Raw genomic sequence first — 201556 nt, forward strand, 5'->3', positions numbered from 1 at the left:
CTGAAAGGACTGCTAATTGTATTAAAACCATAAAAAACTTAGGGCCAACCAATATATAAGAACGCTTGTACGCAGATGTAAATAAAGGTAAAATATAACTACAATTGAATCTTGGGTGGTCATGGTTTCCCTTCGAAAGGAGGTGAAGCCATGGAGGTGAAAGATGCACTAACGATTATGTTCCTATTTGGATCATTCATTCTTGCACTTTTAACTTACATTAATAATAACAACAAGAGAAAGTAAAAACCCACCCCAAGGTTGACCGCCGAAGGTGGGTTTTCGATCGTAAATGACTAAGAAGGGATTACCCGTCCAAGCCAATTGTATGGACCAAGTGTTAGCGCACTTGGTCTTTATTAAATATATATTACCATAATTGAAAAGATGTATCAAAGAACTAATTGTAGAAAGGACATAATAGTACATTATGAGAGTATTTCGAAGAGGGCATCCCCATCAGATAACATAGTATTCACGCTGCGTCGCCTACGGCTCCTTGGTCTGCAAGAGGCGGTTCGAGGAAGTAGTTCAGCAGACAATCCTGCTAGGCTAAGTCTCCGACCCAGTCGCTAAAGCTCCTTTAAGCCTCTCGGACTCGTGAATACAAGAACGTTATATGAAATCCCCGAAATATAAAACATAGGAGGTCATTCGAATGGCGGAAATTGGACAGGAAATAGTAAAAAGATATCTTGAAGAACTAGGGTTTGAAGTTAGAAAAATACCTGAGTCGGATGTCAAAACTCCAGACTATGAAGTCTTTTTAAATGAACAACTTGTTTTCTATTGTGAAGAAAAGACTCTTGAATATGATGACTTTGAGGGCGTCAAGGATGATCCGACTTACAACTCAATTTCCGCCCATGTACATAAAGCAACAAAACAATTTAACAGCATTAACCCTAATAGGGAATACCCCAATGTACTAGCGTTTGTAAATTTTGACACTTTGAAGAACGTACATGATTTATTTACTACATTGACTGGACATATTCTATTAGAATCTGGAGAATATATGAAAATTCATAGGGTTGGAAGAATAACAAGTGATCTGGATCAAATTGATCTTTACCTTTGGTTTGATAAGGAGAAATTTATAAACAAAATTTGGGGTGAAGTACATTCAATTCATGATGAAAATTTGAAAAAGATTATACCAAATAAAGATAAGGCTTCAGAGTAATTCGATGAGGTCGGGGACATCATCTAACACAGTATTCACGCGGCGGGTCGGCTGAAGCCGCCCCTTGGTCCGCCAGGGGTATTTTCAGGGAGTAGATTCAGGCGGACAACCCTGCGAACCTAACCGCGTCGCGGCCGCCCCGTTGGGGCTTAAGGTTCTCGGGTTCGTGAATGCAAGAACGTTAGGCGAAATTCATTGAAAGGCGGTAAATAAAATGCCTATCGATTTTCATGATAGAAGTAATCAATCGACTTATGCTTCACGAGCGGCAGAAGTAAGATGGATAAAAACTATTGAAAAATATGTTTCAGTACAAGGGAAGCATATTCTTGATCTGGGGTGTGGAGGGGGTATCTACTCTAAAGTATTCTCCCAAGCTGGAGCATCGCATGTTACTGCTATGGATTACTCTTCAGAAATGTTAAAAGGAGCAATTGAGAATTGTAAAGACTTGAATAATATTACTTTTATACAAGGAAGTGCTTTAGAGACAAAGCTCGAAAAAAATCTATTCGATGTTTTATTAGAACGTGCATTGATTCACCATATCGAGAATCTCAGGTTATGCTTCCAAGAAGCACAAAGAATATTAAAACCGAATGGAAGATTTATTATTCAAGACCGGACAGCGGAAGATTGTTCTCTTCCGGGAAGTAATACACATATTAGAGGATACTTCTTTGAGAAGTATCCTCAATTGCTAGAAACGGAAACTAGCAGGCGTTATACGAGCGATGAAGTATTAACTGCATTAAAACAAACAGGTTTCAATTTGATAATTGAAATGGAATACTGGGAAACACGAAAGATTTATAGTGATTTTGAAGAACTAAAGAATGATTTATTGAATAGAACGGGTCGATCGATATTGCACGAATTAAGTGATGAGGAACTGGTAGATCTGACAAGATATATCCAAACGAAAATTGAAAATAATGAACAAATAATAGAAGAAGATAGATGGACTGTGTGGATCGCAGAGAAGTAATGAACTTCGCCTAACAATGTGTTCACGCATTGGGGGACAAGCCCCCTCGGTCCGCTGGAAGCGAAGCATATTCGGATCCGGAGTAACTCAGGGAAGGGAAGAGGAATCAGCGGACACATCCATTCACCCAACCGCATCGCGGCCGGCCGAGTTCGTGCTAGTCGCACAAATCGAGCAACTTAGGGTGAATGGACGTCGTGAACACGGAAACGTTATCTGAAAGGGCTGAAAAGGATGGAAGAAAATAATACATTCTCAAAATCATCATTATTAAAATTCAAAATCTCAAGATCCATTCTAATCATACTAGAATATATAATAATATTAGGATGCTTTAATTTTGGTGGTGTACGTCTAAATATACTTATCTATATTGCCGCGGCTTTTTTCGGGTTTGTTATAGGTATGTTTAGAAAACCAATTAGGAGAACCTTAGAGCTATTCTTCACAATACCCGCCAGTATATATTTTGGTACGAACATTTTTATGAGTAGTAAAGAAGATATAAGTATAAAAACTATCTCTTTGATACTAATAGTATTAACCATTATTGTATCTGAGATCATCGAAAATAAGTTACTAGATAAATTACGGAAAGATCATATAAATTAGAATGTAAATCGAAGAAGTCAGCCCCATCATCTAACACCGTATTCACGCATCGGGGCTATCGCCCCTCGGTTGTCCAGATGTATAATCATGGAAGAAGCTCAGACAACAAACGACCCAGCCTAAGATAAGAGCTATCTAAGGCTAGGGCGTTTCGGTGAATACAAGAACGTTATGAAATTCCGGCAAAACATATCCAAACATAAAACGCGAACAAACATTCTATTGATGAGTTGTTCTATGTGGTAGAATAAGGAAGTGCAATTGAATCTTGGGTGGGCATGGTTTCCCTTCGAAAGGAGGTGAAGCCATGGAGGTTAAAGATGCATTGACAATAATGTTCCTATTCGGAACGTGTATCCTTGCCCTCTTAACATACATTAATTCCAACAACAAGAGAAAGTAAAAACCCACCCAAAGGTTAGCGCCAGAGGTGGGTTTTTATTGCTCTAGACTCGGAAGGGAATTAACCATCCAAGCCAATTGTATAGCCGAGTGTTCACAGCGCTCGGTTTTCTTATATAAATGATACCATATCAAAAAGACAATGAAAACTCTGTTTGCAAAGACCTGAATAAAAACCTGAAAAAAAACCAACCAACCGATCGCTACGCTGAATTGGTCTGCAGCTTAAGCCAGTGAGAGTTCGTGAATGCCTGAACGTTAGGTGAAATTAATACAACATATGAAAACCCAATAACTCATGATTGGAGATTATTTATGATCATTCGAACTGAGACAAATAGTGATTACGATGAAGTATTCAAGTTGAATTACCTAGCCTTCGGTAATAGGGAAGATGAATCAAAATTAATTGAAAGAATTAGATTATCAAATGAATTTATACCTGAATTGTCCTTAGTTGCAGAGATTAATAAAGAAATCGTTGGTCATATTTTACTGAGTAAGGCAACAGTAGAAGGTCAAGGAAAAAAATCAATTGTAATTGTGCTGGCTCCAATAGCAGTAAAACCGAATTTTCAAAAGCAAGGAATTGGAAGTTCGTTGATCGAAGAAGGAATAAGACGATGTAAAGCCTTAGGATATGGGATCCTATTGTTAATAGGACACCCTAGTTATTATCCAAGACTGGGTTTTAAACCAGCTAGAAAGTATGGACTAGAATTAAAACAGTTCGAAGTACCTGATGAAGTATTTATGGTATATGAAGTAGAAAACGGAAAACTTCAGGAAATAAATGGGGAACTGAAATATCCAAAAGCATTCTTTAGCTGAATCGAGGAAGGTTTTAACATCACTAACACCAGATTCTTACCGGGCCTGCAACAACGTTAGGTGAAATTGAAGCAAAGTAAATAGTAATTACTAGGGAGATGTCCAAGATGTCAGGTGAGACCATAAAAAACATAGATGATCTTTTAGTCATGATGGATTCGTTAATGAGAGAACCCGCTCCTTTTTGGAACAAGTTTTATAGCGATCGAACGAAGAAAGTCCCTTTTTTTGTGAACTATCCAGATGAGAATCTCGTATCCTATTTTGAATCGGGGATCTTACATGCGGGTAAAATGCTTGAATTGGGATGTGGGCCAGGAAGAAACGCAATATATGCCTCACTTAAAGGATACGAGGTGGATGCAGTTGACATATCGAAAGAAGCTATTGATTGGGCGAAGGAACGTGCCAGAGAAAAGAATATTTCAGTAAATTTTGAATGCAAGTCCGTATTTGATCTTAATATAAAGGACCAACAATATGATTTGGTATATGATTCCGGTTGTTTACATCATCTATGGCCACATAGACGGATTGGGTACATTCAAATGATTCATAATGCACTAAAAACTGGAGGATATTTTAAGATTAACATGCTTTGCTCCAGGGTTTACTGAAATTGGAGGAGCCTTAGAAATAAGTGATTGGGAAGTATATCGTAAGAAAAGCATGAAAGGCGGACTAGCTTACAGCAAAGAGAAGTTACACGTGTTATTAGAAGAGTATTTTGAAATAGTAGAATTCAGAAGCATGACAACATGTAATGAGAGTGATGAGAAATTTGGGGTGCCATTTTTGTGGGCAAGTCTTTGGAGGAAGAAGTAAATGATTGGTAGTTGGCAGACACCCCTGCATCACCTAACCGCATCGCGCCCGGACCCAAAGGTCCTTAAGTCGGTGAGGCGTCGTGAACACGGAAACGTTATAAGAAAACGGGGAGAGTTAGTATTAAGTGGGGGGATTTCGATGGAGCTTGAAAAAGAAATTAAAGAAAGGCTTCATAATATTGAGAGGAGATTAGAACAAATGCAATTTGAACCGGTTAATTCTCGTCCCGGTTGGTTAAACTTTTTACTTGCATTTGTAACTGTCTTTATATTAATTGTGATATCAGTGGGTGTAGTAAGCTTCCTACAAGGATCCTAGAATCGTAGCTTACTTTCATTAAAGAAATCATTAAGTTGTGAACAAATAAGTAATAGTAAAAACAGACTAGTGTGAGTAATTCTTCGAAGCCCCCTCGGTCCCGGAAGATTAGTCGAGGTAGCAGTTGCCGGGACACATCCGCACCACCTAACCGCAACGCGGCCATTCCCTTCGGTCACTTAAGGTGGTGGACGTCGTGAACACGGAAACGTTAGGTGAAATTGGCGAAGCAAAACAAATGAAATACCTAACACTTAAAGGAAGAGGTGCGTAATGCCAAGACAAGTAACATTAGCTGACGGTAGGACAGTAGAGGTAGAGTGTCTTAGCTGTGCTCTAACTAGTGGGCTTATTGAACCTACTGGAGGAGTTATATATGAATCAAGACATTTTCATGTACATCAAGATGTCGCCTATCCTATTAGAGGCTTGGTCATTATTGCCTCCAAAAGACATTTTTACTGTTTGGATGATTTAAATTCAGAGGAACAACTAGATTTCATATCAATTATTCATAAGGTAAGAAGTGAGCAGCGGAATAGCCTTGGGATTGATAAGGTGTACTATTTCTATAATGAGGATACAACACATCATTTTCATCTTTGGATGGTTCCTAGATATGAATGGATGTATAGTTTCGGAAACTCAGTAGAATCATTACGACCGGTTCTAGTACATGCAAGAAATAATATGAACACAGAATCCAATATGTTAGAGGTTCTGAATGGGATAAACACTCTGAGACTTGGATTAGAGGGTTTTGTAAGTAATCCAGGGTAACTTCACCTAACACCGTATTCACGCATCGGTCTCTCCGAGACCCTCGGTTGCCAGGGGAATTGCAGAGAAGAGGATCAGGCGAGAACCTTGCACTTCCTAACCGTATCGTGGCCGCCCTTCGGGCTTAAGGTGGTGGGACGTTTTGAATACAACAACGTTAACTGAAATAATTACAACAAAGACAGAATAAGCCAAGAAAGATAAAACACGATGGAGTGATGGATCATGGCGTTTGATGCTTTTACTAGGAGAAGACTTGAGAAGATACTAGATAATTACATAGAGAAGAAGATTCCAGAAGACCTTAAGGCAGAATATAAAATTATTTATAAGTTTCGAGGAGAGACAATTACTCTTTCGCAAGATCAACCTTCATATAGACCTGGTCAACGAGTTGTATTGCCCATTGCACAGTTCAGATATATAGACGGAAAATGGAACGTGTATTGGAAAGACAGTAAAGATAAGTGGAATTTTGTAGAAGATATTAAACCGATAGAAGACCTTGAAAAACAATTAAAAACTATTGATAAGAATGAATACGGATATATGTGGATGTAACTCGAAGAGGGCAATGACATCAGTTAACACCACATTCACGCTGCGGGCCGTTATCGCGTCCCTTGGTCCGCCGGAGGAATTCCGAGGAAGATGGATCCGGCGAATAACCCTGCACCACCTTAAGGTGGTGGGACGTCGTGAATACGGGAACGTTATAAGAAATCAGGGAAAAGACACGTATGTGAGGGTTAAAGCAGGAAGTTGTATTTTCGTTTTCCGTGAAGGATTCTCCGGATCTCGACAGTATCTTTTAAAACCACATAAAAGACAAGATAGGATTCAACAACTAACATTCTATAATTCAGTATTTGAAGCCGAATATCGTTCGGAATCGTACCGCTATTCGGAAATAACTCCAGAATAGATATAGATTGATCAAGTTTATCCGCCATTGATAAAGCCGCATCAGGATTATCTAACATGATATAATGGATGATATTGGATAAATCCTCTTCAGCGATGGGCAAGTACTCGATTTTATATTTCTTGTCCACGGATTTGACTCCTTAGATTTTTCATCACCTCAGAGTGACTCTTCTTCTGGACACCTTCGCTACTTTGTTTTTCAGCTACAGCGAGTTTTTGGTACAGTTCAATTAAAGCTTGTTGTTTTTCATATGAAGCATGGCTCATCACGACAAGATCACTCTGACCATTCTTGGTAATAAAAACGGGTTCACCGTCATGATGAGCAATTTCGGAGATAAGATTAAAATTGTTTCTTAAGTCAGAGATAGGACGAATCGTAGGCATGGTCATCACCTCAAGAATATTGTTACGATTAATTTTATCATAATTATGATAAATAATACATGGAGTAAAGAATATTATTGTTGGGTATTTCAAGGAAGCCCCTGACATCTTATAACAATGTGTTCACGCTTCGGCGGACAAGCCGCCTCGGTCCCGGGAGATAAGTCGAGGAAGCGATTGCCGGGACACATCCGCACCACCTAACCGCATCGCGGCCGTTCCCTTCGGTCACTTAAGGTGGTGGGACGTCGCGAACACGGAAACGTTATAGGAAACCGCCCTAATGCTTTTAAAGGAGAGATGATTCTCAATGAAGATTAGATTAGCCTCTCTCAATGACATTGAAGGAATTGCTAAAGTGCATTTAGAAAGCTGGAAGACTACATATAAGAATATTATTTCTGATTCATATTTATCCAATATAACTTTAGAAGGACGAATTAGAAATTGGACTTGGGTTTTTAACAATTCCAATAATGGCGAAGTCATATACGTAATAGAAGATGAAAACAATCAAATCGTTGGATTTTTAAGTGGGGGGAAGAGCCGAGAATCTAATTTAGAATATGAAGCCGAACTATATGCGATTTATCTTTTGAAAGATGCCCAATGTAAAGGATATGGTAGATTGCTTTTTAATAGGTTTATTGAAGAATTAAAGTTAACGAAATATGAATCTATAATGCTTTGGGTACTAAAGGAAAACCCTGCAATTAATTTCTATAAAAAACTTGGTGGAGAATATATTACTGAGAAAGAAATTCAAATTGGTGAAGATCGGTTAATTGAAATAGCTCTTGGTTGGAAAGATATATAAAGCATTTACTAGATAATTCGATGAAGAGGGCGGCATCATATAACACCGTATTATACGAACCTTTTTTTGCCCCTTCAGAAATGCCCGAATCCCTTTCCCCGCAAGGCGTTCTCCACTTTTCCCACTTCGCTTTTGTCGCTTTGACTTCGCATAACTTGAATTTTCTCAGCTAAGATATACGAACCAGGCGCTGAAAAGATAAGCGAAAAACGAGATATACGCACCTGTTTTTTTCGAGATATACGAAGCTGATAATTACAATATATCTTGTATCAATGAGTCTTTCAAAGGTGTGGAATTGAAGCGGTATATTAATGTCATATGAAAATAAAGCTATAAACTGAGGGTGATGAGATTGAAAATCGTTAGTCTTCAAATTGTAAGTTTGAGACTGGAAAAATCAAACAGCGGTAGACCAAGACTTGAAAAATAAAATCTTAGACTGCCGCTGTTGTTATTGAACTAACGTTACTCGTTAGCGGAACGTTAGTTCAATAAATTTCAAATTCAAAGTATTTTTGTGCCCGCGAGTATACCTGATAACGTTGTATCTTCACGAATCCGAAAGACTGAGACAATTTAATTGCCTGATGGCTTCGCCATCTTGCCCTGCAAGATTTTCTGCCCGACTCTACTACTTCGAAAAACTTAGTTTAGTTCTTTCAAAGCAATTTTTGAAATGTATATAACATAAGATAAAATCCTATCAATAAAGTACCTTGATTCATCCAGTGTAATAGAACTTATATCGAAATCACCATGTCTAATATCTGTGTAGTCTTCATGAAATAACTTCCATAGCTTATGACCTTCTGTCACTATCACTTTGGGTCCCCATACTTCACGGTTGTTTACCATATGATTATTGGCTCCACTTACATCTTTTGTATCTGTTATCCGCTTCATAAGTGCTTCCATTGCTGATAAACAGTCTCTAATAGCATCTTTTCTTGCCCTTGGATTTTCAGATCTTTTTAATTGTTCTTTTGCTTGTTCTATATGATCAGCTGTTTGCTTACACAGCTTTCTTGTTAATTCTGCTACACTTTCAATTTCAATAGTTTTTGTAGTATTGTGATTGATACATATCCAAGGTTCTTCCAAATTGTCACTTAATCTATATCCGAAATTAACAAATTCGAATATCTCGTTAAGATCATCAACTATAAAGGCTTCAAGAAAATTAAACGTGATATCACTAACTGCATCCATAAATCTTGCAAATGGTACTTCTCCGAGCGAATCAATATTTCTCTCAAGATCGCGTATTAGATAATCCCAGCCCCAGTTTTTTGTTCTTTCAACGTAAGAATATTCTGCAATTTTATTCACTATTACTTCCATTACTGAATCATTAACAAGTCTTCCCGGTCCTGAGTAAGAGTCAATTTTCAAACGAGCTCCCTTTATCAAGATACTGGGCATGCTTGTTAACAGCTTATTAGGTACTTCATTCATTATGTATGTCTCGTTATCATACGACATATGGTCTGGGTAAGATTCTTTGAATTTTTTCATATTTACCTCGCTATCTTCATATTTCAAATACGCTTTAGTTAAGTACTTCACAAAATTCCATATCCGAAGTATTCGCGAAATCATAGTAAGACACCTGCCGCAGGTAGGAGAAATGGTATAAATTGAGCATAAGGAGGTAGCAGATCAGGTTTGGTTCTGCGCCTCCTTTTTGTTTGATATTTCCAATTGTGATTCGCCGTGTTAAAATTTATGGAATGGTGTATTTAGGTTACTTCTCTACTGAAATAAAAAAGTTATTAAAGCAAGAGCAGATGAAGTTTTTGATCCCGACTTCCCTTATGATGAAAAGTTTCCAGAGATTAAATTTCAATGAAGTCCAAAATAAAGAAATAATGTGCAAGAGAAAAGAAAATGTTTGGAGGTGAGCGATGTAATGAAAAAATCCATATCCCCATATGAGCTTTTAAAAGCTAAAAGACCTGAAAAATACTCCGACTCTACAATTATCCGTAAAGCAAATTTAAATAGAGAAATATTTGACTTTTATCTTGATAGCTTAACAAGCAGAGGACAAGAAAAGAATTTTGAGGTATTCTGCAGACGCATGGCAGAACATGAAATATGTCCAAACCTTCTACCTCAGACTGGACCAACCGGAGGAGGAGATAGTAAGGTGGATTCGGAAACATATCCGGTATCCGATGATTTATCTTTATCATGGTTTAGTGGTATAGGAAGAGAAGCATCTTCCGAAAGATGGGCTTTTGCGATAAGTGCAAAAAGGGACTGGAGATCCAAAATCAAATCAGATGTTAAGAATATCGTTTCCACATCCAGAGAATACAAAAAAATCTTTTTTATAAGCAATCAATATATTCCTGATAAGAAACGAGCAGCTATAGAAGACGAATTATCCAATCAATATAATATTGAAACTAGAGTGCTTGATAGATCATGGATATTGGATAAACTGTTTTCAAACCATCGTGAACAAATAGCGGTTGAGTCTTTTGGGCTTTCAGATTCATTTGCTGATGAACGGAAAGTAGGCCCATTAGATTATAAACGTCAGTCAGAGTTGGAGAAAATAGAAAAAGAGATAAGTCAATACATCGTTGAAGGAATAAACAGTATTGCTCTTGTAGAGAATGCAACACAAGCAGCAATATTAAGTAGGGAACTAGAACTGTCGTTTGATATTACAAAGGGACGTTTTGAGAGAGCTATTGCGCTTTCAGATAAATACGGAACGATCATTCAGCAAAAAGAATGTGCTTATCAATGGGCATGGACTTTGTATTGGTGGTATGAAAAGTTCGATCTGTTCTATGAAAAGTATTGTATATATGAAACTATTATTCTTGATGGTAATAATTTCTTTGACCTTGAACGATTAACAAATCTATGGATGAATCTATATACTATAACTGGAGGCAAGTTTGAAGTAAGCAAGTTTGAAGTACACACTAAAACGTTGATAGAAGAATACAGAAGATTTATTGACAATAAGACACGCCCTAATGCTGCTTTGGAAGCTAGGGCTAACTTTGTCTTTGTAAAATTAATGCTTGGGGATAATGTCGATGAGTTAGTTGATGAACTAACGCAGATCATTAATGATTGTGATGGGGTTCTTGATTTTAGCCTTGATACACTTTCTGAATTGATTATGAATGTTAGCCCAAATTTAAAGGATAGTCCCCAATATGATTCCTTATTTGATACAATAATTTCAGCTTCAAGCAGCAGAAAACAAGAATTAGTTTCTGCAAAATTACTCTTAAAACGAGGAGAGCAACTAATTGAATCAAAACCATATAGCGCTATACGTTATATTGGTCGTGCCCTCCAAAAATTATATAAAGATGAGAGTAAAAATGAGTACTTGTTGGCAATGACTTTAATGGCTCACGCTTGTGAAAAAGCTGGCTTATTGTGGGCGGGACGTGGTTATTACCTTAATGCTTTCTTTATCGCCTTTATTGATTACATGAAGTTTGGAAATGTCAGTCCCTTATTAGTTGGTTGTTCTACCGAACTAAAGATGATTGAACTTCGGCATGGGAGAATTCCTCATTCGCTAGAATGGTATAAGTTAGATCGACTGGTAAAAGGTCTCCTAATATCAAGTGGTTACGATGCAACGAGACTAAACGAAATCGATGATATCAACTTATACGATGCAATATTGGGAATGCTTCTTTTAAGAACATCTTTTGAGGATCTCCACTCACTTGCATCATTACCAGATGTATTAGATCATGAAGGTCTTCATATGGCTGCCATTGGATTGAAATATGCACTAGGCTATATAGATGAAGAGATTCAGAAATCTTACAACGATGATAAAAAGTCTATAGAAGAATTTATGCAGCAATGGTATAACCAACCAGCAAAAGAGCAAATACCGGATATACCGATATTTGTTATCGATGGCACCCAGTATTTTTCTTCAAAAATAATGGGATGTCTGATTAATATTGAATCAGATGCCAAATTTCCATGCATCGAATTAGCCGAAAGTATATTAGCTGCAATCGAAAGCTTCCTTGCAACGGCTATTTTAGATGGATTGGTAGGGATGATTCCCCGAGCAACGATTAAAGTTAAATATGTTGAGTCGGTAAAATACCATCTTGACTTCAAAAATGAACCCAGTGATATTGAACCTATATTCACTATTACTTGCTCTGATTTTGGTGAGGAAGAATTTTTTGAAGCGCAGCAACAAACTAAACAGTTTATTCTTAATTTCTTTGCGGCATTTATTGCTCAAATAATAATGTTTAGAAATACAGAGCAGCTTGAAAAACTGATAATTGAGGATCAAGCTTTCGAAAGATCATTGAATTTTACAAGCAGTATTTTTATCATTGCTGATTTATTCGGTAAGAATATGCTCTCTTTAAATAAATGGCTAAATCCTGAGGGGAATAATTATCCGTTAATACGAGATAGCACAATTAGATTTCAGTTAGATAAGTTGGATGTAGGCCAGACAGATAAGAAAAAAATAAACCGTGGAAAGTCGGATAATAAGGAGAAGTTTGATACTGAATCAGTAAGTCAAAAAGACATTGAAATTACAAAAATAATAAATATACCATTATGGAACAGGGCACAGTGGAAAGGAATTTTCTTTGGTTGGACTAATGATAATGGGCCTCCTTTATTAGCTTTAGCATTTAATAATAAAGAAGCAGCTATTTCGATTTTCAAACAATGGCATACCTTAGTGGGTAAGGCTGATGAAAATGATAAAATACGAGTTGGAATAATAAAAGGAATTGATAATAAAAATCCCTTCTTTTATAAGGCGATATTAACCGCAAATCTTGAGAACTCATTAGATTCGCAAAAAGCTGGATTGATTACTGTTCTTTCAAGGTTTCATACAATGGATGTTGACAATGATTTTAATCTTAGAAATTTCGAAAGTGCCCTAAAAAAGGTAGAGTCAACATGGAAATACATTATACTTCCTGCTTATATAAATCCCAAGAACCAGAGGCCAGAATTGTTATTTGACTATCATATCCTGAAAAAACATATTAAAATAAAAAATGCATGGGAATTAGAAGAAGATGACTGGCTTACTTACGCTATTACTCCTGATGATAAGCCGATTATTCCGCCATTCGTTAAACATGCTCGGATTATGGATTATATTGAAAATTTAAAGCGAACCCATTAAGTCATATGAGTTGTTATATGAAAGGCCACCTTTGATAGGTGGTCTTTCACTTTCTTGGCTATGATCATCAATCACTTGCAATGGCAAGTGAACCCTCATTAACCCTTAGCTAAAGCTGCTGAAAATGTAGACTTAACCTAAATTTAGTTCTAACCTCAATTCAATTAAATTGCCCATTAATAAATTGTCGCAGCACCAAGCTCTATTTCGAGTTTGGTGCTGTTTTTTTTTATTTTCGATTTTTTTTTGAAAGAAGGGTCCGGTTTGACCTCAAAAATGAAAAGGATGGTAGAGGGACACGTCCTCGACCGTTCTTTGACAATAACATAACTTCTCATCCGGTACGTTCCCCGCATGCCTGAAAGGGAAAGCCATTTTGCAGGTACGCCACGACCATCCTTATTTATAGGGTGCTAGCGATCATTACCTAAGCAAAAATAAATGGTGGTATCATTTAGGCGATAATCCGTGCGGAGGGGATAATGATACATCCGTCTAGCCACAGTTATCGCAATGGGGGCGGCTTGCAGTGATCCTGGGAGAGGCGACAGCCTATGAGGACGGCTAACCACTGTCCGCCGGACGAGATTATTTTTGTTATGCAAACCCCTGTTTAAAAACATTGGCATTGTGACCATTGAAAAGTGATGAGAAGCAGATTTGGATTTCAACACTTTACGACGGTTTAAGACCTCCGCGAAACGACGACAAATTAAAATAGGAATATCCAAGAGAACGATTTTTTTGGCGTTCTCTTTTTACATAGATATTCTTTATAAGCCGGTTGCCCTGAATGCCAGAGCAACCGGCTTTATGCGTGAAAGGAGATTCTAACATGTCCAAAGTAATCGCCCTCGCCAATCAGAAGGGCGGCGTGGGCAAGACGACAACTGCAGTTAATTTGGGAATCGGGCTGGCTGCCGAGGGCAACAAGGTTCTGCTGTTGGATGCGGATGCGCAGGGCAACCTGACGGATTCGTTAGGCTTCCATGAACCGGATAGTCTGTCCATTTCACTCGCCACAATGCTAGTGAAAAGCATGACGGAGGAGCCGTATGAACCGAAGGAAGGCATTCTGCATCATCATGAAGGTATTGACCTGATGCCGGGAAACATCGAATTATCGGCAGTCGAAGTGGCACTCGTCAATACGATGAGCAGGGAAACGATTATGCGTTCGTACATTGATTCCGTAAAAGCAGATTACGATTTTATCCTGATCGACTGTATGCCGAGCTTGGGCATGATGACGATCAACGCATTGGCAGCGGCGGATAGCGTCATCATCCCGGTACAGGCACACTATCTGCCCGCCAAAGGCATGACGCAGCTTTTGCAGACGGTTGCCCGCGTTCGGCGTCAAATTAATCCGAAGCTGGCTGTGGACGGTGTGCTGCTCACGATGGTAGACAGCCGAACCAATTTCGCCAAAGACATTTCTTTAGTTTTGCGCCGAGATTATGGGGATAAGCTGCGTGTATTCAATACAGAAATCCCCCTGTCCATCAGAGCGGCGGAAACAAGTGCCAAAGGCAAAAGCATTTATGCCCACGATCCGAACGGACAGGTTGCTAAAGCCTACGCTGCACTTACGAAGGAGGTGCAGGATATTGGCAGCGAAAGAAGATCGGCTCGCCAGCATAAAACTGACCAAAGTCGATGATTTATTCTCGACAGAGGAAAGCCGCAACGATTCGCAACGGGAAAAGGTGATGGATATTCCATTGGCTGAAATTAGTGAATTTCCCGGTCATCCCTTTAAGGTAAGGGCGGATGAAGCGATGTTAGAAATGGCGGATAGTGTCAAGCAGTATGGTGTCCTTGTTCCCGGCTTAGTTCGGCCAAAGGTAGGCGGTGGATACGAGATGGTATCCGGACATCGTCGAAAGAAGGCAAGTGAATTGGCTGGTATGGAGACAATTCCATGTCTCGTTCGCGAGTTGGATGACGATCAGGCGACTATCATCATGGTGGATAGCAACCTGCAACGGGAGTATATTTCTCCGAGTGAAAAAGCTTTTGCCTACAAAATGAAATTGGAAGCTATGAACAGACAAGGACAACGAACAGATTTAACTCGTTCCCAAGTTGGGAACAAGTCTGCTGCAAAGAAATCAAGCGAGATATTAGCAGAACAGATGGGTGAAAGCAAAAACCAAATATTTAGATACGTTCGCCTAACCGAACTCACTCCTCACATTCTCGAAATGGTAGACGACAAACGGATTGCCTTTAATCCTGCCGTTGAGTTATCTTACTTGGCCGAGAAAGAACAGCAAGCCCTATTCGAGACCATGCAGGCCGAGGACTGCACGCCTTCACTTGCTCAGGCTCAGCGTATGAAAAAGATGAGTCAAGAAGGGAGGCTGAATACAGATGTCATTTACACCATACTGACGGAGGAAAAGCCGAATCAGAAAGAAAAAATGAGTATTCAGCGAGAACGAATCGACCGCTTTTTCCCACGAGATTTCTCGGAAAAACAAAAGGAAGACCTAATCGTGCAACTGCTGGAAAGCTGGTACAAAAGGCGGCAGAGGGAGCACGAACGGTAATTCCCCCGTTGCCGTCCTGTTCATGCGCCCTCTCCCCTGACGGAGAGCTTTTTTTATGCCCATTTTCGGGGAGGAGATCATCAATGGACTTTACGAAAGGAAAACGGCGTCAGTATGAACGTCTGATGAAAGAAAAGCCGGGTTTTGCGCGTAGTAGGCCATCCGAGGAGGAAGAAGCACAACTGCGCAAGCAGGCTCAGGAAGCCGAAGGCTGGCACAAGAAACGTGACCACAAAAAGAACCGGGAGGGCTGACGATGGAGCAAGAGAAACGAATGGCCGGTGACTACGAAGTCTATCAAGCGCTACCCATTGGCAGGGTGGAGGTTGTTTTAGGCATCGACATCACGAATACCGAAAAGCCCTATTTGGTTTGCTACTGCTCGCAGAATAATTTGTTTGGCATCGATCAGTATTACGGTGCAGAAGGATATGCGGATTACCTGGTCGCAATGCAGGAATTTACTAAGCTATTGCAATGGGAAATCGAGAAACTCCAGACCGAGCGCGCTACGATCACGGAGCCGATGCCTCCCATTCAACCCGACCAATGCCTGCCCATCAAAAGTGACGATGATCTCGGCGGCAGAATTGTTGTGACCCGTTTGGATTGGTTGCGACCGGAATTTCGCACGGCAGACCATCAGTTGATTTGGGTAACGGGAGGCTTCGGTGCCTCCGGGAACTCACGTGGGCGGGCGGTCTATGCGGAAACCCTCTATTCCGGCGATGAATACCGCTATAACCGGGAAGACCTGATGGGGTTCCTGAAGCCGGAGCATACGCCCACATGGGCGGCCGAGAAGCTGGCACAACGACAAGCGGATCAAGTCCCATCAAAGCCGCGTCCGCGAGGCGAAGCGCGTTAAGAGAAGCGCTAGGTATCTTCTATATAAATGAAAGGAGATCGTGAACGATGTCATGGACGTATCGACACCGCAAGACGCTCATCATGGGAGCCATCGCGATCAGCGTGGCGCTTCTGGTAGCAGCGGCCTTGTATATGCTGATGCAGCACACCGATCAGCAGCAAAAGCAGCAACAGATGAAAGAGGAGTATGAGCGGCAGATTCAGCAATTGAAAAAGGAGGAGCAGCAAAACAGCCGAAATGTCTGGACGACTGCAAAAACAATACCGGCAGGCGTCTCGCTCAAAGCGGATGACCTCAAGGCTGTTCCGATGCCCGTCAGTTTGGTTCCGCCGGGCGTCATCACCGACCGGGAAAGCATCATCGGCAAAAACGCCAAGATCGAGCTTGCATCAGGAACGCCGCTACTTTCCTCTTTATTGTACGAAGGGCAGCCCATTCCGAAGGATTTGCGCATACAGGAGTTTCAGGTCATTCAGCTTCCCTCTAATCTCAAACCTAACCAATATATAGACGTTCGAATCGGCTTTCCAACCGGCGAGGACTTTGTTCTCTTATCTAAAAAGAAGGTACAGGAGCTGTCCGGTACGGTTGTGTGGCTGGAACTGAATGAGATGGACATCCTCCAAACGTCCAGCGCAATTATTGATGCGTACTTGCAGGGAGCGCGGTTGTATGCCCTCCCGTACATCGAGCCGGGCTTACAGGAAGCGGCTGTGGTCAACTATCCGGCCAATCAGAAGGTATTGAACCTGATGGCGTTCGATCCCAATCTGCTCGAAACTGCAAAAATCGAACTTGCCCGCGCGCTGCGTCAAACGCTGGATGGCAATTTGAAGGCGGTCAGCGACTCGGACAAACTTCGCGTCACCAGCGGTAGTGTAACCGTGCAGCAGCAGTTGCAAAACGAACGGATGACGACGCGGCAGGGCAATGCCATGAGCGGAACACAGCCAGTAGGCACACCGCAGTCTGGAGAATCAGCAGTTTCGACGAATGGTCCCCAGCCTAGCGTGAGTGATGCTGCTGGTGCAGCAGCTACGCAATCTCCGAAAAATCAACAGACGCCCCCTCCTGCCGTTTCGCCGTCGCTGCCATCGAGTATGCCTCCTGCAACCGAAGCGCCTCCGGCAAGCGAAGATAAGTGGGAAAACATCTTCAATCAATGAGGAGTGCGGATATGAAAAAAATTGTTTTTATCGGCGTAGCGGACAAGACGCATGCTTTGTTGGTGCTTGGTCGCTTGTTTGTGGCATTGGGGAATAAAGTGCTGTTGGTGGATTCCACCGTCACGCAGTCGATTCGGGGTTATCTGCCGCACGCCTATGCCAATAGCGCCGTTCAGGATTATGAAGGTATGGATGTGGCCTACGGCTATCTCACTCCCGAACAGCTTGAACGAGGCTTGGCACAGGCAGGGACGACACCGGCATACGACATCATGCTGGTGGACACTGACCATACGGAATTTGTTTTCCACCACAACCTGTCCCAGTTTGATAAGCGGGTGTGGTGCTGGGATGGAAGGCGGTTATCGCTGGAGAAAAACGAGGAACTGATGCTTCGTCTCGGCTTACAGAACACGGAAGAGCCTATCTCTTTTTTCGAGTTGCTCTCCCCTGACATACCGGGAAAGTTGGCAGCGTGGCGAGCCGAAAAGCGGTTGCGGCATATCCAGTTGGAGGATACGGTGTTTCGCTTCCCTTTGGACGAACGCGATGCAGCCGTCGATTTGAACAATCAACACCACGGCCGCATCGACCTTCGCGGGCTGACCGGGGCGTTTCGCGAGATGCTGCTGACGATGCTGGAGCAGCTTGGCGATTGCGACCGCAAGACAGCGCGACGAGCCTGGGCAACCGCCCGTAAACGGGTGCGGGTGTGGTAGAAAGGAGAACGTTTATGGGAGCTACCGTTGTATTTTGGAGTCCTGTATCCGGTCAGGCCGGGACAACGACTAATCTGCTCGCCGCGGCGACGTGCATGGGTTTGGAATATTCGGCGCGATTGCTGTTGCTTGGGCATTTGCTAAGCAGCTACGCCGCTGTCGAACGAGCCTATTTTCGACCTGCCGGAAGAGAGGACATGCAAAACCCGGACACGGGAATTGATGCGCTCTTGCGTCTGCTGAAAAACCGCAAGCTGGAGCCTGTCATGCTGCGTGACTATGCCCATCCGTTACTGCGGGATCGCCTGGATATTTTGCCCGGCTCCATCAAGCAAGAGGATATTTTTATTGAAACGGCAAAGGAATGGCTCACACCGCTGCTTGCGGTTGCCCGCCGCGCTTACGATGTAGTGCTGTTGGATGGGGGGAGCGGCAGCGGGTCGGCTTGGGACGAAATGCTGCGGCAGCAGGCCGACGTATGGGTCGTCTGCCTGCCGCAAAACCGTCTCCTTCTAGAGCGATTTTTTCAATCGGCAGAAGCAGCGATGCTGCAAGGCCGAAGAACGCTGCTCGTGTTCGGACAGTACGACCCTTATTCGACGCTTACTTCTAAAAATCTCATGCGTCAATTCCGTATAGGACCGACCGTGTACCCTGTTGCACATAATACAGGCTGGATGGATGCGGCACAGCATGGCGAAGCGAATCCTTTCTGGTTTCGCAACAGGAAGATAGCAAGCGGTCATGAGAACCACCTGTTCGTGCAGCAGGTGCGACGATTGGCGCAGGCTGTGATCGAAAGCGCAGGCGCAAGGCAGCATCTTTTCGGAGGGAAGGAGGGCGACACGCCATGACGGCTATGCTCAATGCCTTCATCCTGATCGCGCTCTTGTTGCTTTCAATCTTCTTTCTTTATTTGCGCCTGAGCCGACGATTGCCGGAACGGACGGACGACACATCGGTATATACGCTGGAAGCGATGACCACTTTCGTAAAAGCAACGCTACACGAGTTAACCAGCAGCAACCTGGCCGACTTCGGTTTGTCGGAGGAAGAATACCGCCGCCGAAAAAGCAAACGGGCGGAGCTGAAAAAGGCGCTGCGGGGCTGCACCTCCGGTGATCTGCGGGACAAGGAATACGTCAAGGAGATCATTGCCGACCTGCTCGCGCAGCGCTATGAGTTGGACGATGCGCATTTGAACCTCCTGCTGCCTTTTCATCAGCCGGAGTCCCTCTCCGCGCAAGACCAGTTTGATATTCTGCTTTACACATATAAAAAGGAAGCCGGGCTTCATGCGCTCGACCGGCTCGTTCAAACCTATGAATGGGATCGGCAAAGACGAAACGAGGAAGGCCAGCTTGAAACGTACCGGATTACGGCGGAGGATATTCGTAGCGTCTTCGCCCGTGAAGCGCCGTGTTTGACGACGGACGATAAGCTCCAACTTGTCGTCCAGCGGATTTATCAGCATTACAAAGGATTCAGCGTCGTGGACGAGCTGCGCGACATGCGTGTGGACGGCGTATCCGGGGGTGTATCTGGTCTGCCGCCGCTCATGTGGGAGGGCGAATGGTCGCTGGAGGAGGACGCACAACTTCAGTCGCTGCCCCGTTCGCATGATAGCGTATGGCTGTTTTACAAAGGGAAGTCCATCCACCTGAGCTTCTTGTCCTTCGGCTCCGAGCAGGAACTGCGACGCGTTTGCCAGATCATCTATAAGCACAATTTTCCCGGCCAGTTGTCCGAGGCGAACGGATTTAAGGTCAATGAAATGGCAGACGGCTCCCGCGTCGTCGTGCTGCGCCCCCGATTCAGTGAATCGTGGGCTTTTTTTGTGCGCAAATTCGACGTGCAAAGCGCGACGCTAGAGCAGTTGATTCAGGACGAAGGCGCGGAATTGCCGATTGGCCTCATTCGTTACTTGGTATCGGGTGCGCGGATCACCGCGATTACCGGCGCTCAGGGCAGCGGCAAAACAACGTTGCTCATGGCGATGGTGCGTCATATTCCAGAAGTGCTGCCCATCCGGGTACAGGAAATGAGCTTCGAGCTTCAGTTGCGCAAAATTTACCCGGAACGCAACATCGTCAGCCTGCGCGAAACCGAGACGATTTCCGGTCAACAGGGGCTGGACATCCAGAAGAAGACGGACGGCTCCGTCAATATTTTGGGAGAGGTAGCGACCGATCCGGTCGCCGCTTGGATGGTTCAGATGGCACAGGTGGCATCATTATTCACCTTGTTCACGCATCACGCCAAAACCTTCCGTGACCTTGTGCTATCTCTCCGCAATTCCTTGTTGAAAACAAAGGTGTTTACGAACGAGCGTGTGGCAGAGCAGCAGGTCGTCAGCGTCGTCAACTTCGATATTCACCTTCGCCGCGACCTGGACGGACGACGGTATATCGAGCGCATTACGGAATGCGTCCCAGTGCCGCAGGAGACGGCGTACCCGGAAGCCTTTCGCGGGAAAATGACAAAGGACGAACGGATGGCAGCCTTTATGGAAACGACGCTCGAATACTTCCGCCGCTCGACGGATCGCCCGCTGTACACCGCCCAAAATCTCGTCGAATACCGCGACGGTCGTTACGTTGCCGTTCATCCCCTGTCCAAGCAAAGTCGCTGCGAGATTGCGGAATACCTGAGCGGCCCCGATCAGGCCGTCTTTGATGCGTTTCTAGCATCCCATTGGGGGGATGAGACATGATTCGGGAATGGCTCTCCCCTCTGCTTGGCATCGCAACCGTGCTCTTTTTTGCCGCTGTCGCGGCCTTCCTGTGGCTGTCCCGGCGTGATTCGGAGGTGGCGGCAGTCCGGCGCTACGAAGCGCTGCGTAAGCCGGGGCAAGCGCCTCGCAAGCAGGCGGTTTACAGTTTCATGCAGCGGCTATACAGCGTTTGCGAGCAGATGCCGGTTCTAAGGATGTACTTGCAGCACCTTCGCAGGCGATTGGTCATCCTGCGGCTCGGGGACGAATGGAAGCTGCGGCTTGAGGTGATGAAATCGGCGCTCTTGATGTGGCTTGTCCTGCTTTTGGCCGCGATTCCGCTTGTTTTGGCGGTGCGCGACCCTTACACGCTGGCGATGCTCGGCATTGGTCTTTGGGTCGGCCACGGCATCCTCTCGGATATGGGTGTTTATCGGCTCGAAATGAGGCTGCTGCGACAACTTCGTCTGTTTCTTGGGGATGTGAGACATCATTACCATCGTCACGGGATGGTGGATGAAGCCGTCTATGAATCGGCGGACAGCGCGCCGTATGAAATGGCACTGCACGGGCAAGAGCTGTACGACATGCTGACGGACAGCGACGCCGAAGATAAACTAGCGCAATATGTGGAGCATGCCCCAAATCGCTATTTGCAGGGCTTTGCGGGATTGTCGTATCTCATCAAGGAGCATGGCGATCAGCAAACGGAAAGCGGTTCGGTCTACCTCAAGGGACTGGAAAAGCTGTCCATCGAACTGAATCTGGAATTGCTGCGTCGCGAGCGTCTCAGCTTCTTATTACAGGGGCTGACCGTTATCGCGCTGCTGCCGCTGCTATTTACCCGTCCGATTGAAGCCTGGGCCAGCCACTTTTTTCCGGCAATGGACACGTTCTACGCCAGCGCTTTCGGTTGGGCCGTCAAACTCTGTCTGCTTGTCGTCGTGTGGCTATGCTACGTGCTGCTGCGCAACCTGTCGGAGCTGGGTGCGACCGCAAGGCCCACCAGCCGAAAAAGATGGGAGCAACGGGTCTATGGCTGGCCGTGGATGCGCTGGCTAGCCCACAGGCTGGGGCCGGTTCCCGGCTCGCGAGAAGCGGAACGGATAACCCAGCTGCTCAAGGATACAGCCTCTCCCTTACGTCTCGAATGGTTTTACGTGCAGCGGATCGTGGCCGGGTTCGCAGCCTTTTTGACGGTGCTGGGCTTGTTCGTGTCCTTGCATGCAGCGGAGCGGCATCAGGTGCTGTATGCACCAGTGAAGCCGGGAACACTTTTCGGGCAGTTGTCTCCGGAGGAGGAAACGAAGGCGCGGGAAGCCGCCGCTCTGGATCGCAGGATGCTCGATCAATTAAAGGAGGTGAGGCCGCGAAGCGAAAATAGCGTCATCAGTCTGCTGCGCAAGGACCCGGCTGCACAGATCAAGGAGGATCAGCTTCGAGAGGCGGCGCGGCGCATCCTGGGCAAGCTGGAGAAGCTGAATCAGCCTTTTCTGGCGTGGTGGGAAGCGTTTTTGGCGTTCGCCGCAGGATGGGGCGGGTACACGCTGCCAGTTGGTATTCGACTGTTCCAGCGGCGTATGCGGCAGATGGAGATGAAACACGAGGTGGATCAGTTGCAGGCCGTGATTGCCATGCTGGCCGGGATGGAACGGATGTCGGTTGAACAGCTTCTGCTATGGATGGAGCAGTTCGCGCAGGTCTTCAAGGAGCCACTGCAATCCTGCCTTCTTCATTTTGAACAGGGTGAGGAGCAGGCGCTTGCGCAGCTCAAAGAAGATGCACCGTTTCTGCCTTTTGTTCGGATCGTGGAAAAGCTGGAAATGGCTTCGCAGCATTTGACGATCCGGCAGGCATTCGACGATCTCGAAGCAGAGCAGGGGTTTGCGCGAGAGCAGCGCAAGCAGGAGTATGAACAGTTAATTGAACAAAAGGCAGGCTGGGGCCGCTGGATCGGGTTTGCCCCCTTGATGACGCTGATATTCGGGTATTTGGTCATTCCGCTTGTCGTCGTCAGCCTGCATCAGATGACCGTGTACTACGATCAGCTTCAACGCATCCAGTAACCCATACAGACGCTTTCCTTCATCAGCGGGAAGGCGTTTTTTTTATCCCCCCAATCAAAGGAGAGAATTGTACATGTCCAATGCGCAGAAGGCACTTGTCATGGCAGCAGGAATTTTCCTTGCCATCGCACTCATTACACTGGCTGTCGTGCTGTTTATTTCCGCCCAGGATTCGACCAAGGCGGCTCAAAGCAATTTCAGCAATATCCAGACGGAGCTTTCACAAACGGCGTTTACGGTGTATGACAATACGACGCTTTCGGGCAGTCAGGTTGTCAACGCGCTTCGCAAGTTCCGCGATCAGGACCAATTTGGCATCCAGATCGTTACCGGCAAAAACCCGACCGGTCAGTGGTACGGCAAGGTTGTCAATACCGGTGTGCCTCTGGATAGCGTCACCTACGGCGCAATCGTCGGAGCCGCACCCGGCCAGATTAGCCAGACCGTAGACGAAGCGGACATCAACTACGTTAATCCAAGCGGCAAGTTCCGCAGCACGCTGGTGCTGGACAGCAGCAATGTCATTCGCGGCATCATCTTCCGGCAGCAATAAGGTCGGATGAAGTTACGAAAGCGTCCGGCCCAGGTTGGACGCTTTCGTCATGAAGGAGGTGTAACGCATGAACTATGTGCCTAGAACGATGCTGGAGATGAGCGCAGCATTGCTCGTTTTCCTCATGGCCGCAGGAAGCGGTCTGATTTTGTTTCAGACCGGTGCCTCACTCAATTCGCTCGCCTATGTAACCGGCCAATCGCAGGATCGCAACTTGCAGCAAATCGCTGTACCGCTCTCGGGCGACGGTTCGGTATCCGGTGCGGAAGTGCTGCAAGCTATCGCTCGCCTAGATGAAGGAGATGCGGAAATGGTGGTAGACGGCATTCGATTCGCGCCGCCGCTGGAACGGGAGCAGCTTTCGTCCGCAGGCATACGTCTGAAGGGGCGATATCAGCCCGCCTATGAGCGGGACGCTTCCGGTCACTTGCAGCGCCTGACACTAAGGAGCCTGCCATGAACAGTTTGATCAAAATTTTCGCCGTATTGATCGCTATTCTGCTGCTCTACCTCTACCCGCTCTCTGCCGCCTTTGATCAGCAGGACGATATTTCGGAACTGGTTGCCTTGCGCGCGACGACAGCCTTCGTTGATGCGGTTCGGGACAAAGGCGGCATCACGCCAACGATGTATAACGAATTCATGACCGCACTTGCGGCGACCGGCAATAGCTTTGACGTTCAGATGGAGCATGACAGCAAGAAGTATGTACCGGTTTACGACGATCCGACACGGCCCGAAACCTTTAAGGGCAACTACGAGGTACAGTACGATGCGTTTTTCAATTCGCAGATCCTGCCGGTGCTGTTCCCTGACAATCGGGCAGCAAAGGATGACCCAAGCCGACGTTATCGGATGCGCGCGGGTGACAGCTTCACGGTGATTGTGCGCAATACGAACCGAACGGCAGGCACGCTGCTCTTCGATTTTCTGAATAATACCATCAGCCCAAATGAAAAAATCGTGATTCCGTATGGCGGGGTGGTGCGCAATGAAATGGATTGAATGGGCAATCGTCGGTGCGCTGTTGTTTCTCCCCCTCGCGATAGTCAACCGGAATGAGACAGATACCCTGCGACGGACGGTGCTGACAGAGATGAGATACGACGCTGCGCTGGATGCCGCGGTGGACGACGCCGCGAGGTTGCTCGTCGTTAACGCAAGCCAGCAGCAGGAAGCGCAATATGCCTCGGCCAAACATGTCGCGCTGAACAAGGAAGAAGCACTAGCGGCGTTCTACCGGACGCTGGACGCAGGCTTCGGCGCTGGGGATGATCCGGTGTCGCAAGGTGTCCTGCATCGCTACATTCCGGCTATCGTGATCATCGGGTACGACGGCTTTTACGTCTATTCCGAGCAAGAATGGACGGGGACTGACGGAAAAACCGTCATGAAACCGGCTTGGGGAACGAAGAAGCCTTATGCGTATTCCGATTCGGCGGGTAACAGCCTTTCCTTTACGCTCGACCAGCAGGTACTCGCTTACGATGCGGTCAGCCGAAGCTGGCATGAGGGCTTGCGTCAGGACATTCGGCAGCAAGCGACGATTCCGCTTTTGCAGGATGCTGCGCTCTTCGAGCAGGTACGACGAAGCACGATTGTCCGGGCGATCCAGGACGAGTTGGCCTACCGGATCAATCGATATAACGAAACGGTCTCTCGAAATGGCCTGTCCTACACGTTCACCCTGCCTCTGATCTCTGATGAGGACTGGCACAATACGGTGGATGATGTGGGCGTTTTGGCTTTTGTACAAGGTATCCCGATGGGAGCAAAGGTGTACAACAACTATGCGCTTGGCGGGAGCCGCATCGTGAAACGTCCAACGATCATCGGGGCCAGAAAAGGCAGTATGAAGGTGTACTACCGCAGTTCCTGCGGTTACACCTATCCGGCCGAAGAAACGTTTGCCAGCGGGCAAGCAGCCGCGCGCAAGGGATATATGCCCCTGCCTTGCCTCGGCTCGGCCTTCTAGCAGGAACGTAGCCTATTCGCTCATGTGAGCGATGGCAAGCGGAATAGAAGTAAAGGAGTTCATCAATCATGTGGATTCGACTGTTGCTGGCGGCAATCGTTTTTTGTATAGCCGCCGGATTTACAAACCCTATGGATGGGCAGCAACTGGTCATCAGCGGGGATTCCGACCGGATCAATCCGGAGTTGGGCGCATATGTCGAGGATATAGTACCCGGCGATAAGCGCGAGTACACGGTTCACGTCACGAATCCCACAGATGAGGAAATAACAGCGCTGCTCTATGCGGCCGATGCCATGCCCGCATTGGGCGGCGGTAAGGATTTTACTTTACCGAGCGATCCCGATACCGGTTCGGCTGCATGGTACAGGGCGCCGGATCGCAGTATAACCCTCAAGGCTGGCGAGACGCAAAGCTTTACAATGGAAATGCAGATACCTGATAGTGTGGAGCCGGGCCAGTACGTGTCCGTCATCGGCGTCTACGATCAAAGTATGAGGGAATCGGCGGCACGTAAAATCGGGTTGCGGGTCGTCCTCAACTACAAGTTGGACGAAGCGAAGCCTCCTGAGGCTGTCCCGCACGCAGCCGTATACACGCTGGAGAACGGAAAAGCGAGCTTGACGATTTTGCTGGTCAATGAAGGCGAAAGCTTGTCCGAACCGGAGATCGAGGTGCAGCTCAAACAGCAGGACGATGTCAGCGAGCTTTTGATTGAAAGGAAATCAACGGTTGATTCCATTTATGCAGGCACGGTCGCACAGTACATGGCGGAGCTAAACAGGCCGCTTTCTCCCGGTTCTTACACGGTGGAAGTGAAGACTACGCTGGGTAACCGTATAGAACAGAAGGAATTCCCTTTTGAAGTAACGGACGGTCGGACTATGCCATCAGGAACCGTGATTCAGGCTACTGGGGACGGTTCTCCGCTTCATGAAGGTTCATTTGGACTGCGCCCATCCTGCGTCTACGGGAGCTCGCTGCTGATTCTTGTCATCGTCGTTGTTGTTATAAGAAGAAGAGCTTCACGCACGGAATAACGAGCGGCTCCTGGTTCCTGCTGAGGAGAGGCTACCGGACAGTGGACAGGCAACAGAATCGGCACTATGATGTAGGCAACAGAAAGTTTTTCCAGTTTCGCACATTTTCTTTAGGGAGTGAGGCATTTGAAAAGAAGGTTAGTATCCCTCCTCATTGTGACACTTTTCGGAAGTATATTCAGTTTGACGGCAAGCGCAGCCAGTAAACCGCCAACCTTTGTCAGCGTCGTCATGGACGGCCAAAAAATCTGGTTTCCAGACGCGCAGGCGTTTATTGATGAGAACGGGCGAACGCTCGTCCCGGTACGCTTTGTCGCCGAATCGCTCGGAGCGAAAGTCGGCTGGGAATCGAAAACACAAACGGTTCCGATTACGAGTGACGATCAATCTATCGTTCTGACGATTGACCAAAATGTTGTGCAGGTAGATGGCAAAGCGGTCACTTTGGATACGAAAGCCATCCTGAGCGGCGGTCGAACGTTTGTGCCGCTCCGTTTCGTCAGCGAGGTATTGGGTGCGAAGGTGGATTGGGACAATCCGACAGACACCGTGTTTATCAAGGCCAGCGAAGATAGCACGGCGCAGACCGACCAATGGGGGCGCTTGATACGCACGACCGACTTACCGAAGAATGCGAGCGATTATCCATACATTCTTGCGGACGTTCCGAACGAAATGTACGAGATGGGCTATCCATTTTCGCATCCAACAGACAGCAAAGTTTCATCCGTCCTTTATTCGACGAAGCCGGAATTCAACAAGAAGAACGTGGATATTTGGATGGGAAGACTGAAAGCATTCGGTGTGCTTTGGCTGAATGTAAATTACAACACGATTGATGACGCGTGGGCGCAGGCGGTTTTTGCTACCAAAATGCAAAACTCTGATGCCGAACTGAAGCATATTCGCCGCTACGCAGAATGGGTCAAAGAGAACCAAATCCAGATGGAAGGCTATCTTGATCCCGAGCCATCCATGATTTATAAAGATGGGTTTGGCAACAACTTTGTGCGATCCAAGTTCAGGATTAAATTCGTCTCGTACAAGGCAAGCAATGACTTGCTTTACGATGAGTGGTTCCCGAAAAAACAAACGTTTGAGAAAGGTGTTTGGTACGAAGGCTACGCCGATATTTCTCTATCCACTAATGTAGGCGGCGATTGGGGAAATACGTTGAAGGTCGATCCGAATGCAAGTTTGTTCCGCAATCATATCATTAGAAAGGCGGACTCGAACTAGATGCGCAAACCTAAATTCATACGAATCACGTTGAGCATGCTGCTGGCATGCTCTTTTTTATTGTCGTGCTTTCCGTTTCTTACGAATGCCGCGACACCGGCTGTCCGGGTAGATGAGGGTAAGATCAAATTTGAAATCACTAGCACAGCAGCAACCTCGTCCATCCGCTACAGAACGGTAGGTTGGACGGTGCGTCGTGACCAACTCTGCACGAATACATCATCCAAACAGTGCAGTGATCCGCGTAACGGCAGTCACGCATCATTTGTCAATCAACAGGTGCGTCAAGTCGCGCAAAATCCGAACCCCCCAATTCCCGGAGAGCCGGTCACGACCTACTACGAAGTCAGTGAAGATTTAGTAACGGACGGCATGTGGCAAGCAGGCATGGGAGACATCAAGGACAACGACGACCTGTACTTGTACGCAATCATGGTTTCCGTCGATGGCAATGGAAACGTGCGCAAAGGCCCATTTTACACGTTAGAAGGAATCAAGAACGCTGAACCTTGGGCGCACCCGGATGATCTCGATGATTACTTTGGGATTCACGTCCCCTATCGCAGCGCGAATTTTCCTGTCGATGTCGTTGCGAAAACCGTGGGAGGAACGATCCTCAAGCAGCCTGAGGTCACGTTCCATAAGGGTGACTACAAAGTCGGCGAGACGATCAACCACGAGTTTCCTGCGACGATTGAGGATAACGGGAAAACGTACAGTATTGTCCGCTCCTACCTATCGCCGAAGAAGGACCTAACGCAGAAAAGCTGGTTACAGGAAAATCCGGATACAAATCCGAAGGTGCGAACGCGAAGCTTCACGGCGGCGCTTGGCGGAACGGACGCGATTGCCGAATACGCTGAAAATAACCCGGTAAAGGCGATCTATCAAAAGGAAGATGGTACGAAGCTCAAGGAAGTCGACAAAGGCGTCTACGAGACTGGAGAGGAAGTGAACTATACGTTTGATCCGCAGCTCACATCTGGCGGCCAGACCTATGAAATTGTTCGCACATATATCACAAACAACAAGAAGCCGGATGAGAAGCTATTCATACAAGAAAAAGGCGACGCGAAGCTGCTCGAACGCTCCATCTTGGTTGGCTCTGGCGGCTCCAATTTCGTCGGCATCTATAAAATTCCTTCCCCGATTACCGTGACCTCCCGTATCGACGCACCAGATAACGTCGAGGCTTCAGTTACCACGGTTGATGGGAATTTTGTATTTGAAGCGAAGTCACCCGTGCCGCTCAAAACGTATGAGATCACAAAAATAGAGAACGCAACATTCGTTACGCCTAACGATAAGTCCGGCTCACTCAGCGGGCTGACGGCAAGTAAATCGCTGCCGATCAAAATTCCATTCACATCCGGCTCCAGCATTACCGTCAAAATCACGGTCGTCGTGAAAGATGCTAATGGTAACAGCGGAGATTCCACCTCGGATCACACCGTACGCAAAGGCGACAGTGACGGCGGCGATACCTCGTTACCTGGCACGAGCCAGCAAGTCGAGGCGATGGATGCCACGGCATCGGCGATCATAAAGGCGGATTCTCGCGGCGCTGAACGATTTGACGTTTTAAAGGGAATACCGACCTCTGAAAGCCTTTATGTTAACGCGAGCGCCAAAGCGTATTTGTATCGCAACACGTTCACAGAAGTGAAAGGCTCGAAATCGTATCCGATTACAGTCAGTCGCACCTATACGCTGAGATGGACGGAATATGTTCCCGGCCCGCCGGATAGCGAAGGTCATTCGACCACGATTCCGGTATCCCGATCCGACACGCAAACGGTCACCCAAAGCTACAGTGTGGAACGAAAGTACAGCTATTGGCTGGTAGACCGTTTGGAAGTGTACGGCTTACAGAAGGCGACAGTCGCCAACTATGCCCTGCCCTCCGGTTCGGTAACGCTGCAAGCAAACGGGTATACCGCACCGTCTGTTTCCGCCACCCATGATGCAGCGGTCTCGTCCCATATTACGGACCCGGTGTATCGCAACGTTGTGCTTTCCGGTCAAACGGTTTACGGCGGCTCCAGTAGACCTTCGGTTCCAAGCGAGAACTGGAAGTCAGAGGCTGAAAATGCGGTCGGGAAAATCAAGGTCAAGAACGACACGGTCGTCTTTAATGGACAAACGATCATGGACAATCGGACGGTGGAGGAAACGGCTCCTGCTCCGGGGGCGATTCCCGCATCTCCCATGATCGGTCAGGATGTTTTATATGGTTCGGGATTTGTCATCGATGCGACTAAAACGAACAAGGGGAGCCAGCCAAGCACGGGGACGATTTATTATACGCTGGTCAAGGGCATCGGAGGCGGGTCGAACCAAAGCTTCCCGATCAACGGCATCAATCCGGTGACGGTGCATACCCCCGTCGTCAATCTGGCATCTGTAGCCGACGATCAGGCGCACAATCAGAAAACGGTGCCGACAGCCGATCGTTCGGCGCTTATTCTGGATCGCTCCTTTACCGTGACGATTCCTACCAGCGGGCCGCACCGAGACATTATCGGCTACGGCAATCGGGACTATGCCAAATATGTGCGAGACAAGCAGGTAAGGTTCCCATTCGATGTATACAAGGCTGACCACGCAACGTTGATTCCGAAGGACACCTGGACTTCGATTCCTGTCGGCCAGCTTACAACCACTTTTTACATGCCCGTTTGGGTAGATGAGGGAAATTATGATGTACTATTCCGAACGTTTGCCGAAAACAGTCCGGCTTCATTCACATCACAAAGTAATGCCAATTTGGACTTAACTAATCATGTGGCGACGCAAGTTGTGGCGGTTGAGGTTATTGGCCGTCTGTTCGACTTCCGAATTACCGATGTTGCCGACTACCAGTGGGAAAAGGTGTTCAGAACGGCGGCAGGCAGTGCGACGCCGACCGGAAATAGCTATTGGGTTGGTACAAAAGGTATCGACGGCGCGACGCGCGGCAATACGGCCCCTTACGTGCTGCCGATTCGGCCCGGCAGTCACCCGGAGAGCGGAAAGAAAAATGTTGTTGTAAAAACAGGCTATCACTTCAAATTTGAGGTCAAAACGCTCGGCAACATGTTCAGCGCGGGCGACGGGATTAAAATCACGCCTACCTTTTATTTCGTTGACAAGCAGGGCAAAAACCGACAACAGGTGGACTTGTACTATCATTCGGGAACCAAGCGGTTTATTCGGATCGGCTCCACGGAAGACACCGAGCAGCGGCTGGTGACGCTTGATACCCGTATGCGCAATGTGTCGCAGCAGGAGTTATCCAATACTGCCAGTTCACTTTGGAGGGTGAATGGTTCTTCTGGCAGTCAGACATCGTATGTACAGCAGTATTTGAAGGAAGCGGCGCAAAAGCGGATTTACGTCGGCGGCTACGACGGAATGTTACTTCCTTCGCAGCTTCGGATGTTTATCGGCAGTATGCAGGTGCCGTCCGGCATTGATACTGCACGAGCTAATGCCTCGGTGCAGCGCTGGTTTGGCGAGTATAGCCTTCCCGCTGCTCCCTATGCAGTGCCAGCAGGCATGAATCTGGCCGAGTACGGACGTACCCACCGGTTGGACGACAATGCGCCGATCTTCCTGCGTGACGGCTATTTTGTAGTCAATTTTGACATCGAAACCATTCGCAATAAGGACATTGCTCACCCGCATTTGCAGTATAAAAATGCGCCGCTGGACAACCAGTGGCAGATGGAAGGTTTTCAGCGCAGTTTTGTCGATCCTTACGGGGGGATGTTCTCTTTGCTAGACGGGGACGTTGTGTTTTATCACGCCGACTTGTCTAGCTACGACGATTTTGGTACGGGCGGCACCCATTAAAGACAGCATATCGTTTGGGAGGAAAAGAGCATGATTGAGAAGTTGAAGATTGCCACATCTGAGGATGAGGCTTATTTTTATTCCGCCTCCATCGAGAAGGATACAGAACGCGGTTGTATTGGGCATGTGCGCGGTGATTTCGGCAAAGATGGGGAGGCATTCTGGGCGACTTGGTTCGAACATATCTCTTCGTTGAAAACTCCTGATTTTCGGGAGGAGCTTGGAGCGGTCATTCAAGCGTTGACGGAACAGGGGCTGCTTCAAAACCGCAGTGGCATGCACGATTTTTGTATAAAACATCCAGAGGCCCGTCTACCAAGCGCACGGCACAGCGATGTCTATGGCTTTTGTTTACAGACGGCAAAGCATCGTTACTATCTGCGATGCTTTCCGCGTGCCGGCGACTATAACTTCTATTTATATTGCTTTGCCCGGCCGGAGCGAATGAATGAATTTTCGTCGCCCCTCCATTCCCCTTCATCGGCACCACTAAAGCAGAAGTCTGAACTGGAACGATAGGAGGATGCACTTCTATGAATGATCTTGCCCGTTACCGGTTGCTGACCGGAGCATCTATTCCCCCTGCAGCGAAGCTGCTGTACAGCTATTTGTTGGATCGTGCAGGCGGGCGAAACGGCGCGGTACTGCTTTCGTCCAGGCGACTTGCGTCAGAGGTGGGTCTTTCCACTTCTGCTGTGCGTCGCAACCTACATCGGCTTCAGCAAAATGGACTTATTCGGCTCACGCCAAGATATTCCGAGGAAGGCATTCGTCTGACGAACCAAATTACCTTCGTATAAGGAGGTGCGACCGGTGACAGCAAAGTTACAGCGAATCGCCGAGCTTGCCGCGAGTACGGCCCACGCGGTTTCAGATCATCCCGAGCGCTGGGCCGATTTTTTACGGACGGCAGCCTGGAACTACAAGTATCCGTTTCAGGATCAACTGTTGATCTACGCGCAGCGTCCAGATGCTACAGCCTGCGCGGCGATTGAAATCTGGAACAATCGGTTGAACCGGTGGGTAAAGCGCGGCGCAAAAGGCATCGCGTTGATCGAGGATCGGGGCAGTCATTTGGGGTTGCGTCATGTCTTCGATGTGTCAGATACGCAGAGCCGAAGCCGACAAACCGTCCCCCTGTGGCGCATGGAGGTGCCGGACACGGAGGCTGTCATTGAAACGCTGGAAAATGCGTTTGGCAGTGAATCGGGATCGGGGATGGAACTGGTTGACGCGCTGTTGTCCGCTGCCCGAAACGCGGTGGAGGATCATAGCGCCGATTACGTGCGGATGCTGCTCACCGAACGCGACAGCAGCCTGCTGGAAGAACTGGATGAGCCGCATGTAGAACTGCTGTTCAGGGAAGCCGCACAATACGCGGTCGCCTTTATGGCGCTGACACGCTGCGGTTTGGAACCCTCCCATTACATCAGCGTTGACGATCTGTCCGGCGTCGGCTATTTCAATACGCTCCCTGCGCTCTCTCATTTGGGCGCGGCGATCAGCGACGTAGCTGAAACCATGCTGCGTGAGATTGAATCCACCGTCCGGGCGATGCGCCGCGATGAGCAGCGAAAAAAAGAGCGTCAGGCCAGCCGTACCGTTGCAAGGCCAGAATCCTTGCCGCAAAATGAAGCTAAAGCACGCGAAAGGATGATGAAACATGGAACTGACCTACACGCCGAACGGGGATTACCTCCTGCCCGACCTGACGATGGCCGATCCGATGAGGTTCGGGAAATATGGGATGTTGCGCAAGACGTTTCTCAAGGACCAACGGAGGGGAACCTACGCCCATCTGATGCTGTCGGAGCAGTTGAATCAGCATCTGGCGGACATCGACCGGACAGCGCGGGAGCAGATCGACCTGACGATGCAGGAACTGATCCGGCAGTATCCAGCACCGGAGAAGGCGACCGACCCGATGGGCTGGATGGGTCACATGAACAGCCTGAAGCAACAGGCCGAGGAACTGATTCTCGCAGAGTTGATTTATCACTAAAATGGTACGACCGGGAAACGGAGGACAGAAGTCTTCCGTTTTTTCATGACCAGACGGTCATCAACGACATGCTCCGCGCTGCACCGCTTTCAGAGAGCAAGGCAGCTATAGAAGCATTTTACGGCATACATGAGGACAATCGGGAACGAACGCTGTATATACGCAACTTGTTCCCAGCAGGAATCACCGAGTTGACACTAGCCGACGGCACGCAAGCCGGATTTGAGCCGTACCTCAACGTGTTGCGTCTTTGGACAGGCACGGCAGAACGCAAGACGGCGCAGAGCTTTTACGATTGGTCGGTTATTGCCGGGCATATCGACAGCATGATCATCCTTAACGAGTTTGATCCTGCTCGAAAGTCGATGCCTTCTATTCAGCAACAGACCTTATGGGTGGAACAAGCGGAGAGCGATAAAGCCTCCGCTTTTTCACTTCCACAAGCTGCAATCGACACCGTTCTGCAAAACGGCAGCGGCATTGAGAACGGGAAACTTCGCGTTGCGCTCTTTTTCCAACAGTCGTTATCCGCGCAAGAAAACGCGGATTTTCTGAAACGGGAATATGGCACTGGCGGACGCCTTTCTGCCTTGATCGGCACGGATATTCATGAAAATCACGATAGTAAGGGGATTACGCTGACACGCGGTTCCATTATGAACCCGAATGTACGGGTTGTGTTGCCGTGGATCAAGGTACAGAAGCGTATCGGTGAGTTGCTGGCAGCAGGTCGCTACCTGAACCGTCAGGAAGAAGAGCGATTGCCTGCTTATGCCGAGCAACAGGAGGAGCAGCGCAGGCAACGAATATCGGAAACAACGGAACACATCCAACCGCTATCCGAATGGCAATCGAATGAATCACAGCAAATACAAACACCCAATCGGGTTCATGCGCATTATGCCTATGCCGAGGGCAGCAAAGTCTTTATCGGTGCGGATGAATTCGAAATTGCGCAACTGGAGCCGCGAAAGGTTGTGCTGCAGAACGTTCAATTTCCGTTATTCATGCAGGAAATGAACCGCCGGGATTTCGAACGCATGCTGCGCGAGAATCCACTGAACGATCATCTAATTTCCGGCCAGCAGGAATTGGATTCGGAACATGCGGAATGGGATATGGAACCGGTGGACGAACCGGAGCAAGCGACACAAGCAGACGAGGACAGGATATCTCTCGGCACTTCTTCTCCTGCCACGCCCGAGAACCAACTTGAATCGACTACAGCCAGCAACTACCGGATTACGAATAACGATTTGGGACACGGCGGAGCGAAAACCAAGTACAAATGGAACGTGGAAGCCATTCGGCTGCTCGGGCAACTGGAGAAGGATAACCGTCAGGCGACAGTGGATGAACAAACCGTGCTTGCCCGCTATGTTGGTTGGGGCGGGATTCCACAGGCATTCGATGAAGGAAATCCACAATGGGGAACGGAGTATGCGGAACTGCGAGATTTACTGGACCCGGAGGAATATGAGTCTGCCCGTGCCTCCACGTTGAATGCGCATTACACCTCTCCAATCGTCATCAAGGCGATGTACGAATGCCTGGAGAGGATGGGCTTCCGTAGCGGTAATATTTTGGAGCCGTCTTGCGGCATCGGCAATTTTTTCGGTCTATTGCCGGAGTCATTTCAGGACGCTCGGCTGTTTGGCGTGGAGTTGGACAGCATCACCGGGCGCATCGCGCGGCAGCTTTACCCACAAGTATCGATTGCTGTCAGCGGCTACGAGCAGACCAGCTTGCCGGACAGTTTTTTTGACCTCGCGGTTGGCAACGTGCCGTTCGGCAGCTACGGCGTGGCCGACAAAAAATACGATAAGCACAAGTTTCTGATTCACGACTACTTTTTTGCGAAGACGCTGGATAAGGTTCGTCCAGGCGGGATTGTCGCCTTCATTACGTCGAAAGGGACGATGGACAAACAAAACCCAACCGTCCGAAAATACATCGCGGAACGGGCCGCGCTGCTCGGCGCGGTGCGTCTGCCTAGCAATGCGTTCCTGGCGAATGCCGGAACCGAAGTGACCGCCGACATTTTGTTTTTGCAAAAACGGGACCGGATGGTGGCTGTCAGCGAGCAAACCGAGGAATGGCTTTCGCTCGGCGTTACGGCAGAGGATGTGCCGGTGAATAGCTACTTTGCAGCCCGCCCCGAAATGGTGCTTGGTACGATGGCCTACGATGACCGGATGTACGGCAATCAACAGGAAACGACCTGCCGGCCCTACCCGGACGCTCCTTTGGACGAGCTTTTGCGTGAGGCACTGACGAACATCCATGCGGAGTGGGTCGAGTTGGAACGGGAGGAACAGCCGGAGGAGGAAGAGGTCTCCCTGCTTGCCGACCCGTCCGTTCGTAATTTCAGCTTTGCGCTGGTCGAGGGACGAATCTATTTTCGGGAAAACAGCCGGATGCGGCCGGTTGAAACATCAGCAACTGCGGCGGGTCGTATCAAGGGCATGATTCAGCTTCGGGACACGGTGCGCGAACTGATCGAATACCAGACCGAGGATTACAGCGACGAAGCGATAAGGGAGCAGCAGCGCAAGCTGGATACGCAATATGAACGGTTCACAGCGCAATACGGCCTGATTAACAGTCGCGCCAATAGCCTTGCCTTTTCGGATGACAGCTCGTACTTCCTTCTCTGTTCGTTGGAAGTCATAGATGAGGAAGGACGGTTGCTACGTAAGGCGGATATGTTCACGAAGCGTACCATTCGGCAACGAGCCAACATCAAACAGGTGGATACGGCCTCGGAGGCGCTGGCGGTTTCCATCGGTACGAAAGCTCGCGTCGATCTGCCGTATATGGCAGAGTTGACCGGACTCGCGCAGGAACAGCTTGTGCAGGAGCTTCGCGGCGTGATCTTCCCGAATCCTGAGAATCTGGACGAAGAAGGACAACCGACCTACGAAACAGCGGATGCGTATTTATCGGGCAATGTGCGTGAAAAGCTGCGCGCTGCCAAACAGTTTGCGGCCTATGACACCGAGCGGTACGCTGAAAATGTTAGAGCGCTGGAAGCCGTGCAGCCGAAGGACTTGGACGCTTCCGAGATTGATGTGCGACTGGGCGCAACCTGGCTGCCGCCGGAAGTCATTCGGGCATTCATTTTCGAACTGGTGGATACGCCGTATATGTACCAAACCTCCATCAATGTGATGTATTCTGGCTACACAGCAGCCTGGAACGTCAAAGGCAAAAGCGATGATCGCAGTAACAATATTAAGGCTAATGTCACCTATGGTACGAATCGCATCAATGCGTACAAAATTCTCGAAGACACGCTGAATCTGCGGGATGTAAGAATTTTCGATACGGCCGTTGAGAACGGTGTGGAAAAGCGGGTGCTGAACAAGCAGGAAACGGCTATCGCACAGCAAAAGCAGGAAGCCATGAAGGAAGCGTTTCGAGACTGGATATGGCAAGATCCGCAGCGCCGGGAGCAGCTCACGCGACTGTACAATGATCGGTTCAATTCCATCCGTCCGCGCGAATATGATGGAAGTCATATCCGCTTCACCGGGATGAATCCGGAAATCCGGTTGCGGCAGCATCAGGTCAATGCGGTTGCCCGCACGCTCTACGGCGGCAATTCCCTGTTCGCCCATTGCGTCGGCGCGGGCAAAACCTTTGCAATGACCGCCGCGGCTATGGAAAGCAAGCATTTGGGCCTGTGCAACAAAAGCATGCTGGTTGTTCCTAATCATCTGACCGAGCAATGGGCAGCGGAATTTTTGATGCTCTATCCGTCCGCGAACGTGCTGGTCGCCACCAAGAAGGATTTTGAAACGAAGAACCGGAAGACGTTCTGCGCACGGATTGCCACCGGCGATTACGACGCGATTATTATCGGCCACTCGCAATTTGAAAAAATTCCGATCTCGGCGGAGCGCCAGCGGCAGCAGCTTTACGAGCAAATATCCGAAATCACAAGCGGCATCCGCGAGCTAAAGGAAGCCAAGGGCGAGCGGTACGCCATCAAGCAGCTTGAGCGGACAAAGAAGACGCTGCAGGTCAAGCTGGAGAAGCTGAGCGACGCGAGCCGTAAGGATGATGTGGTCACCTTCGAGGAACTCGGCATAGATCGATTGTTCGTCGACGAAGCAGACTCGTATAAAAATCTGTTCCTTTATACGAAAATGCGCAACGTCGCCGGGCTGTCGCAAACCGAAGCGCAGAAGTCGTCGGACATGTTTGCCAAGTGCCGCTATTTGGATGAATTGACCGAAGGACGGGGCATTATTTTTGCCACGGGTACGCCGATCTCCAACTCCATCACCGAGATGTACACGATGCAGCGCTACTTGCAATACGAGCGGCTACGCGGGCAAGGCTTGCAGCACTTTGATTCGTGGGCTTCGACATTTGGCGAAACAGTTACCGCCATCGAATTGGCACCAGAAGGAACGGGCTATCGCGCGAAAACGCGGTTTGCCCGTTTTTATAATTTGCCGGAGCTGATGAACGTTTTTAAGGAAGTGGCGGACATTCAGACGGCGGATATGCTCCAGCTTCCGGTTCCCAAAGCCTACTTCCACAACGTCGCTGTGCCGCCGAGCGATTTTCAGCGTGAGATGGTCGCGGATCTCGCCAGCCGCGCCGAACAGGTGAGAGCGAAGCGAGTAGAGCCGCATGAAGACAACATGCTCAAGATCACCAACGACGGACGCAAGCTGGCCCTCGATCAACGGCTGGCAAACGCCATGCTACCCGATGACGAAGGCAGTAAGGTAAGCGCTTGCGCGGATAACGTCTATCAGAAATGGGCCGATAGTCGTGAGCAGCGGCTCGCGCAACTGGTCTTTTGCGACCTTTCTATCCCTAAGCAAGACGGAACCTTTAATGTGTACGACGAGCTGCGGCGAAAACTGACGGAGAAAGGCGTTCCGGCAGAGGAGATCGCCTTTATTCACGACGCCAACACAGAAGTGAAGAAGAAAGAATTGTTTGCGAAAGTACGAACGGGGCAGGTTCGGGTGCTGCTTGGATCGACGTTTAAGATGGGCGCGGGAACGAACGTTCAAACCAAGTTGATCGCGCTTCATGACCTCGATTGTCCGTGGCGACCACGCGACCTGGAGCAGCGCAGCGGGCGGATTATTCGGCAAGGCAACCAGAACCGCGAGGTTCACATCTTCCGTTATGTTACAGAGAACACGTTCGACGCTTATCTTTATCAAACGCTGGAGAACAAGCAGCGGTTTATCTCGCAGATTATGACCAGCAAATCGCCGGTACGGTCTGCCGAGGATATTGATGAGACGGCGTTGTCCTATGCCGAGGTTAAAGCGCTGGCGACCGGTAATCCGTACATCAAGGAGAAGATGGACCTCGACATTCAAGTGTCGAAGCTCAAGCTGCTCAAGGCCAATCATTTAAGCCAGCGATATGCGCTGGAGGATCGGCTGCTCAAAATGCTGCCGCAACAAATTAAGTCAACGGAGGAACGTATTGCCGGGTATGAGCAGGACGTGGCCTTGTTCATGCGCACCCAAGTGTCGGATAAGGCTAGCAGCGACGATTCCCGTTTTCCCGGTATGACCATCAAAGATTTTACGTATACGGAACGCGCTTCGGCGGGCGCAGCGCTATTAGAAGCCTGCAAGGGCATGACCTCTCCCGATCCGCAGGAAGCAGGCAGTTACATGGGCTTTTCTTTATGGCTATCGTTTGATAGCTTTGCAAAGGAATACAAAGTGACACTGCGCGGCGCTTTGGGCCATACGATTACGTTAGGACCGGATGCAGGTGGCAATATGAGTCGAATAAACAATACCTTGTCGGATTTGCCGAATAAGCTCGCTTATTGCCGTGAGCAGCTCGCAACACTCAAGCAACAGATGGTAACGGCGAAGGAGCAGATCGAGGCACCGTTCAAGCAAGAGCAGGAACTGCAAACCAAGTCCGCGCGGCTCGCGGAGTTAAATGTGCTGCTGAACATGGACAAACGGGAAAACGAAGCCGTGGACAGCGTGTCGGATGAAGAACCGGAAGCACCCGAACGGCGGGTTGCGGATCGAGAGCGATAGCAGCAATGGAAAGGTAAAATCACATGACGAAATGGACTCCGGCTTTGGGGTCCTTTTCGCATTTCTGGAGGAACGCACATGTTGTATGCCATCCCAAGCGGCGGCGGATGCTTTTGCCCAATTCTACCGCCTATTTGTTACGGAACCGATCCGACCGAGGAGGGAGAAACCGTGCCAGCATTAGAATTGATATCCAAAGGGAAGAACGGATTTGGCGACACGTATTATTACATCCGTGATTCGAACGGGGTGACCAGTCAAGTCTATGAAAGCGAGTTAGACGCATTCATGAAACAGAAAGGCGCTACAGAGTTGAGGGAAAGAAGTGCTTATCTGTATCCCAAAAAGAAGGGTAAGGCACGATGACCAAGTGCGGCAGGATGAAAGAAAATCAGCCTTACGATTAAGAGACACGAGTAATAAAGCCGTCGTCTCTTACTTACTTTTTTAGAGAGGAACTACGGTAATGAGCTATGTAAACAAGGAACAAATCGAACGTGCCAAGCAATGGGATCTGCTCACCTATCTACAATGTTTCGAACCATACGAACTGGTTCGTTGCTCACGCAACGCCTATTCGACCCGAACCCATGACAGCCTTAAAATCTCCAACGATAAATGGTTCTGGTGGTCTAGGGGGATCGGAGGTCGTTCTGCGCTGGACTACCTCATTAAAGTAAGAGGCATGTCGTTTCCCGATGCGGTGCTGCAAATTGACGGTAATCCGCCAGTTCACATGGCTCCGGCTACTTCTGCCATCCAGCAAGATGGTTCAAATGCGCGGCTGGAGCTTCCCGAACCGTATGAGACTTCGAATCGCGTCGTCGCTTATCTCTCCAAACGTGGCATTTCTCGCGATGTAATCGATTTTTGTCTCAAAACGGGACGACTGTACGAAAGCCGAATGTACCACAATGCGATTTTTGTTGGGTTTGATTTGCAAGGCACTCCGCGCTATGCGGCAATTCGCGGGACAACCAACACTCGATATCTGGGCGAAGCGCCAGGCAGCGATAAACGGTATTCGTTCGCTATACCGGCCGATGACAACGGCACCGAGCTGCATTTGTTTGAAAGTGCAATTGATCTCTTATCCTACTGCACCCTTGAGACAATTGCAGGGAAAGACTGGCGACAATCGCATCAACTGTCGCTGGCCGGGATATACAGCGCTAAGGAAAGCATCGCACCGGCTGCACTCACTAACTATTTGCAAAGCTACCCGGAAGTGAAGCGTCTGGTGTTTCATTTGGACAACGACGAACCGGGCCGTTCTGCGGCAGCGATGATTCGGCAATTATTCAGTCAAACTTATGAGATTTCTGACGAGCCGCCCTTCGTGAAAGATGTAAACGACGACCTGATGGTCTATCGTAAACAGCGCGAAGAGCCAACTCGATAAGGTATTCTGTATTTTGCTCGGCGTCGGGTGAAATCGCTGGGAACACAAGCGGTTCTGTGTTCTATTAATCTATTTCTTTGTTTGTTATAATACGGATGTACAACTGACTTGGGTGGGAAAGTATCGCCTCCAGAGCGGAGGTGATGCTTATGCAATTTTCGCTTACAGAAGTGATTATGCTCGGCATGTTCTTGCTGGCATTGCTCACATACCTGAAAAAGCGAAAATAACCCGCCCAGGTTAGCGCCGAGGGTACGGGTTATTTTCGAATAAGTCTTCTCTGGGAGGCTTCCCACCCAAATGTTGTACAGGGGAGTCGGATGGCGTCCGACTCCTTGTTTCTATTCTTATGATAGCACGGGACAATTATACGTGCAACTGATGCAAAGCATTGCGCCAATCAGACGCCTCTTTCCACCGTCAGATTATGGAATATTGCGCCATGCAGCAAAGGATGTGTGAACAACTTTAAGTGACAGACGCTGAGCGATCAGCGTCTTTTTGTCGTTTCGATGCCCCTCCCTTTTTCCCGGCAGGTGCCTTGAAGGGCAACGCGAGACGAATGTCTCGTGTTGTAGCAAGCACTGAATTTGGTCTCCCAAATTCGCTTGTTAGGGGCAAACCCCTAATACCCCTACCTCAACAGCACGCTGTTTTGTCAAGAATATAGGTTCAACAATGATCGGTATTTTTCAGAAACAGCAGAAACCATTCAGCTATTTCATGCGGGCCATTTCCTTTGAAGAAAGAAGTGAACATGATGAGAAGACGAGCGATTCGCATTCAGGTATGGGTGAACTATGATGAAAACACTAGACTCCAAGCGAGCGCGAAAAAATCGGGACTTTCACAGGAGGGTTATATTCGATCTCTCATTAATGGCTATGTTCCGAAGGCGATGCCGCCAAAAGACTATTTCGCGATGATGCGCGAGCTCCATGCCGTCGGCAATAACCTAAATCAACTCGCAGCGAAGGCCCATGCGACAGGTCATTTGGATCGGGCAGTTTTTCAGCAGGAAGCAGATCACTTGCGCCGCGCCGTCCAGCAGATTCAACAGGCCGTGACCGCACCGGAACCGAGAATCGAGCTACAAGGAAATTCTAACGTACATCCACCGTAAAGGGGACAGCGTACATGGCAACAACCGCAATATGGGATGTTACCGACCGCCTCAAGCGTGTGCTGGATTATGCCACCAATCCTGATAAAACCGATCAAGCGCGTGCAGCGCATGATGATTTACATCAGGTGCTCGCTTATACCAGCGCGGATGCGAAAACTGAAAAACAGCTTTACGTGAGCGGGATCAATTGCGATCCGCTCACCGCTTACGAGCAAATGCTGCGAACCAAACGACAATTTCAAAAGACCGATGGCATTGTAGCTTTTCATGGGTATCAGGCGTTTGCTCCGGGCGAAACGACGCCGGAGGTGGCACATGCCATTGGCGTCAAACTGGCACAGGAATTATGGGGGGAGCGCTTTGAAGTCGTGGTATCGACCCATTTGGACAAGGAGCATCTGCACAATCACTTCGTCTTAAACTCGGTGTCGTTTCTGGATGGTAAACGCTATTACGATAACAAAGCCTCTTACGCGCTGATGCGGCAAACATCCGATCGACTTTGCCGGGAGCATACCTTATCGGTCATCGAGCAGCCGGAACCGGGTAAGACCAAGCATTACGGCGAGTGGCGAGCGGAACAGGAGAGCAAGCCGACTTGGCGCGGGTTGATTCGCGAGGACATCGACGCCGCTATCGCCGCTGCCATGACGGTGACGCAATTCTTCGCGATCCTTAGAAAGCAGGGTTATGAAATGAAGTCGAACGTCAAGCATTTGGCGGTACGTCCGCCGGGCAAAGAGCGGTTTGTTCGATTGCGTAGTCTTGGCGATGAATATACGGAGCATGCGATAAAAGAGCGTATTCTGCAAAACCAGTTACCGCAGCGTCAGCCACCCATGCCGTTGCCGCGGCGCAGGCGAGCCGTCATCGTTCGCAGCACCCTGCACATCAGACGTAGATTTAGCGGTCTGCAAGCCTTGTATCTGCGGTACTTATTCAAGATGGGGATTCTGCCCCATTCCCGCGCGTCCCTCAAACGGACGTCTTTTTTATTGCGCGAAGACTTGCGGCATCTGACGGCCATTACGGAGCAGACCAGGCTGCTGTGTCGTCACGGCATTTCCAGCAAAGCACAATTGTTGGCTTACCACGCTGAGCTGCAAACAGAATTGCGGCAAGGATACGGCTCCCGCAAAATGCTGTACAACCGGCTTCGCCGCTGCCAGCATCCTGAGCAAATCGAATCGTACAAGTCGCAAATTGCCGAACTTTCCCGTCAGCTTGCGAAGCTCCGAAAGGAGGTGAGGCTTTGTACGGGCATTCTTGCCCGATCCAACGAACTGGCAAACAAGCTGCAACGTAACGAGGAAGACCAATCGACACGAAGGGAGGCCAATGTCCATGAGCAGCGGAACCGAAGCGGCCGATCAGGTCGTCAGCATGAGTCTTCGTGGCATTGAGGTCATGGCGAAAATCTCCGGCGAAGGCGCGAAGCATCTGGCCGTTTATTTGTTCGCCGCCCTGCAAGGGCAAAAACGAACAAGAGGCCGCATTCGCCTGGAAAGCTTGCTGCGCAGCGGCAAGGAGCTGAAGGTGTTTGCAGTACGAAATGAAGACTTGCCGACTTTTTGCAAAGAAGCGAAGCGGTACGGTGTCCTCTATTGCGCGCTGCGTGACAAGAAAAATGTGGACGGGCTTTGCGATGTCATGGTGCGGGCCGAGGATGCGTCCAAGATCAACCGAATCGTTGAACGCTTCAAGCTGGCGACCGTAGATACGGCCAGCATCAAGCAGGAGATTGTGAAGTCCCGCAGCGAGAAGCAGTCGGACGAGCGTAAAGGAGCGGCGCAACCACCAGAGCAACATGCCGTAACACCCGAAGAAGGAACCAGCGAGCCTCCAGCTTCAAACGAGGGCGCGGCAGTCAGTGAGGATTTTTTGGACGATCTGTTGGGAAAGCCCGAGCCGGCGGCGGAGGTTCAGCCGGTAAACGCGCAGCAGGGAGCCAATCAACCGGCGGCCGAGGCGTGGGAGGTCGAGCGAACGGAACCGGAGCGTCCGCTTCCCCTCCCGCCGACACAGGAGGAGAGGACAACGGAACCATCCTCTCCGTCCGCGCCTACCTCCGAGCGCAGCGCGGCATACGAAAGGGTTACGATTGACCCTGAAAAGCCGAAGGAAAAAGTGTCCGTCCGCCAATTGCTGCGTGAAATCCGGGAGGAAAACCGGGCGGCAGAGAGCAGACGGCGGAAGCAGGTGCAGGAACCGTCGTTGCCTAAGCGCAGAGATCGCGGGAAGTCGGCGTCCGGCAGTAAAGCATCCGTTCCGATGGCCGGGAGTCGAAAGCGAGGGAAATCGAAATGAGCGAACTGGACGAGTTATTCCAGCCCCAAGTCACGACGGCCTCCGGTCAGCGTGAGCAGCCGTTCGACAAAGAAGCATGGGCGCAAAAAAAGCAAGAACTGCGGCAGTGGACGTATGAGACGATTGATACTGCCACAGCCGACATTGCGCAAAACGGCGAACAATTTCAGCATTATCTGGACGTACAAAGCCGTTTTGATCTCTACAGCGTCGCGAATGCGCTGCTTATTCTCGCGCAGCGCCCGGATGCCACTCGCATTGCTGATTTTGATAGCTGGAAAGAACAAGGCGTCTATATCCGTCGCAAGGAAACCGGCCTCTACATCTTGGAGCCAGGCGAGGAATACAAGCGGGAAGATGGGAGTACCGCAATCAGCTACAACCCCAAGAAGATGTTCGATGTTGCGCAAACAACCGCACCGAAAAAGGAATCGCCGATCTACCCGGATGACCGCACGCGCATCAAGGCATTGATGGACCGGTCACCTATTCCGATTACGATTGGAGATAGCTTGCCTGCGGAGGTTCATGCGCTTTATCAGCCGGATACGCGAAGCATCGTGATACGTCGCGGACTTGGGGCTGGTGACATTTTTCGGGCGCTCGCACAGGAGCTGGCGCATGCGGAGATTGATCGCGGCCATAACGACTACAGCCGTTCACATTACAATTTTCAAGCTTACTGTGCTGCGTATATGCTTTGCAAAAAGTTCGGCGTCGAGACGGCTACTTTCCGCTTCGGCCGGGTTCACGAACGGCTCAAGGAGTTGGAGCCGCAGCATATTCGCGCCGAGCTGACGGTGATGAAGGATGCGGCACACGACATATCCCGTCGAATGCACCGTATGCTGGCCCAGCAGCGACAGCAGCAACAGCAGCAACAGAATCGCAGCGATTCCACCACCCGCTAGTCGTGGCATGAATCTGCTTTTCATTTTTCCGTTGGGAGGAGTGGCGATGAAAGAGGAAGAACGCATCCTGAGAATGGATCATTACGAGCATGGCATTGTCATCAACGCCTTAAATGCGCTCCGCAACGACTTGATCGGCCAGCAGCGGCCGACCGATCCTGTTGACGATTTACTGCTCAAAGCGATTGACGCTCCCTATCAAAAAATAAAGCGCCGGAGTCATCATGCGGCGCGCTGAAACCGCAAGGAGTAATCTTTTACTCTTTGCGGTTTTTTTTATTCCGGTCGTGTGGGCGGCGCTGCTTGCCGCCCCTGCTTTGTCAAAGGGATTACCTGCACTTCTGCTGCATCTCAGCGAAGCGATTAACCATCCCTTCCAGATTCAATGGGTCGAGGATACGCCGCGAAGCTTGTTGCTGTTCACGCTGACTTATGGGATTTCGGTCGGCATCTACTTGGCGTCCCCGCGCAACTATCGGCGGCGCGAAGAGCATGGCAGCGCACGATGGGGCAAGGCCGGACGGATAAATGCCAAGTATCGCGACAAGCAACCGGAACAAAACAAGATTCTGACGCAGCAGGTACGCATCGGCTTGGATGGCCGCAAGCATCTCCGGAACCTGAATGTTCTTGTCGTCGGCGGTTCCGGGTCCGGCAAAACAAGGTTTTACGCCAAGCCGAATGTTATGCAGGCGCATACGTCCTTTGTCGTGCTTGATCCAAAGGGCGAGATTCTTCGCGATACCGGCCATTTGCTCAAGTCCAAAGACTACGACATCAAGGTGCTGGACCTCATCAATCCGCACCGTTCGCATGGCTACAATCCATTCGCCTATTTGCAAGACGACAAGGATGTTCTCAAGCTGGTTACCAATCTGATTCGCAATACGACTCCTAAGGGCAGCAATACAAACGATCCCTTTTGGGAGCGTTCCGAGACCGCTTTGCTGGAAGCGCTCGTGCTGTACCTCCTGTATGAAGCGCCGCCGGAAGAGCAGAACTTTCCGATGGTGATGGATATGATCGCTGCTGCTGAGGTGCGGGAAGAGGACGAAACGTACCAAAGTCCACTTGATGAGCTGTTCGAGCGGCTGGCCATGCGCGATCCGGAACACCTTGCCGTCAAGCAGTACAACATTTTCAAGCTGGCGGCGGGCAAGACGGCCAAGTCCATTTTGATTGGCCTCGGCGTTCGGTTGGAGAAGTTCAACTTGCATACGATTGCGGGGATGAGCATAGTCGACGAAATGGAATTGCCCGTTATGGGGGAGAAGAAGACGGCGATGTTTGCCGTCATTCCCGATAACGACAGCAGCTTCAACTTCATTGTCGGCATGCTCTACACACAGCTTTTTCAATGCTTGATGTACGAAGCGGACTATCGGCACGGCGGACGTCTCCCGGTTCATGTTCACTTTGTGATGGACGAGTTCGCCAATGTAGCGCTTCCCGACGAATTTGACAAGCTGCTCTCCACGATGCGCAGCCGGGAAATTTCCGTTTCTATCATTTTGCAAAATTTAGCGCAGCTCAAGGCGCTGTACAAGGACGCATGGGAATCGATTGTGGGCAACTGCGACGAATTTTTGTACTTGGGCGGCAACGAACAGTCTACCCACAAATACGTCTCGGAGCTGCTTGGTAAGGAAACGATTGACACCAATACCTACGGCCAGAGCAAGGGGAGAAACGGCAGCTACTCGATCAATTACCAGCAATCAGGCCGCGAATTGCTCACACCCGACGAGGTGAGGCTGCTGGATAACCGCTTTTGCCTGCTCTTTATTCGTGGCGAACATCCAGTCCAGGACGACAAATATGATTTGCTCAAGCATCCTCATGTCTCGCTAACGACGGATGGTAACGGTCTTCCCTTTCAGCATGGCGGCGCGGAACACGCTTTGGACTGGCAATCCGTGTTCCTTCATGAAGACGGGGATTATGAACTTCTTTCGGAAGAAGAAGTAGAGTCGCTATTTATACGAAGGGAATGATGAACTTGAAAATGAAAACGAAACGGCTGCTGGCCCTGTACATCGTGCTGATCTTAGCGGGAACCGTATTCACCTCTACCGCTTATGCAGAAGGCGATCCAATGACGACAATCAACAACCTATCTACTTTTATATTCGGTTTAATCCGTGCGATCGGCATGATTATTCTCGGTTTTGGCATTGTTCAAATTGGGTTGTCGCTAAAGTCCCATGACCCTTCTCAGCGCGCAAACGGATTTTTGACACTCGCCGGCGGAGTCATTATTACGTTTACGAAGGAAATCCTTGCCCTGATTGCCGGATGAGCTTGAAGCTTTAGCATAAGGGGGGGCGGACGATTCGTCTGTCCCCTGTTTACGGAAGGGGTGAGAATATGGCAAAAAACAGTTGGGTCATCGACAATCTCGAAAATGCCTTGGATACCTGGAACGATAAGATGAATGAAATCTGGAGCCTCGTTACGCAATCGCCAGCGGATTTTAAGGGTGGCGGCGTATGGCGTGTGATTATTGATATTCATGGTGCGTTGCAAGCTACGGGATTGGCACTCCTGGTCTTATTTTTTGTGATTGGCGTTGTGAAGACTACCGGCAGCTTTGCGGAAGTGAAAAGGCCGGAGATGGCCGTCAAGCTGTTTATCCGCTTTGTGCTCGCCAAGGCGGTCGTAACCTATGGGCTGGAGTTGATGATGGCTCTCTTTACTATTGTACAGGGGATCATCTCAACGATGATGGGACGCTCCGGGTTCGGAACGTCAGAGGCTATGGCCTTGCCGGATACGGTAGCGCAAGCGATTGAAGACGTTGGCTTCTGGCAAAGCATTCCACTGTGGATCGTCACCATTCTCGGCAGTTTGTTCATTACGGTACTATCCTTTGTGATGATCCTTTCGGTGTACGGGCGCTTTTTCCGTATCTATTTGTATACGGCAATAGCCCCCGTTCCGCTGTCCGCATTTGCGGGGGAGCCAAGCCAAAATATCGGCAAGTCGTTCCTGAAAGGGTACGCGGCAGCGTGTCTGGAAGGCGCGATTATTGTACTGGCTTGTATCATCTATTCCGCTTTTGCCACCGCTCCCCCAGCCGTCGATGCTAGTGCGGGCGCGGTTACGATGGTGTGGACGTATATTGGGGAACTCATTTTCAACATGCTCGTTCTTGTCGGTACGGTAAAAATGGCAGATCGCATCGTGCGCGAAATGATGGGACTGTAACCACCTTGTGAATGATGGGAGTTATCGGATTGCTGTCAGAAAAAGCTTCAATAGCGCCAAAGCATCCTTACGCTGCTTTTCTGTGCATTGATTGAGCGCAGCCATAATCAATGCTGTTTCATCGTAAGGTGTGGAGCTCTCCTCTTGACCCAGAAGCAATTCATTAGGAGAAAGCTTGAGCAAATTGCAAATGCTGAACATCGTTTCAATGGACATCCCGGCTTTACCTCGTTCAATATCGGCGCAAAATCTTGGGACCCGTCCAATTCGTTCAGCCAGCTGTTCACGAGAAATTTCCAAAGCCTCTCGTTGCTTCCGAATGCGTTGCCCCACCTTCTTTTTATCGTAACCAATCATCAAGCGTCACCTCTTTAAAGGGGATGAGTTTATAACTCCCATTATGGAGAAGCACACAATTGACATAAATGAGATTAAAACTTACCATCGAAGTAGTCTTCTAACATACACCGTATTTCATTCAAAAATGTCGGCTCTCACAATAAAAACGGGAGGATGGATAAATGAACGAATTGTTAAGAAAGCTGGAAGAGGAGCGGCGAAAGCTGAATACGCTTGGTGAACAGTTAATAAAGCAATCCATTTCTTTATCCGGCCATCAAGCATTTCAAGAGCAAAGTCAGAAGGTCGATCAGCTAGTAGCCTGCTATCATCACATGAAAGCCAAGCAGAAGCAGCAGGTAAGGTAAAAGAGTTGTGGGGGGGAAGCAGGTAATGGAAATTCCACCGTGGTTTCGAACAGCTATTCAAGGTCGATTGGACTACGTTTCTGCACGATTCGAGCATCATCCTGATCTCAAGCGTGTTCGTGCTGAAGAAAAGAAGGCTTTTCAAGTCTTGTTTGTTGGTATGGATATTGGTCGTATGCCTGAATTTGAAGCTTGGGAGGACAGACATCATTTTAAACAATCGATTATCAATGAGTGGTTATATTTGCAAGGGATGAAGGATGGCTTTCAGCTTGCTGTGGAACTATTGAGCAATCCTGTGCCATTTGATGACGACACACTGTTCAAACCTGAATGCAACGAGCCTGAGGCGTAGACTGCTCATCCGGGAGGGATAAAAGTGGAAGTGAAAATCAACCGGGAAATCCGGGATTATACGGAAAGCTTGTTCTTCGGACTGTCCTTGCGGCAGTTCTTTTTTTCTGTTCTGGCGGTCGCTGCGGCGATTGGACTGTATTTCGGGCTGCGCAGTCATTTTGGACTGGAAACGCTCAGTTGGATGTGCATATTGGGGGCAGCTCCCTGCGCCGCGCTCGGGTTTATCCGCTATCACGGTATGACGGCGGAGCAACTATTGTGGGCGTATGTGAAGTCGGAGTTTCTGATGCCAAGACGGCTTGTCTTCCGCTCGACCAACATATACTACGAAGCGCTGAAAGGAAGCCTGCACAAGCGTGAGCAAGAAAGGATGAAGCGCAATGATTAAGACGCTCAGGCGGACCATGAAGCAGGACAAGGAGCGGTCTGTCATTCCCAAAAGCGTACAACAAGCGATCCCGATCCGCGCCATCTGGCCGGACGGGATTTTTGCTGTCGGCAACAAGTTCTCGAAGTCGTTCCGTTTCGCGGACATAAATTACGCTGTCGCATCGAGAGAGGACAAGGAGACGATGTTCCTTTCCTACTCCGAATTGCTTAATTCGTTTGACAGCGGCGCAACGACGAAGATTACGATTCACAATCGGCGGCTGAATCAGGCAGATGTAGAACGTTCCATTCTTATTCCGCTCCAGCACGACGGGCTGGATGTGTATCGGCAGGAGTACAACGACATGTTGCTTGGTAAAGCGACTGATGGCAACACAAATGGGACGATTCAAGAGAAATACATCACCATCTCCGTGGTTAAAAAGAATGTGGATGAAGCTCGCCATTACTTCGCGCGGGTCGGCACGGAGTTGACGGCGCATTTCTCTCGTCTCGGCTCGAAATGTACCGAGCTTGATGCGACTGACCGCCTGCGCATTCTGCATGACTTCTTCCGGATTGGCGAGGAAGCCGATTTTCGCTTCGACATGCAGGAGATGATGCGCAAGGGTCACGATTTCAAGGATTACATTTGCCCGGACACCTTCGAGTTTGCCAAAGATCATTTTCGGATGGGCGAATACTACGGTCGGGTCATCTTTCTGCGTGATTACGCCAGCTACATCAAGGACAGCATGGTAGCTGAACTGTGCGACTTGAACCGCAACTTGCTTCTATCGCTCGATGTGATCCCGATTCCGACCGACGAAGCTGTCCGCGAAGTGGAGAATCGACTGCTCGGTGTGGAAACGAACATTACGAATTGGCAACGGCGGCAAAATCGCAACAACAACTTTTCTGCTGTCATCCCTTACGACATGGAGCAGCAGCGCAAAGAAAGCAAGGAATTTCTTAGCGACCTGACCACACGCGACCAGCGGATGATGTTCGGACTACTTACGATGGTGCATGTCGCGGACAGCAAAGAACAACTCGATAGCGATACGGAGACATTGCTCACTACGGCCCGCAAGCATTTGTGCCAGTTTTCTACGCTCTCCTATCAGCAAATGGACGGTTTGAATACGGTGCTACCGTATGGGCTGCGAAAGGTTCATGCTTTGCGGACGCTCACGACTGAAAGTACGGCTGTCTTTATCCCGTTTCGAGCGCAGGAGATCGTGCATCCGGACGGCATTTATTACGGGCAAAACATCATCAGCAAAAATATGGTCGTCGCCAATCGAAAGCAACTGCTGAATGGAAACAGCTTTATCCTTGGCGTATCCGGTTCCGGTAAAAGCTTTGCCGCAAAACGGGAAATCGTCAACCAGATATTGGCGAGCGATGACGACATTATCCTGATTGACCCGGAGCGGGAGTATTCCGCTCTGGTAAATGCGCTGGGTGGCGAGACGATTCACATTTCTGCTACTTCGTCGAACCATATCAATGCGATGGATATGAACCGGGATTATGGCGACGGAGCCAATCCGATCATTCTTAAATCGGAATTCGTCCTGTCGTTGTGCGAGCAGTTGATCGGAGGACATCAGCTTGGAGCCAAGGAGAAGTCGCTCATCGATCGCTGTACCGCCGCTGTGTACCGCAAGTATTTGCGGAGCAACTATAAGGGACAGCCGCCGACATTGCAGGATTTTCGCGCGGAGCTGCTCAAGCAAGCAGAACCGGAGGCTCAGGACATCGCGCTGGCTATTGAATTATTTACTTCCGGCAGTCTGAATACGTTCGCCCAATCGACCAACGTCAACGTCCACAATCGGCTGATTTGCTACGATATTCTCGACTTGGGCAAGCAGCTTCTTCCCATCGGCATGCTGGTCGTACTCGACAACATCTTGAATCGGATTACGCAAAATCGCGCCAGAGGCAAGAATACGTTTATCTTTATTGATGAAATCTACCTTTTGTTTCAGCACGAATACAGCGCCAACTTCCTGTTCACGCTCTGGAAGCGTGTCCGAAAGTATGGCGCTTTTTGCACAGGGATTACGCAAAATGTGGACGATCTACTGCAAAGCCATACAGCCCGCACCATGCTCGCAAACAGTGAATTCATCGTCATGCTGAATCAGGCCAGCACCGACCGGATGGAGCTTGCCGAGTTGCTCAACATTTCGGATCTGCAACTGTCTTACATTACGAATGTTGACGCCGGGAATGGACTGATGAAGGTCGGCAGTTCCCTTGTACCGTTTAACGATAAGTTCCCGCGGCACACGAAACTGTATAACTTGATGACGACGAAGCCCGGCGAGCGGTAATAATCATTATGATCGTCGCGGCGCTGCTTTCCTCACCGTTCGGCATTTTTGTGGCTGACGAAAATACAGGACCCGACACAAAAAAATGATTCAAATCTTAGAGGAAATGGACGCCCAGTTTGCCGCTCGCATAGAGTGTTTACAATGGATCAACAGAGAGAGGAGTTGCTGCAGGCTGTTTTTTGGGATATGAATCAGATCGACTCGCAGCTCGAAACACTAGAGCATACAAGAACCGTTGCCGTTGAACAGAGTGATGGAAGTGTGGAGGAACAGTCGGTAACAGAATACGAGCACGTCCTGCAACTGTCGATTTCTACCCGAACAGCAGAGCAGCAAGCGACGCTCTATGGTTTTTCCACGGAACAGGTCGATTTGACGAATGAACTTCTATCGGTTGAATTTCGTCCCATGATGATGGCCATTCTTGGGAAGAACGGTGATACCGGATTAACGTCCGAACAGTCTGCGGCGGTTATATCCGATTTGCCCGCTGGTGTGCTTGGAAGCCAGGCTGTCGAACTGGCATTGACTCGGTTGGGCGATCCATACAGCCAGCTAAAAGCAGGAAAAGATAACTATACCGATTGTAGTTATCTAGTACAGTGGGTATATCGGCAATTAGGCGTTGAGGTGCCCCGAACGGCGGCAGAACAGGCGCGCTTTATCGCGGAAAACGAACTTTCCCTTACCTCCAATGAGCTAATAGCGGGTGATTTGATTTTCTGGAGCTATGAGGCGAACGGGAGATTTATGAATATTACACATGTTGGCATTTATGCCGGCGAAGGCAAGGTTATCGATGCCTCCTCCAGCCGGTTACAAGTTGTTTATCGCAATGTATTTGACGCCGAATTTCAAGTGATGTATGGGAGACCATATTATCAATCCTAATACGGGGATCGATACAAGAAAGCCGCTGTGCGTGCTGCAAAGATGCACACGGCTTTTTTATGTACAGTAAGAGACTTCCTTGTCACAGATTCGGCAAGTGTCTATATCATGTGTTATAATTCTTAAGAGGTAAGGCTTAAAAAACTTCCTTCCACTGTAAAATATTCACGAAAGAAATTAGGCTTGAGCCAAGAAGAACAAAATCCTATAAAGAAGCACGAGACTCGCACAACACATTTCAGTATAGGAGAAATAAAGATAGGAGAATGATCTCTCATGTTAGACCCGATAGCATTTTCGATAGGCCAGTTTTCTGTTCACTGGTATGGAATCATTATTGGATTGGGTGCTTTACTTGGTTTGATACTGATTTCTCATGAGGGAAAGCGATTTGGCATAAAGTCCGACTTTTTTATGGATCTGGTCTTGTATGGTCTTCCCTCTGCATTAATCGGAGCACGAATCTACTATGTAGCCTTTGAATGGGAAAATTATAAGAACAATCCCTTGGAAATGATTAACATATGGCATGGGGGTATTGCCATATATGGAGCTTTGATCGCTGCCATTGCGGCTGCTGTCATTTACACACGTAAAAAAGGCTATAATTTCTGGCGTATCGCAGATATATGCGCCCCAGGTTTAATCGTCGGTCAAATGATTGGACGTTGGGGAAACTTCATGAATCAAGAGGCTCACGGCGGTTCAGTATCAGAAAGTTTTCTGAGAAACACACTTCATCTTCCGAACTTTATAGTCAACCAGATGTATATCAACGGTCAATATTACCATCCGACATTTTTGTATGAGTCTGTCTGGAGCTTTGCAGGGCTCTTATTCCTTCTTTGGCTGCGCAGACGGCCGTTTTTGCGAGCTGGCGAGTTGTTTATGAGTTACTTCATTTGGTATTCGCTTGGACGTTTTTACATTGAAGGGGTTCGCACGGATAGCTTGGTTTTTGCCGGACCGGAATGGCTTGCCTCATTCCTTAAGACGACTTGGTCGCCAATGAGCTCGTTTGGTTGGGGGATGATGGAAGCAGGAAAGAACATTCGCATATCTCAGCTAATAGCAGTGCTGATAATTATAGCAGCAGTTGTATTCATCATAATTCGTCGAAATTGGTTCAAAGATAAGGTTAGATATTCCGATCCCATTGTTCCACAAAAGTCCATGAAGCATGCACCATTGACGATTGAAGGGAAACCAACGCCAGAAGGTTGACGTCAAGCATATAAACAAACCGGAACCATGGCAACTTTAGTTGCAAGGTTCCGGTTTGTTTTCTTTTAATTTCCGTGAACAAGGATCTATAGACTCACCGTAGAGCTATGATTACGACCCTGTCAGAAACCGATATCCAAATTGTAGTTCTGGAATGAACTTTAACGTTTCTTTAAACTATCCTTATAAAATGAAAACCTACTCTAGGGAGGGGAACGCATGCTGGGAAAAAACATATTGATCATCGAAGATGATCCGAAAATAAGAAAGCTGCTTAAACTATATCTGGAAAGAGAAGGGTACGAAGTATTAGAGGCTGAAAATGGAGAAGAAGGAAAGGAGGCTTTTCAAAAGCATGATCCTTGTTTCGTCATTACAGACCTGATGATGCCGAAGCTAAGCGGTGAAGAATTATGCACGTGGATTCGCTGCGAACTCAAAAGTGATATTCCCATTATTATGTTGACGGCCAAAATTACGGAATCAGAGCGGATTGAAGGACTTCAAATGGGTGCTGATGATTATGTAACAAAGCCTTTCAGCCCTCAAGAAGTGGTCACACGGGTGAATACTGTACTTCGACGAACATCAAATCGATGCAGCAAAATTAGTTTTAAAGGATTGACAATAAAACCTTTGCGTGGAGAAGTCAAATATAACGGGAACATTGTCCCTCTTACTCAGCATGAGTTTAAACTGTTGTACTTTTTTATGAGACATCCCAATCAAATCTTATCGCGTGAGCAAATTTTATGCGAGCTTTATCCGAACGAAGAGAAAAATGTGATCGACCGCACGGTAGATGTTCATGTGGGAAAGCTAAGGGAAAAGATCGAGACATCGAGCGATGTCCCGTGTTTTTTTGAAACGATCCGTGGAATGGGGTATCGCTTTGTCGCAAATTAAGCAGTTTAGTACATGGAAGCAGCATATAACTTGGAAATTAATTGCGGTTAACGTTCTGGTCATGCTCATTGTCATCTGGCTAGTAGGTGTTTCAGTCAAGGATTTTGCTTGTGTTCTTGTAGAAAAGTATCGACTTGTCGGTGAAGATAAGAACATTTTCTTTAACAGAACCATGCATTTTTATCTGATTCGGGCAAGTTTGCTAGCAATCGTTGTTGCCGCGCTCATCCATTTTGTGTTTATCAAGAAAATACTTTCTCCTTTAAAACGTTTGACCCAATTGACACGGCAGCTAATGGACGGATCATACCCAGAGCCCATTAAAGTATCGTCAGTGGATGAAATTGGCCAATTGACTCAGTATTTTAACGATTTGACTCAGACTTTAAAGCAGACTGAAGAAAATCGCAAAAGGATGCTAAGCAACATATCTCACGATTTACGAACACCTCTTAGCAATCTAAACGGCTACCTGGAGGCATTAAGCAGCGGTGTGATTGTCGGGGATAAAGACTTGTATCTGTCACTGCTGGAAGAGTCTCAGCATATTACCCGGCTTGTGGAGCAGTTGCATCAGCTTTCTGTATGGGAGGATCGACAAGCTGCAAGCATGACTTACAGCAATATACAAATCGATGACCTGATTACTCGGTGCACGCAGTCTTTTCAATGGGAACTTCAAAGCAACAATATGGAGTTGGAAGTATCTGTTTCACAAGACGTTGTCATCGGTGACGAAGGCGGATTAAGACAGGTGTTAAACAATCTGATACAGAATGCGATAAGCTATAATACGGGACGGATGATTTGGGTGATCGGGGTTATCGAACCTCTTCAGTATCGAATCACCGTCAGTAATGTTGGCGAGCCAATACCTGAAGAGGTGCGCGGATTTGTATTTGAACGTTTTTTTCAAGCGGATCCATCGAGACATCGCGGAGAGAAAGCAAAAGGAAGCGGGCTTGGTTTGGCTATTGTAAAAGAAATTGTGAAGAAGCATGGAGGCAGAGTGGGACTGGAGTCGGAGAATAATAAACATTCGTTTTGGGTAACACTGCCTCGCAACTCGAAAAAAAATTTGAAATAACAAAACAGACCGGCATGGATTGCACCGGTTTGTTTTGCTATATGCAAAAAATTTTGGGTGTATCACTGATTTCAATTTTCTTGTAAGACTTAAAATACTGTGTAATCACATCGTGAGCATGGATCCCTAGCTTCTTCTTAAGTGGATCATAGTGGTATAGAATTTGTTCACCTGCGCTCACAATTCGATAGGTGGTTCCTAGCTTCAATGGTTTTCCTTGGATAAGAAAATGTTCAATTCGATGGCCAGGCGGATTATAAGGTTTGTAAGCCATTGTGATGCCGCTTGCCCGCATGACATATCCCCCTTTTTGGTGGAAAGGATCAGGGGAGAAGACCTGTTCCAGATTAGATTCAAAAGCCTCCAGAATCTGTTTGCCATCCAGTTCTACGGTGAAAAGCTCTGGATTTGTCGGAATGATTTGATATAAGTCCCGCAAGGTTACGAGACCTGGCAGAATAGGGGCTCCGTATCTCCAACCATGTGATAAAGCAATATCGGCTTCGACAGAATGGAGATAAGCATCGGTAATTAGTCGATCCATTGGCGTTTCATTGAGGAACATGCGATGCAGCGGTGTCTGTAGTTCCCCAATGATCTCACTTAAATGCGTTTCATGCCTTTCGTTAATTTCAACAATTAATTTGGAGATTTCCGGATCTTCTTCGAATTCATGTGCAAATAGCGGAATAAGACGATGTTGAACCTTCGTTATCATGCCGGATTCAAAATTCAGTTCAAACTGCCCAAGAAACGAAGAACTGGCTCCGGATTGAATAATCCATGTTCCATTTTGTCTAATGGGATGGGTAAGTCGATCATGACTGTGACCGCTTAAAATAATATCGATTCCTTCGATATTGGAAGCGGCTTTCACGTCCAGGGGCAGTCCCATATGGCTCAATACGATTACGAGATCACACTTATCTTCCACCCGTAATTTTCGTATGTTCCGGCTCATCTCAGCTAGATCAAGTGAGAAAGACAATCCCTCGGAAAAAGCAGGTGGCATCGTTTGATCTACAAATGAGTAGGTCCATCCCGTCATACCTATACGAATTCCGCCCATTTCTTTAATCCACTGCGTCTTAAGCGGGGCGGCAGCGGATGAAGATTTCATATTCATTGCCAGGGCCGGAAAAGAAACCTGATCCAAGAGAGCAAACAACTGTGATGGGCCATACGCATAATCCCAATTTCCTGGAACGAATGCGTCAAGCGGCATCATTTTCAATAATGGGATAATGGCTTCTCCTTTGGACAATACAAGAGGAGCTGTGCCATGAAACAAATCGCCTCCGTCGACAAAAAGGACATGGGGACGTCTTTTTTTTAGTTCTGTTACATATCGATGTATGCGCGAAAACCCTCCACATGTCATATACGAAGGTTGTGTATCATGCCAAAAAAATTCAGGATGGGCATCCAAACAACCATGCGTATCGTTTTGCTGAATTATGGTAAGTTCCATCTTCTCTCCTCTTCTCTGCAAGTGATTCATACCTACATAGTAGTATAGGCAAACCAATCATTGCCAAACCTAGCTTTATTAAAACTTAACACCCCTCCGATAGTATTGAAGCACGGTGCTTAGGAGGTCGTTTAAGATGAATGAAGGATATCGGACTTTGATCTGTGAAATATTGATATTGACCTATTTGGATATATCCCCCAGACCAAAGAAAGGAGGGAAGAATTTTCAAAACCGACAAGAAGCGCTTGCTTTTTTGAATACGGCTTGGTTTGAAGTGCTATGTGCAGGTATAGAACTGGAACCTGAAATCGTGAGAAGGAAGATGCTTCAAATTTCCAATTCTGATAGTTTGAAAAGGAAGGGACAATAGCATCCCTTCCTTACACATCTATTTTATAGCGCTTCCGCCAAATACAAATCGGTACTCCCAATGCTTCCCTTCAATTTGATCGATTCGAACCCCGCCCGATTTCTCGGAATACGTATGCAGAATTTTCCCATTTCCTAGATAGATTCCATTATGGGTAATTCGCTGCGAGGATTTATTGATTCCGGAGTAGTCACTACTTTTACTCCCCTCGTAGGACATAAAGAACATAATATCTCCAGGATGCAGCTCCCTCCAGTTTGTCGTAGTAGCTCCAATTTTCTTTACATAAGCAGCCTGGGTTCTTGAATTCCCTGGAAGAATAACTCCGGCTCCATCTTTAAAGGCTTGTCTGACGAAATCAGAACAATCGAACGTTTGGGTATTGGAACGGCTTGAACCGAATACATAAGGCGTTCCCAAGTACTTCATACCCGCGTCAATAATGCTCTTGGGCGTCCCAGATACCGGTTCAGCAGGCTTGTCCGTAACGGAACCATTCGTTTTTATGAACTGACTTTGAGTGGTTACGTACCCAGTTTGACCACGCAGGTCCTTGATTTTAAACCAATACTGATTTACTTGTTCCAATATATCGACATGTTCACCGGCTTTTAGATAACGAATGCGGTCACCGCTTAGGGAAGGCTTCTCACGAAAGTTAACACTTTTTTCGATGATTCCTTCTTGACCCGCGGCCGAAACCGTAGGTTGTCCCGCTATAATTGAGCCACAAATTAGAGCAGAAGCGAGTAAAGACAAGGTCATTTTTTTCTTCAGCATTGTAATACCTCCTGTAGTTTTGTAATTTACCGTAGCGAAAAGGATGCGCTAACGGTTTAAGCAAAGCCTATCACAGGAGGTTAGTTGGACTTGGAGGTAATTTCCCCCAATGGAGAGCTTTATCATTTCTTTAAAGAAGAAGATTAGGCTTTACGTGAGAAGGAGGTGAAGAGAATTGCAAAATATACAGATCGGATCTTTCGTTCTAAATGGGCAACTGATTCTTTATCTGAGTTATGGAGCGGGAGGCTGGTTGATGCTGCAGTATCGGCTTAGAGGCAGCTTGGAGCGTCGGATATACTTGTCCGATGCAGCGAATGCATTCTGGCTGTGGTTGCTCGTTTGGAAAGGAAGCTTTCTGATCTTTTATCCCATAGATGTGATCACACAACCCATGTCTTTACTTTATTTTGATGGTGGGGAACGCGGAAGATGGATAGCAAGTCTGGTTACGGCTTCCTATATCTGGTACAGAAATTCGAAACAAAATTTAAGCGTCAAAATGTGGATCGATATGGGGATTTGGTTTACTTTATCGGGCTGGTTGGTCTATCACTTGTTGTTGCTTATTACAGGCGAGGAGTCTTCCTTGTATCATACAGCAAACGCTGGAATGACTGTTCTTCTCCTGATCTCATTATTGGTTTCTCAAAAAGGATCCGATTCGGGAAGTGGATTAAACCATGCCGTTTGGTTTTCGATCGGAAATGTGTTGCTTTCGTTTCTGGTTGCCGATCGTCCGGTATGGTTGTTGTCCTTCAGTAAACAGCAGATCATTTTTCTATTGGCTGCCGCGTGTTTAACAGGATGGTCCTGGTTGGATGAAAAGCAACAGAAAGGAGGTCCTCATGGATAATCTTACAATCCTGGTAGCCTTTGCAGCGGGGATGCTTTCTTTTTTATCCCCTTGCGTATTTCCGCTTATCCCCGCTTATATTTCCCATTTAACAGGCTCTACCTTTCAAGATGGCAAACTTGTCGTGAATCGGTGGAATCTGAGCCTTCAGGCGTTTAGTTTTATCGTGGGGTTTAGTCTGATTTTTATTACGATGGGTGCGTCTGCAAGCTTCATTGGACGCTTCTTCGCGCAAGAACGCGAGCTGGTACAAAGAATAAGCGGTCTGTTGATTGTTGTGTTTGGTCTGCAAATGGCCGGATTTCTAAATTTTCGTCTGCTGATGTCCGGTAGAACGTGGCAAACCAAACCAACTGCGAGCCGCGGCATAATCCGTTCGCTTCTTACTGGTGTGGCGTTTGGAGCAGGTTGGAGTCCATGCGTTGGGTTGGCGTTATCGTCTATTTTGCTTCTGGCCGGATCTACGGAGACACTGTGGAACGGAATAGGGATGCTGGCCGTGTATTCGTTTGGGTTGGGAGTTCCTTTTCTATTGATTTCGTGGTTGTTGACGTATTCGATGAGCATGATGAAAAAAATGAATCGATGGATGCCTCTTCTGTCGAAAATTAACGGTTGGCTTCTTATTGGAATGGGACTGCTGCTATTTACCGGCCAATTGCAAAAGATCAGTGCTTGGCTTTCTCAATATACATTTTGGGACATTACATTCTAACAAGGGGGATCAATAGAGATGAAGAAAAGTGTGATTGCCATCATTGCCCTCGTTATGCTTGTTGCTTATGGGGCTTATGATTATTATGAAAAAAAATCGTCTGAAGGGACTTCTGTCAGGGAATCCGCAGGCCAGAATATTAAAGTGGGCATTCAAAAGGGACAACAGGCGCCGGATTTTACCTTGAATGATTTGCAAGGCAATCCTGTCAAGCTATCCGATTATAAAGGAAAAACAGTACTTATTAATTTCTGGGCAACCTGGTGTCCGCCTTGCAGAGTAGAGATGCCCCATATGCAGCGGTTTTATGAAGACTATAACCAACAAGACGTCGTCATTTTAGGGGCTAATTTAACACCGACGGAGGAGAAAACGGACAAAGTTATGTCATTTGTTAAAGACTATGGCTTGACATTTCCTATCTTATTAGATTCGGAAGGAACGATCATGCAGACGTATCAGGTCGTCGCGTATCCAACTACGTATCTGTTAGACTCCAGCGGAGTTATTCGCGAGAAATATCAAGGAGCTATCAATTATGACACCATGAAAGAAGCTGTTTCCAAAATCAAATAATGGAAAAGAGGTGTTCAACATGAATTTGCCCGTTAAAAAAATGATGTTGTTTACGTTGTCGGCGTGCCCATTAGGCAGATCTATGAACAATGTGCTTCGCGAAGTTCAAATATGTCAGGATGAACTTTCTTATGAAGTCGTACATGTGGATGTTCATCCCGACCTCGCGAACCATTACCGGATCAAGACAAATCCGACTACGCTTCTTGTAGACGCAAGCAACCAAGAGTTATATCGGTTCGAGGGCTTCAAAGAGACAGAGGAAACGCTCCGAATCATCGGACAAGTCAATAACAAATCGTTGCGGTCATCAGACGATCTTCCTGAGAACCAGGAAATTACAGAAACCTATGTTATTTATTTATATCAGAACGGTATGGCAGTGCCAGTCGAGACTTTCTATGTGAATAAAACGTCCATTAAGGCACCTCGAATTACAGCTATTGGGCAACTGTTAAATACTCGTATTGATAAATATGATAACCCGTTTCCGCCGTCTTCTGCTCTGGAAGGGGTGCATTTTGAACAAGGGATTGGCGAGGTGACGATTCTAGTTCATCCTTCGGAAGCAGAATTGGATCAGGAAAAGATGAAGATTGTATTGGAACATACCTTAGCGCCATATGGGATCAAGAGTGTAAATATAAAGTGGATAGTCAGCGGGGACTCACAGTCATAACCCTGAAGTTAACTATTCTCCCCTGTTGACAATGCCTTTCTTTAGGATGTAATATACCTATAGGGGTATGAGTAATTATATTATGTGAATCCGTAGGGTAAACTCGTACAGGATATGTAAGCCCCGGCAAAACACCAATATAGGAGGGTTACGATTTGACTGCACATTCAGAAATCAAAGCAGATCAGACGCTCGATTGCAAAGGTTTGGCCTGTCCCATGCCTATCGTCAAAACCAAGAAAGCGATGGATCAGTTGCATTCCGGGCAGGTCATCGAGGTTCAGGCAACCGATAAAGGTTCACTGGCGGACATTCAGGGCTGGGCCAAGAATACCGGCCATCACTATTTGGGCACGATTCAGAATGGCGATGTGCTTAAGCACTTTATCCGTAAATCGAGCGCGGATGAGATCAAGGAAGAGAAAAAATATCCTCACACCGTGACCAATGATGAGCTGGAGAAAAAGCTGGGCAGCGTAACCGTTCTCGATGTTCGCGAGCCTGCCGAATATGCGTTTAACCGGATTCCTGGCGCCGTCTCCATTCCGCTTGGGGAACTGGAAGAGCGCCTAGGCGAGCTGAATACCGAAGATGATATTCATGTTGTATGCCGTACCGGCACGCGCAGTGATCTGGCTTGCCAGTTGCTGTCCGAGAAGGGTTTCAAGAACGTAAAAAACGTGGAGCCCGGCATGTCTGGGTGGTCCGGACCGATAGAAAAGAACTTTCAAATCTAATCATGGACCAAGGAGGTCGTTTAAAATGAGCACGAAAGTAGCGATTATCGCAAGCAATGGTGGAATGTTCGATGCCTATAAGGTTTTCAACATCGCGACGGCATCTGCAGCAACCGACGCGGAGGTAGCCATCTTTTTCACCTTCGAAGGACTGAACCTGATTCACAAGCAGGTCCATCACCAGCTTCCGCTGCCGGCAGGCAAAGAATATTTTGCGGAAGGCTTCAAGAACGCCAACATTCCTTCCATCCCGGAACTGGTGAATATGGCGCAGGAAATGGGCGTGAAAATCATCGCCTGCCAAATGACGATGGACGTCATGAACTTAAAGAAAGAGGATTTCATTGAAGGAATCGAAGTCGGCGGCGCCGTCACATTCCTGGATTTCGCGAAGGACGCAAACGTGTCCTTGACGTTCTAATTCATCAAAGGGGGAATCAACATTGACTACTGCAACCGGACTCCGCCCGATGACAGCGGGAGAACTGACGAAAATCGTTCTGAACAAAAAAGAACTCTTCATTCTCGACGTGCGCAATCAAAGTGACTTCGACGATTGGAAAGTGGAAGGAGAGAGCGTCGAGATAATCAACATTCCGTATTTTGATTTGCTTGACGGCGTGGATCCAGTGCTAGACCAAATTCCAAGCGACAAACCTTTGCTTGTGGTATGCGCCAAGGAAGGTTCGTCCAAATTCGTGGCAGAACAATTGGTTGGAGCAGGAAGAACTAACGTCTCTTATCTGGAAGGCGGCATGAAATCTTGGAGCGAGCATTTGGAGCCGGTGAAAATCGGAGATTTGAAAGACGGGGGCTCCCTGTACCAGTTCGTGCGGATCGGAAAAGGCTGTCTTTCCTACATGGTCATTTCCAGCGGTGAAGCAGCTGTAATCGATACGCTCCGAATGACGGATGTATTCGAACGCTTCGCTGAGGAACAGGGAGCGGCCATTAAACATACGCTGGACACGCACTTGCACGCGGACCACATTTCCGGCGGGCGCAAATTGGCGGAGCAAACAGGTGCAACGTACTGGCTGCCGCCCAAGGACGCGACAGAAGTAACGTTCCAATATGAGAAACTGGAAGAAGGTCGTGAGATCTCGGTAGGGAATATCAAGATCAAAATTCAACCTATATACTCGCCGGGTCACACCATCGGAAGCACGTCGTTTATCGTGGATGATCAATATCTGCTTACGGGCGACATCCTGTTCATCGAATCGATCGGCCGCCCGGACTTGGCCGGCAAAGCAGAGGACTGGGTCGGCGATCTTCGCAACACCTTGTACAACCGTTACAAAGGCTTGGCTCAGGATTTGATCGTACTGCCTGCCCACTTCGGCAAAGTGACGGAGCTTGGAGATGGCGGCCGCGTCATGGCCCGATTGTCAGATCTCTACCGCGACAATCCGGGCTTGAACATTAAAGACGAGGAGACGTTCCGGCGGACGGTAACCGTGAATTTGCCGCCTCAACCGAACGCCTATCAGGAGATTCGACAAACGAATATGGGTAAGATTACACCGAACGAAGACGAGCAACGCGAGATGGAAATTGGTCCGAACCGCTGTGCGGTTCATGATAAATAAAGGAGGACATCAAAGTGAATACAGATATCACGGTAGATACGAAAGGTATGGCCTGCCCGATGCCGATCGTTAAGGCGAAGAAAGCCTTGGATAGTCTGCAACAAGGTCAAGTTATGGAGGTCCTGTCTACAGACAAAGGCTCCGTCAATGATTTTCAAGCCTGGGTTAAACAGACGAAACACGAACTCATTCAGCACGTCGAAGAAGACGGCGTTTATAAATTTTACGTTCGCAAAGTATAAAAAAAGCGGGACCCGGAAGGGCCCGGAAGGGCCCGCTTATTTCGCCTCGTCATATACGATAGTGATGCCAAGGGAACAGTAACTTTCTTCGGTATAATGGCCATGGGGGCAAGTTTTCGTGCTGCAAGCCATATCGATTTTCGCTTGCAGTCTTTGATTGCACACCGGGCATTTATCTTCGAAAAAGCTTTTTAAATGTTGAAGCAATCGGATCACCTTATTTCTGATAAGTTTACTTGGTTTTAATTATAACCTGTATTCAACTTGATGTCACGCATTAGAGAAAACTTTACGACAGGAGGGTGTCATGGATTTCTTACTGCTCATTGTCATGGTGCTCATCGGTCTGGTCGGCTCTTTCTTTTCAGGGTTGCTTGGTATTGGTGGCGCAATTATTAATTATCCCCTCCTACTGTATATTCCATCCCTTTTCGGTGCGGCACACTTTACAGCCCACGAAGTTTCCTCCATCAGCATGTTTCAGGTCTTTTTCGCTTCACTTGCTGGTGTTATCGCGTTCCGGAAAAAAAGCAAAAAGGGCGGAACGGGCGTCGTCAATAAACAGTTGGTCCTTTATATGGGGTGCAGCATCCTCGTCGGCAGCCTGGTCGGCGGCTTTGTTTCGGGTATGTTGAACGGAGATGTCATCAACCTGATTTACGGCATCCTTGCGGTACTGGCGGTCGTGCTAATGCTAATACCCAACAGGGGGACACAACAAGATACGGATGACCTCCGTTTCAACAAAATCATCGCCATTACTGCGGCATTTGTAGTAGGTATCGTTTCTGGAATCGTAGGGGCCGGCGGAGCGTTTATCTTAATTCCCATTATGCTCACCGTGCTCAAAATTCCCACGCGCACAACGATTGCATCCTCGCTCGCGATCGTTTTTATTTCGGCCGTTGGAGGCGTCATCGGAAAAATCACGGGCGGGGATATCCCTCTGTGGGCGACGGTATATACCGTCATCGGCAGTTTGATCGGAGCACCGATCGGCACGATGATCAGTTCGAAAATCAATGTAAAGGTACTTCGATATGGTTTGGTCGTCCTGATCGCACTTACGGCCATTAAAGTGTGGTCGTCCATTTTGTGAATGCATTAATCGTATCTGCAAACATTTGCCGCGGCAGAAGGGTTGCATTCTTTATTATTGTCCGTTAATATACCTATAGGGGTATGAGTAAATATTATGAGAGAGAAGGTATGTGACGTTGGAATTGGAAAAAGATAAAACGACAATCGTGCTCTTCAGCGGCGATTTGGATAAAGCAATCGCGGCGTTTATTATTGCGAATGGAGCGGCGGCTTATGATCACGAGGTGACAATCTTCTTCACGTTCTGGGGATTAAACGCGCTTCGCCGGGACGAACCGATAAAGACAAACAAAGGCCTTCTTGAAAAAGCTTTCGGATGGATGATGCCGCGCGGCGCGAAGAAGCTGGGTTTGTCAAAAATGAACTTCGGCGGCCTCGGGCCCCAGATGATCAAGCATGTGATGAAAAAGCACAAAGCATTGTCGTTGCCCGAGCTGGTTGAACTGGCTCAAGAACAAGGCGTTAAGTTAGTCGCTTGTACGATGACGATGGACTTGCTCGGTCTGAAACAGGAAGAATTGATCGATGGTCTGGAGTATGCAGGAGTAGCCGCATATCTGGGTGACGCCGCGAACGGAAAGGTAAACTTATTCATTTGAACAAGCGTATATGAACTTATAATTTTTTCCTTTATACTATACCCATACTCGTATAAGGAGTTGTTGGACATGAACTACGAATACACGGACGAAATCAAAACCCGGCTGCGCAGAATCGAAGGACAAGTCCGCGGGGTGCTGCGTTTGATGGAGGAAGGAAAGAGCTGCAAAGAAGTTGTGGCACAGTTGTCCGCCGTTCGCAACGCATCGGACAAGGCTATCGCGCAGATCGTTGCAGAAAATTTGCAGCAATGCATCATGGCGGAACATGCTGCCGGTAACGATACAGGAAAGATGGTCAAAGAAGCTGTGGAGCTTCTGGTTAAGAGCCGCTAATACAACAACTAACAATCTGAGGGAGTGAAAAACATGGCATTCAAAATTCCGAAAGCAACAACGCCGCAAGAAGTGGCCGCAAGGTTAAAGAATGGCGAGAAGCTGAACCTGCTTGATGTCCGGGAGCCCGACGAATGGGCATCCGGCCATGTCGCAGGCGCCAAGCACATTCCACTTGGACAGCTCACCGAGCGGCTAAAAGAACTTGATCCGTCGAAAGAGACGATCGTCATCTGCCGTAGCGGCAATCGCAGCGGTCTTGCGTGTGAATTGCTAAGCGAGAAGGGCTTCGACGTCGTAAATATGACCGGCGGATTGAACGCCTGGACAGAAAAGCTTGTATGAGGTTTTGCCTCTCTAATAACCATGGTCTGCGGCAGCTGTGTCATTATTCAGCTGTCGCAGTACTGTAGAAAGGACTTCATATGATAACACTCTTGTATATTCTTGCCGGAGCCGTGATCCTGTGGGTCCTGCGCGGCTTTTGGCCCGTTCCTTCTTTCCAATATGTGCCCTGTCATGAATTGGAGAAAGCACGAAATCAGTCAAGTGTGAAAATACTCGATGTCAGGGATGCATCGGACTATCTGCATGGGCATGTTCCCGGCTCGATCAATATATCGCTCGGACGTCTGCCTTATGTGTGGCATAAAGAGCTCTCTAACGACGACTCCGTCATTATTTTGTCCTCAAGTTGCTATCAGAGTAATAAAGCAGCCCGCATCCTGCATAAGCGCGGCTTCCGGCAGCTGTGTGCCGCGCAGGGGGATTTTTTTCAGCCGACAGGCAAACAAGTGAATACGAAAGGATGTGGAATCTTTGGACACAGGTACAATCATTAATATCGGAATCCTTGTGCTAGTCGTGTGGTTTGCATATTCGCGCTTTAAACCGGCCAAAGGACTCCGAAACCTTAACGCAGAGGAATTTAAGAGCCATATGGGCAAACCCGGCAAACCGCTGGTGATCGATGTCCGAGAACCGAATGAATATAAAGGCGGATATATTGCCGATGCGAAGAATATTCCTCTTTCGCAATTGTCCCGAAGGCTTTCCGAGATTCCCCAGGATCGTGACGTGCTGCTCTATTGCCGCAGCGGTATGCGTAGTAAAAGTGCGGCAAAAATATTGTTGAAGAACGGCCATAAGGAGATCGCCCATCTGCAAGGTGGCATCGGGGCTTGGAAAGGTAAACTGGCAAGCAAGTAAACGAGTGGTGAGCGTGGTTTAGGGCAAGGATAAAAACGGTTAAAGTATTTTAGTGAATGAATGGAGGACAATCCCATGCACGAGCGTCGCTTTAATCCTGAAAATATGGCTAAACTCGACAGTCCCGAACGTAAGGCTGTTCTTCCCCCGGAATCTTTGCTAGAGAAGCTGGCCCTGAATGAGAACGAGTCAGCAACTATTCTGGATCTTGGAGCTGGCACGGGGTATTTTTCCATCCCTGTTTCAGAGCGAACAAGTGGGACCATACTTGCCTTGGATATCGAGCCCATGATGCTGGAGGTTATTCGCAGCAAGACGAAACAGAAGCAGATAAAAAATATTCAGACCATCGAAGGCCGGCTTGAGCAGATTCCTCTGGAGGAAGAGTCGGTGGATCGTGTCATCGCGTCCCTGGTCCTGCATGAAGCGGAGCCGCTTCAACAGGCTTTGTCTGAGATTCACCGGGTCCTTCGCAGAGGCGGCCGGTGTGCATGCCTAGAGTGGGAAAAGCAGGAGACGGATCAAGGGCCGCCGCTGCACCATCGAATAGGCTCCGAGGAGTTGACACACTCGTTTGAGCAAGCCGGTTTTACCATACTGGAAACGGATCACCCCACCGGCGCACATTACGTTCTGGTCGTACAGAAATGATGTAAAGGGAGTTGTAAACGATGTTCCATTATACAGTTGAAACTACCAAAACACCTGAGCAGGCGGTTGAAGCACTGACGGAAAATTTGAAGGCGGAGAAGTTCGGCGTCCTATGGCAACTGGATATGAAGGCGAAGCTGAACGAGAAAGGCGTCGAATTCGACATGCCGTATCAGATTCTCGAGGTCTGCAACCCAGTGGAGGCCAGGCGGGTTTTGTCCGAAAATGCGTTGGTCGGATACTTCCTTCCCTGCAAACTGGCTGTGTATGTGGAGAATGAAAGGACCAAGATCGGCATGCCGAAGCCAACGGCTCTCATTGGACTTGTGGAGAATGAGGCCTTGATGAACATTGCTTCCGACATCGAGAAGCGTTTGACTGCTTGTGTTGATAAGAGCATCTGAGCCACATCCATACAACTGCTACTGAACGCTTGAGTTAGATGAACAGAAAAGGCTGGGACGGCGGGCCTTCGCCTTGTTGGATCGGTATACGTCTTCGAAGTGAAAGCTGCCGTTAGCCAATTACAAAGCGCTAAACGGGGTAAAGTAAGTATGAATGAACTTCAAAGCAGGAAGGCTAGTCTGGTCAATTGATTGAAAAATGAGCTTCCCCGATCGACGGAGGAAGCTCATTTTTCTCTACACACAATGGATACGGGCAGGGGGGCAGCAAGTCACTGCCTTCGAGCTCCATTGTAAACAGCTCAGGGTTGGTGGGAATGATGCAATACAAATCCTTAATTGTCAGCTTCCATGGCAGCATAGGAGTGCTGTATCCAGTACGGGCACCAGCCGATGCTCGAAGGTGATGAGTCGACCCGATTCGATCGATTCGGCCGACGAATGAAACGCTGGCCCTGATTGAATAATGAAGGCCTGTTCTTGCGAATTGGCCGCTTGATTCAGTCATGGCTGTGCGCACTGAGCAAAATATAGATGCTTGAAACCAGGGAAGCCAGCTTGATGTCTAGCGGCAGTCCCATATGACTATGGATGACAATCAAAGCGAAATTTCTTGCTTATAAAGGAGTATTTCGATGGTTACAGGGAAAACCCGGTGCTCTTGTCTTTAAGATGAGAGTGGCATCGCTGAGCGGACGTATCGCCCCATGACGTGCAGGGAACTGAGCTCTATGCACAATGCACAAAAAAAGTGCCAAACCTATATATTTGCCGGTTAAAATAAATATCGAACCGACGATAAGAAAAGCAAAAAGGCAATTCCAAAACATAACCACATGAGCCATTTGTCTTGTCGATCAAAAAGATTCATCTTATTTTCCCCTTTACATAGTCTGCATTGAATAAAAACAAGCGTAACAGCAATATCAATGCCGGTATCAACAACAGCAGCCCCGCCGTGAATGCTGCAACCAGTGCACGCCCCATCACTGGATTGGTCACGCCGCCGGTTAATGTCAAGATGGGATAGAGAAGATACGGGAGATGTGACTGTCCGTAACCGAAAAAGGCAAAGGCGAACTGGGCCATAACCAAGATAAACGCCCATCCATATCGATGCCTGCGCCAGATGAACCACACCGCAATCGCAAAACAAATAAAAGACAAGCCAAACATCCACCACACATCCAATGTGTTTAGGAAATGGTCTCGGTTATGATTTCGCAACGCCATAAACGTAAATAAGCTGGAGATGATGGTCGGAATGCCTCCCCAGAGTGCAAACCGGCGAAGCCATTCCAGCGCCTTTCGATCTTCAGCACGCGCCGCGTAATAAGTAAGGAAAGAAGAACTTATAAATAGAACGCTTGAAATGGCTAGCAGAACCACCGCCCAGGAATAGGTACTAAAAAACAACTCCTCCATCAACAAGTGGACGGAGTGGCCTTCAAAAGACAAAAAACCTCCTTCCGATATGGTGAAAACTGTTGACAGCGCAGCCGGAATCAGTAATCCCGTGGATCCGTAAGCAAGTAAGTAAAGATTGTTTTTTCTTGCCCCGTAATTCGTAAATGCGTAGAAGGATCCTCGGACCGCAAGCAAGATTAGCGCAATACTTCCGGGGATTAACAAAGCGGTACCATAGTAGTAAGCAGTGTCCGGAAAAAAACCGACAATACCTACGAAGAAAAAGACCAGAAACACATTCGTTACTTCCCAGACGGGAGACAAATATCGGGAAATCAGCGGCCCAATAACGGACTCGATTCCGATGACTCTGCCGTAATAAGCATAAAAACCAGCGCCGAAATCAATCGAAGCAACGATCAAATACCCGTACAAAAACACCCAAAGCACCGTAATTCCAAGCTGCTCCAACGACATCTCCATGCTCCTCTACAAAATAATACGCCTTTCCTCTAGTTCCATTTCCGCAGGCTTGTTTCGGAACAATCGACCAAGGACGAATAAGCAAATGACGCCGAGAAGCGCATACAGTGCGGCAAAAAGCCAAAACGTAACACCAACGTTGGGATTTGTTGTGACCGCATCTGAAACTTTCATATATCCTCTGATAATCCAGGGTTGTCTTCCCACCTCGGCATAAAACCATCCCAGTTCAATGGCAAGAAGGGATAATGGCCCTCCTGCAACAATCCCGGTCAGGAGCCATCGATTATAGGCATTCCAGCGCTTTATTTTGTTGATAGTCAGGAACAGAACAGGAATAGCAAGTAAATAAAAGCCGATGCCGACCATCGAATCGAACAAATAATGGACATATAGCGGCGGCCATTCCGATCTTGGAAAATCGTTCAACCCCACTACGGTTCCATTCGGATCGCCTGTGGCGAGAAAGCTGAGCCCCCATGGGATTTCAATTGCACCGGTTACTTCCAACGTGTCCGGGTTCAAATGACCTCCTACAATCAAAGAAACCCGATTTCCGGTTTCGAAATGCCATTCAGCGGCAGCCAACTTTTCGGGCTGTACCTTAGCCAGAAATTTGGCGGACCCATCTCCGATCCAAATGGTCGCGACAGCCAGAATGAGACCTGAATGCCGGGTATTCAAGTAGTTCATCCTCAACCATTTTGACATTTTCAATTACAGCCCGGTCAATTATGTCTTTTTCGGATATGCCAGCGGATATCGCCTTTTCAGCAGCCGGTTCAATCTTATTAACAATGGATTGTAAATAAGCTGGATGCCTCCTTCTTTGTAATGCCTCAATAACCGCGCCGCAGTTCTCATGCCCTAAAACTAACACAATCGGAACGTGTAAATGATCCACTGCATATTGGACACTTCCTATGACATCATCATTCACGATATTTCCAGCAACGCGAATCACAAAGAGATCCCCCAGTGATTGATCGAACACAATTTCCGGTGCTACTCGTGAATCGGAGCAGCTTATGATGACAGCGACCGGTTTTTGTTCGGAGATAAGCTGCCTCCGATTTCGAATGACATGTTTTTCTGCTAAATGCCCCGTAACAAATCGTTGATTTCCTTCTTCCAACAGACGAATCGCTTGCACAGGATTCATTTCCTGCTTTATCTTTTCGCTGAAAGCAGGCTGGTTCAATGAACGACATCCTGTGCTGGACAGCAAACACATCCATACAACCAAACAGAGCAGGCTGCGGGACTTCTTTAATGACACAACAAGGGCCTCCAATAAATATTTGAATTTTTGAATATTTAACTTATCTGTTCCCTCCCTTCGCAAGATTTATTCCCACTAAAACAAAGAGGCACCTTCATAAGGTGCCACCGCTACATATAATCGTTATTTATAATGGAAGAGGTTCGTTAACGACAGGATCAAGCTGTAACCTTACGAGGACGCCCGCATGCACGAGCCCAGCCCCAAACCCATACAGTAAGGCTTTATCTCCCGCACGGATTTTCCCACTCCGAATCCCTAAATCGAGTGAAAGGGGGATCGTTGAAGACGATGTATTACCGAAGTGAGTTAGACTATGCAACGTACGTTCTATAGGGAACTCCAGTTTCTCACAAAGCGGCTCAATCAGTCGCAAATTCGCGCTATGGGGAATAAACCAGTCCACATCGTTTATTGTCTGACTGCTTTTGTTCATCAATTGATGAATCGAATTGGGTATTGTTCGCATCACCCAACGGAATACTTCCCTTCCGTTTTGGACAATGCAATTGTTGTCGCACAACTTTTGCTCGCCGAGTCTATTGGCAAGCCCTGTCCGATAAATATGGACCCCACCTGTGCCATCGGAGCCAACATGATGACTGACGAATCCCTCAAACTGGTCATCTCTTTCCACGAGAACGGCACCGGCGGCATCGCCAAACAAGACGCAGGTTGTACGATCCGAATAATCTGTAATTTTGGACAGCGTTTCACCGGCAATGACCAGAACCTTCCTATGCAATCCAGAAGCAATCAAGCCATGAGCCATGATAAGTCCATAAGTAAATCCAGCACAAGCGGCACTAATATCAATCGCACCAGCGTTTTGAATTTGAAAATGGGCTTCAATTAAGCAGGATACTGTAGGAAAAGGAAAATCTGGTGTAGTGGTGCAAACAATAATAAAATCCACATCCTCGATTGTCTTGTTATACCGAGAGACGAGATTCCTGACTGCACTTATACAGAGATCGCTGGTAAATTCGTCTCGCTCAGCAATACGTCGTTCATGAATGCCTGTCCGCTGTACGATCCATTCATGACTGGTATCCACCATCTTTTCCAAATCATCATTTGTCAGTTTTCGTTGGGGTACATACGTTCCAATGGCTGTAATACGCGAATGAAACACCAATATTCCCACCCTTCATCCTTATTGAAATTGCTACGAAATCGGAAATTTTTGTCGATATTCATGAAGTTCTTTTTGAAAACGGTGGAAAGAACTGGATAACATTTTTATATTCCGTTTTATTTTGGTTTTCCTTTTCCGATTATGCTGACACTCGTGGAGTTGATCAATCTGTTTATCGATTTTTTCCCGTAGGGTTAGGATAAACCCGATCGCAATGTGAGATTTAGCCAGTTCATGAAGATCAGTAGCAAGAGCCTCACTCAAATTGCGAAGATCCGGAAGGTATAACGACTTTGTCACATAAAAGACCTCTGGCGTAAAGTCCTCACGGTAATCTTGTCCCGGGACTTGCTCCCAAAAGTCATTCCATTCTCGTAGTAGACCAGTTTCATACAAAAAGAACTTTAAAAACCCGCATAACCATGCCGTACAACTTGCATTTCGTTTTTGGCATCCAATACCTTTGACAAGATGTCGACACCCTTGACAACAGGAACCTCCATTGGCGATACAAACGTTACAAATGGAATTGGACCCAATCTCATGTAACGCATGAATCCCCATTGTTATGACGGTTTGTCTGCTTACCTGCATGAAAGGTGTAGTCAATTCGTGAGAGGATGACGAATCTTGATGTGATGAGTTATTACTCGTAGAGTCCGGCATTCGTACCCACTCCTTATGTTCTTTTAATCAAATAATCAGATATTTGAATATAATGTGTATTATATAGGAGTTGCAACCAAATCACAATCCATGCTCCGGTATGCCCTTCTTTCCAGAATGTTTTTGGGTGAAGTTGTGTTATGATATTCATATATTCAAAAGTATAGTGATTAAGGAGGCGTTAGCCATGAATCAAAATATCCAACAGTTTAAAGCCGATTTTTTTAAGGCGCTGGCGCATCCCATGCGGATTCGTATCCTGGAGGTTCTGAGTGAAGGAGATAAAAACGTAAATGAGATACAGAGTATTTTAGGATCAGAAGGTTCAGCCGTTTCTCAGCAGTTGGCAGTATTGCGAAATAAAAATGTGGTGACGGGCTTAAAAGATGGTACTTCTGTCATTTATTCGTTACGTGACCCGTTGATTAAAGACCTGCTCGCAGTCACAAAGCAGATCTTCGATAATCATCTCGTTGATGCCATTTCATTACTTGAGGTCATTCGAAATGAATCTTAAACTGAAAAACAAGGGTATCCATGAGCAACATCAAGGATCACCTTGTTTTTTCGTTTTGCAGCCGGAAACATGCGAAGCGACACGAGATTATTACGATTGACATTATTCGATGACAGGAGTAACATTTCATATATATTCAAATAATCAAATATATGAAGAATAGAAGGTAGTTCAGATGAAATGGATGGGAAGATTTGAAGGATACCATGCAGCCGCATTCCGCAAGGATCTCATTTCAGGCCTCATTGTTGGCATTATCGCCATTCCATTAGGGATGGCGTTTGCTATTGCGGCTGGTGTAAAACCGGAATATGGCATTTATACCACCATCGTTGCCGGTATCTGTATTTCCTTGTTCGGAGGTTCTAAATTTCAAATTGGCGGACCGACCGGTGCATTTATTCCGATCCTTTTCGCAATTGTCATGGAATATGGATACGAAAATTTATTGCTTGCGGGATTTTTGGCGGGAATTATTCTCGTTCTCATGGGGCTATTTAAACTCGGTGCATTGATAAAATTTATTCCTCGCCCTGTAACCATCGGATTTACCGCTGGAATTGCCGTCATAATCTTCAGCGGACAAATTGCCAACTTTTTAGGTTTGAGCGGTATCGAGAAGCATGAGAATTTTCTACCAAATATGAAGGAAATTGTAATGCATCTCACAACTACAAATCTCTACAGTGTTATCACAGCGGTGGTTTGCTTGGCTGTCATCCTCCTAACGCCGAAGTTTCTACCGAAGGTCCCTGGTTCCTTGGTAGGGCTCGTCGTATCCACTATAGTGGCGACCGTATTCTTTAAAGGGGAAGTTGCAACGATTGGATCGTCATTTGGAGCTATTCCAAGCACCCTACCCCATTTTCATTTCCCTGATCTAACCTGGGATCGCATTGAAAACTTGATTCGCCCCGCCTTTATTATTGCCATGTTGGGCGGCATCGAATCTTTATTATCGGCGGTTGTTGCCGACGGCATGACCGGCAGTCGTCATAACAGCAATCGTGAGCTGATTGGGCAAGGTGTCGCCAATATGGTAACCCCTCTCTTTGGAGGCATTCCAGCGACAGGAGCCATTGCACGAACAGCAACCAATATCAAAAACGGTGCGGTCTCACCTCTGTCGGGTATTATACATGGCATTGTTGTATTGCTGGTGCTCATTTTGTTTGCACCTTATGCATCGGAGATCCCACTTGCTAGTATGGCACCGATTCTGATGCTGGTTGCTTGGAACATGAGCGAACGAAAAGAATTCGCTCACGTCTTAAAAACCAAAACGAGCGATTCCGTTGTCCTTCTCATTACCTTTTTGCTTACGGTCTTTACAAATTTAACGACTGCCGTTGAAGTCGGATTAATCTTGGCCGTAATTCTGTTTGTGAAACGAATGAGTGATGGCTTACTGGTTTCCAAGGTATTGCCTGACCCAACAGCTAAACATGAAAAAGTGAAAGCCCACATGGTAACCGAAGGCCACGATTGTCCACAAATCGGGATCTATACCATCGAAGGCCCTCTCTTTTTCGGCGCCGCGAACATGTTTGAAAAGTCCATTATGGATACGATTCATCTTAGGCCGAAAGTATTGCTGCTGCGCATGGGAAAAGTACCTTTTATGGATACGACAGGTGAATCGAATCTGTCCAGTTTGGTGAAACATTTCGAGAAGTTTGGCGGGATTATTCTTGTATCCGGAATTCAAGCTCAGCCTTTGGATGTATTGAAGAGAACAGGGTTGTATACGCTGATTGGGGCTGAACATTTTTTTGGACATACCGGTGAGGCACTTAACTTCGCGCTATTGCAACTGGATTTGAATAAATGTCTAGGTTGTAAACATTTCGCTTTCCGTGAATGCGCGGCGTTATCAAACAAGGAGTCTCAAAAAGAAGTAATCACCAGCTTGAAGCCAGATCCATCAAGGACCTAACCTATTCTCACTCGGAGTCGCCCCAAAGACGAAATGAGGTGAATGGGAATGCAACTTGCACTTCAGCAGTACAGAGTAGATGTTTTTAAGGTCATGGCTCATCCGCTGCGATTGCAGATTTTGGAGTTATTATGTGAAGGACCGAAAGGTGTCAATGAGCTTCAAACGCGTTTACAAAGTCAAGGTTCTGCGGTTTCCCAACATTTAGGTATTTTAAAAGCGAAGCATCTCGTAATAGGAATGAAGGTTGGAACTCGCGTCGTCTATTCGGTGCAAGATCCTCTTATATGTGATCTGCTCTTCATGACCAAAAACATGTTTAACAACCAATTAATGAGCGTGATTGACATACTTGATATCAGGACTCATTGAACAGCAAGGGTCAGATCGGAAGTGTATGAAATGAGTCAAATTCATATTCAGCAAAAGGGAGAGGGGTTCTCGATCATTCTTTTGAAGCAAACGACCGGCATTCGTCAAGAATTTGGATACTGTACGGGTTATTGCGAGAGCGTCGTATTTGCTTTGGAAAAGGCGAAACAACTACACATTCCAGAACAAAACATTTTATATCAGGGGAGAAAAATTGGTTTTTTTGCTTATAGAGATCCTCTTTAAGATGAAACAAGGAGCTGCTTGATATGGTTACCCGTTCGTTTCGACTACAGGAGTATATGGAAGTTTCGACCTTGCTTGAAACAACCTTTCGGCTATCTTCTTGGAAAAAACGATAACGGTTTTCGCTAAACAACTTAAGCGAGAGGAGAAGATTATGAACGATTTAAAAAATAAAGTTTTTTGTTTGACTTGTCAGAAGGTCACGTGTATCTCAAAGGCTATTCATGTTCTTTCGACAACAACGGTTTCTGGACAATATCGGAAATCAAAAGGTTGCCATGATTGTCGGGCGGATAATAGAAAAGTGTTCCAACAATCGTATCTTCTATTTAAGCAAACAAGCTTGTGATGTCTTTTTGATCTTCAACTTTATTATTACCTTTATTGCACTGGGAATTATAGTGTATTTATTTATCAAGTCGTAGTCAAACCGATGGTATTAATCTGGAGGTGTCAGTATGTTGCTTGTTTATATCGCGGTTATTGGAGTAGCCGCCTTTATTATATGGATTACCATATGGGCAACTAGTAAAGCGTATTCTAAAAAATGGGATCGACCAGATGAATAGTTAGCTATTCATGTGAAGGATGTAATGTAAGCGGTTGGGTGTGATTGCCTTGTCCAGTAGCATAAGGAGTTCGAATGACTACCCTGAGAAAAGTGGTGGGACGCTGACCTTCGAATCATTTATTCAATATAGAAAGGAGGTCGATTTTGAGCTCCAATGGATTTGGAATTTTGATGGTTAGTGTTGTTTATTTTGGTTTAATCATCTGTTCTTTTGTTATCTTGAAGACAAACAAGACTCATTCTAAGAAGCGAAAAGAAGAGGAACATTCTGATAAATGAAAGTTTTGTATCTATATTAATTATGAACTCCGATCGCGCGATTTACGAATTATGCGTATTGCGTTCACTTAAACAACAGGTAGTTGAGTTTGGTCCGGGTTCCACCGTCCGGGCAACTTTATCTCACGTAAGGAAAGCGCCGATACAATGTTGACACTTGCCCCAGTATGGCACTTATAGGCATAACCCCGTGAATATTTTCTTTAAGTTTCCGAATCTGTTTTTTGGTATTAGAACTTAGAGTTCTATTTTAATTTTACCGGTAAATAATAAGGGGAATAAGCATTAATTGAACACCATTGTTCCGGTTCTGACCATTTTAGGAACCAACGATTACGTTTTACATTAAATACATGTAAACAAAGTGGAAGCCCTTATTTAACAAGGGATTCCACTTTTGGAGTTTGGATAACTGACACTTCGCTGGTACTACCCCTAGAAATAAGAAGGGCTTATATCTTTCCTTCGGGTACAGTGTCCGCGGTACGATCTTTGATAAAAAATGTAGTAAGTAGGGCAATCATACTTCCGATCAATCCGTACAAAAATATGTGATGGATTCCGCTCATAAAATCTTCTGATCTCGTCAGAATTGCCCCCATGATCGTTACGCCTATTGCTGTTCCTATGTTACGAGCAAACATCATAAATGAAGTTGAAATTCCTTTTTCATGCGGTTCAACAAGCTGCTGGGCGCCGATAACGCCTGTTGTCGATAATAAACCGAAAGCGAAACCTTGAATCATCAAAACAAAAAATACATACCAAAATCCATTTCCATCGTGCAAAAAAGCGAGGAAGACTCCGGAAGTAGCGAGCAGAATACTTCCAATAATAAACAGACGGCGATAGCCAAATTTCAAAATCCACTTTCCCGCCGGAACAGATGCAGAAAGCCAACCAAGGGCAGTTCCTAGTAATGCGATGCCACTTTGGAAAACGGAGAGTTTGGTTATGTCCTGTAGAAACAACGGGATATAGCTTGCGGTTCCAAATAAGGCCGCCCAACCAAGGAAACCGTTAATGTTCATCCAGCGAATCGTTTTATCTTTAACAATGGAAAGGGGAACGAGTGGTGATGCTTGCTTTTTTTCAAAGAAGTAAAAGGCGATAATGAATATTGCGCCAACACTGACATAGAGGATTTGATTGCTATCTACGACAGTTGCCAGAAGCAACACACTGACTCCAATCGTAAACAAAAGTGCGCCGATATAATCGATACGTGCTTTTTTGGGAGTATACTCCTCTTTATATGGTAATAAAGTGAGCAACGCTAGAATGCAAATCGGGATATTTATAAAGAAAATCCATCTCCATGTCATATACTCCACGAAAAATGCGCCTAATAGCGGTGCGATGACTGCAGACAGTCCCCACATTGACGTCCCCAAGGCTTGAATTTTTCCGCGCTGTTGAATGGAAAATAGATCGCCTGCAATAATAGCTGGAAAAGGCATCATGAAGCCAGCACCGATACCTTGAATTCCACGGAAAATAACAAGCTGTACCATCGTTTGCGACACACCGCACAGTATAGAACCGATTAAAAATAAAATAATTCCAAAAGCAAAGACTCGTTTCCGGCCGAACAAGTCTGATAATCGGCCTGCAACTGGAGCGAGCACGGTGCTTGCGATCATATAAGAGGCAAACGGCCAAGCAAAAAATTCAAACCCGCCAAGACTCTTTGCTATGATTGGCATTGTTGTATTCATAATCGTGGTATCCATTGATGCTACGAATAGGGCGAGTACAATACTTATCAATATTGTTGTTCTGCTTTTCAATCAAACTCCCTCCCAACATCTTGGGATCAATTATTTTACAACAATAACTGGACACAGTACTCTCTTAACCACTTTATGACTTACGCTGCCCAAGACAAATTCCTGTAAGGCATTTAGCCCGCGGCTTCCAATAATGACCAAGTCCACTTTCTCATTGTTTGCATATTCCACAATAGCTGGACCAGGATCGCCAGTAATAATCTTTGTTTCATGATTGACATTTTTAGCAGAAAGTTGTTCTGCAATAGGAAGCAACTTTTGATGTCGTTTCAACTCTATTTCCTCATGATTTTGAGAATGCAAGACTTCACTTTTAATTTTGGATAAGTCCGCCACAAATAGGATTTCAACGGTGGAATCTGGAATCAAGGATGCAATTTTCGCAGCCTCCTGGGCTGCCCGAATCGAGTTTTTTGACCCATCAGCAGCGAGTAAAATACGTTGATACATATTCATCTCTCCCCTTCATTAGTGTGCTTTTAATTGAGCATTTGCATCTTGGTATACGGCTAACTTATCTATAATTTTTTTGCTAGATGCATTTAGTCCTTTAATTGTGACATGATTATTGTTTTCACGATATTTGATGACTACTTTATCTACTGCGCCTACGCCAGAGTCGTCCCAAATGTGTGCATGAGAGAAATCAATCACAATATTTATATCATCAGCGATATTAAAGTCAAAGGCTTTTATGAAGCCTTCCACAGAGGCAAAGAACAATTGACCCGTTACATCAAATATGATTTCTTTGCTGGTCTGCCGTCTTCTAACCTCTAGTTTTGAAATTTTGGCCACAAAGAAGATAGCGCTAAGAATAACACCGGCTATAACGCCTTTGGAGAGGTCATGAGTCGCCACAACGATAATGACCGTAGTCAACATTACAAGAGCATCCGTCTTTGGAGCTTTACGCAGATACGAAAATGATGTCCAATCAAATGTGCCAATCGATACCATAATCATAATCCCAACCAAAACAGGCATCGGTATTTGTACAACCAATCCGCCTAATACAAGAATCAGAAATATTAAGAACAGACCTGCAACTAACGTGGACAACCTGCCGCGGCCCCCTGATTTGACGTTGATTACAGATTGACCGATCATGGCACATCCAGCCATACCGCCAAAGAAACCTGTAATAATATTTGCGATACCCTGTCCTCTGGATTCTCTGTTCTTGTTGCTTTCTGTTCCTGTCATATCATCAACGATAGAGGATGTAAGCAACGATTCCAGTAATCCGACAATGGCTAAAGCGACAGAGTAAGGAAAGATGATTTGAAGTGTTTCAAAATTAAATGGAATGTCCGGGATAAAGAAAGAAGGCAGGGTTTGAGTGATTCTTCCTAAATCCCCAACCGTTCCTAAATCTAAATGTCCCCAGATGGCAACCGATGTAAGGATGATAATAGCGATTAATGGGGCTGGTATGGCTTTGAAAAAACGAGGCAATACATATACAATAATCAAAGTAATAGCAACAAACACATAAGTCAGAGTTGATATGCCAACAAAATGAGGGACCTGCGCCATAAATATCAGGATTGCGAGTGCGTTAACAAAACCGATCATGACGGCTCTAGGAATAAATTTCATTAGCTTTGCAATCTTGAATAATCCAAAAATAAGTTGTATGATCCCGGTGAGTATAGTGGCGGCTAATAAATATTGTAATCCGTAATCTTTAACTAGAGGTACCATCAGCAAAGCCATCGCGCCAGTAGCGGCGGAAATCATACCTGGACGACCGCCTACAAAGGCTATAATGACTGCGATACAAAAAGAGGCATATAAACCAACCATAGGATCGACACCGGCAATAATGGAAAAGGCAATCGCTTCTGGAATGAGAGCCAAAGCGACAACAATTCCAGCAAGTATGTCGCCCCTTATGTTTGAAAACCACTCTCTTTTTATTCTTTCAACCACGTTTACTTCCACTCCTTATTTATTTTTAGTGTGACTTTTAACTCTCATAAAAGTCAGGTTCCGTATTAGGCTCATTCATTTTATCACCAAAAGGACCAAAATGGAACCTTTTAGGTCCCTTTTTTGTGGTATGCTTTCAAAAGGGCTTCTGCAGTAAGGAGGGCACGTTATGTTAATTGGTTATATGAGACCCTATCAAGATGATTTAAATTGTAAAATCCAAATAGAGACTTTGAAAGAACTGAATTGTGACCAATTCTTCACTGAGGAGCATTCATCCCCTAAAAAAAGAGTAATGTTAATAAAAATGATGAATGAACTTCAACCAGGGGATACAGTTGTTGTTGCAAGGCTATTTTCATTTGCGGATTCTACCCGGCATCTAGCAGAGCTATTAAATCAATTAAATGAAAAAAGGTCATATCTCTATACTGTTGGCGAAGGGATAAATACGAATCAATCATCAGGATACTCATTTCATGACAGCGTAAATTATTTATTGAATTTTCAAAGTGATGTCATTAGTGAGAATACTAAAAAGGGATTGTATGAGGCGAAACAAAAAGGAATGAGTCCTGGCCGTCCGCGAAAGCCTGATGAGAATGTGAAACGAGCCATTCATATGTATCAGAGTCAAAAGTATAGTCTTGCACAGATAAAGGAAGAGACGGGAATTAGTAAAACTACACTATATCGCTATTTGGAGAGTTGATCTAGTCCAATATAGACTGCCTTAGGGGGAGTACCAGCGAAGCTGATACCACCCGGCCTTCTTGGAAATTTATGAGTCATATTCAACAAACTATTTTGTTCCATACTTTTGGACTTCGTGACAGTGACGCTGGTAATACCCCAATTAACCCGGCCTGGGTTCCGGACCGGGACGAAATAAAGTTGGAATAATTGGATTTAACTAACCTTCAGCAGACAGTGCAATTGCTTTTGTTTCATGAACTGTACCATATGGATGCTCAGGAGGCGCATAGATAACGTAAACTTTAAGGGGGGTATTGCCTGTGTTGGTTACATTGTGCCATTTTCCAGCAGGTATCATAATTGCATAGTCATCATAGGCCATTACTTGAAAATCCAATTTGTCCTTCCTATCACCCATTTGAACAAGTCCCTGACCTTCTTCAATACGTATGAATTGATCAGTTGTCGGATGGACTTCTAAACCGATATCATCGCCAACATTAATACTCATCAGAGTCACTTGAAAATGTTTTCCTGTCCATAAAGCGGTACGGTAAGTTTTGTTTTGCTTTGCTGCCTGGTCAATATTCACTACAAGTGGACTTTGTCCATAATCTCTTAATTTCATTTTTCCGTAGGGATTACTATCAGTATTATACCAATTGTAATAGTGAGGATTATAATCCCGATAGTTGTTATTCCAGCTGTTATGCATCGGATTATGCCATTGATAGTGATGGCATGATTTATGGAACATACTCATTCTCCTCTTATGATTCAGTGTTTACTTTTTTATCATATGCAACTGCCTATATAAAGGAGTGCAAAACCTGCAGTAATGGGCAAGAGCCTAAATAATCACAAGACAAATACAAACTATTTACAAATGGTCCTAGATGCCCAACTCCTGGAACTTGACGAACTGTCGTTCCGGTTTTTGATCTTTAGCCGACACACGGCCATATCCCAGCTTCATGTGTACTTTCTCCCCCATATTAGTTCCACCCGCAAAGTCAATGTAATAAAATATAATTGAAAGTGCTTACGTCCTTGAAGCGAAAGGCGAAGCGTATATATGGTAACGCCAACATTTCGGAAATTCTGTACGCTAAGGACTTCCCAAAAAGCGATGTAAAAAAATGTGGGTGCACAAACATTCTCGGTAATGAATTCTTTTTAATTAAAGAGGAAGAATATCTATTTGACCCTGTACTTAAGTACAGGGTTTATACTACGTGTGAGGTGAAGCAAATGCAGTTTCGTATCGGAGAACTTGCTGATAAATGTAACGTTAACAAAGAAACTATCCGGTATTATGAACGAATCGGTTTAATTGCAGAACCTTCTCGTACCGATTCAGGCTACCGAATATATCCAGAACAAACAGCCGATCGTATAACATTTATTAAACGCATGCAGGAATTGGGATTCGTATTAAATGAAATTGACAAATTGTTAGGTGTTGTTGATCGGGATGAAGTAAAGTGCCGCGATATGTATGATTTCACTGTTCAAAAGATAGAGGACATCCAGCGTAAAATTGAAGACCTCCGAAGAATTGAACGGATGTTGGTAGACCTTAAAGAAAGATGCCCCGAAAACAAAGATATTTATGAATGCCCCATTATTAAAACAGTGATGAATTAAAGACTGCACAAGGAGTGATACAAAATGCATAGCTGTTGTCAAACTTCCACTGATAATCCAACAAAATCAATTCAATGCCCTGTTTGTTACCAAAAGGGCAAAACTATTCAATTGATTACGCTCAAGGCATTGCTTCAACCAACCGCGTTAGAAACAATATACCCTGAATTAACTTACACTTTTTGCGCGAATTCATCTTGCGAAGTTGTCTATTTTAGTGATGAGCAGACATTTGGCAAAGATATGCTCAAAGTTTCGGTGTTCCAAAAAGACGCTGCATTGGAAGTACCCGTTTGTTACTGCTTCGGATGGACAAGAGAACGCTTAATACAAGCCGTTCAGGAAAATCAGAATCCAATTGATCATATAAGAGAACAAATTCAAGCTGGTCGCTGTGGGTGTGAGGTTAATAACCCACAAGGAGCCTGCTGTTTGGGCAATGTCACGTCATTCATCCGGAGCCTTGACAAGATCTAATTTCTTGTCAATCTTACGAAATCTATATCGTTTCACCCGGTGAAAATTAATCGAAAACATCGCAGTTCCTTCCCCGGCGGCTGCTTTTTTCTTTTTCAACGTTAATACTGCGATAACAATTGGCATGTAAAATCATATTTGAAATAAGCAAATAATTATATGGCTATTTACAAGGGGTAGGGGAGTGTGGGAGAATGAAACGGGATGTTACGCGGATTTATTTCCTTTGCGGGCAAAATCGGTGCCGAAGTCAGATGGCCGAAGCCTTTGCTAAGTTTTATGGCGGGGATCATGTGGTGGTGGAGAGTGCCGGATTAGAACCATCGAAAGAAGTGCATCCTTACACCGTTGAAGCTATGCGCGAGGTAGGCATCGATCTTTCCCAGCATGTTTGCAAAAAAATCGATATGAAATTTTTTCTAGCGTCGAATGCCATCGTCAAGTTGTGCGAACAAATTGTAGAACGCTGTCCTATCGTACCGTTTAAGATCATGAACGTCGAGTGGAACATCCCCGACCCGTTGGCTGTAGACGGCGGCAACCTGGAAGACGTGAAGAGAGCGCGTGACGAGATTCGGGAGAAAGTAATCGGGTTGTTAAAAGGGATGGACATTCCCGTCGCTTAAAAGGAGTGAAGCAGTTGAGCAAACTAGAAGAAGTAGCGGATGCCTTGAAGCTATTGGGGGACCGGAACAGACTCACTATCGTAGCCTTGTTGCAGGTGAAGGAACTGTGCGTGTGCGAGATCGTGGACATTTTGAAAACGAGCCAGCCCAATATCAGTCAGCATATGCGCAAGCTGCGGGACGGGGGCCTGGTCAAAGAGTCTCGCAGGGGACAGTGGGTTTATTATTCGCTCTGCCTGGAAGACAAGCCTTATATTTTGGATATTCTAAAAGAAATTCCTTCGCAAGCGGCGCTGATTGAGCCTGCCGTTTGCGAAACCAATGATTGCTGTACGTAGTTCAGGAGGAAGCATAAATGGTTTATGTGGCGATTTTCATTTTCTTGGTAACGTTGCTTTTTGTCATTTGGCAACCGAAAGGATTAAATATCGGCTGGTCGGCAAGTGCCGGAGCGATCTTTGCTTTGCTCTTTGGTGTGGTCAGCTTCGCGGACGTCGGCACCGTAACCGGTATCGTGTGGAACGCTACCTTGGCGTTTGTGGCCATTATTTTAATCTCACTGGTGCTGGATGAAATCGGATTTTTTGAGTGGGCTGCATTGCATATGGCGCGGCTGGCCCGCGGAAACGGCCTGCTCATGTTTGTATTTATCATCCTGCTGGGATCGGCGGTTGCCGCCCTGTTTGCCAATGATGGCGGGGCCTTGATTATTACCCCGATTGTACTCGCCATGGTCCGGGCACTTAAGTTTGATGAAAAGATGATCCTGCCGTTTATTATGGCCAGTGGGTTCATTGCGGATACGGCATCTTTACCGCTTGTCGTCAGCAACTTGGTTAACATCGTATCTGCGGATTATTTCAACATCGGTTTTGCGGAATACGCGAGCCGCATGATTGTTCCGAATTTCTTTTCCGTCATTGCGAGCCTCATTGTGTTGTATCTGTATTTCCGGAAGAGTATCCCGAACACTTACAATCTTAAGCAACTGAAAAAGCCGAAGGAAGCCATCAAGGATATGCGGCTGTTTAAGTTATCTTGGGTCATTTTAGCCGCGCTGCTCGTTGCGTATTTCATTAGCGAATTTTTCTCGATCCCTGTATCCATTATTGCCGGGGTTGCAGCGATTGCCTTTTTGTTCGCGGCGAGAAAAAGCCCTGCGATTCATACCTGGAAACTGGTCAAAGGCGCTCCCTGGGCTGTCGTCATCTTCTCTATCGGCATGTATGTGGTCGTTTATGGCTTGCGCAATGCCGGACTTACGGATGCACTAGGCAGCGTCATTCAAGCGGTCGCAGACCAAGGGTTATTTGTGGCTACCGTAGGTATGGGCTTTATTGCAGCCATCCTGTCGTCCATTATGAACAACATGCCCACGGTCATGATCGATGCGCTGGCCATCCAAGGTACGCAAACCGATGGGTTCATTCGTGAGGCGCTGATCTATGCGAATGTGATCGGTTCGGACTTAGGGCCGAAAATTACGCCAATCGGCTCCTTGGCCACGCTGCTTTGGCTGCATGTCCTATCCACGAAAAACGTGAAAATTAGATGGGGCTATTATTTTAAAGTCGGTATCCTGTTAACCATTCCCACGTTGTTCATTACGCTCACCGGTCTTTATGTATGGCTTTATGTTCTCCAGACGCTACAGGTGAATGTATGGTTATGTATCGCGGTGATCGTGATCGTCCTAGTGGTAGTTGCAATGATCATGAAGACTTTTATGAGAAGTAAACAAGCGAAAAGAGTTCATCAAGGCGATTAATGAATTGAAATCAAAGGAGATTGTTCACCATGGAGAAAAAACAGTTAATTTATTTTTTGTGCACCGGAAATTCTTGCAGAAGCCAAATCGCAGACGGGTTTTTAAACGCGCTAGGCAGCGATAAATATGAAGTTAAAAGTGCAGGTCTTGAAGCACACGGACTGAATCCGCGTGCGGTGCAAGTCATGCAAGAAGCTGGCGTAGATATTAGCAAAAACACCTCCGATGTGATCGATCCGGATATTTTGAATCACGCCGATTATGTTATTACCCTGTGCGGCCACGCCGACGAGCATTGCCCTGTGATCTCCAACAAGAATGTAACGAAATGGCATTGGGGTTTTGATGATCCGGCAAAAGCAACCGGAACGGAAGACGAAATTATGAACCAGTTCCGCACCGTTCGCGATTCGATTAAGAGCCGGATTGAACAATTTGTCAAAGAAGGGAAATGAGGTGGCGACGATGATCAAACGAATGCATGTTGCTTTAAACTGCACGGAGCTGAACAAGTCTCTTGAGTTCTATCGCGCTTTTTTTGGAGCCGAACCGAGTAAGGTTAAAGATAACTACGCCAAATTCGAGTTAGAAGAACCGGCGCTTCATTTTTCGCTCAATGTACGTCCCTTCGAACAAAAGGGTGTACTGAACCACTTGGGATTTCAAGTGAATAATACGGAAGAAGTGCTGGCCATGGGGGAGAGGCTTCGTCAAAGCGGACTGCTACTGATTGACGAGATGAATACCACATGCTGCTATGCGGTGCAGGATAAAGTTTGGGTATATGATCCGGACGGCAACGCTTGGGAGATTTTCTACACAAAAGAAGATTCCGAATTCGAATCCGCCGGAGAAGCCAGGGATTTGTCCCTGTGCTGCGCGCCGCCAGCGGCCCCGGTTCCGATTGAGTTTGGATCGTTTAAAAAAGGAGTATAGTCCATGGCGTCTGAAAAAACCTACCATGCTTTGATTCCTGATAAAATTTTTATGGGCGCGGCAGCCGATGTTGAATCGATGGTAAAAAATGAAGGTATCGACGTGATCGTGGATCTGCGCGGCGAAGCGACGGATTGCGCCTATCCAGCGGCGAGTGCGGAATGGATTCAAATTCCGTTAGCAGATCATGCTGCTATGCCGCAAGAAAAAGCCTTCGAGCAAGCGATCCAGGCCGTCATCGAAGCTTATCACCAAAACAAGAAAGTTGCTTTTCATTGTGGCGGTGGAAAGGGACGGACCGGTACGGTAGCCGCTGGCACCTTACTTGCCTTGGGATTAAGCGACACGCTTGACGAAGCCGAGGCCAAGGCGAAGAGCATTCGCAACATCATTGATATTAAACCCTCCCAGAGAGAATCGTTGCACAAATTATATCCCGGCAAATAAGCAATCAGGAGACCACTCAGCCGAGTGGTTTTCTATTGCGATTATTTTATTTGCAATTTGCAAATAAATATTGTATAACTAAGTCATGAGGTGAACCACAGTGGAAAATGTTCGCGAACTATTTCAGATCATGACACGCCGTTTTGGGTTTCTCAATAAAAATTGCTGCTCCGCCGGTGGATGCGATATATCTTTGGTGCAAAGCCATATTCTTTACGAGATCGATCGTCAGCATCAACCGTCCATTCAGCAGGTAGCCGAGGCGTTAGGGACCGATATTACGACCTTTAGCCGACAAGTCCAATCGTTAATTAAAATGAATTTGGTCAAAAAATCGCCCGATCCGGACGACCGCAGGGTGTATGTGCTTTCGCTCACGACAGAAGGGAAGTACGTGGCCACGACGATTGACCAGCAAATGAACGCTTATTTAGCTGAAGTTTTCTCTCACATGAACGATTTTGAAAAAGAAACGGTCATTCGCTCCATTAAGCTTTTGAATGAAGCGATGTCAAAATCCAGCCTTTGCTGTTCCACCCCCATCGGGTGATTTCTTTTCTCTAATACTTGCAAATTGCAAATAAATCGGAGGATGTTGGGTATGAATGAGGTATTGGATACGATTGTCATTGGAGGGGGGCAGGCGGGTCTGGCTTCCGGCTATCATCTTCAGAAGAAAGGACTTCGATTTCTGATTTTGGACGCGGGCGACGAGGCGGGGGGCTCGTGGCCGCGTTATTACGATAGTCTCAAACTGTTCTCTCCAGCACGTTTCTCGTCGATGCCAGGCATGAAGTTCCCCGGCGATCCGAATGGCTATCCCAAGCGTGATGAAGTCATTCGTTATTTACAGGATTATCGGGCAAAATTTCAATTGCCGGTTCGGACCAATCAGCGCGTAGCATCGGTCGAAAGGGATGGAGAAGGGTTTAGGGTCCGTACGATAGCAGGGGATACGTTTCGGGCGCGCACCATCATTAATGCGGCCGGCTCATTTCACAATCCCTATACGCCAGTTTTGCCGGGGCAGGAGGCGTTTCAAGGCCGCACACTTCATTCCTCCGAATACCGGAATCCGGAGCCATTTCGCAATCAACGCGTAGTGGTGGTCGGGCGTGGCAATTCTGCCGTACAGATCGGTGTTGAGCTGGCCGAGGTGAGCAAGACGTCTTTAGCGGTACTCCGGCCGGTCCAATTCATGAAATCGAGGCTGTTGGGTCAGGATGTGCATTTTTGGATCAAACTGATTGGATTTGACACCTTTCCATTTTGGCGGTTCGGGAAAACTGCGCCGAGTTCAAGTGCGGTGAACGATTCGGGCGGGTACAAAGAAAAAGTAGCGGCAGGAAAACCGGATCAACAACCGATGTTTACGTCCTTTTATGAGGAGGGCGTCATTTGGCCGAACGGGACAAAAGAACCGGTGGATACGGTGATCTTTGCGACAGGCTACCGGCCGCATCTTCCCTACCTTCAAGCGATTGGCGCGCTGGATGCGGAAGGGAGGCCGTTACATCAAGCAGGCATAAGCGACGTTCCGGGGCTTTATTATGTGGGGCTGGAAGGGCAGCGTTCCTTTGGTTCTGCTACCTTAAGGGGGGTGGGGCCGGACGCGCAGTTTGTTGTTAAAAAGCTTTTGCATCATCTTAAACACTGAATACTTACATTTTTTGATAAAAGGATGGGACCGACTTGAACCTCAATTGGTTTGCTGCGGAAATACTTATGAAACAACGCCAAGGGGAAATCGAACGATCTGCTAGAGAAGCGTGGAAATGGTCAGACGCTATGCCAAAGCAATCGGCCCGATTCTTTAACCGACGGCCAATCATTCGTGCAACACCAACGGCCTGCTGCGCTGCGAGCTGCTGTTGATTGTATAAAAAAACTAGGAGTGATCTTTCATGAATCAAGTGAGTAATGATCAAATTCGTCAAAACGTTCGGAATCGGTATAAAGAAATCGCCTTACAGGACGTAGGGGCAGGGTCCTGTTGTACGCCAGCGCCAGCCAATGATTGCTGTAGTTCGGCCGCGGATGTTTCCGCTAAAATGGGCTACTCGTCAGAAGAACTGACAGCCGTTCCGGATGGGGCGAACCTGGGCCTCGGCTGTGGCAATCCGCAAGCCATTGCCGCTTTGCAACCGGGAGAAGTCGTGCTGGACCTGGGCAGCGGCGGCGGGTTTGATTGCTTTCTTGCCTCCCGTCAGGTTGGTGCTTCCGGCCGCGTCATTGGTGTAGATATGACACCGGAAATGGTCAGCCGCGCCCGCGAAAATGCCAGTAAAAGCGGATTTACCAATACGGAATTTCGGCTGGGCGAGATCGAGCATCTGCCGGTTCAGGACCATTCGGTTGACGTAATTATTTCAAACTGTGTCATTAATCTGTCCCCATCGAAGCAGCAGGTTTTTGACGAGGCGTTCCGTGTGCTGCGTAACGGCGGCAGACTGGCCATATCGGATGTCGTGGCAACAGCCGATTTTCCGGATGAAATCAAGCAGGATATCGACCGTATCTATTCAGGGTGCATTTCAGGAGCTTCCTCCATCGGTGAACTGGAGGCCATGCTTGCGCAAAGCGGTTTTACCCAAATTGAGATCGAGCCTAACGACGAATCCCGGACGTTCATCAAGGATTGGATTCCTGGCGCAAATGTCGAACAATACCTGGTGTCCGCCGCGATACGTGCCGTCAAGCCTTGAGCCATGACGGGCCGAACTGTTGCAGCTCGAGTTGAGTTGAACATGTTCGGCATAATAATAAGGCGCTGCCGGTAAACTGGCAGCGCCTTCGCCTTGTACGCCCAGCATGGGCGTCATCTCTAGGGTGAAAGTCCCGAATGGGGGCTGGCAAGCGCCTACCATTAGCCAAGGGCAAGGGTGTCCGCCGCGAGGCGGAATCTGAAGGAAGCCGGAGGCAAAAGCACGGCTCGAGGTACACGAATCCAATTTGAGGCGGTTGCAGCCGGATGAGTCACCATACCATGACGAAATCCTAAGCTGCCAAAGGCTGTAGCCGTAAACTTGGGCGAGTACGGGCGGAAAGATGGCGTTCTTATCTGGGGAGGCCTGCGGGATACGCGAAGTAACTTCGTAACCGCGGCTGAAAAGCCGCGCTGAACCCGCAGGAGTCAGCAGAAGCCATAGTACGCGTGTTGTTGCAACAACACACGGAAGGGCTGAACTTAAAGGAGAGAAGAAACCGATGCGTTCGCGCGAAGAGCAACGACAGCAGAATATCCCGCAAGGGAGCTCGCGGCAAAGAGAAACGGTGAAACCGCCAGGGTATGCCGGAGCGCCGAGTTCTTCGTCGGCACAAATCGACCATACTTCTCGCGAAGGACAATACGACTTGCTGGAGCGGATGCTCGAAGAGAGCAATCTTCGAGACGCCTATAAGCGTGTGAAACAAAACGGAGGAGCGCCTGGCATAGACCAAGTGACGGTAGCAGAGCTACAAGCGCACTTGTGGGAACGCTGGGAAACCGTAAAGTGGGAACTCCAAGCGGGTACGTATAGACCGATGCCAGTCAAACGGGTGGAAATCCCCAAACCCGGAGGCGGGGTGCGGCTGTTAGGTATCCCAACCGTGATGGATCGCTTTATTCAGCAAGCCCTCATGCAAGTGATGACGCCGATCTTCGATCTGCAATTCTCGCCGAACAGTTTCGGATTCCGTCCAAGGAAACGAGCACATGACGCAGTGAAACAGGCGCGGACCTACATCCAAGAAGGATGTCGCTGGGTCGTGGACATGGACTTGGAGAAGTTCTTTGACCGCGTAAATCACGACATCCTCATGGCAAGAGTAGCTAGGAAAGTTTCGGACAAGCGAGTCCTGAAGCTTATTCGAGCTTATCTAAACGCGGGAGTCATGGTCGACGGGATGAGGCAAGAGACGCTGGAAGGAACGCCGCAAGGCGGACCGCTCAGCCCGCTCTTAGCAAACATTCTGTTAGACGATTTGGACAAAGAACTGACGGGAAGAGGACTGAAGTTTGTGCGCTATGCGGACGATTGCAACATCTTCGTCGGAAGCAAACGCGCAGGCGAGCGCGTGATGGAATCGGTTGTCCGTTTTGTGGAGGGGAAGCTTAGACTAAAAGTGAATCGGGACAAAAGCGCAGTAGACCGCCCTTGGAAGCGCAAATTCCTTGGATTCAGTTTTCTGACCAACAAAAGCGCGACAATTCGAATCGCACCGAAGAAAGTGGAACAACTGAAAGAGCGCGTAAGAGGGATAACCTCGCGAACGCGGGGTATCTCAATGGAAAGCCGGTTGAAAGAACTAAACCGCTATCTGATGGGATGGATTGGCTACTTCCGCTTGGCATCCGCGAAGATGCACTGCGAACGCCTAGACGAATGGATTCGGCGTAGGTTGCGGATGTGTCTATGGAAACAATGGAAGCTACCCAAAACCCGACTTCGAAATTTACGCGCCTTAGGTGTGCCTGAATGGGCGGCAAGGATGATGGCAAACTCCCGGCGAGGATGCTGGGAGATGTCCCGAAATATAAATAACGCCCTTAACCGTTACTATTGGAACGACCAAGGGCTGTTAAGTCTAACTTCTCGATATCTTGAAATTCGTTAACCTTTAGGAACCGCCGTATGCGGACCCGCATGTACGGTGGTGTGAGAGGTCAGGGGCTTGCCGCCCCTATCTACTCGATTGCTTAGCGTATATTTTCGTTAAAATGTTGGCAAGAAGAGGGTTGCGCTATGTTCGAACATACGTTACTAAGGTGTGACACCAAGCAAACTTTTTGGCATCTATTGAAATATGGTAAAATAAATCAATACAAATATGTCGAATAGACTAGGAAAAAAGGCAAACCTGATCGAAAGACAGGGACGCAAAGCCACGGGTCTTCTGCACTAGTGCAATGATCGCCGGGTTACCCTCTCAAACCACACCAAGATGACAAGTAGGCACGCCAGTGAGAGGGCGTGTCTTTTTGTCATTTGAAAATAAAAAGAGGTGATCGATTATGAACAAACAAACAAGCTTTTCTGTAGAGATAAAAGATATGATCCGTAGGAACAGGAGTATCAAAGTATTACTGGCGGATGGTGACCTAGCTTGGCAACAGCGACTCGCTATGTTGCTTGAATCCGAGCCAGATATTTATTTATCTAACATCGTTTCGACAAAAGAGGAAGCGATTCGAGCGAGTGTACAATTAGACGTAGACGTAATGATCTTGGAAATGATTTTGAATTCGCCCAAACGAGACGGGCTGGACGCCGCAGCCGAGATTCTCAGAAATAAAGAGTTACCGATTATTGTCCTTTCTTCGATACATGATCCGGAAGTCATGGTCGATGCGGTTGTTGCCGGAGCGGTCAATTATATTACAAAGTCCAACTATATGGACATACCGGTTGCGATCAGAGAAGCTCACCGACGTCAGTCCTCTCTCCATGCGGATGTCGCGACGATAATCCGTAATGAGATCGAGCTTATAAAGCGAAAAGAATTGCATTGCATGCTCACACCTACGGAAAAAGAAATTTTGCAGCTCATAGGCTTGGGCTATCGACAGACAATTATCAGAGAATTACTTGGCATTACTTCGAACACCCTAAAATCGCACGTTCGTCATATCACTCGTAAATTCGACACCCGATCCATTCGAGAAGCTGCTGAGAAGGCGAAACGAAGAGGTCTGTATGATCAGCACTATGCTACGTGATTTAATGGGACTGAAATTGAAACAAGCTTTGGGAAAATTCGGGGATTTTCGACAAAATCATCATGGCAGAGGGTGACAAAAAGATCACCCTCCCCATTCGAACTAATAATAGGTAAAATGAAGGGGTGATCTAAGGAAAAATAGGAATATTATCCCTTACCAAAGGAGGTGGAGAGAAAAAAGATGAATGCTGGAGATTGTTGTCGTGAATCGGAGTCTGAAGTAAATCAAAATGGGACAGGCTCTCGTAAAATGAAGAGGATGGTGCCTTTAACTTACGTAATTATGCGGCTGTCCCCAATATAACAATGAAGGGATGATCGTCATGTATCAATTAGAAACGGAGCGTGAATTATGTTTATTAACATGGATTGATTTGCACTTCATTCAGCAGTTTTGCGGAAGGAGAGTTGTAGTATTTCTTGGAATTGGGGAGGGTGTCTGATGAATCTTACTCAACAGTCCATCCCCTATGAAAAAGTGGAAGCATGGCTTATGTCCTATAGTGATTGGAAAGCAAGGTTGGAATATGCGCAGGCAGAGCTTAAGCATATTCCGGGATTAACGAGGGCTCTGCATGAATGGGTGAATCATGGCAATGGAAGAAAACAAGAACCATTGTTGCGTACGGTCATTCATCGGATAGAGATCACTGAACATGAAATCCCGTTGCTATTATCGAGAATCGGATTGATCGATTACGCTTTCTCGGCTCTCACCACAGAGGAAATTTTGTTCGTTCGTCTACGATATTTGGATAAACTGGCGCTTTCGGTCATTATAGATCGCATTGCACTTTCCCGCCGCGCGTTCTTTTATCATCGGAAGCGAATTCTGCATAAAGTATATCGAAAAATCAAAGATCGGGCGGTCCTGTTGGAACTGGATTCCTTTGGAGAAGACTGATCATATCATTACTTCAGAAGATGCACATACGCATCTTCTATTTTTATGGTTCGTGAATTGAAGAATATCCCCGTTTTCAAACAGGCTCTAGGGTCTACCCCCATTTTTAGCAGTCAGTTCAATCTCTCCGAGTACGATTAACTCCTCACCAAGAGAAGAGATGCCGTGAATCTTTCTTGCACCGAACATGCACCGAACGCTGCACTAGATTTGCTCTTATTTTGCACGAATTATGCACCCAATATGCACGATTTTCCTGATACGATGATAGTATAGCAAGCTTAAGGGCAGCCTACAAGATCATCGGCTGTCCTTTATGTTTGTGAAGCGAGGATTGACGAAACGGGCATAACTTGTTCCATGCATGGTTTCGTCATGTTCCCCATTAATTCGTACAATAATACCGATGAAAGGAGGGCGATGATGCGGTTCCTATTAATCTGTAATTTAGAAATAGGTAGACATGCCATCCTGAACTGGATACATCTGTATTCATTCTATGCGCATTACTTTGCATTCCAGCCATTGAGCGCCGCTTCATTTTTTGCTGTGATCAGCAAAAAGAAGCGAAACGCTCTTTTTTATTTTCTGATTGAAACCCAAAAGAAGGTAGCTATTACAGTGACGAGTGCTGAAGGCATGTGATACGGGACAATCAAAAAGGAGCGTTTGAACTAAAACGTAGGACAACACCATCATAAAACAGACTGGTTATTCCTCTCGCAATGGTGTTGCCATGTGAGGAGGGAAATTGATATTATGTGCCCCACGTTGCATGCAATGTCAAACCACGATCCTTTTATGTGTTTTTACTATTCGTACGGCTCATAACGCCTCAACGATGGATATTACTATCAGACTTGGCTGCAAATCAGCATTGGATTGCTGAGCGGCAAGGTCTTTTTTATTTATGTAACACAATCAACAATCGTTTTAAAGGGAGCGTTGGCTGTCGCTCTCCCCCTCCATTTTGGTTTGCTCACAAACCAAAATGGAGGGACGAATATGAAAAGGATTAATTTGCGGGATATGTATCCCTTTATCAAAACGGATGTATGGATCGACCTAGATGATGAAGTGGCACAAGAAATCCGCCGTTTCGACTTAAACGAAAGTGCATACAAATTGCGCACCTATCGTCATCGCGCTTATTACTCGCTTGATCGGAACGACGGTATAGAACAAGATATTCTTTTCCTTTCGATTTCCCCGGAGGAATATTACGAGCGTAAGCTTTCCAATGAGCAGCTTTATGCGGCTATGTGTCGATTGCCGGAAAAATCGTTCAGACGAATTTATGCTCATTTCTTCTTAGGCATGAGCAAAGTAGCGATTGCCCAAGCTGAACAAGTTGATGAACGGGCAGTACGAAAATCTATTGAACGCGGCTTAAAACAAATGGCGCAGTTTCTCAATAAAATGTGATTGCGGTAGGTCAAAGGGTCCGATTTGCTTGCCAAAATGAACAGATAGTTAGAGAGCTTTATGTAGGCGGCGGCTGGGTATTACCAGCCGCTCATTTTCCATGAGAGGGGCAGGTAACAATGAATCCGATTCGATTTCGAGATGCTGAACACGAAAGTTTCTACTATCGGATGCTGGATGAAAGGAAATGCAGCGACGGCTATCATCGGGCACTTTTCTACACATTAGGTATTTCCCGCGATACTCGGAGTCATATCCGCGATTTGTTTGATTTTTCTAATGGGGGCATTAAGCCCGGAGGTCTCGCAGCCTCGTGGCAAACCGGTAGTTCTATCCGCGTGTGTAGGCTTGCTTTTAATCTGTGGAATGGCTGGACGGAAAAAGGTGGGGAACGCTACTCTACTCCCCACGAATTATTCGATTGCAGCTACGCTCCCTATTTTTTTGAAGCGATTCAACTTCGTTATCCGGACTATTGCCGAAGCCAGGAGAAGAATTTCAAGCGGCTGAACGAACAAGTTCGCTGAATGGCAACAAGCTAGGGGAGTGGAATAGATGAAGGATATTAAAACGAGGACTGTTGTGAAAGATATTAAACGTTTGGACAGACTGCCAAACTTGATGGATCGTGTAAAACATTCGAGCGCACGCACAAAACAACACAAAGACAATGACAAGACGATTTCACAATCTCCAAATGAATATGCGCAGCACCATTCTGCATCGGCCATAGATAAAACGGTACGTTTTCAAATTGGAATGAGCGTGGTTGCTAGCAAAAGATTGATAAGGTTCATTCAAAAAAGGCGGGCAAAGTCAGAAGGGGATACAATATCGATACAGAACCCCGCTGCTATAATTACTAAGCCTTCAGGTACACGTCAATTGCGACTTGCCCGTAGGTTGCATCTCCGCAAGCCGGTAGATGGGAAATATCACTTGTCAGCTAACCATCAATCAAAAAAACAACGCTTTATACGGAGCCGGGTCAATGCCCGGCTTTTGCATCCTCTTCGCAAAAATAGCTTTACTAACCGAATTCTAAATCGGGAAGGTAGAGATCAAGAACCGGCCGGGAAAAAAGGAGCATTTGCCGCCGCGGCATCTCATTCAGCAAATGTACGCGTGAATCGTCCAAAAGCGCTAACGTCAGTAAGCATGAGGAAGCGGCATTTCAGGCCACCGTCATCCCGAATCCCCTTCGCTATATCCAAGCAAGCAAGCCATACGATCAAACGTAAAGAAAGGAAATTTAAGACATTATCGCCATTTATAAAAACGGGACAACGGCTAGGACAGGCTAAAAGCCCCTCTGATTATCAAGCGGAAGGAAAAATGAATAGTGCCAGGACAGCGCAGCGGACTGCACAGATGGCGATGACTGCCCGCCGCTCTATTCAAAGGGCACAAGCTGCGGCGCGATTAAATCTTCGGATCATTAAAATGGTAGTAAAAGCAGCCGCTTTGCTTGTCAAAGGGGTAGCCGCGCTTTTGGGGATTAGTAGCACCGTTATTGTATTGCTGTGCATTGTTATGGCTATAGCAGCTGTCATTTCCTCTCCGTTCAGCATCTTTGTTTCCGGTGAAAACACGGATGCCGATGTAAAGCCGCTTTCCCGAATCGTTCAAGAGCTGGACATTGAGTATGCCGACCGACTGGCAGAAATACAGCAGTCCGCTGGCCGTGTAGACCGGGTGGAGTTTCATTACCCCGGTAGCGCGGACAACACGCGAATAGATAATTGGATGGATATTATAACCGTTTTTGCCGTGAAGACTGTCATGGATTCAGAAAACGGAATGGATGTAGCAACACTTGATGCAACAAGGATTGGGATCATCCAATCGGTGTTTTGGGACATGAATCAACTGGAATCCCGTATCGAAACGATCGAACATACGGAAAGTGTTACGGTAGAGCATGAAGATGGGACTACCAGCGAAGAGACGACTACCAGCTATGAACACATTTTGCATATTACTGTTTCGAGCAAAACTGCGGAGCAACAGGCTGAATCTTATCACTTTACAAATGAACAGATGGACATCATGAAGGAAATGATGTCTGGAGAGTTTCGGCCACTCATGTTTGCGATGCTGGGTAAAGAAACGGATATTGGCTTGACGCCGGGGCAGCTAGCGGATATTGGGCAGCATTTGCCCGAGGGAGAAATAGGCAGTGAAGTCGTCAAATTGGCGCTAACTCGTTTAGGTGATCCGTACAGTCAACCGAAGGCCGGACAGGATGACTTTACAGATTGTAGCTATCTCGTTCAGTGGGTTTATCGACAGCTAAGCATTAACCTGCCAAGAACCGCAGCAGAACAAGCAAGATTTTGCGTAGAAAATGGCCTGACAGTAAGCGCGGCAGACCTGGTTCCTGGCGATCTAATATTTTGGAGCTACGAGCATAATGGTAGGTTTATGGATATTACCCACGTTGGAATTTATGCGGGGGATGGCAAAGTTGTAGATGCTTCCTCAAGCCGGGGACAAGTAGTGTACCGCAATCTGTTCGATTCGGACAAGCAAGTGTTGTTTGGAAGACCTGCGGTTCAAGTGTGAGGTACAGGTGAGCGTCAAATAGCCCCAACCTACCAGTCAGATGGGAGCGAGTGTATGATGGATAGAGATTACGTGAGACGGAAGGAGTCCGGTAGTGACGGCGACTACGGCATATAAGGCTCCAGTGCATGCGGGTCTTTCAGATCTGCAAGCTTCGGCAGTTGCTCGAACAGGTACATCAGGTACTTGAACGGATGCAGGCCATTTTCTTTCGCCGTCTCGATCACGCTGTAAATGGCAGCACTGGCCGTAGCTCCCAGCGGGGTATTCGCAAACAACCAATTTTTTCGCCCGATCACAAAGGGCTTGATCGAACGCTAACTGCGGTTATTGTCGATTTCAAGACGCCCGTCATTCAGAAACGCCGTCAGTTTCTCCCATTGATTCAAGCTGTAAGCTATTGCTTGGCCGACCAAGCTCTTCGGCATCGTTCGGCATTTTTGCTGGCGCAGCCATGCAAAGTAAGCATGTAGCATGGGCTGGCTTCGCTCGGCCCGTGCGAGGTGGTGATCTTCCGCTGTAGCTTCCTGCAGATCTCGTTCAATCACAAAGAGCTGGTTGCAATACGCCAATCCCTAGGCTGCGACGGTTTCCGGGTTGCCTTTGGCCTCCGGCGCCGCTTTCATTTAATGATGCCTCCAATTTTGAACTTACAGCGAAAAAAATTTTGATGCTTTATTTTCATTAGAAACAAGCAAGAGTCTTGAGCAAATAGAATCTTTCTGTGAGATAAGTATTGATACTTTATCAGGTCAAAAAAATATGAATCGTACACTAAAATAAGACTTAATAATATCAAGGATTTGTTAAAAATGATTTGAAAGACAAAGGTAAGAAAGGTGCCCGGAACATTGGAAGTCAAGGCGGGTTAGAACAGTTTGAATGGCACTTAAGTAGGATTATCCCAGTTCATGCTAACGCGTGGATAACGGACTTTCCCTTGCCTCTGATGAGCTAATGGCAGGAGATTTGATTTTCTGGAACTACGACCGAAAGGGAGGTTTATGAATATTTCGCATGTCGGCATTTATGCCGGCGAGGGCAAAGTTATCGATGCCTCCTCCAGACGGTTACAGGTTGTTTATCGAATGTATTTGACGCCGATCTTCAAGTAATGTACGGCAGGCCGTATTTTCAAAATTGAGGCATTTCGTTCATTTTTGTGAGACTTCTTGTGCAGTGACGTATATTAAGAAACACATCTCAGCCCGTAGTAGCCATTGCGACTATTGTGCTCGCCGCCGGGCTCTTCCTCCATGTAGTGTTTGATTTCTGCACGGATGGATTCCAAGTTTTCTTTCACGAACGAGGTGATAGCATTATCAAATAGATTGGCAAGCAAGTTTAGGGTATAGTAGTCCTCGAGTAGGATCCTTTCTTGGTGGCGTCGTAACCCCGAGGATATCCTACTTTTTTGTTGTCTTTTAAGTCTCCAAATCATGGTAGACAAACAATTGTACGTCATATTAGCAACTTAGAATGTATGGGAGACCACTGCAAAAACATCGCCCAATATATTCGCTATGGAGAATAGGACGGTGCGCTGCAGGAAAAATTAAAAAAAAATAAGGGGGTGGGCGCGTGGTAACCCTAACTGATGGGACAACTTTGCCCAGAATCGGTCAAGGTACGTGGTATATGGGGGATGAGCCGTCCATGAAAAATGAAGAGCTTCGCACGTTAAGACGCGGTGTGGAGCTTGGATTGAACCTGATCGATTCGGCTGAAATGTATGGTGATGGCAGATCCGAGTCCTTGGTTGGAGAAGCGATCGAAGGGATCCGAGATCAAGTGTTTCTGGTATCCAAAGTGTACCCGCACAACGCTGGTCTGAATCGCATCGTCGGCAGCTGCGAACAAAGCTTGAAGCGGTTAAAGACGGACCGTCTCGACCTTTATCTTCTTCACTGGAGAGGAAGTATTCCTCTAAGCGAAACGGTAGAAGCGATGGAGCAGTTGGTCGAAGCGGGGAAAATTTTGCGATGGGGTGTCTCTAACCTGGACACGGACGATATGAAAGAACTGTTCGACGCGGCGCGAGGGACGAATTGCATGGTCGATCAGGTACTGTATCATCTCGGTTCCCGCGGTGTAGAATACGACCTGCTTCCTTGGTTGAGAGAGCGAAAAATCCCGATAATGGCCTATAGTCCGCTTGCCCAGGCGGGCACTTTACGAAGAGGGTTGGTTGAGCATCCAGCGGTTAAGGAAATTGCCGATCGACATGGCGTGAAGCCACTTCAGATTCTCTTGGCTTGGTGCATTAGAAGCGGTGACGTAATTGCCATTCCTAAGGCGTCAACAGCAGCGCATGTCGAAGAGAATGCGGAGGCGGAACGTATTAAGCTTACCGAGGAAGACTTGGGGATGTTGGATGAGGCGTTCTTCAAACCCACTAGAAAGGTTCGGCTCGACATTATTTAAGAAAGCCTTCACATGAAAGTTTCCGCAGGTTAGACTTGTTGGATTCCCGAATTTAAAACCGCTGCTTTTCCGTCAGTTTCGACAACTGTAGCACATCTCTCCATGTTCTCTTTTACGAATTTTTCCTTCTGTTGATTGCCCCCGTGGGCAAGCTTGCCAATAGCGAATAATCCTCAAGGAACGATGCTTTCGCATGTTCGCTTACCTCAAGATCGAACAAGGTATCTCTCACACCCATCATTATGGAGCCGAATTGATTCCACCTCTGTTAGCCAGCTCCTCAGAAACAGAAAAGTCCCGACATAAGATTGAATGTTCGGGACTTTTCGTGATATTTTTCTATTTACCAACTCTAATGTCACTGGACACAGATAAACTGGGAGAAGACGCAGATGATGAAAATTACTTGGAAGTCGCCAAAGTGTTGATTCACGCAGCGGAGCTACGGGCAAGGGAGTTCGGGATCGCGGAGGTGATAGCCATGTAGACGATGACGGGAATTTTGTTGCTTCTCATCGGATGGACACCATTCCTGGCTGGCCTATGTCCGACATCACCCATAATAAGGCATGGACGGCGGTCGCGCTAAAGATGCCTGCGGCGAGCGTTGCTCTTTTGGCGGTCCTGAACGGGGAACTTTACGGGTTCATTACGACCAACCAACGGACGCGTGGTCGTGTTCGGAGGGGGATTCCGTTGTCATTCGAAGGGAAAATCGTCAGGGCGGTCGGTGCAAGAGTCGCGGATCGGGTCTCCAGGGAGCTTGCTGTAAACCTGGCGGTTTTAGGCCTATAATGAAACTTGGTCCTGCTAATATTGAAGAAGAATCGGCTAAACACATGGGGCTGTCCCTCAGGGTACAATACCCCGTGGCACAGCCTCTTTTCTCATGTCATCATTTAAGGCTTCAGTACGAATTTAATGCATTCGTCCGCATGATTGTAAAAGGTGTTATACGCGTTATGCGCCTGATCGAGCGGCACTTTATGCGTGATGATCTCCGTCGGATCGAACTCGCCTGCCATAATTTTTTGATACAGCATCGGCATGTAATGGATCACGGGCGCCTGTCCCATGGTTAGCTTCACGTTTCGTTCCCAAATGTTTCCGAACATGAACTGGTAGTATTTAGAACCGTATACTCCCGTAATCTGAATCGTGCCGAATTTCCGCACCGCATTCATCGCGATGTTGATCGGGCTAAGTGTTCCGCCAACCAGCTTGGCCTTTTGCTCTTCCTCCTCCAATGGCGTCTTCTTGCCGTCCATTCCGACGCAATCGATGACGACATCCGCGCCCCCGCCCGTTATTTCTTTTATATGCAGCCCCATGTCTTTGAAATCTTCAAAGTTGAAGGTTTCGACGTTATTCATTTTTTTGGCATGGTTCAGCCGGTACGGGAGATTGTCGATCGCGATGACCCGTTTGGCCCCTTTCATCCAAGCGAATATTTGCGCCATCAAGCCGACGGGGCCGCAGCCGAGCACCACAACCGTATCCCCCTGCTTCACGCCGCCGTTGTCCACGCTCCAATAGGCCGTCGGCAGCACGTCGGACAGGAACAGGAGCTTCTCATCCTCCAATTCGCATGACTCCGGAATAACGAAGGGCATGAAATTGCCGTATGGCACGTAAAGCAATTCGGCTTGTCCGCCCCAATAATTCCCATACCGTTCGGTAAACCCAAAGTAAGCTCCCGTATCCACTTGGGGATTGGGGTTGGAGTTGTCGCATTGGCTCTCCATTTCATGCTGGCAGTAATGACAGCTGCCGCACGAGATATTGAACGGGAGCACGACCCGGTCCCCTTTCTTGACCTTTGTCACCTCAGGGCCTACTTCTTCGACGATGCCCATCGGTTCATGGCCGATCACGTATCCGGTTTGGGCTTGAATCGCCCCCTGGTATATATGGAGATCAGAACCGCATATGGCGGTCGAGGTGATCCTGACGATAATCCCGTCTTTTTTCTGAATCGTCGGATCCGCGACCTGCGTCACTTGCATGTTCTTCATGCCATGGAATGTTACAGCCTTCATAATCGCCCTCCTGTTATGACATGCCTTGAATTTGCATGCATGCTTCTATTATGAAATTGGAGAGAGGATTATACATTCGATATACGGTAAATTCGACAGTCGCGGAGCGCCTAAGAACAAGAAAGGAGACGGAGGACGGAAAGATTCACGTGAAAGTAAATTCAACACTAAGGGTATTTGTAAGGTTATCAAAGAACAAAACCTCACTAAATAAATCCTTGTGCTCACAGTTAATAAAACTATCTAAATACCCTTTGTTAACAACTTGACCACACTACCTCTTTATTCTGGATTATCGCGCATTGCTTGTACTAAATCTAATGTCCATTCATTACTAACAGCAAGCAATGAAGAATGTGCAGGTACGGTGCACGGCCTTCCCGTCGGAACTTTGGTCCTGTAGCAAATTCACGCGCGACTATATAAAATTGTCTTCCCAAATCCTCAAAGACATTCTCGCGAACCAGATCAAAACTTACTTCGAAGCTGCACCTAGTTCTTCTATGGCTTTAACAATACTTGTAGGTTACCAACCCAAATTTCGCAGAGCGAAATTCGTCTTGAAGTCATGTCGTTGCAGGCTTCCAAGGCGATCAGATACTGGGCTTGTTAATAGAAAAACACCGCTTCGTTTGCTAAGTGAAAGTTTTGAGCAATCACTTTAACCGAAGAGGTGGTGTCTACCTAATGATATCCCATCCATCCGAATTGATTCAAATGCCTAACGAACTAAAGCCAGCGTTCCAAGAATTGAAAGTCATGCAGCATTTGCAACAAGCTGGATTCCGTAAACGTTTTGGCTTTAGCTGCGCCCGGCTGTTCCAACTCGTCTTCGTTTTGTTATTTCATCAGAAAAACTGGTTTCGCCTGCTTGAAAGCCGCAAGGACGATTCGAAGGCCGGCAAAGCTGCGGTTTATTGCTTTCTCAATCATGCCGGCTTTGCATGGCGTCGTTTTCTGACTTCGCTTAGCGTGGCCACCATGAAAAAGGTGGAAAAGGTGGATGCGCTGACTTCTGCGGATCGGGATACCGTCTTCATCGTCGACGATTTGATGTTCGAAAAGTTAACCTATGTGCTAATGTTGTCGCGAGGGATAGCACGGTAATCCCGTGCTAAAGCGCTTCATTTGTCCGAAAGCTCATTGGAAACCCTAATCAACTTGGTATCTTCGCAAAGTCAATATTCATGGACAAAGAGAATATTGCAGAAGATTGTCGAACCATGGCATAATGTGGTTGAAGATTAACAATTGAAATGGCAAACCCATTGAAAGATGGGGACGCAAAGCCATGGGCCTAATACGCATGTTCGTTATGGTTGCCAGGTTGCCGTGTGTTGCGTTTTTTTCGTTGTCTCTAGTCTGTTTGTTGGGGATTAGAGTGGCGAGAACAGCGATAGTCCCCCGTAATTCGATAAATTCATCCTCGATACCACAGGTACTTTGTCGTCTCATCAACAACACGAGTAGGGGGAGGTAACAATGGGGATTCAACAATTAGAGAAAGATTTAAGAGAAGCACTGGAACGTCAAGAGTTCCAACTGTACTATCAGCCAAAATTGGATTTGGCTTCGGGGAAAATCACAGGCGTTGAAGCATTGATCCGATGGGAGCATCCAGAACAAGGACTTCTTACTCCAACACAGTTTATTCCACTCGCAGAAGAGACTAATCTGATTTCCCCCATCGGTGAATGGGTGTTGCGAACCGCTTGTACTCAGAGCAAGGCATGGCAGGATGCAGGTGCCCCAACACTTATAATGGCAGTCAACCTCTCTGTACGTCAATTTTATCAACCTGATTTTGTGGAAAGTGTGGAAAATATTTTGCATGAGACAGGGCTTGTTCCATCGTATCTGGAGCTTGAAATTACGGAATACATGACGATGGAAATTGTCCGAATTGTTCCAATTCTAAGACAATTAAAAAATCTCGGTATAAAAATCAGTTTGGATGACTTCGGGATAGGGTATAGTTCCCTGTATAACTTCAAAGAATTGCCGATTGACATTATAAAAATTGATCAATGTTTTGTGAATAACTGCCTGGTGAACATGAAGGATGCAACGATTGTCAAGGCAATTATTGCTCTGGGGCATGAATTAAATGTGGAGGTCGTTGCTGAAGGAATCGAATCGAAAGAGCAATTGATATTTCTCCAACAAAACCTCTGCGATTTAGGGCAAGGTTATTTGTTTAGCAAACCTTTGCCGCCATCGGAATTTCTGGTGGCATTCCATCAAATAGAGAAGATTTTTAGTAGAGATGGAATACCTTCAGCATTATTCAGAGAAAAATGGTTACAAGAAGCTTTGCACAAAACAAAGCAGGAATTAGCAGTTACGTTGAGATACCAGCAAGGTATGACTTTTAAGTTGACTCGGCATGATGGAAAATTTATTCATACTTTGTGTGATGGTGAATTGTTATATCGCATGGGTCTAACACCCGAACAAGTCGTAGGAAAGGAGCCTCATGAATTCCTCCCGCTCAATGATGCTGAACGGAAGTCTCAATATTACGAAAGAGCTTGGGGTGGAGAGGAGAACGTCACTTATGAAGGTCAATACAACGGAATTTGGTATTTGGCTTCCTTACGCCCTATCCATAGAGGGAGACAAGTAGCAGAGGTAATCGGCTCGGCTGTCGATATAAGTGATCGTATCAAAAAAGAAAGGGAAGCGTCTCTTCTCACACAATACCTCGTGGAGCAAGAGTCAAAATACCGATTGATTGGGGAGAATTCACAAGACCTGATTGCCATCTTGGATACTAATGGTGTATTACAGTACGCTTCGCCATCCCACATTCGGATGTTCGGGGGGGAAGCTTCCCAATTTGAAGGAAACTACCCTTTCTCTATGGTACACCCCGATGATCTTGCACTCATCAGAGAACGTTGGGATGAAATGATATCCACCAAGACTTCGGTACGTCTTGAGTGGCGATTCGTTAAAGTGGACGAGACCTGCATTTGGCTCGAAGGCATAGGGACTCCCATTCTAACGTCCGATGGTAAGATTGATAGCATCTTAGTAACTGGTCGGGAGATTACAGAACGCAAGATACAGGAATGGAAACTCCGTGAGAGCGAACAACGGTATCGTGATATCTCTGAACGTCTCGCTGAGAGAGAAGAAAAGTATCGTTTTATTGCCGAAAATACCCAGGATTTAGTCGGTGTCGTGGATATGGAAGGTATAGTTCTATACGCCTCGCCGTCCCATGAATTGGTCTTGGGGTTTTCGTCCAGCGAATTTGAAGGAAATTCTGCTTTTTATTTCGTTCATCCTGACGATCTTGCGTATGTTAAGAAGCAATTCAATGACATGGTTACATTAAAATCAACGTTCGATTTTGAGTGGAGGTGTAAAAAAGCAGATGGCAGTTGGGTATATATCGAGACCAGGGGCACTCCTATATTTGATGAAAATCGCAAAGTAGTGCAATGCGTGTACGCGTCTCGTGATATTTCGGAACGAAAGAAGGCAGAAGAACTCCTTCTACGAACTGAAAAGCTATTGATAGTAGGTCAAATGGCTGCAGGGGTTGCACATGAGTTTAGAAATCCTCTAACCTCGATCAAGGAATTCGCCCAGCTGTTACAACAAGGTAACGAAAAACCCGAGTATATTGAATTGATTCTATCTGAGGTTGGGAGATTGGAAGCTATAGTATGGGGATTTTTAACACTTGCCAAACCCCAAGCTCCGGAAATGCAGGAAGTTGATGCGGCGGTTGTTTTACAACAGGAGGTGTTGTTATTCAGTACACACTCCATATTAAACAACATTGAAATTATTGAAGAACACGACTCGGAAGTACCACGTATTTACTGCTATGAGAATCAAATCAAGCAAGTAATTATTAACATTCTCCAGAATGCGGTTGACGCTATGCCAAACGGTGGAATCATCAAAACACAGATTCTATGCCACGATTCAGAATTTATCAAATTTCGATTTGTAGACCAAGGAAGTGGCATTTCATTGGAACGAATTAAATCCATTGGTTAACCCTTTTATAGTTCCAAAGAAAAGGGGACGGGATTAGGCCTAACGGTCAGCAACAAGATTGTCCACGTACACGGAGGGAGTATTCACATCGAAAGCACGGTCAACGAAGGAACCATTGTTGATGTGATTTTACCCATCAGATACGGACAGAGCTTGCTCCAGGAATCCCAGTTACGGTTGTATTCGTACGTCACCGATCCAAGAATGAATGGCTTGCCATTCTGATCCCTAATATTGAAGAAAAAACTCAAAATTTCACTCGAATCAGAAGCAATTTCCTCGGCCGCTTCTTGTAAAACAATCGGTGTACGCACTTTTATTGACTACAAAGTCCTGATTCTTAATGGAATTTTGTCATTCGTCGGTAACCAAAGTTGAGATGATTCATTATAGATTTCATCAATTCGATGCATGATCCTTAAAGTGGCTATTGTCTTTGCTCTACGCCAATCGGCGAGAGACTGCGTGCTCTTGCGACCCCTTTGTAGACCGAGAGGGGATTAGTAAGCATGTCGGTGACTATTGCTGAATATCACCGACATTGTCTGTCCCTAAATTTCTGTGTTGGAAGGGGTAGAGGTGCGAAAAAAGGCCGGTGTGGGTAGGGTGAGGGAATGGGGAAGATGAAGCCCGATTAGCTTGGTATAGAGCTAATCGGGCCAATTTCATGCCATTTTTTCAAGTCAAGGCTTCGGGTTACCTAAAACGATAATAACAGTGACAGTAGTGTTAGTATGACTTGGAGTCACCCACATGTGAAGAATGCAAAGAAATTAATGTTAATGTAATCGAGCATGTGAAAGGTTACATTCAAAGAAAGGTTCAAAAAAAGGGCATCCCGCAAAGGTCCGGTCGGGATGCCCTTTCTGTGTATGCCGGTGATTATTGCGGGTTGGTCGTGAGAATGCCCGCGGTTTTTAAAACGACGCGCGACGGCAGCGTGAGGGCCGCGATCGCCAGCTGCGCCACGTCCTCGGGCTGCATCATCCGCTCCTCCGGGCCGACCGGCAAGCCCGTCCTGACGGCGAGTTCCGTGTTCACGGTGCTCGGCGTCAAGGCGGCGACCCGGATGTTGGACTTGCGGACCTCATGGAAGAGGGATTCCGTCAGGCCCATCACGGCGAATTTAGACGCGCAGTAGGCTGAACCCGTCGCGAAGCCGCGTTCTCCGGCCGTGGACGCGACATTGACGATGTCGCCGGACTTGCGCTCCAGCATCGTTGGCAGCACGGCGCGTGTAACGTAGTACGTCCCCATCAGGTTGACCTGAACGATATGCTGCCACTCCTCGGGATCCATGTCCGTCACGGTACCGAACGTCGCCGTTCCCGCGTTGTTGATCAGGATGTTGACGGTGCCGAGCTCGCCGATCAAGCGGGCGACAGCCGCTTCGACCTCGCCGCGGTTGCCGACGTCGGCCATCGCGATGGCGGCGTCGACGCCGTACGTCTCCTTCAGCTCTTTCTGCGCGCGTTCCAGGTCTGGCGCGGAACGCGCCATCAGGCCCGGACGCACGCCTTCCTGCGCGAGGGCGCGGGCGACCGCGAGTCCGATCCCCTTACCCGCGCCTGTAATAATAGCCGTTTTACCTTTGAGCATGCTTGCCTTTCCCTCCTGTCCGTTATTCCAGATTCGCGTGATTGCCGTACATCTTGCCGGAGTTCTGGCGCTGCGATTCCATGATCCGAAGGATGACGGCGTCTAGTACAACCAGAAGCGTCTGCTCGAACAACGATCCCATCGGCTGCACCGTCAAATCCCTGCCGGACGCCTGGTCCTTCGGCGCTCCCGGCAGCTGGACGACGATGTCGGCCCGCGCTCCGATCGTCGACTGCGGTTGGATGGTGAGTGCGGCGACGTCCGCATCCAGCGCCTTCGCCTTTTCGGCCATGCTGATCAAGGTCTGCGTCTCGCCCGAACCGGAGCCGATCAGCAACAGGTCACCCATAGTAATACCTGGTGTTACCGTCTCGCCCACGACATGGGCTTGCAGCCCCAGATGCATCAGGCGCATCGCGAAAGCCTTCATCATGAGGCCGGAGCGTCCCGCCCCCGCCACAAATATGTGTCCGGCCCCGAGAATCGCTTCCGTCAGCCGTTCGCCGGCGTCTTCTGTGAGCAGCGATGCGGCATGCTCGAGCTCTTGCACGATATGCGCCGCATGGCGCTTGATGGACAGCGCCATCGCTTAACGCGCCGAAATCAGCCGCTTAATTTCGGCCGCCGCGGCACGCTTGTCCGCCTGGCCCGTAATGCCGCCGCCGACGATGACCAGATCCGGGGACGCCTCGATGACTTCCGGCAGCGTGGCGAGCTTGATCCCGCCTGCAATCGCCGTCTTGGCGTTCTTCACGACGTTTTTGATCACGCGAAGCTGTTCGAAGGAATTCTCGCCCTCCGCCTGTAAATCATATCCGGTATGCACGCAGATGTAATCAACGCCGAGCGCATCGACTTCGCGCGCGCGTTCCTCCAGGTTTTTCACGTTGATCATGTCGACCAGAATTTTCTTGCCGTGCTTGCGGCTTTCCTCCACCGCGCCGCGGATGGTGGAATCGTCGGTCGCGCCCAGCACCGTGATGATGTCGGCCCCGGCTTCGGAAGCCTTCATGACCTCGTAAGCGCCCGCGTCCATGATTTTTAGATCGGCCAGCACGTCCAGATTCGGGAACGCCTCCTTGATTTCCTTCACGGCGAGAAGCCCTTCGTTAATGACGACCGGAGTGCCGATCTCGACGATATCGATATATTCCTGTACTTCCTTGACGACTTCCTTGGCTTCCTGGATGTTCACCAGATCGAGTGCAAGCTGAAGTTTCATGATGAATGAGTGCCTCCTTTGAGTGTGAATATACTAAGTATGCGCTAGGCTGAACTTAATTATAAGGAGAAGGTATCAAAACTGGAAGTAGGCACAATTTTGTTATATAGTGTCTAAAAGTATACTAAGGTGTAGGAGGCGGACTGCAGCATGAGCAGAAATGAAGACAAGGTATTCAATTGCGAGAAAGAACTGACGCTCTCCATTATCGGCGGCAAGTGGAAAATGATCATCATGTGGCACCTTGGAAAAGAGGGCACCAAACGGTTCAGCGAGCTTAAATCGCTGATTCCGGACATCACGCAGCGCATGCTGACGACGCAACTGCGGGAGCTGGAAGACGACGGCATCGTGAACCGAATAGTGTATCCCGTCGTGCCGCCTAAAGTGGAATACAGTCTGACGCCCCGCGGCGAGAGCCTGATTCCCATTCTGGATCTGATGTACGAGTGGGGAAAGGACTATATCGCGGATATGGGAGAGCAGGTAACGATTCGCGGCACCGAGAGGTGAACGGCGGAAGGCGAGCTCGGTTAGTAGCAGCAATATTAGGGAGTCATTAAGAGTGGTTTTTGGGTGTTATTTTTTATCAGGCATGGAGTTAATGCTCCAAATTTTGCATACTCGGAGTGAAACACATGTCTACTGTAATTGAAAAGTTACTAAAAACTGATGAGGATATTAAAATAGATATTATTAAGGACTTTGTGTCTGATCTATGAAGGAAGTAAGTGTTCAAAAACTAGTCAATAAATACGGTAAAGATGAGTTCGTAAAAATGCAAAAAATTTAGAAATAATAACTAGGCACAACCTTCATTTAAACGAAGGTTGTGCCTTCTCTGATACTGGTTATTATCGTGGGATACGCCCGCCTTAGGCACATGTTATAGTATTTCGAGGAAGGTGGCATTTTTGGAAAGAAAGAAAAGTGCCGTTGGGTATATCCGGGTATCACGTGGTGATACGGGGAACCGTACCACAAAAGAAGTAAACTTTTTGGCATTACATGCTTGCGGGGCGAAGAAAGTCGCCCCCCGAAGAGGAACTATGCTTAACTTACATAATGGTTAATCTCGAGGAACTACATACCTAGATAATCTGATGACTTTACTAACCTCAGCTGCTTAAGATGGTCTAATCACAGCTACATCGACAAATTCCTTACACTTAAATTATTTTTGATTATCACCTCGGCATATCTAACACCAAATAAATCCACTACTCCCTTAGGCTACATATAGTATTGTTGTTTGACTCAAACCACATCTCAAAACGTTATGCGGTTTTGAAATACAAATTGCAGGTCGTATGATTTTTCGATTACAGGGCAAGATATTAACCACATGATTTTGATTACTTTAATAATGGAGAAGACTATGGTTGAAAAATACGACCCTCAAATAAAAAATCATCAAATGTCCACATGGCTTGATGAATTAAAACAGAAATTAAACCATATGGATGATGCCGAAGTCGTTGAACACAGAATGGGTACCAGTGCTTCAGTCCATCTTGTATACATAAAAACGTTAATAGATCAAGAGCGTTTAAACGAGGCGATTATTCAGCCACTTCATCGTTGTGCTGACAAGTCGCTTTCTTCATGCATAGCCAATGCTAAAGTTTCGGAAATTATATCGATCGAAGATGCTGAGCAAAAAATAATGCAAGGATTTATTCTTCTAAACGATTCAGTCAACGATCAATGGTTAGGCGTCCAACTGGAAAATCCTTTGGGTCGGGCAATTCAATCTTCCCAAACGGAAACTGTTATATATGGAGCGAAAGACAGTTTCAGCGAACAAATCGATAAAAACATTACAATGTTACGCAGGCGTTTGCCTATAACGACATTAAAAACGGAAAGCTTCACTGTCGGTTCACTGAGTAAAACGAAAGTTGTGTTACTGTACATAGACGGATTAATTAATCCGGAATTTGTTTCCCTTGCAAGAAAGAAAATTGAAAGTGTGGATTTCGATCAGTTTTTAGACTCCGCTCAGCTTGCAGCTTTTATGGAAGATCATCATCATACGGTCTTTCCACAGTTACTACAAACGGATCGGCCGGATTCCTGCGCCTACGCCTTAGGTGAGGGAAAGCTGACGCTATTGGTCTCCAATTCACCGTTTGCCTTAATTGCTCCCATTACTTTTTTTCATTTATTCCAATCGCCTGAAGACTACTTCCTTCGTTGGCCGGTAGCCAGTTTTTTACGTTTAATCCGGTACGGAAGTTTTATTGTTTCTTTGACGATGATTCCTTTTTATGTTGCATTAACGACATTTCATTACCAAATGGTTCCGCTGCCGATTCTCTTCGTATTATTGGAATCGAGAAGCAAATTGCCCTTTACTCCGTTTGCGGAAGGATTTTTCATGATCGTAACGCTGGAAATCATCAAAGAAGCAAGTTTGCGAATGCCGACCAAAACCAGTCAAACGTTAGGGGTTATCGGTGGTATCGTCATTGGACAAGCGGCTGTAGAAGCAGGCTTTGCAAGTAAAGTATTAATTGTTTTGATGGGTATATCCGCTATTGCTTTCTTTTTAGTTCCCAATTATCAAATGACAAAATCCATGGTTCTGATGCAAGTGTTTCTTCTTATCCTTGCATCGTTTCTTGGGTTGCCGGGAATCGTGATCGGGCTGATCGGGATTCTTGCACATCTCCATGGATTAACGTCATTAGGTCAACCTTATTTAGCGCCGATTGCTCCTTTTTATGGGAAGGATTGGATCGACCTCTTTATCCGCGGCCCATTAATTTGGATGAAAACGCGTCCGGGTTATCTAAAACCACTACGGAAATGGCGGCAGGAGATGAAGAAATGAAGACTTTATCCTTATACAATCGAACTTCCACCCTTGGTGGCATCTATTTCCTTTTATTGGTTAATCGCACGCAAATGCATTATTTTATTTTAATCATGCCGGTTTATTTGGTTCATTCGTATATGGTTTGGGGAATTGTCGTCATGGGGCTGCTGTCCCAACTTAATTTGATGATGCTGTCCAAATGGTTTACTTCCAGTTATGCAACGAAAGGCTATCAAGGATTTGTACAGCTTTTCGGGAAACGGATGGTTCAAATTTTCGCAATACTTGGTTTTTTGATCATATTGTTAAAAATTTCAATCATCACACTGGGATACGTTGAAATGCTCCATAGTTTTATTTATCCATCAATGAATAAAAAGTGGCTGGTCCTAATGATTCTTTTGATCAGCTTATTTGTGGCTTCACATGGAATGGAGAAAACATTGCGTTTTGTTGTCATCGCCTTTCTTTGCGGGGCTTGGATCTTAATCGTGTTTATTCCTTTTTTCTTTCCGCCGATTGCAAATTACCGCGATTTGTATCCTTTCATACCCACCGAATGGTCAGGACAATCATGGCAGGGTTTGTTGTTTATTTGGTCGGCATTTTCCGGTCCAGTATATTTGGCCTTTATGGTTCCATGGTTAAGCTCCAATAAAAAAATATCGAAATATCTTGTCATTGGAAACATGCTGACGATCATGGAATATTCATTATTGTTCATTGCTTCAGTATTGTTTTACGGTTCGAACTTCTTAAGCAAGATCAATTTTCCGGTAGTATATATGGGAAGCTACATTCAAACGAGCGGTTTAGAACGAATCGATTACATCCTTATCTCTTTTCATATGTTTAATTATGTGTTTGACATTTCAATTCTTCTGTTGTGTCTTTATGGAGCCGGAAGAGTCTTTATGAGAAAAATGAACGAACGCACGACTCGGATCGGATTATTGTCGAGTTGGTTCGTCATTTTGATAAGCATCATCATAATGGATCAATGGTTATGGGAAACGGTTCCGGGTCAAAAGATGTTACTGAACATTCAAATCTGGCTCGGCGCATTCATTTATTTACTTGTTCCTACGATCCTTTTCACTGTGGTTAAACGAAAGGAGAGTATGTAGGCATGGTACCATACAAGCACTATGGTTTATTGGCGATTGTAAGCCTTATGTGGATGGCCGGTTGTTCTTCTCCATATGTCGAGAACAATATGATCGAAGAGATCGCTCCGGTAGTTTTTTGGTCGGTTGACAAGGGGACGGAAGGAAAGTTGAAAATCAGCACTTTAGTACCACCACTCATCAAAGAAAAAAAACGTCTTCTCTCCAAGGAAGTCGATCTGTTAAAGCAGGGAGGCAAGGAGTTTAATTTAATTTATTATCGGGAATTAAAGCAGGGGCAGCTGCGAATGTTATTAATCAATGAGGAGCTGGCAAAAAAAGGAGGCATTGAAAAGCTGATCAATACGATATTGGTTGATCCCGATATTTCAATGCGTGTCTATTTATTGATTGTCAGAGGCGATTTTGATGAATACATAAAAAATCAATTGACGAAGCAAGAAAACCAAGATTATTTTCTTTACCGGATGTTAAAGCATTACGAGGAGCATAACCAAGGTGAAATGAGCATCGTCAATATTCATCAATTTATGAAGATGTTCTATTCCCCTCTTAAGGATCCGATCCTACCGGTTTTTCATTCGGATAAGAACAATTTCAATTACGTAGGGACAGCCTTCTTCCAAAAAGATAAAGAAGTAATGGTCATTCAAGACGTGGACGATGAAATTTTTCAACTTCTGGATAACGATCATTTCTTAAAAGTCTTGGCCATTCCAAAGTTATCTATCAGTTTAGGACGTATTCGATCCAATGTTCGCATGAAACTATCGAGGGACTATTCATCCTTGTCTTTACACGTGGGATTGAACGGAAGAATTGAGGAATACCAGGGAGAAAAGAAAATTCAAAGTGAGGAACAATTGGAGCATTTAATTCATGAGATTGAGGTCTACCTTGAGGAACAAACGTCAGATTTATTAAATAAAATGCAACAGTGGAAAGTGGATCCCTTAGCGGTCGGAACACATTCGCTTAAGCCGTTTTCTAAAGAAATAACGGAAGAGCAATGGTTGAAATATTGGGAAAATATAAAAATTGATGTTGACTATGACATCAAAATACATCCTTAAATTAATATTGAGCGGTTGATGTGATTCAAAACAAGCAAATCGTTCCGAGCCGCTTGAAAGGTTTTTGTTTGCATTAAAATAGATGCTTAGCCGTCATTTATGATAGATAGGGTTTTACGGCCCGGAACATTCTCTTGATCCGCTGGGCGTTTACAACAAGTGCTTCCATATCCTCAAGCTCCAACAAATTGTATATCGGTTTCCTGTATGGTCCTGTACTTTCCATAGCAGCATGAGTGCATTTTTTGGTCTTGAGCACCATGAGCAAGATCAAATCGTCGGTCATGGTGCCCAACCTACGGATTTCCTTACCTTCAGACGTAATGGTGCAGGCAACGATGTTCTTTTTATGAACGTCAAGTCCGCAAACAAGTATGTCGAAAATCTATTATAGAGTTTCGATCATAATTGTCTGTATGAGTTAACAACGGTAGAACAGGGCTGTTTCCAATCATTAGGGAAACACCTGCCAGAACGTGTAAATGAACACTTCGAATGAGTAAGACTTGACGAAGAAAAGAATCCATCCATAGATTCGGAATTTTTGCATTTGAACCCAAACGATTTGAAAGTGAGGGAACTATATGCTTTCAGTTGAACAATACATAACAAAGATGAAGAAAAAAGATAACCTTGATGAATTCAATTTTAAAAATCATGCCGAAAATATGTCCACGGTTCTGAAGTATGTCATGGATTATTTCAATCATTATCTGAATCCGGAAGAATACGATTATGAGAACATCAAGACAGAACAATCAGCATTAAAAATCACCCAAGAGATAGAAGGCTTATTTCCTGAAAGCAAGGGCTTTGTTATTGAATACTATAAAAAAACAAAGAGCCGGATAGATCGATTACTGAAGTCATGGATGTATGAACGGAAATACGTTCATCTTATTTACAGTACCGAGGAGTATGAGAATACGATTCATAAGTTCTGTAGCAGTGCAAAAATGAAAGGAACAGAAATTGATCAGTATCGGGATCAATTGATCATTCTGGCAAAAGAGATAAAAGCAAAAGAGACAGAAAAACCGTCCATTTCTGGATTCAAGTATTTGGATAACTCTTTGGTTAGCTGGGTAAAGGAGGCATTCCGCAGTTACGGTGTGAATTTATTCGAATTTGCTCAGAGCTATACAGGCACTTTTTTCAACGAGTACATAGAGCGCATTTATATTAGGGAATCGGAGCAGTTCTATTACATTAATCGTTACAACCACAGATACAACGATAATCCTTTTAACATGGATATTCTTTATAGAGAGAACGAGCATCGCCCTTTTATTAATGGACGTAAAGGCGAACTGGAAATGCTGATCATGTATGTATGGGTATTTGAAAATGCAAATGATGAGGACTACTGGCCCGAATATGTAAATCTATGTATTTCGACAGGAAGAGTGAGCTTGGTTAAACGGATTAATGTGTTAGTGCCAGTAACAACGAAAGACATGATGTACCCGGCAGATGTCAAGAGTAATATGATTTTTCTAGAAACGACAACAGGTACTTTAAAGGTTGCTCCAAATGAGGCATACATTTTGCGTCTGAGCTATGAGAAAGACAATGATTTATTGTGGAAAGACACAGCAAGGCTTGATGTTGTTATAAAAAATCTGATGGACACGTTTTCCCAGTATGGAATACCTGATACACTGGAATTATTATCCCCATTGCGGTCTCAAACCTACGGTGAAGAGGAGTTCTTCAAGCAGTTCTCAATTCTCGAAAAAAGCCTGAAAAAATATAAAACTATAAAAATTGCTTTAGTTAATGGACCGCAAAAGCAAAGTGGAAAGTTAAAGTATTTGATGCAAACAGCAGAGGATGTTGTGAATATCCATAAAATAGTAAAAGAAATGAAGTTTAAATTAAAGTTTACTATAGATATTTCAAAGCTGATCAAGCGGAAGACTTATAAGGCCGAATTCGAGGAAGACTTCAATCGACTTACTGAGATCAGAACGAGCATCATTGGAATTCATTTGTCCAAGCTTCCTAACCGAACGGGATTTTCTCATAAACATTATAAAGATGGAAATACGTATCTATATAAATATGATTATCCTGAGAACTCGGATTTCTTAGGCTCGTTTTCAGCATTTTTAAATGATAATTTGAGCCGTTATGTAGTGCCTGAGGGGATGGCTTCTGAAGTTGAGCTTGAAGAATTAGTTGACGATCTGCTAAGAGGTGGTTTCTCTTTTTTTGGTAAGGAGGGCGAATAGGTGGTGTGGCGACACGGTTTTATAGAACTAAAGGACATGAGCAATTATCCGATAAATCAGCTAAAAGAGCTTGATGCAATTGAACTGCTGATGCCGGAATCAATGACCAAGTTCAATCAATGGCGTAAGGATATTCAAACTGTGAAGCACAATAAGTACTTGCATCCGTTGATCCTAGAATATCAGGATGAGATTGCTTACCGTAATGCTCGTGATGAAGAGCATCAATTTTACAAAGAGATTGATTCGTATTCACAAAGGATTTCAAAGGTGGAAAACCGCAAGAACAAAGCTGTATTGTTCATAGACGTATCCGAAAAGCAAGCGAATCGAGCATATAGAATTATGAATCGCTTGATTGATGCAGTTAGTGAATTGGGTGGGAGTGTGAGCGTTTGTGCAGGAGAGCAGGACAATATCAGGATACGTTTACTGAACCATGAGTATTCCGTCTCATTGATTGAGATTATGGTCAAAAGACGTTCTCTTTTGTCAAAGTTACAAGCTGGAAGTATGACGGCTGGCTTATGTCCCATGTATGAAAAGATCCCCAGTGGTTTGTTCAAAATGGAGTTTACAGAGATTCTCGGATATGCATCTAGGAATAAAACGGTGCAACCCCTTTGTTTTAACGAAACTCTGGATCACTCTCTTGAAAAACAAATAGGTGAGATTCTCACGGATTTTTTGAAAGGCTCTTTTCGTAAGAATTGTTGCTGATTGAGATGACAAGAGATTAACTCTTGTCAAGACTCCGAATGAATGTAGTGACATTACCCAAACAACAGGCTCCTTGGGGGTTATTAACCTCACACCCACAACGATTAGCTTGAACTTGTTCTCTTATATGGTCAATTGGATGCTGGTTTTCCTGAACAGCTTGTATTAACCGTTCTCTCGTCCATCCAAAGCAGTAACATGCGGGTACATCCAACGCATCGTCTTTTTGGAACACCGAGACTTTGAGCATACCCTTGCCAAAGGTCTGCTCACCACTAAAATACACAACATCACAAGACGCATTAGTGCAAAAATTGTAAGTCATTTCAGGATGAATAGTTTCTAACGCTGTTGGCTTAAGCAATGCCTTGAGCGTAATCAATTGAACACTTTTGCCCTTTTGTAAACAAACAGGACATTGAGTAGGCGGTGTTGGTTTTTCGGTGGTTATTTGACAACATCTATCCATTTTTATCGCTCCTTACGCAGTTTTGAATGTGCGAACAAGTGTAAAATTAGCTTTCTTACACGCATCCAACACCATTGATTTTGTTTGTAGTTTCTTGTTAAGTTTCTTCTGCAATTCTAAAAAGCGGAACCACATGAGATAGTTATCCATGTATTTTGTAGCGACCCCATTAAATCTTTCCATCCACTTCTTTAAACGCTGATGATATGCGTTAACGTGTTGGATATGATAAACGCCTTTTTTAACATGTTCTCCTTTGTTGGAGTTGATGATTTCATGAGGTATGCCCCTCTTCTTCGCAAATGCCTTATAGTTTGTGGCAGAATCCGTGCAAAGAACAATTTCATTATCAAGGCATGTACCTAATGTCTGCTCAATTTCATCTGCTGTAATACGCCCACGTCCAGCTAATTTAGACATAATGTTGCCGTTGCGGTCATGGGCTACAACTATGCTAATTTGTTCTTTACTGATGCCACGTTTTTTAGCCTTGCCTCCTCGTTTCCGAGGCTTTCGATGCGAGATTGATTTCTTACCCTTATCACTTTCCAAGAAGTAGGTTTCGTCACTTTCAATGATTCCACGCAATGTTGAAAAGCCAAGAGAACGCAGAGCATTTAGAATCTTGTGTCGCCAATAAAATGCAGTAGAAACGTGTATATCCAATTGTTCTGCGATTTTGGGTAGGGTAACTCCTTCGACCATCAACTGAAAATACTTCAGCCATTTGTGGGGGTGATGAGTTCCAGAGAGTGGGCTTGCTGTCATGTCATTGAACGATTTGCCACAGTCCTTACATAAGTATCGCTGGCGAGAACGATATTTCCCGTTCCGTTTAATACATACACTTCCGCAATGGACACACGCCAAGCCGTTGCTGAAACGGACTTCTCGAATGTCCCCAACCATATTGGCAATATCCTCTTTCGGTTCAGGAAAAAGAGTATCTTGAATAGCTTGGAATAACCGATGCTGTTCAGCCTTTGGCAAATCGCTAAAATCTCCATAAACAGAATGCCAGTCCATTGTTTTTCATCCTCCCCAAACGAATGTTCTGGTCTAATTATATCATATGCCTTTTAAAGCAACAATCTTTTAGAAAAGAGCCTTTTGAAAAATGCAATTGGGATAAGCGTATCTAGATATATAGCTGAGTACGAATATGAAGTGAAGAAAAAAGAGCAGGAACGTGTTGAAGCCTTAGAAAAGGCCAGGAAGCGGGAGCTTCAGCAACTTGAAGAGTACAATCTTCACAAACAGAAACTAAAACAAAACATTGAGAATCAAATGAAGAACTGGTATAAAGCGAACAAGTTGCGTGATTACGCCGAGGAGCTGGAGCGATTTATTATAACATGTGAGGACGAGAAGACAAAAGAGTCATTCTCCACGTATATCCAACTGGTGCGGGAAGCTGCGGAGGATTATGATCCAGTAGTGGATATAATGTATAGGGTACAGGAGTTAGAGCATGGCAGTAAATGAATCCTCCCCACAGTGAGCTGCGGGGAGGATTCATTTACTGCTCGTTCATGTATTAAAGATACTTTTGATAGTCTACTCTTTATGCGGCCTTCATGTGTATACTTTCGTGCAGACCTGGTGGGAAGGACTAAAAATCCGAGCTTCGCCGATTAACCATAACTTAGATTCAATCAAGGCCCGGTGAAAGTGGATTGATCTGGCTGGGCGCCTCTACCCTATACGCCAAGCAGTTTATGGAAGCTATAGAAATCCAGCGCGCCAAAGGCTGGCATCGGTTCATTGTCATGCAAAATAACTATAATCTGGTTTATCGGGAGGAAGAACGGGAAATGCTGCCGCTGTGCGAGTCGGAAGGAACGGGGTCACACCCTGGTCGCCATTGGCGCGCGGACGGCTATCGCCGCCCTGGGAGGTTGAACGCAAACCGAACGTGCAAAAACGGACCGTCTGCGAGCGCAAACTCATATCCAAGCCAGATATGGATAAGACGATTGTTGACAGGCTGGCCGAGGTGGCTGGAAACCGCAGTCTTCCCATGACCCAAATTACGCTCGCCTGGCTGCTTTCGAAGCCTGTCATTGCCGCTCCGCTTGTCGACGCAACCAAGATCCAGTATATAGAGGATGCGGTCACCGCCGTATCGCTCCATTTATCGGAAGAGGAAATCAGTTTGCTGAAAGAACCTTATCTGCCACATGCGCCATTAAGCCATTACCGTTTTTTGAAAGATAGGTTTTTGTCCCCTAATCAATCCCGATCGTTAATTAAAAGCAAGCGAACCTGTCTATTGCAGATTCGCTTGCTTTTTGTGTGGCGTGAATATTAAGTGATTCTTCACTCTTACAAGATGATTAGTAAGTCAAGAGGCTTTAGATGCAGGAAAAATAAGAAAAATGTAGAAATATATCATAGTGGCTTGCATTCAATTTGGATGGAAGTATGGATATTGGAATTGGGTCGGGGAATTGTCATTCTATTTCAAGGCTAAATGTCCTGAGTCTATTTTGCTATAAACTAGAGAGCTTGGTGTTCTGTCAGTAAATAATCTGTCATTTTCTTCAGGGAATGAGCTGAGTGGTGTGAAATTATTTGATGTAATTCCCGATGGACTTTTCTTATTGTTAACGGGATCGAATAAACAGATTTATGCGGAGATTTTGTTGCTTCTTTATGAGAACGTTCAAGCTGAGCGGTTTGGCATTCGATATGAAGTGATGAGGGACCTGATTCAGGAATTGCTTGAGACTCACGAAGAATTGGGCCAATCTATCCACGAACCGGATCATGATGAAAAACCATTGCTCCAACGCGAACCTGAGCAAATTTCATTAGAGGAGGCTACACGGGCGAAAGCAAATGCTATTCTCAGACGATTGGAAACCATGCGTTGGATTAGTGTTGAAACTCGCAGTCAGTTTGACCGTTATTTGGTGTTGCCTCATTACTCCAGTAAGCTTATCGGTCTATTTAAGGAATTATGTGAAGCAAAATCGGTAGAATATCAGCGATTTGCTTTTCTTATATATCAATCGCTCACAGGTGAAGCTGCCAAGCTACAGCCTTGTTCTGCGGTACTTAGCGCTGCTGATGTCAGCGCACAGTTCCGACAAGAACTCATCGCGCTGTATAACAATATGAAAGCTCATATGGAACAGGTTGTTCGTAAAACTTCAATTCAAGATGTATTGGATCATCACTTTGAACAATATAAATCACAAATTATTGATAAGAGCTATCACCGTCTTAAAACATCGGATCATGTAGCCCGGTACCGTATGCAAATTTTAAATACTGTGCAGCAATGGCTGCTTGATTCGGCAATAATGGAAGAAGCGGCTCTTGACGGGGTGAAAAGCGGGCTATACGCCGTACTGGAGGAAGCTGAAAGGGCAGTTCGTCAAGCGTTGTTTTTCATCGAAGAAACTTTCCTTGGACTGGATGAATTATTTTATCAAATTGATGTCCGTCACAACCAGTATTTACGTTCTTCATTTGAACGAGCTCGTTATTTGAGCCAGCAGAGTGAAGGAACAGAACAGCAAATCGCTAAGCTGCTAGAATTGCTTGGCAAGGTATCGCCATCTGAGGAACAAGATCGGATATTTGCAATACGTGAGATCAGAGCGCTATCTGATCACTCATTGTTGCCGCCGCGGCGGAAAAGGGCACCCCATCAACCAGAGGCCCATATTGTTATTGATATGCCTGAGCACATAAGGCAGGAGCTGAAGGAAAAAAGCGTTGAAAAAATGCGTAAAGCTATAACTCGCAAAAAAGTCAATGATTATGTATTGCAAAAGCTGGATGGCAGGACTGAAATGGAACTAATGGAACTGGCTCCTCATAATGCTGAAGAATTTATTTTACTCGGATATGTCTACTTATACGGCAACGACGGCGGGTCTTCGTTTCGCCTTCAGCGTCGGACCGATCGGCAAGTGCTTGTAATCGGTAATTATCGGTTCGACAACCACACCATTAAACGGAGAGGGGGGCAGTCGTAATGGTGTTTCAAGAATTAGGCGATTCGGAACGTGAAAAAGTGCGGGAAGCAATAAACAGATTATTAGAAGTGAATATGCTTGTCAAGGAAAAGGAAAGGGAGATGTATGCGGTAATACGTCGGAATCGTACCAACTTAGCTTCCTATTTTCAATTTTTAGGTTGGGAATTAACTGTCGATGAACGGCATGAATGCGTTTATTTGCATATTTATGACAGCCGATTGCGAAAAAGGCTCGATCGTGATCATACGATTTGGTTGCTAATCCTCCGGATCTTGTATGAGGAAAAGAGACAGGGATTGTCTCTGGCTGATTTCCCGATGGTGACACTCTATGATATTCGAAGTAAATATGAGACTTTTCAAATGGAATGGGTTAAGCCTACCGTGTTAGACAGGCTAGTACGATTATGTGTCCAAGTTCAATTAATGGAACCGCTTGATGCGGAACAGAGATCGGATGATGCCCGTTTTAAGCTGTTCCACACATGGATGTATGTAATCCAGGCGGATGAGATGAAACAATTGACGGAGCGTCTTGAACGATATGAATCAGAAAAGAAGGGGGGAATACTGGATGAAATGGATGAAGCGGCTGCGGTTGATTAACTGGCATTACTTCACGGATGTGACCATAGAGTTTGGTAAACAGACGCTTATCACCGGCCAAAATGGAGCTGGAAAATCTACCATTATCGACGCACTTCAAGTTCTGTTCGTTGCTGATCAGCGGCTAATTCGTTTTAATGCGGCTACAGATGAAGCAAAAAGGAGCTATATCAATTACTTAAAAGGAAAAATCGGAAACGACGAACGCTCGTTTCTTCGTGATGGGGATTTTACAACCTACATCGTTTCCGAATTTCTGGACGAAAAGAAGCAGGAATCGTTTATTATTGGGATTGCCGTGGATGTTTATCGGGATCGTACGTACGATGAAGAATATTTTATACTGGCAGAAACCAGGCTGGAACAGCTTGATTTCGTAAACTCTCGTCACGAATTGTTGAATCGGGAAGAGTTTCATCGTCGTTATGGCGGCGCATCTGGAACGATTGGAAAAAGAGGAGTTCGAAACAAAGCGTTGTTTGAACGTAACAAGTCCAATTACTTAAAGGCGCTGCTTGCAAGGGCTGGAGGATTACCTGAACGTTTCTTCAAAGTATTCACTAAGGCGCTCTCGTTTAAGCCGATTTCTGACATCCGCGATTTTGTCTATGACTATATTCTTGACCGACGGGAACTTCAATTAGATTTGTTAAAGCATAATTTTGAACTTCACGAACGGTACAAACTGGAACTGGAGCGACTGCAGGAACGAAAAGTACAACTGCAGAGCATTCAGGAGAGTTATCGGATGTATGTAAGATACCGGGAGACGGCGAAGGAGCAGGACTATGTGATTCGTCGTTTGAGATTAGAGATAGAGTGTGAATACAAAGAACAAAAGGAGCGCAACCTGGCCCACTCGCAGCAACAGTTAGCCTTGAATGTGGATAATATTGCTTTAGCAGAAACCAAGCGCCAAGAAGCAAGCGAGGAAAGCAAAAAAGCGTACCAACGTTGGCAAGATAATGCGGCTGAAAAAAGAAAAAAAGAGCTTGAATTGAAAGTAAAGGAAGGTCAAGCAAAGCTTGAGGAATCCAGAAGGCTTAAACAAACGTATGAAAATCAGCTGCTACAAGAGGTTGAGCTTGTAGGACAACTTATCGGTTGGTCTGACAATGAATACTGGATATTAGAAACTCAGGAAAAAGCGGCTAATAATAAGCATCAGGAGACGTTGCAATGTCTACTGGAAATCGTCCGGTTTTCGAAATTGGAAGAGCATGAGGATGAAGAATGGCAGAAGCGATTGGAGACTATAGGAGGCGAATTGTCGAAGTGGCATCAGCGCCTTGTTGTTGGCGAGTCTCGTTTACAAGAACAGCTTAAAGCCGACGAAGAACAAATTCGGGAATTGGAGCGGGTTATTAGAGAACTGGAACAGAAACGGCGCAGTTATTCGGAACCGGTTCGCCAATTGAAAGCTTTATTAGAGGAAAGATTAAATGGCCGTTCGGAGGTATGGATTTTTTGCGAAGAGACCGAACTGATGGATGAGGAATGGCGAAACGCTATTGAAGGATACCTCAATACCCAGAGGTTTGACATATTGGTCGAGCCCAATTATGTTTCGGAAGCGTTACGCATTTATGAGCAGGAGAAGTGGAAGTACAAATTGGAAGGCGTAGGTCTGGTAGATACTGAAAAGGAAAAAAGATTTCTTGGCACTTCCGAGAAGGGGGCATTAGCCCATGAGGTGGAAGCTATCCATCCTGTCATTCAGGCTCACGTTGAGCATCTGCTTGGCAGGGTTATGAAAGCGGCAAATGAACAAGAGCTTCGACGCCATCGTACTGCGGTAACGAAGAGTTGTATGGTATACAGTAATTATGTAGCGAGACAAATGGCCAAGAAGCAGTATGAAGTTCCGTATATGGGGGCAAAGGCAATTATTCGCCAGTTGGAAATTCGACGAGCTGAATTGACAGAGCTCCAGGAAGCGCATGCCCATCGCAGGCAATTGCATAGTGTTTTCCAGACTCGAATGCGCCTAACCAAGGAAAAAGAATCCCAATATGCTCGTCTTGCAGCAAATACGGGTCTTATGCGGGAACTGGACAAGCTTGCTTTCGAGCTAGAACAAGATCGGAACAGTTTAAGAACGCTGGATTTGACAGAATCTGAGCGTTTAAAAAGTGAGTATGGGCGTTGGAGCAAGCAGGAGCAGGAGTGGCTAACCAAACTAGGAGAATATAAAGAGAGAAAAGGAAAGCTGGAGGAAGAATGCAAGCAAGGCGTTGCCAGTGTCCACATACAAGAAAACAAGATCCGAGATGCAGAGGAAAGTTGCCATCAATGGGTAAACGATTGGGGTTTAGAATGCGAGCAACGGGCAGTGCAACGATATGAAGAAGCCATGAAGCAAACAATACCCACCGCGCAAAAGCTGCAGAATTATACAAGCAGTTGGAGAGGGCAGCAGACACTTCGTGATGATCAGTTCAAAGCAGTTGTTACATTACGAACTCGTTATAATGCCAGTAGCGCCGATATTCATGATGAAGAAAATACGGTCTACGATCAGTTATTTGAAACGATTGAGCATCTGAATATTCCAGAGTATCAGTCAAAGGTGGAAGCGGCTCGAGCAGAGTCCGAGGAAGAGTTTAAATCACACTTTATTTTCAAATTGCGTGAAGCTATTGAGATGGCCCGTCGTGAGTTTGATCAGCTTAACTATGCCTTGCGTCATTTTCCTTTTTCGGATGATCGGTATCATTTCGAAGTAAGAGCCAATGAACGTTATAAAAAGTTTTATGACGCTATTATGGACCCTATGCTTATGGAAAAAGGTTCATTGTTTGAGCTTCCTGAAAGCGAGCGTACAGCCAACCTTCATGAATTGTTTGAAAAACTGGTGCGGGGTGAGGTTGGTGAACTAGATGAGTTTACAGATTATCGACAGTACCTGGATTTCGATATAGTTATTACTTCAGGCAATGGGGCGAAGTCCAGATTTTCGCAAGTGTTGAAGGAGAAATCTGGCGGGGAGACGCAAACGCCTTTCTATATTGCTATTTTAGCATCATTTCATCACTTGTATTCAAACAATAAGACATCGCGGCTGGTCGTTTTTGACGAAGCGTTCAACAAGATGGACGAGCAACGAATTCAATCAAGCCTTCGGTTAATCAAGAGATTAGGGTTGCAATTGATTGCCGCTGTTCCTGATGAGAAGATGCAGCATATGGCGCCAGAAGTGTCGACTACCTTGTTTGTCAGCAAGCACAACTATCAATGCTACGTGGATATGATTGATCGTTGGGAGGAGCTTGACGAATCAGAAACTGATAAAGCACACGATATCACTTTGGACGACGATGTCGATGAAATAAGTGGGGCTATGGACATTGCCGAGCGGCAAGAAACGTTATTTTAGACAACACCCCCCAATGTCAGAGACAGGAGAGGTAATGAGTGCAGATTGAATCGGATCGATTGGAGGAGGCCTTCAAACAACATTTTTCTCGCAAGCTCCTAAGTACGCTTCTGGAAAAATATGAACAGAGCCAGTCCTTCCAAAGCGGAGAGCCTGGCAAACAACGGCCGCAACTCGTCATGTCTAAAAGTCCGTTTAACTCGGACTATACAGATGAAATGGATTTTATGAAACGTCAATGGATGAACGAGATCCTGATTGATTTGGAGTACAAGGGAATCATCTCTTTGAGATGGGGAAAGTTCAGTAATTTTCAAGAAGTTGAGCGCATTTATCTCAACTGGGACATGCTTGTTGAAGCTTATTCTCTTTCCGGGAGAATGTCGCTTAGAAAAAAACTGAATCGCTTACGAGAGATATTTGAACCTCTTGTACAACATCCGTGGGCTTGGGTTGCAGATTGGGGAGAAAGGGTTCGGGCAGGACTACTGGAAGGAAAGACGTCATATCTCGATCTGGATAATCCATCTGGCTACGTTGATCTGGTGCGGACGTTGCTACAACTGTCGAAGCTTGACGGAAAGGTTGTTTCACTCAGATTGTTTAGCCAGCAGTTATTTCAGGATTCCAAGCATCTGGAACGGGAAGTATTAAAACGACTGCTAAATGTAGTGAAGCAAGCCTCGGGGGAACAGAGAGAAACAGATGAGGAATGGCTTGATTTCATCGGACTAACCCGTAATCCGCAGTATGTTTATCTATGCGGTCCTCTCAGGGCTCGGAGTAAAAGCGGAGGTTGGATTTCTACAGAAGAACTGATGGGTGGTGTTGGGTTATCCCGTCAGACGGTTGAACTCATTAACGATATGACTACCGATGCACGTCGAATAATTACGATTGAGAATTTGTCCAGCTACCATCAATGGGTCGAACAACGTGAATTATATGCTGCTGAAGAGTTGATCATCTACACGGGGGGATTTCCCCATCGACTTTTGCAGCACTTCCTGAAAATGTTGTCGAATGCAGTGGATAAGGGAGATAAGCCCATTCCAATCATGCATTGGGGGGATATTGATCTAGGGGGCATCCGCATTTTTGAATTTATCAAAACTCGGCTGTTTCCCTCGTTGGAGCCAATTTGGATGAATTCCGCCGTCCTCCTGAATTACGAGCGGCAGGCCGCCTCAGTATCTGATGAATATGCATCTCGAATTCAAGCGGCTCTGGATGACCCTGGATACGCAGCTTGGATTCCAGTAATGCAAACCATGCTGGAGCGGAGAATTCGGCTGGAACAAGAAAGCATTACTGAAATTGAACTGTCGTCGGAAGACTAACGATCGATGTAAGGTGATCTGGTATAGGTTGACCGATTAATAAATTTAGCCTCCTGATACTTCGCGACTGAGGTGAGTCTTGAGGTCGGCCGGATTTCGATCGCTTATAAATTTATAATAAGGCGGCAGTAGACTAAGCGGCGCAGGGATAACTCCCTATACACCGTTATTTTTCATATATGTTCTTTGATTCTCAAATGAGTTGTTCGCAAAGCGAGCCAAATCTTACTTTATGGGACAGCCCTGAAATTTTCAAAACCATTGCTCCAATAACATTTGGGATGGTTGTGGAGTTGGCTGATTCGAGTGTCGTTCTCTCCGAGTTCTCTCAAACGTCCAATTTTAGTCGCCTTTCGATGATTTCCCGCAATACCTTGTAGCACTGGGGAAAGGTGGTGTGAAACGCCGAAATCCCTTGACCTTATAGGATTTTTGAGGTTTTTTGTTCCTCTATAGGGACATGCTTTCCGCTTGCTTCCTTTTAATGTGCGTGATCGTCGAATTATCAGTGCGATCTCACAGACAAGAGGAGGAATAAAAGGATTTTGATCAGATATGTCGAATTATGAAAAATATTGCACCATGTTAAATTTTACTAAATGGGCGAGTGGGAGATATGAACGAGTGCTACGTCATTTGCAGGAGTTGTTTTGACGATCTAATCGAAGTCATTAACAGGCTAAATATAAAAGTAAGTATTAGCAGAAGACCTCGGATCATAAGAGAAACAGAAAAAACAAAGTATAATTGTTTACTGTGTAATTTAAAGCTTGAAGCTTACGTTGAGTATTATCCTGAAGAGTATTTTGAAGAGAAGATCATACCCATCTTCGTGTTAATCGGAGGCAAGCTTTCAACAAAAATTTATGGGTGTTTCAAATGTGTTGGCGCGCAGCTTGATTATGATGTTTATCGTTGGAATAAAGATGAAGAAGACCCGAGTAATTTTATTGAAAACAACGCAGGACAATCCGTTGAAAGCTTTTTGTGGGGGGAAGGAATAGACGATAAGTTCCAAAAGCTAATACTTGAACATCTACGATGTCAAACTTGCCACTATGGTGAAGAGCCAATTGATTATTCCCATAATCCGGATGGAGGTACTTTTGAATCTTATGATCAAGTATATGATGAATATGAAACAAATTCGGTATTTGGATTAGATGACTTTGACTTTATTGAGTTTTCTCAGTTTGCCCAAAAATATAATATTGATCTTAGTTGGCAGGAACTCCATGAGTTTAAACAGCATCTTTTGAAATATCCTCTTCTGGCATATAAGCATGAAACGGGGAAAAAAGTATATGATCTTCTGCAAAAACATTATGAAAAGGGAGACTATATAGCATTAAGAAGTGGGACTCAACTTTTCAGGGGAAGGGCACGAAAAAAAGATAGGAAACATGTATTTGGAGAAGATGAAATCTGGAATCCACCCGAGGGATTGCCTCAGCACGGACGTTATAATGCTGTTGGCATATCTGTTTTATATCTGAGTAATCGAATGAAAGCCATCCCGTATGAAATTCATCCGTTAAACGATGAAAATATTGACATTGCTCTTTTTAAAACGAGAAAAAAATTGAAGTTGTTTAACATCGGTTTGTTTGATCATAGTTTCCAGGGTTTTTTTAATGAGATAAACGAAGAGAGTAAGCCCTTAAAAAAGGCTTATCTACTAACCAATTATATTGGTAATTGCTGTGCTGAAATTGGATTTCATGGTGTGGCTTATCAAGGTGTAAGCGATAGAAAATATACAAACTATGCATTGTTTAATTTTGAAAAGAACAATGAAATACGAATTGTTGAGGTTGTCAGTTTTGAAGTGGAAATTATATATAACCTGAAGACAGAAGCCAAAAGTACAAAACATAAAGGGAATGAAGATACCTTTCCAGAGTTCTAACACGTATATCAAATTTCAAAGGCTTAGAAAGAGGTGGGGTAATGTACATATCTGAGCTAAAAGTGGCTGGGTATAAAAATGCGAAGGAAACCTCACGAATAAAATTTAACAAAGGACTTAATGTTTTAGTCGGTGAGAATGGATCAGGGAAAACCACTATAATAAATGCATTGAGGTTAATTCTCAAAGAAAATGAGTTTTCATATATGAATATATCGGAGGATGACTTCTTTATATCGCTCGATAAACAAGTTTCTTCTGAAAATATTAAAATTGATATCACCTTTGATTCATTAACCCCAGATGAAGAAGTAACCTTCTTATCATGGTGTGATGCTGAGTTCAAAGCACAACTCCATTTAGAAGTAAACGCCAATCCCAACCGGAAAGGCTACTATAAAAAAGAAATTTGGGGAGGACAATCAAAAGCAAGTATTTTCGAAGAAGAAACCTTCGAATGTATTGATTGCATTTATTTTCCACCATTAAGAGATGCTGAAGAGAAATTAGTGAACGGAAAAAAATCTCGTCTTGCTCAGCTTTTAAAAAAGCAATATGGTGATAATAAAGAGAAACTTGTCGATAGCGTCAAAGGTTTTAACGACATAATCACTAGTAATGCTGATGGGAACTATAATGAAATAGAAGCAGCTAAAAAGAACATAAACACAAAATTAGTGGAAACCTTGGGAAGTCATCTTGGACAAAGTGTCAATTTGCAGTTTGCAGAGACAACTTTTAATAAAGTGGTTGAGAGTATTAAAATGGTGTTTTTTCCTCTTAGCGGAGAGACGGATCCCAATAAGTTCAGAGATATTGCAACAAATAGTCTAGGTTACAACAACCTTTTATACATCGCTACAGTATTCGCCGAACTTGAGTTGCTAAAAGACAATAACTTGGTGACGGTATTACTGATTGAGGAGCCTGAAGCTCATTTACATCCTCAATTGCAAGTAAAATTTATTAAGTACCTAAAGCAGTTGACAGATATGTTGCATAATACTCAAGTGGTCATTACAACACATTCCCCTGTCTTAGCTTCATCAATAAGTATAGACAACTTAATTCATATCGTGCAAAAGGATGAGAATTTTGTTGCAACTGCTTTGAAAGATATCAATATGGGCAATAGTAAAGGTTATTTAAATCGGTGGTTAGATGTTACAAAATCAACGTTACTTTTTTCAAAAGGAATCATTTTAGTAGAAGGTATCAGTGAAGCCATGTTAATTCCTGTGTTAGCGCAAATAACGCTGGCAAAATATAATATTTCAGTAATTGAAACTTCAAAAAAACCATTGCCGAGTTCCTTGGAAGAGGCAGGGGTCTCAGTTATAAATATAAATGGCATTAATTTTAAACATTTTTTGAAGTTGTTCTCCGATTGTGATGATAGTTCGGGAGAAGAAACATTACCAATCCGTTGTTCTGGTATTACTGATAATGATCCGGGGAAAACGGAAATTTCTTTATTCGATAAAGTTGGAATGCCAATTTTGAGTGATGACGGAAGGCCCAAAAAAAAGTTAATCGAGACATACCCACTTCCCAGTAATACTTCAAAAGGAAACAATAGCGCCTTAGCATTAATTGAAGATGTTAACAAAAGCAAGTGGGCACGATTATTTCATTCGCCATTAAAAACTTTTGAATATGATCTTGCTATGGAAAAAAACACAAAATTAATGGCGCAAACGCTTAAAATTTTGTGGCCTACTGGAAATGGAAAGGTAAGTAAGGATTGTGAAAAAATTATTGAGTACGATAATAAATACGTTGATGAGAATCTTTTGAGTGAGGATGCAAAGTTTATTATTGAGCATATTGAGGATGAGAATATAGGTAAAGGAACTTTTGCTCAACAATTTGCAGAAATAATCGAAACTCAAATCAATAATGAACTGTTTAAGATTGCTTCAGAAAAATCTAATTCGACGGCAATATTGCAAAATATCAGCAAGCTGATAAATGTCCCAAAATATATTGAGGATGCAGTAATTTGGTCTTGTGGTGGTGATTTACATGACTAAAGAAGAAATGCAAGAGGTACTGTCAAAAGTTTTATGCAGGAAAGACCACCCTCTTCATTGCGACAGTTGTTCTCATAATCCAAACAAGGAATCATCGTCGCAGGAAGAGCGGTATGTTTGCCGCATTTCAGAAAAGACGGAGCAGCAGCTCCAATATATATTTTCCTCAATTAAGCAAAACATTTTTTTAGAGGCATGCGCTGGAAGTGGGAAAACCGAAGTTGTTGGGATGAAGATGTCATATGAAATAAGCAAATGGACAGATAGAAACAACGGAATAGCTGTACTAACGTTCACAAATGAAGCTACAGAAACAATAAAAAATCGCGTTGAGCAATTTTCGAAACTATCCTCATTACACCCACACTATATTGGGACACTAACAGGATTTCTTCATGGATTTATTGCTCAAAAATTCGGCTACAAATTTTTTGGTAATAATGGGAGAAATGGCGACTTTTCATATCGGTTGGTTGATAAAATGATGGATACTTTTAAAAATCATTGGCTAGAGAATTATAAGTCAAAAATTCCCTATGTCTATGGAGTTGGAAAACAAGAAAGTATTTACGCAAATCAAATATATTATGATTATCAGAAAAAAGATTACTATATACAATTCTCCGAAAATTACAAATTAACTATTACTGAATACTATAACTCAAAAAACTTTCAGAGATTTGTTCAAGATACTCGAAATAAATATAATAATAACGAGTTATATAAAATTGAATACGTTAAGAAACAACTCATAAGTGACAAAGTTAAATTTTTAAAAGATGGATTTGCAAATTTTGAAGATATGAATAACATTGCTTTTAAGGCTTTGCAAGAAAATATAAAAGTAGCTTCAATAATATCCAAGAGGTTTCCAATAATTATAATTGATGAGTGTCAGGACTTATCGTGGATCGAAATTCAAATCCTTGAGAAATTAAAAGATGCTGGAAACATACTTCATTTTATTGGTGATTTAAATCAAGCCATCTACGATTTTAAGAATGCCAACCCAACATATACAAAGGAGTTCCTGTCTAACTTTATTTGTTATAAATTAACTGATAATTTTAGAAGCTGTCAACCGATTGTTGATGTATCAAATCGTATATCTTCTATCACAACAACAATAGCAGGAAGAACCAACAATAAATTAAGTGACAATAGTGTTTGTTACTATGAATATGATGACTTACAAGTACTTCAAGAAAAATATTTGTCATTCTTAAACCTATTCAATATCCAACCTGAAAGTTCCTCTATTTTAGTTCGTCAACTTTCATTAAAATCAAATTTGCAAGTACGTTTAGATCAAAGAAGCGTTCATTTGATATTAGATGCAATTCAACTTTGGAAAGCGAAACAACAATCAACTAGAATAATGGCGTTAGAACTTGCAGGAAAGCAATTGCAAAAATGGTTAGGTGGATCGAAAAATAAAGATAATTATTTTTGTCCAATTGATATTAAATCTGCATTCAGATGGCGGATTTTTATCAAGGATTTCCTTCAAGCCTGTTGCTCAAACTCTTTTATAAATAATTTTGAAAATAAAAAATATGGTGAGTGGTATAAAACAGCAAGGGAACAACTCCCTTCTATCTTGCTGAATACATATAAAAATTTAAATGAATATGATGAAAATCCGCGTGATTTTAATAGTTTACCTATTTTACGTACACCTTCAGGTACAGCAGAAAGTGCCATCGACGCGATATCAATGCTTGAGACCTCTATGTCAATAAGAATTAATACAATCCACTCTGCTAAAGGTTGTGGTTTCGAAAGTGTAATGGTCGTTTCGAGTAAAGATCAAAAGAGTATCGGTGGGCATTGGAAACAGTGGATGGAAGAGGAAGGCGAATCAAAACGAATAGGATATGTTGCAAGCACCAGAGCTAAATATTCATTAATATGGGCTGTGCCGAAACTAAATGCAAAAGACAGGAACCAATTAGAGACTTATGGATTTAAAAGAATTGAATAGTTCTATGTACTAGGGTGTGTATTCAAACTACTAAAACCCGCAATGGTTTGGTAAATTATTCATATGAGAAGACGATACGAGACGATCAATGGGAACAACTAAAAGATCTTTTGCCGCTAGAACGAAAACTCCAAAGAGGACGCCCTGCTACGGATAACCGTAAGATGCTCAATGGCATGCTTTGGGTGATCCGTTCAGGAGTGCCGTGGCGGGACTTGCCAGAATACTATGGCTCCTGGAGCAGCGTCCACAGCCGATTCCGCCGATGGGAGAAGACGGGCATATTCGATCGCATGCTAGAGGTGCTGTCCACTGAACCTGATTCCGAAAGTGTCATGATTGATGCCTCCATCGTCCGTGCTCACCAATATGGCGCGGGAGCAAAAGGGGGCAGCAATTCAAGCGATCGGACGATCTCGAGGAGGCTTAACCTTCAAGATTCACGCGGTTGTGGATGCTCTGGGCAATTCCCTCCAAATGGAAGTGACGGCAGGCAATATCAACGATTGTGTGGCGGGTTACGAGATATTGCAGTCCCTTGATATCAAGGGCAAACACATTTTAGCTGATCGTGGGTATGACACTGATAAAAATCATCTCGTTGTTGGTGGAAAAGCAAGCGAATTCTGTGATTCCCAGTTGTAAACATCGTACCGTTCAACGATCGACCGACTGGTGGTTGTTTAAAGAGCGATACTTGGTCGAATGCCTCTTCAATAAACTGAAACATAATCGGCGACTGGCTACACGTTACGATAAATTAACGTGTACTTTTGTTGCTTTTTAAAGTTAGCTTCCTCCATGATTTTGTTGTCATGAGGTTAGAATACACAGCCTAGCAGAGCTGGCTTTCATTATATAAGATGCTGCTGGTGGGTTAAAGGCGTTATGGAGCGAAGAAGCCAAACTTTGCAGTGGAGCGATTCAATGGAAGGCGCGTTTATTGAATCGCGGCGGAAAAAATTCCAGTGTTTACGCTCACGTCATTGACGGTGAATAATGCACCGACAAAGTACGTGAACGGCGACATTCCAGCGATAAGGCTAATGCGAATCATTAGATTAAGGAACTATTAACGCTGCCTCTCGTTTTTCTCCAATAATACCATATCCCCTATTTTCTAGTCCTTCATAAAAAGATACTATTTGGCTCCCCAGGCTCGTTCAGTCATACGGAGTAAGCGAACGATGGCTACTAAGAGCCGAGAGCTGCAGCTAAGTGGTCTTAGGTTACATTGACGCACTTTTCCTTATTTGCGTTCCGATTTTTTTCAAAGACCAGGAAGTTTGAAATGATAAGCCATTCCGGAAGTGCAGACGATTAAAACAAAGAACAAGAACAAAAGGAAAGGTCAAAAGCCAGGTCAAGTACGGCATATCGGAGATATCGGAGACACCCTCTTGAGTATTCAGTATAGTTTGATAATTTTATGCAGGTGTTTAGGATATCTGATACTATTATATTATGATAACTCTAGGAGTGAGTTAGTTGGCTTATTCAGCGCAAGTTTATGAAATAGTAATTGCATCACCGGGTGATTTGAAGAAAGAGAGAGAGATAGTCAGAGATTGTGTTCTTCAATGGAACAGGGATCATTCAAAATTTTTTAATCTAATCTATATGCCCAGGATGTGGGAGACAGATACTGTTCCTGAAATAAATATACGTCCGCAAGAAAGCATAAATAAACAGATCCTCCACAATTCCGATATTATGATAGCCATGTTTTGGACAAAGCTTGGTAGTCCGACGGGTAAAGACCAATCAGGAACCGTGGAGGAAATCAATCAGTTTATATCCTCAGAAAAACCAGTAGCATTATATTTTTCAGACAAAAAATATTCGCCATCTACCATTGACCCAATGCAACTCGAAGCACTGAGAGCTTACCAAAGTTCTATTAGAGACAATTCTTACTACAATGTGTTCAAAAGTACTAGTGAAATAAAAGAGCTGGTATTAAAGTATCTCAATGTAACTGCCTCAGAAATAACTAAAAAAAAAGAAAGTAATCTGTTAATTGATATACAAGAAAATGAAAAATCGAAACCCAATTCATTAGATGACTTTCATAGCTATCTTTCGTTGGCAAGTCACGCTAACGCAGATGGATTCTGGTTGAGCATTGTAGCCGGTTACGATGATGGTTACTCTAGCTTCAATACAAATGAAAAGGAATATATATTTGACTGGGCGACCACAGTATTACAGTCCGTTTATCCAGAAAACGTGGGTTCAAAACGCTATGGCAAAGATTTTGTCTCAGTAACATGTAAAACGCAAGATACAACTGCCCCAGTGTTTCAAGTTCGATATGATAACGTTGGTGTTGCAATGATCCAATGGAGGGCGATAAACCCTTTCATTCCGCTTAACTGGTTAATAACACTTTGTTTAGTTTCAGTAGCTCAAGTCGTAAATAGTCCGATTGTTTCAGGCCAGAGATTAAGAAAGCTAGGGATTACGTTAAGTAATTCTCCAGAAGAGGGTATAAATACTGATGTTGTTTTTTCATCATCAATGTCAGATGTACATTTTAACTCCCGTAATTCGATTTGGACGTCAACTGTAGATGAAGATGTTAATATTGATAAAGTCATTAAAGAATTTGTTCGGAACACTCTTCAAGAGTGGGGATACTATGATTTTGAAGATAGCTTAGATTCCCTCATTTTGAAGAATGTTAAACAGGACTACTTACTCCTGCTAAACGATTAATTTTGCTCCGCTAAAATTTGTCGATGGTAGTGGAGCAGGGCTGATTCGAGTGTCGTTCTCTCCGAGTTCTCTCAAACGTCCAGTTTCGCTCACTTTTTGATGATTTCCCGAGACGCCTTGTGGCACTAGGAAAGGGTATGTGAAACGCCGAAATCCCTTGATCTTGTAGGCTTTCTGCAGTTTTTTGGTTCCCCTAAAGGGACATGATTTCCGCTCGGTTCCCTTTACCGTGCATGATTCAGGTTCGTGTGGGCTAACCCCCCGTGGAGGTTCGAGCACTCTCGACCGTACCATATACTCAAATCAAACTCTTCTTCGGAAGGGTTTTTATTTATGCCTAATTCCCCACTTTTACTAACTATACACACTTTATCACAGGAAATTCCTATCGTCTGTCGAAAATCATTAATAAGTTGCCTATGGATTTGAAATTTTATGTATTTGAATCCTGACGATTTGAAAGTGAGGGGACTATATGCTTACAGTTGAACAATACATAATAAAGATGAAGAAAAAAGATAACCTTGATGAATTCAATTTTAAAAATCATTCCGAAAATATGTCCGCGGTTCTGAAGTATGTCATGGATTATTTTAATCATTATCTGAATCCGGAAGAATACGATTATGAGAACATCAAAACAGAACAATCAGCATTAAAAATCTTCCAAGAGATAGAAGGCTTCTTTCCTGAAAGTAAGGACTTTGTTATTCAATACTACAAAAAAACAAAGAGCCGGATAGATCGATTACTGAAGTCATGGATGTATGAACGAAAATACGTTCATCTTATTTACAGTGCCGAGGATTATGAGGATACGATTCATAAGTTCTGTAGCAGTACAAAAATGAAAGGAACAGAAATTGAGCAGTATCGAGATCAATTGATCATTCTGGCAAAAGAGATAAAAGCAAAAGAGACAGAAAAACCATCCATTTCCGGATTTAAGTATTTGGATGACAATCTGGTTGGTTGGGTAAAAGAGACGTACCGCAGTTATGGCGTAAATTTATTCGAGTTTGCTCAAAGCTATACAGGTGCTTTTTTTGATGAGTACATTGAACGCATTTATACCAGGGAATCAGAGCATTTCTATTATATCAATCGTTACAACCATAGATACAATGATAATCCGTTTAATATGGATGTTCTTTATAGAGAGAACGAACATCGTCCTTTTATTAATGGTCATAAAGGCGAGTTGGAAATGCTGATCATGTATGTATGGGTATTTGATGATGCAAGTGATGAGGGCTACTGGCCTGAGTATGTAAATCTATGTATTTCTACAGGAAGAGTGAGCCTGGTAAAACGGATTAATGTGTTAGTGCCGGTAACGACGAAAGGCATGATGTACCCTGTAGATATCAAGAGTAATATGACCTTTCTAGAAACGACAACAGGTGCTTTAAAGGTTGCTCCAAATGAAGCGTACATTTTGCGCCTGAGCTATGAGAAAGACAATGATTTGTTATGGAAAGACGCAGCACGACTTGATGTTGTTTTAAAGAATCTGATGGATACATTCTCCAAGTATGGTATGCCTGACACACTGGAATTGTTATCCCCTCTACGCTCTCAAACCTATGGTGAAGAGGAGTTTTTCAAGCAGTACTCGATTCTCGAAAAAAGCCTAAAAAAATATAAAACCATAAAAATTGCTTTAGTTAATGGACCTCAGAAGCAAAGTGGAAAGTCAAAGTATTTGATGCAAACAGCAGAGGATGTTGTGAATATCCATAAAATAGTGAAAGAAATGAAATATAAATTAAAGTTTACTATAGATATTTCAAGGCTGATCAAGCGGAAGAATTATAAGGGGGAATTCGAGGAGGACTTCAATCGACTTACTGAGATTAGATCGGGCATTGTTGGAATTCATTTGTCAAGGCTTCCTAGCCGAACGGGATTTTCTCATAGACATTATAAAGATGGAAATAGGTATTTATATAAATATGATTATCCTGAGAACTCGGATTTCTTAGGCTCATTTTCAGCATTGCTAAATGATAACTTGAGCCGTTACTTAGTGCCTGAGGGGATGACTTCTGAAGCTGAGCTTGAAGAATTAGTTGATGATCTGCTAAGAGGCGGGTTCTCTTTTTCCGGTCAGGAGGTCGAATAGTGGTGTGGCGACATGGTTTTATAGAACTAAAGGACATGAACAATTATCCGATAAATCAGCTAAAAGAGCTTGATAAAATTGAACTGCTAATACCGGAATCAATGACCAAGTTTAATCAATGGTGCAAGGATATTCAAGCTGTGAAGCACAATAAGTACCTACATCCGTTAATCATAGAATATCAGGAAGAGATTGCTTACCGCAAGGCACGTGACGAAGAACATCAATTTTATAAAGAGATTGATCCATATTCGCTAAGGAATTCAAAGGTTGAAAACCGCAGGAACAAAGCTGTGTTGTTCATAGACGTATCTGATAAGCAAGCCAATCGGACATATGGAATTATGAATAGCTTAATTGATGCAATTAGTGAATTGGGTGGGAGGGTGGACGTATTTGCAGGAGAACAGGACAATATCCGGATACGATTACTAGACCATGAGTATTCCGCCTCATTGATCGAAATTATGGTCAAAAGACGTTCTTTTTTGTCGAATTTACAATCTGGAAGTATGACGGGTTTAAGTCCCATGTATGAAAAGATCCCCAGTGGTTTGCTCAGGATGGAGTTCACAGAGATTTTCGGTTACGCACACAGAAATAAAACGGCCCAATCCCTTTGTTTTAATGAAACCCTGGATCGACCGTTTGAAAAACAAATAGGTGAGATTCTCATAGATTGTTTGAAAAATGCCATTGGGATAAGCGTATCTAGACATATAGCTGAGCGCGAATATGAAGTAAAGAAAAAAGAGAAGGAACGTCTTGAAGCCATAGAAGAATCCAAGAAGCAGGAGCTTCAGCGACTTGAAGAGTACATTCTTCGCAAACAGAAACTAAAACAAAACATTGAGAATCAAATGAAGAATTGGGTTAAAGCGAACAAGTTGCGCGATTACGCCGAGGAGTTAGAGCGATTTGTTGTAACATGTGAGGATGAGATAACCAAGAAGTCATTCTCCACTTATATCCAATTGGTGCGAGAAGCTGCGGAGGATTGTGATCCGGGAGGGGACATATTGAATAAGGTACAGGAGTTAGAACATGGAAGCAAATGAATTCTCCCGCAGCTTGCTGTGGGAGAATTTGTTGCTTCTTATCCATGTAATAAAGGCACTTTCAATATGCTTCTCTTTAAGCGACTTTCATGTGTGTACTTTCGGACAGACCCGGCGGGAAGGGATAGCAATAAATCCGGGCCTCGCCGGTTAACCAAAACTTAGTTTTAATCGAGGCCCGGTGAAAGTGGATTGATCTGGTTGTCGCAGTAACCGCACAAGTTTATCATTGGAAAACGCTGTGATCGGATCTTTGGGAGCATTTCAATCTGACAATCTGCTTCGCCTGAGGCTATAGAACGCTGACAAATTGATTTTTAGAGGGTCCGGTTTTGTCCGGAAAATGAAACGAATAGTGAGGGGGATTTCAGAGTACATCTGTTTGGAGGGACGAGGATGAGCGGAAATGTTGTAAGCCTGTTTCGGCAAAGTCAGAGTGATAGATCGAATAAACGACGCAGAAATGATTTATACGATGTAGAATCGTTTTCCAACGCGGGTTATCGGCTAACGTGGGAAGAAGCCGTGAGATTATTTGTTCAGGCCCGCCGCGCTGAAACATCAAGCGAGGATACCGTAAAGTTTGAAATGAGCACTTTGAAATGTTATGAGCGAATTTTGCGAGAGCAAGAGATCGAAGCCGACATCTATCATGTATCGACTGACTTGCTGCGAAATAAGTTTATTATGGCTATGGTTGAGAAAAAAGGCTACAAGCTCAATACGATCAATAATCGAATTAAATCCATCAAGCGTTTCTTTTTATTTTTATACGAAGAAGGCTGGATTCCAGACAACCCGGCAGAACACTTACGAACACGCAAAGGTCATCAACCAACCATTCCATCCTTCACCGAAGAGCAAGTTGTAGCCCTGCTCAAGCAGCCGAATCAAAACACGTTTACGGGGTTTCGTGATTTTGTCATTCTATCCTTGATTTGCGACAGTGGACTGCGCGTCGGCGAAATCACAAAACTCAAAATGAATCAGGTCGATATTAAAGAGAATCAGCTTCTTGGTGTCATTGGGAAAAGCAAGAAGCCGCGGGACATCCCTTTTTGTGATGATGTGCGTAAGCTCTTAATCCGATATATCAAAGCAAGAGGGGACATCCACTCATCTCATTTTTTTGTCACACTGGATGGTCGTCCGCTCGGTGTTCGCTCTTTTCAAGGAGCTCTACATCAATACGGTAAAGATGCCGGAATCACTAACGTTCGGGTAAGTCCTCATACGTTAAGGCATACCTTCGCCAAAATGTACATTATCAATGAGGGCGATCCGTATAGCTTGCAAGATATTCTCGGCCATACTTCTCAGGATATGGTGAAGCGTTACGTTAACTTGTGGCGTCCAGAAATGAAATCGAAGCATGCGAAATCTTCCCCCGTGCGCCGACTGTATCAAAACAGGTTGATTTAAATATTTCAATCAGGTTGAAGAGCGAAGGCCATTCCGTTGTGAATGGCCTTCGCTGCTGCTTATGGCAAGGTTCAAATAATACGTTTCATGTTTTCAACCGGGCTATACTTTTTGTGCTGTTGCTTAATATCGCTGCTAAATAGCTCAACATAGTATTCGACCATTTTAAGCGTGGCGTGGCCTAATATTCGCCGGAGCGTGAACGGATCACCGCCATTTAAGATATAGAACTTGGCCATCGTATGCCGGAAGGTATGAGGGGATACCCTTACCCCATTAATGCTCGAAGCAAGACCGTAATCATGCATTTTCTCCTGTAGCGCTCGGGTGCTGATCTTTTCATTGTTCAAGTTTACGAACAGCGCTTCCGTCTCCAAGTCTCCACGTATATCCAGGTAACGGCGTATCACTTTAGCACACGTTTGTTGCATAGGCACGCGGCGGGCTTTTCCCCCTTTTCCTTTTGTAATACGAATTTCTTGTTCCTTAAAAAAGACATCGCCAATCTTCAAATTACATAATTCACTGATTCGCATTCCCGTTTCAAAAAGAACCAGCATCATGGTGTAGTCCCGAAAGCCCGAGAACGTATTTCGCACCGGTTGCTCCAACAAGGCGACGACTTGTTCTTTGGTAAAGGTTTGAATCATCAACTTTTCAGCTTTGGTGGCATGAATCTCGTTTGCAAGATTCTGAAGGAGCCAGCCTTCCTCAAATAAATATCTCAGGAATTGCTTAATGGCCTTTATGCGTCCATTTACGGTATTGTCCGATTTTCCTTGTTCGAATAGATAGGCAATAAAATGATTCTTAATATCTCGGGAAGTGACAGAGTAAATATCCAGTACAATCTCCTGGTCCCGGAAGGCAGCTTCCAATTGTTTTGCGCTATCCTGATAAAAACGAATCGTGAGTGGCGAAAGTTTTTTTGATTTGCAATCGAGAATAAAAGAGTGAAGCAGATCGCTATAGCTTAACTGTTGCTTGGCGTCGCTCGCCTTATCGACCTTTGTTAATTTGTTTTGTCTGCGTCCGATAGTCATTCCCCATGCACCTCGCTTTCGGTGAAGATAGAGGGGAATTCCTGAATGATCTGTTCCAGCGGACTAAACTTCTCATGTTGGATCTGCAAATCGCGCGAGAAAAGTTCAACATACATTTCAGTTGTTTCTATCCGTGAGTGCCCGAGAATATTTTTTAACGAGAAAATATCGCCACCGTTTAATAAATACTTTTTTGCAAAGGTATGGCGAAAAGTATGGCAGGAACATTGAACATCCTGAATGTTTGCGGTTTTGCATATCCGCGAAATCATGGTTCGAATGCCACCTTCATCGAATGGGCGATTGTCCAACGTGATCCACAGCCGATCCGTGTACAACGTTCCTCGCTCCAGCAAATAAAGATGTAACTCATGAGATACAATTCGCTGAATCGGCACCATTCTGGCCTTTCTGCCTTTCCCATGCCGAACACGTACCATTCCTTCATCTAATAGAACATCTGTGATTTGGAGTTGAGTGAGTTCGTTCAGGCGTATGCCGGTTTCAAGCAAAATCAACATCATCATGTAATTACGGAAGCCAGTAAATGTTGAACGATCGTGTTGAGTGAACAGTCGCGTCAAATGAGCATCCGTGAAAGTATGCATCAAAGAGGGTTGGACTTTAAAAGGCTTTAGTCCATCCGCAATATTGCAATCAGCTTGTTTCTCAGCCACGAGAAACGCGAAAAGTTCTTTGATAATAGCCAGGTTGCAATTGACGGTTCTCAGGGACAATGCCCCATCAAGCATACTGGGGATGATGCGATGTTTTAACAAATCGGAAGTCAAATCAAACCATTCGAGATTTTGGGTTTTTAAGTGCTGTTCGATGTTTTTCAATCCGTCCCGATAACGGCGAATAGTCGTCTTGGCCAAGTTTCTGGACTTGCAGTCCATGAGGAACAAATGAACCAGGCTTGACCAATCGATCATATTAGGTTGAGACACTTCGCATTTCCTCCCTTATTGGATATGCGAAGCAAAGCAGATATACGAAGTGAGCAGGGGGAGGTTCGTAAAACATTTGGATGTACGACTGCGTTTAACTTCCACGAAATTTCGGGTTATTTACAGCCTTTTGGAAGGGTTTTACAAACGCGAAAATCCGTTGATATATAAGGGTTTTTCGGCACTTTTAGGGGGAGTGCTCACCTCCTCCCGGTTCGTATAACACCGTATTCACGCTGCAGGGCTATCGCCCTTTGGTTTTCAGATGTATAATCATGGAAGAAGCTCAGCTCAGACAACAAACGACCCAGCCTAAGATAAGAGTTATCTAAGGCTGGGTCGTTTCTTGAATACAAACACGTTAGATGAAAGTTCTGAAAGATTAATAAAAATTCAATTCATTAAATTCTTAACTTAGAGGTGACCTATGAAATTAAAGATCGAAAAAGTTAGCGAAAACCAATTGGAACTATTCCTTTCAATATTAAAGGAGATTGCGATTTGGTTGGAGGAAATTGATAAACCAATGTGGAGTTTAGAGGGATTGGAATATGATAATTTTATTCGGAATAACGTGGATACAGATTTTTATATTTGTTTCAATAATAATGAGCCTGCGGGAGCCTTTATGTTAAAGGAAGAAAATGAGTTTTGGTGGCCTGAAGGGAATAAAATAGAAGATTTATTCCTTAAGAAACTAGGGGTGCGTAGACAATATGCAGGGATGGGAATCTCAAACTACATTATTGATTGGGTTAAGAATGAAGCTAAGAGACGAAATAAAAAATACGTAAGAATTGAGTTCTATGCAGATAGAGTTAACCTTATAAGACTATATGAAGATAACAAATTTAATCAAGTTAAGCGTATGACAATGCCTGATGGAATATGTATTGCCTTGTATGAACATGTAATAAAATACGCTTGAGTATTTCGAGGATGTCAGAACCTTCACCTAACACCGTATTCACGCAGCGGGCCTAGCGGCCCTTGGTCTGCAGAGGCATTTCAGAGAAGTGGAATCAGTAGACAACCCTGCACTGGCTAAGTCTGTCGGACCCGGTCGCATGCGCTCCCTTATGCCTCTCAGGTTCGTAGATACAAGAACGTTAGGCGAAATTTCCGCAAACAATAAGAAAGGATTAAATTATGACTATCGCTGGGATGCTAATAGCTTTATTTGTTTTATTAGTTTCATTTTACTTTCTGGGGCCATACGGTGTAGGAATTTTATTTAGTATCTTATTTGGATTAACGTTAAGTACCTATCTAAAATCTAAACAGATAAATAGAACGTTGTATGAACCTCGGGAAGGCGGAAACATCCGACTTCGTCGGACGTCGTGAATACATGCACGTTATCTGAAAGCCCCGAAGTGCGATAGAATATCTCAATTCAAGGTCGGTGAATTTCATGAAAAACATTAAATTCAGGTTCTCTTTAATCTTTATTATTTTAGGTATTTGTATTATCACAATATCTAAGATCGTAGAAGAAATAATCCCAAAGTTAGGTTTTGCAGCATACCAATCAGCAGCCGCTGGTTCGTTTTATCCCGAGAATTATCATGTAAATTTAACACTAAATTATTGGATAGGAGCATTATGTATTCTGGGTGGAATTATTTACTTGATAAAGATCTCAAATATTATAAAAAATCAACTCGAAGAAATTAAATTAAGAAATAAGCAATTTGAAGAGAAATTTAAAAATAATCAACAAGAATAAACCAATTAGTATGCCAATATTTCAAGTATCGGGGCCATCAGATAACACTGTATTCACGCGGTGGGCCTTGCGGCCCTAGGTCTGCAAGAGGCATTTTGAGGAAGTGGAATTAGCAGACAACCCTGCACTGGCTAAGTCCGTCGGACCCGGGGCTGGGGCCCCTTAAGCCAGTGAGGGTTCGTGAATACAACAGCGTTATATGAAACTGGCGAAAGCCATGAAAAACGAAAAAGAGGAGAGAAGTGAATGAGTGAATTCAGTGAGAGTTACCATCTTTTTTCTATAGATCAGAATGAAGGTATAAAGCTATTGAAGAAAGCTTGGTTGCGAGGATTTGTTTATCCCTCAAGTTACAACTGGGTAACTATTGTTCCAAGTGGTCGCAGTTTTCAGCCTAATAAGAGATTAATCAATAAAAACAAAGGAGTATTAGTGCACTTAATAAACGCAGAAGATCATGGATGGTCAATTAGTATTTATGATGGAAGGAAACGGACATTCCACTATGAGTGTAATTGGGAAGAAGAAATTGATATCAATCAAGATGAGTATAATAGAGAACGTTTTGTTGATTTGGTAAATAGCAATCCATATCAACAAAAGACAGTAACCCCATTAGATATAACAAAGGTATTCTATGTTTCCGATTTTGAAGAATTATTTGAAAGAAATCCGGTCCAGCAAGTTGCAGAGTTATTGGGATTTGAGAATTATGAGTGGATTTCCTACGAGTATAGCCTAAGAGAGGCTAAAGAAAATCCTGAAGGGTTCAAAAACAAAGGAATCAAAACAGTAAATAGTATTTTCACTTTTTAATTTGTTGATTTTAAGGAGTGAACTTATTGAGAATCTTTGATTTTGATAAAGAAACCGGTAGAGAAATAACTCAATTCAATAGTAAAAATTCTAACTTCTCAAAAATCATTCAACCTAACAATCAAATACATATCGGATGCATATATATAGGACCTGATGGAATATTAGGACCACATCCAGCGCCAATAAGCCAATTATTTATAGTACTGAATGGTCAAGGCTGGGTAATAGGTAAAGAAGGCTTAAGATATCACATTCAATCTGGAAAGGCAGTTTTTTGGGAACCAGGAGAAATACATGAATCAGGATCAGAACTTGGAATGACAGTCATCGTGATTGAAGGAGAAGATCTTAAACCGTTAATGAAAGAGATTGAATGGATCGAGAGCTGATTCGAAGGAGAAGTTTTCTGTAGCAGGGAAGAGGGATCAGCCAGATCCATCCCAATACTTAACTGGCGTCGCGGCCGCCCTTCGGCTTAAGGGAGTTGGACGGTGTGAACACAATTACGTTATGCGAAATTTAAGCAAGATTGGAGAAACGTAAATGCCATTAACCGACAATCAATTATTTGAGATATTAAGGGATCAAAATGAATTTAAGGTTCTTGATATAAGAAGGACAGAGAATATTACTCGAGATCGGGCATCGCTGAATAAAATTGATGTACACACGAGAGACAATAGGATTGTTCCTTTATTAGAGAAAAACACGATATCTACGTCTGTTCCAAATGAGAATATTATTTACAATTACTATTCCAACAAGGATGTATCCATTCCAAAGGTTTTTTACAATGAGTATGATCAAACTCAACATGAAGGTATATTGTTGATGGAAGATTTAACACCGACACATTGTAATATAGCAGATTGGGAGGTACCCATTGACCCCGATAAACTAAAAACCATTATTGATATGATCTCACAATTTCATGCGGTCTCTTGGGGAAGGGGAGAACTATCTGCTCCCCAGCATTTGCAGAGTACAGAGGAATATTTAAAGCATATTGGCTATTTGGAAAGAGATTATATTCATTTTAGGAAAACTCAAACATATAACCTTGGAGATGATCAATTCGAAGTATATGAGAAGAGTCTACAGAATTTACGCGAGAACGCTCAAAAACACATTGAACGTATAACTACTAATCAACATACTTCATTCATCCATGGTGATCTGAATGTATGCAATATGTTGTATCCGTTAATAGGTAATGCAAGGCCTTACATAATTGACCTTGAAGCAGTCAGGGTTGGGCTTTGTACAGAAGACTTGGTCATGTTATTTATTCATGATTTATATCATGGTGGGGAAATGACCTTACATATTTTTCAAATGTACTACCGTTCAATTTGCAGTAAGATCCCCTGCGAATATACTTATGATCAATTCATGGAGGATATAAGAACATCAATCATGGAAGGGATCTTTTTTCCACTTAAGCTTTTTGTTCATAATGGTGTAAAGGATGAAGAACTGATATTGAAATCATTAAATGCATATCAATCTTTAATAGGTGTTATTCGCCCCAGCCTAAGATAAGAGCGATCTAAGGCTGGGGCGTTTCGTGATACAAGAACGTTATAGGAAATACCTGCAAAGTTATAGAAAGAGAGATGATTCGATGAGGATTGCATTAGTTTTATTCAACGGAGTTACATTCCTTGATTTTGTCGGGTTCTATGACGTTATCTATCGTTTAAACCTTTTTGACAAGACTAAAGGAACGACATGGGATATTTGTGGTGTAGTCGAGGAAGTTACGGATGAACTTGGGATGAAGGTAAAGGTAAATGTCATTAAGCCGGATTTATCTGAGTATGATCTTGTTTTTATTCCAGGAGGAATGGGAACAAGAACGCTTAAAGATGATGCAGTCTTCATTGACTGGATCAAGACTGCCGAGCTGGCTATGTATAAAATATCGGTATGTACAGGTTCATTATTGTGGGGAGCTGCGGGATTTTTGAAAGATAAGAAAGCAACAACTCACCCCAATGTATATGACTTACTAGAACCTTATTGTTTAGAGGTAATGAAATCCCGGATTGTGAAGGATGGTAACATCATAACAGCTGGAGGAGTAACAACATCAATTGATTTAGGACTATTTATTATTGAATTGTTTGCTGGAGCGGAAGCGGCCAATGTTGTGAAGAAGCAGCTTGATTATCCATATACGGCAGTTGGAATTGTAGAAGTGTAGGCAATTAATAAGCTGATACACAGTTTGTATCATCGGAGGGGATGATTAATATGAGCAAACTTCAAAATATGCGAGGGATTGAGATCAAGAAGTTCCGTGCGGTTTCATCAGGCTTGAAAACATTCGATGAACTCTTTGGCAAAAACGGTTTTGCCGAATGGTTAGAGTCTCACCGCCATCTAGTACAAGAGCATATCTACGAGCCTACGGACTTTTTATGGCATGAGGGCGATAAAGAAACATGGGGGTGTGGGCAAAATGTTTTTATATCAGCCATCAAGGATGAAGTTACTCAAGCGGACGTTGACCCTTACGATATCATTGAATTTCCAGGGGGTATGTTCTTAGTTGCCACAGGGGATGAAAACAACAATGCTGACCTAAACGAAACTGTTACTTATATGATGCAATGGATAGAAGACAGCGACATTTTTGAATATGGCGACTTTCCTAAAAGTGGAATGTGCAATATGCCAAACCCCGGTGGTGCTTTTGATAAGGCGCTTGGTATTGCCCAACAGCAAATATACTTACCATTAAAAATCCGTTCAAAATAATGCCGATCTTTTTTGTACCCAGGTACTGTGCGGAATATAAATCTTAAGGATGAGTACCTGTCTTTTTATCAAGAGTGGTTAGAGTCTAATGCTTGAAGAACTCCGGAGTGAAAAATATAACTAATTCTCTGTAAGTTCAGATGTATAATCATGGAAGAAGCCCAGTCAAGGGAGACTACAATGAAGAAAATACGAAGTAAAACAGGCAGATCAACGGGATATGTCATCCTACTTATCGCAATCATTACTACTATCGTGTGTTGGGATGAACTCGGGAGTTTGGTGAGGACAGGGAACTATGACAATTCGGATCATATGGTGGAAACCATAATGGCCAAATCAGCGACTCCAGGAGTGGCTATGGTCGTATCAAAGCAGGGCAAGACCGAATTTAAGAATTTCGGATATGCAGATGTCAATCATAAGAAGAGGGTAACTGAAGAGTCATTATTTGAATTGGGATCAACGACAAAGGCATTTACGGCTTTGGCCATTATTTTATTAGAAAATGAAGGCTACCTCTCTCTCTCCGACTCTATTACAAAGTATATTCCTTGGTTTGAGCCAACCCTTAAAGGGGAGAAAGTGAATATGACGATTTCTCAGTTGTTAGCCCATACCAGTGGAATTCCGCCGTGGAGTATTCGATTAATTCCAGAAGGCACAACAGGGGATTTGCTTGAAAAGACCATACATAATATTTCAGACATCGCATTAGATACGTATCCTGGGACAGCCTATCATTATGCTACCGTGAATTATGATATTTTAGCGATGATTATTGAAAAAGTTACAGGCAAACGTTATCAGGATTACCTCACTGATAGCATACTGGTCCCTTTAGGAATGAGGGATAGTTATTTTTCAACAGGGCAGGAAAAGGAATCTGATCAACTTACCCAAGGATATCGCGTGTTTTTTGGAAGAAGCTTAGAATATGATGCTCCTAGATATTATGGGAATATCGCGGCAGGATATTTGGTCACGAATTCAAAAGATTTGGAACGCTGGATAAATGCCCAAATGGGGATCGGCGATATTCCAGATCATCTATTGAATGCGATCCAACAATCTCATCAAGTCGACATCAAAACCGCTGGATACGTAGATGAAAATCAATACTACTCATTCGGATGGAGCGTGGATACGAAAAGTAATGTTGTAAGTCATAATGGATCTAATCCGAATTATTCCTCAAAGGTTATTATTGATTTAGATAAGCGGCAGGCCATATTTGTTTTGGCCAATCTGAATTCAACGGCGCCCTCGCTTATTGCTAATAATATATATGAAAATATGAATGGAAATCCTATGAGGAAATTTAGGTATGATGACGAGTATTTATTAATTGATTTGGTATTTTCATCCTTAGCCCTAATCGCAGTCGTTGTCTTATGTCTCCAAGCCATTAAACTCTTTAGAGGAATCAAACCAAATCTTCATGATGAAAAGACAAGGATCAGAATAAAAACAAGAAGCAGTATCGCACTAATCTTAAAAATTATACTTTTGGTATTCGTCATGATCTGGCCTTATCTAATAAACCATAATTATTTCGTGATAGAGGTGTGGATGTCGCATTCCATATTGATTTGGATGGGACTTGCTGCGATCAGTTGCATTTTATCGATAATAATGAATATCAAGACCCTTCATGCTCTAAAAGCCTCGCGGTCGCGGCCGTTTGTCGCTTAAGGCAGTGAGAGTTCGGGAAGCAATACTATTTTATTCTGATAAGTGCAATAAGGCTGGGGCGTTTCGTAATACAAATGGAGGAGTCACTAAAGCACGACTATACTTGTTTTTTCCTTCACGTTGTATTGATTTGAGTTGTACCATTTAAGGGTAGGTAAAACTTACCGGGGCCTACTGCGGATCAAAGATTGCGGTATAGTCCCCAAATTTTATGGGATAGGTCGTGTTCGTATTGAACAAAATAGACAAGCATAATAGATTAGCTGAAGAAATATTTTCTTATAAAGTCACAAAGGATAATAAGGTCTTTATTTATTGGTGCGGTAAACAAGTTACCATATTAGTCGGAAAGCAACGGGATAAATTCCTAGAAAGAATTCATGGTGCGGAACCCTTAGAAGCACAACTGATTATGGCTAAAGTTACAGGCAACTTTAAACGAGGAAATGAAAGAACGGTCAACGGCAAATCAGAATATGGAAGCTAACCAAACATTCCCGAAGGCCGCACTAATCAAATATAGATTTTTAAAATCAATTTTGATCCTATTCGAATATGGAATCATCTTTGGATGTATGCATTATGGCGGAGTTCATCTGAATTTTCTTATTTATATTGCGGCTTTTTTCGGCTTAGTCATAGGGACGTTTTGAAGACCAGTAAAGAGGACGGTAGAGATGTTCGTCACAATACCTGTTACCATCTATTTTGGTGTTAATATCTTTATGATTCATAATGGAGAGTTAAGTATCAAAATTATTTTACTACTACTCATCATACTCACCATTATAGGATTCGAAATCATTAGTAATAAGTTGCTGGATAAACTACTGGGTTGTCAGATGATCATGGAAGAAGCATGAGCATTTTGAAAAAAATACGAAGAGTTAAATATGCAGTAAAGCTAAACCCAGAGGCATAGAAAGACGTCATCTAAGCCTCTGGGGTTCCTTCTATTTCTGCCTTTAATTGTTCAAACCACGCTAAGTTCACCAAGTGATGGGATCGGGAATTTTCGTTCATGCGGCGGTAGTAATCGATTTTGCCGGGAACCTCCTGCGTGTTGGACAGGTATTCATCAAGGAGAGCAATTCGGGATTTCGTCTGATCGATTTGCGATTGGATGAGTTCCAGCAACTTGCTCTTGTCATACTCATCGGCAAAAAGCAGTGCTCCATAAAATTGCAGGTTCACATACTCCGATTGGGTGCTGTATTTGACCATTAATTTTTCGAATTCAACCCTTCCGGTCTCGGTAATTTTGAAGTTTCGGGTTTCGCGTCCGCTGCTTGAAGATTCCTGTTGGATCTGTTCGATCCAACCTTTCTCTTCAAGTTGCTGCAGATTGTAATAAAACGAGCCTTTCGTGAAATTGACAATATACTTGTAATGGCGTTGTTCCATGAAAGCTAATAGTTCGTAACCGTGGGCGCCGGGGTTTTGGATCAGTAAGCCAAGAATGAGTAAGGGGATCAATTCTGCATCACCTTCGCCATCCGCGCCTCGAATTCCGCGTACGTGATTTTGCCCAAAGCCAAATCCATGCTATGGAGATAAATCTGTTCCGTTTTGGAGTAGTCGCGCTTCCCTTTCAGCGACTGATCCTCCTCCGGGAGGGGCTCCAGGACATGACACTTGTTCGAGAAAGCCTCGAAATAACGGTAGCCAAACTTGCGCTGCGAAACCGCGTCGATATGAATGCCATCCGCATTCGCGGTCAACTCTGCCGCCGTGACAAAATAACAATTCGGGTGTTCATTGGCGTAGCGCTGCAATTGCTCATTGACCTGACGATATTCTGTCGCGTGTTGTCCAAAACCGTTTTTTCCCAGGAAATCACCAAGTCCGCCAAGGATCAGCGGCACTTCATCCTTTAGATTCAATTCGTGCCTCAGGGTTTCGATGATCAAAGCGAATTTCTCGTAATACGTTTCATGCAGCGAACCGTAACTGTCGCTTTCCCCCTGATGCCATAGGATTCCACCGATTTCACTGGACCGCAGGGCGAAGCGGGCTTCGGACAAAGCATGTTGAAACAGGGTGCCTTCCGGGTGCCAGTCCTTTAAGGAGCTGCCGCCTTCCGCACAAGGAATCAACCCCATTTCCTCCTCAGGATGGGCTTTCGACCAGGCATCGGCAAAAGACGCCGCCAGGCTTACGCCTGAAACGGGACGGTCGTAATTGATCGGCTCTGTCATCATCTGCCATTGTCCGTTACGCAGCATTTTTATTTTTTCATTATAGATCGGATCGACTTCATGTAAAAATCCACGGCCCGCCATATTCGACTGACCTAACATTAGAAATGACTTCATCATCAGCTAACTCCTTCACATTACTACTATAGTCTAATTAGACTATGTATAGCTTAGTACATGCTTAGGCAATAGTCAAATGAATGTGGCTGGTATTGGCGAACAGATGTATAATCATGGAAGATGCTCAGACGACAGACGCCCTAACCTAAGATACGAGCTATCTTGGCTGGGGCCGTTTTGTGTATACATAGTCATGGAGTCCAGCAGCGATTTTGAGGATCAAGGAGGGTTAGGCTGATGCAAGAAAAAACTCCGATAACCAAATATCACGTGCTGGCTCGAGGAGTTATCATTAAGGATTTCCATCTCTTAGTTGCTCATTGTAAGGGAATGGATAATACATTTCTACCCGGAGGACATGTTGAATTTCATGAGAGCATGAAGACCACCTTGCATAGGGAAATCAATGAAGAACTTGGTTTAACCAGTGAGGTTGGCGCTTATCTTGGAGCAGTTGAAGCTAGCCACGAAGACGGAGGCGTGTATCATCAAGAAATAAATCATGTGTTTGCTACTAAACTAGCGTATTTAGATCTTGGAACGAATCCCGAATCGAAAGAGAGTCATCTAGAATTTTATTGGATCCCCGTAAATGAGCTCGACCGTCACAATTTACTTCCCGAACCCATGAGACAGCTTATTCATAACTATATTCGTGGGACTGAGGGTCCTTACTTTGAAAGTACATTTGAAGAAGGTTGAGTATGAAACTAACACTCATGAATGGGATGACAAGTGATGCAAAAGGAAATTATTGTTTACTTTTTTACAGATAAGAAAAACAATCTCAATGAATTGAACCAATTATTATCTGAGGGTGGAGAGCAGATTCTGACCAAGGATTCCTTGAAGAAGTATATTGAGATTGGGATTGGTAACACGTGGCTTATTAGAACAGAGATAGAACACGAAGATGGAACCGAAACCGAAATGAGAGGTATCGTAAAGCCATTTAAATTAAAATCAGTTTATTTAAGAGTTTGGATAAGAAGGAGAGTTTTGATTCTTGATCTCAGAGAAGGCATAAAGGTTCAGGCCAAAAGTAAAAGCAACTTCAAGATTATAATAGGATTTTACGGCGTTTGATGTCCACACTCACGGAAGAGATGTGACGGAGACCGGTTGACGGTAAACAAGAAGATGAACGATCGTATAGCTAAGGATGACATTATCATTAATGAACAGGACACCAATCATTTGCAAGTGCCTCATCGGAGATAGCCTTGATAACAGCCTGGACAGCAGTGAGTTATGAAAATGACAATTAAGAATAGAATTGAGGAGGAAAGATCATGATTCAATCCATCGTCCATATCGCACTTGTGGTTAAGGATTATGACGAGGCCATAGATTTTTATACGAAAAAGCTTCATTTCTCATTAGTAGAGGATACCTATCAGCCGGAACAAGATAAACGATGGGTAGTCGTTTCTCCGCCAGGCTCAGTGGGTACGACAATATTGCTCGCAAAGGCTTCGAAACCGGAGCAAGAGCCATTTATTGGGAATCAGGCCGGAGGTAGGGTTTTTCTGTTTCTGAACACGGATGATTTCTGGCGAGATTATCAGGATATGGTTTCAAAAGGGATTGAATTTGTTAGAGAACCCAAGGAACAAGAATATGGAATCGTGGCAGTCTTTAAGGATTTATACGGCAACCTGTGGGACTTACTGCAGCTCAAAGAAGATCATCCGATGATGAAGCGGATGAAATAAGTCGGCAGCCATACCATCACATCCTAGTTGTTATGAACGGGGAAGTTAGTCAAATCCATGACAGGGAGAGACTATGATGCTGTTCCATAATTTTCTTCCGGAGGTATGAAATGATATATATAGAAACGACTCGATTACATTTGCGGGACTGGAAAGAGGCCGACTTGGCTCCCTTTCGTCAACTCAATTCGGACGAACAGGTCATGAGATATTTTCCGAAAGCTTTATCGACTGAAGAAACAGATGGCCTATATCAATCCATCCTGTCCGGATTTCAGGAATGCGGCTTTGGGTTATATGCCGTCGAACTCAAGGAGACTCAAGAATTCATAGGGTTCATAGGATTTCGCAGGGTCCAATTTGAGGCGGATTTTACGCCATGCATCGAAATTGGCTGGCGGCTTAAACAAGAGGCTTGGGGTAAAGGGGTTGCAACGGAAGGGGCGGCAGCCTGTTTAGAGTATGGATTTAACCGTTTGGGGTTTCATGACGTTTATAGTTTCACAGCGGATATCAATACGCCTTCCCAAAACGTAATGAAAAAAATCGGGATGGACTATGTGAAAGTGTTCTATCATCCAAGAGTTGAGAAAGATAGTCCATTAAGCAAGCATGTTCTCTATCATATAAGCCGTAAAAATAACTAGGCAACCGTGTGATTGTTGTATTTAAGAGAACTGTGGTGGACTGAAAATAGTCCCGAAGGAAGGTGCCCTAAGATGGCAGAATTGCAGATTGATTTATAAGGATGAGCTGGAGGATCTTCTGAGTTTATACCAATTTCTGATACCCGGATGATCCAGAGTTAGAAAGAGGCCCTGATTTGGATGAACATAACGGAGAAATTGTGACGTCATGCGTTTTGAATATCATCAAGAATCTTAAATTGGGAAGAAACGGGGTTTGTAATGAACATGTAAACGGCATGCGTTAGGGAGAGGGAAAGGAAAAGCTCAATGAAAATAGCCTTAGCCTTTACTGCGATGGGTAGATTTGTATTTATTGCCTTTGCTGTCATAGGTGATCCATTCTCCGACAGGCTCGCCCATCTCGAAATATCCCGACCGTTTTATTGTTCCATCGGCACGAAACCATTCCCAATACCCGTCCGGCAGGTCACCAACCATTTTTCCTTTTGACCAAATGGTTTTACCGTTTGCATGATATTTGATCGTCCAACCGTCAATCACTTCCAACTTCTTCTCCTTCACCCCAGTTGGATGAATCAAATCGCAATTTTCGTAATTCATCACGTGCCTCCGATCATCGGGTTTCGTTCATAATACCATATTTCAAGGAGAAGGGTCAGGAGGATTTATTTCATGGGATACATTTCGGAGCTTCGCAAACTGGTCGGCACAAGGCCGATCATCATGGTTGGGGTGAGCGTCATCGTCAAGAATCCGGAAGGACAGGTGCTGCTTCAGAAACGGACGGATAGTCTGGATTGGGGAACGCTCGGCGGTTCCATGGAACTCGGAGAGACCTTTGAGGAAACCGCACGGCGTGAGCTTTTTGAGGAGGCAGGGCTCCAAGCGGAAGAGCTGACATTCATCACGAATTTGTCCGGTGAGGATTTCTACTACAAGTACCCCCATGGGGATGAGGTATATAACGCCATAGCCGTTTACGAGGCGGTTCGTGTCCATGGCACACCGACCATCAACGATGATGAAGGCCTTGAATTAAGATACTTCTCCCTGGATGAGCCTATCGACAACTTGAACTCCAACAGCTATATGATTTTAAAACAAGCGGGATATATCCGTAACTGGTGAGCTGGGCGCTGCAAAAACTTCTGGGAGGTTGAGGTGTTCTCTATGAAAAGAGGGTGGGTGCTCTTCTTGTTGATCCTGGTTTGCGCCGGCTGCGCTTTGGGACCACAGACGTCCAACCGCATGGAAGGGGAAGGATATATTTTGGAGGTTGCTGAGGACCGCGTTTTAGTGCTTGAAGAACCGTTCGCGAATCAAAGTTGGACGGATATCATGGGGGATTATGACGGAGAAGCGATTTGGCTAAACACCCGCATCTCCAACTTGAAACCAGGTCAAAAGATCCGTTACACAATCAAAGGCGGAATCAACGAATCTTATCCGTCCCAAGCAGATGCCAAAGTCATCCAAGTTCTTGAGGAGTAAGTATCCAATGAAGGAGGCTTCCTATGAACCAACCTTGGTCAGAGCAAATGCCGGCGGTTCAGTTCCGCGTGGCACGACCGACGCATCAAATCGATAAGATCATCGAGTTCTATATGAAAGGGCTTGGACTGGAAATCGTAGGTTCCTTCGCAAAACATGAGGGTTATGACGGGGTTATGTTTGGCTTGCCGGGAGTGGATTATCACCTGGAGTTTACGCAGCATGTGGACGCCGTTCCGGTGTTGCCTCCCTCCAAAGACAATTTGTTGGTCTTCTACATTCCGGATGGGAGCGCCAGAGACGAAATTGTCACGCGATTAAGCTCCATGGGCTACCCCGAAGTCGAACCTGAAAATCCCTATTGGAAGCAACAGGGCATCACCGTATGCGACCCGGACGGTTGGAGAATCGTCTTGCAGAACACGGCGGGAATCTAGCAGGATACTTGGAATGGAATTGCGGCTTTCCGAACTTGCTGTTATACTTTTGCCTATAAAATGGAATTGGGGGTTTTACAGATGGCAATTCGCGATTGCTCATTTGCTAGGAAGTCCTCATGCAAAGCCTGATCTAGGGCGATACTTTGCGTGGGGTGCGAGAGGATGAATTCGATCGCCCAAACTTAACTTTATCGTTTCTAATAACAGGCTTTGCACCTTATTGATTTTGAGGGTACATCACAAATAAGGGGCTGAAAGCTATGAGTACACCATTTATTAGAAACCACCAGTATAACGTGATCAAGAAACAAGCGGAATTTCTTCAGAGAACACTGCGTACCGTCGCGGATCGAAGCGTTCTGGAGACCGTAAGGTTTAGTGCCGTTAGAAATATCGTTGAGGCCTTTCCGATGCTGACGGAGGAGCAGAAGCAGATGCTGGGTCAAATCGCTTCCTTCGAGACGGCTTACGATTTCCAAAGGTATCTTGGGGCATTAGAAGCCTATCTGGAGCCTTTTCCGCCGATTACGGTGAAGCAGATTGAGAAGCTATTCCCTAAAAATAAGAAACTGAAAGTACCGGATCTCGCCTCCATCGACTTTCGTGACGTGACGTACTTGAGTTGGGTGGATATCGCGACGAACAAACTATTCATTGTCTATCCGCATGAGGGCCGGTTTATCGGCATCGAAGGCAGGTTGACGCCGACCAACAAGAAAGGGTATTGCTTGTTCTGCAATCGGCATCAGGAGCTTGCTTTTTTCTCGGTCAAAACCAAATCCGCCAATGCTTCGCCGGATAACTTCTCCATGTACGGGCATTATGTCTGTCTAGAGAACCAGGGCTGCAACCATAGCATTACGGATACGGGAGCCTTGGAGAGGTTCTTGCTGTCGGTAGGAAAATAAATAAGGGAGAAGAAGATCACCGTTATACGGTGGTCTTCTTTTTGCTTTTGCAAGGATTGTAGGTGCTCAGGCATTGGAGTAAAATGGAAGCGAAACCAAGGTGATAACGGAACAATTAAAATGACTTGAGGGAGGCACTCTCAATGAAAAAAGCACTTAAGGTTATGCTGTTGCTATCATTTATATTTGTTTGCTTGGTTCAGCCTGTGTCGGCTGCAACCAAAACGGTTAAACTCAAGGTGACCCTCGTTAGCGTTGAACTGGTTGAGAACGATCATGTCGGCAACGAGTGGTATACCGCTGCATCGGTGAATGGTAAAGAAATTGAGGAAGGATCGACCGTCAGTCTTAGCCTCAAATCAACGGAGAGTCTTAAGTTAAAAGCGTATGTGGAAGAGCAGGATAAAGTCCCGGACAGCGGTTCAGCCAACGCTTCGATTAAGGTGTCCTCTGTGACCAAGGACATTCATAAGGCATTAAAGGTTAAAGTTACAGAAAATCGGGGGAGATACTCCGGGAACACCGCGGAGTGGAAATTTACGTTTAAGATGCAAAAATAGAATTGACAAGTGACAAGGGCCCCCCGATCGTCGGGAAGGCCCTTTTTCATGCGCTCTTCTAGCTTCAAGCCCGCTCCGCCACCGGCCACCGCGCCGCACTCCGCGAATTCTTCTTGTATTCGTTGGGCGTGACCCCGACCTCCTGCTTGAACAGCTTGGAGAAATAGGAGTAATTAGCGTAACCGACCTGGTTCGCCACGGCGTACACGGACAGTTTGGACGTTTCGAGCAACTGCTTGGCGACGGAGATCCGGACCTGGATGACGTAGCTGCCGAGCGAAACGCCTGTTTCTTTTTTGAACAAGCGAGCCAGATAATCCGGGTTGAGATAGACGACCTCCGCCAGGTCGTTCCGCGTCAATTCATCGCCGTAATGGGCGTGGATGTATTGCTTGATTTCCTCGGCGACCGATTTCGGTTCCGCCGCGAAGTCCCGATAGGCCATAGCCGTATTCACCAAATAAGTCACGTATTCCTGCATGTCCTCGATCGAATGGAGGGACCCGGATAGCAGCTCCTCATTGGCCCTTGCGGCGTACAGCTTATGCGCTTCGATGCCTTTTAACTTCAGGAAGGCGTATACGAGCTGCACGATATCCAACCGGAACAAAGCGAGGCAGGAGGTGTCCAACGTCTTGCGGTCCAAGCGGTCCTTGAGGTAACGCGACGTTTCTTCCATAAACGCGGCCGGATTGTTTTGATGCAGCAGCTCCTCCAAACGCGCCAAATCCGGGGGGAGATATACCGGTTGCTTTTGCGAATCGTCGCGCTCCGCCCAATAGGTCCGGTTGCGGGTTTTGGTCAAATTTTCGTTCATCGCCAGCAGTTGGTGCAGCACCTGACCGATTCTCTCCAACCGGCCGGAGAGGCCCACGCAGCAGCAGGCGTCGCAATTCAAATACGCGTTCGCCCGGCGAATCCATTCAGCGCATAACTCCGCAAGTAACGCAGGCTCCGGCGGGTCGTTCCATTTGAGGATCGCGATCCAATGATATTCCTTGAACTCCAGAAGGGATTCGACGGAAAACCGCGGGTTTTGCAGCAGCTCGCCCAACACGTTCCCCAGGGCAAAGTCGAATAACCCCTTTTCCTCCCGACCCAGGCTGCCGTTGTAGGGAAATACGTGAATCAGCACCGGCTGGATGAGGTCGGACGGAAGGTAGGCGAGCTGTTGATCTTCCACGGCCTGAGCCACCGCCGCCGGCTTGACGGGGGCGGCCGCGCTGGCGCTGATCTGTTTCCGCCAGAAATACTCCACCAGGTTCGCCTGATTTTTCTGCCACAGCGCCCCTTCTTGAATCGCTTTCTCCCGATGTTGTTGCTCCTTGGACCGAGCGACCGCCTTACGCAGGATCAGCATCAGTTTATCGAACTCGATCGGCTTGAGGAAATATTCGAAGCTTTGCAGCTCGATCGCTTTTTGCGCATAGTTGAAGTCGGCGTAATTGGTCAGGAAGATGGCCTGAACGGCGTAGTTTTCCTCCCGGATCCAGGCCAGCAGCTCCAGCCCGCTCCCTTGGGGCATTTCGATGTCGGAGATCAGGATTTGCACCGGATGCCGCTGCAGGATATCGCGAGCCTGAGCGACATTGTTGGCCGTATACACCTTCTCGATGCCCAGCGATGTCCATTCGATTTTCTTCTCCAAAGCGGCGACGACGTAAACATCGTCATCCACGACCAAAGCGTTCATATAGCCACGCTCCTCCTGTTCGTTCCGGCGTAGGCCGGGAGAGATAAGATCACGCATGCCCCGCCGTCCTCCTGGTTAGAGAACGACGCGGCCGCTTGACCGTTGTATAGGGATTCCAAACGCTGCAGCGTGTTCATGATTCCGATATGGGTCCCCGCCGATTGATCCAGGGGGTTCCCATTTTGCAAATCCTCCAGGATTTCCGGCGGGAATCCGGGGCCGGTATCGGTGATTCGGATCGCGATGCGCTCTTCACCATCTTCATTCCTCAGCCGGACCGCCAGTTCGATTTGGACCTGCGAGACCCGGTTTACCGCGTATTTGACCGCGTTCTCCACGAAGGTCTGCAGGACGAGCGGCGGGATTTCGGCGCCTGCCAGGGGAGCTTCCTCATCGATGCGGTAGTCCAGGGCATCGGGATACCGGTGTTTCTGGATATCGAGATAAATCCGCACATGCTCGATTTCGTCCCTCAGCTTCACGAAGTCGCCGTCGTTCTGGAAGATATACCGGAAATACTTCGAGGTGGACAAGGCCATCTGCTCGATTTCCCGGTACAACTGCATTTGCGCCATGCTGTAGATATTCGTCAAGCAATTCAGGAAGAAGTGCGGTTTGATCTGCAGCTTCATGTAATCCAGCTGGATGCGCTGCTTCTCCAGCTCCCGTTCGTACAAGTCGATTTTGAATTTCCTAATCTGGCCGACCAGGTTCATGAACTGCTTGTTGGCCTTCTCCAGCTCGATGATCTTGCTGCTTTCGAACTCCAGCGGCTCGCCTTCCTCCGTCCAGAACGCCAGGTTGTAGGAGAAGCTTTTGATCGGCCGCAGCACCGTGTTCCTGAAGTAAAGCAGGATGAATCCGAGGCTGCAGGAGATGATGACGGCCAGCAGGAGGATCAGGAGCTGGGCGATCATGATTTTTTCGAAGGCCCCGAACTGGATGACCAGCTTCACGTGAAAAGAGGCGTTGGTGAACTCCCCGTTGACCGTCGTTCCGGCTCGGAACAAATCCGGTAAGGAAGACGGCCGCGGAGTCGCGTCCAGCAGCTCGCCGTTGTTGGACACCGGAGTGGTTACGGCCATGCCGCGATCGTCGATGAGGGAGACGAACCCGTCTTCGCCGAGATTCAGCGCACGCAGGGGACGGATCAAGTTGTCCGCCGACACCAGGCTGATCATGTAGCTGTCGTGATAAGGCACGATATTCGTGATGTAATACCTGCCGCCAATCTCAACCGGCGTCCACTTGGAATAAATTCTCTCGTACACGTTTCGGTCCGCTTCCACGTTGGCGATAATTTGTTCCTTCAGCTCCAGGTAGTCCGCATAAGGAATGCTGATCGGCGCGCAGTTGAGGAAGAAATCCTGCTTCTTCAAATACACGAAAAAGTTGTATTCCTGCCCGTAGTTTTTCTGCAGCTCGTTAAAACGCTTGTGCAGGTTTTCGTTCCCTTCGAAGAATTCCGCGCTGTTCATGGGACTATCGTTCATCGCCTTCAGGTTTTCGTCGTTCGCCAGCGTCCAGCCCGTATAGTGGTTGATATAGGCAAAATCGTGATTGATCCGATGGATGTACAAGTCGGCAGTGTCCTGTAAATAACGTGTGGATTGCTGCTTGACGATCGAAATCGCGGAAATGCTGATGGCGAAGTCCAGGATCAGGACAACAAAGGAAATCAGAAACATGATGTTGACGTAATGGCGGACCGGATACTGTTTGTTTTTCGTCGATTTGCCCATGGCTTGCTAGCGCCGCATCCTTTCCCGCGCGCATCCATTCGTTCAACCGATGCCATGAATGCGCTTTTACAGTGTTTATCCCTATTATAAATCCTACCTTTAAAAAAAGAAGGCGTTATCCGGCTTGCCCTGCCGGAAAGTCCGGATAACGCCAGGAAAAGTCTGCTTACCGTCAGGCAGTTGCCGAGGGGGGCGCCCATGAGGTTCCCCTGGCTTCGGAATCCGGCGGAATAGTCCGCATTCCGCGCCCAAGTGGTCCGGCAAACGGACGGGTGAACCGCTAAGCTTAAAATGATTCAGCAAAACCTTGGGGCGCAAGGCCGGGAGGGAGGATGCATATGAGCGTCACGATCAAGGAAGTCGCCCGCCGAGCCGGGGTCTCCATCTCCACCGTCTCGCGGGTGATGGCAGGGGAAGCGCGGGTTCGCCCGGAAAACCGGCGCAAGGTCGAAAGCATCGTGAAGGAGATGGACTATTCGCCCAACTCTACGGCGCAAAGCCTCGTCTCCCATGCCGCGAATGCTATCGGCCTGCTGCTGACCGAGGCGGAAGCCGAGCGGGCAAACCATCCCTTTGGCATGGAATTGATCCGCGGCGCGGTCACCCGGGCCAACCGGTCTGGCTTTGACCTGTTCATCGGCTCGGGTTCGGGCGAGAGAGCGGGCCAGCAGGTCATGTCCCGCTTGGTGCGAGGGAAACGCGTCGACGGGGCGATCGTGCTCGCGGGCCGCCACAAGGAGGCCGTCATCGATTGGATGCGCACAAACGGCGCACCGTTCGTATTGATCGGACGAAGCGAGCAGGAAGGCGTCCCCAGCGTGGACATCGACAATGAGGCGGCCGGATACGAGGCGGCGTACCACCTGATTCGGCTGGGGCATAAGCGGATCGGCTTCGTTGGCCTCGCCACGGAGCGGGATGCGGTGGAATGCCGGTTCCGCGGATACAAGCGGGCGCTGCGGGATAACGGCTTATCTTGGCGTTCCGGTTGGATTTTGGAAGAGGAGCTGCTGAGAGACGGCGGCGATCGGGCCATGGCTTACCTGACGAGCCTCCTGCAACGGCCGACGGCGTTGGTTGCGGCGGACGATATGACGGCGCTGAGCGTGATTCGCGCTCTGCACAACCTGGAGCTCCGCGTTCCCGCCGACATGGCGGTGGTCGGCTTCGACAATACGCCGTTGGCCGAGTTGTCCGTGCCGCCGCTCAGCAGCATCGACACGGGCGCCTACCACTTGGGGTATTGGGCGGCGGATCGGCTGCTCCGAATGCTGCGGCAGAAGAAAAACGGAGCGGAGGGACCGGAACGCCTCGTCGTTCCCCATAAGCTTGTCGTCCGCGAGTCGTCGATGCCGGTACGCGGACCGATTTCACCAGCATAAGAAAGGGAGTAACGCATCAATGGCAAAGGAAACGGAAGTTACGCTGCGCAGTCAAGTCGTTTATTCGGTTTACGTGCGCAATCACAGCCCGGAGGGCACGTTCCGGGGCGTGGAACGGGATCTCGGCCGGATCCGGGAGTTGGGGGTGGATATCGTCTGGCTGCTGCCGATCCATCCGATCGGCCTTGAAGCGCGCAAAGGGGAGTTGGGCAGCCCTTACGCCAACCGGGATTACCGGGAAATCAACCCGGAGTTGGGCACGCGCGAGGATTTCGAAAGCCTGGTGGAAGCGATCCATCGTCACGGAATGAAATGCATCATCGACGTGGTTTATAACCATACGTCCCCGGATTCCTGGTTGGTCCAACATCGCCCGGACTATTTCTATACGACCCCGGAAGGCAAGCGCGGAAACCGCGTCGGCGACTGGGGCGACATCGTCGACCTGGATTACGGCCAAGCCGGGCTTTGGGATTACCAGATCGATACGCTCAAAATGTGGGCCGGGATCGTCGACGGTTTCCGCTGCGACGTGGCTCCGCTGCTGCCGCTGGAATTTTGGCTGCGGGCGCGGGAAGAGGTGGCTAAGGTCAAACCGGATTGCTTGTGGCTTGCCGAGTCGATCGAGCCGGAATTTCTCCTGCATTTGCGTTCGCGGGGATTAACCGCGCTGTCGGACGCCGAAATCCTGCAGGCGTTCGACGTTTGCTACGATTACGACACCTACCCGTGGTTCGCGGGATATTTGTCCGGCGACAACGCCTTGAGCGCTTATGCGGACAAGCTGAACCAACAGGAGCACCTATATCCGGCGAATTACGTCAAGCTGCGTTTTTTGGAAAATCACGACCGGCCTCGCGCGGCCAAGCTCATTTCGGACGAAGGCAGCCTGATCAACTGGACGGCGTTCCTGTATTTCCTAAAAGGCATGCCGCTCCTCTACGGGGGACAAGAGACGCAAAGCGAGGTTTGCCCGGATTTGTTCGGCCGCCAGCCCGTCGACTGGAGCGCGGGGAAGGATTTGTCCTGGCTGCTCAAAACCTTGTATGCGATCAAGAAGAAACCGATCCTGGCCTACGGTTTGTGCCGTTGGAACGCCGATGACGCTTTGGATCTCTTGGCCGGAACGTATGCCTGGGGAGAGCGGAAGCTGGCCGGGGTGTTCAGTCTGAAAGGGAAACCGGGGGAAGCGGAGGTTGATCTCCCCGACGGCGTTTACGCCGATCTGATCGGCGGCGGCGAAATCGCGGTGATCCGGGGCAAGGTGCGGAGCGAGGGGAAACCGGTCATCCTCGAGTTTTGACGAAGCGGAAAGTCCGGATCGTGCCATATCGGGTCCGGATTCCGTTATTCACGTTCATCCACGGCGGGGATCCAGGCTGAGGGCCGCAGCAAACCTGCGGCAAAAGTCCGGTTACCGCCTGGTTCTGGTCCGGTAAACGCGCAAGGCGCGAAGTTATACTTAAGACGTTGAAGCCGCCGGACAGATGGAAGGCGCGCCTCGGAGCAGACGATAGAGAAGGAGGGGATGTCATGAAATCCGGCGCATGGGGGTTTAGGCGGACGTTCGGACGAATCAAACGAAACCAGGGATTGTATTTGCTGCTGTTGCCCGCGGTGGTGCTGTCGCTGTTGTTCGCGTACAAACCGATGTACGGCGTGCTGATCGCGTTCAAGGATTACAGCCCGGCGCTGGGCATTGACGGCAGTCCATGGGTGGGGTTCAAGCATTTCGAGAAATTTTTCCATTCGTATCAGTTTTCGACGACCATTAAGAACACCATCGTTATCAGCTTGTACAGCATCGCTACGTTTCCGATTCCGATCGTATTGGCGTTGATGGTGAATCAGATGCGGGCAAACCGGTTCCGCCGGTTTTTCCAAACGGTCTCGTACATGCCGCACTTTATCTCCACGGTCGTCATGGTCGGGTTGATGCTGATCTTGCTCTCCCCGAGCACCGGCCTGGTCGGCAATTTGTACAAACTGTTCGGCGGGGATGCGCCCGATTTGATCGGCTCGGCCGGATGGTTCAGCAGCATCTATGTCTGGTCGGACGTGTGGCAGCACGTCGGATGGGACAGCATCATTTACATCGCCGCGTTGTCCACGGTCGATCCGAGCCTGTATGAGGCGGCCACGGTCGACGGGGCCAGCCGCTGGCACAAAATCCGCTACATCGATATTCCGATGCTGATGCCGACAGCGATCACGCTGCTTATTTTGCGGGTCGGCGGCCTGCTGGGGGTCGGATTCGAGAAGGTCTACCTGATGCAAAACGACCTGAACATTACCGCGAGCGAAATTTTGTCCACGTACATTTACAAAATCGGCCTGCTGAGCAGCCAATACAGCTTCTCCTCGGCGGTCAACCTGTTCAACACCGTCATTAACTTCCTGCTGCTGATTCTGGTGAACCAGATATCGAAGAAATACAGCGAGAACAGCTTATGGTAGAGGAAAGGAGGAGATGGAGATGGACACAGCCAATCCGGTAGCTAGCGCGGCCGCGCAGCCGATCAACAACCGCTCGTCCGACAAAGTGATGGAAGTGCTGCTTTACGTTTTTGCCGCCATGTTTCTGATCGTCTTGATGTATCCGCTTTACTTTATCGTCATCGCTTCCTTCAGCGATCCGTCGGCGGTGGCGAACGGGCAGGTATGGTTCGTTCCCAAGGGGTTTACCCTGGACGGCTACAAAGAGCTGTTCAAGCACGAAAACATTTGGATCGGGTACCGAAACACGATATTGTATACGGTAGCGGGCACGGCCATCGGCCTGGTCGTCAACGTGTCGGCGGCGTACGCGCTGTCGCGGAAGGATCTCGTCGGAAGGAAGTTCCTTTCCTTGTTTTTCATCTTTACGATGTTTTTCAGCGGCGGACTCATCCCGACCTTTTTGACGATCCGGGATTTCCATCTGTACGATACGTTTCTGGTCATGGTCCTCCCATTTTCCGTGATCGTGTACGATATCATCGTCGCTCGAACGTTTTTTCAATCGAGCATTCCCGAGGACCTGTGGGAGGCGGCGCAAATCGACGGTTGCGGCAACCTCCGTTATTTCGCCCAAATCGTGCTGCCCCTGTCCAAGGCGATCATCGCGGTGCTGGGGCTTTGGATCGCCGTCGGTTACTGGAACTCTTATTTCAATGCTTTGATCTATCTGAAAAATCCGGACCTGCATCCCCTGCAGCTCGTGTTGCGCAACATCCTGATCACCAATCAGATGCAGTCGGGCATGGGGACCGGCGAAGCGGCGCAAATCGCGCTCCGGCTCGCCAATCTGATGCGGTACTCCGTCATCATTATCGCGACCGTTCCGATCATGTGCGTGTATCCCTTCCTGCAAAAATACTTCAATCAGGGGGTGATGATCGGCGCGGTCAAGAGCTAGTCCGTTACGCATAAGCAGGATAAAAACAATGAATGGGGGATCTTTCGATGAGCAAACAAGCCGGCAAATTCGCGGCGAAAAAATGGACGGCGCTGGTACTCGCTGGCGCGCTTGCCTTTGGGCTGGCGGGCTGCGGCGGGGATAATTCTTCCGCGGGTTCAGGGAACCCGGCACCAAGCGAAACGAGCAACTTCAATAAGGAAGGACTGCCGATCGTGAACGAACCGGTGACCCTCAAAGTGCTGACCATGCGCTGGGGAAACATGGGCGATACGTTTACCCAAAACCAATGGTTAAAGGATTTGGAGACGAACACGAACGTCAAAATCGAATGGCAGGTCGTGTCCTCCAACGATTGGGGCGAGCAGAAATCGATCATGCTGGCCAGCGGCACGCTGCCGGACATCATTCTGGGCGACCAGACCTTTTCCGATTCCGATATCGTTAATAACCTGAGTTACTTCCGTCCGCTCGACGATTACATCGATCCATACATGCCGAACCTCAAAGCCGCCATGGCCGAAACGCCGGATCTGAAGAAGATCAGCACGTTCCCGGACGGCAAAATCTACTCCTTGCCGACCCGGCTGCCGTCGCGACCGAAAACGAAAAACCAGCCGGTCATCAACAAAGCATGGCTCGATCAATTGGGGCTCCAAGTGCCGGACACGGTCGACGATCTTTACAACGTATTGAAAGCGTTTAAGGAGCAGGATCCGAACGGCAACGGGAAAGCGGACGAAATTCCGTATACCGAAACCGGACTGGCGCCGGATTTCCTGAATCCGTTCGGCATTACCGACATCAACGCCAATAACATGCTGGTGAAAGACGGGAAACCGGTGTACTATCCAATCAGCGAAGAGTACAAGGAAGGCTTAAAATTCGCCAACAAGCTGTATGCGGAAGGCCTGATCGACAAAGAGCTGTTCACCCAGGATGCGACGATGACATCGGCGAAACAGCAAAACGCGGATGCCCCGATCGTCGGGTTCACGAACCAATGGACGCCGGATGCGGTGTTCGGCAAATGGAGCGATCAGTATGCCGCTATTCCGCCGATCGCCGGTCCCGACGGGAAGCGCTACAATCCGGGGAATCCGAACGGCATGAGCTTTAACCGCAATGAGCTTTTGATTACGACGTCCTGCAAATATCCGGAAGTGGCCGCCCGCTGGGCCGACCAGTTCTATACCAACGAAGCGAGCATCCAGAACTTCTGGGGCGCGATCGGCACGGTCATTCAGAAGAACGACGATGGCACCTACACCTTGATGGATCCGCCGGCCGGAACCAGCGCGGACGCGTGGTACTGGGAGCAATCGCTGCGGGACTTCGGACCGAAATACGTCAGCCCTTCCTTCGAGAAAAGCATCGTGCTGAACCCGAAAGCCGGGGACGGCCTGAAGCTGGAGATCGACAAAATGGGCAGCGAATACGTGACCACGCCATTCCCGAACGTCATGTATACGGCCGAGGAGTTCCAGGAGCTCCCGACCTTGACGACGGACATCGATACCTATGTGGCGACGATGCGCGCCCAGTGGGTAACGAAAGGCGGCATTGACGAAGGCTGGGACGCTTACGTGAAGAAGCTGAACGACATGGGCCTGGAGAAGCTGATGAAAATCCGCACCGACGCCTATGACCGTTATATGAGTGTGAAATAAACCGAATTAATGCCTGCGGAAACCGCCCTGCAAATGAATATGCAGGGCGGTTTTGTTTTCCCAGCGGAATAAACGGGCCTGATGCAGGTATGGATGCCCGCGGCGGAGAATAAAGCATTAGATATGCGCTGATGCCATAAGGAGAAGGAGGAACCCCATGAACGAAGAGCGGATCAACCAATCGGGCAATCCCTTGTTTCCGGGCTGGTATGCGGACCCGGAAGCGAGGATTTTTCAGGATCGGTATTGGATTTACCCGACGTATTCAGCCCCATACGAGATGCAAACGTTTTTTGATGCGTTCTATTCTACGGATTTGACGGAGTGGACGAAGGCGGAGCGCATCCTGAAGATGGAAGACATCACTTGGGCGAGCAAAGCGTTATGGGCTCCGTCGCCGGTGGAGCGAAACGGGAAATTCTATTATTACTTTGCCGCGAACGACATCCAGAGCGACGACGAGCTTGGCGGGATCGGCGTGGCCGTTGCCGACCAGCCGGAAGGGCCGTTTCGAGACGCCATTGGCAAGCCGTTGATCGATCGGTTTCATTTTGGCGCACAGCCTATCGATCCCCATGTGTTTCTTGATGATGACGGGTGTGCCTACCTCTACTACGGGGGCTGGGGACATTGTAATGTGGCGAAATTATCCGAGGATATGGTGCATCTGGATACTTTTGCAGACGGAACTATGTTCAAGGAGATCACCCCGGAGCATTATATTGAAGGACCGTGCATGTTCAAGCGTCATGGCGTCTACTATTTCATGTGGTCCGAGGGAGGATGGACCGGGCCGGACTATTCCGTGGCCTATGCCATGTCGGATTCGCCGGTGGGACCGTTCCAGAGGGTCGGAAAGATTCTGCAGCAGGATCCGGATATCGCCACCGGTGCCGGCCACCACGGATTCCTGCAAATACCGGACAGCGACGAGTGGTACATCGTTTACCATCGCCGGCCGCTAAGCGAAACGGATGCGAATCATCGCGTGGTTTGCATGGACCGGATGTTGTTTGAAGAGGACGGGCGAATCCAGCCGGTGCAGATGACCCATGAAGGCGTCGCGGCCAGACCGCTGAGGCGCTAGCCGCAATGACGGGAAAGGAGGGAGCATGATTGATGCAGTTGGCGGAAAGAAAGCTGTGGAATGCCAATCATCAGCGGTTAACCGCTCTTATGCAGAATCCAAAAGGGCACGAGCAAGCGGTGGAGTTGTTTCTCAGCCAACATGCCTGGTTGTATGTCTCGAAGATGGCGGACGCGGGTTCGGCCAACAAGCTGAACACGCTGGAAGACGAACTGCTGGATGGGGTCAGGGAGGAGACGCTTCGCCAGTATCCCGTGAAGGCGCCTGACACGAAAAACTCGATTCTTTGGCATTTATGGCATATCGCCCGCATTGAGGACATGACGATGAACGTGCTGATTGCAGGGCGTGAGCAGATTTTTGAGGAGGGAGATTGGCTGGCCAAGTTAAGGCTCGCATGCCCCCATACGGGTAACGGCATGACGGAGGAGGAAGCGGCCGAGTTGAGTACCGGGATCGACATTGAAGCCTTGCTGGACTATCGGATCGAAGTAGGCCGGCGCACCCGGGAGATCGTCCGGAGCATGGAGCCCGCGGATATGAAGCGCAAAGTGCCGGCGGCGGGAATCGAAAAGCTTCGTGCCCAAAGGGCGGTGAAGCCGGAAGCCGAATGGCTGCTGGAGTATTGGAGTAAGAAGACGTTGGCCGGATTGATTCTGATGCCGGCGACCCGGCATAATTTCCTGCACTTGAACAAGGCGATTCGGATCAAACAAAGGCTCCAAAAGCAAGGTTAAGGGGGGATTGGATGGATAAGCAGAAGTTGGTTCGTATCTTCGACAAGCAAGCCAATCAATATGATCGCCGTACGGAAAATCCGGCCCAAAGCCGGTGGCGTCAGCAACTGTTGAGCCATGCTCGGGGGCATGTTCTGGAGTTGGCCGTTGGGGCAGGTGCGAACTTCCCCTTCTATCCTTTAGGTGTGCAGGTTACGGCGATCGATTTCAGCCCGGCCATGCTGGAGAAAGCCGAGCGTAGGGCCAAGCATTTGCATGTGAATGCGGAATTCATGTGCACAGATATGGAGAATGCGGATTTTGCCGATCAGTCGTTTGATACAGTGGTTTCCACGTTGTCGTTCTGCAGCTATGAGCGGCCGCTGGAGCTGATGGAGAAACTCCGTCGCTGGTGCAAGCCGGAGGGCGAAATCCTGCTGTTGGAGCATGGTATCAGCTCTCGCCGTCTGGTCGCAGTACTGCAGAAGTCGCTGGATCCTTTGTTATATCGGGCTTACGGCTGTCATCATACGCGGGAGATCCGGCAATTGGCCGAACAGGCTGGACTAAACGTCCTTGCAGCGGAAAGCTACTGGATGGATATGGTCCAATTGATTCGGGCGAAGCCGGGAAGTGTCTAGATAGGAGGCCAGACCATGACCATCGACTTCTTCGACCTGACTTATTTGCGTCAAGGCAATGTCCGACAGCAACAGGCTTACGAAGTGATGGAGGAGCTTCAAATCGTGGGCAAGCTGGATTCCTACCATCCGGTCTTAGCCGGAACGATTCCCTTGGATCTCGATTTGCCTGAAAGCGATTTGGATATCATCTGCGAGGTTTGTGACGCCAAGAGGTTTGAGCAGGAACTGGAGCTTCATTTTGGAGCATGCCCGAATTACATCTGCTCCAGCAAAACCGTGGGCGGTCTCCTACGTACGGTTGCGAATTTTACATATCGGGGATTGGCGTTCGAAGTTTTTGGTCAGCCGAAGCCGGTGACGGAGCAAAACGCCTACAGGCATATGGTGATCGAGCACCGGATGCTGGAGATGGGAGGGGCCGGAACCCGCGACGCCATCCGTAAGCTAAAGGCAGGGGGGCTGAAGACGGAACCGGCTTTCGGCGAGCTTTTTCGAATCGACGGTGACCCTTATGAGGCGCTGCTGGGCATGTACGATTGGGAGGATGCGCGGCTGCGCCAGTTTATTGAAGAAAGGATCGGAACGAAATGATCAGCAAACAGAACGCGGAGCATTATGTTTGGGGCGAAAATTGCGATGGCTGGCGGTTGGTGGACCGGGAGGAATGCAGCATTATTCATGAGAAAATGCCTCCGGATAGCCGGGAAGTCCGGCATTTCCACGAAAAGGCGGAGCAGTTTTTCTTCGTTTTGTCCGGCTGCCTGCATATCGAATTGGACGGGACCGAACACGAGCTTCATCTGCATGAAGGGATCGAGATCCCGCCGAATATTCCGCACCAGGCCATGAACCGTTCAGCCGGCCCGGTAGAGTTTGTTGTCATTTCCCGCCCGAATACGCGGGGGGACCGGGTGCTGGTTTGAATGGATGCACCGACTGTTTTTTTATCCAAGGAAGGGGAGAAAGGAAATGTACGCACATCATGCCGAATCGATCGAGAAACTAAAGGCCAAGCTGGCGGTCCGGGAGGACATTCTGGCCTTGCTGGTTTCCGGTTCGATTGCCCACGGATTCGCGAAACCGTCCTCGGATGTAGACGTGATGATCGTGGTGTCCGAGGAGGACTATGCCCGGCGAGTAAGCACGGGGGAGACGACGTATTGGGAAAACGAATCGACGGACTATGAATCCGGTTACGTGGACGGGAAATATATCTCTTGCGGGTTTATGAGGCAGGTGGCCGAAAAAGGGAGCGAGCCGGCGCGGTTTGCGTTCGAAGGGGCGATCCTTGTCTTTTCGAAAATCGCAGGATTGGAAGAACTGCTGGCGAATATCGTTCGGTACCCGACAGAACGAAAGCGGGAGAATATCGCCCGTTTCCTGGCCCAGCTTGAAGCGTGGAAATGGTATTCCGCCGAAGCCTTCAAGCACGACAACCTCTACCTGCTGCGGCATGCCGTCAATAACTTGGTTTTGTTCGGCGGAAGATTGATCCTGGCGCATAATGAAATGCTCTATCCTTACCACAAATGGTTTCTTAACGTCCTGGAAAAAGCGCCCGATCGGCCCGAAGGCTTCCTGCCTTTGATCGAACGAATGCTGCAAGTACCCACGGCCGAGCATATCGAAGCGTTTTACCAGTCGGTCCGCACGTTCGCCGATTGGGGCGAGGACGGACGAAGCTGGCCGTCGCGTTTCATGGAAGACAGCGAATTAAACTGGCTGAACGGCTTTACGCCGGTGGGTGATATTTAACGGTACAACGGATCGCCTATTTTCCTGCCGCGATCTCTTTCAGCCGTTCTTTGACCGGCCCGGTACATACGCCGCCATGGTAGGTAATTACCGTTTCCACATCCAGGGCGGCCAATTTTTCAACCGACTGAAGGGCCAGGGCGTAATCCGGCGTGAACTTCGCTTCGGGCGGCTGTAGCGTCCCGCCGCTCGAGACGAGCGCGTCCCCGCTGATCAACGTTTTGCTGGAAGGATGATACAAGCTGATATGGTCGGGCGTATGTCCGGGGGTGAACACCACCAGCAACCCCCCGCCAAACGGCAGCTCGTCGCCGTCGCGAAGCGCCCGATCCACCTTGACCGGTTCGGCGGTAACTCCGCTCTTGATCAGCGGGATTTCGCCGGCCAGGTAAGGAATCCCCGCTTCGTGGGCCAACACTTCCAACTTCCCCGCTTTCGCCCGGATCAGTTCCGGCATGCTCCCAATATGGTCCCTGTCCTGATGCGTGATGATCACGTGCGTCAGCTGTTCCAGGGAAAACCCCGCTTGCTCCAACGCTTCGCGGATCACGTCCAATTGACCGGGAACCCCGGTGTCGATGAGGACGAGATGACCAGTACCCCATAACAAAGCCGCATGGACCGCCATCTGACTCCCATTCGGCAAGTTCAAGTTTAGCGGCAGCGGCATCAGGCCGGATGCGTAAGTTTGTTCCATGCAATCTCCTCCTCGTTGTTCAATCTTAGCTTTATCTGCGCAAAATCGTAGCAGAGAATGGGTCGAAGGACAAGTCCTATCCCGATTTCAAGTAAGGGTCTGCGGAAGAGGTAATTGCAGAGAAAGGCGTTTTTCATCCCTTGAAAACGCTAATTCCGACGAAATTATCTCGTTTTTTAACTCAAATCTGCATGCGGGCCGGCTTTACAAAGAACTGGCGCAAGCGTAATATTCGACTCATGAAATGATTCCAATAAAACAATCTGTATCGCTTAATTTCCGAACAGGAAAACGGGGGACCCAACGACCGGTGCCGATGTGAGAGTCGGCGGAACGGTCCGGGGTGAATCCCTTGCGGCTAGTGCTTGCCGCAAGGGTAGGGCGACTCTCACCGCCCGAATCCGACAGCTAACCTCGTCAGCGTAGGGAGAGAGGATGATGGACTTGTGATGGCGAGCCGCAGGGATATCCTCTGTGGTTTTCTTATGCCTGTTCATGAAAGGAAAGAAAGTTTTACATTAACAATTTAGAAGAAAACTAACAATCCATTCGCATAACACTGAATCCTTCCGATACGAAGGAACGGGGGACCCAAACGGGCGGAAATCACGCCCACGGGGCGAATCCTGGCAGTCACTGACTTGTCCAGGTAGGGCGACTCTCGCGCCCGAGCCCGGCAGCTAACCTCGTAAGTGTGTTCGAGAGAGGTAACCTTAAAGCGCGATTCCCTAAGCATAGATTACATGCTGGAAGCCCGCGAAGATTCCCTCTTCCCAGGCTTCTTTTTTGATGCCTAATTTCTGAATCAGGAGGAACACAAGAAATGGGTACGAACGAATACGCGCTTGTGACGTTTCCGAATCCATTGGCTGTAGATTTCATCAGAACGTTGAAATACCGCGACATTCCGTTTGCGCTTATGGTCAACAATGATAGAAGCCGCCAGGAGGCGATAGACCGTGGGATAGAGCACGTCATTTTGGTAGATACTACGAAGCGCAAAAACAAGGCGGTACCTGAAATCTCCATCGGGCCGGTGTATATCTTCGAAGAATCCCTGACTCTGACTTGCCGATACCTGCAATTATGCCGCACGTGGACTTCGAAGCCCGTTTATGTCATTACGCAAAAGAGGCATCCCAGCGCGGTTTATACAAAGCTTGGAGCCAACTATGTGATTTATACGAAGGGGAAAGACGTATCATTCATTCTGCAAAAGGAGTAAAGGAGGATCCGATCGACGATGACAGATATTCTAATGATCGGCTTGATTATCGTTATGGCTTGCATGATGGCAGGTCTGGCATCTTGGGCTTCCAAAGTGATTTCGGAGGGTGGAGATCAGCGATGATGTGGGGACTAGGCATCTTAATCGTGGCCGTGTTTATTTATTTGGGTTATGCGCTGCTAAACCCGGAAAAGTTTTAACATTTGCCTTTCGGAGGGATAAGTCGTGACAATCTATAGTTGGGTCGCCATACTCGTAACTTTGGGCCTTGCGGTTCTCATCGCCAAACCGGCCGGTCTGTATTTGGCTAAGGCGTTTGATTACGAGAAAAACGGTCTGGACCGGTGGTTCGGACCCGTCGAAAGAGTGATATTCCATGCAAGCGGCATCCGTCAGGGGAACCAAACCTGGAAGATGTATGCTTTATCCGCGGTGCTGAGTAATTTGGCGATGATGTTGATCGTCTATTTGATTTTTCGGCTGCAAGGGTTCCTGCCGCTGAATCCGAGCGGGGTTTCAAACATGGAGCCGACGCTGGCCTTCAATACGGTGGTTGCCTTCATGACCAATACGGATCTGCAGCATTACAGCGGGGAAAGCGGACTGTCCTATTTTTCACAGATGATCGGGATCGTATTCATGATGTTCACCTCAACGGCGACCGGGGTCGCCGCGGCTATGGCTTTTATTCGCGGCTTGGCCGGCAAACCGATCGGCAATTTCTTCGTGGATCTGGTTCGTGCGATCACCCGGGTTTTGCTGCCGATGTCGTTCGTTTCCGCTTTAATATTCGCAGCGTTGGGGGTTCCGCAAACCCTGGCATCTTCTGCGATCGCCCACACCCTGCAGGGGACCGAGCAACAAATCGCCCGGGGGCCGATTGCCTCGTTTTTATCGATTAAGCAGTTCGGCAATAACGGCGGCGGATTTGTGGGCGTAAACTCGGCCCATCCATTTGAAAATCCGGGCGGATTCAGCAACATGCTGCAAATTTTATTGATGATGTTGATCGGGACTTCCCTTCCTTTCGCGTACGGGAAAATGGTCGGGAATGCCAAACAAGGCCGAGTATTGTTCGTATCGATGCTGATGATGTTCATCGTCATGCTTGGCGTATTGCTTTCGGCCGAAAGCGCCGGCAATCCGGCATTTCACGCCCTTGGCATCGGGCATGACCAAGTCAGCATGGAGGGCAAGGAAGTTCGTTTTGGCATGGCCCAGTCGGCCTTGTTCGCGACGGTCACGACGGCGACGGAGACGGGGGCGGTGAATACGATGCACGATACGCTGACGCCGATCGGCGGGATGGTTCCGCTGGCGAACATGATGCTGAACACGGTCTTCGGCGGAGCGGGCGTCGGTATCATGAACGTGCTGATGTATGCGATGATTGCGGTGTTCTTGTCCGGTCTGATGGTCGGGCGGACGCCGGAGTTCCTTGGCAAGAAGCTGGAAGGCAAAGAAATGAAGCTGATCGCCGTCAATTTGCTGGTTACTCCGTTCCTGATATTGGCACCAACCGCTCTGGCCTTGTTGGCTTACCCGGATACGATATCCAATCCCGGGTTCCACGGCTTAACACAAGCGATTTATGAGTTTACTTCGTCCGCGAACAATAACGGCTCGGGTTTCGAAGGGCTTGGCGACAATACGCCATTCTGGAACATCGCCACGGGCGTCGTGATGTTCTTGGGGCGCTATTTCTCGATCGTCGTCTTGCTGGCAGTGGCGGGTTCCTTGGCCGCCAAGAAACCGGTACCCGTAACAAGCGGGACGTTCCGAACGGATACGGCCCTGTTCGGCGGCGTCTTTCTCATCATTGTAATTCTCGTCGGCGCCTTGACCTACTTCCCGGCCATCGTGCTGGGACCGGTCGCCGAGCATCTCACATTACGGCCATAGGTTGAATGAAAGAAGGAGTGGAACGGGCATGCGTAACAAGAAAACGATGTTATCTCCTAAGATCGTCAAAAATGCGGTCAAAGAGTCGTTTATGAAGCTGGACCCAAGGTTGATGATCCGTAATCCGATCATGTTCGTGGTCGAAATCGGATTTCTCATCACGTTACTACTGATATTTATGCCCGATGCTTTCGGTGGTGGGGTGTCTCGCGGGTTCAATGTGACGGTATCGTTGATCCTGCTCGTGACCGTGCTGTTCGCGAATTTCGCGGAAGCCCTCGCAGAAGGCCGCGGCAAGGCACAAGCGGATTCGCTCAAGAAAACGAAGAAAGAGATTATGGCCAATAAACTCGTTGGCCAACAAGTGAAACAGGTTCCCTCGACCGAGCTGCGTAAAGGAGACCTCGTCATCGTTTCCCAGGGCGAAATGATTCCGGGGGACGGCGAAGTGGTAGAGGGACTGGCTTCCGTCGACGAGTCCGCCATCACCGGCGAATCGGCGCCCGTGATTAAGGAAGCCGGCGGAGACTTCAGTTCCGTGACCGGCGGCACGAAGGTGATCAGCGATCAAATCAAGGTGAAGATCTCCAGTGACCCCGGCGAATCCTTCCTTGACCGGATGATCTCGTTGGTCGAAGGGGCGAAACGCCAAAAGACGCCGAACGAAATCGCTCTGAATACCGTCTTGATTAGCTTGACCTTGATCTTTCTGATCGTGGTGGTCACGTTGCCGTTTTTCGGAAATTACCTGGATATCCGGATCGAAGTCCCGGTGTTAATCGCCTTGCTGGTTTGCTTGATTCCAACGACCATCGGCGGCCTGCTGTCGGCGATCGGGATTGCCGGAATGGACCGAGTAACGCAATTCAACGTCCTGGCGATGTCCGGGAAAGCCGTCGAAGCGGCCGGGGATATCAATACGATTATATTGGATAAAACCGGGACGATCACGTTTGGGAACCGGATGGCCAGCGAATTCGTGCCGGTTGGCGGTGCGGGCTTGGCGGATGTCTCCGCCTGGGCCGCGATCAGTTCCGTCAAGGATGATACGCCGGAAGGGCGCTCGGTGTTGGAATTGATGAGAAAACAAGGCTTGAGCTATGACGCTGCCCTTGCGGATGGCGGGGAGTTCATCGAATTCAAGGCGGAAACCCGGATGAGCGGCATCGACTTGCGAGACGGCCGGAAGGTCCGCAAAGGGGCGGTAGATGCCGTGAAGAAATGGGTCATCGCCCAAGGCGGGGAAATTCCCGCCGATCTGGATCCAGGCAGCGATGCGATTGCGACGGCGGGCGGTACCCCGCTGGCGGTAGCGGTCGATCATCGCGTCTTCGGGTTAATTTATTTGAAGGATACCGTGAAACCCGGGATGCGGGAGCGGTTCGAACAGATGCGGGAAATGGGAATCAAAACGATCATGTGTACGGGCGATAACCCGCTGACGGCAGCTACGATCGCGCGGGAGGCCGGGGTAGACGACTATATCGCGGAGAGCAAGCCGGAGGATAAGATCGCCGTCATCCGCAAAGAGCAAGCCGAAGGCAAACTCGTGGCCATGACGGGCGACGGAACGAACGACGCGCCGGCGTTGGCACAAGCGGATGTCGGGATCGCCATGAACAGCGGCACCGTAGCCGCGAAGGAAGCGGCCAATATGGTCGATCTGGACTCCGACCCGTCGAAGATTATCGAGGTTGTGTCGATCGGCAAACAGCTGCTGATGACCCGCGGTGCTCTAACCACGTTCAGCATCGCCAACGACGTGGCCAAGTATTTTGCGATTATCCCGGCCATGTTCATGCTGGCGATTCCGGAGATGGGAGTTCTCAACGTCATGCGGCTGGGTTCTCCCGATTCGGCGATCATTTCGGCGTTAATTTTTAACGCGATCATCATTCCGCTGCTGATACCGCTCGCTATGAAAGGGATTGCTTACAAGCCGATGAGTTCCTCCAAGCTGCTGGCGCGCAACCTGTTCATTTACGGGGTGGGCGGCGTGATAGCTCCATTCGCGGGGATTAAAATCATCGATTTGTTTGTCCACTTATGGATTTGATATTTCTTGAAGGGATGGTAAGCCATGCGAACGATTTGGATGATGCTGCGCGCCAGCGTAGTGTTGATGGCGCTAATCTTGCTGTATCAGTTGGCGGTGCTGGGGATCGCCCAAGCCGCAATGCCGGATAAGGCGAATGGAAGCCTGATATATAATGAAAGTCATGAAGTCGTCGGCTCGCGGCTGATCGGCCAAAGCTTTACGGATCCCTCGTTTTTTCACGGTCGGGTATCCAGTATTGAATATGATGCGGGGGCTTCGGGAACGCCGAACTATGCGCCTTCCAATCCGGATTTGCTTCAGCGATTGGCGGACACGGCGGAAGCATGGAAGCGGGAAAATCCGAACGTGCCGGTGAACGAGCTGCCGATCGACTTGATCACAAACTCCGGTTCTGGCCTTGATCCTGAGATCAGCCCGGATGCGGCCCGGGTGCAGATTCCACGGGTCAGCGAGGCCACGGGAATTTCTGCGGAGGAACTGGAACGGATGATCCGCGACCATACCCGGGGGCGCGATCTCGGGTTTCTGGGCGAACCGGGAGTGAACGTCTTACAGCTCAATATCGAGGTTCAGCAAAGAACTGCGCAATAACCAATTCCCTGCTTGAAAAGCGATTTTCAAGCAGGGCTCTTGCGTTTTGCGGTGGGGAGGCGTTGCCATTGTGCAAAGTTTTAAACGAAAATCGCCCGAAGAAATCCTAAAGTCGATTTACGAGCTGCATCGGGGGCGCTTGAAGGTGTACGTTGGGGCGGTCAACGGATCGGGGAAAACGTACCACATGCTGAGGGAAGGACAAATGCTGAAGTCGGAGGGCATCGACGTGGTCTTATGCGCCGTATCGACGCTGCAAAGGCCGGAGACGGTGGAGCAATTGGCCGGGTTGGAGCGGATTCCCAGCATTCACTGGAAGCAGGATGGCATAGAGAAAAAGGATTTGAATCTAGACGCTTTGGTTCGTCGCAATCCGGAAGTGGTGCTGGTAGACGGGCTGGCGCATGCGAACCGCGAAGGAGCGCCGTTTCCGACGCGTTTAGAGGATATTCATTATTTGCTTGGCCACGGCATCAGCGTCATTACGACGGTGAATATTTATGAGCTTCGCGGGATGACGGAGCTGGTACAGAAGCTCGTCGGCATCGAAGTTAAAGATACCGTGCCGGAGGGGACGCTGGAGTTAGCCGACGAGGTGCGGTTGATTGACGTGTCCCCGGAAACGCTGCTCCAGCGGCTCGCCGCCGGCCATTTGCGCAACATTCCGGACAAAGCGGTGTTCAATCGCGGAAATCTCGGCGTCCTGCGCGAGCTGGCCCTGCGCTGGATGGCCGAAGGCGTCAACGATACGCTGGAGAAACACCGCGAGGAGCAGGGCTTGATCGGGGCGGCGGGCGTGGCGGAACGGATTCTGGTGTCGGCCCAATATCATTGGAACGGATCGATCTACGTGCGGAGGGGACAACAAATTGCGAGACGGTTAAACGGCGACCTGCTCGTCGTCACGTTCGTGAACCCCCGTCGCAAACTGTCGCCGGAAGCTACGACCTTCAAACGCTCGTTGACGCAGTTGTCGGAGAAGGTGGGAGCCGAATTTGCCGAAATCTCCCTCCCCTCCAGAAGGATGCTGCCGAGGGCTCTGGTTCGTTATGCCCTGGAACACCGAGTTACCCGGATCGTGTTGGGCCACTCCAAGCAAACCTGGTTGCAGGAATTATGGCAAGGCTCGATCGTGGGGGATATTCTGAAGCAAACGAAAAACGTGGACATTTTCGTAGTGGCAGATCGGGCCGAGACCGAAGGGGAACGCATCCTTCCGGCGAAAACCCGCGAGGAACACGGGGCGGCCGAACCGTATCGCCGGTTGAGCGAAGCGGAAGTGGAGCAACAAATCGGCCGGATTCGCCGAGGCAGGTTCAAGGTTTACATCGGGGCCGCCCCCGGCGTAGGCAAGACGTATACGATGCTTCGGGAAGGCAACGATCTGCGCAAAAAAGGGATCGACGTACGCATCGGCCTGCTCGAAACCCACGGGCGTGACGAAACCGCGGCCCAGGTCGGCTCATTGCCGTCGTTCCCCCGCGCTGTCCTTGATTATCGCGGAACCAAGCTGGAAGAGATGGATACGGCGGCTATCCTTGCCGGGAATCCGGAGGTCGTGCTGGTCGACGAGCTTGCACATACGAACATGCCCGGTAGTAAGCATAAGAAGCGATATGAAGACGTCTTGGAAATTTTGGAGGCAGGCATTTCGGTGATCTCGACCATGAACGTGCAGCATCTCGAAAGCCTGAACGACGCGGTCGAACAGATCACCGGCGTTCGGGTCCGGGAAACCGTGCCCGATTTCATCCTTCGCCAGGCCGATGAAGTCGAACTGATCGACGTTGCCCCCAAAGCTTTGCAGCAACGGATGCGGGAAGGCAAAATCTACGCGATGGACAAAGTGGACCAGGCGCTCGGGAATTTTTTCAAAACCGGCAATCTGATCGCTTTACGCGAACTCGCGCTTAGGGAACTTGCCGACGAAGTCGACGAGCGGCTGGAATCCTGGCAGCGCCGCAGCCCGCTGCGGGGAGGCGCAAACCGGGAAGAAGTGATCTTCGTAGGCGTTACGTTAAGCTCCGGTGCGGAGCGTTTAGTCCGGCGCGGCTTCCGAATTGCCTATCGGCTGAAGGCAAATTGGCATGTTTTTTACCGGCATAACGGGAGTGGACTCACGCCGCTGGAACAGGAACGGCTTCAGGCGCTTGAGAAGCTTACCCGCCGGCTGGGCGGAACCTTCGAGATGCAGAAGGGGCCCCGTACGCGAAAGCTTGGGGAAGCGCTTGTCCGCAGGGCGGACGAACTCGGAAGCACGCAATTGATCCTTGGCCAATCGGGAAGAACCCGGTGGCAGCGGTTGTGGAGGGGGGAAGTGATCGCGCCGTTGCTCCGGCAGGCAAGGCATATGGACATCTTGGTCGTTGCCGATTTCGATCCTTCGGCCCAAATCAAAAAGGATGTGCTTCCCTTCTCTACGGAATAGGATATCGACAAGGTGATCCGGATCAGGTATAAATGAATCAACGAGAAAGTGGTCATTCATTCCTGAACAGGAGGCGATCCTAGCAATGGACCCTAGATATCCGATAGGCAAGTATGCATTCGAAGGCGAGATCACCGCGGCGCAGCGGGAGCAGTGGATACGTGAAATCGAGACGCTGCCGGCGAAACTAAGGCAGGCCGTAGCCGGTTTGAGCGAAGATCAACTGAACCTGCCCTACCGCGAGGGAGGCTGGACCTTACGTCAGGTCGTGCACCATCTGGCTGACAGCCATATCAATGCCTACACCCGGTTTAAACTGGCGTTAACCGAAGAGACGCCGACGATCCGGCCTTACTTCGAAGACCGTTGGGCGACGCTGGCAGATTACGAGGGAGAAATCGAGGTTTCGCTGCTATTGCTCGAAGCGCTGCACCGTCGCTGGACCAACCTGTTGAAATCGCTGGGCGACGCAGATTATGAGCGCAAGTTCCATCACCCCGAATCGGGCGAGACGACCCGCTTGGCCTATACCCTCGGCAATTATGCCTGGCACGGAAATCATCATCTTGCGCATATCACCGCCTTAAGAACGAAGCTGGATCTTTAGTTCCGGCTTTATCGACGACGCAACAGCCCGAAAGTCCCAAGAAGGACCTCGGGCTGTTTTTTTGCGTTCCAGGGAGCTTTGCGGAATTGGAAAAGAACTTTAATTTCAGCTATAAATCGGCATTTTGAGTTATAGAAAGAAAGCGCTGTCTATTTTAACATGGGGTTCGTAATCGATACTTTACGACGAAAGGATGGATGATCTGTGAAGGCTGACACGGCGAAAAGGTGGAATTTGAAAGCAGTGTTGCGATACGCGCTGATCGCGATATTGGCTTGTTCGATGACCGGAGGCGCGGAGGTCGCCCCGATGCGGGCTGCCGCCGGGGAGACAAACGCGCAAGAAGGAGGCGCGGTTTACTCGTTTGAGGCGGAGGCGCCGGCGAACTCCTATTCCGGTAAAGCCGGGCCGGTCTCGTACGACACCTGCTCCGGCGGGGCTAAGGTAGGCAATCTCTACCAAGGATCGGCCATGCAGTTTCATGACGTCCGCGTAGCGGAAGCCGGCGTATACAAACTGAGCCTGTCCTATATTTCTGGGGACACCCGCTCGTTCATGATCAGCGTCAATGGCGGAGAGCGGGAGCGGTTCACGCCGCCGGCGACGAAGGATTGGAATGCCGTCGGCATTTTCGATTTCGAAGTTCGTTTGCAGGCGGGCGCCAATACGTTGTCTTTCGACGATGATGGAGGGTATGCTCCGGATTTGGACAAGATCAGCTTGACCTTCGTATCCTCCTCGGACCCGGGAACGAGCCCGGGGGATGGCGAAGATCTGGAGCTTGGCGCACCGGTAAACACGGAGAAATATGGACCGATCGCCGTGACCCGGCACGAGAAAGGATTAAGCATTTCGAGCGGCAGTTTGAAGCTGCAATACAACACGGAAACCGGGTTGTCGGCTTATATCTGGAAAGCGAGCGGGGAAGAAGCGAAGATCCAAGGGGCTTACAGCTCCCTGCAGCTCGATCAATATTTAACCAGCAAGGATTACGCAAGACACGAATTTAAGATGGAAGAGGTAGAGCGGTTCCAGGACCGGGGCGGCAAAGGGATTAAGGTGACGGTGAGCAACCGGCAGGACGGACTGCCGACCCTGAAGCAAATTTACTATATTTATGAGCAGAAGGATTACCTGCTTACCCAGGTCGTCGCGGAGCAAGCCACGCCGATGGCCACGAACTATATCGCTCCGCTCATCGTGGATCGACGAGGCGGGGTGGACCTCGGCCAGTACGGCGACAACCGGGTGCTGGTGACCCCGTTCGATAACGATGCGTGGTCGCGGTACTTGTCCAAGACGATCAATACGGACTTGAACAATCAAAATTACGAGAGCTCGGAACTGACGGCGATCTACGACAACGACAGCCGCCGCGGTTTTGTGATTGGTTCGGTCAGCCACGATACGTGGAAAACAGGCATATATTGGAGCGGTTCGAACGACCGGTTGAATAAGCTGAACGTTTACGGCGGATTCTCCTCCCTGGCCTCCACGCACGATTCGTTGCCTCATGCCAAGGTCGGCGGGACGACGGTTGCCTCGCCGAAGGTGTTTGTCGGTTATTTCGCCGACTATCGGGACGGGTTAGAGACATACGGGCGGGCGAATGCCTCGGAGGCGCCGCCGCTTGCCTTCGGCCCCGGCGTACCGCAAGGAGTTCCGGTCGGCTGGAACAGCTGGGGAGCCGTCAGCAGCCATTTAACCTACGACAAAGCGGTCGAGACCTCCGATTACTTTAAGGCCAATCTGCAAGGGAAGTCATTTGACAACGGCGGCCAGCTTTATATCAACCTCGATTCCTACTGGGACAACATGAATGACGAACAATTGGGTCAACTGGTCGAACATATCAAGGCGAACGGTCAAAAAGCCGGCATTTATTACGGCCCCTTCGTCTTCTGGGGCGATAATTTAAGCCAACCGGTGGAAGGGACGGACGGAAAGTACACCTATGGCGACATCGTGCTGCGCGATGCGCAAGGGAATCCGTTGCCGAAGCTGGACGGCGCCTACGCCGTCGATCCGACCCATCCGGGCACGAAGCAGCGGATCGACTTTTACGTGAATCGGTTTAAGGAGCATGGATTTGAGTATATTAAGCTGGATTTCCTGAGCCATGGCTCACTGGAAGGTCAGCACTACAATCCGCAAGCTACTACGGGGATTCAGGCTTACAATGAAGGCATGGCATACATCGTGGATGCGCTGGACGGTTCGATGTTCATCAGCGCTTCGATCGCTCCGTTGTTCCCGAGCCAATACGCGCATAGCCGGCGGATCTCCTGCGACGTGGACGGTTCGCCGGGCAGCACCGAATACCAACTGAACAACTTGACCTATGGCTGGTGGCAGAACGGCACGATCTACCGCTACACCGATCCGGACTACATGACGTTGGCCAAGGGCGGCTCACTGCTCGGCGCGCAAACCCGCGTGAACGCGGCGGCGATTTCCGGCACCGTGTTCCTGAACTCGGATGATGTCGGTGACCCGGCCGCCCGTGAATACATGGAGAAACTGCTAATTAACCCGGCCGTCAACGCGGTGGCCAAGAAAGGGCAGGCGTTCCGCCCAATCGAAGGCAATACGGGGACCGCAGCGGCGGATGCCTTTATCCTGAAGGATGGCGGCGTGTATTATCTCGCCTTGTTTAATTTCACGAACGAGCCGGTAGAACGCACGATTTCATTCGAGCGGGCTGCGATGGACAACAAAGGCCATTCCGGCTTCCGCGTGACGGATCTGTGGACCGGGGAGGAGACGCGGGCGAAAACCCAACTGCATGCCCGGCTGCAAGGGGCCGAGTCCAAACTGTATAAGCTCGTTCCCGTTGCGGGGGGCGATTAAAATAAATAGATCAAGGGAGCCGTGATCCACGGCTCCCTTGATCTATTTTACAGCACCCAAGCGCCTACGACCCCGGCGATGACACCGAGGATGACCACCGAGGCGAACACGAATCCCAGCACCTTGCGCGGGAAAGAGCGCGTCACCATCAGCAAGGACGGCAGGCTAATGGCTGGCAGCGTAAGCAGCAAGGCAACAGCCGGTCCAGCGCCGAGTCCAAGCGCGGTGAACGACTGGATAATCGGAATTTCCGCCGCCGTCGGGATCACGAACAACGTGCCGACGAGGGCGAATAGCAGAATGGCCAGGATGCCGCCGCCCAGTTCCACCGGGAACAAGACGCCTTGGAAAGCACCGAGCAGCAGGACAGATAACAGATACGCCGGTACGACGTTCAGGATCATCATCCCGAGGCTTTTCAGCCAGCGCAGGGCAAACGGTCCCTCCTCCTTCAGATCGGCTACGGCCTCCGCTTGTTCCATTTCCGCCGGAGCGGGAACTTGCTGGCCCTTAGCTAGCCGGTTGGCGAAATAACTGACGCCAAACGTCAGTGCGATGCCAAAGACGAGACGAAGCAAGGTGAACTTCCAGGATAACACGAAGGTCATGAAAATCAGCGTTGCCGGGTTCAGCACCGGATTGCCAAGCCAGAAAGCCAGGCTGGCGCCAACGGACACGTTGCGTTTACGCAGGCCTGCGGCGATCGGCGCCGCGCAGCAGGTGCACATCATCCCCGGCAAGGAGACGAGGCCGCCGACAAAAGTGCTCTTAAACCGGCTGCTGCCGAGAACTTTATATAACCACTGAGCGGGTAGAAGAACCTGTACGAGCGAACCTAGTAAAATGCCTAGTACGGCAGCCTTCCATACCGATTTGAAATAGGCGGCCGCATAATCGAGCGCCGCACTCCACGAAATCGGACCGGAAGCATCCGCTGCAAGGATCGAAGAGCCGATCGAATGCTCGGTGACGGCTTTGAACGCTTTTCCGTAATAAGGCCACCACTTGACATAACTTAAGCCGGCGATGGCTATGATGAGGAACAGAATGATAAATATCGCAGTTCTGCCTTTATGAAATCCATGCGGCTGTTGCTGCGGGTAGTTGCCACTTGATGACGAAACCATATGTTTTGTTTCCCTCCACGAACGTTTAGATTTGAACTAGAGCACGAAATATAGTATACCATACGATGGCAAGCGAACTATATCGCATCCGTGCTCCAGCAGGAGCCAGGCGGTTGCCTTTTATACCGGAACTGGAGTACGCTTGAATATAGAAGAAAGATTCCTATTAAGGATGTAGGGAAGGATTGTGATCAATCATGTCTACCGCTGAACCTGTAAAATTAACGTCCCTGTCCAGCAAAGGGGGCTGCGGCTGCAAAATCGGCCCGGCCGACCTGATGCAGGTCATTCGGAGCCTCCCGCCGACGGTGCCGAATCCCGATTTGTTGGTGGGTCTTGATACAAGTGATGATGCCGGGGTTTACCGGTTAAACGATGAACTGGCGCTGGTGCAAACCGTTGATTTCTTTACGCCGATTGTCGACGATCCATATTCGTTCGGGCAAATCGCCGCGGCGAACGCGCTCAGCGATATTTACGCGATGGGCGGCAAGCCGCTCACGGTGCTGAACATCGTGGCTTTTCCCATTTCAACGTTGGATAAAAGCATTCTGGCCGACATCCTGCGCGGCGCAGGGGACAAGGTTCGGGAGGCAGGGGCGACTCTGGTAGGCGGCCATTCCATCGACGACAAGGAGCCCAAATTCGGCTTAGCTGTCACGGGGCTCGTGCACCCGAACAAGGTTAGGACAAATGCCGGGGCGAAGCCGGGGGACAAGCTGATCCTGACGAAACCGATCGGCGTCGGCATTATGACCACCTCGATCAAGAAGGATCAGTTGACTGCGGAAGAGACAGAGCGCGTCACCACGGTCATGGCTACGCTGAACAAGACGGCCGCTGAAGTGATGGAGCCGTATGACGTGCACGCTTGTACAGACGTGACCGGCTTTGGCTTGATGGGCCATGCTCTGGAAATGGCCAAGGGCAGCGGCACCGGGATTATGATCTCACAGGGCAGCGTACCCGTGCTCCCGCGTGTGCGCGAATTGGCGGAGCAAGGGTTTGTCCCTGGGGGCACCAAAAACAATTATGCCCACGTGGAAGCGGACATCACGTTCCCGGATTTGTTGGACCAGACCGGCCGTTATATTTTGTGCGATGCGGTTACGTCCGGTGGTTTGCTGATTTCGGTGAACCCGGACCAAAGCGAGCAGCTGCTGGCCGAACTGCAGAAAGCTGGCGTCGAGGCAAGCCTGATCGGTAAGGTCACCGAGGAAAACGCGGGTCGCATCGTGGTGGAAGCGTAGGAAGGGGTTTGCAACATTGGATATGTTTCAGGATTTAGAGCTGGAGGAATGGGCGAATCAGAGAGAGGGCGGTAAGGCGATCACGATGATCGACGTGAGATCCCCTTCCGAGTTCGCGGAATCCACGATTCCCGGCAGCTTGAATATTCCGCTCTTTGACGATCAGGAACGGGCGGAAATCGGAACTTTATATAAACAAGTGAGCGTAGATGCCGCTAAACAACGTGGGCTTGAAGTCGTTTCGGCCAAGCTGCCGGACTTTGTTCGGAAGTTTGCGGAAATTTCTGGGCGAAAAGCGGTGTTTTGCTGGCGAGGAGGTATGCGGAGTCGCACGACGGCCACGTTGCTCAGCCTCATGGACATTCACACCTACCGATTGGACGGCGGATATCGGGCTTATCGTCAGTGGGTTGTCAGCACGTTGGAGGGGATGGAGTTCGTCCCCGATATGACGGTGATCCACGGGAATACAGGAAGCGGCAAGACCCTTCTGCTTCGCAAGCTGCAGGACAAGGGATATCCCGTGATGGATCTGGAAGGGATGGCCGGGCATCGGGGGTCGGTATTTGGCCAAATCGGATTGCAAGCCCGTAACCAGAAGATGTTCGACTCCTTGCTATTGGAGGACCTTCTACGTTACCGCGATACTCCCTATGTGTTAATGGAAGCGGAAAGCAAACGGATTGGCAAGGTGGTCGTCCCCGATTTTCTCATGGCGAAGAAAGAACAGGGCCGTCACATCCGTATCGACCTGCCGTCGGACGTCCGCGTGCAGATCATCTTGGAGGATTACGAGCCTTGGAACCATCCGGAGACCTGCCTGCAGGCGTTCCGTAAGATCAAAACGAAGATTCACACGCCAATTGCTGCGGAAATCGAACAAAGCTTGCTCTCAGGCCGTTACGACCGAGCGGTTGAGCTGCTGCTGATTTACTACTATGATCCAAGATACGCTCATACGGAGAATCAATACGAGGACGCCGATTTTACCGTGATTCGTGTGGGCTCGGTCGATGAGGCGGTCACGGAGGCGGAACGGTTATTACCTAAGCCAGTTTGAATATGAGAAGGTTCCGAAACAGCTCGCAGATCGTTCTGCGGGCAGTTTTTTTGGCGGCATCGTTTTAGGGATGGAAAATACAGACAATCCGCTTTACAATAGATAAGGAAGAAAATATTGGGAAAAGTGGGAAGGTGAAACGGTTGAAGCATCAGGTTTATAAAGTCGGCAAGTCTTCAGGCAGGAAGCCGTCAGTCAAACTGGCATTCCTCGGTTTGATTGCGCTTTCAGTGGCTTTGCCGCAAGGTGCGGCGTTCGCAGAGGATGTAGCGGCATCCTCGACTTCAACAACTACGGTCGTCGTAGATTCGGGAAATGCAGGAACGGGCTCGTCCATATCGGGGAACACGGCAGCAGATCCGTCCAAAGCGAAAATCACCAAAGACCAGGCCATTGCCAAGGTCCGGGAGTGGTTTCCGGCGTTGGAAGCCGCCACAGTCTCGCAGGTGGAGTATGGCGTGAATAATGTGTACCCGGCTCCAAGTAATCAAGATGTATGGACCATCCAATGGGAAGTAGAAGTAGAGAATGGAAGCTATGGCTTTAGCAGCCAAGTTGACGCAATCACGGGGGACTTGATTAATACATACATCAGCTTTCCGCGGGAAGGCAACAAGTCGTATTATCCTCCGAAAATTACGAGAGAGCAGGCCTTGGAGAAGGCGAAGGCCTTTATTTCTAAAGCTGTCCCTTCGCTATCTGTGGATGAGGTGAAGGAAAGCGATTCGATGTTTTTCTCGGATGCACCGACTTTATTGGGTCCCGTGAATTATAGCTTTAGTTTCAGTATTCTGAAGAACGGATTGACCTCCGGTTTTGAATCGATCTATATCACGATTACCGGTGATGGAGAAGTAACGCAATTCAGTCGGCCTGGGGAGAAGCTGGATTATCCGTCCTCCGTTCCGACGGTTTCGAAAGCCGATGCGGAGATGAAATTCCGGGAGGAGTTCCAGGTTGAGCTGGGGTATGTCCCAGTGTACAAGAACGGCGTCATCTCGGATTGGGTGTTGACTTGGGGGCCGGCCTCAGACACTACTCAGCCCATCAACGCGTTGACCGGACATAAGATTAACAATGAAGGCGAAGAGATCACCGCCACAAAGGTAACCTACAGCGACGTTCCGACGGGGACCAAGCTGTTCCAGCCACGGACGTCCACGACGGAATTGACGTCCGACGAAGCCGCCAAGCTGGTGGAACAAATCGTCTTTATTCCGGAAGGACGGGAGCTACGTTATCCGAACCTAGACCAGGATTATCAGAATCCGGAGCGGAAAACGTGGCGCCTAAGATGGGAAGAGGAGCGTCAAAACATGGCGGAACCTTTCTATTTCCCCGCGCAATCGTCCGCAACGGTCGATGCCTTGACCGGACAAATCCTGGAATTCCAGATTGAATCCTATAATTACGGTGAACCGCGCGAACCGTTGGTGGCCCCTTCGGGAGCAACTAAACTGGATTACGAGCAAGCGAAGCAACGCGCCCTGGAGTGGGTCAACCAACTGTATCCGCAAGCAAGCAGGGACTTGAAGTTGATGGAACGCGGAGAGTCTTGGAGCCGCCTCTCGAACGGGGAGCAATTCCGATTCGAGCTTAACCGCTACGTGAACGACATTCCGGTGCTCAGCGGAGGGATAACCATTACAGTAGACGCCTACGGCCGATTGTTCTTCTATTCGATCAGCCGCGGCGAAGTTCCGGCGAATATGCCTGACGGCAAGGCCGTGACCGTAACTGCCGAGCAAGCGCTCAAATCGTATTTGGATAATTATGAACTGGAATTGCAATATACCCAAATCGGCGGGTATACCATCGATAATACTTACGTGGAGCCGAAGGTTTACCTGGTCTATTCTCCGCAGGCCAAGGATCCATCGAAGCCTTACCAGGTGCTGAATGCCGTGACCGGGAAATGGGTGACCTCCTTTGAGGACCTCCGTACAGAACAAATGGGGGGCAACGTAGAACCGAAGGATTTGAAAGGACATTGGGCGGAAGCGGATTTAAAGACTTTGGTCCAATACCGGATTCTTGAACAAGATGACCAAGGAAACCTGAAACCGGAAGAATCAATCACATTGGGCGAATGGTTAACCTATGCCGTCAAAGCGGCAAATCCTTATTATACCGGTTACGTTCAGGCTTCCTCTTCTGCGAAGGCGGGTATACCGGTAGACCATCCTTATTATCAGGTGGTGAGTTACGCTGCCGAGCTAGGTTGGATTGAAAGCATTGACCCTTCGCAATTGGATAAGGTGCTGACGCGGGAGCAACTGGCCGTCCTGCTAACCTCGATCGTCAAATATGATCGATTAGCGACGTTCTACGGGAAAGACGTTTTGGTCAATCAATTTAGCGATACGGAGAAAATTACCCGGCCCGGCGAGGTCGCCATCGCGGTACGACTTGGATTGCTGCAGGGGCAAAACGGTAAATTCAATCCGCAGCGCCCTGTCACCAAAGCCGAAGCCGCCTCAATCCTCATGAGATTGGTGAAGCTGCAAGGCAAAACCGACCAGTCGATCGGCTTGGAATAACGCCGCTGGGTGAAAGCTGTAGGGAGAGGCCATAAGGCCTCTCTCTCTTTTTGTAAGCTTGGTTGGATTACGGAAGGGTAAATTGCAGGATTTAGGCTTGGTGATTTCAAATGAGAAGGAAACACTATAACGTAAGGAGGTAACTCTTACTTGGGCTATGAAGGAAACAATCCGTCGAAATTGGAGTTGCGAGAACAGCTGCAGCGTATGCAGCAACAGGTGAACTTCACCCCCGCTCCTGATGCTGCATTTCAACTTGCCTTGTCAATGATGGAGCATCTCGGCGACTCTGACCCGGTGCTTCGAGATGAACTCATTTACAGCACACTTCAGAGTTGGATCACCGAGGGGGGATTTCAGCCGCAACAGTTACGCCAGCTATTATCGATTGCTATTGCTGATGATCACCTCTTTTATCGGATCGGAGAAGAGAAGACGAATTCGGTTTTTGTACGTTCGTTCTCCGCATTAATTCTACCGCTCATCCTGTGGGCGGATCGGCAAGTTTCTTTTTTGGATGATTCGGATATTCGTACGATTGTCTATAAACTAACAGATTATATCAACCGGGAAATAGATTTAAGAGGATATACCGGTGAAACGGGATGGGCTCACGCAGTGGCGCATGCCGCTGACGCGGTCGAGGATGTCGTTCAATCTATGTACATACGCCCCGAAGATTTAAGTGGCTTCTTGGAAGCTTTTAAATCTCAATTACGTCAAACCCAATATCCATTTATCTATGAAGAGGATGAACGGATGGTTTCCGCTGTAGTAACTCTATTGAACCGAAATCTCTTAGAGGACAAGGAGATACTCAGGTGGATTGCCGATTTGGGAGATACTCCGAAAGTTGGTGACCCCCTGGTAGATCTTGTGTCCATGACGAACATCAAGAATTTTCTAAGAAGCTTATATTTCCGACTACTGCCGAACGAAGGGATAGCCCGATTTATCGATCCGATCCTTATGGCATTGAACGGAAAGTTGTTCCGGTCCTAAAGGTCGCTGAAGCTGTAAAATGACAGTTGACTCTCCCCTTTGAGGAGGCCTTAAGCTCAATAAGCGGAAGTCGGAAGCCGATGTGGTACAACGACGAGACCGCCAAGTAAAGGAGGAGATGTTCCATGTTATACACCGTTAAAGAGGTATCGGACCTTTCGGGAGTGACGATTAAGACGCTGCATCATTACCACAAGATTGGCTTGTTGAAGCCGCAGGAAATTAGTGAAGCCGGCTATCGGTTATATGGCGAACGGGAGCTGGAACGGCTGCAGGAGATCCTGTTCTACCGGGAGCTGGAGCTGCCGCTGGCGCATATCCAGTCGCTGCTGGAAGAGGAGCGGAAACGCGGTGACATCTTGGCCGAGCAGCGGGAAATGCTGCGAAGCCGACAGCGGAGGCTGGATTCCATATTGCAGACGCTGGAGAAATCACTGGATGGCGCAGCTGCAGGAGAAGAGCTGAGAGGCAAGGAACTGTTTGTTGGGTTCACTGATGAAGCGGAGTGGCGTGAGGCCTTGCAAGAGCAGGAGGAGTATTTAAGCCAAACCTACGGAGTGGAGATCCCCGGGCCCCAACCGATCGATGTGCCGGAACTTAACGAGCAAGCCAAGGAGGCGATGGAGTTTACAAGCAAACTCGTGGAGGCCTTACGTTCCGGCATATCCCACCAGGATGAGGGAATCCAGCAAATCATTAAGGACCATCTAGCCTTTATGACGAAGCACGGCCATCCCGCAACGCCTGCGGATTTCGCTGCGCAAGCTCGATTTTTCCTCAGCGACGAATTCCACCGCGCGATGCTGGAAGGACAACAAACCGGGCTGGCGTATTTTTTGCTGGCTGCGGCCGAAGCCTATGCCGCCAATCCGCCGGAAGCCGGATTGAACCGATAACGCCAACCAACTGAATGGATGAACCGCAAACGCTCCCGCGACAGGCATGTCCGGGGGCTTATTTTACATTCGGCGGGCTGAATTGGCCCAGATACTTATGGTAAAATCAGGGTACCGCCTTAAGGTGAATTTTTCCTAGACAGCTTTTACCAGGGAGAGGAGTCAGGTCGATGTTAAAGATGTTTCAATATAACTGGCAAGTTCGGGACGAATGGTTTCATTGGTGCGAGAAGGTCTCCTCGGAAGAACTGCTGCGCAAGCGGGTGGGCGGGGTTGGGAACATCCTGCAGACGTTGTTCCATATCGCCGACGTGGAATGGAGTTGGATTCGCACCATCCAAGGGAAACCGGATTTTCAAGAGGATTTTAAGTCCCATATGTCTTTGGAATTGGTGAGAAAACTTTCAGATTCCTTTCATACAGAAGTGGAGGAGTTCCTACAGACTTGGACGAATGATAGGGACGGTATACTCGTCACCGATCCATGGGGAAGAGAATTTACGCAAGGCGAAATTCTGCGTCATACCATTGCCCACGAAATCCATCATATCGGCCAGTTGTCCGTTTGGTCACGGGAGTTGGGATTAGCGCCGGTATCGCCTAATTTTATCAACCGGGGCATTCGGTAGCTTTTCGAAAAAAAGGGCAATCTAATCCATATATCCCAATTTAAGCACCGAGGAGGAAGCGGCTTGAGACAAAATATTCAGGTGCCTTATGGTTACGAGCCCCCGGCCCCAAGTCGGAAAGGCACGTTGATCTTCTACGATTCCTTTGAGCATATTTCGGATGAAGAACTCGGGCGGGCCGCCGATGAGGCGGTGAACCGCAAGTTTACGAAGTTGATTCTCTATCCGCTGCATGAAGAAACGGTGAGACGGATGGCTAAAGAACCTGTGAGCCCTTTCTATCGAAGGGAAGACCGGCTTCATGAGTGGAGACGGGAGCAGGAGGGAACCGGTCTGGCCATTGCGGTGGAAGGTTGGGAAGGCAAGCGGAAAAAGTACACGCCCATCGACACCGCCCTTCGTCATTTGACGGAAGTCTACCCGGCGCCACACTTTCTATATCTCACGCCGGAGATGGCGAACCAGTTTGCCTCCTTCTCCTCTTTTGAAGAGTGGATTGTCAAGATCCGGCTTCTGCTTGCAGCGGAACCGAGTCATCCGCACCCGCGGCTGGTGAAATTCAGCCATCGTTGGGACCTTGCCGGTGGTCGTTTGGATTCGCTTGATAAGGTATAGTTTATATTTATCTTGCAGGAGGGAAGAGGATGAAATCGATTTGCGTATTTGCCGGCTCGCGGTTTGGTGAAGATGAGCAATTCCGCTTGAAGGCGGAACAACTTGGGATAGTTATGGCTCAGCGGGGATACCGCTTAATCTACGGGGGATCCAGGCACGGCCTGATGGGTGCGGTAGCGGACGCGGTCTTGGCAGCCGGCGGTGAAGCGGTTGGCGTCATGCCCTCCGGTTTGATTCACGGAGAGATGGCCCACCCGGGGCTGACGCAGTTTATCGAAGTTGAAGGAATGCATGCTCGCAAGGCGAAAATGAGCGAAATGGCCGATGGATTTATCGCCCTACCTGGCGGATTTGGTACGCTGGAGGAGCTGTTTGAGGTGCTGTGCTGGCTGCAAATCGGTATCCACCAGAAGCCGGTTGGCGTCCTCAACGTACAGGGCTATTACGAACCGCTGATGGTGTTGGTGAATTCCTGCGTCTCGGCGGGGTTTGTACACCCTGGGCATGAATCCCTGGTCAATCTGGCCGAAGATCCGGGCGAGTTGTTAACCCAGATGGAGAGCTTCGTGCCGTCCATCGCGGAGAAGAAGTGGAAGCAGGGCTGAAATCTGCGAAGTAAGAAAGTTTAGTTTATTCCTAAAACGAACGGAGGCAGACGAATGGACGGGATCAACACACAGCATCGAAGTAGAAGCATCTGGATGGTCGCCTGCCTGCTTCTGATAGCTGTCCTTTTGATTGGGGGATGCTCCCCTAGGCGGGGGGCGGCGAACCCTCCTACGCCTTCCGCAGACGAAGGAAATGGAACGGGCGAGACGGGGGCCAACCAGGGGGAGGCATTCCCTTCCTCCTCCGAAGCGCCAGACACACCGGAGACGCCGACTGATCCAACTGCTGAGCTCTTAGCCCAGTTGAGCACCGAGGAGAAAATCGGCCAGCTGGTTCTGGTGGGCATGGAGGGGACGAAGCCGGACGACGTGACCCGGTCATTGATCGAGGAGTATCGCGTTGGGGGCTTTATTTTCTATAAGGACAATATCCAGGATACCCAACAGGCGCTCGAATTGTTTAACGGCTTGAAAGCCGCCAATGCGAAGCAGCCAGTGCCGCTGTTTCTGAGCGTTGACGAGGAAGGCGGGCGGGTTAGCCGGATGCCGGGAGAACTTACGAAACTGCCGACCGCTCGTAAGATCGGGAATACAGGAAGCGAAGAATTGGCCGGGCAAATGGGCGGCATCCTGGGCCGTGAGCTGGCCGGTTTCGGCCTGAACCTGGACTTCGCCCCGGTGCTTGACGTTAACAGTAACCCGGATAATCCGGTGATCGGGGATCGGGCGTTTGGTACGAAGCCGGAAATTGTCAGCCGCATGGGCATTGCCGTGATGAAAGGGATCCGGGAGCAGGGCGTAATCCCGGTCGTGAAGCACTTTCCGGGGCATGGCGATACTTCTGTGGATTCACATCTCGGGTTGCCGGTCGTTGAGCATGATTTGACCCGGCTGCGGAAGCTGGAGCTCGTGCCCTTTAAGCAGGCGATTCAAGAAGGGGCCGACGTCGTGATGATCGCTCATCTGTTGATGCCGAAGCTGGACCCTGAGCACCCGGCTTCCTTTTCCAAGGCAGTTATTGATAATTTGCTGCGGCAAGAGCTCGGATACGAGGGGACGATCATTTCCGACGATATGACGATGGGTGCCATCGTTGAGCATTACGATATCGCTGACGCTGCCGTGCAGTTCATTCAGGCCGGAGGAAATATCGTGTTGGTCGGGCATGATTACGAGAAGGAGAAGCAGGTGATCCAGGCGCTCCGGGATGCCGTCAACTCCGGTAAGATATCGGTGGAAACGCTGGACGAACGGGTATACAACGTCCTGAAACTGAAGGAGAAGTATGCTCTCACTAACGACTCCGCGCCGGGGCCTGATACAGAACAGTTGAATCGCGATATCAGCAATACCTTGAAGCCTTACGGATTATGATCCTGATCACCCATTCTCCGGGCGGTACTGGTACCGGTTCAGATCAATTCTACCGCCCGGCAGAACTTCTACGCCTTCCGCTTCCAGGTTCCAGGTCTGTTCCTGCACCGCCGCTTCCTCCTGCAAGGCGATTTCCCCCTTCCCGTTGACCACACGGTGCCATGGCAAACCGTATTTGACACTCATGCTGTGAAGGATGCGAACGACCTGTCTGGCCGCGCGGGGACTTCCTGCGGCGGCGGCAATCTGACCATAGGTCATCACTTGTCCTTGGGGGATGGCGGAGATGATTTCGATGGTTCGAGCGGTGAACGGCTGCATGGGCGATAACTCCTTATTCAAACGATAGGATCTATACCGTTTTATACCACGCCGACGAGACAAGTTCCAGTCTCCAAACCCGGAAGATCGGAGCTTAGGAGTCGCTGCAGCGGTAACTATCCGCCAGCCTAAATCGTATATTGGCCATAAGGCAGACGGGAGGAATGAGTTTGCAACGGTGGAAGAATCTCGGATATCCGGACAAATGGATCTTATATGTAATCTTGTTCATCTTCACAATCATCGGGATGAAATACGTCATAAGCACGCAGCTGCCCGAAGGCGGACGTCCGCCTTACCTGTTCCTGATTTGGAACGCTTTTTTGGCCTGGATTCCGCTGGGGCTGGCGGTGTTGCTCGACCTGATCAGCTTGTTAACCTCGCGGACGGCGAAGTTTGCTTTAAGTGTGCCGGTGGGGCTGTTATGGCTGTTCTTTTACCCGAATGCCGCCTACTTAATTACCGATTTGCTGCACCCGTTTAACCGCTATCCGATTGCGGCGGACACCCGATTTTGGGAAGACATTTCGTTCTGGGACCATCTCTTTACCCTGCTGTTTGCTGGATTACTGGGATTGTCGCTGGCGTCGGTGTCTCTGGCATCCGTGCATCAGTTGGTACGAAAGGCGGCCGGCCGTCTGGCGGGCTGGGCGTTTGCCGTTACCGTACTATTGCTTAGCAGCTTCGGTATTTATCTGGGCCGCTTTATCCGCTGGAACAGTTGGGATTTGCTCAGGCATCCGGGATTTGTGCTTCGGGAAACGGCTGCTTATTTTACCGATGCCGCTAACGTGGAGCATGCGCTGTCTTTTTGTAAATGGATTTTTCTGATCACGTTATTCTGTTATGTAGTGCTTTACGGGTATGGGAGAGTACATCGCTTATCGGATCGAATCCAAGGGGAGGGCACATGACGGACATGAAAGAGCAGCTGCGGCGGCAGTTTCCTGTGTTGGAGAGTGAGCGGCTGATCCTGCGGCGGCTTCTGCCGGAAGACGCGGCGGCGATGTTCCGCTGCATGTCCGATCCAGCGGTACGCGCGTTTACAGAGATGAATCCGGGTAAACTGCTGTTCCCGGGTCGATTATACCGCTATTTCGAGGAATCGTACCGATTTCTGCGGGACCTGCATTTTGCCGTGATCCGTAAAGGAGAAGGGGACTGGATCGGACTCTGTTCGCTGCAATATTGGGACGTTGAGGGGCAGAAAGCTCGGCTCGGCTATCTGATCTCCCCGGCTCACTGGAACCAGGGGTATGCGACCGAAGCGGTCGAACGCGTGCTGGATTTTGCTGTCAGTAAGCTGGGGCTGAGCAGCGTCGAAGCCCGCTGCAGCGCGGATAATCCAGCATCGGAACGCGTCCTGAAGAAATGCGGTCTGCGGGAGTCAGGTCACCTCGTTACGACTGGAGGCATGGGTGAGAGAGTGCAGCTGAAGAGGTATCTCTTTGAAGGGAAGTTCTTTGAAACGTAAGTGATAGCTTTTGTTACACAAATGAAATATAGCTGTGATCAAACCCTAATAGAAAGGGGGTACACTTATTACATGACCCCCTTTTGAATATATATTTTCTCTTGGAACCCGGAGCGTGAGACGTCGGGTTCTCTTTTTTTGTCTATAAAGGAACGGTGATTTTCTGTTTGTTCTTGAAATACACCCATTCATGAAAGCCGATTTCTTTGAGGCGACGGGCGACTTCTTCCCATTCATCGCCAACCCGCGACGGCGTGTGAGCGTCAGAACCGAAGGTCACGGAAACGCCAAAATGAAGCGCCCGCTCGAGGATCGAATCGTCCGGATACCAACCGCCGCTTAGCTTTGTTTTCCCAGAGGTATTGATCTCAATGGCAATCCCGTGCTCCGCGATCGTCTTTAGCGTCTCGTCGATCGCCTGCGCAGCCGGAATGTCGGTAAATGCCGGGTAGTTGCCTTTCATTGCATCGATATGGCCCAGAATTTGAAACATTCCGCTTCGCGCCGATTGGCGAATCAGATCGTAATAGCTCTCCTTGCTAGTAATTTTCTCCTCGCGGCTCAGGCCTTTCCAACGGTTCTTGTTGAATATGCTTACCTCTCCGACGCTGTGTACCGACCCAATCACGTAATCAAAAGGATATTGATTTAGCGTATTCCGGTATGCGCCCACGTGTTCCGGGAAGAAATCCGATTCGATTCCCAGTAATACGTCGATTCGGCCGGCATATTCTTGCTTGAGTTTCAACACTTCTTCAACGTATCCGGCAAAAGCTTGTTTGCCCATGGCGATTTGGGGAAAAGGTTGGTCTTCTACACGGCCGAAGTAAGGCGTATGGTCACTGATGCCGATCACCGCTAGACCGGCAGCGAGGCCGGCTTCGATATAGTCGCGGATGTTCCCGTCGGCATGGCCACAGCGGAAGTGATGAGTATGAAGATCGAATTTCATAGGGGGCTGCTCCTTTCTCGTAGTGAGGACTTGGCGCCTACTTCTGCCCGCGGCTTATTCAGAGCTGATGAAATGTGTTTCCGGCATGCCCTTCAGATCACCAAGGAACTGCTGCATCGCCGAATTGATGTAGCGGCTCGATTTGTAAATGACACCAACCGGATGCGTCACTTCAAGCTCAGGAATCGGTACCACCTTTAGCGTACCCTGTTTCAGCTCCCGTAATATCGACTGCCGCGAGATGATTGCCGCGCCCAGATTGATTTCGACCATCCGTTTAACTTCTTCGCTGCTGGAAAGCTCCATGACGATGTGCGGTTCGATGTCATGCTGCCGGAATACCTCGTCGATAAAACGGCGACCGACCGTATCGGGCGATAGCATAATGAGGGGGACGTCGCGCAGTGATTCGAGGGTGGGTGAAGGGTTGCCCGCCAAAGTGTGCAGCGGCGAGACGACGAATTCGAAGGTATCGTAATATAACACCGACGATAGTACTTGAGGGTTGTTTTCAATTAAATACCCGATGCCGATATCGACAAGTCCCTGCTCTACGTTTTGGTAAATTAAGCTGGAGGGCATGGATTGAATGGTGGTTTTGATCAGAGGGAACTGGTCTTGGAAATAGGACAGAATCCGCGGCAAGATCTGAATCGCGATAGACGTAGTGGTCCCGAGCACGATATGGCCCTGCGGGGTATGCTCCATGTCGGACAACTTCTGCTTAAGTTCCTCGACGATATCCAAGATGCGCTCCGCCTTCTCGAGAAACACCTGTCCCCGATCCGTCAGGGTGACCGGTTGGTTCCGGTCGACCAATACGGTGCGGAATTCGTCCTCCAGGCTTTTGATCTGGGCCGATACGGCAGGCTGGGTTAAGTTGAGCAATTCCCCCGCCTTTCGGAAGCTTTTCGTTTTCGATATGGTGATCAGCGTCTCCAACTGACTAATATTCACCAGAAGGCCTCCTTTCTTCCCGTTCCTTGGGAAATCGCCGGATCCGGCGATTTCCTCGTGATTTACTAATTATAGGGGATGTTCCTTCGCTAAATCAATGATGCGCCGTTTGGCTTTCTTCGACAATCCTTTTACCGCAAAGTTCGTCTGATCGCCATCATTCGATTTTTAATGACTTATGTATAGGAATAAAGTATAATAAGATTTAACTAAAAGCTGGGTCTAATGTATCGTAAAGTTATTCTCCTAGTGAAAAGGGGCGCATAAATTTTGAAAGCAGAAGTCATAAATCCTTTTCTTGAATCCGCACGTTCGGTCATACAACAGGTTGTTCAAGTTTCTCCTTCCACCGGGAGTATGGGGGTTAAAGACGTAGTACCTGTGCAGGATCATATATGGATTCAAATCGGCATGACCGGTCACTTTAGCGGCATGGTTGTGTTCGGGTTGCAGGAAGCCGTGGCGCTTCGCATCGTTTCAGCGATGATGGGCGGTTTCGTACTAACGGAAATGGATGAGATGGGACAAAGTGCAATTTCCGAGTTGGGTAATATGATCAGCGGCAATGCCAGCACGATTCTGTCCAACCAGGGATTTGCTGTGGATATCACTCCGCCGCAGGTCATTAAGACGGAGAATGCAACCGGAGTGGGACCACGTAAGGCGCTTTGCATTCCGCTGTTGATGGACGGGATCGGCGAACTGGACATTCAGGTGATGATCTCTTAAGATAGGCAGGTTTGGAGCACCGAGAAGGTTGAATGAAGCTAGGGAGTGAGTAGCGGAGCGTAGGGAGACCTACGTGAGCAACGGAGGGACCGGCTGAGTTCAAGATTCGATGTCGATTAGCTGCTCTGAAATTGCCTCGTGATCCGAAGATGACTTTTTGAACTACCTTTCGGAGGGAAGTAGGATGTCGTTAGAGGGTAAGGTTATCGTCATCACCGGCGCATCCAGCGGGATTGGCGCATTGGCGGCGCAGATGCTGTCCGAGCGCGGGGCTGTGGTCGTCTTGGCCGCAAGGAATGCGGACAAGCTGAAGCAAGTTGCCGCTAGGATGACTGGGCCGTATCGGGTGCTTGAGATGGACGTTGGCAGCGATACTTCCGTGAAGGAAGGATTCGAACAGATCCTGTCGGAATTTGGACGGGTCGATATCCTGCTGAACAATGCGGGATACGGCAAGTTTGAACCGCTGGACCAAATGCCGGTGTCCGAATTTACCGAGATGATGAACGTGAATTACATAGGGATGGTTCGATGCACGAAGGCGGTTCTACCTTCTATGAAGGCAGCCCGTGCTGGACGTATCGTTAACGTTGCTTCGATGGCCGGCAAGATCGGCACGGCCAAATCGACGGCTTATACCGCTACCAAGCATGCGGTTGTTGGTTTCGGTAGCGCGCTGCGTCAGGAGGTCCGGGAGTACGGGATCACAGTATCCACTATCAATCCGGGACCAATCGATACGCCATTTTTTGATATCGCGGATCCCAGCGGGGGTTACGTCAAGAATGTGCAATGGATGATGCTGAAGCCGGAGCGTGTCGTTAAAGCAATGGTGAAGGCGGCGGAGAAAGGCACAACAGAGATTAACCTGCCTTGGATCGCCGGGGTAGGGGCGAAGTGGTACCAGATGTTCCCCCGCTTGGCCGACCGCTTAAGCTATCGGATGATGAATAAGAAATAGCCTGCCTGCGAAGGCAGGCTTTTTGTTTGCGGACGGGTGGTACTGCCCGTCGTCAATTATGGGAAGATGATCGCGTACGAGTTTTGCTTCCGGCAGCAAGTTGAGGGACAAATACAAATGTTGTATTGGATGCAACATTTTTTGTAGGGTCGGGTACATTCAGAGCGAATTGTTGAAAAAAGTGCAACATTAAGATCGTAGCAAACTCAATTGAATGCTGATT

The 201556-nt window shown here is 47.2% G+C and carries 191 protein-coding genes, 7 pseudogenes and 4 riboswitches; of the genes and pseudogenes, 163 read left to right on the forward strand and 35 right to left on the reverse strand.

Annotated features, from left to right (window positions below):
- The first annotated feature begins 150 nt into the window (after positions 1-150).
- From comI (M0651_RS09465) to M0651_RS09505, 9 genes and pseudogenes are all read left to right on the forward strand, one after another.
- A complete protein-coding gene (comI, locus tag M0651_RS09465) occupies positions 151-246 on the forward strand; it encodes a competence inhibitor ComI (RefSeq protein WP_227011709.1) in 96 nt (31 codons plus the stop codon).
- Between the two features lie 412 nt (positions 247-658).
- Positions 659-1186, forward strand: coding sequence for a hypothetical protein (locus tag M0651_RS09470; RefSeq protein ID WP_085279463.1), 528 nt, complete (start codon positions 659-661; stop codon positions 1184-1186).
- A 214-nt stretch (positions 1187-1400) separates the two neighbouring features.
- The gene (locus M0651_RS09475) at positions 1401-2174 is read left to right on the forward strand and encodes a class I SAM-dependent methyltransferase (protein ID WP_248551607.1); all 774 of its coding nucleotides are present in this window, start codon (positions 1401-1403) and stop codon (positions 2172-2174) included.
- Positions 2175-3093: 919 nt separating this feature from the next.
- Positions 3094-3189 (forward strand): competence inhibitor ComI, encoded by a 96-nt coding sequence (gene comI / locus M0651_RS09480; protein WP_248551608.1) that lies wholly within the window; start codon positions 3094-3096, stop codon positions 3187-3189.
- A gap of 314 nt (positions 3190-3503) precedes the next feature.
- A complete protein-coding gene (locus tag M0651_RS09485) occupies positions 3504-4019 on the forward strand; it encodes a GNAT family N-acetyltransferase (RefSeq protein ID WP_248551609.1) in 516 nt (171 codons plus the stop codon).
- Positions 4020-4126: 107 nt separating this feature from the next.
- Positions 4127-4844: pseudogene (locus M0651_RS09490) on the forward strand (class I SAM-dependent methyltransferase).
- Between the two features lie 141 nt (positions 4845-4985).
- Positions 4986-5165, forward strand: coding sequence for a hypothetical protein (locus M0651_RS09495; RefSeq protein ID WP_248551610.1), 180 nt, complete (start codon positions 4986-4988; stop codon positions 5163-5165).
- Positions 5166-5438: 273 nt separating this feature from the next.
- Complete coding sequence (locus M0651_RS09500; protein WP_248551611.1) at positions 5439-5945, forward strand: HIT family protein; 507 nt, start codon at positions 5439-5441, stop codon at positions 5943-5945.
- 225 nt (positions 5946-6170) lie between these two features.
- Positions 6171-6506, forward strand: a complete 336-nt coding sequence (locus M0651_RS09505) for a DUF3024 domain-containing protein (RefSeq protein WP_248551612.1) — start codon at positions 6171-6173, stop codon at positions 6504-6506.
- A gap of 188 nt (positions 6507-6694) precedes the next feature.
- On the opposite strand, the gene M0651_RS09510 is transcribed toward M0651_RS09505, so the two are convergent.
- Positions 6695-7000: a type II toxin-antitoxin system RelE/ParE family toxin gene (locus M0651_RS09510; protein ID WP_248551613.1), complete on the reverse strand. Its 306-nt coding sequence runs from the start codon at positions 6998-7000 to the stop codon at positions 6695-6697.
- A complete protein-coding gene (locus tag M0651_RS09515) occupies positions 6984-7259 on the reverse strand; it encodes a type II toxin-antitoxin system prevent-host-death family antitoxin (protein WP_068783634.1) in 276 nt (91 codons plus the stop codon). The genes M0651_RS09510 and M0651_RS09515 overlap by 17 nt, the downstream gene beginning before the upstream one ends.
- 310 nt (positions 7260-7569) lie before the next feature.
- On the opposite strand from M0651_RS09515, the gene M0651_RS09520 reads away from it, so the two are divergent.
- A complete protein-coding gene (locus M0651_RS09520; protein WP_248551614.1) occupies positions 7570-8076 on the forward strand; it encodes a GNAT family N-acetyltransferase in 507 nt (168 codons plus the stop codon).
- Between the two features lie 648 nt (positions 8077-8724).
- Here the strand turns inward: M0651_RS09520 and M0651_RS09525 are convergent.
- A complete protein-coding gene (locus M0651_RS09525; RefSeq protein ID WP_248551615.1) occupies positions 8725-9534 on the reverse strand; it encodes a hypothetical protein in 810 nt (269 codons plus the stop codon).
- Between the two features lie 454 nt (positions 9535-9988).
- On the opposite strand from M0651_RS09525, the gene M0651_RS09530 reads away from it, so the two are divergent.
- The 30 genes from M0651_RS09530 to M0651_RS09685 all read left to right on the forward strand — a co-directional run bounded on the left by M0651_RS09530 (position 9989) and on the right by M0651_RS09685 (position 48976).
- Positions 9989-13249, forward strand: a complete 3261-nt coding sequence (locus M0651_RS09530) for a hypothetical protein (protein ID WP_169284794.1) — start codon at positions 9989-9991, stop codon at positions 13247-13249.
- A gap of 835 nt (positions 13250-14084) precedes the next feature.
- Positions 14085-14912, forward strand: coding sequence for a ParA family protein (locus M0651_RS09535; RefSeq protein WP_169284793.1), 828 nt, complete (start codon positions 14085-14087; stop codon positions 14910-14912).
- Positions 14860-15804, forward strand: a complete 945-nt coding sequence (locus M0651_RS09540; protein WP_240908720.1) for a ParB/RepB/Spo0J family partition protein — start codon at positions 14860-14862, stop codon at positions 15802-15804. Before M0651_RS09535 ends, M0651_RS09540 begins: the two co-directional genes overlap by 53 nt.
- Before the next feature lie 83 nt (positions 15805-15887).
- Positions 15888-16058, forward strand: a complete 171-nt coding sequence (locus M0651_RS09545) for a hypothetical protein (protein WP_169284792.1) — start codon at positions 15888-15890, stop codon at positions 16056-16058.
- A gap of 2 nt (positions 16059-16060) precedes the next feature.
- Complete coding sequence (locus tag M0651_RS09550; protein WP_169284791.1) at positions 16061-16672, forward strand: hypothetical protein; 612 nt, start codon at positions 16061-16063, stop codon at positions 16670-16672.
- Positions 16673-16719: 47 nt separating this feature from the next.
- Positions 16720-17841, forward strand: a complete 1122-nt coding sequence (locus tag M0651_RS09555) for an SAF domain-containing protein (protein ID WP_169284790.1) — start codon at positions 16720-16722, stop codon at positions 17839-17841.
- An 11-nt stretch (positions 17842-17852) separates the two neighbouring features.
- Entirely contained in the window at positions 17853-18560 is a 708-nt protein-coding gene (locus M0651_RS09560) for a hypothetical protein (RefSeq protein ID WP_169284789.1), read from the forward strand.
- Between the two features lie 14 nt (positions 18561-18574).
- Positions 18575-19414, forward strand: coding sequence for a CpaE/TadZ family protein (locus tag M0651_RS09565; protein WP_169284788.1), 840 nt, complete (start codon positions 18575-18577; stop codon positions 19412-19414).
- Positions 19411-21273 (forward strand): Flp pilus assembly complex ATPase component TadA, encoded by a 1863-nt coding sequence (locus M0651_RS09570; protein ID WP_169284787.1) that lies wholly within the window; start codon positions 19411-19413, stop codon positions 21271-21273. Before M0651_RS09565 ends, M0651_RS09570 begins: the two co-directional genes overlap by 4 nt.
- Complete coding sequence (locus tag M0651_RS09575; RefSeq protein WP_169284786.1) at positions 21270-23339, forward strand: hypothetical protein; 2070 nt, start codon at positions 21270-21272, stop codon at positions 23337-23339. The genes M0651_RS09570 and M0651_RS09575 overlap by 4 nt, the downstream gene beginning before the upstream one ends.
- Positions 23340-23412: 73 nt before the next feature.
- The gene (locus M0651_RS09580) at positions 23413-23892 is read left to right on the forward strand and encodes a hypothetical protein (RefSeq protein ID WP_028598712.1); all 480 of its coding nucleotides are present in this window, start codon (positions 23413-23415) and stop codon (positions 23890-23892) included.
- 67 nt (positions 23893-23959) lie between these two features.
- Positions 23960-24352: a hypothetical protein gene (locus M0651_RS09585; RefSeq protein WP_169284785.1), complete on the forward strand. Its 393-nt coding sequence runs from the start codon at positions 23960-23962 to the stop codon at positions 24350-24352.
- The gene (locus tag M0651_RS09590) at positions 24349-24897 is read left to right on the forward strand and encodes a hypothetical protein (RefSeq protein WP_169284784.1); all 549 of its coding nucleotides are present in this window, start codon (positions 24349-24351) and stop codon (positions 24895-24897) included. The genes M0651_RS09585 and M0651_RS09590 overlap by 4 nt, the downstream gene beginning before the upstream one ends.
- Entirely contained in the window at positions 24884-25867 is a 984-nt protein-coding gene (locus tag M0651_RS09595) for a hypothetical protein (RefSeq protein WP_169284783.1), read from the forward strand. Before M0651_RS09590 ends, M0651_RS09595 begins: the two co-directional genes overlap by 14 nt.
- Before the next feature lie 68 nt (positions 25868-25935).
- Positions 25936-26907, forward strand: a complete 972-nt coding sequence (locus M0651_RS09600) for a DUF916 domain-containing protein (protein ID WP_169284782.1) — start codon at positions 25936-25938, stop codon at positions 26905-26907.
- Positions 26908-27090: 183 nt separating this feature from the next.
- Positions 27091-28146, forward strand: coding sequence for a copper amine oxidase N-terminal domain-containing protein (locus M0651_RS09605; RefSeq protein WP_248551616.1), 1056 nt, complete (start codon positions 27091-27093; stop codon positions 28144-28146).
- Entirely contained in the window at positions 28147-31980 is a 3834-nt protein-coding gene (locus M0651_RS09610) for a DUF5704 domain-containing protein (protein WP_248551617.1), read from the forward strand.
- A gap of 30 nt (positions 31981-32010) precedes the next feature.
- Positions 32011-32499 carry a hypothetical protein gene (locus tag M0651_RS09615; RefSeq protein ID WP_169284780.1) on the forward strand — a complete coding sequence of 163 codons (489 nt, stop codon included), beginning with the start codon at positions 32011-32013 and terminating at the stop codon, positions 32497-32499.
- Between the two features lie 14 nt (positions 32500-32513).
- Entirely contained in the window at positions 32514-32780 is a 267-nt protein-coding gene (locus M0651_RS09620; protein ID WP_084781212.1) for a helix-turn-helix domain-containing protein, read from the forward strand.
- 13 nt (positions 32781-32793) lie between these two features.
- Positions 32794-40023: a helicase-like domain-containing protein gene (locus M0651_RS24275; RefSeq protein ID WP_443689919.1), complete on the forward strand. Its 7230-nt coding sequence runs from the start codon at positions 32794-32796 to the stop codon at positions 40021-40023.
- Between the two features lie 171 nt (positions 40024-40194).
- Positions 40195-40389 carry a hypothetical protein gene (locus M0651_RS09640; RefSeq protein WP_248551619.1) on the forward strand — a complete coding sequence of 65 codons (195 nt, stop codon included), beginning with the start codon at positions 40195-40197 and terminating at the stop codon, positions 40387-40389.
- Between the two features lie 100 nt (positions 40390-40489).
- A complete protein-coding gene (locus M0651_RS09645) occupies positions 40490-41425 on the forward strand; it encodes a DUF3991 and TOPRIM domain-containing protein (RefSeq protein WP_169284778.1) in 936 nt (311 codons plus the stop codon).
- A gap of 757 nt (positions 41426-42182) precedes the next feature.
- Positions 42183-42548 carry a plasmid mobilization protein gene (locus M0651_RS09650; RefSeq protein ID WP_248551620.1) on the forward strand — a complete coding sequence of 122 codons (366 nt, stop codon included), beginning with the start codon at positions 42183-42185 and terminating at the stop codon, positions 42546-42548.
- A 14-nt stretch (positions 42549-42562) separates the two neighbouring features.
- Positions 42563-43954, forward strand: a complete 1392-nt coding sequence (locus M0651_RS09655) for a relaxase/mobilization nuclease domain-containing protein (protein ID WP_169284777.1) — start codon at positions 42563-42565, stop codon at positions 43952-43954.
- On the forward strand, positions 43896-44858 hold the full coding sequence (locus tag M0651_RS09660; protein WP_169284776.1) for a PcfB family protein: 963 nt from the start codon (positions 43896-43898) through the stop codon (positions 44856-44858). The genes M0651_RS09655 and M0651_RS09660 overlap by 59 nt, the downstream gene beginning before the upstream one ends.
- Positions 44855-45769: a hypothetical protein gene (locus tag M0651_RS09665; protein ID WP_049868196.1), complete on the forward strand. Its 915-nt coding sequence runs from the start codon at positions 44855-44857 to the stop codon at positions 45767-45769. The genes M0651_RS09660 and M0651_RS09665 overlap by 4 nt, the downstream gene beginning before the upstream one ends.
- A gap of 46 nt (positions 45770-45815) precedes the next feature.
- Positions 45816-46007, forward strand: coding sequence for a hypothetical protein (locus tag M0651_RS09670; RefSeq protein WP_021877380.1), 192 nt, complete (start codon positions 45816-45818; stop codon positions 46005-46007).
- Positions 45994-47763, forward strand: a complete 1770-nt coding sequence (locus tag M0651_RS09675; RefSeq protein ID WP_169284775.1) for a VirD4-like conjugal transfer protein, CD1115 family — start codon at positions 45994-45996, stop codon at positions 47761-47763. The genes M0651_RS09670 and M0651_RS09675 overlap by 14 nt, the downstream gene beginning before the upstream one ends.
- 11 nt (positions 47764-47774) lie before the next feature.
- The gene (locus M0651_RS09680; protein ID WP_248551689.1) at positions 47775-48068 is read left to right on the forward strand and encodes a glutamyl-tRNA amidotransferase; all 294 of its coding nucleotides are present in this window, start codon (positions 47775-47777) and stop codon (positions 48066-48068) included.
- Positions 48069-48136: 68 nt separating this feature from the next.
- Positions 48137-48976 (forward strand): VirB6/TrbL-like conjugal transfer protein, CD1112 family, encoded by an 840-nt coding sequence (locus M0651_RS09685; RefSeq protein ID WP_094869230.1) that lies wholly within the window; start codon positions 48137-48139, stop codon positions 48974-48976.
- A 21-nt stretch (positions 48977-48997) separates the two neighbouring features.
- Here M0651_RS09685 and M0651_RS09690 read toward each other — a convergent pair whose 3' ends face one another.
- Positions 48998-49333, reverse strand: coding sequence for a helix-turn-helix domain-containing protein (locus M0651_RS09690; RefSeq protein ID WP_094869229.1), 336 nt, complete (start codon positions 49331-49333; stop codon positions 48998-49000).
- A gap of 164 nt (positions 49334-49497) precedes the next feature.
- On the opposite strand from M0651_RS09690, the gene M0651_RS09695 reads away from it, so the two are divergent.
- From M0651_RS09695 to M0651_RS09730, 8 genes are all read left to right on the forward strand, one after another.
- On the forward strand, positions 49498-49683 hold the full coding sequence (locus M0651_RS09695) for a hypothetical protein (RefSeq protein WP_094869228.1): 186 nt from the start codon (positions 49498-49500) through the stop codon (positions 49681-49683).
- A 25-nt stretch (positions 49684-49708) separates the two neighbouring features.
- Entirely contained in the window at positions 49709-50038 is a 330-nt protein-coding gene (locus M0651_RS09700) for a hypothetical protein (protein ID WP_094869227.1), read from the forward strand.
- A gap of 24 nt (positions 50039-50062) precedes the next feature.
- The gene (locus tag M0651_RS09705) at positions 50063-50428 is read left to right on the forward strand and encodes a PrgI family protein (RefSeq protein ID WP_101808189.1); all 366 of its coding nucleotides are present in this window, start codon (positions 50063-50065) and stop codon (positions 50426-50428) included.
- Entirely contained in the window at positions 50421-52754 is a 2334-nt protein-coding gene (locus tag M0651_RS09710) for a VirB4-like conjugal transfer ATPase, CD1110 family (protein WP_169284774.1), read from the forward strand. The genes M0651_RS09705 and M0651_RS09710 overlap by 8 nt, the downstream gene beginning before the upstream one ends.
- A gap of 144 nt (positions 52755-52898) precedes the next feature.
- A complete protein-coding gene (locus tag M0651_RS09715; RefSeq protein WP_169284773.1) occupies positions 52899-53648 on the forward strand; it encodes a C40 family peptidase in 750 nt (249 codons plus the stop codon).
- A gap of 276 nt (positions 53649-53924) precedes the next feature.
- Complete coding sequence (gene lgt, locus M0651_RS09720) at positions 53925-54872, forward strand: prolipoprotein diacylglyceryl transferase (protein ID WP_169284772.1); 948 nt, start codon at positions 53925-53927, stop codon at positions 54870-54872.
- 219 nt (positions 54873-55091) lie between these two features.
- Entirely contained in the window at positions 55092-55778 is a 687-nt protein-coding gene (locus tag M0651_RS09725; protein WP_049868189.1) for a response regulator transcription factor, read from the forward strand.
- A complete protein-coding gene (locus tag M0651_RS09730; protein ID WP_169284771.1) occupies positions 55765-56865 on the forward strand; it encodes a sensor histidine kinase in 1101 nt (366 codons plus the stop codon). The genes M0651_RS09725 and M0651_RS09730 overlap by 14 nt, the downstream gene beginning before the upstream one ends.
- Positions 56866-56902: 37 nt before the next feature.
- Here M0651_RS09730 and M0651_RS09735 read toward each other — a convergent pair whose 3' ends face one another.
- Positions 56903-58336, reverse strand: a complete 1434-nt coding sequence (locus tag M0651_RS09735) for a bifunctional metallophosphatase/5'-nucleotidase (RefSeq protein WP_169284770.1) — start codon at positions 58334-58336, stop codon at positions 56903-56905.
- Between the two features lie 136 nt (positions 58337-58472).
- On the opposite strand from M0651_RS09735, the gene M0651_RS09740 reads away from it, so the two are divergent.
- Positions 58473-58709 (forward strand): hypothetical protein, encoded by a 237-nt coding sequence (locus M0651_RS09740; protein ID WP_169284769.1) that lies wholly within the window; start codon positions 58473-58475, stop codon positions 58707-58709.
- A gap of 18 nt (positions 58710-58727) precedes the next feature.
- Here the strand turns inward: M0651_RS09740 and M0651_RS09745 are convergent, their stop codons facing one another.
- Positions 58728-59489, reverse strand: a complete 762-nt coding sequence (locus M0651_RS09745; RefSeq protein WP_248551621.1) for a C40 family peptidase — start codon at positions 59487-59489, stop codon at positions 58728-58730.
- Between the two features lie 175 nt (positions 59490-59664).
- On the opposite strand from M0651_RS09745, the gene M0651_RS09750 reads away from it, so the two are divergent.
- The 16 genes from M0651_RS09750 to M0651_RS09825 all read left to right on the forward strand — a co-directional run bounded on the left by M0651_RS09750 (position 59665) and on the right by M0651_RS09825 (position 69186).
- The gene (locus M0651_RS09750; protein ID WP_248551622.1) at positions 59665-60345 is read left to right on the forward strand and encodes a hypothetical protein; all 681 of its coding nucleotides are present in this window, start codon (positions 59665-59667) and stop codon (positions 60343-60345) included.
- A complete protein-coding gene (locus tag M0651_RS09755) occupies positions 60338-61060 on the forward strand; it encodes a cytochrome c biogenesis CcdA family protein (protein WP_049868184.1) in 723 nt (240 codons plus the stop codon). Before M0651_RS09750 ends, M0651_RS09755 begins: the two co-directional genes overlap by 8 nt.
- 18 nt (positions 61061-61078) lie before the next feature.
- Entirely contained in the window at positions 61079-61636 is a 558-nt protein-coding gene (locus M0651_RS09760) for a TlpA family protein disulfide reductase (protein WP_169284767.1), read from the forward strand.
- A 19-nt stretch (positions 61637-61655) separates the two neighbouring features.
- Complete coding sequence (locus M0651_RS09765) at positions 61656-62315, forward strand: thioredoxin domain-containing protein (protein ID WP_049868182.1); 660 nt, start codon at positions 61656-61658, stop codon at positions 62313-62315.
- Positions 62316-62470: 155 nt separating this feature from the next.
- Positions 62471-63052 carry a sulfurtransferase TusA family protein gene (locus tag M0651_RS09770; RefSeq protein WP_084781446.1) on the forward strand — a complete coding sequence of 194 codons (582 nt, stop codon included), beginning with the start codon at positions 62471-62473 and terminating at the stop codon, positions 63050-63052.
- Between the two features lie 25 nt (positions 63053-63077).
- Complete coding sequence (locus M0651_RS09775) at positions 63078-63473, forward strand: DsrE/DsrF/DrsH-like family protein (RefSeq protein ID WP_049868181.1); 396 nt, start codon at positions 63078-63080, stop codon at positions 63471-63473.
- Positions 63474-63522: 49 nt separating this feature from the next.
- Entirely contained in the window at positions 63523-64644 is a 1122-nt protein-coding gene (locus tag M0651_RS09780; RefSeq protein WP_049869724.1) for an MBL fold metallo-hydrolase, read from the forward strand.
- 14 nt (positions 64645-64658) lie between these two features.
- The gene (locus M0651_RS09785) at positions 64659-64886 is read left to right on the forward strand and encodes a sulfurtransferase TusA family protein (protein WP_084781444.1); all 228 of its coding nucleotides are present in this window, start codon (positions 64659-64661) and stop codon (positions 64884-64886) included.
- A 307-nt stretch (positions 64887-65193) separates the two neighbouring features.
- Complete coding sequence (locus tag M0651_RS09790) at positions 65194-65985, forward strand: sulfite exporter TauE/SafE family protein (protein ID WP_169284766.1); 792 nt, start codon at positions 65194-65196, stop codon at positions 65983-65985.
- A gap of 124 nt (positions 65986-66109) precedes the next feature.
- Positions 66110-66586, forward strand: coding sequence for a DsrE/DsrF/DrsH-like family protein (locus M0651_RS09795; RefSeq protein ID WP_372490924.1), 477 nt, complete (start codon positions 66110-66112; stop codon positions 66584-66586).
- Positions 66587-66655: 69 nt separating this feature from the next.
- Positions 66656-66922 carry a metal-sensitive transcriptional regulator gene (locus tag M0651_RS09800; protein ID WP_049868178.1) on the forward strand — a complete coding sequence of 89 codons (267 nt, stop codon included), beginning with the start codon at positions 66656-66658 and terminating at the stop codon, positions 66920-66922.
- A 33-nt stretch (positions 66923-66955) separates the two neighbouring features.
- Positions 66956-67267 carry a rhodanese-like domain-containing protein gene (locus M0651_RS09805; protein ID WP_049868177.1) on the forward strand — a complete coding sequence of 104 codons (312 nt, stop codon included), beginning with the start codon at positions 66956-66958 and terminating at the stop codon, positions 67265-67267.
- Between the two features lie 80 nt (positions 67268-67347).
- Positions 67348-67764, forward strand: a complete 417-nt coding sequence (locus tag M0651_RS09810) for a rhodanese-like domain-containing protein (protein ID WP_084781442.1) — start codon at positions 67348-67350, stop codon at positions 67762-67764.
- Complete coding sequence (locus M0651_RS09815) at positions 67733-68131, forward strand: rhodanese-like domain-containing protein (protein WP_310735628.1); 399 nt, start codon at positions 67733-67735, stop codon at positions 68129-68131. The genes M0651_RS09810 and M0651_RS09815 overlap by 32 nt, the downstream gene beginning before the upstream one ends.
- 75 nt (positions 68132-68206) lie before the next feature.
- Entirely contained in the window at positions 68207-68782 is a 576-nt protein-coding gene (locus tag M0651_RS09820; RefSeq protein ID WP_169284765.1) for a class I SAM-dependent methyltransferase, read from the forward strand.
- Between the two features lie 20 nt (positions 68783-68802).
- On the forward strand, positions 68803-69186 hold the full coding sequence (locus M0651_RS09825; RefSeq protein ID WP_049868174.1) for a DUF302 domain-containing protein: 384 nt from the start codon (positions 68803-68805) through the stop codon (positions 69184-69186).
- A gap of 867 nt (positions 69187-70053) precedes the next feature.
- Here the strand turns inward: M0651_RS09825 and M0651_RS09830 are convergent.
- From M0651_RS09830 to M0651_RS09845, 4 genes are all read right to left on the reverse strand, one after another.
- Positions 70054-71070, reverse strand: coding sequence for a cytochrome d ubiquinol oxidase subunit II (locus M0651_RS09830; RefSeq protein WP_049868173.1), 1017 nt, complete (start codon positions 71068-71070; stop codon positions 70054-70056).
- Between the two features lie 12 nt (positions 71071-71082).
- Positions 71083-71760, reverse strand: coding sequence for a cytochrome ubiquinol oxidase subunit I (locus tag M0651_RS09835; RefSeq protein ID WP_248551623.1), 678 nt, complete (start codon positions 71758-71760; stop codon positions 71083-71085).
- On the reverse strand, positions 71681-72355 hold the full coding sequence (locus M0651_RS09840) for a carbonic anhydrase (protein ID WP_169284763.1): 675 nt from the start codon (positions 72353-72355) through the stop codon (positions 71681-71683). The genes M0651_RS09835 and M0651_RS09840 overlap by 80 nt, the downstream gene beginning before the upstream one ends.
- Before the next feature lie 130 nt (positions 72356-72485).
- Positions 72486-73496: a ketoacyl-ACP synthase III gene (locus tag M0651_RS09845; RefSeq protein ID WP_169284805.1), complete on the reverse strand. Its 1011-nt coding sequence runs from the start codon at positions 73494-73496 to the stop codon at positions 72486-72488.
- A gap of 853 nt (positions 73497-74349) precedes the next feature.
- Here M0651_RS09845 and M0651_RS09850 point away from each other — a divergent pair.
- The 4 genes from M0651_RS09850 to M0651_RS09865 all read left to right on the forward strand — a co-directional run bounded on the left by M0651_RS09850 (position 74350) and on the right by M0651_RS09865 (position 77233).
- Positions 74350-74679, forward strand: coding sequence for an ArsR/SmtB family transcription factor (locus M0651_RS09850; protein ID WP_036684721.1), 330 nt, complete (start codon positions 74350-74352; stop codon positions 74677-74679).
- A gap of 175 nt (positions 74680-74854) precedes the next feature.
- The gene (locus M0651_RS09855; protein ID WP_169284762.1) at positions 74855-76615 is read left to right on the forward strand and encodes a SulP family inorganic anion transporter; all 1761 of its coding nucleotides are present in this window, start codon (positions 74855-74857) and stop codon (positions 76613-76615) included.
- Positions 76616-76663: 48 nt separating this feature from the next.
- A complete protein-coding gene (locus tag M0651_RS09860) occupies positions 76664-76987 on the forward strand; it encodes an ArsR/SmtB family transcription factor (RefSeq protein ID WP_169284761.1) in 324 nt (107 codons plus the stop codon).
- A 30-nt stretch (positions 76988-77017) separates the two neighbouring features.
- A complete protein-coding gene (locus M0651_RS09865; protein ID WP_049868164.1) occupies positions 77018-77233 on the forward strand; it encodes a hypothetical protein in 216 nt (71 codons plus the stop codon).
- A gap of 1302 nt (positions 77234-78535) precedes the next feature.
- On the opposite strand, the gene M0651_RS09870 is transcribed toward M0651_RS09865, so the two are convergent.
- Genes M0651_RS09870 through M0651_RS09880 form a run of 3 tightly spaced genes read right to left on the reverse strand, consistent with a single transcriptional unit; the run spans position 78536 to position 81808 of the window.
- The gene (locus M0651_RS09870) at positions 78536-79873 is read right to left on the reverse strand and encodes an MFS transporter (RefSeq protein ID WP_169284760.1); all 1338 of its coding nucleotides are present in this window, start codon (positions 79871-79873) and stop codon (positions 78536-78538) included.
- A gap of 30 nt (positions 79874-79903) precedes the next feature.
- Positions 79904-80323 carry a universal stress protein gene (locus M0651_RS09875; RefSeq protein ID WP_169284759.1) on the reverse strand — a complete coding sequence of 140 codons (420 nt, stop codon included), beginning with the start codon at positions 80321-80323 and terminating at the stop codon, positions 79904-79906.
- 18 nt (positions 80324-80341) lie between these two features.
- Positions 80342-81808 (reverse strand): SulP family inorganic anion transporter, encoded by a 1467-nt coding sequence (locus M0651_RS09880; protein ID WP_169284758.1) that lies wholly within the window; start codon positions 81806-81808, stop codon positions 80342-80344.
- A gap of 169 nt (positions 81809-81977) precedes the next feature.
- Between M0651_RS09880 and M0651_RS09885 the strand changes: the two genes are divergently transcribed.
- On the forward strand, positions 81978-82520 hold the full coding sequence (locus tag M0651_RS09885) for a recombinase family protein (RefSeq protein WP_049868160.1): 543 nt from the start codon (positions 81978-81980) through the stop codon (positions 82518-82520).
- Between the two features lie 201 nt (positions 82521-82721).
- Here the strand turns inward: M0651_RS09885 and M0651_RS09890 are convergent, their stop codons facing one another.
- Positions 82722-83261, reverse strand: a complete 540-nt coding sequence (locus M0651_RS09890) for a cupin domain-containing protein (protein ID WP_084781435.1) — start codon at positions 83259-83261, stop codon at positions 82722-82724.
- Positions 83262-83755: 494 nt separating this feature from the next.
- Between M0651_RS09890 and merR1 the strand changes: the two genes are divergently transcribed.
- The 17 genes from merR1 (at position 83756) to M0651_RS09975 (ending at position 99002) form a co-directional block, all read left to right on the forward strand.
- Positions 83756-84151, forward strand: a complete 396-nt coding sequence (gene merR1 / locus M0651_RS09895; protein ID WP_169284804.1) for a mercury resistance transcriptional regulator MerR1 — start codon at positions 83756-83758, stop codon at positions 84149-84151.
- A 24-nt stretch (positions 84152-84175) separates the two neighbouring features.
- Entirely contained in the window at positions 84176-84628 is a 453-nt protein-coding gene (locus M0651_RS09900; protein WP_169284757.1) for a putative iron-sulfur cluster-binding metallochaperone, read from the forward strand.
- Between the two features lie 194 nt (positions 84629-84822).
- Positions 84823-85254 (forward strand): arsenate reductase ArsC, encoded by a 432-nt coding sequence (locus M0651_RS09905; protein WP_049868159.1) that lies wholly within the window; start codon positions 84823-84825, stop codon positions 85252-85254.
- A 14-nt stretch (positions 85255-85268) separates the two neighbouring features.
- The gene (locus M0651_RS09910) at positions 85269-85592 is read left to right on the forward strand and encodes an ArsR/SmtB family transcription factor (protein ID WP_049868158.1); all 324 of its coding nucleotides are present in this window, start codon (positions 85269-85271) and stop codon (positions 85590-85592) included.
- Between the two features lie 17 nt (positions 85593-85609).
- Positions 85610-87022, forward strand: a complete 1413-nt coding sequence (locus tag M0651_RS09915) for an arsenic transporter (protein WP_169284756.1) — start codon at positions 85610-85612, stop codon at positions 87020-87022.
- A 29-nt stretch (positions 87023-87051) separates the two neighbouring features.
- Positions 87052-87477: an arsenate reductase (thioredoxin) gene (gene arsC / locus M0651_RS09920; RefSeq protein WP_169284755.1), complete on the forward strand. Its 426-nt coding sequence runs from the start codon at positions 87052-87054 to the stop codon at positions 87475-87477.
- Positions 87478-87487: 10 nt separating this feature from the next.
- Positions 87488-87958: an ArsI/CadI family heavy metal resistance metalloenzyme gene (locus tag M0651_RS09925; RefSeq protein WP_049869721.1), complete on the forward strand. Its 471-nt coding sequence runs from the start codon at positions 87488-87490 to the stop codon at positions 87956-87958.
- A gap of 3 nt (positions 87959-87961) precedes the next feature.
- Positions 87962-88405: a protein-tyrosine phosphatase family protein gene (locus M0651_RS09930; RefSeq protein WP_049868156.1), complete on the forward strand. Its 444-nt coding sequence runs from the start codon at positions 87962-87964 to the stop codon at positions 88403-88405.
- A 100-nt stretch (positions 88406-88505) separates the two neighbouring features.
- On the forward strand, positions 88506-88955 hold the full coding sequence (locus tag M0651_RS09935) for a MarR family winged helix-turn-helix transcriptional regulator (RefSeq protein ID WP_169284754.1): 450 nt from the start codon (positions 88506-88508) through the stop codon (positions 88953-88955).
- Between the two features lie 51 nt (positions 88956-89006).
- On the forward strand, positions 89007-90062 hold the full coding sequence (locus tag M0651_RS09940; protein ID WP_248551624.1) for a flavin-containing monooxygenase: 1056 nt from the start codon (positions 89007-89009) through the stop codon (positions 90060-90062).
- A 247-nt stretch (positions 90063-90309) separates the two neighbouring features.
- Positions 90310-91110, forward strand: coding sequence for an arsenite methyltransferase (locus M0651_RS09945; RefSeq protein WP_169284753.1), 801 nt, complete (start codon positions 90310-90312; stop codon positions 91108-91110).
- A 502-nt stretch (positions 91111-91612) separates the two neighbouring features.
- A complete protein-coding gene (gene ltrA, locus M0651_RS09950; protein ID WP_169284752.1) occupies positions 91613-93004 on the forward strand; it encodes a group II intron reverse transcriptase/maturase in 1392 nt (463 codons plus the stop codon).
- A gap of 226 nt (positions 93005-93230) precedes the next feature.
- Positions 93231-93316: riboswitch (cyclic di-GMP riboswitch) on the forward strand.
- An 85-nt stretch (positions 93317-93401) separates the two neighbouring features.
- The gene (locus M0651_RS09955; protein ID WP_169284751.1) at positions 93402-94106 is read left to right on the forward strand and encodes a response regulator transcription factor; all 705 of its coding nucleotides are present in this window, start codon (positions 93402-93404) and stop codon (positions 94104-94106) included.
- A 444-nt stretch (positions 94107-94550) separates the two neighbouring features.
- Entirely contained in the window at positions 94551-95012 is a 462-nt protein-coding gene (locus M0651_RS09960; RefSeq protein ID WP_021877427.1) for a hypothetical protein, read from the forward strand.
- A 1005-nt stretch (positions 95013-96017) separates the two neighbouring features.
- Entirely contained in the window at positions 96018-96437 is a 420-nt protein-coding gene (locus M0651_RS09965; RefSeq protein WP_169284750.1) for a sigma factor-like helix-turn-helix DNA-binding protein, read from the forward strand.
- 119 nt (positions 96438-96556) lie between these two features.
- Positions 96557-96964 (forward strand): DUF6075 family protein, encoded by a 408-nt coding sequence (locus M0651_RS09970; protein ID WP_021877429.1) that lies wholly within the window; start codon positions 96557-96559, stop codon positions 96962-96964.
- A 28-nt stretch (positions 96965-96992) separates the two neighbouring features.
- On the forward strand, positions 96993-99002 hold the full coding sequence (locus M0651_RS09975; RefSeq protein WP_248551625.1) for a C40 family peptidase: 2010 nt from the start codon (positions 96993-96995) through the stop codon (positions 99000-99002).
- A 104-nt stretch (positions 99003-99106) separates the two neighbouring features.
- Here the strand turns inward: M0651_RS09975 and M0651_RS09980 are convergent.
- Positions 99107-99577 (reverse strand): annotated as a pseudogene (locus M0651_RS09980) (IS66 family transposase); the annotation flags it as partial.
- Positions 99578-100212: 635 nt separating this feature from the next.
- Positions 100213-100355, reverse strand: a pseudogene (locus M0651_RS24345) (IS256 family transposase); the annotation flags it as partial.
- Positions 100356-100583: 228 nt separating this feature from the next.
- Here M0651_RS24345 and M0651_RS09985 point away from each other — a divergent pair.
- Both M0651_RS09985 and M0651_RS24280 read left to right on the forward strand, forming a co-directional pair.
- Complete coding sequence (locus tag M0651_RS09985) at positions 100584-101426, forward strand: aldo/keto reductase (protein WP_248551626.1); 843 nt, start codon at positions 100584-100586, stop codon at positions 101424-101426.
- A gap of 543 nt (positions 101427-101969) precedes the next feature.
- Positions 101970-102221 carry a hypothetical protein gene (locus M0651_RS24280; RefSeq protein ID WP_372490925.1) on the forward strand — a complete coding sequence of 84 codons (252 nt, stop codon included), beginning with the start codon at positions 101970-101972 and terminating at the stop codon, positions 102219-102221.
- A gap of 104 nt (positions 102222-102325) precedes the next feature.
- On the opposite strand, the gene M0651_RS09990 is transcribed toward M0651_RS24280, so the two are convergent.
- A complete protein-coding gene (locus tag M0651_RS09990) occupies positions 102326-103465 on the reverse strand; it encodes a zinc-dependent alcohol dehydrogenase (RefSeq protein WP_169284747.1) in 1140 nt (379 codons plus the stop codon).
- Positions 103466-104152: 687 nt separating this feature from the next.
- On the opposite strand from M0651_RS09990, the pseudogene M0651_RS09995 reads away from it, so the two are divergent.
- The 3 genes and pseudogenes from M0651_RS09995 to M0651_RS24350 all read left to right on the forward strand — a co-directional run.
- A pseudogene (locus M0651_RS09995) lies at positions 104153-104530 on the forward strand (IS4 family transposase); the annotation flags it as partial.
- A gap of 183 nt (positions 104531-104713) precedes the next feature.
- A riboswitch (cyclic di-GMP riboswitch) is annotated at positions 104714-104800 on the forward strand.
- A 147-nt stretch (positions 104801-104947) separates the two neighbouring features.
- Positions 104948-107482 carry an EAL domain-containing protein gene (locus M0651_RS10000; RefSeq protein ID WP_248551627.1) on the forward strand — a complete coding sequence of 845 codons (2535 nt, stop codon included), beginning with the start codon at positions 104948-104950 and terminating at the stop codon, positions 107480-107482.
- A gap of 15 nt (positions 107483-107497) precedes the next feature.
- Positions 107498-107608, forward strand: a pseudogene (locus M0651_RS24350) (ATP-binding protein); the annotation flags it as partial.
- 756 nt (positions 107609-108364) lie between these two features.
- On the opposite strand, the gene M0651_RS10005 reads toward M0651_RS24350, so the two are convergent.
- The 3 genes from M0651_RS10005 to hxlA are packed head-to-tail and all read right to left on the reverse strand — an operon-like array spanning position 108365 to position 110303.
- Entirely contained in the window at positions 108365-109081 is a 717-nt protein-coding gene (locus M0651_RS10005; protein ID WP_169284744.1) for a 3-ketoacyl-ACP reductase, read from the reverse strand.
- Positions 109082-109103: 22 nt separating this feature from the next.
- Positions 109104-109661, reverse strand: coding sequence for a 6-phospho-3-hexuloisomerase (hxlB, locus tag M0651_RS10010; RefSeq protein ID WP_372490926.1), 558 nt, complete (start codon positions 109659-109661; stop codon positions 109104-109106).
- 9 nt (positions 109662-109670) lie between these two features.
- The gene (gene hxlA, locus M0651_RS10015) at positions 109671-110303 is read right to left on the reverse strand and encodes a 3-hexulose-6-phosphate synthase (RefSeq protein ID WP_169284742.1); all 633 of its coding nucleotides are present in this window, start codon (positions 110301-110303) and stop codon (positions 109671-109673) included.
- A 150-nt stretch (positions 110304-110453) separates the two neighbouring features.
- On the opposite strand from hxlA, the gene M0651_RS10020 reads away from it, so the two are divergent.
- The 4 genes from M0651_RS10020 to M0651_RS10035 all read left to right on the forward strand — a co-directional run bounded on the left by M0651_RS10020 (position 110454) and on the right by M0651_RS10035 (position 115324).
- On the forward strand, positions 110454-110816 hold the full coding sequence (locus M0651_RS10020) for a winged helix-turn-helix transcriptional regulator (protein WP_169284741.1): 363 nt from the start codon (positions 110454-110456) through the stop codon (positions 110814-110816).
- Between the two features lie 865 nt (positions 110817-111681).
- Entirely contained in the window at positions 111682-113139 is a 1458-nt protein-coding gene (locus M0651_RS10025) for a spore germination protein (RefSeq protein ID WP_169284740.1), read from the forward strand.
- Positions 113136-114251 (forward strand): GerAB/ArcD/ProY family transporter, encoded by a 1116-nt coding sequence (locus M0651_RS10030; protein WP_169284739.1) that lies wholly within the window; start codon positions 113136-113138, stop codon positions 114249-114251. Before M0651_RS10025 ends, M0651_RS10030 begins: the two co-directional genes overlap by 4 nt.
- 2 nt (positions 114252-114253) lie before the next feature.
- Positions 114254-115324: a Ger(x)C family spore germination protein gene (locus M0651_RS10035; RefSeq protein WP_169284738.1), complete on the forward strand. Its 1071-nt coding sequence runs from the start codon at positions 114254-114256 to the stop codon at positions 115322-115324.
- 110 nt (positions 115325-115434) lie between these two features.
- Here the strand turns inward: M0651_RS10035 and M0651_RS10040 are convergent.
- Positions 115435-115709: pseudogene (locus tag M0651_RS10040) on the reverse strand (IS110 family transposase); the annotation flags it as partial.
- A gap of 199 nt (positions 115710-115908) precedes the next feature.
- On the opposite strand from M0651_RS10040, the gene M0651_RS10045 reads away from it, so the two are divergent.
- On the forward strand, positions 115909-117558 hold the full coding sequence (locus tag M0651_RS10045; protein WP_169284737.1) for a hypothetical protein: 1650 nt from the start codon (positions 115909-115911) through the stop codon (positions 117556-117558).
- Entirely contained in the window at positions 117559-118278 is a 720-nt protein-coding gene (locus tag M0651_RS10050) for a hypothetical protein (protein ID WP_248551628.1), read from the forward strand.
- Between the two features lie 16 nt (positions 118279-118294).
- On the opposite strand, the gene M0651_RS10055 is transcribed toward M0651_RS10050, so the two are convergent.
- Complete coding sequence (locus M0651_RS10055) at positions 118295-118747, reverse strand: putative iron-sulfur cluster-binding metallochaperone (protein ID WP_084137021.1); 453 nt, start codon at positions 118745-118747, stop codon at positions 118295-118297.
- A gap of 12 nt (positions 118748-118759) precedes the next feature.
- Complete coding sequence (locus tag M0651_RS10060; protein ID WP_084137024.1) at positions 118760-119773, reverse strand: IS1595 family transposase; 1014 nt, start codon at positions 119771-119773, stop codon at positions 118760-118762.
- Between the two features lie 84 nt (positions 119774-119857).
- Here M0651_RS10060 and M0651_RS10065 point away from each other — a divergent pair, with 84 nt between their 5' ends.
- The 15 genes and pseudogenes from M0651_RS10065 (at position 119858) to M0651_RS10130 (ending at position 141309) form a co-directional block, all read left to right on the forward strand.
- Positions 119858-120232 carry a hypothetical protein gene (locus M0651_RS10065; RefSeq protein WP_248551629.1) on the forward strand — a complete coding sequence of 125 codons (375 nt, stop codon included), beginning with the start codon at positions 119858-119860 and terminating at the stop codon, positions 120230-120232.
- Positions 120233-120572: 340 nt separating this feature from the next.
- The gene (locus M0651_RS10070; protein WP_169284735.1) at positions 120573-121058 is read left to right on the forward strand and encodes an aldo/keto reductase; all 486 of its coding nucleotides are present in this window, start codon (positions 120573-120575) and stop codon (positions 121056-121058) included.
- Positions 121059-121311: 253 nt separating this feature from the next.
- A complete protein-coding gene (locus tag M0651_RS10075) occupies positions 121312-122736 on the forward strand; it encodes a Wadjet anti-phage system protein JetA family protein (RefSeq protein ID WP_169284734.1) in 1425 nt (474 codons plus the stop codon).
- A complete protein-coding gene (locus M0651_RS10080; RefSeq protein ID WP_169284733.1) occupies positions 122736-123344 on the forward strand; it encodes a DUF4194 domain-containing protein in 609 nt (202 codons plus the stop codon). Before M0651_RS10075 ends, M0651_RS10080 begins: the two co-directional genes overlap by 1 nt.
- The gene (locus tag M0651_RS10085; RefSeq protein WP_169284732.1) at positions 123313-126720 is read left to right on the forward strand and encodes an ATP-binding protein; all 3408 of its coding nucleotides are present in this window, start codon (positions 123313-123315) and stop codon (positions 126718-126720) included. Before M0651_RS10080 ends, M0651_RS10085 begins: the two co-directional genes overlap by 32 nt.
- A 38-nt stretch (positions 126721-126758) precedes the next feature.
- Complete coding sequence (locus M0651_RS24185) at positions 126759-128060, forward strand: Wadjet anti-phage system protein JetD domain-containing protein (protein WP_169284731.1); 1302 nt, start codon at positions 126759-126761, stop codon at positions 128058-128060.
- Between the two features lie 616 nt (positions 128061-128676).
- On the forward strand, positions 128677-129969 hold the full coding sequence (locus tag M0651_RS10095) for an RES domain-containing protein (RefSeq protein WP_169284730.1): 1293 nt from the start codon (positions 128677-128679) through the stop codon (positions 129967-129969).
- Between the two features lie 41 nt (positions 129970-130010).
- Positions 130011-132002: an ATP-dependent nuclease gene (locus tag M0651_RS10100; RefSeq protein WP_169284729.1), complete on the forward strand. Its 1992-nt coding sequence runs from the start codon at positions 130011-130013 to the stop codon at positions 132000-132002.
- Positions 131995-133986, forward strand: a complete 1992-nt coding sequence (locus M0651_RS10105; RefSeq protein ID WP_169284728.1) for an ATP-dependent helicase — start codon at positions 131995-131997, stop codon at positions 133984-133986. The genes M0651_RS10100 and M0651_RS10105 overlap by 8 nt, the downstream gene beginning before the upstream one ends.
- 14 nt (positions 133987-134000) lie before the next feature.
- A pseudogene (locus M0651_RS24290) lies at positions 134001-134348 on the forward strand (IS5 family transposase); the annotation flags it as partial.
- 7 nt (positions 134349-134355) lie between these two features.
- Complete coding sequence (locus M0651_RS10110; protein WP_372490922.1) at positions 134356-134631, forward strand: transposase; 276 nt, start codon at positions 134356-134358, stop codon at positions 134629-134631.
- An 843-nt stretch (positions 134632-135474) separates the two neighbouring features.
- The gene (locus tag M0651_RS10115; protein ID WP_169284725.1) at positions 135475-136704 is read left to right on the forward strand and encodes a DUF4062 domain-containing protein; all 1230 of its coding nucleotides are present in this window, start codon (positions 135475-135477) and stop codon (positions 136702-136704) included.
- Between the two features lie 475 nt (positions 136705-137179).
- Positions 137180-138829 (forward strand): hypothetical protein, encoded by a 1650-nt coding sequence (locus M0651_RS10120; RefSeq protein ID WP_169284724.1) that lies wholly within the window; start codon positions 137180-137182, stop codon positions 138827-138829.
- On the forward strand, positions 138829-139887 hold the full coding sequence (locus M0651_RS10125; protein WP_169284723.1) for a hypothetical protein: 1059 nt from the start codon (positions 138829-138831) through the stop codon (positions 139885-139887). Before M0651_RS10120 ends, M0651_RS10125 begins: the two co-directional genes overlap by 1 nt.
- A 396-nt stretch (positions 139888-140283) precedes the next feature.
- Positions 140284-141309: a tyrosine-type recombinase/integrase gene (locus tag M0651_RS10130; protein WP_169284722.1), complete on the forward strand. Its 1026-nt coding sequence runs from the start codon at positions 140284-140286 to the stop codon at positions 141307-141309.
- Between the two features lie 71 nt (positions 141310-141380).
- Here the strand turns inward: M0651_RS10130 and M0651_RS10135 are convergent, their stop codons facing one another.
- On the reverse strand, positions 141381-142352 hold the full coding sequence (locus M0651_RS10135; protein WP_169284721.1) for a tyrosine-type recombinase/integrase: 972 nt from the start codon (positions 142350-142352) through the stop codon (positions 141381-141383).
- The gene (locus M0651_RS10140) at positions 142349-143302 is read right to left on the reverse strand and encodes a tyrosine-type recombinase/integrase (RefSeq protein ID WP_248551631.1); all 954 of its coding nucleotides are present in this window, start codon (positions 143300-143302) and stop codon (positions 142349-142351) included. The genes M0651_RS10135 and M0651_RS10140 overlap by 4 nt, the downstream gene beginning before the upstream one ends.
- A 427-nt stretch (positions 143303-143729) precedes the next feature.
- Between M0651_RS10140 and M0651_RS10145 the strand changes: the two genes are divergently transcribed.
- The 9 genes from M0651_RS10145 to M0651_RS10185 all read left to right on the forward strand — a co-directional run bounded on the left by M0651_RS10145 (position 143730) and on the right by M0651_RS10185 (position 150795).
- Positions 143730-144230 (forward strand): GNAT family N-acetyltransferase, encoded by a 501-nt coding sequence (locus tag M0651_RS10145; protein ID WP_248551632.1) that lies wholly within the window; start codon positions 143730-143732, stop codon positions 144228-144230.
- Positions 144231-144716: 486 nt separating this feature from the next.
- Positions 144717-145031, forward strand: coding sequence for a hypothetical protein (locus M0651_RS10150; protein ID WP_248551633.1), 315 nt, complete (start codon positions 144717-144719; stop codon positions 145029-145031).
- 246 nt (positions 145032-145277) lie between these two features.
- Positions 145278-145847 carry a hypothetical protein gene (locus M0651_RS10155; protein ID WP_248551634.1) on the forward strand — a complete coding sequence of 190 codons (570 nt, stop codon included), beginning with the start codon at positions 145278-145280 and terminating at the stop codon, positions 145845-145847.
- Positions 145848-145873: 26 nt separating this feature from the next.
- Positions 145874-146239: a cupin domain-containing protein gene (locus M0651_RS10160; RefSeq protein WP_248551635.1), complete on the forward strand. Its 366-nt coding sequence runs from the start codon at positions 145874-145876 to the stop codon at positions 146237-146239.
- Between the two features lie 154 nt (positions 146240-146393).
- Entirely contained in the window at positions 146394-147392 is a 999-nt protein-coding gene (locus M0651_RS10165) for a phosphotransferase (RefSeq protein WP_248551636.1), read from the forward strand.
- 82 nt (positions 147393-147474) lie between these two features.
- A complete protein-coding gene (locus tag M0651_RS10170; RefSeq protein ID WP_248551637.1) occupies positions 147475-148056 on the forward strand; it encodes a DJ-1/PfpI family protein in 582 nt (193 codons plus the stop codon).
- A gap of 50 nt (positions 148057-148106) precedes the next feature.
- Positions 148107-148613 carry a hypothetical protein gene (locus M0651_RS10175; RefSeq protein ID WP_248551638.1) on the forward strand — a complete coding sequence of 169 codons (507 nt, stop codon included), beginning with the start codon at positions 148107-148109 and terminating at the stop codon, positions 148611-148613.
- Between the two features lie 315 nt (positions 148614-148928).
- Complete coding sequence (locus tag M0651_RS10180) at positions 148929-150308, forward strand: serine hydrolase domain-containing protein (RefSeq protein ID WP_282577859.1); 1380 nt, start codon at positions 148929-148931, stop codon at positions 150306-150308.
- 232 nt (positions 150309-150540) lie between these two features.
- Entirely contained in the window at positions 150541-150795 is a 255-nt protein-coding gene (locus tag M0651_RS10185; protein ID WP_248551640.1) for a hypothetical protein, read from the forward strand.
- A gap of 446 nt (positions 150796-151241) precedes the next feature.
- Here M0651_RS10185 and M0651_RS10190 read toward each other — a convergent pair whose 3' ends face one another.
- Positions 151242-151784, reverse strand: a complete 543-nt coding sequence (locus tag M0651_RS10190; protein ID WP_248551641.1) for a PadR family transcriptional regulator — start codon at positions 151782-151784, stop codon at positions 151242-151244.
- Positions 151781-152626, reverse strand: a complete 846-nt coding sequence (locus tag M0651_RS10195) for a sialate O-acetylesterase (protein WP_248551642.1) — start codon at positions 152624-152626, stop codon at positions 151781-151783. The genes M0651_RS10190 and M0651_RS10195 overlap by 4 nt, the downstream gene beginning before the upstream one ends.
- A gap of 237 nt (positions 152627-152863) precedes the next feature.
- Here M0651_RS10195 and M0651_RS10200 point away from each other — a divergent pair, with 237 nt between their 5' ends.
- From M0651_RS10200 to M0651_RS10215, 4 genes are all read left to right on the forward strand, one after another.
- A complete protein-coding gene (locus tag M0651_RS10200; protein WP_248551643.1) occupies positions 152864-153328 on the forward strand; it encodes an NUDIX domain-containing protein in 465 nt (154 codons plus the stop codon).
- Between the two features lie 144 nt (positions 153329-153472).
- A complete protein-coding gene (locus M0651_RS10205) occupies positions 153473-153712 on the forward strand; it encodes a DUF3977 family protein (RefSeq protein WP_248551690.1) in 240 nt (79 codons plus the stop codon).
- A gap of 206 nt (positions 153713-153918) precedes the next feature.
- On the forward strand, positions 153919-154341 hold the full coding sequence (locus M0651_RS10210; protein WP_248551644.1) for a VOC family protein: 423 nt from the start codon (positions 153919-153921) through the stop codon (positions 154339-154341).
- A 110-nt stretch (positions 154342-154451) separates the two neighbouring features.
- On the forward strand, positions 154452-154988 hold the full coding sequence (locus tag M0651_RS10215) for a GNAT family N-acetyltransferase (RefSeq protein ID WP_248551645.1): 537 nt from the start codon (positions 154452-154454) through the stop codon (positions 154986-154988).
- Positions 154989-155309: 321 nt separating this feature from the next.
- Here the strand turns inward: M0651_RS10215 and M0651_RS10220 are convergent, their stop codons facing one another.
- A complete protein-coding gene (locus M0651_RS10220; protein WP_248551646.1) occupies positions 155310-155591 on the reverse strand; it encodes a toxin-antitoxin system YwqK family antitoxin in 282 nt (93 codons plus the stop codon).
- 72 nt (positions 155592-155663) lie between these two features.
- On the opposite strand from M0651_RS10220, the gene M0651_RS10225 reads away from it, so the two are divergent.
- From M0651_RS10225 to M0651_RS10245, 5 genes are all read left to right on the forward strand, one after another.
- Positions 155664-156119 (forward strand): NUDIX hydrolase, encoded by a 456-nt coding sequence (locus M0651_RS10225; RefSeq protein WP_248551647.1) that lies wholly within the window; start codon positions 155664-155666, stop codon positions 156117-156119.
- Between the two features lie 42 nt (positions 156120-156161).
- Positions 156162-156482, forward strand: a complete 321-nt coding sequence (locus M0651_RS10230; RefSeq protein ID WP_248551648.1) for a YobA family protein — start codon at positions 156162-156164, stop codon at positions 156480-156482.
- 23 nt (positions 156483-156505) lie between these two features.
- Positions 156506-156919, forward strand: a complete 414-nt coding sequence (locus M0651_RS10235) for a VOC family protein (protein ID WP_248551649.1) — start codon at positions 156506-156508, stop codon at positions 156917-156919.
- A 263-nt stretch (positions 156920-157182) separates the two neighbouring features.
- Positions 157183-157830, forward strand: a complete 648-nt coding sequence (locus M0651_RS10240; RefSeq protein WP_248551650.1) for a FusB/FusC family EF-G-binding protein — start codon at positions 157183-157185, stop codon at positions 157828-157830.
- A 143-nt stretch (positions 157831-157973) separates the two neighbouring features.
- Positions 157974-158390, forward strand: a complete 417-nt coding sequence (locus M0651_RS10245; RefSeq protein WP_248551651.1) for a hypothetical protein — start codon at positions 157974-157976, stop codon at positions 158388-158390.
- Between the two features lie 64 nt (positions 158391-158454).
- On the opposite strand, the gene M0651_RS10250 is transcribed toward M0651_RS10245, so the two are convergent.
- Complete coding sequence (locus M0651_RS10250) at positions 158455-160083, reverse strand: response regulator transcription factor (RefSeq protein WP_248551691.1); 1629 nt, start codon at positions 160081-160083, stop codon at positions 158455-158457.
- Entirely contained in the window at positions 160080-161825 is a 1746-nt protein-coding gene (locus tag M0651_RS10255; RefSeq protein WP_248551652.1) for a sensor histidine kinase, read from the reverse strand. The genes M0651_RS10250 and M0651_RS10255 overlap by 4 nt, the downstream gene beginning before the upstream one ends.
- Positions 161826-162163: 338 nt before the next feature.
- On the opposite strand from M0651_RS10255, the gene M0651_RS10260 reads away from it, so the two are divergent.
- The 11 genes from M0651_RS10260 to M0651_RS10310 all read left to right on the forward strand — a co-directional run bounded on the left by M0651_RS10260 (position 162164) and on the right by M0651_RS10310 (position 172476).
- A complete protein-coding gene (locus M0651_RS10260) occupies positions 162164-163207 on the forward strand; it encodes a LacI family DNA-binding transcriptional regulator (RefSeq protein WP_248551653.1) in 1044 nt (347 codons plus the stop codon).
- A gap of 19 nt (positions 163208-163226) precedes the next feature.
- Positions 163227-164510 carry an alpha-amylase family glycosyl hydrolase gene (locus tag M0651_RS10265; RefSeq protein WP_248551654.1) on the forward strand — a complete coding sequence of 428 codons (1284 nt, stop codon included), beginning with the start codon at positions 163227-163229 and terminating at the stop codon, positions 164508-164510.
- A 230-nt stretch (positions 164511-164740) separates the two neighbouring features.
- Complete coding sequence (locus M0651_RS10270) at positions 164741-165664, forward strand: ABC transporter permease (protein ID WP_248551655.1); 924 nt, start codon at positions 164741-164743, stop codon at positions 165662-165664.
- Between the two features lie 19 nt (positions 165665-165683).
- Positions 165684-166604, forward strand: a complete 921-nt coding sequence (locus M0651_RS10275) for a carbohydrate ABC transporter permease (protein ID WP_372490923.1) — start codon at positions 165684-165686, stop codon at positions 166602-166604.
- Between the two features lie 47 nt (positions 166605-166651).
- Positions 166652-168274: an extracellular solute-binding protein gene (locus M0651_RS10280; protein ID WP_248551657.1), complete on the forward strand. Its 1623-nt coding sequence runs from the start codon at positions 166652-166654 to the stop codon at positions 168272-168274.
- A gap of 157 nt (positions 168275-168431) precedes the next feature.
- On the forward strand, positions 168432-169361 hold the full coding sequence (locus M0651_RS10285) for a glycoside hydrolase family 43 protein (protein ID WP_248551658.1): 930 nt from the start codon (positions 168432-168434) through the stop codon (positions 169359-169361).
- A 32-nt stretch (positions 169362-169393) separates the two neighbouring features.
- Positions 169394-170098, forward strand: a complete 705-nt coding sequence (locus M0651_RS10290; RefSeq protein WP_248551659.1) for a DinB family protein — start codon at positions 169394-169396, stop codon at positions 170096-170098.
- An 11-nt stretch (positions 170099-170109) separates the two neighbouring features.
- Positions 170110-170718 carry a class I SAM-dependent methyltransferase gene (locus tag M0651_RS10295; RefSeq protein ID WP_248551660.1) on the forward strand — a complete coding sequence of 203 codons (609 nt, stop codon included), beginning with the start codon at positions 170110-170112 and terminating at the stop codon, positions 170716-170718.
- A gap of 15 nt (positions 170719-170733) precedes the next feature.
- On the forward strand, positions 170734-171312 hold the full coding sequence (locus M0651_RS10300) for a DUF4269 domain-containing protein (protein WP_248551661.1): 579 nt from the start codon (positions 170734-170736) through the stop codon (positions 171310-171312).
- Complete coding sequence (locus M0651_RS10305) at positions 171309-171644, forward strand: cupin domain-containing protein (protein ID WP_248551662.1); 336 nt, start codon at positions 171309-171311, stop codon at positions 171642-171644. The genes M0651_RS10300 and M0651_RS10305 overlap by 4 nt, the downstream gene beginning before the upstream one ends.
- Before the next feature lie 46 nt (positions 171645-171690).
- Positions 171691-172476 carry a nucleotidyltransferase domain-containing protein gene (locus M0651_RS10310; RefSeq protein WP_248551663.1) on the forward strand — a complete coding sequence of 262 codons (786 nt, stop codon included), beginning with the start codon at positions 171691-171693 and terminating at the stop codon, positions 172474-172476.
- Between the two features lie 16 nt (positions 172477-172492).
- Here M0651_RS10310 and M0651_RS10315 read toward each other — a convergent pair whose 3' ends face one another.
- On the reverse strand, positions 172493-173173 hold the full coding sequence (locus M0651_RS10315) for an MBL fold metallo-hydrolase (RefSeq protein WP_248551664.1): 681 nt from the start codon (positions 173171-173173) through the stop codon (positions 172493-172495).
- A gap of 259 nt (positions 173174-173432) precedes the next feature.
- A riboswitch (cyclic di-AMP (ydaO/yuaA leader) is annotated at positions 173433-173612 on the forward strand.
- A gap of 108 nt (positions 173613-173720) precedes the next feature.
- Positions 173721-173883: riboswitch (cyclic di-AMP (ydaO/yuaA leader) on the forward strand.
- Positions 173884-173996: 113 nt separating this feature from the next.
- Here M0651_RS10315 and M0651_RS10320 point away from each other — a divergent pair.
- The 8 genes from M0651_RS10320 (at position 173997) to M0651_RS10355 (ending at position 184838) form a co-directional block, all read left to right on the forward strand.
- Positions 173997-174398, forward strand: coding sequence for a DUF4218 domain-containing protein (locus tag M0651_RS10320; RefSeq protein ID WP_248551665.1), 402 nt, complete (start codon positions 173997-173999; stop codon positions 174396-174398).
- A gap of 125 nt (positions 174399-174523) precedes the next feature.
- On the forward strand, positions 174524-174601 hold the full coding sequence (gene kdpF, locus M0651_RS24295; protein ID WP_372490927.1) for a K(+)-transporting ATPase subunit F: 78 nt from the start codon (positions 174524-174526) through the stop codon (positions 174599-174601).
- Between the two features lie 31 nt (positions 174602-174632).
- The gene (gene kdpA, locus M0651_RS10330; protein WP_248551692.1) at positions 174633-176303 is read left to right on the forward strand and encodes a potassium-transporting ATPase subunit KdpA; all 1671 of its coding nucleotides are present in this window, start codon (positions 174633-174635) and stop codon (positions 176301-176303) included.
- Between the two features lie 28 nt (positions 176304-176331).
- Complete coding sequence (gene kdpB, locus M0651_RS10335; protein ID WP_248551667.1) at positions 176332-178359, forward strand: potassium-transporting ATPase subunit KdpB; 2028 nt, start codon at positions 176332-176334, stop codon at positions 178357-178359.
- 24 nt (positions 178360-178383) lie between these two features.
- Positions 178384-178953 (forward strand): potassium-transporting ATPase subunit KdpC, encoded by a 570-nt coding sequence (gene kdpC / locus M0651_RS10340; protein ID WP_248551668.1) that lies wholly within the window; start codon positions 178384-178386, stop codon positions 178951-178953.
- Between the two features lie 70 nt (positions 178954-179023).
- Positions 179024-181381 (forward strand): histidine kinase, encoded by a 2358-nt coding sequence (locus tag M0651_RS10345; protein ID WP_248551669.1) that lies wholly within the window; start codon positions 179024-179026, stop codon positions 181379-181381.
- Positions 181382-181466: 85 nt separating this feature from the next.
- Complete coding sequence (locus tag M0651_RS10350) at positions 181467-181988, forward strand: YfiT family bacillithiol transferase (protein ID WP_282577852.1); 522 nt, start codon at positions 181467-181469, stop codon at positions 181986-181988.
- A gap of 204 nt (positions 181989-182192) precedes the next feature.
- Complete coding sequence (locus M0651_RS10355; RefSeq protein WP_248551670.1) at positions 182193-184838, forward strand: carbohydrate-binding protein; 2646 nt, start codon at positions 182193-182195, stop codon at positions 184836-184838.
- 47 nt (positions 184839-184885) lie between these two features.
- Here M0651_RS10355 and M0651_RS10360 read toward each other — a convergent pair whose 3' ends face one another.
- Positions 184886-185965, reverse strand: a complete 1080-nt coding sequence (locus M0651_RS10360; RefSeq protein ID WP_248551671.1) for a permease — start codon at positions 185963-185965, stop codon at positions 184886-184888.
- Positions 185966-186162: 197 nt separating this feature from the next.
- On the opposite strand from M0651_RS10360, the gene selD reads away from it, so the two are divergent.
- The 9 genes from selD (at position 186163) to nagZ (ending at position 195939) form a co-directional block, all read left to right on the forward strand.
- Positions 186163-187215, forward strand: a complete 1053-nt coding sequence (selD, locus tag M0651_RS10365) for a selenide, water dikinase SelD (RefSeq protein WP_248551672.1) — start codon at positions 186163-186165, stop codon at positions 187213-187215.
- 22 nt (positions 187216-187237) lie between these two features.
- Positions 187238-188275, forward strand: coding sequence for a tRNA 2-selenouridine(34) synthase MnmH (gene mnmH / locus M0651_RS10370; RefSeq protein WP_248551694.1), 1038 nt, complete (start codon positions 187238-187240; stop codon positions 188273-188275).
- 134 nt (positions 188276-188409) lie between these two features.
- A complete protein-coding gene (locus M0651_RS10375) occupies positions 188410-190815 on the forward strand; it encodes an S-layer homology domain-containing protein (RefSeq protein ID WP_248551673.1) in 2406 nt (801 codons plus the stop codon).
- Positions 190816-190965: 150 nt separating this feature from the next.
- Positions 190966-191817 carry a DUF2785 domain-containing protein gene (locus M0651_RS10380; RefSeq protein ID WP_248551674.1) on the forward strand — a complete coding sequence of 284 codons (852 nt, stop codon included), beginning with the start codon at positions 190966-190968 and terminating at the stop codon, positions 191815-191817.
- 125 nt (positions 191818-191942) lie between these two features.
- Complete coding sequence (locus tag M0651_RS10385) at positions 191943-192713, forward strand: MerR family transcriptional regulator (RefSeq protein ID WP_248551675.1); 771 nt, start codon at positions 191943-191945, stop codon at positions 192711-192713.
- A 170-nt stretch (positions 192714-192883) separates the two neighbouring features.
- Positions 192884-193342: a DinB family protein gene (locus M0651_RS10390; RefSeq protein WP_248551676.1), complete on the forward strand. Its 459-nt coding sequence runs from the start codon at positions 192884-192886 to the stop codon at positions 193340-193342.
- A gap of 63 nt (positions 193343-193405) precedes the next feature.
- Positions 193406-193957, forward strand: a complete 552-nt coding sequence (locus M0651_RS10395; RefSeq protein ID WP_248551677.1) for a hypothetical protein — start codon at positions 193406-193408, stop codon at positions 193955-193957.
- Between the two features lie 29 nt (positions 193958-193986).
- On the forward strand, positions 193987-194562 hold the full coding sequence (locus tag M0651_RS10400; protein ID WP_248551678.1) for an LOG family protein: 576 nt from the start codon (positions 193987-193989) through the stop codon (positions 194560-194562).
- 54 nt (positions 194563-194616) lie between these two features.
- Positions 194617-195939, forward strand: a complete 1323-nt coding sequence (nagZ, locus tag M0651_RS10405; RefSeq protein ID WP_248551679.1) for a beta-N-acetylhexosaminidase — start codon at positions 194617-194619, stop codon at positions 195937-195939.
- A gap of 6 nt (positions 195940-195945) precedes the next feature.
- Here nagZ and M0651_RS10410 read toward each other — a convergent pair whose 3' ends face one another.
- Positions 195946-196260 carry an MGMT family protein gene (locus M0651_RS10410; protein ID WP_248551680.1) on the reverse strand — a complete coding sequence of 105 codons (315 nt, stop codon included), beginning with the start codon at positions 196258-196260 and terminating at the stop codon, positions 195946-195948.
- Between the two features lie 170 nt (positions 196261-196430).
- Between M0651_RS10410 and M0651_RS10415 the strand changes: the two genes are divergently transcribed.
- Both M0651_RS10415 and M0651_RS10420 read left to right on the forward strand, forming a co-directional pair.
- Positions 196431-197174, forward strand: a complete 744-nt coding sequence (locus M0651_RS10415) for a DUF1361 domain-containing protein (RefSeq protein WP_248551681.1) — start codon at positions 196431-196433, stop codon at positions 197172-197174.
- Entirely contained in the window at positions 197171-197734 is a 564-nt protein-coding gene (locus M0651_RS10420; protein ID WP_248551682.1) for a GNAT family N-acetyltransferase, read from the forward strand. The genes M0651_RS10415 and M0651_RS10420 overlap by 4 nt, the downstream gene beginning before the upstream one ends.
- Positions 197735-197876: 142 nt before the next feature.
- On the opposite strand, the gene M0651_RS10425 is transcribed toward M0651_RS10420, so the two are convergent.
- On the reverse strand, positions 197877-198686 hold the full coding sequence (locus M0651_RS10425) for a histidinol-phosphatase (RefSeq protein WP_248551683.1): 810 nt from the start codon (positions 198684-198686) through the stop codon (positions 197877-197879).
- Positions 198687-198740: 54 nt separating this feature from the next.
- Positions 198741-199643, reverse strand: a complete 903-nt coding sequence (locus M0651_RS10430) for a LysR family transcriptional regulator (protein WP_248551684.1) — start codon at positions 199641-199643, stop codon at positions 198741-198743.
- A gap of 270 nt (positions 199644-199913) precedes the next feature.
- Between M0651_RS10430 and M0651_RS10435 the strand changes: the two genes are divergently transcribed.
- Together M0651_RS10435 and M0651_RS10440 are read left to right on the forward strand one after the other, a co-directional pair.
- Positions 199914-200372, forward strand: a complete 459-nt coding sequence (locus M0651_RS10435) for a chemotaxis protein CheX (RefSeq protein WP_248551685.1) — start codon at positions 199914-199916, stop codon at positions 200370-200372.
- 184 nt (positions 200373-200556) lie between these two features.
- Positions 200557-201333 (forward strand): SDR family NAD(P)-dependent oxidoreductase, encoded by a 777-nt coding sequence (locus M0651_RS10440; RefSeq protein WP_248551686.1) that lies wholly within the window; start codon positions 200557-200559, stop codon positions 201331-201333.
- Positions 201334-201556 lie beyond the last annotated feature (223 nt).

This window comes from Paenibacillus mellifer, assembly GCF_023195895.1.
In the GTDB taxonomy this organism is placed as follows: domain Bacteria; phylum Bacillota; class Bacilli; order Paenibacillales; family Paenibacillaceae; genus Fontibacillus; species Fontibacillus mellifer.

What these genes read in the sequence shown, in the direction of transcription:
- comI (WP_227011709.1), top strand. Translation starts at nt 151, where the DNA reads ATGGAGGTGAAAGATGCACTAACGATTATGTTCCTATTTGGATCATTC.
- M0651_RS09470 (WP_085279463.1), top strand. Translation starts at nt 659, where the DNA reads ATGGCGGAAATTGGACAGGAAATAGTAAAAAGATATCTTGAAGAACTA.
- M0651_RS09475 (WP_248551607.1), top strand. Translation starts at nt 1,401, where the DNA reads ATGCCTATCGATTTTCATGATAGAAGTAATCAATCGACTTATGCTTCA.
- comI (WP_248551608.1), top strand. Translation starts at nt 3,094, where the DNA reads ATGGAGGTTAAAGATGCATTGACAATAATGTTCCTATTCGGAACGTGT.
- M0651_RS09485 (WP_248551609.1), top strand. Translation starts at nt 3,504, where the DNA reads ATGATCATTCGAACTGAGACAAATAGTGATTACGATGAAGTATTCAAG.
- M0651_RS09495 (WP_248551610.1), top strand. Translation starts at nt 4,986, where the DNA reads ATGGAGCTTGAAAAAGAAATTAAAGAAAGGCTTCATAATATTGAGAGG.
- M0651_RS09500 (WP_248551611.1), top strand. Translation starts at nt 5,439, where the DNA reads ATGCCAAGACAAGTAACATTAGCTGACGGTAGGACAGTAGAGGTAGAG.
- M0651_RS09505 (WP_248551612.1), top strand. Translation starts at nt 6,171, where the DNA reads ATGGCGTTTGATGCTTTTACTAGGAGAAGACTTGAGAAGATACTAGAT.
- M0651_RS09515 (WP_068783634.1), bottom strand. Translation starts at nt 7,259, where the DNA reads ATGCCTACGATTCGTCCTATCTCTGACTTAAGAAACAATTTTAATCTT.
- M0651_RS09520 (WP_248551614.1), top strand. Translation starts at nt 7,570, where the DNA reads ATGAAGATTAGATTAGCCTCTCTCAATGACATTGAAGGAATTGCTAAA.
- M0651_RS09525 (WP_248551615.1), bottom strand. Translation starts at nt 9,534, where the DNA reads ATGAATGAAGTACCTAATAAGCTGTTAACAAGCATGCCCAGTATCTTG.
- M0651_RS09530 (WP_169284794.1), top strand. Translation starts at nt 9,989, where the DNA reads ATGAAAAAATCCATATCCCCATATGAGCTTTTAAAAGCTAAAAGACCT.
- M0651_RS09535 (WP_169284793.1), top strand. Translation starts at nt 14,085, where the DNA reads ATGTCCAAAGTAATCGCCCTCGCCAATCAGAAGGGCGGCGTGGGCAAG.
- M0651_RS09545 (WP_169284792.1), top strand. Translation starts at nt 15,888, where the DNA reads ATGGACTTTACGAAAGGAAAACGGCGTCAGTATGAACGTCTGATGAAA.
- M0651_RS09550 (WP_169284791.1), top strand. Translation starts at nt 16,061, where the DNA reads ATGGAGCAAGAGAAACGAATGGCCGGTGACTACGAAGTCTATCAAGCG.
- M0651_RS09555 (WP_169284790.1), top strand. Translation starts at nt 16,720, where the DNA reads ATGTCATGGACGTATCGACACCGCAAGACGCTCATCATGGGAGCCATC.
- M0651_RS09560 (WP_169284789.1), top strand. Translation starts at nt 17,853, where the DNA reads ATGAAAAAAATTGTTTTTATCGGCGTAGCGGACAAGACGCATGCTTTG.
- M0651_RS09565 (WP_169284788.1), top strand. Translation starts at nt 18,575, where the DNA reads ATGGGAGCTACCGTTGTATTTTGGAGTCCTGTATCCGGTCAGGCCGGG.
- M0651_RS09570 (WP_169284787.1), top strand. Translation starts at nt 19,411, where the DNA reads ATGACGGCTATGCTCAATGCCTTCATCCTGATCGCGCTCTTGTTGCTT.
- M0651_RS09575 (WP_169284786.1), top strand. Translation starts at nt 21,270, where the DNA reads ATGATTCGGGAATGGCTCTCCCCTCTGCTTGGCATCGCAACCGTGCTC.
- M0651_RS09580 (WP_028598712.1), top strand. Translation starts at nt 23,413, where the DNA reads ATGTCCAATGCGCAGAAGGCACTTGTCATGGCAGCAGGAATTTTCCTT.
- M0651_RS09585 (WP_169284785.1), top strand. Translation starts at nt 23,960, where the DNA reads ATGAACTATGTGCCTAGAACGATGCTGGAGATGAGCGCAGCATTGCTC.
- M0651_RS09590 (WP_169284784.1), top strand. Translation starts at nt 24,349, where the DNA reads ATGAACAGTTTGATCAAAATTTTCGCCGTATTGATCGCTATTCTGCTG.
- M0651_RS09595 (WP_169284783.1), top strand. Translation starts at nt 24,884, where the DNA reads ATGAAATGGATTGAATGGGCAATCGTCGGTGCGCTGTTGTTTCTCCCC.
- M0651_RS09600 (WP_169284782.1), top strand. Translation starts at nt 25,936, where the DNA reads ATGTGGATTCGACTGTTGCTGGCGGCAATCGTTTTTTGTATAGCCGCC.
- M0651_RS09610 (WP_248551617.1), top strand. Translation starts at nt 28,147, where the DNA reads ATGCGCAAACCTAAATTCATACGAATCACGTTGAGCATGCTGCTGGCA.
- M0651_RS09615 (WP_169284780.1), top strand. Translation starts at nt 32,011, where the DNA reads ATGATTGAGAAGTTGAAGATTGCCACATCTGAGGATGAGGCTTATTTT.
- M0651_RS09620 (WP_084781212.1), top strand. Translation starts at nt 32,514, where the DNA reads ATGAATGATCTTGCCCGTTACCGGTTGCTGACCGGAGCATCTATTCCC.
- M0651_RS09645 (WP_169284778.1), top strand. Translation starts at nt 40,490, where the DNA reads ATGAGCTATGTAAACAAGGAACAAATCGAACGTGCCAAGCAATGGGAT.
- M0651_RS09650 (WP_248551620.1), top strand. Translation starts at nt 42,183, where the DNA reads ATGATGAGAAGACGAGCGATTCGCATTCAGGTATGGGTGAACTATGAT.
- M0651_RS09655 (WP_169284777.1), top strand. Translation starts at nt 42,563, where the DNA reads ATGGCAACAACCGCAATATGGGATGTTACCGACCGCCTCAAGCGTGTG.
- M0651_RS09660 (WP_169284776.1), top strand. Translation starts at nt 43,896, where the DNA reads ATGAGCAGCGGAACCGAAGCGGCCGATCAGGTCGTCAGCATGAGTCTT.
- M0651_RS09665 (WP_049868196.1), top strand. Translation starts at nt 44,855, where the DNA reads ATGAGCGAACTGGACGAGTTATTCCAGCCCCAAGTCACGACGGCCTCC.
- M0651_RS09670 (WP_021877380.1), top strand. Translation starts at nt 45,816, where the DNA reads ATGAAAGAGGAAGAACGCATCCTGAGAATGGATCATTACGAGCATGGC.
- M0651_RS09675 (WP_169284775.1), top strand. Translation starts at nt 45,994, where the DNA reads ATGCGGCGCGCTGAAACCGCAAGGAGTAATCTTTTACTCTTTGCGGTT.
- M0651_RS09680 (WP_248551689.1), top strand. Translation starts at nt 47,775, where the DNA reads ATGAAAACGAAACGGCTGCTGGCCCTGTACATCGTGCTGATCTTAGCG.
- M0651_RS09685 (WP_094869230.1), top strand. Translation starts at nt 48,137, where the DNA reads ATGGCAAAAAACAGTTGGGTCATCGACAATCTCGAAAATGCCTTGGAT.
- M0651_RS09690 (WP_094869229.1), bottom strand. Translation starts at nt 49,333, where the DNA reads ATGATTGGTTACGATAAAAAGAAGGTGGGGCAACGCATTCGGAAGCAA.
- M0651_RS09695 (WP_094869228.1), top strand. Translation starts at nt 49,498, where the DNA reads ATGAACGAATTGTTAAGAAAGCTGGAAGAGGAGCGGCGAAAGCTGAAT.
- M0651_RS09700 (WP_094869227.1), top strand. Translation starts at nt 49,709, where the DNA reads ATGGAAATTCCACCGTGGTTTCGAACAGCTATTCAAGGTCGATTGGAC.
- M0651_RS09710 (WP_169284774.1), top strand. Translation starts at nt 50,421, where the DNA reads ATGATTAAGACGCTCAGGCGGACCATGAAGCAGGACAAGGAGCGGTCT.
- M0651_RS09715 (WP_169284773.1), top strand. Translation starts at nt 52,899, where the DNA reads ATGGATCAACAGAGAGAGGAGTTGCTGCAGGCTGTTTTTTGGGATATG.
- lgt (WP_169284772.1), top strand. Translation starts at nt 53,925, where the DNA reads ATGTTAGACCCGATAGCATTTTCGATAGGCCAGTTTTCTGTTCACTGG.
- M0651_RS09725 (WP_049868189.1), top strand. Translation starts at nt 55,092, where the DNA reads ATGCTGGGAAAAAACATATTGATCATCGAAGATGATCCGAAAATAAGA.
- M0651_RS09735 (WP_169284770.1), bottom strand. Translation starts at nt 58,336, where the DNA reads ATGGAACTTACCATAATTCAGCAAAACGATACGCATGGTTGTTTGGAT.
- M0651_RS09740 (WP_169284769.1), top strand. Translation starts at nt 58,473, where the DNA reads ATGAATGAAGGATATCGGACTTTGATCTGTGAAATATTGATATTGACC.
- M0651_RS09745 (WP_248551621.1), bottom strand. Translation starts at nt 59,489, where the DNA reads ATGCTGAAGAAAAAAATGACCTTGTCTTTACTCGCTTCTGCTCTAATT.
- M0651_RS09755 (WP_049868184.1), top strand. Translation starts at nt 60,338, where the DNA reads ATGGATAATCTTACAATCCTGGTAGCCTTTGCAGCGGGGATGCTTTCT.
- M0651_RS09760 (WP_169284767.1), top strand. Translation starts at nt 61,079, where the DNA reads ATGAAGAAAAGTGTGATTGCCATCATTGCCCTCGTTATGCTTGTTGCT.
- M0651_RS09765 (WP_049868182.1), top strand. Translation starts at nt 61,656, where the DNA reads ATGAATTTGCCCGTTAAAAAAATGATGTTGTTTACGTTGTCGGCGTGC.
- M0651_RS09775 (WP_049868181.1), top strand. Translation starts at nt 63,078, where the DNA reads ATGAGCACGAAAGTAGCGATTATCGCAAGCAATGGTGGAATGTTCGAT.
- M0651_RS09780 (WP_049869724.1), top strand. Translation starts at nt 63,523, where the DNA reads ATGACAGCGGGAGAACTGACGAAAATCGTTCTGAACAAAAAAGAACTC.
- M0651_RS09790 (WP_169284766.1), top strand. Translation starts at nt 65,194, where the DNA reads ATGGATTTCTTACTGCTCATTGTCATGGTGCTCATCGGTCTGGTCGGC.
- M0651_RS09800 (WP_049868178.1), top strand. Translation starts at nt 66,656, where the DNA reads ATGAACTACGAATACACGGACGAAATCAAAACCCGGCTGCGCAGAATC.
- M0651_RS09805 (WP_049868177.1), top strand. Translation starts at nt 66,956, where the DNA reads ATGGCATTCAAAATTCCGAAAGCAACAACGCCGCAAGAAGTGGCCGCA.
- M0651_RS09810 (WP_084781442.1), top strand. Translation starts at nt 67,348, where the DNA reads ATGATAACACTCTTGTATATTCTTGCCGGAGCCGTGATCCTGTGGGTC.
- M0651_RS09820 (WP_169284765.1), top strand. Translation starts at nt 68,207, where the DNA reads ATGCACGAGCGTCGCTTTAATCCTGAAAATATGGCTAAACTCGACAGT.
- M0651_RS09825 (WP_049868174.1), top strand. Translation starts at nt 68,803, where the DNA reads ATGTTCCATTATACAGTTGAAACTACCAAAACACCTGAGCAGGCGGTT.
- M0651_RS09830 (WP_049868173.1), bottom strand. Translation starts at nt 71,070, where the DNA reads ATGTCGTTGGAGCAGCTTGGAATTACGGTGCTTTGGGTGTTTTTGTAC.
- M0651_RS09850 (WP_036684721.1), top strand. Translation starts at nt 74,350, where the DNA reads ATGAATCAAAATATCCAACAGTTTAAAGCCGATTTTTTTAAGGCGCTG.
- M0651_RS09855 (WP_169284762.1), top strand. Translation starts at nt 74,855, where the DNA reads ATGAAATGGATGGGAAGATTTGAAGGATACCATGCAGCCGCATTCCGC.
- M0651_RS09860 (WP_169284761.1), top strand. Translation starts at nt 76,664, where the DNA reads ATGCAACTTGCACTTCAGCAGTACAGAGTAGATGTTTTTAAGGTCATG.
- M0651_RS09865 (WP_049868164.1), top strand. Translation starts at nt 77,018, where the DNA reads ATGAGTCAAATTCATATTCAGCAAAAGGGAGAGGGGTTCTCGATCATT.
- M0651_RS09875 (WP_169284759.1), bottom strand. Translation starts at nt 80,323, where the DNA reads ATGTATCAACGTATTTTACTCGCTGCTGATGGGTCAAAAAACTCGATT.
- M0651_RS09885 (WP_049868160.1), top strand. Translation starts at nt 81,978, where the DNA reads ATGTTAATTGGTTATATGAGACCCTATCAAGATGATTTAAATTGTAAA.
- M0651_RS09890 (WP_084781435.1), bottom strand. Translation starts at nt 83,261, where the DNA reads ATGTTCCATAAATCATGCCATCACTATCAATGGCATAATCCGATGCAT.
- merR1 (WP_169284804.1), top strand. Translation starts at nt 83,756, where the DNA reads ATGCAGTTTCGTATCGGAGAACTTGCTGATAAATGTAACGTTAACAAA.
- M0651_RS09900 (WP_169284757.1), top strand. Translation starts at nt 84,176, where the DNA reads ATGCATAGCTGTTGTCAAACTTCCACTGATAATCCAACAAAATCAATT.
- M0651_RS09905 (WP_049868159.1), top strand. Translation starts at nt 84,823, where the DNA reads ATGAAACGGGATGTTACGCGGATTTATTTCCTTTGCGGGCAAAATCGG.
- M0651_RS09915 (WP_169284756.1), top strand. Translation starts at nt 85,610, where the DNA reads ATGGTTTATGTGGCGATTTTCATTTTCTTGGTAACGTTGCTTTTTGTC.
- arsC (WP_169284755.1), top strand. Translation starts at nt 87,052, where the DNA reads ATGGAGAAAAAACAGTTAATTTATTTTTTGTGCACCGGAAATTCTTGC.
- M0651_RS09925 (WP_049869721.1), top strand. Translation starts at nt 87,488, where the DNA reads ATGATCAAACGAATGCATGTTGCTTTAAACTGCACGGAGCTGAACAAG.
- M0651_RS09930 (WP_049868156.1), top strand. Translation starts at nt 87,962, where the DNA reads ATGGCGTCTGAAAAAACCTACCATGCTTTGATTCCTGATAAAATTTTT.
- M0651_RS09940 (WP_248551624.1), top strand. Translation starts at nt 89,007, where the DNA reads ATGAATGAGGTATTGGATACGATTGTCATTGGAGGGGGGCAGGCGGGT.
- M0651_RS09945 (WP_169284753.1), top strand. Translation starts at nt 90,310, where the DNA reads ATGAATCAAGTGAGTAATGATCAAATTCGTCAAAACGTTCGGAATCGG.
- ltrA (WP_169284752.1), top strand. Translation starts at nt 91,613, where the DNA reads ATGCGTTCGCGCGAAGAGCAACGACAGCAGAATATCCCGCAAGGGAGC.
- M0651_RS09955 (WP_169284751.1), top strand. Translation starts at nt 93,402, where the DNA reads ATGAACAAACAAACAAGCTTTTCTGTAGAGATAAAAGATATGATCCGT.
- M0651_RS09960 (WP_021877427.1), top strand. Translation starts at nt 94,551, where the DNA reads ATGAATCTTACTCAACAGTCCATCCCCTATGAAAAAGTGGAAGCATGG.
- M0651_RS09965 (WP_169284750.1), top strand. Translation starts at nt 96,018, where the DNA reads ATGAAAAGGATTAATTTGCGGGATATGTATCCCTTTATCAAAACGGAT.
- M0651_RS09970 (WP_021877429.1), top strand. Translation starts at nt 96,557, where the DNA reads ATGAATCCGATTCGATTTCGAGATGCTGAACACGAAAGTTTCTACTAT.
- M0651_RS09975 (WP_248551625.1), top strand. Translation starts at nt 96,993, where the DNA reads ATGAAGGATATTAAAACGAGGACTGTTGTGAAAGATATTAAACGTTTG.
- M0651_RS24280 (WP_372490925.1), top strand. Translation starts at nt 101,970, where the DNA reads ATGTCCGACATCACCCATAATAAGGCATGGACGGCGGTCGCGCTAAAG.
- M0651_RS09990 (WP_169284747.1), bottom strand. Translation starts at nt 103,465, where the DNA reads ATGAAGGCTGTAACATTCCATGGCATGAAGAACATGCAAGTGACGCAG.
- M0651_RS10000 (WP_248551627.1), top strand. Translation starts at nt 104,948, where the DNA reads ATGGGGATTCAACAATTAGAGAAAGATTTAAGAGAAGCACTGGAACGT.
- M0651_RS10005 (WP_169284744.1), bottom strand. Translation starts at nt 109,081, where the DNA reads ATGCTCAAAGGTAAAACGGCTATTATTACAGGCGCGGGTAAGGGGATC.
- hxlA (WP_169284742.1), bottom strand. Translation starts at nt 110,303, where the DNA reads ATGAAACTTCAGCTTGCACTCGATCTGGTGAACATCCAGGAAGCCAAG.
- M0651_RS10020 (WP_169284741.1), top strand. Translation starts at nt 110,454, where the DNA reads ATGAGCAGAAATGAAGACAAGGTATTCAATTGCGAGAAAGAACTGACG.
- M0651_RS10025 (WP_169284740.1), top strand. Translation starts at nt 111,682, where the DNA reads ATGGTTGAAAAATACGACCCTCAAATAAAAAATCATCAAATGTCCACA.
- M0651_RS10030 (WP_169284739.1), top strand. Translation starts at nt 113,136, where the DNA reads ATGAAGACTTTATCCTTATACAATCGAACTTCCACCCTTGGTGGCATC.
- M0651_RS10035 (WP_169284738.1), top strand. Translation starts at nt 114,254, where the DNA reads ATGGTACCATACAAGCACTATGGTTTATTGGCGATTGTAAGCCTTATG.
- M0651_RS10045 (WP_169284737.1), top strand. Translation starts at nt 115,909, where the DNA reads ATGCTTTCAGTTGAACAATACATAACAAAGATGAAGAAAAAAGATAAC.
- M0651_RS10055 (WP_084137021.1), bottom strand. Translation starts at nt 118,747, where the DNA reads ATGGATAGATGTTGTCAAATAACCACCGAAAAACCAACACCGCCTACT.
- M0651_RS10060 (WP_084137024.1), bottom strand. Translation starts at nt 119,773, where the DNA reads ATGGACTGGCATTCTGTTTATGGAGATTTTAGCGATTTGCCAAAGGCT.
- M0651_RS10080 (WP_169284733.1), top strand. Translation starts at nt 122,736, where the DNA reads ATGGTGTTTCAAGAATTAGGCGATTCGGAACGTGAAAAAGTGCGGGAA.
- M0651_RS10085 (WP_169284732.1), top strand. Translation starts at nt 123,313, where the DNA reads ATGAAATGGATGAAGCGGCTGCGGTTGATTAACTGGCATTACTTCACG.
- M0651_RS10095 (WP_169284730.1), top strand. Translation starts at nt 128,677, where the DNA reads ATGAACGAGTGCTACGTCATTTGCAGGAGTTGTTTTGACGATCTAATC.
- M0651_RS10100 (WP_169284729.1), top strand. Translation starts at nt 130,011, where the DNA reads ATGTACATATCTGAGCTAAAAGTGGCTGGGTATAAAAATGCGAAGGAA.
- M0651_RS10105 (WP_169284728.1), top strand. Translation starts at nt 131,995, where the DNA reads ATGACTAAAGAAGAAATGCAAGAGGTACTGTCAAAAGTTTTATGCAGG.
- M0651_RS10110 (WP_372490922.1), top strand. Translation starts at nt 134,356, where the DNA reads ATGGCGCGGGAGCAAAAGGGGGCAGCAATTCAAGCGATCGGACGATCT.
- M0651_RS10120 (WP_169284724.1), top strand. Translation starts at nt 137,180, where the DNA reads ATGCTTACAGTTGAACAATACATAATAAAGATGAAGAAAAAAGATAAC.
- M0651_RS10130 (WP_169284722.1), top strand. Translation starts at nt 140,284, where the DNA reads ATGAGCGGAAATGTTGTAAGCCTGTTTCGGCAAAGTCAGAGTGATAGA.
- M0651_RS10135 (WP_169284721.1), bottom strand. Translation starts at nt 142,352, where the DNA reads ATGACTATCGGACGCAGACAAAACAAATTAACAAAGGTCGATAAGGCG.
- M0651_RS10145 (WP_248551632.1), top strand. Translation starts at nt 143,730, where the DNA reads ATGAAATTAAAGATCGAAAAAGTTAGCGAAAACCAATTGGAACTATTC.
- M0651_RS10150 (WP_248551633.1), top strand. Translation starts at nt 144,717, where the DNA reads ATGAAAAACATTAAATTCAGGTTCTCTTTAATCTTTATTATTTTAGGT.
- M0651_RS10155 (WP_248551634.1), top strand. Translation starts at nt 145,278, where the DNA reads ATGAGTGAATTCAGTGAGAGTTACCATCTTTTTTCTATAGATCAGAAT.
- M0651_RS10165 (WP_248551636.1), top strand. Translation starts at nt 146,394, where the DNA reads ATGCCATTAACCGACAATCAATTATTTGAGATATTAAGGGATCAAAAT.
- M0651_RS10170 (WP_248551637.1), top strand. Translation starts at nt 147,475, where the DNA reads ATGAGGATTGCATTAGTTTTATTCAACGGAGTTACATTCCTTGATTTT.
- M0651_RS10175 (WP_248551638.1), top strand. Translation starts at nt 148,107, where the DNA reads ATGAGCAAACTTCAAAATATGCGAGGGATTGAGATCAAGAAGTTCCGT.
- M0651_RS10180 (WP_282577859.1), top strand. Translation starts at nt 148,929, where the DNA reads ATGGTGGAAACCATAATGGCCAAATCAGCGACTCCAGGAGTGGCTATG.
- M0651_RS10195 (WP_248551642.1), bottom strand. Translation starts at nt 152,626, where the DNA reads ATGATGAAGTCATTTCTAATGTTAGGTCAGTCGAATATGGCGGGCCGT.
- M0651_RS10200 (WP_248551643.1), top strand. Translation starts at nt 152,864, where the DNA reads ATGCAAGAAAAAACTCCGATAACCAAATATCACGTGCTGGCTCGAGGA.
- M0651_RS10210 (WP_248551644.1), top strand. Translation starts at nt 153,919, where the DNA reads ATGATTCAATCCATCGTCCATATCGCACTTGTGGTTAAGGATTATGAC.
- M0651_RS10215 (WP_248551645.1), top strand. Translation starts at nt 154,452, where the DNA reads ATGATATATATAGAAACGACTCGATTACATTTGCGGGACTGGAAAGAG.
- M0651_RS10220 (WP_248551646.1), bottom strand. Translation starts at nt 155,591, where the DNA reads ATGAATTACGAAAATTGCGATTTGATTCATCCAACTGGGGTGAAGGAG.
- M0651_RS10225 (WP_248551647.1), top strand. Translation starts at nt 155,664, where the DNA reads ATGGGATACATTTCGGAGCTTCGCAAACTGGTCGGCACAAGGCCGATC.
- M0651_RS10230 (WP_248551648.1), top strand. Translation starts at nt 156,162, where the DNA reads ATGAAAAGAGGGTGGGTGCTCTTCTTGTTGATCCTGGTTTGCGCCGGC.
- M0651_RS10235 (WP_248551649.1), top strand. Translation starts at nt 156,506, where the DNA reads ATGAACCAACCTTGGTCAGAGCAAATGCCGGCGGTTCAGTTCCGCGTG.
- M0651_RS10240 (WP_248551650.1), top strand. Translation starts at nt 157,183, where the DNA reads ATGAGTACACCATTTATTAGAAACCACCAGTATAACGTGATCAAGAAA.
- M0651_RS10245 (WP_248551651.1), top strand. Translation starts at nt 157,974, where the DNA reads ATGAAAAAAGCACTTAAGGTTATGCTGTTGCTATCATTTATATTTGTT.
- M0651_RS10250 (WP_248551691.1), bottom strand. Translation starts at nt 160,083, where the DNA reads ATGAACGCTTTGGTCGTGGATGACGATGTTTACGTCGTCGCCGCTTTG.
- M0651_RS10255 (WP_248551652.1), bottom strand. Translation starts at nt 161,825, where the DNA reads ATGGGCAAATCGACGAAAAACAAACAGTATCCGGTCCGCCATTACGTC.
- M0651_RS10260 (WP_248551653.1), top strand. Translation starts at nt 162,164, where the DNA reads ATGAGCGTCACGATCAAGGAAGTCGCCCGCCGAGCCGGGGTCTCCATC.
- M0651_RS10265 (WP_248551654.1), top strand. Translation starts at nt 163,227, where the DNA reads ATGGCAAAGGAAACGGAAGTTACGCTGCGCAGTCAAGTCGTTTATTCG.
- M0651_RS10270 (WP_248551655.1), top strand. Translation starts at nt 164,741, where the DNA reads ATGAAATCCGGCGCATGGGGGTTTAGGCGGACGTTCGGACGAATCAAA.
- M0651_RS10275 (WP_372490923.1), top strand. Translation starts at nt 165,684, where the DNA reads ATGGACACAGCCAATCCGGTAGCTAGCGCGGCCGCGCAGCCGATCAAC.
- M0651_RS10280 (WP_248551657.1), top strand. Translation starts at nt 166,652, where the DNA reads ATGAGCAAACAAGCCGGCAAATTCGCGGCGAAAAAATGGACGGCGCTG.
- M0651_RS10285 (WP_248551658.1), top strand. Translation starts at nt 168,432, where the DNA reads ATGAACGAAGAGCGGATCAACCAATCGGGCAATCCCTTGTTTCCGGGC.
- M0651_RS10290 (WP_248551659.1), top strand. Translation starts at nt 169,394, where the DNA reads ATGCAGTTGGCGGAAAGAAAGCTGTGGAATGCCAATCATCAGCGGTTA.
- M0651_RS10295 (WP_248551660.1), top strand. Translation starts at nt 170,110, where the DNA reads ATGGATAAGCAGAAGTTGGTTCGTATCTTCGACAAGCAAGCCAATCAA.
- M0651_RS10300 (WP_248551661.1), top strand. Translation starts at nt 170,734, where the DNA reads ATGACCATCGACTTCTTCGACCTGACTTATTTGCGTCAAGGCAATGTC.
- M0651_RS10305 (WP_248551662.1), top strand. Translation starts at nt 171,309, where the DNA reads ATGATCAGCAAACAGAACGCGGAGCATTATGTTTGGGGCGAAAATTGC.
- M0651_RS10310 (WP_248551663.1), top strand. Translation starts at nt 171,691, where the DNA reads ATGTACGCACATCATGCCGAATCGATCGAGAAACTAAAGGCCAAGCTG.
- M0651_RS10315 (WP_248551664.1), bottom strand. Translation starts at nt 173,173, where the DNA reads ATGGAACAAACTTACGCATCCGGCCTGATGCCGCTGCCGCTAAACTTG.
- M0651_RS10320 (WP_248551665.1), top strand. Translation starts at nt 173,997, where the DNA reads ATGGGTACGAACGAATACGCGCTTGTGACGTTTCCGAATCCATTGGCT.
- kdpF (WP_372490927.1), top strand. Translation starts at nt 174,524, where the DNA reads ATGTGGGGACTAGGCATCTTAATCGTGGCCGTGTTTATTTATTTGGGT.
- kdpB (WP_248551667.1), top strand. Translation starts at nt 176,332, where the DNA reads ATGCGTAACAAGAAAACGATGTTATCTCCTAAGATCGTCAAAAATGCG.
- kdpC (WP_248551668.1), top strand. Translation starts at nt 178,384, where the DNA reads ATGCGAACGATTTGGATGATGCTGCGCGCCAGCGTAGTGTTGATGGCG.
- M0651_RS10350 (WP_282577852.1), top strand. Translation starts at nt 181,467, where the DNA reads ATGGACCCTAGATATCCGATAGGCAAGTATGCATTCGAAGGCGAGATC.
- M0651_RS10360 (WP_248551671.1), bottom strand. Translation starts at nt 185,965, where the DNA reads ATGGTTTCGTCATCAAGTGGCAACTACCCGCAGCAACAGCCGCATGGA.
- selD (WP_248551672.1), top strand. Translation starts at nt 186,163, where the DNA reads ATGTCTACCGCTGAACCTGTAAAATTAACGTCCCTGTCCAGCAAAGGG.
- mnmH (WP_248551694.1), top strand. Translation starts at nt 187,238, where the DNA reads ATGTTTCAGGATTTAGAGCTGGAGGAATGGGCGAATCAGAGAGAGGGC.
- M0651_RS10385 (WP_248551675.1), top strand. Translation starts at nt 191,943, where the DNA reads ATGTTATACACCGTTAAAGAGGTATCGGACCTTTCGGGAGTGACGATT.
- M0651_RS10390 (WP_248551676.1), top strand. Translation starts at nt 192,884, where the DNA reads ATGTTAAAGATGTTTCAATATAACTGGCAAGTTCGGGACGAATGGTTT.
- M0651_RS10400 (WP_248551678.1), top strand. Translation starts at nt 193,987, where the DNA reads ATGAAATCGATTTGCGTATTTGCCGGCTCGCGGTTTGGTGAAGATGAG.
- nagZ (WP_248551679.1), top strand. Translation starts at nt 194,617, where the DNA reads ATGGACGGGATCAACACACAGCATCGAAGTAGAAGCATCTGGATGGTC.
- M0651_RS10410 (WP_248551680.1), bottom strand. Translation starts at nt 196,260, where the DNA reads ATGCAGCCGTTCACCGCTCGAACCATCGAAATCATCTCCGCCATCCCC.
- M0651_RS10420 (WP_248551682.1), top strand. Translation starts at nt 197,171, where the DNA reads ATGACGGACATGAAAGAGCAGCTGCGGCGGCAGTTTCCTGTGTTGGAG.
- M0651_RS10425 (WP_248551683.1), bottom strand. Translation starts at nt 198,686, where the DNA reads ATGAAATTCGATCTTCATACTCATCACTTCCGCTGTGGCCATGCCGAC.
- M0651_RS10440 (WP_248551686.1), top strand. Translation starts at nt 200,557, where the DNA reads ATGTCGTTAGAGGGTAAGGTTATCGTCATCACCGGCGCATCCAGCGGG.